This window comes from Sphingomonas sp. NPDC092440 (genome assembly GCF_044754985.1).
GTDB lineage: Bacteria > Pseudomonadota > Alphaproteobacteria > Sphingomonadales > Sphingomonadaceae > Sphingomonas.
Window position 1 is genome coordinate 335,439 of record NZ_JBIVQA010000002.1, and the last position, 172,939, is coordinate 508,377.

The window sequence follows — 172,939 nt, forward strand, 5'->3', positions numbered from 1 at the left end:
GCGGCGCTGACGATGACAAAGGGGGCGGAGGCGCGCTGGCTCCAGCCATGGAGCAGGCGGGCGGCGACTTCCTTGCCCGTGCCGGCGCTGCCGGTGATCAGCACGCGGCTGCCGGTGGAGGCGACGCGCTTCAGGGTGGCGCGCACGGTGTTGATCGCGCCGGACTGGCCGGTCAGGTCCTCCTCGCGGCCGATCGAGGCGCGCAGCGAGGCGACCTCGCGCTTGAGCCGCTCCGTCTCGGTCGCGCGCTCGACCAGGAACAGCAGGCGCTCGGCCTCGAACGGCTTCTCGATGAAGTCCGAGGCGCCGCGGCGGATCGCGGCGACTGCCGTATCGAGATTGCCATGGCCGGAAATCACCAGCACCGGGATCGAGGGATCGCGGCGCTTGATCTCATCGAGGATCTCGAGCCCGTCGAGCCGCGAGCCGTGCAGCCAGACGTCGAGCAGCACCAGGCTGGGGCGGCGCTCCGCGATCGCCTCCAGCGCCGCGTCGCTGTCCGCTGCGCCGCGCGTCGAATAGCCTTCGTCCTCCAGGACGCCGGCCACCAGTTCACGGATGTCGCGCTCATCGTCGACGACCAGGATATCGAGGCTCATGATTTGGCACTTCCACTACGCGTAAGCACGGCGGGGCGCGGCTCCTCGCCGCCCTCGCCCTCGGAACTGCTCGCCATCTCGGCGAGCTGATCGGTGTCGAAGCAGATCGTCACCAGCGTGCCCCCGCCCGGACGGTCGGAAAAGGCGATGGTGCCGAAATGCTCCTCGACGATCTTCTTCACGATCGCGAGGCCGAGGCCGGTGCCGCGGCTGCGCGTCGTCATATAGGGCTCGACGATCCGGTCGCGCTCGACCGGCAGGCCGATGCCGTTGTCGGCCAGGGTGAGCGTGATCCTGCCCTCCGCCTCCGGGCTGATCGCCATGACGATCTCGCCGCGGGGCAACGCTTCCCCCTCCCCGCGCGCCTCGATCGCCTCGACCGCGTTCTTGACGATGTTGGTGAAGGCCTGGCCGATCTGGCGGCGATCGCAGATCAGACCCGGCGCGGGATCGGGCGCATCCATCTCGAAGCGGATCGTGGGATGCGCGACTTCGTGAAGGAACATCGCCTGGCGCGCGATGTCGAGCAGCGATTCCTGACGGAACACCGGCTTGGGCATGCGCGCGAACGAGGAGAATTCGTCGACCATGCGGCGCAGGTCCCCCACCTGGCGGACGATCGTGTCGGTCAGCTGGGCGAAAGTGCCGTCCTCCGGCTCGATCTTCTTGCCGTAGCGGCGCTTCAGGCGCTCGGCGGCGAGCTGGATCGGCGTGAGCGGGTTCTTGATCTCGTGCGCGATGCGGCGGGCGACGTCGGACCAGGCGGCGCGGCGCTGGTCGTTCAATTGCTGGGTGATGTCGTCGAAGGTGAGTACCCGGCCCGCCTCGTCACTGGTGACCTTCACCGCGAGCGTGCGCGCATCGCCGCCGGTGCCGAGCTGGATCACCGCCTCGCGATCGCCGCTGTCGAGCAGGGTGTCGAGCTCGGGCGCGAGATCCCGGAGCGGATGGCCGACCAGCTCCTGCTCGCCCGGATGGAGCAGCTCGATGGCGGATTCGTTGATGAGACGCACGTTGCGCTGGGCGTCGATCGAGACGACGCCGGCCGACACGCCCGACATCACCGCCTCGATCAGCTTGCGGCGGCTCTCGAGCTGGGCATTGGCGGTCCGCAGTTCGCCGGTCTGGTGCTCCAGCCGCTCGGTCATGCCGTTGAACGCGTTGCCCAGCGTGCTGATCTCGTCGCCGGTCTGCGGAATGTCGACGCGCGCGGTAAGGTCGCCCCCGGCAACGCGCCGCGCGGCGATGACGAGCTGCTCGACCGGCTTGACCAGGCGATCGGCGACGGCGAGCGCGATCCAGGTGGCGATGCTGACGATCAGCAGCGCCACGCCGAACAGGACGGCGTTGAACTGGAGCTGGAGCGAGCGGGAGCGCGCCTGGAGCGCGTTGAACTCGGCAACGATCCGGTCGGCACCCGAATTCTGGCGGTTCATGAAGCCCACGTTCACGCTGTTGGCGACGTAGAGGAAGATGTTCCGCGACCGATCGAGCGGCGTCACCACCCATTGCTTCTCGGCGTCGAAATTCGTGTAGCTCTGCTCGTCGCGCAGCAGGTTCAGCACCTGGCCGGAAACCCGCGCGGCGAAGATCTTCGCCGGGGGCGCTTCCCAGGTGTACATCGCCTCGACCTGCTTGCCGTCGACGACGCGGAACACCACTGCTTGGTCGAAGGAGCGGTAATAGAGCTGTTCCAGCAGCTTGCGCTGGAAGGACGAGGAGTTGGCCGGAATCTTCGGGAAGAGCTCGGTCAGGTCGTCGACCATGGTCCGCGCCTCGGTCGCCCAGCGCTGGGCCACGAGGCCCCGGCCCTCCTTGGCGAGGTCGGTCGTCGCATCGAACGCGCCCCGCGCGCGCTCCGAGCCCCAGAGCTGCACGCCGGACTGGAACATCACCGAGGCCGCGATCACGGTGAGCACGATCGGGATGCTTGCCATCAGGGTGAACACCGCGACGAGCCGCACATGCAGCCGCCCGCCGCCGGCCAGCGCCGACTTGGCGGCGCGGTGGATGGCGATCCGCCGGCCGATCAGCACGATCAGCGCGACATAGGGGAGCAGGTTCGCCAGCAGCAGCGACGCCGCCACGCCGGGGTTGAACACCTGGTGCGCGAAATTGCGGACGAACAGGAAAGTGGCCACCGGCGTGGCAATGGCCAGCGCCACCACCACCATCTCCAGCAACCGGATAGGCGCCAGCCGCCGCGTCTGCGGCGTTGCCTGGATCAGGGGCTCGGCGGTGAGGGCATCCATCCCGGCCAAGCTAGAGCGAGATTGTGGCAAAAAGAACACATAATATTGCTCAGCCTGTCGCTATTCGGCACCATCCGGGCGATTGGGGCCAAGATCGATGCCCAGCGTATCAAGGCGCTTGCGCAAGGTGTTGCGATTTATCCCCAGGGCGCGGGCGGCGCGCAGCTGGTTGCCGCCATGCCGGGCCAGCATCGCCTCGATCAGCGGGCGCTCCACCTCGCCGATGATCCGGTCGTAGAGCGTGCCGTCGTCGAGCGTGCGGGGCTCCTCGATCGCGATGCGCTCCAGCCGGGCGCGAACCGCCGCCTCGATCCCTTCGTCGCGAGTCGCCTGGGCCGGCATGGCGCCCGCCTCGCCCAGCGCGCGGCGCAGCGCCTCGCCGTCGATCACTTCGTCGCGGCTGAGCGCCGCGATCCGGCGCATCAGATTCTCGAGCTGGCGGACATTGCCCGGCCAGTCATAGCCTTCGAGCACCCGCACCGCATCGGCGGCCAGGCTCTTGCGCGGCAGGCCGTCCTCGGCGGCGCGATCGAGGAAATGGCGGGCGAGCAGCGGCACGTCGTCACGGCGCTCCCGGAGCGAGGGCAGCGCGACGGGGACGACGTTGAGACGGTAGAACAGGTCTTCCCGGAACTGCCCGGCCTGGACCAGCGCGGCCAGGTCCTTGTTGGTCGCCGCGACGATGCGCACGTCCGCCTTGATCGCGCGGGCGCCGCCCACGGTGGTGAACTCGCCCTGCTGGAGCACGCGGAGCAGGCGTGTCTGCGCGTCCATCGGCATGTCGCCGATCTCGTCGAGGAACAGCGTGCCCCCCGCCGCCTGCTCGAACTTGCCGGCGACGCGGGCCTGGGCGCCGGTGAAGGCGCCGCGCTCATGGCCGAACAGCTCGGCCTCGATCAGTTCGCGCGGGATAGCGGCCATGTTGAGCGCGACGAACGGCGCGCGGCGGCGTGGGCCCATGTCGTGGATCGCCTTGGCGACGAGCTCCTTGCCGGTGCCCGATTCGCCCGAGATGAGCACGGTGAGATCGTTGGCGACGACCCGGGCGATGACCCGGTACACTTCCTGCATCGCCGGCGAACGGCCGATCAACGACGGGCCACCATCCATCTCCGCCTCGGGCAGCTCGGCGGGGGTGCGACGGCCGCGGGCGATGGCGCTGCGCACCGCCTGGCCGAGCACGTCCAGGTCGAACGGCTTGGGCAGATAGTCGAACGCGCCGACCTCGGTGGCGCGGACCGCCGTCGCCAGGGTGTTGCGGGCGGAGAAGACGATCACGGGCAGCGCGGGATGCTCGGCGGTGAGCCTCGCCACTTCGTCCAGGCCGTTGCCATCGGGCAGCACGACGTCGGTGACGAGCACGTCGGGCAAGGCGGCCGCGATCGCGCGGCGCAGCTCCGCCAGGCTCGCCGCGGTCGTGACTTCATGGCCCTCGCGGCGCAGCGCCGCGGCGACCACGGTGCGGATCGCGCTGTCGTCGTCGACGACCAGAACCGCGCCGGTCATGCCCGGGCCCTTGGCAGCAGGATGCGGAAGACAGTCATTTCGGGGGGGCGCTCCCGGGCATATTGGACGATGCCGCCCATGTCGCGGACCAGCTTCTCCACCAGCGGCAGGCCAAGCCCCTTCCCCTCCGGCTTGCCCGAGACGAAGGGCTCGAACAGATGCTCGGCAATGTCCTCCGGCGCGCCGGGGCCATTGTCCATGACGAGGATCTCGATCGGAAGCGGCAGGCGGGGGCGGCCGCTGCCGGTGCTCACCGAAACCCCGTGGCGATAGGCGGTGGCGAGGACGATCCGCGGCTGGGCGAGCCCGGCGAGCGCCTCGGCGGCGTTCTTGAGCAGGTTCATCATCACCTGCTGAAAGGCATGGGGATCGATCAGCACCGGCGGCAGCGAGGGATCGAAGCGCTCCTCGATCACCATGCCGCGCGCGAACCCGGCCAGCGCGACGCGGCGGGCATGGTCGAGCAGCGGATAGACGTTGGTCGGCTCGAGCTTGAGCGGCCGCGTGTCGGTGAAGTCCTGCATCCGGTCGATCAGCGCGGCGATGCGGTCGACCTCGGTGGTGATCAGCCCGGTGAGCTCGCGGTCCTCGCCCGAGCTGGCAAGCAGCTGGGCGGCGCCGCGAATGCCCGATAGCGGGTTCTTGATCTCGTGCGCCAGCATCGCCGCCGCTCCCACCGCAGCGCGGGCGCCGGCGGTGCGGTCCACCCCCTGGGCCACCCGGCGCGACTGGGGGGCGTGGTGGAGGGTGACGATCCGCCAGCCGGGATGGTCGGCGACATGGCTTTCGACGAAATCCACTCGGATGCGCGGTCCGCGGATCGCCTCGATCTCGGTGTCGAAGGCGGCGAAGCCATGGCCGTCGCGGCGCTCGACATAGCCGTCGGGCGGGCTCAGCACCGCGTCATAGGGCTGGCCGATCATCGTCGTCTCGGCATGGTTGAGCATCGCCTCGCAGGCCGCATTGGCATGGGCGATCCGTCCGTCGGGATCGATGACGAGGACGGCGACCGGCAGGGCGGCGAACGTCTCGGCGAAGTTCGGCCCGAGGGCCGGTGCCGGACGCCGCCTCAGGCCGCCGCGCGGGAACGCCACGGCGCGTAGAATTCGTCGAGCATCGCCAGCACCGTCCTGGCGTCGGCTATCTGGTTGACCTTGTTACGGAACTCCGCCGATCCGGCGAGGCCCTTGGTGTACCAGCCCAGATGCTTGCGCATCATGTTGACGCCGGTCATCTCACCATAATGTTCGAGGCTCTCGACATAATGCTCTATGATCACTCGATATTGTTCATCGATGCTCGGATCGGCGCGCTCGCCCTTGCCGGTCAGCGCGTCCATCACCTGCCTGAGGATCCACGGCTTGCCATAGGCGCCGCGCCCGATCATCAGCCCGTCCGCGCCCGACTGGCGCAGCGCCTCGCGCGCATCCTCGACCGAGCAGATATCGCCGTTGACGATCACCGGGATGCGCACTGCATCCTTGACGGTGCGGACGAAGCTCCAGTCGGCCGAGCCGCGGTACATCTGGTTGCGGGTACGGCCATGGACCGTGACCATCTTCACGCCCAGGTCCTCGGCGATGCGGGCCAGTTCGGGCGCGTTGAGGCTGTCATGGCACCAGCCCATCCGCATCTTGAGCGTGACCGGCACCTTCACGGCCTTGACACAGGCATCGACGATCGCGGCGGCGTGCTTCAGGTCGCGCATCAGCGCCGAGCCGGCATCGCCATTGGTGACCTTGCGGACCGGGCAGCCCATGTTGATGTCGATGATCGCGGCGCCACGATCCTCGTTGAGCTTGGCGGCCTCGGCCATTTCGGGCGGCGAGCAGCCGACGAGCTGCATCGACACCGGCTCCTCGATCGGATCCCAGGCGGCCTTCTGGATCGACTGGCGGGTATCGCGGATGGCGGCGGCGCTGGCGATCATCTCGGTGACGTTCAGCCCCGAGCCGTAGCGGCGCACCGCACGGCGGAACGGCAGGTCGGTCACGCCGGTCATCGGCGCGAGCAGCACCGGCGCTTCGACCGTTACCGGGCCGATCTGGATGGGGGCGAGTTCGCTCATGCTATTGCCTGAAAAATAGGCAGAGGCGCCTACAGGTACAAGCGGCGATTGGCAAGTCGATGCTTCCGTCGGCCGCATATGCACCGGCATATATGGGCAGGTCCCCGTCATCCTGGCGAAAGCCGGGATCTCGGGCGGCTCCTTCCCCGCGCCTTCTCCCGAGATCCCGGCCTTTGCCGGAATGACGATTTTGGGTGGGGGTGACGGCTGGAGGCGCTTGCTCTAGGCCCGCGCCATGAGGACCATCGCCATCATCGTCGCCGCCGGGCAAGGCACGCGTGCCGGCGGGACAATGCCCAAGCAGTTCGCCCCGCTCGCCGGCAAGCCGATGCTCAAACATGGTTTCGACGCCTTGACGTCACATCCGGCAATGGACGGCGTGCATGTGGTGATCGGCCAGGGCCAGGAGGACGCCCTGCGCGCGGCGCTGGGCGACGTGCCCTTCGCCATCGGCGGCGCGACGCGGCGCGAGAGCGTGGCCAATGGGCTGGCGGCGCTGGGCGACGCGGATCGCGTGCTGATCCACGACGCGGCCCGCCCCTTCCTGCCCCATGCGGTGATCGACCGGCTGCTGGCGGCGCTGGAGACGCATGACGGCGCCATACCGGGGCTGCCGGTGACGGACACGCTCGTTACCGCGTCCGGCGTGTCGGTTCCGCGCGACGGGCTGGTGCGCGTGCAGACGCCGCAGGCCTTCCGCTATGCCGCCATAGCGCAGGCCCATGCAGCCTGGCCCGCGGACGAGGAAGCGACCGACGATGCGCAGATGCTGCGCGCACTGGGAATGGACGTTGCAGTGGTGGAAGGCAGCACGATGCTCGAAAAGATCACCCACTCCGCCGATTTCGCCGCTGCCGAGGCGCGGCACGGCGCGGCGATGCGGGTACGCACCGCAACCGGCTATGACGTGCATCGCTTCGCCGAGGGCGAGGAACTCTGGCTGGGCGGGGTGCGGGTGCCGCATGCGCGCGGGCTCTCGGGACACAGCGACGCCGATGTCGCGCTGCACGCGATCACCGACGCGCTGCTCGGCACGATCGGCGCAGGCGATATCGGCATGCACTTCCCGCCCAGCGACCCGCGATGGCGCGGTGCGGCATCGGCACGGTTCCTGGAACATGCCGCCGCGCTGGTGGCGGCGGAGGGCGGCGTGGTCGACTTCATCGACCTGACCATCATCTGCGAGGCGCCCAAGATCGGGCCGCACCGGGAGGCGATCCGGGCGAGCATCGCGGGGATATTGGCGCTGCCGGTATCGGCGGTGAGCGTGAAGGCCACGACCACCGAGCGGCTGGGCTTCACCGGTCGCGGCGAAGGCATGGCCGCCCAGGCGATCGCCACGGTGCGGGTGCCGGCTGCCTGAAGCCCTCTCGCCCCCAGGGGCGGCGCAACCGCTCGTCCTGGGCATTTCTGATTTTCACGCGAAGGCGCAAAGGCGCGGAGATACTTGTTCGCGCAGAGGCGCAGAGAACGCAGAGAGGCTTTGCTCGCGGCTGGCTCCCGGCAGGGGTTTTGGAAGCGTCGCAATCGAAGGCATCGCTGGCGCGGCGCGATACACCTCTGCGCGCTCTGCGCCTCTGCGCGAACCACCTTCTTCGTGCTCCGCGTCTCCGCGTGAACCAACAATTTTCGGTGCGCCATCGCCTGGGATCCCGGCTTTCGTCGGGATGACGATCGGGTAAGGCTTGCTGCTGCACACTGCCCTTCTCCCCGGCCCTCTCCCCGAACGGGAAGAGGGAGAAGCTGTCCGGCCCCTTCCGGGAACGAACTGACTCGCGTCGGCAACAATAGGGTGGCAAAGGCCCGCGCCTATGGACACGATTCTCCCGCCGGAGCTGGTCGCCGCCGCGCGCAAGGCGCTCGATGCCAATCGCGCCGCCGGCCGCCGCGTCGCCGTTGCCGAGAGCTGCACCGGCGGCCTCGTCTCGGCCGCGCTCACCGAGATCCCCGGCTCGTCCGACGTCTTCGACGCCGGCTTCGTTACCTATTCGAACGAAGCCAAGCACGATGTGCTCAAGGTGGGCAGCGACGTGCTGGAGACGTTCGGCTCGGTATCGATCGCCGTCGCCTGGAGCATGGCGCGGGGCGCGCTGGAGCGCACCCATGCCGATGTCGCCGTGGCGATCACCGGCATCGCCGGCCCCGATGGCGGCAGCGAGAAGAAGCCGGTCGGCACCGTGGTGTTCGCCCAGGCCGTGCGCGGCGGCGATCCCGATCACATCGTGGCGGACGCCCGCCATTTCGAGAATAACGGCCGCGCCGGCGTGCGGCTTCAGGCGGCGCTGTGCGCGCTCGATCTGCTGATGCCCGGAGCCTCCGCGCCCGAGGCGGACGAAGCCGACGTCGAATCGCCGTAGAGCCGTGCGGCGCGCTCCTCGAACGCATTGATCATCTTGCGGAGCGCCCGGTCGAACATCTGGCCGGCAAGCATCTCGAACACTCGGTTCTTGAAGGCGAAATCGACCGAGAAATCGACCAGGCAGCCGCCCTGCCCGTCCGGCCGGAAACCCCAGTCGTTGTGGAGGTGCTTGAGCGGCCCATCGACATATTCGATGTGCAGCCCGGCGGGGCGCTGCTTCTCCACCTTCGAAGTGAAGGTCTCGCGCAGGCCCTTGAAACCGACGATCATGTCCGCGACCATCTGGCTATCGCTGTTCGAGCGCACCCGGATCGCACTGACCCAGGGCAGGAACTCCGGATAGCGCGCGACGTCCGCCACCAGGTCGAACATCTGCTCGGGGCTGTAGGGCAGCGGGCGGGTTTCGGAATGCTTGGGCATCGCACTCAGTTCGTCATCCCGGCTCTCGCCGGGATAACGCTCATTTTACAGCCTTCGCCAGCTTCGCCTCGCGCGCGGCCTTCATTTCGGCGAAGTCCTCGCCGGCATGATAGCTGGAGCGGGTGAGCGGCGACGAGGCGACCTGGAGGAAGCCCTTGGCCCGGCCGATCGCGCCATAGGCCTGGAAGGCCTGGGGCGTGACGAACTCCTCGACCTTGGCATGGCGCGGCGTCGGCTGGAGATACTGGCCCATGGTCAGGAAATCGATGTCGGCCGAGCGCATGTCGTCCATCACCTGATGGACTTCGAGGCGCTGCTCGCCCAGGCCGAGCATGATGCCCGACTTGGTAAAGATCGTCGGATCGAGCCGCTTCACCGTCTCCAGCAGGCGCAGCGAGGCGTAGTAGCGCGCGCCCGGGCGGATGTTCGGGTAAAGCCTCGGCACCGTCTCGAGATTATGGTTGTAGACGTCCGGCCGGGCGGCGACGATCGCCTCGACCGCAGCCTCGTGCTTGTTGCGGAAATCGGGCGTGAGGATCTCGATCGTCGTGGTCGGGTTGGTCTTGCGGATTTCCTCGATCACCTTGACGAACTGCGACGCGCCGCCGTCCGGCAGGTCGTCCCGGTCGACCGAGGTGATGACGATATGCTCCAGGCCCATCTGCGCGGCGGCCTCGGCCACATGCTGCGGCTCCAGCGGATCGACCTTGCGCGGCATGCCGGTCTTGACGTTGCAGAAGCGGCAGGCGCGGGTGCAGACATCGCCCAGGATCATCACCGTGGCATGTTTCTTGGTCCAGCACTCGCCGATGTTCGGGCAGGCCGCTTCCTCGCACACGGTGACGAGGTTCTTCGAGCGCATCAGCGCACGCGTCTTAGCGAAGCCTTCCGAGGTGGGCGCCTTGACGCGAATCCAATCGGGCTTGCGCTGGCGCTCGGGGCGCGGTGCTGCGGAAAGATCGTTCATGCTGGCCAGATAGAGCGGCCGGGCCGGCGATTCCAGCCCCGGTTGCACTTTCGTCAATCGAAGGCCCGAGCAACAGTTCGATACAAATCTTGGCAGCCGCATGCGCGGGCGTTAGGGCGTCGGCCATGACCGATTTCACCGACCTGCTCGACGGCTATCAGCGTTTCCGGACCAGCGAATATCGCCGCCATCGCGACAGATGGTCGGGCCTGAGCGAGGGGCAGAGCCCGCGGGTGATGGTGATCGCCTGTTCGGACAGCCGAGTCGATCCCGCCCAGATCTTCGATACCGTGCCAGGCGAGATCTTCGTGGTGCGCAACGTCGCCAACCTGGTGCCGCCTTTCGAGGACGATGCCAGCCGCCACGGCGTCTCCGCCGCGCTGGAGTTCGCGGTGAACCAGCTCGAAGTGCCCGAGATACTGGTGCTGGGGCATGGCGCGTGCGGCGGTGTGGCGGCGGCGCTGTCGCAGCGTTTCAAGGGCGCGCCGAACGGCCAGGGCGGCTTCATCGCCCATTGGGTCGACATGCTCGACCCGGCGCGCGAGCGGATCGTCGCGGAGCACGGCACCGGACCCGAGGCGGTGTGCGCGCTGGAGCTGGAGACGGTGCGGGTGTCGCTGGTCAACCTGCTGACCTTCCCGTTCGTCGCCGAGCGGGTGGCGGCGGGCAGGCTCAAGCTCCACGGTGCGTATTTCGCGATTGCCGATGGCGTGCTGCACGTGATGGGCGAAGACGGGGCGTTCGCGCCGGCCTGACGACCTAAGGGCCCGAGTCGGCGCGCAGCATGGCTTCAGGGTCGGCGATCGCGTCGGCGCGCTCCTTCTCGGACTTGGGTGTCGCGACCAGCGGCTTCGCCACCGCCAGCGCACGGCGATAGGCCTCGACCAGCGCGAGCTTCGGATCGGTGGCGATATCGGGCTGCACGCCCTTCCCTTCCCAACTGCCGTGAGTCGTCGGATGCTCGACGCGGCCATTGGGCACGAAGGCACTCATGCCGGAACCGAGCTCGACATTGCGATTGGCGGGATTGCCGCCGCCGCGGCTCGCCTCGCCGACCAGCACCGCCCGGTGCGCGGCCTGGAGATCATAGGCGACACCCTCGGCCGCCGAGAAAGTGCGCCTCGCCATGAGGACGAAGACGGGACGATCGGCATAGAGCGGGCCGCCCGCGGGCCTATCCGCCACCCGCTGCTCGACGTCGAAGCTGCCATCGGGCTTGCGCCAGTGAATCCTGGCCATCGGGATCCCGGTGGCCGAGAGATGGCCGAGAAGGCGCGTATCGGTCGCGCCGCCGCCGCCGGTATTCTCGCGCAGGTCGATGATCAGCGCGCCGCTGTCCTTCAGCATGTCCATTGCCTGATCGACCATGCGGGCGCCATCGGCATCGGCAGCGAAGTAGCGCAGCTTGAGATAGCCGATATTGCCCGGCAGCCGGCGAACCGCCATCAGGCCGTGCGCCAGGTGCCGTTCCAGCAGCGCCTCGTCCTCCGGGCTCTGCGCCGCCCGCCCGGGATCGATCGTATCGATGCGGATCTTCAGATGCTGGTCGTGCGAGTCGGCGAGCAACTGGTTGACTTCCTTCACCAGCGTCTCGCGATCGCGGATCGCCAGCAGGCGCTTGCGCTCCTTGCGCAGCACCGCCTGCATTCGGGCGCCGGTCTGCGGATCGATATAGCCGTTCATCGACGCAATCAGCGCATCCACGGCATGGGCGGCGGCGGACGCGGGCAAGTCGCCGGGCGCGGCCGCCGCTGGAACGGCGAGCAGCATCAGGCCCGCAATGGCGAAGATACGCATGGATGAGTCCCCCGAAAACTGCGTGAGTTATTTGCATAACACACCATCGCGGGCCTGGCCATGCGCGCGCGACGAAAAGGGACTATTCCGCAACCGGAACCGCCGTCAGAGCCCCAATGCCTTCCGCGCGACCTTCTCCACTTCGGGATCGAGCCTGGGCGGCTCCATCGGCACATGCGCTTCCAGCACGTCTGCAATGGCGGTGAGCGCGGCGATGCGGCCGGCCTTCTTGTCGTTGCCGTCGATCACGATCCAGCGCGCATGCTCGGTGTTCGTGCGCGCGAACATCTCGTGCATCGCCTCCAGATATTGGGGCCGCTTGGCGCGGTTGCGATAATCGTCGAGCCCGGTCTTCCAGCGCTTCCAGGGGTGTTCCAGCCGGTCCTTGAGGCGCTTGTCCTGCGTCTTCTGCGTCACATGGACGAAGACCTTGACCAGCGTGGTGCCCGCGGTGACCTGCTGCGCCTCGAAATCGTTGATCTCGTCATAGCCGCGCTCCCATTCGGCCCGATTGGCGAAACCCTCGACCCGCTCGACCAGGACGCGGCCATACCAGCTGCGGTCGAAGATCGCGATATTGTGCTGGGCGGGCAGCCGCCGCCAGAAGCGCCAGAGGAAGTGATGGGCCAGCTCCTCCTGGGTGGGCGCGGCGATCGGCCACACTTCGTAATAGCGCGGATCCCATTCGGCGGTAAGGCGCTGGATGATGCCGCCCTTCCCCGCCGCGTCCCAGCCCTCGAATGCGATGATCGCGCGACGCCGGTGGACGATGTGCGCATAGTGGATGTGGCTCAGCCGCTTCTGGATCTTGGCAAGCGCCTTGTCATAGTCGCCGTCGAAATCCTTGCCCGCTTCATAATCGCCCAGGTCTATCGTCATGCCGCCTCCGTGCGCGCCCAACGCACGATCCGCCTTGTCGCTCCCGCTGGCAAGCAGGAACCCGCCGCGCTACGCTGGCCGGCAAAAGGGGAGGAGCACGATGTTCAAGCCGATCACGCATAATCTTGCGCGACTGGCGCGCTTTTCGGGGCGCGACACGCGCGAGACCTTCTGGCCCTATGCCCTCACGCTGTTCGTGCTGGCGATGGCCGCCTCCGCCCTGGCCGTGATGCCGGCGATGCTCGGGGCGATGGCGAAGATGCAGCGCTTCGCGGCCGAGCATCCCGATCAGGCCACCGTCCGGCAGGGCCCCGGCTCCTATTCGATCCAGATCCAGGGCTCGCATCCCGAACTGATGCCCGACATGGGCGGCATCCTGCCGGGATTAGCGATCGTGCTGCTCGTCTTCGTTGCGCTGGTCGCTGCGGCGGTGGTGCGGCGGCTGCACGATCGCGGGAAGAGCGGCGCCTGGGCGCTGCCGCCCCTGATCTTCCTGGGGATCGGCCTGATCCTGATGCCACGGCTGTTCGGCGCCACGCAGGACGGGCCGGACCTGTCGCTCCTGCCCCTGCTGTTCGTCAACAACCTGCTCTATCTCGCCTCGCTCGGCTGGCTCGTGGCCCTGCTCGCGGGCGACGGGACCGTGGGGCCCAATCGCCATGGCGAAGATCCGACACCGCCGGAAGCGCGCCAGCGCCGGCGATTGCCGCCACGCCCGCGCGACTGAGCCGCCCTGCCCCCCGATCAGCGCGGCGCGGCGGCGGCCGCCTCCGCCTGCATCGCCTTGATCTCCTCGGGCGACATGGGCGGCGACGCGCCATAGGCATCCTCGCCGCATGTGTCGTGCAGCGCCTGGGAAGCATTGACCATGCGCTCGCTCAGGGCGATCTGGCGGTCCATCGATGCCTGCATGTCCTTGGGCATGCCGCGCATCCCGGCACCCGCCGCCCGCGACACCAGCGACCCGAGCATGCCGCCTCCCGGTATCATCGAGAGCAGGCCGGTCGCCCGCATCGCGCTCTGGCGTGCCTGCGCCTTTTTCTGCATCGCATTGGCCTGTTTCGACATCGCCACGCCCTCGCGCTGCATGTCGATCTCGATCTGGGAAACCTCGGCGCGGAGCGCGGCGCAGGCCGGATCCTTCGCCGGCCCGGCCGGCTGGGCGGCGGCAGGTGGCGGCGGTGCCGCGGGAACGTCCTGCACCGCGGCCAGGCCGGCCTGGCCCGGCAACAGCACCGCCGCGGCGGCAAGGATCGGCATGTACGGATTTCGCGCCATGATCAGTCGTCCGTGGGAGGATGGAGATCGGTGATCTTGCCCGCGGCATCGACCGCGAAGCGCCAGATCATCGCCTGGTTCTGGAAGGTGATCGCATAGCGGCGGACATGCTCGTCCTTGCCCGGCACATCTTCGATCAGGCGCACCTGCTCGATGGGCCCCAGCGCGGCGAGCAGCGCCTGGCCGAAATCCTCGAGAAAGGGCACCGGCCCCTGCATGGCACTGGCGGCATAGCGGCCGCGATCGAGCTTGCCGGCCGCCGCCTCGGCCAGCGCCGCGCGCATCAGCGCGGTGAACGCAGGCGCGCCGTCGGGCAGCGTCGCGGGCGGTGGCGGCGCGGGCAGATAGAAATCGGCGACGCGGCGCGCCAGCAGCGGATAATAGCGCTGCTGGTTGGTGAGCACGATCACCGTCAGCCCCTCGCCCTCGGCATGGAGGATGTCGGCCAGCGCCGGCCCGCCGCTATGCCCCACCACCTTGACGCCGTGCCAGGTGCCGGCTGTCCAGCCCACGCCGAAACCCGCCGGCTTGCCGGTCTTGAGCAGCGGCGGCGTCTGCAGCAGGGCCCGGCTCTCGGGCTTGAGCAGCTCGCCCCGGTCAAGCGCGGCGAACAGCGCCGCGAGATCGCGCGCCGAGCTGAACAGCCCGCCCGCCGCATAGCCGGTCTCGCCATAGAGGAAGCCGCTGATCCGCTGCTCGCCATCCTTCCAGGCATGGACGGTCGCGCGCCGCGCCAGGGGCAGCGCCGAGCGGAACGGCCCCCATTGGCGCTCGTCGTTGAAGCCGGTGTCGCTCAGGCCAAGCGGCGCGCAGATCTCGTCGCGGAAGATCGCGGCGATGCCCTTGCCCGCCGCTTTCTCCATCACCGCGCGCAGCACGACGAAATCGGTGAAGCCGTAGCGGGTCTCGGTGCCGGGCGCATAGGCGAGCGGCGCCTTCTGCGCGGCGTCGACGGTTGCCGCCACCGTGTCCGCATGCTCGCCCAGCTGGTCGGACAGGCCGGAGCTGTGGCTGGCGAGCTGGAGGATCGTGATCCCGCGCCAGGCGGCGGGCGCATCGGGGAAGAAACGGTCCAGCGTATCGTCGAGACGCAGCTTGCCGGCCTCGACCAGCCGCATCAACGCGATGCCGGTGAAGATCTTGGTTGCCGACGCGGTCTGGAAGCGCGTCTCGGGCGTGACCGGCGCCTCCCATTCGAGATTGGCGAGCCCATAGCTGCGCACCGTCTCGACCTTGCCCTTGCGCACCACCGCGACCGCGACGCCGGGAATATGCCCCACTTCCATCTGGCGACGCACATAATCGTCGATCCCGTCGGCCCGGACGGGCATCGCCGCGACCATGGCCAAGGCGGCCGCCATTCCCAACATGCGCATGAAAAAACCCTCCCGACACGAGCGGGGCGGGCCTATCCGGCGTTCCGGCACCTCGGGAACGGCGCTGCGACCAAAGCCGACATTCTCACTTCGAAGGCGCTATCCGCGCGGCATCAACCCGGTTTTCGAGCGGCCTGCCCGCCTCGGCGTCGGCGGCGCTGCGCAGCGTGGTCTCGGCGATCGCGGCCAGCGCTTCCTCCGTCAGGAAGGCCTGGTGGCCGGTGATCAGCACGTTGGGAAAGGTGAGCAGCCGCTGGAACATGTCGTCCGAGACGATCTCGTTCGACAGGTCCTCGAAGAACAGGTCGGCCTCCTGTTCATAGACGTCGAGCGCCACCGCGCCCAGCTTGCGGCGCTTCAGGCCTTCGATCAGCGCGGCCGTGTCGATCAGCGCGCCGCGGCTGGTGTTGACGATCATCAGGCCCGGCCGGGCAGCTTCGATCGCCGCCGCATCGATCAGGTGGCGGGTGTCGGGCGTGAGCGGACAATGGAGCGTGACGATCTCCGCCGCGCGCAGCAACTGGTCGCGCGGCAGGTAGCGCACGCCGATCGCCTCCAGCGCCGGATCGGGATAGAGGTCGCTCGCCAGCACCTCGCAGCCGAAGCCGGCGCGCAGGCTGCGGGCGACCAGCGCGCCGATCTTGCCGGTGCCGATCACGCCGACGGTACGGCCATGGAGGTTGCGGCCGATCAGCCCGTCCAGCGCGAAATTATTCTCGCGCACCCGGGCCCAGGCGCGGGGAATCTTGCGGTCGACCGCCAGCATCATGCCGATGGTGAACTCGGCGACCGCGTGCGGCGAGTAGGCCGGCACGCGGACCACCGCGATACCCAGCCGCGCCGCGGCGGCGAGATCGACATTGTTGAAGCCCGCGCAGCGCAGGGCGACGAGTTTCGTCCCCTGCCCCGCCAGCGTCTCCAGCACTTCGGCATCGACGGTGTCGTTGACGAAGACGCACGCCGCCTGGTGGCCGGCCGCCAGCGCGGCGGTGGCGGGCTCCAGCCGGGGCTCGAGGAAATGCAGGTCGTGCCCATAGGGAGCGTTCGCCTCGGCAAGGAAGCGGCGGTCATAGGGCTTGGTGTTGAAGACGGCGATGCGCATGGGGCACGATTCCCTGCGCGTGCGCCGGTGGCAAGGGCCTCTTCCGTCATCCCGGCGCAAGCCGGGATCTCGGGCGAGGGCACTGACGGTCTGCGGCGCGGGACGATGCTCGGCGTCGCGCGCCGGTTACGGCTCAGCAGGCCACCACGTTCACCGCGAGGCCACCCTGGGCCGTCTCCTTGTACTTGGAGCGCATGTCCTCCCCGGTCTGGCGCATGGTCTCGATCACCGCATCCAGGCTGACGACATGGCTGCCATCGCCGTGCATCGCCAGATAGGCGGCATTGATCGCCTTGATCGCGCCCATGGTGTTGCGCTCGATACAGGGGATCTGGACTAGGCCGCCGATGGGATCGCAGGTGAGGCCGAGATTATGCTCCATCCCGATCTCGGCGGCATTCTCGATCTGGGCGTTGGTGGCGCCGAGCGCGGCGGCAAGACCGGCAGCGGCCATCGAGCAGGCGACGCCGACCTCGCCCTGGCAGCCCATCTCGGCGGCCGAGATCGAGGCGCGCTTCTTGTAGAGGAAACCGATCGCCGCGGTGGTGAGCAGGAAGGTGCGCGAGCCGGCGGGGGTGGGATTGGCGCAGAAGGTCTCGTAGTAGCGGAGAACCGCGGGGATCACGCCCGCGGCGCCATTGGTGGGTGCGGTAACGACGCGGCCGCCCGCGGCATTCTCCTCGTTCACCGCAAGCGCCCAGAGGCTCACCCAGTCGAACACCAGCGAGGGATCGCTGCGCGGGCCGCGCGCGAGCAGGCGGTTGTGGAGATCGCGGGCGCGGCGCTTGACCTTGAGGCCGCCGGGCAGTTCCCCCTCCCCGCGCATGCCGCGGTCGATACAGGCCGACATGGCGCCGCGCAGGCTGTCGAGAAACGCGTCGGTCTCGGCATCGTCGCGCCAGGCCGCTTCGTTGGCGCGGACGATATCGGCGATGCTGGCACCCTGTGCCTCGGCGACCGCGAGCAGTTCGGCGCCCGACGTGAAGGCGAAGGGCAGCTTGACGTTGGTCTGGGGCGGCTCGCAGCCGCCCTCGACGATCGCGCCGCCGCCGATCGAGTAATAGAAGGTTTCCCAGGGCTCGCCCTCGGCATAATGCGCGACGAAGCGCATGCCATTGGGGTGCGAGGGCAGGAAACGGTCCTCGCGGAAGATCAGATGACGGCCCTCGACGAACGGCACCACGACATGGCCGCCCAGCGCCAGCTGCTGTTCGGCGCGGATCGTCTCGACGATGGTGTTCACCGCATCGGGATCGACGCTCTCGGGCTGATAGCCGGCGAGGCCGAGGATCGTGGCGATGTCGGTTGCGTGGCCGCGCCCGGTAAGGGCAAGCGAGCCGAACAGCTCGCAGGAGACGGAGGTCGGCGTGCCACGATCGAGTGCCGCTTCGGCAAAGGCCGCGGCGGCGCGCATCGGGCCCACGGTGTGCGAGCTCGACGGGCCGATGCCGATCGTGAACAGATCGGCCAGCCCAATGGTCGCCTCCGCCCGGGCGCGGGCCCTGGCGTTACTGTCGTCCAACATCTCCACTCCTGCCTCCGGCTCTGGCGGCCGGGTTCGCTCAACTTGATTGTAGTTTTATGTCTGTAGGTTGTATTTTTCTATCTTCAACCCATAGCGCTCGCTTCACCCGTCGTCGCGGCTTTCGCCGGGATGACGGGTCTGGGAAGAGCGATTAGGCCGGACGGCGCCAAACCGCAAAGGTGGCGTTTTCGGTGCAAGTCATGGCCTTGATCATCTCGCCATGATCGAAGGACGGTAGCGCGGAGAGATAATCCACTATTGCGCCCTCCCCTGTCGCACCCTGCGGGAAGGCGCAGGCAAGTCGATCGTCACGGCCGAACAAGAGCCACCAGACATCCGCACCCCATGGCCCGCTGTCGTTTGTCTCGATAGCGACCCCGGATAGATCTTCCTTTCGCAGAGATTTGATCTGATCAGCGCCGTCACGAACACGGATCACATCGCTTTCCACGGTTATGAGCCACTTGCGCTCCGGCTGAAGTGGCCGTGGTTTCCTCTTGAACCATCCAAACATGCCCAGTCCGCCGGTTAGAAGGGCATCTGCGCGCGGGGCGCTCGACAATTGACGCTATCGATACCGGCTCACCCCGCCGCGGGATCGACGATGCCGTCGGTGCCCTTCTTGGCGAGGTCCGCCGCGACCTGCGGGGCGAGGCGGATGTTGAGCTCCTTGAGCTGCTTCTCGCTGACGAACGAAGGCGCCTGCATCATCAGGTCCTCGGCCTTCTGGGTCATCGGGAAGACGATCACTTCGCGGATGTTCGGCTCGTCGGCGAGGAGCATCACGATGCGGTCGACGCCCGGGGCCGAGCCGCCGTGCGGCGGGGCGCCGAACTTGAAGGCGTTGATCATGCCCGCGAAGTTGGTGTCGACATCGGCCTGGGTATAGCCGGCGATCTCGAACGCCTTGTACATGATCTCCGGACGGTGGTTCCGGATCGCGCCCGACGACAGTTCGATGCCGTTGCAGACGATGTCGTACTGATAGGCGAGGATGTCGAGCGGGTCCTTGGTCTCCAGCGCTTCCAGTTCGCCCTGCGGCATCGAGAAGGGGTTGTGGCTGAAGTCGACCTTCTTGGCGTCCTCGTCATATTCGAACATCGGGAAGTCGACGATCCAGCAGAATTCGAAACGCTTCTTGTCGATCAGGTCGAGCTGCTCGGCGGCGCGGGTACGTGCCAGGCCGGCGAGCTTGGCGGCCTGGGCTTCCTTGCCCGCGGCGAAGAAGATGCCGTCGTTCGGGCCGAGTCCCATCGCGTCGGCGATCGCCTTCATGCCGTCCTGGCCGTGGTTGTTGGCGATCGGGCCGCCGAACACCCCGTCCTTCTGGGTGGCATAGCCGAGGCCCGGAAAGCCTTCGCTCTGCGCCCAGCTGTTCATGTCGTCGAAGAACTTGCGGCTCTTCTCGTGCGTGCCCGGCGCCGGCACCGCGCGGACGACATCGCCGCCCTCGACGATCGAGGCGAAGCGGCCGAAGCCCGAGCCCTTGAAGAACTCAGAGACGTCGGTGATCAGCAGCGGGTTGCGCAGGTCGGGCTTGTCATTGCCGTACTTCAGCATCGATTCGCGGTACGGGATGCGCTTGAACGGCAGAGCGGAAACGCTGCGGCCCATGCCCTCCCAGTCGGCGAATTCCTCGAACACGCCGTGCAGCACCGGCTCGATCGCGGCGAATACGTCGTCCTGCGTCACGTAGCTCATCTCGAAGTCGAGCTGGTAGAACTCGCCCGGCGAACGATCGGCGCGCGCGTCCTCGTCGCGGAAGCAGGGCGCGATCTGGAAATATTTGTCGAAGCCGGCGACCATCAGCAGCTGCTTGAACATCTGCGGCGCCTGGGGGAGCGCGTAGAACTTGCCCGGATGGACGCGCGACGGGACGAGATAGTCGCGGGCGCCCTCGGGCGAGGACGCGGTGAGGATCGGCGTCTGGAACTCGGTGAAGCCCTGGTCGATCATCCGGCGGCGCAGCGAGGCGATGACGCTCGAGCGCAGCATGATGTTCTTGTGGACCTTCTCGCGGCGCAGATCGAGGAAGCGGTTCCGCAGGCGGATCTCCTCGGGATATTCGGCATCGCCGAACACCGGCAGCGGCAGCTTCGCCGCCTGCGACTGGACGACCACCGCGGTCGGGAAGATCTCGATCTCGCCGGTGTCGAGCTTCGGATTGAGCGTCTCGGGCGAGCGGGCGGAGACTTTGCCGGTTACCGTGATCACCGACTCGGGGCCGGCATTGTCGACGATCGGGAACAGATCCGAGCCGGTCTCGATCACCACCTGGGTGATGCCATAATGATCGCGCAGGTCGACGAACAGCACGTTCGCATGCTCGCGGGTGCGGTGGATCCAGCCCGAAATGCGGACTTCCTGGCCGACATGTTCGGCACGGAGCTGGGCGCAGGTGTGCGTGCGATAGGCGTGCATTTCCGGTCTTTCCCTTGCTCGCCACCCCCGCGAAGGCGGGGGGCCAGGGTCGCGAGCGACGTCGCCTTGGGCCCTGGCTCCCCGCCTTCGCGGGGATGACGAATAAATTAGCGTGGGCGCGCATTCCTTGCAGACCCCACTTTTGTCAACCCGAAGACCGGTCTATGGGCCTTGGATGCATATCCATGGTCTGATTGAAGACAGCGCGACTCTCGCCAACCTCTGCGCCCGCCTCGCCAACAAGCCCTATATCTGCGTGGACACCGAGTTCATGCGGGAAAACAGCTATTGGCCGGAACTCTGCCTGATCCAGATCGCCGACGACGAGGAAGCCGCCGCGATCGACCCGATGGCGCCCGGGATCGACCTCACGCCCCTGCTCGACCTGATGGTCGACAATGAGGAAGTGCTGAAGGTCTTCCACGCGGGCGGGCAGGACATCGAGATCGTCTACAACCTCACCGGCAAGACTCCGCACCCGCTGTTCGACACCCAGGTGGCCGCCATGGCGCTCGGGCTGGGCGAGCAGATCGGCTATTCGAACCTGGTCGACACCTATCTCGGCTTCCAGATCGACAAGGGCGCCCGCTTCACCGACTGGAGCCGCCGCCCGCTCGACAAGCGCCAGATCGACTATGCGATCGCCGACGTCACGCACCTCTCCAAGATCTTCCCGCGCATGCTGGAGAAGCTCAAGAAGACCGGGCGCGGTGCCTGGCTCGACCAGGAGATGGAGCGGCTCGCCGATCCGGAGAACTACCATAACGATCCGGACGAGGCCTGGCAGCGCGTGCGGGTCTCCAGCCGCAAGCCCGAGGTGCTGGGCCGCCTCAAGGCGCTCGGCCGCTGGCGCGAGCTCGAGGCGCAGGGTAAGGACCTGCCGCGCGGCCGCATCGTCAAGGACGAGACGCTGGCCGACCTCGCCGGCAACCCGCCGCGCAAGCAGAGCGACCTGGGCAAGGTGCGCGGCCTGTCGGCAGCCTGGGCCGGCAACGACATCGGCGGACGGCTGATGGCGGCGCTGGACGGCGCCACGCCGATGTCCTCCGACGAGCTGCCCCCGCGCGACGACCGCAAGCCCTCGCTCGGCAAGGACGGTGCGCTGGTCGCCGACCTGCTCAAGCTGCTGCTCAAGATCCGCGCGAAGGAGATCAACGTCGCCCCGCGCCTGCTCGCCCGCTCGGACGATCTCGAATCGCTGGCGGCCGGGGTGCGCCACGGGCTCGCGATCCTCGATGGCTGGCGCTATGAGCAGTTCGGCCGCGACGCGCTGGCGCTGGTCGAGGGGCAGCTCGGGTTCACCGTCAAGAACGGCAAGCTGAAGATGACTCGAACCGAGGAACCCGGCGAATGATCCGCCTCGCTCTCCCGCTCGCCACCGCCCTGCTCGCCCTGGCCGGTTGCGCCCCGAAGGGGCCGCCCCGCGCGGTCCCCGGCGTGGAATGCAATGCCGAGCGGCTGGGCGGGCTGAACGGCAAGCCGCGCGGCCCCGAGGCAGAGGCCGAGGCGCTGCGGCTCTCGGGCGCGAAGACCATACGCTGGCTCGCGCCCGATGCCGCCGCGACGATGGATTTCCGGCCCGACCGGCTCAACCTGCACCTCGACGCCGACGGGAAGATCGCCTCCGCCCATTGCGGCTGAAACGCCTCTCCCCTTCGTTTCGCGTCCGGGATATAAGCGGCGCGGCCGGGGGGCGATCGAGGAGAGACTGGATGCGCGCTATCGGCATGATCGCGACCGCCCTGCTGGCCACAGGCTGCATGGACGGCCATCCCGGCCCGATGCCGGGACCACGCATGTGCAATGCGGGCGCGGTGCAGGGGTTCGTGGGCGCGCAGATGTCGCCACGGCTCCAGTCGCGGCTGCGCGCCCGCAGCGGTGCTTCGTCGGTCCGCGTGGTGCGCCCGGGCGAAGCGATCACGATGGACTATCGCCGCGACCGGCTGACCGTCGATCTCAACGAGCGCGGCCGGATCACCGGGATGCGCTGCGTATAGGGCCTGGCGGAGCGTCCGGAATCGCCGCCCGCCCGACGACGCGGGTGGCGAAGCCCTCCGGACGGCATGCTCACACCTCCAGCACCGGCCCCTTGCCGAACGCCGCGGCGAGCGCCTTGTGGCGTTTCTCCACCGCTTCGCCATAGAGCGCCTCGTCCTCGGGATCGAGACAGAGGGCGAGCGTCTCCTCGTCCATGTGCAGCTCCGAGCGCTTGATCGGCGCGGCGACGCCGCCTGACAGGCGCTGGCCGAGGCGGATGGCCAGGCCCCACAGCTTGGCGCGCCACAAAGTGTCGTCATCGGCGAGCTGCGGCAGCGGCGCCGGCGTGTCGAGGCCGCCGCCCAGCGCGGTATAGAGCGCCTGCCCCAGCGCCGCGCGCCCCATCGAATCGATCGCCACCCAATTGCCGTGCAGCGCCGCATCCAGGCCGCGCTCGGCGCGGAACTCCGGATTGGCGTGCCAGCCCACATCGACGAGCTGGCAGGCAGCGTGGCGCAGGCGGGCCAGTTCGTGCGGCTCGCCGGCAAAGAGCGGTGCGATCCACCGATCGAGCAGGTCGCCATGCTCCGGGAATCGGCCGAGCCGCTCGCCCTCGTCGCGCGTCGCAGCGATCAGCGGATCCTCCTGGCGCTGCTCGGGCGAGAGCCGCTGGAAGAGCAGCCCCTCGCGCAAGCCATAGGCCGAGACGATCGTGCCCTTGCTGCCGAGCTGCCGGAGCACCACGCCAAGCAGCAGCGCCGCATCCTCCAGCGAGCCGATGCGGGCGCTGGAGATGTTCGGGATCGCCTTCAGATCGGCGCGCGGCATCGCCGCGATCGAGCTGGCCAGCTCGCCGATCCGCGTGACCGCCATCGGATATTGATGCGCGATCGGCAGCGGATAATGCTTCAGGTGCATGTCAAGCCGGGCAAGGCTGCGCCACGAGCCGCCGACCAGGTAGAAGGGCAGCCCCTTCCCCCGCCCTTTCCATCCGGCATCGCCGAGCAGCCGGGCGACGCGGCGATCCAGCGCGGTCTTGCCCTCTGCCCGGATCGCCCCCAGCCGGAGCACGCCCAGCGGGAAGGACACGCGATCGGTCACCGTGCCGGCGACCACGCGCACCAGCTCCAGCGAGCCGCCGCCGAGATCGCCGACGATGCCGTCCGCCTCCGGAATGCCCGAAAGCACGCCCAGGCCCGAGGCCATCGCCTCTTCCTCGCCCGACAGCGTCTCAACCTCCAGGCCCACGCCGCGCGCCGCCTCGATCAGCTCGCGCCCGTTGGAGGCGTCGCGCACCGCCGCCGTCGCCACGGTACGCAGCTCGTCCGCCTGCATCTCGCGCGCGAGCGTGGCGAAGCGGGCGAGCGCGCCGCGTGCAGTGGCAAGGCTGGCGGCGTCGATCGCCCCGGTCTCGGCCAGGCCACGGCCCAGACCGGCCATCACCTTCTCGTTGAACAAAGTCGCCGGCAGCCGTGCCGAGCCCTGATAGACCACCAGGCGCACCGAGTTGGAGCCGATGTCGATGATCGCGGTGCGGCCCTGAACCCCTTCCGGCCTGGTGCGCGCGCTGCGGAACGGCAGCGTGTTCATACCTTGGCCTTGGCCTTTGCCGGATCGCGGCGGCGCTTGAGCTGGAGCTTGGGCACCGGCTTGCGCGATTCGAGCGCCGCGCCGCGCCCGGAGAGCGACGGGTTGGTCATGAAATAGCGGTGCAGGTTGAAGCTGCCGTCCTCGCCCGGCACGATGCGCGTATAATGCCCGTCGGGCTGGAGCACCCAGCTCTGCTCATTGTCGAGCAGGTTCGCCACCATCACCTGGTCCAGCACCTGGTCGTGCACCGTCTTGTTGAGGATCGGCAGCATGAACTCGACACGGCGATCGAAGTTGCGCTGCATCCAGTCGGCCGAGGAGATGAACAGCCGCGCGCCATCATTGGGCAGCGCCTTGCCGTTGCCGAACGCCCAGATGCGGCTGTGCTCGAGGAAGCGGCCGACGATCGACTTGACCTTGATGTTCTCGCTCATCCCCGGAACCCCGGGACGCAGGCAGCAGATGCCGCGGATGATCAGCTCGATCTCCACCCCGGCATTGCTGGCCTCGTAGAGCTTCTCGATCACCGCGGGATCGACCAGCGAGTTCATCTTGGCCCAGATCTGGCCCGATCTCCCGGCGCGGACATGGGCGATCTCGTCGTCGATCAGCTCGACCAGCCGGTTGCGCAGGTCGCGCGGGGAGATACCGAGCAACTCCAGCCCGTGCGGCTCCACATAGCCGGTGACATAGTTGAAGATCTGCGCGGCATCGCGGCCCACCCGCGGATCGGCGGTGAAGAAGCTGATATCGGTGTAGATGCGCGCGGTGATCGGATGGTAGTTGCCGGTGCCGAAGTGGCAATAGGTGCGATAGCCATTGCCTTCGCGCCGCACGACCATCGAGACCTTGGCATGCGTCTTCCAGTCGATGAAGCCATAGACGACCTGGACGCCGGCGCGCTCCAGCGCGGTCGCCCAATAGAGGTTCTGCTCCTCGTCGAACCGGGCCTTCAGCTCGACCACCGCGGTGACCGACTTGCCGGCCTCGGCCGCGGCGATCAGCGCGTTGATGACCTGGGGCTGCTTGCCGGCGCGGTACAGCGTCTGCTTGATCGCCACCACGTCCGGATCGGCGGCGGCCTGGCCGAGGAAGGAGAGCACCACGTCGAAGCTCTCATAGGGGTGGTGGACGACGATGTCCTTGGCCTTGATCGCCGCGAAGCAATCGCCGCCATATTCGCGGATGCGCTCGGGAAAGCGGGCCGAATAGGGCGTGAACTTCAGGTCGGGCCGGTCCTCGTCGACCAGCATGGCGAGGTCGCCGATGCCCAGGAAACCGCCCGTCTCGGTAAGCAGCGCCTCGCTGCCGCCCAGCTCCTCCTTGAGCACCGCCTCCAGCTCGGGCGAGATGCTCTCCTCCATCTCCAGGCGGATCACCCGGCCCCGCCGCCGGCGCTTGATCGCCGAGCGGAAGGTCATGACCAGGTCCTCGGCCTCTTCCTCGATCTCGATGTCGCTGTCGCGCAGCACGCGGAAGGCCGCCGCGCCGAGCGATGTGTAGCCGGGGAAGAGCAGGTGCGAGAAATGCTTGAGCACCGCCTCGACCGCGACATAGCGCGCGGGATTGCCGGGCAGCCGGACGAAGCGCCTGATCGCGGTGGGCAGCAGCACCAGCTCGCGCACCGGCTCGCGATCCGACTTGCGGACCAGGTCGAAGATCACGCTCGACCCCTGGTTGGGGATGAACGGGAACGGGTGCGCGGGGTCCAGCGCCTGGGGCGTGAGGATCGGGAAGATCTGCTCGCGGAAATGCCCTTCCAGCCAGGTCTCCGTCTCCCCCTCGATGGCATCGGCGTCGAGGACGTGGATGCCGGTCTCGGCCAGGTCCGTGCGGATCGCGGTCCACACCGCCTGCTGGTTGTCGGCCAGGGTCTCGGCCTCGGCGGAGATGGCCGCGAGCTGCTGGCCGGGCGTGAGGCCGTCGACCGAGCGCGCCTCGACCTTCTGGAGCTGCTGGCCCATCAGGCCCGCCACGCGGACCATGAAGAATTCGTCGAAGTTCGAGCCGGAGATCGACAGGAAGCGCAGCCGCTCGAGCAGCGGATGGGCGGGATTGGTCGCCTCTTCCATCACGCGCCGGTTGAAGGCGAGCCAGCTGAGCTCGCGGTTGAAGTAACGCGTGGAATTCTCCGGCAATTCGGTCATCTGGGTCCCTTCGACGGCCTGCCTGTTCGCTGCCTTGGCCATCGCCGTTAGTCACCGTCCGTTTCGGTTATGAGACCAGCCGCGGCCAATGTGGCGCGGACCGTCGGGATCGACAAGCGCCGCCCCGCTTCCAGCTCCAATGCATCGGCAACGCGCAGGATCGCGATATGGCTGCGCTCGATCCGCCTGGCGATCCAGGCGATGACGTCCGGCCGGGCATGGAGCAGGTGGCGTTCGAAGGCGCGCTCCAGCAGCTGGGGGATCAGCGCATCGTCGGGCGGGCCGATCTCCAGCAGGGGCGAGGCGGCGAGACGCGACTTGAGATCGGGCAGCTTCACCGCCCAGGCGGGCGGCGCGGCCTGCGCCACGATCAGCAGCGGGCGATGCTCGGCCTGGGCCTGGTTCCAGGCATGGAAGACCTCGGGCTCCTTGCCGAGATCGGCATCGTCGAAGATGCGCGCGCCGGTCTTCGACGCGAAGATGCGCGCGAGCAGGCTGCGGCCGGACTTGCGCGGGCCGACAAGCAGCGCCGACATGACGGGCCAGGTGCCCCAATGATCGAGCTGGTGGACGGCGCGGGCGTTGGAGTCGCTGACCAGGAATTCCGTCTCGCGCGCTTCGGGCAGTCCCAGCGGCAGGCGAAGCTGCGTCATCCGCCGTTCGGCGCTTCCGTCGCCTGCGGCGTGGGCGCCGGCTGGGCACCGCCGCCGCCGGCACGCCGGATGCGGAGCACGCCCGGCCCCTCCTGCACGCTCCAGCCCCGCGCCTCCAGCTGCGCGTGCAGCGAGGCGATCTGGCCGTCATAGGAAACGCGCATCACCGAGATGCCGCCCAGCGCTAGGCTCGAGGTGACGGCGGAGCGCACGCCCGGGATGCCGCGCAGCGCCGCCTCGCCAGCATTGACCGAGCCGACATTGGGCGTGTCGAACTGGACGCTGATCGCGGTGCCGGCGGCCACGCTGGGCTCGGGCGTGGGCGTCGCCGCCTCGGTCGCCTCGTCGCTGGGCTTCTCCTCGGCCTTCGCGCCCGGCGGACGGGTGGCGAGGAGCCGGTCGGTACTGAGCTGGCCGAGCGCGAGCGCCTGTTGATAGGCCTTGTCGAGCCGCTGGACGCCGGCGTCCATCAGCGTGTCGAGCGAATCGCCATTGTCCACCCGCAGCGCGAAATCGGCGATCTTCTGGCGATCGGGGCCGTGCGTGGCCGAGAAGATGCCGATGATCGGCCCGCCGGGATATTCGCGGCGCAGCTGCACCTCGGCGATCAGCACATCGGCGGCGCCATATTGATCGAGCACCGAGCGCCACCAGTTGCGGCCGCGGCGCAGCACCTGGCCCGCGTTGAGCAGCATGGAATCGGGGCCGTTGCCCTGCACGCGGACATAATCGACCGTGCTGCCGCCGCTCTTGAAGCGGTTCCAGGCGCGCGCCCAGGCGGTCTCCCGCTCGAACACCAAGCCCGCGCCGCCCGAATATTCCAGCGGCACGATCAGCATCGGCGGCGACTGGTTCACCGCCACCGAGACGCCCAGGATACCGCCCGCCTTGTTGCGATCGAACAGCACGCTGAGGCGCGCGATGTAGCGCGTCGGGCCGATCTGCTCCTTCTCGACGACGATGCCGGTGACGAGCGAATCGAGCGCCGAATCGGACATGGCCGAAACCTTGCCGGTCAGCTTGCGCGACAGCATCTCCCAGCCCTTGCGCTGGGCGAGCCGCCAGCCGCCATAGCGCGCGGCATCCGCGTCCTTGCCCTTCACATCGACATCGACGCCCGACACTTCGAAGCTGCCCGAGGCGTCGATCGGCACGGCGCTGCCGCCCCCGCTCTTCCCGTCTCCTTCGGCGAACACGGCGCCAAGGCCCGCAAGCGCGAGCGCGGAGGCGATGCCGATGGTGAGGGATTTGCGGGCAAGGGTCATGCAGCGGCCCTTTTGGCGAAGCGAGCGGGGAAATCCAAGCGTAGATGTGACAAACAATAGTCGTCACCCCGGCGAAAGCCGGGGTCTCGGGCCGCAGGCATCGAGCCGCACGAGATCCCGGCTTTCGCTGGGATGACGATTTAGGGACGAATTGGAGTTACGATTCTCGTACTACGGCGCTATGCGCGCCGCATGAGCGACCAGAAGAACTATACCTATGCCCAGGCGGGCGTCTCGATCGCGGCCGGCAACGCGCTGGTCCGCGCGATCGGCCCGCTCGCCAAGTCCACCCGGCGGCCCGGCGCCGATGCCGATCTGGGCGGGTTCGGCGGCGTGTTCGACCTGAAGGCGGCCGGCTTCACCGATCCGCTGCTGGTCGCGGCGAACGACGGCGTCGGCACCAAGCTCAAGCTGGCGATCGATCATGACGCGCATGACGGCGTTGGCGTCGACCTGGTCGCGATGTGCGCCAACGACCTGATCGTCCAGGGCGCCGAGCCGCTGTTCTTCCTCGACTATTATGCCAGCGGCAAGCTGGTGCCCGAGACCGCCGAACGCGTGATCGCTTCGATCGCCGAGGGCTGCCGCCAGGCCGGCTGCGCGCTGATCGGCGGCGAGACCGCCGAGATGCCGGGCATGTATGCCGCGGGCGATTACGACCTGGCCGGCTTCTGCGTCGGCGCAGTCGAGCGCGACCGGCTGCTCGACGGCAGCGCGATCCGCCCCGGCGACGTGCTGCTCGGCCTGGGCTCGACCGGCGTCCATTCCAACGGCTTCTCGCTGGTCCGCCGGCTCGCTGCCGACAAGGGCTGGAAGCTGGATCGCCCCGCCCTGTTCGATCCTGACGTGATCCTGCTCGACGCGCTGATGGCGCCGACCCGCATCTATGTGCAAAGCCTGCTTCCGCAACTTCGCAAGGCCACTATCCGCGGCCTTGCGCACATCACCGGCGGCGGCCTGCTCGAGAATGTCCCGCGCGTGCTCCCCCAGGGCTGCCACGCCCGGATCGACGCCGGTTCCTGGCCCCTGCCCCGGCTGATGGCCTTCCTGCAGGCACAGGGGAATGTCGAGCCCGAGGAAATGGCGCGTACCTTCAACTGCGGCATCGGCATGGTCGCGGTGGTGGCGCCCGAGCTGGCGGACGCCGTGAAGGAAGCGCTCTACGCAGCCGGTGAGGAAGTGTTCGCGATCGGCACCGTCGAAGCGGGCGAGCGGGGCTGCACCGTGTTCGGCGCCGAGGAAGTCTGGAGCGCGCGCGCGGAGTGGTCCGCCACGCACAATGCGTAGGAAGCTCGGCATCCTGATTTCCGGGCGCGGCTCCAACATGGCGGCGCTGGTCGAAGCCGCGAAGGCGCCCGACTGCCCCTATGAGGTCGCGCTCGTCGCCAGCGACAGGCCGGCGGCGGAGGGACTCGCCTGGGCCGCCGGACAGGGCATAGCCACTTTCGCGCAAAGCCCCAAGGGCATGGCCAAGGCCGAATATGAAGCGAGGATCGATGCGGCCCTGCGCGAAGCAGGCGTCGAGGCAATCGCCCTTGCCGGCTATATGCGCCTGCTCAGCGACGAATTCGTCGCGGCCTGGCGCAGCAGGATCGTCAACATCCATCCCTCGCTGCTGCCCAGGTACAAGGGGCTCGACACCCATGCCCGCGCGATCGCGGCGGGCGACAGCCATGGCGGCGCATCGGTGCACATCGTCACCGAGGAACTGGACGGCGGCGAGGTGCTCGGCCGGGCCGAAGTGCCGATCCTGCCCGGCGATACGCCGGAAAGCCTTGCGGAACGCGTGCTCAAGGAGGAACATCGGCTCTATCCACGGATAGTCGCCGAGTTCCTATGCCGCTGAGCCCCGATCCCGACTCCGCCCTTGCCCAGGTCCGCGCGATCGCGCTGGAGCTCCCCGAAGCCGAGGAGCGGCCGAGCCACGGCCAGCCGACCTTCTTCGTCGCCGGCAAGCAGTTCGCCCAGTTCCGCCACGACCATCATGGCGACGGCCGCACCATTGTCGCGGTGAAGACCGCCGACGAAGAGGAAGGTCCCAACCTGATCGGCATCGCGCCCGAGACCTATTCCAGGGTGGCCTATTTCGGCATCGGCTGGCTGGGCATTTCGCTCGCCGGGCCCGATATCGACTGGGATTTCGTCGGCGACCGGATAGCGCGCAGCTGGGAACTCGCCGCCCCGCGCCGGCTGCTGGAAGCCGGCGGCCGCTGAAATCCGGCGGCCGCTGAAATCCGGCGATCTTCCCCCGAGCCTTGGATATTTTCCCGTTCACCCGAGTTTGTCTCCAATCCCCGTCGAGCTGTGGCGGGAATGGCGAACGGAGAAAGCATGGGACAGAAGATCTCGCCCGCCGAACCCGCGGAGGATCCGGGAGTCGCAACCGCCGAACAGGGCGTGGTGCTGCTCGACGGCCCCGATGGCGTCGCCATCGCGATGACGCCCCGCGCCGCCGAGGAGACCGGCCGCCGGCTCGTCGCGGCGGCGCACGAAGCCGCCAGCCAGGGCAGCGCCGAGGCGCATCCGAGCTGAGGCCCTTGCACATGTTCCGCAAGCCCCGCGATAAGGGGCGCCGATGATCAAGGTCGCCAGCTACAATATGCGCAAGTCGATCGGCACCGACCGCCGGCGGCGGCCCGAGCGCACGCTGCAGGTGCTGTGCGAGATCGATGCCGACATCGTCGCGCTCCAGGAAGCCGATCGCCGTTTCGGCGAGCGTTCGGCGGTGCTCACCCAGCATCTCCTCGCCGAGCATAGCGACTACAAGCCCGTCCCCCTGGGCACCAAGGCGCGCTCGATGGGCTGGCACGGCAACGCCCTGCTGGTGCGCAAGGATGCGCAGATCCTCGATTGCGAGGCGATCCACCTGCCCGCGCTCGAGCCGCGCGGCGCGGTGATGGCCGATCTGCGCCTGGCCGGCGGGCCGGTGGTGCGCGTGGTCGGCATGCATCTCGATCTGTCCGGCCTGTGGCGGCGGCGCCAGGCGCATGCGATCATCACCCATCTCCAGGCGAGCACGCGCCAATATCCGACGATCCTGATGGGCGACCTGAACGAATGGAGCGCCCAGTCCGGCTGCCTGCGCGATTTTGCCGGCCATTTCGCCTTCGCCCCCACCGGCAAGACCTTCCATGCCCGGCGCCCGATGGCGCGGCTCGACCGGATCATGGCAAGCCCGGAACTGACCATCACCGATGCCGGCGTGCATGACAGCCTCCAGGCGCGTACCGCCTCCGATCACCTGCCCATCTGGGCGACACTGCAAAAGGCCTGATGACCGAAACCCGCGACAAGGAACTGCGCCTCGCGCTCGTCTGCTACGGCGGCATCAGCCTGGCCGTGTACATGCACGGCATCACCAAGGAGGTGTGGCGCCTCGCCCGCGCCAGCTGCGCCGAGCGCGACGGCGCGGACGGACGGCCCGACGTGTATCGCGAGCTGATCGAGGAGATCCGCGAGACCTCGGGCGTCAATCTGCGGGTGCTGGTCGACATCCTGGCCGGTGCCAGCGCGGGCGGCATCAACACCGTGTTCCTGGCCCAGGCCATCGCCACCGGCCAGTCGCTCGATCCGCTGACCGACCTGTGGATGGACAATGCCGATGTCGAGGCGCTGCTCGAGCCGCGCCAGCGCCCCTCGCATCGCTTCGCCAAGATCTGGGCGGTGCCGATCGCCTGGCTGGTCGCCAATCGCTCCAAGACCGTGGACGAGACGGTGGCGGTGGAGGCGCGCGACGAAGTGCGGCTGAAGCTCGAGCATTTCGTCCGCTCGCGCTGGTTCGAGCCGCCGTTCGGCGGCAAGCGGCTGGCCAACACCATCCTCGAAGCCTTCGCCGCCATGGCCCGGAGCCCCAGGGAAAAGCGCCTGCTGCCCGACGGCCAGCCGCTCGACCTGTTCGTCACCGTCACCGATTTCCGCGGCCATCCGGAGGCGCTGCGGCTCAATTCGCCCACCTCGGTGATCGAGAACGAGCACCGGCTGGTCTTCTCCTTCACCGATCACGGCCTGCCGGGCGAGCGCTTCGCCGATGCTGCCAGCCTCACTTTCGCGGCCCGGGCCACTTCCAGCTTCCCGGGCGCCTTCCCGCCGATGACGGTGGGCGAGATAGACGAGCTGCTCACCGAGCGGAACCAGGCCTGGCCGCAACGCGACGCCTTTCTGGAACGCGTCCTGCCGCGCCAATGGGCGGACAACCGCGCCGAGAAGGCGATTCTGATCGATGGATCGGTGCTGGCCAACGCGCCCTTCCGCCCGGCCATGGAAGCGCTCAAGGAGCGGCCGGCCCGGCGCCAGGTCGACCGGCGCTTCATCTTCGTCGACCCCTTTCCCAATTTCCGCTTCGACTTTTACGGCAGCGAGGCGGACAAGAAGCCCGGCTTCTTCGCGACGATCATCGGCGCCCTCTCCGAACTGCCGCGCGAGCAGCCGATCCGCGACAATCTCGACGAGATCGCCCGGCGCTCGCACCGGATCGAGCGGATGCTGGCCATCGTCGCCGAGATCCGCGCCGAAGTGGAAACCCAGGTCGAGGCGCTGTTCGGCTATACGCTGTGGCTCGACTATCCCACGCCCAAGCGGCTCGCGACATGGCGCCGCCGCGCGCAGGTCGCCGCGGCGGCCAAGGCCGGCTATGGCCACACCGCCTATGGCCTGCTGAAGGTGGAAGGCGCGATCGACCGCACCGCGCGGCTGCTCTACACGGTCGGCGAGCAGCACGGCCCCGAGCGGCTGCACGAGATCCGCGAGGCGCTGGCCGCCACGGTCCAGTCGCGCGGGGCCGACCGGTTCGGCGCGACGCTTTCCAACGGCGCCTCGCCCGAGACGCTGGAATTCCTGCGCGCCCACGACCTGGGCTTCCGCATCCGCCGCCTGCGCCTGCTAGCGCGCCGGCTCACCGAGATCGACCTGCCGACCAGCCACGGCATGCTGCGGCCGATGCGCGAGGCGATCTATGATTCGCTCGCAACCTATCTCGAGCTCAAGCGCGCCGACACCTATGCGGATCTGCGCGACGAGATCAGGATGATGACCGACGACGCCGGGCCGATGCTCGACCGGCTGGCCGAGCGGATGCAGCTGAAGAAGCTCGACGGCGAGACCGATGCGCGGCTCGCCGAAGGGCTGAGCACCCTGGCCAAGGAGCAGCGCCGCCCGCTGCTCCTTTCCCATCTGGGCTTTCCCTTCTACGACATCGCCACCCTGCCCCTGCTGCAGGGCGAGGGCGTGGACGAGTTCGATCCGATCCGGGTCGATCGCATCGCCCCCGACGACGCCACGGCGATCCGCGCGGGCGGGGCCGAGGCGACGTTGAAGGGGATCCAGTTCAACAGCTTCGGCGCGTTCTTCAGCCGCGCCTATCGCGAGAACGACTATCTCTGGGGGCGCCTGCACGGCGCGGACCGGCTGATCGACATCGTGCTCTCGACGCTCGACCCCGGGAACCGCCCGTCCGAGGAGCGCGCCGCGGCGATCAAGCGCCGGGCGTTCCACGCCATCCTCGACGAGGAGGAGACAAGGCTGACGAAGATCCCGGGCCTGTTCGCGGAGCTGCGGGCGGAGATCGGCTAGCCCGCCGGGGCGATGCTGCCGATCTCGTTGTTGTTTCGCTTGCGAGGCGCGTGCCGGCTCCTAGGGGTCCGGGAATGACGACCAGTCCCGCGAAGAAGAGATCCACAGGCCCCGTCACGATCCCGGAACCGGTGTCCGACCTGACCGACTTCATCGGCAAGGTGATGGCCTATGCAGCGGCGGAACCGCTCTTCAAATGCTATCGGGGACAACGGGATTCGTCCTGGGAGAATATTCCAGGGCTCTTCCGCCCCGATCTGAAGAAGCTCGAAGAATGCGAGAAGCGGGCGATCCGCGACCTGATCTCGGTGCATCCGCACGAGTTCGGCGGCGACCATTCGATGTTCGACCGGCTGGTGCGGATGCAGCATTTCGGCTTGCCGACACGGCTGATGGACGTTTCCCGCAACCCGCTGGTCGCGCTGTATTTCGCCACCGATCCCGGGCCGGAGGACAGGCACGCCGACGGCATGGTCACCGCCTTTGCGGTGCCGGAAGGGCGCGAGAAATATTTCGACAGCGATTCGGTCAGCTGCCTGGCCAATCTCGCCAACATGACCAAGGAAGAAAAGGCGGAGATCATCGCAATTCGCGAAGGCCGGGTGAAGGGGACCGACAAGGAAGCCGAGCGGGACCGCGTGAACGCAAAGCAGGTCTATAAGCGGCTCCACCGGTTCATTCAGGTGGAAAAGCCGCATTTCCTGCCGATCATCGACCCGATCGACCTGTTCAAGCCCTATTATGTCCATCCCAAGATGAGCAATCGCCGCATCCTGTCGCAGGCGGGCGGGTTCATCATCTATGGGCTGAAGCCGCCGAAGCAAATCAATTTCGCTCATCTGATCCAGGAAACGCGCTTCATCATTCCCGCCAGGGCCAAGCCCGGCATCCGCGCCGCGCTCGAGTTGCTGGGCATCACCGAAAGCACGCTGTTCCCGGAGATCGACAAGGCGGCCAAGCGGATCGAAGCGAGCTATACCAGGCCGTAGGGACCGGGCAGGCGACGCGATCCCGTTTCCGGCCGAGGCTGGCCAAATCGCCCTTCCCGGCATAGAACCACTCCCACCTCACGCAGGAAGGGAGAGGAATGCGGTTTCTGAAGGTGCTGTTCTGGCTGTTGCTGGGCGGCCTTGTCGCTGGCTTCGTGATCTACAATGGCGACGAGCGCGTGAACGTGCACCTGTGGAGCGGCCTGATCGCCGATTTCAGCCTGCCGCTGCTCCTGATCCTCGTGTTCCTCGCCGGGCTGCTGCCCGTATTGCTCGCCTATCACGCGCTGCGCTGGCGGATGCGCCAGCGGATCACCGGGCTCGAGCGCGCCCTGAACGACCTGCGCGCGATCAACGCGATGCCCGAGCCGGCGGCCGTGCCCATGCCCGTGCAGATCCCGCCCCAGACGGCCCTGCCGCTGGGAGACCCGCTATGAGCCCGGTCTATGTCGCGATCGACACGCCGGACCTGGAACGCGCCAGGGCCATCGCCACGCGCGTGAAGGCGCATGTCGGCGGGATCAAGCTCGGCCTCGAATTCTTCATGGCGAACGGCCGTGCCGGAGTGCACGAGATGCACGAGATCGGCCTGCCGATCTTCCTCGACCTCAAGTTCCACGACATTCCCAACACCGTCGCCAAGGCGATCCAGGCGCTGCGCCCGCTGGAGCCCGCGATCCTGACCGTGCATGCCGCAGGCGGCCGCGCCATGCTCGAGGACGCCAAGGCGGCGGCGCCGACGGGCACCAAGGTGGTGGCAGTGACGATGCTCACCAGCCTGGACGACGGCGACCTGGTCTCGGTCGGCCTCAGGCCCGATCCGCACGAACAGGTGATGCGCCTGACCGAGCTCGCCAAGTCGGCGGGCGTCGACGGCATCGTCTGTTCCGGCAACGAAGTCGCCGCCGCCAAGGCGCTGTGGCGCGACGGCTTCTTCGTCATTCCGGGCGTTCGCCCGGCCAACGGCACGGTGGGCGACCAGAAGCGGGTGGTCACGCCGCGCGCCGCGCTTGATGCCGGCGCGTCGATCCTGGTGATCGGCCGGCCCATTACCCAGGCCCAGGACCCCGACCTGGCCGCGCGCGAAATCGAGGCGACACTATAGCAGGAGGCAGGGATGATGCGGATCGCGAGTTTCGGACTCTTTGGCCTTTTCCTCGCCTTCTCCAGTCTTCACGCCGCCTCTCCGCCGCAATCGGCCAGCTTCGACTGCGCCAGGGCGAACCACCCGCTGGAGAAGACGATCTGCGCCAGCCCGAAGCTGCGCGCGCTCGATGGCGAGGTCGCGGCGCTCTACAAGGCCAGGCTCGCCATCCTGTTCGACAAGCAGGCCTTCAGGGGCCAGCAACGGGACTGGCAGCAGATCCTGCGCACCCGCTGCGCGAAGGCGTGCGATCCCGCTTCGGTGGAGCGCGACTATATCGTCCAGCGCGATTCCCTGCGCAGCTTCGACGAGGAGCTGTGGGAAGCCAGTTACAAGACCGCCGATATCGCCCAGCTGACGATCAACCATATCGACGCACGGCAGTTCGATTTCGCGCTGCGCCGAGATCTCGACGGCAAGGCGCTTTGCAAGCTGCCGGCCGGCGATGGCGAGGCCGGCGCGATCGCCACCCTCGCCTCGCCCGCCAAGGCGAACTGGGCCGCCGGCGCGTGCAGGATCGACTTCGCGCTGACGCGCGACGCCAATGGCCATGTCACGCGGATCGACACCATGGCGTCGGCGGGTTGCAAGCGCTATTGCAAGGGCAGTTACGGTCTGAGCGACGCCTTCCTGCCCGCCAACAACTGGGTCGCCAGCAATCAGTGAGTGCCGTCGTTGAGGACGGCGAACACCTTTCCATAGTCCCCCCGCGCCTCGGCGAAGCGGAGGAACTTGACGCGCTCGGTCAGGTTCTCGGCCGCGCCCGCCGCGAGCTGGGCCATGGTCTCGGCGATATAGTCGGCGAGCGGCATCGAATTGGGGTTCTCGGCATGGCCCGGCATCAGGTCGGTCGCCACCGCCGGCGGTGCGATCTCGATCACGTCGACATTGGTGCCCTGCAGCTGATGGCGCAGCGACTGGGTCCAGCTGTGGATCGCCGCCTTGGTCGCGCAATAGGTGGGCGTCGCCGTCAACGGCACGAACGCAAGGCCCGAGCTCACCGTGGCGATGGTCGCCCGGGGCCGGGCGAGCAGATGGGGCAGCAGCGCGGCGTTCAGGCGCAGCGGGCCGAGCAGATTGGTGGCGATCGTCGCCTCGCCGATGGCGAGGTCCGATCCCGGCGCGGCAAGCTGCTCGGCCTGCATGATCCCGGCATTGTGGATCACCATGTCGAGCGCCGGATGCGCCGCGACGATCGCCCGGGCGAAGCGGGCGATGTCCTCGGCGTCCGCGACGTCGAGCGTTGCGATGGCCATGCCCGGATTGGCCGCGGCAACGGCCTCCAGCGCGCCGACACGCCGGCCGGAGACGATCACCTTGTTGCCGCGCGCGTGCAGCGCCTCGGCAAGCGCACGGCCGATGCCCGAGCCGCCGCCGGTGATCAGGATGGTGTTGCCGGTCATGTCCATGTCGGGTTCCTTTCCGCGAATGTCTGGACGCTGGATATCGTGTCATGGTACCCATTGGGGAGTAGGCACCCAAAATATTCATACATACCTTCTGGAAACCATGGCCGATTACGACCCCCATCGCTATCCCGTTCTCGATCCCCGGGTGGATGCGCTCGTCACCGAGATCATCGGCCGCGTCGCCGATAAATGGACGATGATCGTGCTCGAGGCGCTCGCCGAACATGGCGAGCTGCGTTTCTCGAAGCTGCGCGCCGAGTGCAGCGGGATCAGCCAGAAGATGCTGACCCAGACGGTGCGCCAGATGGAGCGCGACGGGCTGCTGATCCGCACCGTCCATCCGGTGATCCCGCCGCATGTCGACTATCGGCTCACCGAGCTGGGCGGCAGCCTGGCCGAGGCGTTTTGCGGCGTGTGGGTCTGGGCGGCCCGCAACCTGGAACGGATCGAGGCGTCGCGCACCGCCTTCGATGCGCGTGCCGCGGAGTAGGCGCTTGCCAAAGCCGCCCCGGCATCCGACAGAACCCGCCATGTCCGACAAGCTGACGATCCGCCCCGCCACGCCCGACGACCTGCCTGCCCTCCACCAGGTGATCGAGCGCGCCTATCGCGGCGATGCGGCGCGCGGGGGCTGGACGCATGAGGCCGATCTGATCACCGAAGGCAGCCGCACCGAGCCGGCGACGCTGGCGGCGATCCTGGCCGATCCCGCCCAGCGGCTGCTGGTGGCCGTGGACGACAATGGCCCGATCGGCTGCGTCCAGGTGACGGACAGGGGCGATCGCCTCGCCTATCTCGGCCTGCTCTGCGTCGACCCGCTGCTCCAGGCCGGCGGACTCGGCAAGCGGCTGGTCGCGGCGGCGGAAGATTGCGCGCGCGATGTGTTCGGCACCGCGCGGATGGAGATGACGGTGATCGACTCCCGGATCGAGCTGATCGCCTATTATGCGCGCCGCGGCTATGCGAACTCGGGCGAGAAGCGCGATTTCGTGATCCCGCTCGATCCGCCGCTGTTCATGGACGTGCTGGTCAAGGACCTCTGAAGTCCTTCAGGAAATCGGCGATCTCGCGACGATTGCCGAGCCAGGCGAAGTCGCCGGAATAGCCCTCCAGCATCGCCTCGACGCGCGGCAGGGTCCGGAGGCGGAACAGCAGGACATAGGCGAGAAAGCCGAGGTCGAAGCGCTCGGGGCAACCCTCTGCCATGTCCGGCCGCACCTTGCCGAGATGGCCGAGGATCCTGCGAATCACGCGCCAGAAGCAGCGCAGCGGCGACAGGTCGAGCAGCACCACCTTGTCGGCGGTGGCAAGACGGACCGGAAGCGTGCCGGCATAGGTGCCGTCGATGATCCAGCCCGGACCGGCGGCGAGCGCCCGCACCTGCGCGCGCCAGGTCTTCGCGTCCGGCTCGACCCAGCCCGGCCGCCAGTAAAGCTGGTCGAGATGATGGACGGGCAGGCCGGTCCGCTCGCCGAGCTGGCGCGCCAGCGTCGACTTGCCGCTGCCCGGCGATCCGATGACGAGAATGCGTTCGGCCATGGCGTTTCCTAGCGGCCTTGGCTGGTGACGTCGCGGCCGTATCGCCCTAAGGCTGCCGCATGCCCGTTACCGCCAAGATCTGCGGCCTGTCCACGCCCGAGACGCTCGATGCCGCCATTGCCGGCGGGGCGAGCCATGTCGGCTTCGTGTTCTTCCCGCCCTCGCCGCGCAATATCGGCTTCGACCAGGCGCGGGCACTGATCCGGCGCGTGCCGGCGCATGTCGGCACAGTCGGCGTGTTCGTCGATCCCGACGAAGCGCTGCTCTCCGCGGCGCTCGCCACCGGCATCCAGGCGGTGCAGCTCCACAAGACCTCGGCCGAGCGCGCCACCGCGATCCGGCTGCGCGTGCCGGTCTGGGCCGCGGTGGCGGTGAAGACCCGCGCCGATATCGGCCAGGCGGCAGCCTATCGCGGCGCGGCCGACCGCATCCTGTATGACGCCAGGACTCCCGACGGCGCCGCGCTGCCGGGCGGCATGGGCCTGCGCTTCGACTGGAAGCTGCTCGAGAACATTCCCCAGCCGCTGCCCTGGGCGCTGTCCGGCGGGCTCGATGCCGGCAATGTCCGCGAGGCAGTGGGCATCACCGGCGCGAAGCTGGTCGACGTCTCCTCGGGCGTGGAGCGCGCGCCGGGCGTCAAGGATGTTGCCAAGATCGCCGCATTCCTCCAAGCGGTGGCGCAATGTTGAGGCCGTTCGCCCCTGTCCGCATCGGATTTCGATGGCGCTGATCGCTAGCTCCCGAGCCCGCATCCGCCATCCGAACCCATGAGAGACGCAATGACCGATACCACCACGCTGCCCAACAGCCTGCGCAATCTTCCCGACGAGCACGGGCATTTCGGCCAGTTCGGCGGTCGCTTCGTCGCCGAGACGCTGATGCCGCTGATCCTCGAGCTCGAGCGCGAATATCGCGCCGCCAAGGCCGATCCAGCCTTCCAGGCCGAGTTCGACGACCTGCTGGAGCATTATGTCGGCCGGCCGAGCCCGCTCTATTTCGCCGAACGGCTGACCGAGCATTACGGCGGTGCGAAAATCTACTTCAAGCGCGAGGAACTGAACCACACCGGCGCGCACAAGATCAACAACTGCATCGGCCAGATCCTGCTCGCCCGCCGCATGGGCAAGACGCGGATCATCGCCGAGACGGGCGCGGGCCAGCACGGCGTCGCCACCGCCACCGTCGCGGCGCGGTTCGGCCTGCCCTGCGTGATCTTCATGGGTGCCAAGGATGTCGAGCGGCAGAAGCCCAACGTCTTCCGCATGAAGCTGCTCGGCGCCGAGGTGCATCCGGTGACCAGCGGGGCCGAGACGCTCAAGGACGCGATGAACGAGGCGCTGCGGGACTGGGTCGCGAACGTTCACGACACCTTCTACATCATTGGCACGGCGGCGGGCCCGCACCCCTATCCCGAGCTGGTCCGCGACTTCCAGAGCGTGATCGGCACCGAGGCACGCGAACAGATCCAGAAGGCCGAGGGGCGCCTGCCCGACCTGCTGATCGCCGCGGTGGGCGGCGGATCGAACGCGATCGGGCTGTTCCATCCGTTCCTCGACGATGCCGATGTGGCGATGATCGGCGTCGAGGCCGCCGGGCACGGCATCGAGACCGGCCAGCATGCCGCCAGCCTGACCGGCGGCGCGCCCGGCATCCTGCACGGCAACCGCACCTATCTGCTCCAGGACGAGGACGGCCAGATCACCGAGGCGCATTCGATCTCGGCGGGGCTCGACTATCCGGGCATCGGCCCCGAGCATAGCTGGCTGCACGAGAGCGGCCGGGTCGCGTATCTGCCCGTCACGGATCAACAGGCGCTCGACGCCTTCCAGCTCTGCTGCAAGCTGGAGGGGATCATCCCCGCGCTGGAAAGCGCGCACGCGCTCGCGGCGCTGGAGACCAAGGCGCGCGAGATGGGCCCGGACCAGATCATCGTGGTCAATGTCTCAGGCCGCGGCGACAAGGACATCTTCACCGTGGCGGATGCGCTGGGGTTCGAGCTGTGAGACGGGTCGGCTTGAGCCTGATACGCGGCGGCTTGCTGGCTGGCATTGCCTTCCTGCTGTTTCTCTGGAGCCTGGGTACGCCATTCATGGCTGCCTGGAAGGATGCATGGATCGCGGCTTGTGTGACGGAGGCGGGAGGCGCGTATTATTGTTTTGATTGCGATCCCCATGGCTGCGGTTCGTGGTTCAGCACATGGTTCGGCAGCCTGCCAGTTCTCGGCATTCTGGCCCTTCTGATCGGTGGGGCATTATTGTTCAGCGTCGGCACGGCGCATGCCCGTTGGCGCATGATGGCGGAGAAGGAATCATGAGCGATCGTCTGGGCGCCGCGTTCGCCGCCGCACGCGCGCAGTATCGCGCCGCGCTGGTCACCTTCATCACCGCCGGCGACGGCGACACGGCCGCCAACCTGGACGCGCTCGTCGCGGGCGGTGCCGATGTGATCGAGCTGGGCATGCCCTTCACCGATCCGATGGCCGACGGCCCGGCGATCCAGGCGGCGAACCTGCGCGCGCTCGCCCGGGGCACGCGCACCGCCGACGTGCTGGCGATCGTCAGCGGCTTCCGCGCGCGCCATCCGGACGTGCCGCTGGTGCTGATGGGCTATGCCAACACCATGACCCGCCCCACCCCCGCGGCCTTTGCCGAGGCGGCGGCCCGGGCAGGCGCGGACGGCGTGATCATCGTCGACATCCCGCCCGAGGAAGCGGCGGAAGTCGCGCCCTTCGGCGCCAACGGCATCGATGTGATCCGCCTGGCCACGCCCACCACCGATGCCGCACGCCTGCCGGCGGTGCTCGAAGGCGCGAGCGGGTTCCTCTATTATGTCTCGGTCGCCGGGATCACCGGGTTGCAGCAGGCCGCCCAGGCTTCGATCGAGGACGCCGTCGCGCGCCTGAAGGCCGCTACCGACCTGCCCGTCGCGGTCGGCTTCGGCGTCCGCACGCCCGAACAGGCGGAGGCGATCGCCCGGGTGGCCGATGGCGTCGTCGTCGGCTCGGCGATCGTGGAGCTGGTTGGAAAACATGGAGCAGATGCGCCGGAGCAGATCCGCGCCTATATCCGCTCCCTCAAGACGGCCGTGGAAGCCGCAAGGAAAGAAGTCGCATGAGCTGGATCGATCGCGTCCGCAACGTCCTCGCCTTCACGCCCAAGAAGGAAACCCCCGACAATCTCTGGCACAAGTGCAAGGGATGCGGGCAGATGACCTTCATGAAGGAGCTGGAGGCGAACCAGCATGTCTGCCCGCATTGCGATCATCACGATCGCATCGGCCCGGCCGAGCGCTTCCAGTATCTGTTCGACGAGGGCAGCTACACCGTGCTGCCCAGCCCCAGGGTGGCGGAGGATCCGCTCAAGTTCCGCGACCAGAAGCCCTATCCGGCGCGCCTCAAGGCGGCGCGGGCCAGCACCGGCGAGCAGGACGCGTTCCTCAACGCCTCGGGCACGATCCTCGGCCGCAGGGCCGTGATCGGCGTGCAGGACTTCGCCTTCATGGGCGGCTCGATGGGCCAGGCCGTGGGCGAGGCGTTCATCCAGGGTGTCGAGGCGGCGATCGCCGCGCGGGCGCCCTATATCGCCTTCACCGCATCGGGCGGCGCGCGCATGCAGGAGGGCATCCTCTCGCTGATGCAGATGCCGCGCACCACCGTGGCGATCGAGATGCTCCATGATGCGGGCCTGCCCTATATCGTGGTGCTGACCGACCCGACCTCGGGCGGGGTGATGGCCGCCTATGCGATGCTGGGCGACGTCCAGATCGCCGAGCCGCGCGCCATGCTGGCCTTTACCGGCCGCCGCGTGATCGAGAACACGATCCGCGAGAAGCTGCCCGACGATTTCCAGACCTCGGAATATTATCGCGAGCATGGCCTGATCGATATGGTCACCCATCGCAAGGAACTGCGCGAGACGCTCGGCCAGCTGATCGGGCTGCTGTGCGAGGGGAAGAAGGCGGCGTGAGCAAACTCCCCTCCCGCTTGCGGGAGGGGCCGCGGGAGGGCCTGACCTCTTCCACTGACAGCCCCTCCCCTAACCCCTCCCGCAAGCGGAAGGGGAATTGATGGCCGACCACGCAGTCTCCTCCGACCCGCACGTCCAGCGCCAGCTCGACCGGCTCGGCGCGCTCTCGCCGGGTGCCGATATCCTCGGGCTCGAGCGCATCACTCGGCTGCTCGAGCGCGTCGGCAATCCCCAGCTGGCGCTGCCTCCGGTGCTCCATGTCGCCGGCACCAACGGCAAGGGCTCCACCTGCGCCTTTCTGCGGGCCGCGATCGAGGCCGCCGGCCTGCGCGCGCATGTCTATTCGAGCCCGCATCTCGTGCGCTTCAACGAGCGGATCCGGCTCGCCGGCACGCTCATCGAAGACGCCATGCTCGCGCCGCTGCTCGAGGAAGTGCTGGATGCCGGCGGCGATATCGGGGCGAGCTTCTTCGAAGTGACCACCGCCGCCGCCTTCCTCGCCTTTGCCCGGGTGCCGGCAGATGCGCTGATCCTCGAGGTCGGCCTGGGCGGGCGGCTGGACGCCACCAATGTCGTGGCCCGGCCAGCAGTGACCGGCATCGCCCAGCTCGGCATCGACCATCAGGCATTCCTGGGCGACACGCTGGAGAAGATCGCCGCGGAAAAAGCCGGCATCGCCAAGCCGGGCGTGCCGCTGGTGACGATGCGCTATCCCCCTCACATCGCCGAGATCGTCGCGGCCGCCGGCGCGCCGGTGTTCGCGCAGGGCACGGCGTGGGACTTCGAAGTGCGCGGCGATCGGCTCCACTATAGCGATGCCCGGGGAGCGGTGGAGACCGCCCTCCCCGCCCTGGCCGGACCGCACCAGCCCGCCAACCTCTCGCTCGCCGTCGCGATGCTGCGCCACCAACAGGCCCTGGCCGTGTCCGACGAGGCGCTTGGCGCAGCTCCCGGCAACGCCCGCTGGCCCGCGCGCATGCAGCAGCTGGGCGACGGCCCGCTCCTTCGCCGCCTGCCCATGGGCAGCGAATTGTGGCTCGATGGCGGGCACAACGAAGGCGCCGCCGCCGCGGTGAGCGCCACGCTCGCCCAGGTCGCGCAAGGGCGCCCGGTGCAGCTCGTGCTTGGCATGCTCGCCAACAAGGACGCCCAGGGCCTGCTCGCCCCCTTCGCGAAGCTGGCCACGGGGCTGCATGCGGTGCCGGTCCCGGGTCATGAGCATCACATGCCGGCACGACTTGCCGAAGTGGCACGGATGCTCGGCGTCCCGCACGCTTCCGCAGCGCCTGACGTCCCCGGCGCACTCACCGCCATCGCCCGCGAAGGCGGCGCGCCCGTGGTGCTGGTGCTGGGCTCGCTCTATCTGGCCGGCACCGTGCTCGAGGCGAATGGGGAAGTGCCCTTCTAGGGTAAGAACCCAAACAAGCCCTTGAAACTCCACCCGTCATCCCCGCGCAGGCGGAGCGACGAGAGAGAACAGGAGTTCCCAGCCAGAGCCGAGCCCTATGCGCCCTTGCGCGGCCGCGCCCCGCCCGCGGCGAACCGTCCGCCGCAAACCTCTCTATTGCGATTGACTATCAATAGCGAATGCGCAAGATTTCCGATCACAGCGATCGGAGTCCTCATGACCGTCAGTGCCACGCTCACCGCCCTGCCCGAACTCCAGCCCGAGGATCCCGGTGCGCGGCTGCTGCTGTTCGGGGTCCGCCAGATGGGTGCACACGGCATCCATGATGCCTGCACCGCGCACGCCTTCGTCACGGCGTTCGGCAAGAGCTTCCGGCGGCCGCTCGTGCTGCTGCGCGCGCTGATGCAGGAGATGTCGGCGCTATCGGCCGGGCCGATCCAGATCGCGCCCTGGTGCTGCGCGCGGATGACCGGGGCGGAGTCCGCGCTGCTCCAGATCCTCGCCCGGGTGCGCACCCAGCCCCAGGTCTCGGCGGTGCTGCTCGCCGACATGCTCGGCGTGCGCGACGCGACGGGCGTGCTGATCACCGCCCATGCCCTTGCCAACAGCTTCGCCGATATGGGGCTGGCGCTCGATCAGTGAAGCGCGTCGGGCGGCAGCCTGAGGTCGGTCAGCAGCCAGTTCGCGCCGTGCAGCCGGAACTCCAGCGCGGCCCCGTCCTTGCGGGTCAGCAGGAAGCGGCCAAAGGCGACGCGGCGATAGCGCATCTCGTTCGCCTTGAGCTTGATCGTGCCCGGGCGCGCGGTATCGGCCAGCGGCGCCGCGGCGAAGATGAAGCGCATCCCCTCGGGCGAGACCGCCGCATCGACCACGGTATCGGCGATCCCGGCACGGACCAGCGCATCCAGCATGCCGCCGCCCTCGCCGCCCGCCCGCGCCGCGAGCTGCGCCTTCACGCTCTCTCGCACCTTCGGGAAATCGATATGGCGTGCCAGCGCGTCCACGTCGCGCGCCTCGGCCGCGTGCTTCATCTGCCACAGCGTGTAATAGGGCGATCCCCAGACCCAGCCGCCCGCCGCGAACAGGATCAGGACCAGCAGCGCGATCAGCCAGCGCTTCTTCACGCCGCCGCGCCCTTCGCGCGCAGTTCCGCCAGCGCATCCATCGCCCAGCGATACATGTCCGCCTCCGCCGCGCGCTGCTGGCGATCCATGCGCTTCATCCGTTTCTCCACTTCTTCCAGCACCGTCAGCGCCTTGCGGTCCCAGCCCTGCGCCATCAGCAGCGCGGCATAGCGGCAGCGCGCCTCCTCGCCGGGCATGCGGGTGACGACATCGGCATAGAGCGCGAGCGCTGCTTCCGGGCGGCCGAGATGCTCGAGCAGCTTGGCGCGCAACAGGATCCGGCGATCGCGATCGCTCTGGCCAAGCGGCTCGGGCGCGGCGTCGAGCAGCGCCAGCGCCTCCGTGCCCTGACCGGCCTCGTAGAGCGCGTCGGCAAGCTTGCCCTGGGTCCGCATATCGGGCTCGCCCGCGGTCATGCGGATCGATTCGCGATAGAGCGGCACTGCCTCGCCGTGCCGGCCGAGCCCGGCCAGCGCATCGGCGACGCGCAGCCGGTTGGCGGCGGTGTCGGCCAGGTCCAGCGCGTCGCGCGCGGCGCGCAGCTCGCGTTCGGGGTCAAGCGCCGCCACTGCCCTGGCCCGGGCGGTACGCACATGGCGGTTCTGGCCCAGGCCGGGCAGGATCTCGACCAGGAAATAGGCGATGGCGCTGAGCACGGGCAGGAAGATCAGCGCGGTCAGCCACATCGGGTTGCCGCCGCGCCGCATCAAATGGACGATGCACGCCACCTGCAGCCCGATGATCAGCAGATAGGGCATCAGGCGCCGGCGCCTTCCGGCGTCGAGGCGATCGGCTCGCCCTTGGGCAGCGGCGCCGGGCGCCACCATTCGATCAGCACCAGCACCACCGCGATCATGCCGAGCCCGGCGGTCACGTAGAAGATGTTGGCATAGCCATGCTTCTCGATCGCCTCGCCCACCGCGGCGCGGCCGAGCGCGCCGACCAGGAAGGTCATCGAGGAGAGCAGCGCATATTGCACCGCGCTGTATTCGCGCGAAGTGATCGAGGAGATATAGGCAATGAACGCCGTGCCCGCGAGGCCGCCCGCGATGTTCTCGCCCGAGATCGCCAGCATCAGCCGGATCATGCGCGGATCGATGCCGACATGATCGAGCATGAGCAGGTGCGCGAACCCGTCGATCCCCGGCCCGCCCAGCGCCAGATCGGCATAGAGCAGGTTCGATGCGGCCGCGACGATCCCGCCCACCAGCAGGGTCGGTAACCGGCCGATCGACGCGAGCATCACGCCGCCGACCGCCACGCCGAGGATCGTCATCACCACGCCGAACACCTTGGAGGCAAAGGCGACCTCGTCGTTCGTATAGTGGAGGAAGTCGAGATAGAAGGGGAAGGCGAAGGGCGCCCAGATCGAATCGGCGATCCGGTAGAGCAGGATCAGCGCGAGGACGAGGATCGCTCCCCAGCGCAGCCGCTGGACGATCTCGGCCAGCGGCAGGATCAGCGCGCGATAGCTGTGATTGGCGGCTGCCCGCAGCGCGCTCGGCGCGGGATCCACGCCTTCGACATGCCGCGGCAGCCGGTTGGTCCAGCCCGCGACGAGTGCCGGCAGAATAACGGTCGCGACGATGATCCACGGCCCCCAGACCTGTGTGAACGCGCCCGCGGACGGCGCCGGCACGCCGGGCACCGGCGGGCGCAGCGCCGCGATCATGAAGCTGCCGAGCATGTAGATCGCCCAGGCCCAGCAGATCGCCACGATCCCCAGCGCGACAGCGCGCTGGCCGGCGGCGGGCACGGAATGGCCGGCCAGCGGCGAAGCCTCGTCGGCGGCGTTGCGCTCGGCCTCGGGCGTGAACAGCGTCATCACCAGCGCGCCGATCATCACCACGCCGAAGCCGATATAGACGGTCGGCCAGCTCACCCGCGCCGCCAGGATCAGCGCCAGGGCACCGCCGGTCAGCGCCGCCAGCCGGTTGCCGAGCTGGTAGATCGCCGAGAGCAGGTCGACGGTCGCCGATTCGTCGGCGATCTCGATCCGCCAGGCGTCGATCACGACGTCCTGGGTCGCGGAGAGGAAGGCAGCGATCACCGCCAGGCCGGCGAAGCTGCCGATCGCAGTCAGCGGATCGGTGAGCGCCAGCCCGCAGAGCAGCACCGCCAGCCCGGCCTGGCAGAGCACCAGCCAGGAGCGGCGCCGGCCCAGTTGCCCGATCAGCGGCAGCCGGGCCCGGTCGACCAGCGGCGACCACAGGAACTTGAAGGCATAGGCCAGGCCGATCCACGAGAGCACGCCGATCGTGGCCAGGCTCACCTTGAGCTCGCCCAGCCAGGCGTTGAGCGTGCCGATCAGCAGCACGAAGGGCAGGCCCGATGCGAACCCCAGCACCAGCATCGCCGTCGTCTTGCGGTTACGCATCGCCGCGCGCAGCAGCGCCCAGCCTTTCAATTTGTCGCTCACCTTGCACCCTCGCTGTGTTGGGTGGAAACTAGCCGAAAATATCGGGAAGGCCAGAGGAGAGCATGGCATGAACGCGCCGACCGAAGGACAGCTGGCACTGGCCGGGGCACTGGCCCGGGGCGGATCGCGCGGCGAGGGCGAGATCGCGCACGTCGCGGCCTCGGTCTATACCAGCGCCGAGCGTTTCGCCGCCGAGCAGGCGAGCATCTTCGCCCGTGCCCCGCTGGTGATCGCCCCCTCGGCGCTCCTCCCCGAGCCCAATATGGCAATCCCGCATGACGGCTTCGGCAAGCCGCTGCTGGTGGCGCGCGACAAGGCCGGCCAGGCGCATGTCTTCCTCAATGTCTGCCGGCATCGCGGCACGCGGCTGGTCGAGGGCTGCGATCCGGTGAAGGGCGGGCGGCTGGTCTGCCCCTATCATGCCTGGACCTATGCGCTCGACGGCCGGCTGATCGGCCTTCCCCGCCCCGACGCCTTTCCGGGCCTGGACAAGGGCGAATATGGCCTCAGGCGGCTACCCACGCACGAGGCGGGCGGGCTCATCTGGTTCTCCTTCGCGCAGGAAGCCGATTTCGCCGAGGCGGAGACGCTGGCGCGCGATTTCGAGGCGTTCGACCTGGCCGGCCAGCACCTGTTCCGCCGCCGCACCCATGCGGTGCAGGCGAACTGGAAGCTGATCATGGACGCCTTTCTCGAAGGCTATCACATCCAGCGGCTCCACGCCGACACGATCGCCCCGTTCTTCAAGGACGGCGTCTCCACCGCCGACACGATCGGCCCGCACCAGCGCTCGGCCGTGGGGCGCGAGGCCGCGCTCGCCGCGCTTTCCTCCAGCGACTGGGCGACGCTGCGCGCCGCGATCACCTATACCTATCAGATGTTCCCCGGCACGGTGCTGGTGGTGAGCCCCGACTATATCAACCTGATGGTGCTGATGCCCCAGTCCGAGGGGCGCGTGCTGGTCGAGGATTTCATGCTGATCCCGGAGCCGCCCGCCACCGAGAAGGCGCTCGCCCATTGGGAGCGCAGCTGGGAACTGCTCGACGGCGGAGTCTTCGCCTCGGAGGATTTCCGCGCCTGCGAGCTCGGCCAGCAGGGCCTCGCCTCGGGCGCGATCGAGCGCGTGACGCTGGGCACCCTCGAACTCGGCATCCGCCATTTCCACGACGCGGTGAACGCCCGGCTCCGGTAGAATCCGGAGCGGAATTCCTCAGGATTTCGCGCGCCCAGCCTCCGGCCTACCTATGAAGTAGTTCGAGAGGATCGCCCGATGTCGCTTCGATTGCCGCCCAAGGAACTGCTCGAAACCAGCGACGAACCCCGCCAGCCGCGTGGCACCGGGCTGCTGATCGCGTTCGGGATCGGCGCCTTGAGCTGGGCGATCGTCGTCGTCGCCGCGCTGATCGTGCTGCGCTATTAGGATCGCCTGGGGCCAATCGACATTCAGGCCAAGGGCGCGGACTTCGCACCTCCCTCGCCACCCTGAACTCGTTTGACGCCTATCCCGTAAAGACAAGTGCACCCCGTTCCGTCATCCCCGCGCAGGCGGGGATCCAGGGCCAGGCGCGGCACAAGCGCAAGGAATTCCTGGCACTTCCGGAGAGCGTTCGCGCGGTGGTACCGATATCCCGCAACTACCCTGGATCCCCGCCTGCGCGGGGATGACGGCTATTGGATCCTAGGCCGCGCTCAGGAACAGGCTGAAGCTGCCCGGCAGCCGCCTGGGCGCCCGGGTTCCCTCCAGCACCGCCTCGATCGCCGTGATCGCCGCCAGCAGGTCGCGCTGCGGATAGGGCTTGGCGAGGCACCCCGCCGCCAGCGCGCGCGCTTCCTCGGGAAAGCTCCCGGTCACGAACAGCACGGGCAGGCCGCGGCCCTGCGCCGCGCGCGCCACTTCCACGCCGCTGCCGTCGGCCAGGCTCACATCGGCCAGCACCAGGTCCAGCCCGGTATCGGCGGCGATCACGCGCAACGCTTCGGCCACGGTGTCCACCGTCGCCGCCACCGCGAAGCCCTCGCCCGTCAGGAAATGTTCCGTGTCGAACGCCACCAGCGGCTCGTCCTCCACCACCAGCAACCGCTCGATCCGCCGCTTCTTCCGCCCGAACATCATCTCGCCTGAAAACCCGCCAAGCCACTGAACCCGAGGCGCTAACGCGCCAATCCCTTTCGAGGGCGCAATAATTTTTGAAGCGACCGCCACAATCGCTATATCGCCCGGGTGTCATCATCCAATACCAAAGAAGCGCAGCGCATCGCCAAGCTGCTGGCCCGTGCCGGAATCGCGTCGCGTCGCGACGTGGAGCGCATGATCGCGGACGGGCGAATCGCGCTCGACGGCAAAGTGCTCGATACGCCCGCGACGCTGCTCCCCTCGCTGCGCGGCGTGACGGTCGACGGCAAGCCGGTCGCCGCGCCCGCGCCCGCGCGCCTGTTTCGCTACCACAAGCCTGCCGGCCTGCTCACCACCGAGCGCGACCCCAAGGGCCGCCCGACCATCTATGACCACATGCCCGAGGGGCTGCCGCGGGTGATGCCCGTCGGCCGGCTCGACCTCAGCACCGAGGGCCTGTTGCTGCTCACCACCGATGGCGAGCTGAAACGCGCGCTCGAACTGCCCGCCACCGGGGTGGAGCGCAGCTACCGCGCCCGCGCCTATGGCAACGTCACCCAGGCGCAGCTCGAATCGCTGATGCTCGGCGTCGAGATCGAGGGCGTGCGCTACGGCCCGATCAACGCCAATATCGAGCGGCGCACCGGCGCCAATGTGTGGATCGAGCTGACCCTGACCGAAGGCAAGAACCGCGAAGTGCGCCGCGTGCTCGAATATCTGGGGCTCGAGGTGAACCGGCTGATCCGCACCCGCTACGGCCCCTTCTGGCTGGGCGACATGCCCGCGGGCGATGTCGACGAGATCCGCCAGCACGACCTGGTTACTTTCCGCACCATCCTGGCCAGGCCGGGCGGCGGCAAGGCCGCGTCGAACCTGCAGTTCGCCGTCCGCTCCCGCGCGGTCGATCCGGCACCACGACCCAAGCCGGTGCCCGTGCCGGGCGGCCGTGAGCCCGAGGGGCGCCGCAAGCTCGCGAAGCCCGAGGCGAAGAAGCCGGTCTTCACGGCGCGGGTCACCCCCGGCGCCAGGGACGAGGCTAGAGACGGGACCAGAGACGGAGGCAGAGACCGGGCCATGGCCGACAGGCCCCGCCCGCCCGGCAAGCCCGGCCTTCGCAAGCCGCGCGAGGACGGCGTCGCCAAGCCCGCCCGCGCCGCCCGCGCCCGCGCCCATCGCGAGACGCAGGAGCCGCGTCCCGGCGATTTCGTCGATCGGCCCAAGGGTCCGCGCGGCTCCGGCAAGGGTGCGGGCCGCCCCGCCCCCGCCGGCGGTCGGGCAAGGCCCGGCGGCGGCAAGCCGGCCCGCCCGCCAAGGACGCGCAAATGAGGATCGTCGCCGGAGAATGGCGCGGCCGTCCGCTCGTCGCGCCCAAGGGGGACGCCACCCGCCCCACCGCGGATCGCACGCGCGAGGCGCTGTTCTCGATGCTCGCCAGCCGCCTCGGCAGCTTCGAGGAACTGGCGGTGGCCGATCTGTTCGCCGGCTCCGGCGCGCTGGGGCTCGAGGCGCTGTCGCGCGGCGCGGCCTCCTGCCTGTTCGTCGAGCAAGACCGCGCCGCGCTCGACGCGCTGCGCGCCAACATCGCCAAGCTGGGCGCGCGGGCGGCGGAAGTGCGCGCCGGTTCGGTGCTCTCGCTCGGCCCCGCCCGCGCGCCGCTCGACCTGATCCTGATGGATCCGCCCTATGGCACCGGCGCCGGCAGCGTCGCGCTCGACAAGCTCGGGCGGCTCGGCTGGGCGGGTCCGGGCACCTGGATCAGCATCGAGACTTCACGCGACGAAGTGCCCGATGTGGCGGGCTTCGTCGCGGACGTCAGCCGCGTGCACGGCAAGGCGCGGCTCACGCTGCTGCGGGCAGCGGCCTAGGACCACGACTCGATCAGCAAAGCCCGTCCTCCCCGCGCAGGCAGGGATCCAGGGTAGCGCAGGACAAGGATGCGGCCAGGTGAGCCCCCTTCCGGAGCGCACGAGACTCGACTGCCCGCAACCCGCCTGTGGCCCCGGATCCCCGCCTGCGCGAGGATGACGAAATAAATCAAAGCCTTGATCGGGTTTTGACCCCAGGTTGAGGACTCATATTCTTGCTTCGTCACCCCGGCCTTGCGCCGGGGTCCCGCTATCTCGACAGCGCAGGAAGCGGCGGGATCCCGGCGCAAGGCCGGGATGACGGCGGAAATCAGATACTTGTCTGGGTTCTCAACCTAGAGATAGGCAGAAAGCGTCAGCCGCACATCGCGCTTGACGCCGCCGCTCTCCACGCTGAGCGGAATTTCGCTGCCCATGGGCCGAGTGATCGCGCGCAGCAGTTCCTTGAAGCTGCCCTGGAGAAGGTCGCCGCGCTTGATGCCGGCCGCCGCCGCCGGGCTGCCGGTGCCGACATCGGCTACCGTCACCTTGCCGGCCTTGTCGTCAAGCCATAGCCCCGAACCATAATAGGCCGGTTCGGGCGATGGCTTGCCGTTCCAGGCTGCCCAAAGCTTGTGCTCGGACACCTGGGTCGTCAGATGCAGGCGGGAAAGCGCCGCCAGGCCGATCAGGCCGTCCGTGTCGATCCATGGCGCGCTCGGATCGCAAATGTCGACGAGCGGCCGCTCGAAATCGAACGCGCCGATGGCCAGGCGCTGGCCGCGCACCAGCCGGCTCGGCACCGCCTTGGTGCCGATGCCGCGCGACTGGATCGGCACATAGGGCTTGCCGGCATCCCACAGGCCGGACCGCGCGGCCATCTTTCCGCCCAGCAACAGCGTGCCGGGCGCGCCGGTGTCGACGATGAATTCGCCCGGTACGCCGTCGATGGTGGCCCGGGCCAATATCCATTGGCCGCTATCGGGCAGGTCGAAGAAGCGGGTGGGCAATTTGGTGAATCCGTCAAAGTCCGGCCGGCCGTCCCTGTAGAGGCGCCATTCACCCTTCACGAAATCGAGGTCGCTGTCATAGGTGTTGAACATGCCGACCCCAAAGGCACCCATGGCCTTTGTGCCGAAGATATGCGTGCCGACAAAGAGCATGTGCGGAAAGCTGACACCGCTCTCGAGCGTGACTGTTCCAGCATCGTACCAGGCGGACGCGCGGCTGCCGCCGACACCCCCCATCACCCGCCGATTGATCACCTTCATGCCGATCTTGTCGGCGAACTTCTCGTTGATCATGCTGAGCGCGCCGCCGGTATCGATCACGAAGAGATGCGGGCCGGTGTCGCGGATCTTCGCGGCGATCCAGACACGATCGTTTTCCAGGCGGATGCGGTTGACCACCGGCTCGCCCGCGGCCCGGGCGCGCCCGATCAGCCCCGCCATCGCCGCCAGCGTCACGCCGCCGCCGATAAGTCCGCGCCTGTCGATCATCTTTGAAATCCCCCGGTTCGGGGCGACCATTATGGATCGAAGATGACAGGGCGGTTACTTGCCCCTTACGAGTATCAGTCCCGACAGGCTCAGCAATCCCGCCCCGGCAAGATAGTAACCGACCCAGGCCAGCCCACCCTGCTTCACCAGCGCCTCGGCGATCAGCGGCGTGAGCCCGCCGCCCAGGATACCGCCCAGGTTGAAGGTGACGGAGACGCCGGTATAGCGCACCCGCGCCGGGAACAGGCTGGGCAGCCAGCCGCCGAGCGGGCCATAGACGAAGCCCATCACGAACAGCGCGAAGGCGAGCCACGCCGCCACGCTCGCCAGCGATCCGGGCACCAGCAGCCATGCCATCGCCATGCCGACGGGGATGGTGAAGACGCAGCCGAACATCAGCACGGCATTGGCGGTGCGCTTGTCCGCGCTGATGCCCGCCGTGACGATGCCCCCGGCCATGAACAGGATCGCGAGCAGCTCCACTGCCAGGAAGGTTTCGCGGTCATAGCCCAGCGTTTTGGTGCCATAGCCGATGATGAACACGGTCGAGATATAGAACAGCGCGAAGCAGGCGATCGTGCCCATGGTGCCGGCGAAGGTGGCGAGCGCACTGGTGCGGAACAGCTCGCCGATCGGCACGGCGGGGGGCGCTTCCTTCTCGGTCGCGGCGACGAACTCGGGCGTCTCGGTGATCTTCAGACGCACCCAGAGCCCCAGGAACACCAGTACCGCGCTGGCGAGGAACGGCAGGCGCCAGCCCCATTCGCGGAACTGCGCGTCGTCCATCACCGCGCCCAGGATCAGGAAGAAGCCATTGGCGAAGACGAACCCCACCGGCGCGCCCATCGGCGGGAAGCTGCCATAGCGATTGGCCCAGCCCGGCGGCGCGTTCTCCACCGCGAGCAGGCTCGCCCCGCCCCATTCGCCGCCCAGCCCCAGCCCCTGGCCGAAGCGAAGCAGGCAGAGCAGCAGCGGGGCGGCCCAGCCGAGCATCGCATAGCCGGGCAGGAAGCCGATCAGCACCGTCGAGACGCCCATCAGCATCAGCGAGGCGACCAGGGTGGACTTGCGCCCCATCCGGTCGCCGAAATGGCCGAACACCAGCCCGCCCAGCGGCCGGGCGAAAAAGGCGACGGAGAAGCTGGCATAGCTGGCGAGCTGGCGGATCCAGGGCTCGCTGGCGGGAAAGAACAGGTCGGGGAAGACGATCGCCGCCGCCGTGGCGTAGATGTAGAAATCATAGAATTCGACCGAGGTGCCGACCAGGCTGGCGAACAGGATGCGGCGGTGCGATGCGGCGGCTTTGGTCATGCCCTCTCCCCTTTTGTCCCCTCCTTGGATCGATCCGGCGCAAAGGAAAAGCCCGTTCATCCGCAGGACAGTTTCGCCAGCGTACCGGTGCGCCACCTCAGCGGCCGGACCAGGGAGACGGACGATGCGCGAATCGGCGGGAAGACGGCTGGCCTATGCCGTGCTGTTCGCGGCGATCGCGGGATTCGTCGTGGCGTTCTGGAACCCGATCGATCACCTCAAGGCCGATCTGCGCGCCGATGGCCAGGGCTTCAAGTTCAGCATCGAGCTGGCCACCCATCTGTTCGAGCTGGGCCTGAAGCGGCTTTAGGCCCAATCGGCATCCCCCCGGGGGCGAGAGAGCGGCGATGGCGCCGTCCACCCCGGCCTTGCGGGCACATATCCCACCGGAACACCCCTCCGTCATTCCCGCGCACCCCTCCGTCATTCCCGCGAGGGCGAGGATCCTTGGGGACGCCTTGTCTTGCGCAAGGGGACAAGGCCTGTCCTGGGATGGGGTCCCGCACGCCTCCCCTCCCGCGCCACCGCCCAAGATCCCCGCTTTCGTCGGCATGGTGGATGAGGCTAGGCTCCCGGAAGGAACGGGAGGACGGCATGCACGGCACCAGATTGGCGGTCCTCGCCCCACTGCTCCTGGCCGTCACCGCCGCCGCCACCACCCCCGCGCCGCGCTACGCCGTCGTCCATGGCTGGCCGATCCTTCCCCCGGGCCGCGTGCTTGGCCCCTGCTCGGGCGTGGCGGTGAACGGCAAGGGCGAAGTGTTCGTCCTTCACCGCGGCAATCGCGGCACCGATGCCAAGGGGCTAGCGACGGTGAAGGAGCCTGTGGTCGAGGTGTTCGACGCCGCCTCCGGCAAGCTGCTGCGCGAATGGGGTGCGGGGCTGTTCGTGGTTCCGCACGGCATCAGCATCGCGCCGGACGGCCATGTCTGGATCACCGATACCGGATCGAACCAGGTCTTCGAGTTCACTCCCGGCGGCAAGCTGCTCCTCGCGCTTGGCGAACATGGCGTCGCGGGCGCCGACGCCAGGCATTTCGACCGGCCCACCGATGTCGCGCCGCTCGCCGATGGCAGCTTCTACGTGGCCGATGGCTATGGCAATTCGCGGGTGATGAAGTTCGCCGCCGACGGGAAGCTGCTCTTCCAATGGGGCAGCCGCGGCACCGGCCCGGGCCAGTTCGACATCCCCCACGCGCTCGCGATCGATGCCGGGCACCGCGTCTATGTCGCCGATCGGGCGAACGACCGGGTCCAGCTGTTCGACGCGAAGGGCCGCTATCTCGCCCAGTGGAAATCGCCCGCGATCGGTCGCCCGTTCGGCCTGGCGCTGCTGCCGGGCAATCGCATCGCCATCCTCGACGGCGGCGCCAACCCGGACAAGGTGCCCGATCATGACGGCGTGACGATCGCTGGCCTCGACGGCCGCGAGATCGCGCATTTCGGCCGTATGGGCAACCAGGACGGCCAGTTCTGGATCGCCCATGACATCGCCGCCGACCGCGCCGGCAATCTCTACATCGTCGATATCGCCGGCCAGCGCGTGCAGAAGTTCGTGGCGGTCGGGCTCAGAGCCCCAGCGTCCGCACCGCGCTGAGCATCAGCCAGTAAAGCCCGCCCGAGAGCAGCATCGCCGCCGGCAGGGTGAGCAGCCAGGCCAGCGCCAGGTTGCGCACCGTGCGCGCCTGCAGGCCCGCGCCGCTCGCGACCGAGGCACCCGCCACGCCGGAGGACAGGATGTGCGTGGTCGACACCGGCAGGCCGAAGCGATCGGCCGCCAGGATGGTGCCCGCCGCCACCAGCTCGGCCGACGCGCCCATGGCATAGGTCATGTGCTGCTTGCCGATCTTCTCGCCGACGGTGACGACGATTCGCTTCCACCCGATCATGGTGCCGAGACCGAGCGCCAGCGCAACGACGATCTTCACCCAGAGCGGGATGAAGCGCGTGCCCGCCTCCAGGCTCTTCTGATAATCGGCCAGCGCCTTGAGCTCGGCGGGCTGATAGCCATCGGGCTTCTTGGTGGCGAGTTTGGTCGTGTCGAGCACCAGATACATGTCGTTGCGGACATTGCCGGTGGCTTCCGCCGGCACCTTGCTCAGCGAGCCGAAGCCCTGGACGCGGGCGGTAAGGTCCTTCGAAAGGCTCTCGAGCGCGGCGAACACCTGCGGGCTCTCCGCCTTGCGCTGCTGGAGCGCGGTGGTGAGCACGGCGCGGGCCTGGGCCGGCGCCATGTCGGGCAGCCCGCGGCTATGCGCGTCGAACGCGGCCGAAGCGGTGTTGGCGGTCTGGACGAAGGCCGGAGTCGCGCTCGTCGGCAGGGTGCGGTTGAGCGCATAGGCGGTCGGGGCGCAGCCGATCAGGATCAGCATGATCAGGCCCATGCCCTTCTGCCCGTCGTTCGAGCCATGGCTGAACGAGACCGCGGTACAGGTGAAGATCAGCGCGCTGCGGATGCCGAGCGGCGGCGCGGTGTGCGGCATCGGCGAAGTGTAGAGCTTCGGGTTGCGCAGCACCGCGCGCATCACGAACAGCAGCAGCACGGCCGCGAAGAAGCCGATCAGCGGCGCCATCCACAGGCCGGTGAGCACTTTCTGCGCCTGGCTCCAGTCGACGCCGGCGGTGCCGCCGCGCGAGCCGGCCTGGATCAGCTGGTTGGCGAGGCCCACGCCCAGCACCGAGCCGATCAGCGTGTGCGACGAGGAATTGGGCAGGCCGACATACCAGGTGCCGAGATTCCACAGCACCGCCGCGAGCAGCAGCGCGAAGATCATCGCGAAGCCCGATGCCGAGCCCACGTTGAGGATCAGGTCCACCGGCAGCAGCGTGATGATCGAATAGGCGACCGCGCCGCTCGACAGCATCACGCCCAGGAAGTTCCAGAAGCCCGACCAGATCACCGCGAAATGGGCGGGCATCGAATTGGTGTAGATCACCGTCGCCACGGCGTTGGCGGTATCGTGGAAGCCGTTCACGAACTCGAAGCCGAGCGCGATCAGCAGCGCCAGCGCGAGGAACAGGAACACGCCGGTGGCGAGCTCCTCCCCCACGCCGCGCGTGTCGGTCAGCACGCTCCAGCCGGCAAAGGCCAGCCCGCCCACCAGGATCGCCGCGAAGAGCAGCTTGGCCAGGGGATGGGTCTTATAGTCGAATCGAGGGCCCGGCTGCGGTTCGTCGACCGGCTGGGCTTGGTCCAGAGCGAGTGATGCCATGATATGCGCGCCTCTGGCCGGAGGGTGTGACAGCCATATGACAAACGCATGACATGGCGAAGGATCGAGGCATCGGCAGCATTTAAAACGCAACTAGCGGGCTTTGGCGCGTGCCTGGATTCCGCGATCGCCGCGCCCGCTCGGCCTGCTGGCGAGGCGTGGTTCCGGCGCTGCAAGCGAAGCGATGGGCGAGCCAGGCCGACACCGGCAAGTTGCACCGTTCAGGTTGCTGATCGATTTGACAAGAATCGAAGCCATGTCGAAGAAATTGATCGCCAAATGCTGACAAGGAGACAAGAATGAAGGAACTTTCATTGCTCGCCGCCTGTGCGACGCTTGCCCTCATGGGTTCGGCGATGCTTCCCTCCTCCAGTGCCATGGCGCAAACACTTCCGGAGTGCCTGCCGGAACTCAGTCCGGATGGCCCGCCGCCGACGGGTGAGCATAATTGCGACGAGGTCGGCAACCCCGAAGAGGGCGGCACGGACAATCCTCCTCCACCCCCTCCGCCTGGGCCAACCCGTTTTGCTCGGGCCGACGCGCTCCATGCCCGTGAGGTTTCCGTCTAGAACTCCATCGAGGGACGGTTGGGTGTAGTCGCGCCCACCGTCCCATCGCTTTGCTGCCTATTGTCGAACGGCGGAAAACGCCGTCAGAAATGGACCTGCATATAGGCCTTGGGCCCGGGCTTGATGCCGCGATTGCCGCCGGGCAGGCTCATGAACCCGCGCCCGCGCAGCCGCCGCAGCCAGGCGAAGCCCAGCTCGACATGGTCCGACGCCTCGAAGCTCAGCCGCGCCCCGGCATAGTGCCGCGCGTCGCGCACCACGCCGCGATCGGCATCGAAACGCGGCGCCTGGGCATAGGCGCTGAGGCCCAGCCAGGCATGCCCGACCACTTCCTTCTGGAGCGAGAAGCCGTAGGTGGAGCGCGTCTCGTCGGCCCGCCAGCTCTCGTTGCTGCCGCGCACGGTCGCCGAAGTGCGCAGCCACAGGCCCGATGCCCGTTCCTCGGTCTTCACGCGGATCTCGGGCTGCAGCACCAGATAGGCGGCCTGGGCCGCGGCGACGGTCTGCGCCCCTGCCGGCATCGCGGCAAGGAGCATCCCCACCGCCAGTCCGGCCGCGCCGGTTCGAACGATCATCCCCATGCCAAGCCCCCACGACAGGCATTGCCGTCGCCGAATCCTCCCGGCGACATGGGGATAATATTGCTGAAATATTTCCAATGCCAGCTATATTGTTTCCAGGCTCAGCCCTGCTCCTGCATCAGCTCCTCGAGCACCTGGATCGCCCCGGCGATGCGCAACTGCGTCCGCTTCAGCTCGGCGAGCTGCGAGTCGAGCGTCTTCAGCCGCTCTTCGCCCGCGACATGTTCCCGCTTGAGCAGCGCGATCCGCTCCTCGAGCAACTTCCTGTCCATCCGTCTCTCCGCTGATCGGTTCGGAGGCGACGATCACAGGATCGCGCGCCGCTGGCAATCCACCATTGCCTCGCCTGCCCGCGTTCCCTACCTGTTCGCGGATGACCCTGCCCGTCGAGACCGATGCCAATGCCCCCTATCTCCAGGGCCTGAACCCGCCCCAGCGCGAGGCGGTGCTGACGGCCGAGGGGCCGGTGCTCGTCCTGGCCGGCGCGGGCACGGGCAAGACCGCGGCGCTCACCGCCCGCCTCGCCCATCTGCTATGGACGCGCCGCGCCTATCCCAGCGAGATCCTGGCGGTGACCTTCACCAACAAGGCAGCGCGCGAGATGAAGGAGCGCGTCGGCCGCCTGGTCGGTGCCGCGGTGGAGGGCATGCCCTGGCTCGGCACCTTTCACGCGATCGGCGCCAAGATGCTGCGCCGCCATGCCGAGCTGGTGGGGCTGCAGAGCAACTTCACCATCCTCGACACCGACGACCAGCTCCGCCTGATCAAGCAGCTGATCCTCGCCGCCGATCTCGACGAGAAGCGCTGGCCCGCCCGCCAGCTCGCCGGGCTGATCGACGAATGGAAGAACAAGGGCCTGACCCCCGCCGAGATCGGCGCGGGCGAGTCCGAGCGCTATGCGAACGGCCGCGGCGCCGCGCTCTACCATCTCTACCAGGAGCGGCTGAAGGCGCTGAACGCCTGCGATTTCGGCGACCTGCTCCTCCACATGCTGGTGATCCTCAAGACGCACCGCGACGTGCTGGAGAGCTATCAGCAGCGCTTCCGCTACATCCTGGTCGACGAATATCAGGACACCAACGCCGTCCAGTATCTCTGGCTCCGCCTGCTCGCCCAGGAGCGCAAGAACATCTGCTGCGTCGGCGACGACGATCAGTCGATCTACAGCTGGCGCGGCGCGCTGGTGGAGAACATCCTCAAGTTCGAGAAGGACTTCCCCGGCGCCAAGGTGATCCGGCTCGAGCAGAATTACCGCTCGACGCCGCACATCCTCGCCGCCGCCTCGGGCGTGATCGCCAACAATAGCGGCCGCCTCGGCAAGACCTTGTGGACCGACAAGGCCGAGGGCGAGAAGGTCAAGGTGCTCGGCGTGTGGGACGGGCCCGAGGAGGCGCGCCGCGTCGGCGAGGAGATCGAGGGCGCCCAGCGCGGCGGCATGAGCCTGGACGACATGGCGATCCTCGTCCGCGCCCAGCACCAGACGCGCGAGTTCGAGGACCGGTTCATCGCGATCGGCCTGCCCTATCGCATCATCGGCGGCTTCCGCTTCTACGAGCGCCAGGAGATCCGCGACGCGCTCGCCTATCTCCGCGTCGTGGCGCAGCCGGCGGACGACCTCGCCTTCGAGCGCATCGTCAACGTCCCCAAGCGCGGCCTGGGCGACAAGGCGCTGGCGAAGGTCCACCAATATGCGCGGGCGGAGGGTATCCCGCTCACCGTGGCGGCGGCGCGTATCCTCGACACCGACGAGCTGACGCCCCAGGCCCGCCGCGCGCTCGGCAACCTGGTCGGCGACATGGCGCGCTGGCGCGGCATGGGCAACGACCTCCAGCACCCGGACCTTGCCCGCATCATCCTCGACGAGAGCGGCTATACCGCGATGTGGCAGGCCGACCGCACCGCCGAGGCCGCCGGGCGCCTGGAAAACCTCAACGAGCTCGTCCGCGCGATGGAGGAATATGAGACGCTCGGCGCGTTCCTCGAGCATGTCAGCCTCGTCATGGACAATGAGGGGCAGCGCGACGAGCCCAAGGTGACGATCATGACGATCCATGCCGCCAAGGGGCTGGAGTTCGACACCGTGTTCCTGGCGGGCTGGGAGGAAGGCATCTTCCCCTCGCAGCGGGCGCTGGACGAGGGCGGGCTGGCCTCGCTCGAGGAGGAGCGCCGCCTGGCCTATGTCGCGATCACCCGCGCCCGGCGCCGCGCGACCATCCTCCACGCCGCCAATCGCCGCATCTATGGCCAGTGGAACTCGAGCATCCCGAGCCGCTTCGTCGCCGAGCTGCCCGAGGCGCATGTCGAGAGCGAGAGCACGATGACCGGCGGGGCATCGCTATGGCAGGCGAACTGGAGCGAGCGCAGCGATCCTTTCGCCGATGTGTCGCGGGGGACCGGGCGAGGCCCGGGCTGGCAGCGTGCCGCCGGGGTTTCGGGGGGCGTGGACCTGAAGAATCCGGGCGGCGGGTTCACGGCGCGCACCTTCAGCCGCGAGCCGGCCCGCGTGGTGGAAAGCCGCGCCTCGGCGGTGAGCTTCGGCGCCAAGCCGCGCGACGACCTGTCGCCGGGGATGCGCGTGTTCCACCAGAAGTTCGGCTATGGCGTGATCGCCGAGATCGAAGGGAACAAGCTCGAGATCGACTTCGAACAGGCCGGGCGGAAGCGGGTGATGGATAGTTTTGTTACGGTGGGGTGAGAAATATCGGGGGGAGGGCGAATGGAGAATACGAATCAGCGCTGGGTCGGCTATCTCAGAGGATCTCGTACGGCCACTTTGTTTCTTAGTTCGAGCGGTGGTGATCAGGCCATTCTCGCGTTGGGATTCACAGGCGGCGGAGACTTAAGGCTGATTTTATCAAAAGAGACTGAGTCTTCTAACGTTTTACTATCCCTAGAAGATACCAAAGCTCCTTTTGGCACCGCTATCGTCGAGCAGGAAACTGAAGACCAGATCAAAGGCGTCTGGCGATTTTTGTCCGGAGCCGAAGGGATCTTCGAACTAAATCGCGAGAAAAGCGATGTTTCAAATGCTCCACCAGCAACCGCTCTGGATCGACTCCGGAACCGTGAAATACCGCTTGGAGCGATAACGCTCTACCGAGCAGATTTGGACCGGCTCATTGCCGAGCTCGAGACACTTGTTCCAGCTCCAAATATAACGACAATACGAGCCGTTGAGAACGAGCAGATTGCCATCGAGCAAGCCGCGCAATTTTTGGCACGAAGGGACTACGTAGATGTAGTTCGCTCAATGACCATATCTACCGCCGAGGTAACTTCGGCCCCACTAAAGAAAATTGCAAATGTGATACTCAATGACGACGGATCGAGTCTTATTTCGGTTAGCTCCACTGATGAGCTTTGGACCGAAGCAGCGGCTCTCAGACTTAATAAGTACGTCAATCAGTTTTCTAGCAGATTTACCGGAATTCTGAGAAAGCATGGCCTTAATGTAAATTCATTCATATTAATTGCCATAATTATATGGATGCCCGATAGACCACTTATTGAAAGAATTATCGTTTTTGCGATTGGAATGGTGATTATTTTTGGAATCGCCAAGTCACATAGCTTGCTTCCATATAATAGAGTTTATCTAGACCCTGAACGACAGAAGAAGCCATTCTCCAAGGAGATTCCTGGAGCAACCATGGCTGCATTTGCTGGCATCGTGACTGCCGGTTTGTCTGCTGCTCCGCAACTCTTTCAGGTTGCTCGGCGCGCCATAGAGAGCATTATGGCTTGGTTGGGTTCGTGATCCAACCTGCTTCCAAGCGAGCGCTACCACTGATATAGTCACCAACCTAGTCAGGAGCCCTTGCCGCCATGGAACGCATCAACCTAGCCGACGCCAAGGCGCACCTCAGCGAGATCGTGGATCGGGTCGAGGCGGGCGAGAGCATCGAGATCGTCCGGCGCGGCAAGCCTGCTGCGCGGCTTATCCCTCCCCTGCCCGAGAAGAAGCCAGTCGATGTCGCGGCGCTGCGGGTTGCTGCCAGCAAGGTCCCCTATCAGCATGAGAGTGGCGCCGAGGTGATCCGCAAGATGCGCGACAGCGGGTATTGATGTTCTACCTCGACGCTTCCGCCGCCGTCGCCGCGATAGCGCAAGAAGTGCATAGCGAGGCGATGTGGCAATGGCTCGACGAGCATGCCGTCGATCCGATCCTGTGCAGCGGCTGGACCGGTACCGAAGTCGCCAGCGCGCTTTCAATCAAGGTACGCACCGGCGCCTATTCGATGGAAGACCGGGTCGTCGCCTGGAACAACTGGCGCCGACTTCGGGATGCCAGCCTCGCCGATATCGCCGTCATTCCCGAACATTTCGAAACCGCCACGCGCTTTCTCGATCGGCCCGATCTGGGCCTGCGCGCCGGAGATGCGCTCCATATAGCCATTGCCGAAAGCGGTGGCCTGCGCCTCGTCACCTTCGACACCCAGATGGCCGACGCCGCGCTCCAGCTCGGCGTGCCGGTCGAGGCGCTCTGAGCCCCTTCCAATGTAGGATTTCACCTGATCTACCCTGGTGGATGCCCATATTCCCCATCCCCGATCCGCCCGAAGCCGAGGAGCCTGGCGCCCTGGCCTTCACGCCCGTTCCCTTCGAACGGCGCCGCGCCGATGGATGGACCGAGCGCCGCCAGCGCGATTTCGTCACTGCGCTCGCGGCGATGGGCTCCGTGCTCCACGCCGCCCAGGCCGTCGGAATGACCAAGCGCTCGGCCTATCAACTCCGCGATCGCCCCGGTGCAGAGAGCTTCGCTGCCGCCTGGGATCTCGCGCTCGCGATCGGCTATGCCGACGCCTTCGATAGAGCGCTGGAACGCGCCACTGTCGGCATCACCACGCCACGCTACTATAAGGGCAAGCAGGTCGGCACACATCATCGCCTCGATTTTCGCCTGGCCATGGCCGCGCTCAACGGCGCGCCGCCCTCCTCCGCGCCACCGCGCAAGAAAGTTGCGGATTGAAGCGCGTTTCCGGGAAAACAGGGAAAATAGCGCGGCGAAGCGCACTCCCAGACGCTCTGTGTATTACACGCACATAACACCCTTGACACCCACCACGCTACATCTGTAGCCCTTGCCGCGAAGGGATGATCACATGCAGCACTCGCACCAGCCCACCGATCTCAACCGCCGCCGGCTCCTCGCGCTGGTGCCGGCCGCCACGGGCGTGGCGCTGCTCCCCGGCATCGCCCGCGCCGCCGCGCCCGACCCGGTCCAGGCGCTGGTCGACGATTTCGTGCGGAGCGGCAAGGCGCCCGGCGTCTCGGTCGCCGTCCTGCGCGACGGCAGCACCCGCTTCTACAATGCCGGCGTGCTCTCGCGTGCCACCAACGCTCCGGTCACCGAGCATTCCGTCCATGAGATCGGCTCGATCTCCAAGACCTTCACCAGCCTGCTCCTCGCCCATGCGATCGGCGAGGGCCGCGCCCGCATCGACGACGATGTCCGCAAGCACCTGCCGCCGGGCTATGACAATCTCGTCCGCGACGGCCGCCCGATCCGCATCGCCGACCTGGTCACCACCACTTCGGCGCTGCAGGACAATCTGCCCGACTGGAGCGGCTTCTTCGGCAAGGTGCCGCCCGAGCAACTCCTCGCCGAGGTGTCAAAGCTGCTCAGGGGCTATGACCCGGCGAATTTCCTTACCGACCTCAAGACGGTGACGCTGCTCGACCTGCCCGGCCGGGTGCCGCGCCATTCGAACACCGCCTCGCAGCTCCAGGGCGTGCTGGCCGAGCGCCTCTACGGCCAACCCTATGACGCGCTGCTCGCCCGCTTCATCGAGAAACCGCTGGGCATGCGCGCCGGCGGCGGCCCCGTCCCGCCCGCCCTGCTCGCCACCGGCTACAGCAGTAAGGGTGCCGAAGCACCGTCGCTCGACATGCCGGCGATCCGCGCCGCGGGCGGCCTGCGCTATTCGGCAGTGGACATGGCGCGCTACGTCGCGGCGCAGATCGCCGCGCGCGACCCCGCCATCGCGCGCGCCCACCAGCCGCTGTTCGGCACGCCCGAGACGAGCGCGATCGGCTTCCACTGGGTGATCGCCAAGACCGCCGACAGCCAGACCTATCTGCGCCATTCGGGCGGCACCTTCGGCCAGTCGAGCTATTGCGACTTCTATCCGGCACGGCGCTACGGCGCGGTCGTCCTCGCCAACAGCGCCAGCGCGCAGAATAGCGGCCAGGCGCTCGCCGATGCGATCCACGCGGCCCTGTTCGGCCCGCCGCGCGGCCTGAAAGCGCTCGAGGCGGCGCTGGAGCAAAGCGGCTATGCCGATGTCCCCGGCACGATCGCGGCGACCAGGGCGCGCTTCGCGGACCTGCACCTGACCGAGGATCGCATGATCGCCTGGGGCTATCGCCTGCTCGCCGCGTCCCCCAAGGCCGCGCGCGGCATCTTCGCCTGGGCCGCGGCGCAATTCCCGGACAGCTGGAACGCGCATGACAGCCTGGCCGAGGCGATCGCCGCCACCGGCGACAAGCCCGGCGCCATCGCCGAATATCGGCGCTCGCTCGCGCTCAACCCGGCCAACGACAATGCGACGCGGATGATCGAGAAGCTGGAAAAGGCACCCTAGGCTGGGGACGCCTATTCTTGCTTCGTCACCCCGGCCTTGCGCCAGGGTCCCGCTGCTTCTTGCGTTGTTGAGATAGCGGGACCCCGGCGCAAGGCCGGGGTGACGGGAGAGAGTGGAGATGACGGGAGAGAGCGGGGATGACGGGAGAGAGCGGGGATGACGGGAGAGAGCGGGGATGACGGGAGAGAGCGGGGATGACGGGAGAGAGCGGCAGGCCGGCACGCCCGCCCGGCTCAGGCCACCGCCATCAGCGTCTCGCCCCGATATTTCTCCAGGCCGGGATCGAACAGCGCGCTCGGCACGAAGGTCTGCTCCAGCACCGCCAGCTCCTTCAGCCCGTCCAGCTTGAACGTGCCGATCTTCTCCTCGCGCGGCGGCAACCCTTCCTTCGAGACGACGACGGCATCGACATGGAGCGCATCGTGACGCGTGTAGAGGATGTGCGGGGCAAGGATCATCGCGGTGCGGTTATAGGTCGCGGCCAGGCATTTCTGGCGCACGATCCCCTCCAGGACCATCGGTGTGATCGGCGCGGGAGCGGCAGGCGGATCGACTTCGTGACTCAAGAACATGCGCCCTTATGGCAATTCCTGCTGCGGTGCAGCAAGACCCTGGCTTCGGATATGCCATTCGCGTTGCCAACGGATTGCCGCATCGCCCCTCTCCTCTCCTGCACGCGCGCCGCGGGACTGCGCGCGGCTTGCCAACCCTCCAGGGGGCCACAAGTTGCATCCTGCGACACGGCCCGCCAAGCGCGCGCCCGAACGATCCGCCTCGGTTCCTTGCGGTTCCGCCGCATCGGCACCGTCCGTTCAGCACGGCTTCACGCGCATGTCCGGAACGTTTCAGCGTCCCTGGTCGTATGGGCCTTCGGGAAGGAGAATACACAATGAAGCATCTGGTAACCCTCGCCGCGGTCGCTGCGGCCAGCCTGGCGGTCGCCACGCCGGCCATGGCGCAGCGCGGCCCCGTCTACGGGCAGGACGAGGAGGCCCGTTTCGACGCTGCGCAGCAGCGCTTCGATCGGGAATATGGTCAGTTCCAGCAGGCGCTCGAGCGGTATCGCGCCTACAAGTCCCGCCCGATCGCGCCGCCGCCTCCGCCGCCTCCGCCGCGCGGCGGCTATTCGGGCTATGACCCGCGCGACGAGGAATATTATGATGCTTCCCGCGACTATCGTGCGCCGCCCCCGGGCTATCAGGAGCGCGTGCTGACGCAGGACGACCGCATCTATCGCGGCCAGGACGGCAAATATTATTGCAAGCGCTCCGACGGCACGACCGGCCTGATCGTCGGCGCGGCGGCGGGCGGCCTGTTCGGCAACGTCATTGCCGGCGGGCGCTCCAAGACGGTGGGCACGCTGCTCGGCGCGATCGCCGGCGGCGCGCTCGGCAGCTCGGTGGACCGCGACCAGGTCCGCTGCCGCTGACCCGACCGGAGGGCCCCGTCGCCGCGGCGGCGGGGCCCTCCGTAGCTTCCCCGATGGGGACAGCTCCTGAGCCGCGACTTCACGCCCGCGCAGGCATAGTGCGCCAGAATGCGGAGATGAGGAGTCGCGCCATGCCCGTGGACCGCGTGCTGCGGCAGCACGGACATATTCTGGCCAATGCCGATGCGCTCGAGGCGCTCGTCTCGGGGCCGCGGCCGGCGAGCGTCGAGGGGCTGGGCTTCCGGCGCTGGCTGTTCACGCGCGACCTGCTGATGCATTTCGCCAGGATGGAGGGCCAGGTCTATGGCCCGCTGATGGACGAGCTGGGCGGCGAGGTGGCGCATGTGGCGAGCCAGGCGAGCGCCGAGACCGCGGCCCTGGTCGCCGATTTCCGCGAGCATGTCACGCGCTGGCACGGTTTTCCGAGCGAGGCGCAGTGGGACATCTATGCCCGCTCGACGCACTGGTTGACGGCGCGCATCCGCGAGCGGATCGAGAGCGAGGCGACCACCATCCTGCCGCTGCTCTCCCGGCTGCCCGTCGACGAGCAGGGCGCCTGCCCCGGCAAGCCGGACCATCGCTATGTCGCCGATGCATGGGAGATACGCGAACTGATCTTCGGCGCCGCGAAGCCGGCCGGCGCGGCGGACGCCCGATCGGGCAGCGCCGCACCGGCCCGAGTCGCCTCAGTGCCAGAAGATCAGGATGAGAAGGATGATCGGAATCGGGATGCCAAGCAGCCACAACAGGATACCCTTGCCCATCTGATCTCTCCAACTATCTGGTTTCGATTGCTAAAATAACCATCGGGGCGCGATGCGGGTTCCGCTGGAACCTGGCGGCGGGTTGAGGCACTGAGCATGCGGATGACCGACGGCCTCCCCTTGCCGCGCCGCACGCTTGCCATCGCCGCCGTCTCCTTCGGGACCGCGCTGGTGGTGATCGACGGCGCGATCGCCACGGTGGCGCTGCCCACCATCGCCCGGGACCTGCACGTCGACAACTCGGCGGCGGTTTCGGTCGTCACCGTCTACCAGCTGACGCTGGTGATGCTGCTCCTGCCCCTTGCCGGGCTGGGCGAGCGGATCGGCCTCAAGCGGATGTACCAGGCCGGGCAGCTGGTCTTCACCGTGGCGACGGTGCTGTGCTTCTTCGCCGAGAGCCTGCCTTTCCTGCTCATCGTCCGGGCGGCGCAGGCGGTGGGCGCGGCGGCGGCGCTCAGCGTCTCCTCGGCGCTGATCCGCCAGATCTATCCGGCAAAGCATCTCGGCCGCGGGCTGGGCATCAACTCGGTGGTGGTGTCGAGCTCCGCCGCGCTGGCGCCCACCCTCGGCGGTCTGGTGCTCGCGGTGGGGCCCTGGCCCTGGGTGTTCGCCTCGGCGGTGCCCTTTGCGATCGCCAGCCTGTTGTTCGGCCGCGCCCTGCCCGACACGCCCGCGCGCGACGAGCCGTTCGACGTGCTGGGGGCGCTGCTGTGCGCCGGCATGTTCGGGCTGGTGATCGGCGGGCTGGAGAGCAGCGTGCACGGCGACAGCCCCGTAGTCTCGGCGGCGGTAGTGGTCGCCGGCGCGGTGATCGGCCTGTTCTTCGTCCGCCGCGAGATGCGCGAGCCCAAGCCGATCCTGCCGATCGACCTGCTCACCCGGCCGGTGCTCGCCCTGTCGGTGATCGGCGCCTATACTGCCTTTATCGGCACGATGACGCTGCTCCTGTCGCTGCCCTTCCGGCTGCAGCACGGCTATGGCTTCGCCCCGTCCGAAGTGGGCGCGGTGATCGCGCCCTGGCCGCTCACCACGATGATTGTCGCGCCGCTCGCCGGCTCGCTGTCGGACCGTTACCCCGCCGGGGCGCTGGGCGGGATCGGCATGGTCGTCGCGGTGACCGGGCTGATCTTCCTCGCCTTCCTGCCCGCGCATCCGAGCTGGTTCGACATCGCCTGGCGCATGTCGCTCACCGGGGCCGGCTTCGGCATGTTCCTGTCGCCCAATGCCCGGCTGATCATCGGCTCGGCTCCGATCGATCGCGCGGCCGCGGCGGGCGGGCTCATCTCCACCACCCGGATGGTCGGGCAGACGACCGGCGCCACGCTGGTGGCCGCGCTGCTCGCGATCGGCATCGGCGGCGGCACGGTGCCGCCGCTGGTGGCGGCCGGCCTTGCCGCCATTGCCGGCCTGTGCAGCCTGGCGCGCCTGCGCCCCGCCATCCGCAACCCGCGCTTCGCCGAGACCGAGGACGTCCAGCCCGCCAGGCTGCGCTGACGGATATCTCTTCGCCCGGTTAGCAATCCTTCGTTGCGGTCACGTCGCGGAAGCGCCTAGAGGCCCTTGCATGGTCGCCGAAGCAAAGCATCCATTCGCCGTTCCCAATTTCCGCCTTTATTTCCTGGCCCGGCTCTCGACGACGCTCGGGCAGATGGCGATGGTGATCGTGATCGGCTGGCAGGTGTACGACATCGCCCGCCGGACGATGTCGGTGAAGGAAGCCGCCTTCCAGCTCGGGCTGATCGGCGTCGCCCAGTTCCTGCCTCTCCTGTTCCTCTCGCTCTTCGCCGGCTGGGTGGCCGACCGGCTCGACCGGCGCTGGATCGCCCGCGCCGCGGTGGCGCTCGAGGCATTCTGCGCGATCAGCCTGGGCGTGCTGACCTATGCCGGCACGATCAGCCTGCCCGCGCTGTTCGGCATCGCCGCGCTGCTCGGCGTGGCGCGCGCCTTTGCCAGCCCGGCGCTGAGCGCGCTCTCGCCCAATCTGGTGCCCAAGGCGATCCTGCCCACCGCGATCGCGCTCAGCTCGCTCTCCTGGCAGATCGGCACGGTGATCGGCCCGGCGATGGGCGGTTATCTCTACGCCGCGGCCGACTGGCTTTCCTATGCCGTGGCGGGCGGGCTGTTCCTCGTCTCCTTCGTGCTGCTCATGCTGATCGGCGACGTGCCGCGGAGCGCGCGCAAGTTCAGCGGCAGCCCCTGGGCGCAGATGATCGACGGGCTCCATTATGTCCGGCGCAACCGCCTGGTGCTGGGCGCGATCTCGCTCGACCTATTCGCCGTGCTGCTCGGCGGCGCGACCGCGATGCTGCCCGTCTATGCCCGCGACATCCTGCATGTGGGTTCGGAAGGGCTCGGCCATCTGCGCGCCGCGCCCGCGATGGGCGCCGTCGCCACGGCGGTGTTCTTCTCCTGGCGGCCGCTGAGGAGCGACGTGGGGGTGAAGATGCTCCTCGCCGTCGGCCTGTTCGGCGTGGCGACGGTGATCTTCGGCCTGTCCGCGCCGCTGCTGGTGCCGGTGCTCGGCCCGGCGGCGGTGGGGCACGACACGGCGCCGGCGGTGCTGATCGCGCTGTTCGCGCTGTTCGTGCTCGGCGCGGCGGACATGGTCTCGGTCTATGTCCGCCAGTCGCTGATCCAGCTCTACACGCCGGACGAGATGCGCGGCCGCGTGGGCGCGGTCTCCACCCTGTTCATCTCGGGCTCGAACGAGCTGGGCGAGGCCGAATCGGGCTTCCTCGCCGCGCTGATCGGTCCGGTCGCCGCAGTGGTGGGCGGCGGCATCGGCGCGATCCTTGTCACACTGGCATGGGCCAAGCTATTTCCGGAGCTCAGGCGGGCTCGCACCTTCGATCCTCCGGCCAATCTCGAGATTCCTCCCAAGGAGATGATGACATGAAGGCCAATACGATCCTCGAGACGATCGGCAACACGCCCCATATCCGCGCGGGCAAGCTGTTCCCCGACGCCGAAGTCTGGATCAAGTCCGAACGGACCAATCCCGGCGGCTCGATCAAGGACCGCATCGCGCTAGCGATGATCGAGGCGGCGGAGAAGGACGGCAGCCTGCAGCCGGGCGGCACGATCGTCGAGCCGACCAGCGGCAATACCGGCGTGGGCCTCGCGATGGTCGCCGCGGTGAAGGGCTACCGGCTCATCCTGGTCATGCCGGAGAGCATGAGCATCGAGCGTCGCCGCCTGATGCTCGCCTATGGCGCGACCTTCGACCTCACGCCGCGCGAGAAGGGGATGAAGGGCGCGATCGAGCGGGCGATGGAGATCGTCGAGACGACGCCGGGCGCCTGGATGCCGCAGCAGTTCGAGAATCCGGCGAACATCGACGTGCATGTGCGCACCACCGCGCAGGAGATCCTCAACGACTTCGCCGATTCGCCGATCGACGTGGTCATCACCGGCGTGGGCACCGGCGGCCACATCACCGGCGTCGCCGAGACGCTGAAGAAGCGCTGGCCGAACCTCAAGGTCTATGCGGTCGAGCCCGAGCTTTCGCCGGTCATTTCGGGCGGCCAGCCGGGCCCGCACCCGATCCAGGGCATCGGCGCCGGCTTCGTCCCGCGCAACCTGCATACCGACGCGATCGACGGCGTGATCAAGGTCGATGCGGGAGTCGCCAAGGACATGGCCCGCCGCGCCGCGCGCGAGGAAGGCATGCTCGTCGGCATTTCCTCGGGCGCGACTCTGGCCGCGATTCTGCAGAAACTGCCGGATCTCCCCGAGGGGGTCCGTATCCTGGGGTTCAATTATGACACAGGTGAGCGCTATCTGAGCGTCCCGGATTTTCTTCCCGAAAGCTGAGGCACTGGAATTAACGCCGGATTAACGCTAGGCTCCCCGAGTCGGGGAAAACGTCGTTTCCGGGGGGAACTTCGTGCGCAATGCAATGATCCTGGTGAGCGTCATGCTCGCCATTTATCTGGGGTGGCCGCTCGCTTTCGGGGGGAAGCAGCGCGGGCTGGAAACACCGGCCGAGGCGCGCGGTGTGGCGGCCACCCCAGTTTTCGCTTCGAAACCCGTGCGAACGGCCGCGCTGGCCGCCAAGCCGTCGGCACCCAGCCGTCCGGAGAGCTGCTACAAGCGCTATCAGCGCGAAGTGAAGCTCTGCACAGGGGCCACCACCGCCGCGGCCTGCAAGCTCGGCGCGGCCGATCATTGGGACATGTGCGAGGCGACCGGATTCTGGCCGGACTGAGCGCGCGCCGGATGCACTGATCCGAGCCCTGCGGCGTTTCGGCGTCGCAATGGTTCCAACTGCGCGTCTTCTGCGTTATGGGCGGCGACCCCATGGCGACCGTCCCTTCCCTTCCCACCGCCGGAGCATTCTCCGTCCGCGTGCCGCCCGTGCTGGTGGCATTGCTCGGCCTCGTCACGCTCGCGGCAATCGCGCTGCCCCTGTGGCTGGTGACGCACACCCCGCGCACGGTGGTGCACAAGCGCGCGCCGGTACAGGTGTCGCACCGGGTGGTACCCAAGACCGAGCTGCCGGAAGTGGAGCCGGTCGAGCTCCAGGTCGTCACCCCTGACGACGCGCGCGCCTGGAATGCGTCCATCCCCTTCTCGAACCTGCCCAATCCGGCGGCGCGGCCGTTCAGCATCTACGGCCCCGAGGACAGCCGCGCGCGCGCCGTCGATTGCCTTGCCGCCGCGGTCTATTACGAGGCGGGCGACGATGCCGTGGGCGAGCGCGCGGTCGCGCAGGTGATCATCAACCGCGCACGCCACCCCGCTTTCCCCAAGACGATCTGCGGCGTCGTGTTCCAGGGCTCGGAGCGCTCGACCGGCTGCCAGTTCACCTTCACTTGCGACGGCGCGATCCTGCGCTATTCGCCCAGCGCCGCCGCCTGGGAACGCGCGCGCTACATCGCCCGCACCGCCCTGAACGGCTCGGTCTACAAGCCGGTGGGCCATGCGACGCACTATCACACCGACTGGGTCGTGCCCTATTGGAGCGCCAGCCTCGAGAAGATCACCGAGGTGCACACGCACCTCTTCTTCCGCTGGACCGGCTGGTGGGGCACGCCGCCGGCCTTCAACCGCACCTATGCCGGGATCGAGCCCAATATCGCGCTGATGGCGCGCCTGTCGCCCGGCGCCTTCCAGAGCGATCCCACGCTCGAAGCGCTGCTGCCCGGCGCGGTGGGGACCGATGGCGCCTTTGTCGATCCCGCATCGATCCCGCAGAGCGCCGTGCCTGCGCCGATGGCGGCCGAGGGTGGCGACTCGAACAACTTCATGCTCACCTTGCCCAAGGCGATGAACCCGGACGCGTTCGCGGCGCTGGCCATCCGCACCTGTGGCGAGCGGCCCTATTGCAAGTTCATGGCCTGGGCGGACGCGAAGCAGACTCCGGCCAGGCTGCCGCTGTCCAGCGCCCAGGTCTCGACCATGTCGTTCAGCTATCTGCGCGACGAGACGCAAGGCTTTGCCAAGGCGCTGTGGAATTGCGGCCAGTTCCGCCGCCCGAGCCCGGTCCAGTGCATGCGCACGCAGGTCCCGGCCGAAGCGGCACCCGCCGCCACCGCCGTCGCCGCGCCGCTCCCCGGCGCCACGCCCCCGGTCGCGCCCGCGCCGCTCGCCGGCGTCCGCCGCAAGATCGACGCGGTGCCGCCGCCCGCCGGCGCCCCCGCCGAGGGCAAGGGCGCGGTGAGCTTCACCCTGCCCGCGCCCAAGCCTTCGCCGACGCCCCGGCCGACGCTCGAGCCGCGTTAATCGACTCGGGCGGCGAGCGCCCGGGCCAGCGCCAGGGCGGAATCGAGAGGAACATCGCTCACATCGGGGCGATGCCAGCCGCTCGCGCCGGCCGTATCCACCCGCACCGTCGCGACGCCCAGCCGGCGTTGCAGCCAGCTGCGCCGCACGGTCAGCGTCTGGATCGACTCGATGGGCACGATCCAGTCGCGCTGCGAAAGCACGCCGCGCATCACCTGCAGGCTGGTCTCGCGCAGCGCATAGCGGTGCCGGGTGCGCTGGAAGAGCGCGACGACCACCGGCGCGGGCGCGAGCAGCAGCCCCCACCAGAGCGGCGACAGGAAGAAGCCGCCAATGCCCAGGACCAGCACGATCGGCAGCCCGTCGCGGATCGCGGAGCGCAGGATATGGGCCCGCGCCACCGGCCGCAAACCCGGGCGCTGGAAGGGAGGAAGCGGCGTGGCGGCGATCACCCGCTCAGCCTCCTCGGCGGTGGCGAACGGTGCCATTTCCTCACGGCCCGACCGATCGACGCTTCCACCAAGCGTCTGCACTTCCACGATATTCCAGCCCATCCGCCCGCTGATCGCACCCCGGCGGATCAGGCCCAGCTGGATGCGGCGATCGGCGATGACGGTCTCGGAGCGGGTGAGCAGCCCCCGGACCCGGCGGAAACGGCCCGGCTCATGGGTCAGGGTGAAGCCATAGTCCTTGAGCAGCGTGCGCACCACGCCCGCGACCACGCTCAGCATCAGGGCCGCCGCCAGCACCAGCAACAGCGCAAAAATGCTGAACCGGGCGAAGGCGAAGCGCTCGGCCTCGCCGAACAGCCTTTCCCAGTCGAGCTGCAGCACCCGGTCGAGCGAATGGATCACGCCCAGGATCGCCGCGATCCAGATCATCGAGAAGCCGAACACGCCGCCCAGCAGCACCCGGCCGAGCGACATGGCGAAGACGATACGACGCTCGGGCTCGGGCTCGGGCGCCGCCGGCGCCGCGGCATCGGCGCGCGTTTCGAGGGCCGGCGGATGGCCGCGCAGCAGCGCGCGCAGACGCTCCGCCTCGGCCATGGAGACGCTGTCGAGCCTGGCTTCCTCGGCTTCCCCGCCGCCCGTCTCGAGCCTGACCACCGCCAGCCCGAAGATGCGGGCAAAGGGGCTGCGCTCGATCGACACGTCCTGGATCCGGCCGCGCGGGATCGAACGGCGCCGGCGCTGGAGAACGCCGTGCTGGATCAGCACTTCCTCCGCCCCGATCCGATAGCTGAAGCTCCACCAGCCCAGCCAGGTGTAAAGCATCACCGCCGCGGCGATCGCCGCAAAGGCGGCCAGAGCCAGCGCCGGATGGAACTCACGCCCCGCAAAGCCGAGAATCAGCGGCGGGACGATGACCGTGGAAGGCGCGCGCTTCACGAAGCGCATGATCACGGTGAGGATGTGGAGCCGGCGGGGCCCGGCGCCGGGATCAGTCATGCCGCGCGCTGCCGATGCGCTCGCGGATCGCGTCGCGGATTTCCTCGGCGGTCGCGCGGGCGATACCGGGCAGGATCACGACATTGGCATCGGTGCCCGCCGTGTGAAGGACGAGCGTTGCCACCCCGAACAGCCGCTCGAGCACGTCCTGCGCCACGTCGATATGCTGGACGCGCAGCGTCGGGACGATCGTGTGCACGCGCGTCCACAAGCCATGCGCGACATGGAGCTCGCCGCCGGTGAAGGCATAGCCCCAGCGCCGCCAGCGCCGCCCCGGCGCGAAGCCCGCGATCCACAGCGCGACCGGCAGCACGGGCGCGAGGATCGCTCCCGGCATCGGCAGCTCCGGCACGAAGAATTCGCCCGCGACCGCCGCCGCGAGCAGGAACAGCGCGGTGCGGACAGCGCGCAGGCGGATTACGTGAAGCTGCCCGCGCTCGAGCGGCAGCAGCGGAACGATGGCCAAGGTCATGGAAGGAGTATCACCGAGTGTCTTACTTCACTCAAGCACTAGCTGTGCCGAGGCGGGCAAGGTTTCCGAGATTCGCGCAAATACGCCAGGCGGCCTTTCCCGCCGACAGGTCGCTTGCCTTCCGCGGCGCGACACTGCCGCTCCGGGACCGAATTTCGAGAGCACCCATCACATAATTGGGCGCAAATGAAGTATAGACCGAAGAATGTTCACGCATATGTGCAGCAATTTGCGATACCATCCATGGTTTTACAACGGCCATCGCAGAAGAAACCGGAATAATCTCGGCCTTGCGGAAAAATCCGATACGGATGTTTTCCAGATGCATTCAATTGACTCGCCACCGCACCTCGCTTGGCTTTCGCCTTCGAAACGATTACCTTGCGGCATCGGGATGTCGAGGGGGAGAATCGCGTGTCCGAGCCGCCACCAACACGCAAGCTCACCATCATCGCCAAGGATCCCGGGCTGCGCCTGGGGCCGAAGGGGCCGATGGCGTTCGTGGAAGTCAGCGTCCCGGCGGAGATCCTCGCCAAGGGGCCGACCGGCTACCGGATCAAGGTCGTCGACTATAACGCGACCGAGCGCCGCACCTATCTGGACGAGCAGGAATATCAGACCCGCGACGGCACGCTGATCGATCCGTTCGCGCCGCTCCCCGGCGAAACGCGCGAGGATCCGGCCTATCAGCATCGCCTGCTGGCCGATCCGAATTTCCATGCGCAGAACGCCTATGCGATCGCGATGCGCACGCTGGGCGCCTTCGAGCGCGCCCTGGGACGACGGGTGAGCTGGAGCTCCGGCGGCCACCAGCTCCACATCGCGCCGCACGCCTTCGCCCAGGCCAATGCCTTCTACTCCGAGCCCGATCGCGCGCTGATGTTCGGCTATTTCTTCCGCCGCGACGGGAAACCGGTCTTCACCTGCCTGAGCCACGACATCGTTGCGCACGAGACCGCGCATGCCCTGCTCGACGGGCTGCGCTCGCGCTTCACCGAGCCTTCCGGGCCCGACCAGGCGGCCTTCCACGAGGGTTTCGCCGATATCGTCGCCCTGCTCTCGATCTTCTCGCTCAAGCCCGTCGTCGCCGCGGCGATCGGAGAGGACGGGCGCTTCGCCGACGCCGATCGCACCATCCGGCTGGTTTCGGTCAGCAAGCTGACCGCCGAGGCGATCCGCGAATCGATCCTGCTCGGCGTGGCCCGCGAAGTTGGCGAGGCGCTCGAGACCGGCCAGCGCGGCGCGCTTCGCCGCTCGGTCGGGCTCACGCCCGAGGCGGTCCATCTGCTTCAGGGCGAAGTGGAGGAGCATGCGCGCGGCGAGATCCTCGTCGCGGCGATGATGAACGCCTTTGTCGCCTTGTGGAGCGATCGGATCGCCCAGCTCGGGCGCTTCGCGGGCGACAGCTACAATCTGGATGCGGTCGTCGAGGAGGGCGCGAAGCTGGCCGGGCACCTGCTCAACATGGCGATCCGCGCCCTTGATTACTGCCCGCCGACCGATCTCGATTTCGGCCAGTATCTCAGCGCGTTGCTCACCGCCGACCGCGAGCTCGTCCCCGAGGACGAATGGGGATATCGCGCGGCGATCCGCACGATGTTCGAGCGCTACGGCATCCACGCGCAAGGCGCCGCCTGCGATGCGGAAGGGTGCTGGCAACGCTATCCCGCCGACGGCGCGCTGACCTATGCCCGTTCGAACTATCAGGCGATGACGCGAAGCCGCGACGAGCTGTTCCGCTTCCTGTGGGAGAATCGCGAGGCGCTGGACCTGAGCGCCCGCGCCTATTCCGAAGTGATCTCGATCGACCCGGCAAGCCGGATCGGCCCCGACGGTATCGCCCTGCACGAGACGGTCTGCCAATATGTGCAGCGCGCCGACCTGTTCGGCGCCGAGTTCAAGGCCGTGCTCGGCGCCGAGCGCCCGGAGGGGATGCGGAGCAGCGATCGCTACACCGCCTATGGCGGCGGCGTGCTGATCCTCGATCAATATGGCCGGGTGAAATATCACATCGCCAACCGGCTGGAGGACGCGGAGCGCCAGCTGAGCCGCGCGCAATATATGGTCGATACCGGGCAGATCGGCGCGCCGGCGGCACCCGACCGGCTCCGCTTCGCGGTCCTTCACCAACAGCGCATGGGAGCGTGAATATGTCCGCAGCTCCGGAAACCGCGACGATCTATGCCTATCAGGTCGGCTTTGGCGACTGCATCCTGGTGCGCTTCACCTATCCCGGCGGCAGCCTCCGCCACATGCTGATCGACTTCGGCACGACCGGCCTGCCCGAGCATGCCGAGAAGACGCAGATGCTCGAGATCGCCCGGGACATCGAGGGGAAGGTCCGCGAAGGCGACTCCGGCCGGCGCCTCGACGTGCTGGTCGCCACGCATCGCCATGCCGACCATATCAGCGGCTTCGCGACCAATAATGGCGCGGGATCGGGCGACGTGATCCGCGCGCTCGATCCGCGCTTCATCGTCCAGCCCTGGACCGAGGCGCCCGAAGCCCCCGTCGATTGGGAGGGTCCCGAGGCCAACGTCACCGGGCAGGCATTGCGGCAGCGCCGCGCGTCGCTCCAGGCCATGGAGGATGCAGCCGGCGCGCTGGTAGCGTTCGCCGACGCCCAGGCAGGCCAGCTTCCCAAGGCGTTGGGCGAGCAGCTCCGCTTCATCGGGCAGGACAATCTCTCGAACCGATCGGCGATCGACAATCTGCAGGCGATGCCTGGCGAGAAACGCTATGCCTATCATGGCTGCGACCTGGGGCTCGCCTCGGTGCTGCCGGGTCTGGACGTGCATGTCCTGGGCCCGCCCACGCTGCGGCAGACGGACACGATCCGGAAGCAGCGCTCGAGCGATCCCGACGAGTTCTGGCAGCTCGCGCCGAAGCGCCTGGGCGACGCGCTGGCCCTTGGCGGCGAGGACAGGCTGCTTTTTCCCAATGCCAAGCACCGGCTGCGCTCGAAGCCGCTTCTCGAGCATCGCTGGCTTCAGGAGCGGATCGATACCGCCAATACGGAGATGCTGGTCGGACTGGTGCGGGCGCTCGACGCGCAGATGAACAACACCAGCGTCATCCTGCTGCTCAAGGCAGGCTCCAAGACCTTGTTGTTCCCCGGCGATGCGCAGATCGAGAACTGGGCCTATGCGCTGCAATCGGACATGGCGTCGCTGCTCGACGACGTCGATCTGTACAAGGTCGGCCACCATGGCAGCCGCAACGCCACCCCGCGCAGCATGTGGCGCCGCTTCACCAAGAAGTCGGACAGCCGCGGCCCGGGCCGACTGACCTCGGTGCTGTCGACCAAGCACGGCAAGCATGGCAGCGAGGATCGCAAGACCGAAGTGCCGCGCCGCACGCTGGTCACCGAACTCGATGCGCAGTCGAATCTCTATTCGACCGAGGCACTCGCGCCGGAGAAGCTCTATCAGCAGGTCGTGCTGGACCTGCGCTAGGGTCACGACTCAATCAGCAAAGCCCGTCATCCCGCGCAGGCGGGGCGGCTCCTAGCGCTGATACATCAGGATCGCGATCACGATCGTTACGCCGATGATCGCCCAGAGCGCCAAAGCCTGCAGAATGCCGCGCAGGTCGATGCGCTGGGCCGACAATGCCCTGAGCGCGAGGATCAGCGCCCCGAGCAACAGCAGCAGCTGGAGGATGCGCCCATCGCTCATATCGCGATCTCCATGCCGTCGAAACCCGGCTCGACCCCGGCGGGAAGTGTCGCGACGAGCGTCGCATAGTCCATCGAATTGTCCATATGGGCGAGCAAGGTGCGCCGCGGCGCCAGCTCCTGTACCCAGCCCAGCACGGCATCGAGATGCGCATGCGTGGGATGCGGCGACCGGTGGAGGCAATCGGCCACCCAAAGGTCCAGATCCTGATACAGAAAACGCATATCCTCCGTCATCTCGTTGAAATCTATGGCATATGCCATGGATTTCCCATTACTGTCGAAGCGCAGCCCCGCGGAGCTTATCCCGCCATGCGGCTGGTCCACGACCCGGATATGGATATCGCCGATCCGGATCGCATCGGGCAGCGGCTCCATCGCCACGGTCGGCCGGTAGAGGCTGCTGCCCCGGAAGGCATAGGCGAAGCGTTTCTCGAGCTGCGCCAGCGTGAAGGGCCGGGCCAGGCCGCGCACGGGCGCCCCCTGCCGCGCGTGCATGATCTGCCGCAGGTCGTCGATGCCGTGGCAATGATCGGCATGATCGTGCGTCCAGATCACGGCGTCGAGATCGCTGAAGCCGGCCGCCAGCGCCTGCTCGCGAAAGTCCGGGCTGGTGTCGATCAATATCCGGGTCGTCTCGGTCCACACCAGCGCCGAAGCGCGGGTGCGCCGGTTCCGGGGCTCGGCCGGATCGCAGCTGCCCCAGTCGTTCCCGATCCGCGGCACGCCGGACGAAGTGCCGGAGCCGAGGATGCGCAGCTTCATGCCAGCGTCTTGGCGAACAGCTTGTGGAAATTCGCGCGGGTGGCCTCGGCCAGCGCCCCGGGATCCTCGCCGCGCAGGCCGGCGAGGAAGCGGCACGTGTCGGCGACGAAGGCCGGCTCCCCCGTCTTCCCCCGATGCGGCACCGGGGCGAGGAACGGCGCGTCGGTCTCGATCAGCAGGCGATCCAGGGGCAGCCGCGCCGCGGTCGCCTGCAGGTCATGCGCATTCTTGAAGGTCACGATGCCCGAGATCGAGATGTAGAAGCCCAGCTCGAGCGCGATGTCGGCGAACTCCCGGCTCGCGGTGAAGCAATGGATCACGCCGGGGAACGCTCCCTTCGCCATCTCGTCGCGCAGGATCTCGGCGGTATCCGCCTCGGCATCGCGGGTATGGACGATCAGCGGCAGCTGCGTCTCGCGGCAGGCGGCGATGTGCGCGCGGAAGCTCGCGCGCTGGCGATCGCGATCGCTATGGTCGTAATAATAATCGAGCCCGGTCTCGCCGATGCCGACGACGCGCGGGTGGCCCGCCTTCTCGATCAGTTTCGACGCGTCGATCTCGGGATGGGCGTCCGCCTCGTGCGGATGGATGCCGACCGATGCCCAGACGTCGCGCTCGCGTTCGGCGACGCCGATCACTTCGTCCCATTCGCGCTCGCGGGTCGAGATGTTGAGCATCGCGACCACGCCGGCCGCACGGGCGCGCGCCAGCACCTCCGGCTGCTGCTCGCCCAGGCCCTTGTAGATCAGGTGGCAATGGCTGTCGGCGAGGTTCACGCGTCTTCCTTCAGCTCCAGGCGCGGGAAGATGGGAGTCGGCGCGGCGATGCGGAAGTCCGGATCGCCCTCCGGCCCCAGTTGCGCGAGCAGCTTCTCCGCCGAACCCGGCACCACCGGCGCGATCGTGACGGCAAGACGCCGGATCGCGCGCAGCAGCGTGCCGAGCACGGCGTGCATCCGCTCGGGATCGGTCTTGCGCAGCCCCCAGGGCGCCTGCGCGTCGATATACTGGTTGCAGGCGAACACGCCGGTCATCCACAGTTCGACGCCCTGGCTGAGCGCCAGATCCTCGAAGGCGCGGGTGAAGCCGGCACAGGCGGTGTCGACCTCGGCAAGCAGCACCGCATCCGCCTCCTCGGCGCGCCCGGCCTCGACCTGCCCTTCGCAATTCTTGGCGATGAAGGCGAGCGTGCGCTGGGCGAGGTTGCCGAAGCTGTTCGACAGATCGGCATTGGCGCGGGTGACGATCGCTTCGTCGCTGAACGTGCCGTCATTGCCGAAGCTCACGTCGCGCAGCAGGAAATAGCGCAGCGCGTCGACGCCGTAATATTCGGCCAGCGCCATCGGATCGACGACATTGCCGACCGACTTGGACATCTTCTCCCCGCGATTGAGCAGGAAGCCGTGCCCGAACACCTGCTTCGGCAGCGCGATCTTCGCGGACATCAGGAAAGCCGGCCAATAGACGGTGTGGAAGCGGACGATGTCCTTGCCGATCAGGTGGATGTCCGCCGGCCAGTAGCGCGCCAGCCGCTCGCTGTTGTCGGGATAGCCCGCGCCGGTCAGGTAATTGGTCAGCGCATCGACCCAGACGTACATGACGTGCCCGGGCGAGCCCGGCACCGGCACGCCCCAGTCGAAGCTGGTGCGCGAGACCGACAGGTCCGCCAGCCCGCCCTCGACAAAGCGCAGGATCTCGTTGCGGCGCGATTCCGGGCGGATGAAGTCGGGGTTGGCGGCATAGAGGTCGAGCAGCGGCTGCTGGTATTTGGACAGGCGGAAGAACCAGGTCTCCTCCGCGGTCCACTCCACCGGCGTGCCCTGGGGCGAGAGCTTCACGCCCCCTTCCCCCGCGACCAGCTCCTTCTCCTCGTAGAACGCCTCGTCGCGCACCGAGTACCAGCCTTCATAGCGATCGAGATACAGGTCGCCGGCATCGGCCATCGCCTGCCAGATCGCCTGGCTCGCCTTGTAGTGATCGGCCTCGGAGGTGCGGATGAAGCGATCGCACGAGATATCAAGCTTCTCGGCCATTTCACTGAAATAACTGGACATCTCGTCCGCAAGCTCACGCGCGGTCATGTCGCGCTCGCGCGCCGTCTTGACCATCTTGAGGCCATGCTCGTCGGTGCCGGTCTGGAAAAAGACGTCGCGGCCCTGCTGGCGCTGGAAACGGGCGATCGCGTCGGCCGCGATCATCTCATAGGCATGCCCGATATGCGGGCGGCCATTGGGATAATGGATCGCAGTGGTGATGTAGAAGGGCTCGGCCATCCGGCGCATCTAGAGCCTGGGCGCGGCACATGCTAGTCTCGGGTTGCACCACGCGGCGGAGGAAACCCATGCGGATCGCGGCACTCGCGGCAGTCCTGATCGCCACGCCGGCCATGGCCCAGCAGGCCTCGCCGGAGATCAAGGCCCAGCTTGCAAAGGGAGAGGAAGTCGAAAGCCTCACCGAAGGCGACCTGAACGGCGACGGCCGGCCCGATGCGGTGCTGATCGGCCGCGGCGAGGAGACGCGGACGGCGAAGGCGATGCTGCGCACCGGCGGCCGCCTCGTGACAGTCGGCACGCTCAGGCTCGACACCGATCCGCTCGGCGGCGCCGAAGTGAGCATCGCCAAGGGCGTGCTCAAGATCACCGACCTGGTCGGCGGCACGACCGCGGTGAACACCGTCTATCGCTATCGGCTGGTGCCCGGCCCCAGCCCCCGCATGCGGCTGATCGGCCTGGACGCCACGCTCTACAGCCGCACCTATGCGCATGACGGCCGTGCGATCAGCTGGAACCTGCTCACCGGCGACTACCTCACCCGCGACATGAAGCTCAGCAAGAAGGGCGGCGATGCCGCCTATGACCCGATCCTCGAGAAGAAGAGCAAAAGGCCCAGCAAGCCGCTCTACATGGAGGACACGCCCGATCCCAACGAACTGCTGGGCTGGGGCGGCGGCTAGGAGACTCAGCCGAACAGCTTCTCGGTCGGCACCGGCGCATCGCCGATCGCCACGCCGGTCCGGCGTTCGTGCACCTTGCGCACCGCCGCGGCGATCTCCTTGTCGATCGCTTCCTTTTCCCTGGGCGGCAGTTTCTTGTAATCCTCTTCGGAGAGGTCATGCTGCTTGAGCACCGCGTCGCGGGCGCGCTGCTCGGGCGTTTCGCTCGCGGCCTTCTTGAAGGCCTCCAATATCGCATCGAAGCTGGTGCCGCCCGATCCGTTGGCGGCGGCCGGCTGCGCGGTCGCATTGCCGCCGATGCCCGAAATGCCCGTGATCGCGCTCATCGATATCCCCTCTCGCTCCAGGGCGGAAATAGAGCGATCTGCCTAAGACGGCGTTAAGTACGCCCCAGCCGCGCAAGAATGCCGCCCATCTCGAACACCGTGGCCGAGGCATCGAGCGACAACCCCGTCGCCGCGCCTCCCAGCTCGCGCGCCGCGGCATAGGCATCGAGCGCCGTGCGCAGCGCATCTCCGGAAAGGGCCTTTGCCCGTTCGGCGATGAAGCTCGGCGCGCGCTCGAGAAACGCCTCGTAGCGCGGTTGCGCGGCCTTTGCGCCAAGCTGCTTGGCGAGGCGCGCACGGATCAGGTTGGAAGGATCCCCGGTATCCGCCAGTGCCGCCATCTCGGTCTCGATCGATGCGATGTCGAGCCCCGCAAAGCCGAGCGCCCGGCCCGGCGAGCCTTCGCCCGCCCTGACCAGCGCGGCGATCTCGCCTGCCGTGGCGTCGGGCAGCTGCACGCGCAGGATCTCCGCCACACCCCCGTCGCCCAGCGCCTCGAAACGCAGCAGCCGGCAGCGCGAGCGGATCGTCGGCAGCAGCCGGCCGGGCGCATGGCTGACGAGCAGGAAGATCGTCCCCGCCGGCGGCTCCTCGAGATTCTTGAGCAGCGCATTGGCGCCGCCGCGCTCGAGATCGTCGATCGCGTCGATCACGATGACGCGACGGGAGGAAAAGCTCGGCTTGGTCGCGAACAGCGCCTGGAGCGAGCGAACCTGCGCGATCGTGATCGAGCGGGCCAGCGCTTCGTCGGGCTTGTCCGGGTCCTTGGGCAGGCGGACGAGCTCGCGATAGTCCGGATGCGCGCCCGCCTCGATCAGGTGGGCGGTCTGGCTCTCGACCGGCACCGCCCAGCCGGGCGCGAGCGAGTCGCGCCCCGCCGCCTCCGCGAGCATGCGCAGCGCCGCCGCCCTGGCGAACATGCCCTTCCCCACCCCCTCCGGCCCGGCGATCAGCCAGGCATGATGAAGGTTGCCGTTCCGCATCGCGGCGGCCAGCGCCTCGCGGGCGGGTTCGTTGCCGATCAGGGGCATATTGGCACCTTAGCCATAACCGTCACTCCGGCGAAAGCCGGGGTCTCGGGCAATGGCGGGAAAAGAGCCGCACGCGATCCCGGCCTTCGCCGGGATGACGGCTAGAAGCCGAACAGCGACCAGAAGCCGCGCCAGGCGCGGCCGAAGAACCCCGCCTCGCTCACATCCTTCTCCGCCACCAGCGGCACGGTCTGCGACGGCAGGCCGGGCGAATCGACCACCAGGTCGGCGATATGGTCGCCTGCCTTGAAGCCGGCCTGGACCGGGCCATTATAGACGATGCGCGCCTGCATCTCGGGCGCGGTGCCGGCGGGAACCGTGGCGGTCAGGTCGCGCGGGGCGACCACGCCGACGCTGCCCGACGTGCCGCCCTGCACCTGCACCTCGCCCACCTTGCGGCCCTTCTTGACGAGCGGGCGGGCCTGCCAGGCGCGGAAGCCCCAGTTCATGAACTTCACCGATTCATCGGCGCGGCCATTATAGGTGGTGAGCCCGGCCACCACCATCACCAGGCGGCGGCCATTCTGCTCGGCCGAACCGGTGAAGCCATAGCCGGCCTCGTCCGTATGGCCGGTCTTGAGGCCGTCGGCGCCCTGCACCCGGCCGAGCAGCGGGTCGCGGTTCGCCTGGGTGATGTCGGCGCCGGCGCCCAGCGTCTTGCCCCAGGTGAAGCTCGTGAGCGAATAGAATTGCTTGTAGAGGTCCGGATGATCCTGGATCGTCGCCTTGGCGAGATGCGCCAGGTCGCGCGCAGTGACATAGGTCACGCCATTGTCGGGCCAGCCGTTCGAAGTGCCGAAATGGCTGTTGGTGAGCCCCAGGCGCTTGCCCGCCTCGTTCATGCGCTGGACAAAGGCTTCCTCGGTACCGGAAATACCTTCCGCGAGCACGACGCAGGCATCGTTGCCCGAAAGCGTGACGATGCCCTTCAGCAGGTCGGAAACGGTCGGCTTCTGGCCGACGCTGAGGAACATGGTCGAGCCCTGGCTATGCCATTTCTTCCAGGTCTCCGGCGTCACCTCGATCTGCTTGTCGAGCTTCAACTCGCCCTTCTTGATCAGGTCGAAGGCGACATAGACCGTCATCATCTTCGCCATCGAGGCCGGCGGCATCCGCCGATCGGCATCCTTGGCGTAGAGCACCGCGCCGGAGGACATGTCCTCCATATAGGCGATCGGCGCCGGCGTATCGAACGGCGGCGGGCCTGCGGCATTCGTGGACTGGGCGGCGGCAAGCGCCAGGAACGATGCGGCAAGCAACTTCTTCATGTGATTCGTCCGGCCTTTCAGTTGGCTTGGACGCGCGCATCTCCATAGCCCGCGCCCGCGGCGCGCCGCCGTGCCGCTTCGGCCTCACTCGCCGTGGCGAAGGGACCGAGCTGGACGCGATGGAGCCCGCCACCCGGCTTTACGAAGCCTCCTAGGCTTTGGGCAAGCGCCTGTGCACGGCTGGCGTTAGAAAGTGCGGCGACCTGCACGATAAATCTGCCGCCGGCAGCCGGGCGCGCGGGCGCCGGTGCCGGGCGCACGGGCACCGGACGCGGCGCGGCGGTGGGGCGTGGCGGGCTATAGGCCGGCGCGGCGACGCTCGGTGCGCGCGGAACGGCGCCAGCATGGCCAGAGGCGCCGGGGAGCCGCTTGCGCAATGCGGTGAGCAATATCTGGGGCGCGTCGGCTCGATCGCCGGCCGGCCGGCCGGCCTGGAGCGCGGCCTTGTCCATCGCCGGCGGGTTCACCGTGCGGATCCGCACGCCGATCGAGTCGCCGCTCGCACCGAGCAGCCGCGCCGCGCCCGCCGACAGGTCGATGGGATGATCGGCGCCGGGATCGGTGCCGGTGACCAGCACCAGGATCGTCCTGCCGGTGTCGAGCGACGTAACCTCGACATAGCTATTGGCCGGCAGCGAGCGATGCACCGCCACCACCGACTGGTCCATCGCGCCGCCACCGCTCACCGGACGGACGCCGGCATAGCCGATCTCGTCATAGCGCGGCGTCTCGCCCAGCGCGGGCTGGGACGAGCCGCTGGGGCCCGCCGCGCCGGCGGCGGGATCGGTAAAGCCGTCGGGCACCACCGTCGCGACTTGCGGCGGGGGCGCCTGGCGAGGCCGGGACGGCTCCTGCCGCGGCGTGGGCGCGACCTGGATCTTGCGGGCGGGCGGGCTGCCTGGAACGGCATAGGACGCGCCGGGGGTGTCCGATTGCGGCGCGGCGGGTGCGGGATCCGCCCATTGCGGCTGCGGCTCGGGTTCGGGTTGCGCCGCTGCCGGCTCGGGGGCCGGCTGCGGTTGCGGCTGCACGCGGGCGGGCCGCGTCCGGATCGTGCCGTCGGCGGCGCGCCAGGTCTCGGCGGACTGGTCGTCCGGCTGGGACTGCGGCCCGCCATAGGCCTGCGCGCCGACAGAGCCCTGCCGCTGCAGGGGTTGGGCATGGCTCGGAGCTCCCCCGCCAAGGGCCAGGAGCGAGAGCGCGAAGATGCTAGCGTTCGACCTCATCGGCGAGCAGGCCTACCGACAAAGCGTAAAAATTCGAGCAATTATAGTCGAGGATCACGCGATAATTGCCGGTGAGCAGATAGCCGGTCTTGCCGGGCCCGTCGGGCTCGAGCAGCGTCGCCTGGATATTGTCGCCCGGCCAGGCGCGCGTCTGCGGCACCAGGCCGAGCGCCCGCCACTCCGCCATCGTCTTCCAGCGGCTGTGCCGCTCGAACACGCGCGGGCAGCGCGGGGACCTGGTCTTGTTGGCCAGCGCGGCGCGGTTCAGATTGGCCGGCACGCTCACTGCGAATCCCCAGGGCTGGCCCTTGCGCCAGCCGGCGTTGACGAAATAATTGGCGATCGAGGCGAGCGTGTCGGGCTCGCTCGCCCAGATATCGGCCATGCCGTCGCCATCGCCGTCCCGGGCGAGGCGGAGATAGACCGAAGGCAGGAACTGCGGCCCGCCGAACGCCCCGGCCCAGCTGCCGACCAGCTTCTCGCGCGGCACGCCGCGATCGATCATCTTGAGCGTGGCGATGAACTCGCCGGCGAACAACTCGCGGCGGCGCCCCTCATAGGCCAGGCTGGCGAGCGCGCGGGGCAGGTCGAAATTGCCCATCACCCGGCCGTAATTGGTCTCATGCCCCCAGATCGCGACCATGATCGATTCGGGCACGCCGGTCTCGGCCTCGATCCGGCGCAGGCGGGGGCGCTGGCGCTGATAGGCGGCGCGACCCTGGCTGATCCGCGCGGCATCGACATGCGCGCGGCGATAGGGCTCGAAATTGGAGATGGGCGCGTTGGGCGCGGTCTCCGGCTGCTGCCGGTCCAGCTGCACCACGCGCGCATTGTAGGTGAGCGTCGGGATCACCGAATCGATCGTCCGCCGGCTCACGCCCTCGGCCGCGGCCTGGCGCGAAAGCTCGCCCAGATAGGCCTGGAACCCGCTCTCATCCTGCGCGATCGCGGGTGCGCCCACCGGCGCCGCCGCGATCACGGCCACGCCAAGCGCCAACAGGCTACGCATTACGCCACTCGATCCCCGCATGCGCTTTTTGTGCCACAGGGCAGCCGGATGCAGAACCCCCCGCCATCCGCTTTCGTCAACAAATTGTAGCGGATCGTCGCGGATCGCATTAGCGCAGGCAGCGACGCGGAGAGGTGGCCGAGTGGTTTAAGGCAGCGGTCTTGAAAACCGCCGTGCGCGGAAGCGTACCGTGGGTTCGAATCCCACCCTCTCCGCCAGTCCTTGCTTCAGGGCCTCGCATCGGCTCGGACGGTCGTTCGGCCTTGCGAACCCTGACGGGTTCGAACTGTCTCCGCCACGCTCCGCCACTTGCCGCCGCCATGTGGATGGAAAGCAGGATCAGCGTCCGGTCCGCCTGAGGAACGTGTCGGGTGGAAGGCCGACGACCTGCCTGAACTGGTTCGTCATATGCGCCTGGTCGCTATAGCCGAGCTGCTGGGCGATCTCCGCCCATCGGCGTTCCTGCTGCCCCATGCGCATCGCGGACATCGCGCGGATCTGGCGCCTGATCCAGACCAGGCTGACGCCCACCGAGTCATGGAACAATGCTTCCAGGGTGCGAACCTTCAGCCCACATGCGTTGGCGATGGCGGGAATCGGGAGTTCCGGCTGCCTCCAGCACGCCTCAAGGATCCGCTCCACCAAAGCAGTTCTCGGTGCGCGATGCGTGGGCAGATTCACGATCGCTTCGAACAACGCCATTGCCGCGATGTCGAAATCGTCCCTCGACATGCAAGATCGCGCCCATGCCGGACTGAGCGACGGGTGCACGGAATCCGCCGGTATCTCCAAATTCCTTATCCTGGCGACCGGATGCAAGGAAAAGGAGTGAAATCCGCCCGGCTTGAAACGGAGCCCCGCAATGCGGCCCGAACCGGAAAGCACATGGCGTTGACGCTCCGTCTTCACGCCCGCCACGAAGGCGCTTTCGCCCATCAACACCAAGTTGACGCAAGGCATGGCGACAATGTCCAGCGGCAGCGTGGTCTCCCGCGGCACCTGCCATTCCGCGATCCAGAGATGATCCAGATAGGGCCGCAGCGACAAGGGCGGCGAATAGCGTTCCATCCGCAGAAATCGCGGTTCGGAGGCGGGCTGCAATATCCCTTCATCCGTCGGGAACAGCGGCTCTGCTCGATCTGCGGAAATCTTCAATACGCACCCCGATGTTCAGCTTAACGGCGAATGGGCAGCCAGGTCAGGAGGAGTAGCTGATGCAATCGGTTTTCGAGATTGAAACGTCGCGATCCATTCCCGTGCCGCCGGAAGCGGCCTGGCGCGCGCTCATCGACCCCGAACGGATCCGGCAATACATGTTCGGAGCGCAAGTCGAAAGCTCGGGCGTCGTCGGCGGCCCCATTTCCTATCGCTACGAATGGGAAGGCAAGGTGTTCTTCGATCGCGGAACGATCACCACCTTGGATCCTCCCCGCGTGCTCGCCATGACCGTGGCGCGGGAGAGCGACTCCGGGGAAGCCGTGCCGGGCGGCCACAACACGCTCGCATTCGAAGTTCAACCCGCGCCCGGCGGATGCCGTGTTCTCGTTCGGCAAGGCAATAATCCGAGCCAGGAACTGGCCGACAGATCGAGGCAGAACTGGGATGTCGTCCTGGCGCAGCTCGAGCGCTTCCTGACATCAACGCCCGGATAGCCGATCAAAGGGTTGTGGCGTGAATCGGCGACCTCTAACGTCGATATGGTGCCCATCATCGTCGGGCAGGACTCCGGGGGACATGGGCATGCACGGAAACCGGCTCGCAACGATCGCCGCCCTCGCGCTGCTCGTGCCGGGCACCGCCCTGGCCGGTCCGTGCGAGGACAAGGCCGCCTGGGCCGCCGCCGCCCAGCCCGAGATCGAACAGGCCTTCACGCTGATGAAGGCGCAGGACAAGCCCGGCTTCGCCGCGCTGCTCCCGGCGCTTCAGAAGCGCTACGCGTCCCTCCCCGCCGCCATGCCTGCGCCCGAGCGCTGCGGCGGCGAGGTGCGCGTCTATGACGAACATCAGTATCTCGCCTATGCCGACGCCAGCAAGGCCGGCCGCGCGATCGACGGCTTTCCGGCCGGCGCCAATTTCGTGCTGACCAACCTCCATCATGCCGAGCTCGCCTATGCCGTCGGCTGGATCCAATATGAGATGAAGGACTTTGCCGGCGCCAAGGCAAGCTACGCCAAGGGGCTGGCGATCGCGCCGAACCAGCACGACCTGGCCAAGGAATATGTCGCGACGCTGCTCAGCCTCTCCGCCTATGGCGAGATGGCGCCGTTCATCGACAAGTTCCTTGCCGGCGACCGCGACATGGACGGCCCCGGCCGCGCCAATCTGATCGCGGCGAAGGGAATCGCCTTCATCGCGCTGGGCGACCTGCCCGGCGCCGCCAATGCCGCGAGCCAGGCCAAGGCGCTCGATCCGGGCAACGAATATGCCGCCCTGGTGCTCAATCTCGTCGCGCAGAAGCAGGAGGCCAACTGAACGCCCCGCCCCGCCCCGCCCTCCTCGCCGAGGCGGCGCGCGCCGAGCCTCAGTTCCCCGGCATCACCTGCCACAACGCGGAGGCGACCCCGCCCCCGCCCACGCTGAGCGGCGCGCTTCCCTCCTCGCCGTCGATGCGCAGCACCAGCATCGTGCTCAGCGCCGAGCGGCGGAAGCGCGGCTTCCGGTGATCGGAAAGTATGTCGTACACGGCCCAGCTGCCGCCGCGCGCGCTGGTCGCGTCGGCGCCGGTATCCGGCGTGGCGAGATTCCGGAAGGGCCGGGCGCGCAGTTCGGCGATCGAGAAGGTGCTGGTGAGCCGGACCGGCTCTTGCGGCAGCATTGCCGCGGACGGGGCGCGAATCTCGCCGCGCTCCAGTCCATGATAGACGATCGGCACATAGGTGGTCGGCCGCGGCCGGGCCAGCCTGCGGCCGGGAGGCGTGCGCGCGGCACCATCGGCGGCGAGCAAGGCCCTGAGATTGGGAACGATCGGCAAGTCCCGGTCGCCCGCCATCGCCGTCAGGGGCGCGGCACATGCCGCCGCGCAAAGCAGCAGACCCTTGATCATCACCAGTTTCCCCAGCAGGTGAATTGGGGCGAGAATGTCCTATCTCGCGGGCAAGCGCAATCCGCCCGCGCCGCCTTTCGGCGCGCAACGCCATCGCTGCGTCGCGAACGCTATCGCTGCGTCGTAAGTGTCTCGAAGGCTTCGGGGGTCAGCGCGGCCTGAAATTCGAGGCCCGCCTCGAAATCGCTGGACCAGACGACGCGCGCCGCGACATGCCCGATCCCGGGCAGCGCCAGCCAGATCATCGAACCGGCCTTGATCAGCGAATAGGTCTGGATGCGGGCGCCGTGCAGCGACACGTCGACCACCTTGCACAGCGCGCGATCAAGGCCGCCCCGGCCGATCTTCGCGTCGAGCGACACCGGCGCGCGCATCGAACGCCGGCGGCCAAGCTCCTCGGCCGGTTCGAATTCCGCTGCGAATGCTCGTGCTGCGCTTGCCATGACGGGCAAGCTAGCCCCGGCTGGCTAACGGCGCGTTAACGTCGTAACGCGCCGAAAGCCGGGGAAATTACTTCTTGCCGAGGTTGAGGCCGCCGAAGCGCTTGTTGAAGCGCGCGACCTGGCCACCCTGATCGAGCAGGCGCTGCGAGCCACCGGTCCAGGCCGGGTGGGCCAGCGGATCGATGTCGAGGGTCATCGTGTCGCCTTCCTTGCCCCAAGTGGAGCGGGTCTCGTACACGGTGCCGTCGGTCATCTGCACCTTGATCATGTGATAGTCGGGGTGAGTGTCTTTCTTCACGTCGAATTCCTTGGAAAGCCGCCGGTTTCCGACCGGCAGCGGAGGCGCGCGCCTAGCAGAGACGCGAGCGCCGCGCAACCTGGGGCCGCGCGGCGCCGGCAATCGGATGCGGGGCCCGCCCCGCAGCCATGGATCACGCCGAAGGCGGATCCGCGATCATCGCGGTGAACTCGCATTCGGTGGCGACTTCGCCATCGAGCATCGCGCGGCCGGCGAACTTGCAGACGCGCGAGCGCTTCTGGACGAACTCGACCTCGAGGCGGAGCAGGCAGCCGGGTTCGACCGGCTTGCGGAACTTCACGCCGTCGATCGTCATGAAATAGACGAGCTTGCCCGAACCGGCGAGGCCGAGGCTCTCCACCGCCAGCACGCCCGCCGCCTGCGCCAGCGCCTCCACCTGGAGGACGCCGGGCATGATCGGCCTTCCCGGGAAATGCCCCTGGAAGAACTCCTCGTTCATGCTGACCGCCTTGATCGCGACGATTCGCTGGTCGAGGACCAGTTCCTCGACGCGATCGACGAGCAGCATCGGGTAGCGATGCGGCAGCGCCGCCATCACCCGCTGAATGTTCAGCGGGCCCCCGGACTTCTCCGGAGCGGCGGCGGCTGCCGAAACGTCCTCGCTCACCGCGGCTCGGCGGGCTTGTTGCCGGCCGGCTTGGCGCCCGCGGGCGCCGCCGGCGCCGGAGCGGCACCCGCCGCGCGCTGCTGCTGCGCAGCCGCCTGATAGGCGCGGATCTGCTCGATCTGGGCCAGCTGCTGCTGCATCGCCAGCGTCTCGCGCGCCGGCTGCCAATCGGCCGGCGGCTGGATGCTCACGGTCGGCACCGACTTGTCGAGCTCGGCGGTGATCGCGTCGCTGATATCGGCCGAATCGGGCGCGTACATGAAGACTTCCGGCGAAAGCACGACGCTGATCTTGCGCGCGGTGACGACGCGCAGCTGCGCCGGCTCATACTGGCGCAGGATCGATTCGATCGCGAACAGCTCTGCGCGAGCGGCCGGGTTGCTCAGCTTCTGGACGTCGGTGTTCGCCGCGTTCTGGATCGCGGCGATCTTGTCGAGCACCGGGTTCTTGGCCGCCTGGGCAGCCTTGAGCTCGGCGTCGTCGACCTTCTTGTCCTTGTTGGTGTCGAGCTGCGCGAGGAGCGGCTCGGCTTCCTTCTGCGCGGCCTGGCGGCGGGCGTTGATCTGGTCGAACGCCGCCTTGTAGGTGGTCTGGATCTGCTGCTGGGCAGCGGTGAACGCCTTGCTGGAGTCGATCACGCGGACCGGGCTGGCGGTGGCGATGCCGTTGACCTGTGCGTGCGCGGGAGCCGCGACGACAAGCGCGGCGGGCGCCGCGAGCAGCGCGGCGAGAATGCGCTTCTTGGTAATCATCAGAATTGAGTCCCTACGTTGAAGGTTACAAGCTTGGTGTCGTCGCCCTTGGCGTGGAGCAACGTCTTGGCCACATCGATACGCAGCGGGCCGAAGGGCGAATTCCAGTTTACGCCGAAGCCGATCGACAGACGCGGCGAAGCGGTGTCGCCGACATAGCGCTCGAAGAAGGGCGCGATCGGCTGATTGGCGATGGCATTGATCGAGGTACCGACGCACGGCGCGGTCGCGCTCGCCGCGTAACCGACCTTGCAGGTCGTGTAATAGCCCGAATAGGTCGGGTCGGACCCGCTCACGATGTAGAGCTGATTGCCCGCCGTATCCTTGATGAAGTTGTCCTTGGGCAGCAGCGTCGGCGAGCCGTCCTTGTTGTACAGCAGGTTGCCGTTGGTATCCTTCGCCTGAGCGAACTCGATCGTCTTGCCCGGGCGGGTGATGTTGAACAGGCTGCCCGCCATGATGAAGATCGACGGGCGCAGGCCCATCTCGGCGGCGCCGGCGCCCAGCGGAATCTCCAGCTCGGCCTTGGTAAGGTAATAGGCCTTGCCGCCGATCGCGTCGTCGACGATCTGGTCGCGATCGGTGACCAGCAGCTGCGTGCCCGTGGTCGGATCGCCCGTATAGTTGATGCGCTGGACGCGCGGGCCGACGCCGCGGATGTCGAAGCCGCGGAACTGCGGCTCGCCCAGGTAGAAGCGATCGGTGATGCGCACCGGATCGATGCCCGGGCCGCTCGCCTTCTCCAGGCTGTGGATGAGGCCGCCCTCGGCCGAAACCGATGCGATGAAGCCGCCGCCGACGTTCCAATATTTGTCGGCATTGGCGCGCGCGCGCAGATAGCGCACGTCGCCGGCCAGGCCGGCGAAGTCGCCGCTCACCGACAGGCGCTGGCCGCGGGTCGGGCGGATGCGGCTGTTCAGGCTGTCATAGGTCAGCGTCAGGCCGACCAGCGAAGTGATGCGATTGCCCACCGCCTCGCAATAATAGCGGCCGGCCTTGAGCGGATCGCAGACGCCGTTCGTGTAGAAGCTCGCCTTGTCGAGCGTCACATTGTCCTGGGCGAGATAATAGCGGCCCGACAGCGTCCAATATTCGGTCAGCGGCACGCCGGCGACGACCTGGAAGCCGGTCGAGACCTGGCTGTAGGTCGTCGAGCGGTCCGAACCGATATAGTTGAACGCGTTATAGTCGCGGCGGAAGATCGTGCCGCCCAGCGCGATGTTCTTGTCGAACAGATAGGGCTCGGTGAAGCCCAGCTCGACCGACTTGGAATAGGTCGAATAGTCGACCGAGGCGGACACGGTCTGGCCCATGCCGCGGAAGTTGCGCTGGCGGATCGAGGCCTGGAGGATGAACTGCTCGAGGCTCGAGAAGCCGGCCGACAGCGTCAGCTCGCCATTGGCGCGCTCTTCCACATTGGCCTTGAGCACGATGCGATCCGGCGCCGAACCCTCGACGCGCTCGATCTCGAACTTGTCCTGGAAATAGCCGAGCGAGTTGATGCGGTCCTGCGAACGCTTGACCAGGAAAGTGTTGAAGGCGTCGCCCTCGGCCACGCGGAACTCGCGGCGGATCACCTTGTCCTGGGTCTGGCGGTTGCCGGTGATCTCGATGCGCTCGATATAGGTACGATTGGCTTCCGCGATGTGAAAGTTCATCGCCATGGTCAGCGTGTCCTTGTCACGCTGGAACTCGGGGCGCACATCGGCAAAGGCATAGCCCGCGATGCCGGCGGTCTCGCTCAGCTGCTCGACCGTGTCTTCCACGGCCTTGGCGTTGTACCAGTCGCCTTCCTTGATGCTCAGCGCCGCGGCGAGCCGCTTGTCGTCGAAGTCGCGGATCGCGCTGTCGACGCTCACCGGGCCGAATTTGTAGCGCGGGCCTTCCTCCACCACATAGGTGATGATGAAGTCCTTCTTGTCCGGCGTCAGCTCGGCGACGGCCGAGATCACGCGGAAATCGGCATAGCCGTTGGTCAGGTAGAACTGGCGCAGCTTCTGCTGGTCATAGGCCAGGCGATCCTGGTCATAGCTCGTGTTCGAGCTCATCAGGTGCGTGAGGCTCGCCACCTTGGTAGCCATCTCGCCGCGCAGCTTGCTGTCGGAGAACACGGTGTTGCCGATGATGTTGATCTGGCGGACCTTGGACTTGGGGCCCTCATGAACCTCGAAGATCACGTCGACGCGGTTCTGGTCGAGGCTGACCATCTTCGGCTCGACCACGGCGGCGAAGCGGCCCTGGCGGCGATAGAGCTCGACGATGCGCGCCACGTCGGCGCGGACCGCAGTGCGCGTGAAGATCTGGCGCGGCGCCAGCTTCACTTCCTTCTTGATCTTGTCTTCCTTGAGCCGCTTGTTGCCCTCGTAGATCACGCGGTTGATGACCGGGTTCTCGCGGATGCGGATCACCAGGTCGCCGGTCTCGACGCCCTCGATCGTCACGTCGGCCAGCAGCTCCGAGGCGAGCAGGTCCTTGATCGCCTGGTCGATCGTCTCGTTGGTATAGGCGTCGCCCACGCGCAGGCGCGTGTAGCTCATCACCGTCTCGGGCTCGATGCGCTGCGAGCCCTGGACGCGGATCGACTTGATCGTGCGCGTCACCGGAGCGGGAACGGCTGGAGCCGGAGCGGCCTGCGCTGCCGGGGGCGTGCCGGCCGGAGCCGTCTGGGGCGCAGTCTGTGCGGCCGCCATGCCCGAGAGCATGGTGCCCGCGAGGAGGGTTGCCGTGGCGCGCGCGCCGATTTTCGTTGCCTTGATCGCAGTCACCATCCCACCCCAGTCGGAATCAAAATACCCGGCCGTCAGCCACGCGGCTTGCACCGCCCTGCACGAACCACATCAGCCGATCAACCCGGCCAGACTTCTCCACACGCCGAACGCGCCGAGATCGTTGAACGTAACGAACAGCATGAGCGCGAGAATTGCGACCAAACCGCCACGATACGCCCATTCCATCACCCGCGGCTCCACCGGGCGGCGGCGGACGGCTTCCACTGCGTAGAACAGAAGATGGCCGCCATCCAGCACCGGGACTGGCAACAGGTTGATGAATCCCAGATTAATCGAAATCAGCGCGATCAGATACACGAACTCGACCGGTCCCATCGCGAGAAACTCGCCGGAGATTTTCGCGATCTTGATGGGGCCGCCCAGCTCCGTCACCGGGATTCGTCCCAGGATGATGCGCTGCAGGCCCTCGATCATGTTCCGCATGGTTCGCACGGTCTCGGACAGGCCGACACCCGGCGCCTCCCACAGCGCCACCGGCTTCAGCACGGTATCGCTCCGCCCGATTCCCAGCACGCCGCGGTGCGTGACGTTGCCGAAACGATCCTTCAGGGTCTGCGATCCGATCGTGGCGCTGATGCGCTGGGTCTGCCCGCCGCGCTGATACTCGATGCTCACCGTCTCGCCCGCGCGGATCATGGTGAACTCGGCGATGTCGAAGAAATCGTTGATCCGCCGCCCGTCTATGGCGGTTATCCGATCCCCCACCTGGAGGCCGGCCTTCGCCGCGACGCCATTCTCCAGGACGCTGCCGATCACCGGCGGAGTCACGGGCTGGCCGTTGACATAGGCAAAGCCGCCCAGGATCGCGATCGCGATGAGGAAGTTCATGATCGGCCCCGCGGCGACGATGATCGCGCGCTGCCACAGCGGCTTGGCCTGGAAGGTCCGCGCCCGCTCCTGCGCCGGCAGCGAGAGCCATTCGGGCGAAGGCTGGCTGGCCGGGTTCATGTCGCCGGCGAAGCGGACATAGCCGCCCAGCGGCAGCCAGCCGAACTTCCAGCGCGTCCCGCGCCGGTCGGTGAAGCCCGCCACCTCGCGGCCGAAGCCGATCGAGAACTCCTCGGCCTTCACGCCGAACCAGCGGCCGGCGAGATAATGGCCCAGCTCGTGCAGGAACACGAGCGGCCCCAGCACCAGCATGAATGCGAATATGGTGACCAGGATGCCGGGATTTTGAATCAAGCGACGCCGTCCTTCACACGCTCGCCCGCGATCCGCCTAGCCTCGGCGTCGATTGCCCAAACGGCTTCGAGGCTTTCCGGAGCGACCGGGTCATAGCGGTCAAGCGTATCGGCAGAGATTGCGGCAATTTCAAGAAAGTTGAGACGGCCCGCAAGGAAGGCCGCCACCGCCACTTCATTGGCCGCGTTCAGGATCGCCGGGCGGGCTCCCCCCGCCTCCAGCGCCGCGCGCGCCAGCCGCAATGCCGGGAAGCGCACCGGATCGGGCGCCGCGAAGTCCAGCCTTGCCATTGCCACAAAGTCGAGCGGCGGCATCGGCGTTGCCATCCGGTCGGGCCAGGCGAGCGTGTGCGCGATCGGCACGCGCATGTCCGACGGGCCCATCTGGGCGAGCACCGAACCATCGACATATTCCACCATCGAGTGGATAACCGACTGGCGATGCACGAGAATCTCCAGCGCTTCGTTCGCCACCGGAAAGAGCCGCGCAGCCTCGATCAGCTCGAGCCCCTTGTTCATCATCGTCGCCGAATCGACCGAGATCTTGGCGCCCATCGACCAGTTGGGATGGGCGCAGGCCTGGGCCGGAGTGACGCCGCGCATCGCTTCCAGGTCCCAATCGCGGAACGGGCCGCCGCTTGCGGTCAGGATGATCCGCCGCACCCGCTCGGGACGGGTGAAATCGAAGCATTGGTAGATCGCATTATGCTCCGAATCGGCGGGCAGGATGGTGGCGCCGTGGCGTCGTGCCGCCGCGGTCACCAGGTCGCCGGCCGAGACCAGGGGCTCCTTGTTGGCGAGCACCACCGTGCCGCCCCCCTCGATGGCCGCCATCGCGGAGCCCAGGCCGGCGAGCCCGACGATCGCCGCCATCGTCCAGTCGGCGCCCATCCGGGCAGCCTCGCAGACCGCCTGCGCGCCTCCCGCAGCGGCGATCCCCGTCCCCGCCAGCCGCTCCCGGAGCGCCGGCAGGCAGCTTTCGTCGGCGACCACGGCGTGGCGCGCGCCGGTGCGAATCGCGGCTGCAGCCAGCTTCGCAACATCACAATTGGCGGTGAGCGCAACCACTTCGAATCGCTCGGGCGCGCGCTCGATCAGGTCGAGCGTCGAGCTGCCGACCGATCCGGTGGCGCCCAGGATCGTGACGCTGCGCTTCATCGGGCCAGCCAGAGCACCAGCAGCGCCGCCACCGGAGCCGTCGCGACCAGCCCGTCCAGCCGATCGAGCACGCCGCCATGGCCGGGCAGCAGGTTGCCCGAATCCTTCACGCCCGCCACGCGCTTCAAATGGCTCTCGAACAGGTCGCCGATCTGAGCGAGCACCGCGAGCACCGGCGTCGCCCAGGCGAGCGCGGCCGGCAGCGCGCACAGCCAGACCAGCGCGAAGGCGAACAGAGTCGCGCCCGCCATCCCACCCAGGAACCCGGCCCAGGTCTTGTTCGGGCTGATCGCCGGGGCGAGCCTGGGCCCGCCGATCGCGCGGCCGGCGAAATAGGCGGCGCTGTCGCACGCCCAGACCAGCGCCATCGCCCAGAAGGTGAACAACAGGCCATGCTCCGGCTGCTCGCGCAGCAGCACCAGCGCCAGGATCGGCAGGCCGACATAAAAGGCGCCCAGCGCCAGCTGCGCGCGCCTGGTGACCATCATGAGGAAGAAGAACGCGCCGATGATCAGGCCCAGCGCGAGGAATCCCGGGCCCGCCGCCAGGTCCGGCGCCATCGCGGCAAGCGGCACCGAGACTGCATATTGGGCGAGCCGCTTGCCCCGGAAATTCGCGCCCGCGAGCAGCGCCCACTCGCCCATCATCAGCACGCCGGCGACGCTGACGACCAGCCAGAAGCCCAGCCCCCCCGCATAGAGCGCGGCGAAGGCCAGGCCAATCAGCACGAAGGCGACCACCAACCGCTTCGGGAGGTCCGCGTTCTTGCTCACAGGCCCCCGAAGCGCCGCTGGCGCCGGCCATATTCGCCCAGCGCGTCCGCCAGCGCCTGCTCGTCGAAATCCGGCCACAGCGTGTCGACGAACAGGAACTCGGCATAGGCCGCCTGCCAGAGCAGGAAGTTCGAGAGGCGCTGCTCGCCGGAGGTGCGGATCAACAGGTCGAGCGGCGGCAGGTCGCCGGTGTCGAGCGCAGCCTCGAACGCCTTCTCGTCGATCGCCGCGGGATCGATCTCGCCCGACTTCGCCTTCTGGGCGAGCAGCCGCGCCGCCTCGGCCAGTTCGGCCTGGGCGCCATAGTTGAGCGCGATCACCAGCGTCGGCCCCGGATTGTCCGCGGTGCGGGCGATCGCCCCGTCGATCATCGCGACCAGATCGGGCGACAGCCTGCGCCACGCGCCGATGACGCGCAGCTTCACGCCCTCGGAGACCAGCTCGTCCAGCTCGCTCGCCAGGAAATGGCGGAGCAGGCCCATCAGGTCGCGAACCTCCTCCTCCGGCCGCCGCCAATTCTCCGACGAGAAGGCATAGAGCGTCAGCACCTCGATGCCGAGCTTGCGCGCCGCACGGCTGATCCGCCGCACGGCCTCGACGCCCTGCTTGTGCCCGGCGATGCGCGGCAGCAGGCGCTTCTTCGCCCAGCGCCCGTTGCCGTCCATGATGATGGCGACATGGCGCGGCGGCGCGGCGCCTTCCGACGCGGGAACAGGCTTGGCGGCCATCGTGCGAACCACCCCCGTCACCCTTGCGAAAGCGGCGACCCATCTCCTGCCGGTGCCGCGCCGCACAACCGCCGTTGTGTGACAGGCCCGCCGGAGAGATGGCGCCCCGCTTTCGCGGAGGGGACGGGAAAAGACGAGGAAAGGGCGAAAGCCAGGCTCACTTGCCGAGGATTTCCTTTTCCTTGGCGCTGGCCGCCGCGTCGATGTCGGCGATGGTGCTGTCGGTCAGCTTCTGCACCTCGGTCTCGTGGCGCTTGCGGTCGTCCTCGCCGAACAGCCCCTTCTTCTCATCGGCCTTGAGGCTGTCATTGCCGTCGCGGCGCACGTTGCGCACCGCGATACGGGCCTTTTCGGCATATTGGCTGGCGAGCTTGGCGAGCTCCTTGCGGCGCTCCTCGGTCAGGTCGGGGATCGGCAGGCGCAGCGTCTGGCCGTCGACGATCGGGTTGAGGCCGAGGCCCGCCGAGCGGATCGCCTTGTCCACCGGGCCGACATTGGTCTTGTCCCATACCTGCACCGAGAGCAGGCGCGGCTCGGGCGCCGAGACGGTCGCCACCTGGGTGATCGGCATGTGCGCGCCATATACCTCGACCGTCACCGGATCGAGCAGCGTCGCGCTCGCGCGGCCGGTGCGCAGGCCCGCCAGGTCATGCTTCAGCGACTCCACCGCGCCGTGCATGCGGCGCTCGAGGTCGGCCTTGTCGTATGCGGCCATTATCGGCTCCTTTATTATGCGTATTGGGGTTCGTTCTGAACGATGGTCGAAGTGCCTTCGCCGCGCAGCACGCGGGTGAGGTTGCCGGCATCGCGGATGTTGAACACCACGATCGGAATGTCGTTGTCACGGCACAGGGCGACCGCGGAGGCGTCCATCACCTTCAGATTGTCCGCGAGGACACGGTCGTAACTCAGCGTATCGTAACGCTTTGCGGTCTTCACCTTCTTGGGATCGGCATCATAGACGCCATCCACCGAAGTGCCCTTGAACAGCGCGTCGCACTGCATCTCGGCCGCGCGCAGCGCCGCGGTGGTGTCGGTGGTGAAGAAGGGCAGCCCGGTGCCCGCGGCGAACAGGACCACGCGCCCCTTTTCCATGTGCCGCTCGGCGCGGCGGCGGATATAGGGCTCGCAGACCGAGGCCATCGGGATCGCCGACTGGACGCGCGTGTCCACGCCGATCTTCTCGAGCGCGTTCTGCATCGCCAGCGCGTTCATCACCGTGGCGAGCATGCCCATGTAATCGGCGGAAGCGCGGTCGAAGCCCTGGGCCGCGCCGGCGAGCCCGCGAAAGATGTTGCCGCCGCCGACGACCATGCAGATCTCGAGGCCGCTCTCCTTGGCGTCCTTCACTTCGAGCGCCACGCGCTCGCAGGTGTCCGGATCGATGCCGAACTGTCCCTGCCCCATCAGGACCTCGCCCGAGAGTTTGAGGAGGATGCGTTTGAATCGGGGAGCGGTCATCGGAGCCTTTGGTTACGACGGATACTGGGAGCGGCGCGGACCCTAGAGGAGCGCCCCCTATATGCCAAGCCGGAGTTGCGTGGATTTACCGTGCAAAACCGGGCCGGGCGGCGCGCCCGGCCCGCGCCCTCCCCGGCTCGCCCTTTGCGGGAGGAGAGCGAAATGCGGCGCTCGCCCCACCGTCGATACGGCCCCGAGGCCCGCCCCCTCGCCCGCCTCCGCCGGGCCAACGGTGGCGAATGGCCGGGCTGACGGAGCTTGCGGCTCGGCTCCCGCCCCTATCTCGACGGATTCAGCGGCCCCGGCAGGCGATCATGCCGCCGCGCCCGTCCGCCACGCGCCGGATCCGGATGACCGGGGCGGATTCCATGCCGGGGACGAGCAGCGCGACCTGGCATATCCCCTCGGGCGCCAGCGCGCGCATCGCCGCCTGCATCTCGCGCTTGCCCGCCCCTTCCGGCAGGCGTGCCGTCAGGTACCGGCCGATATCGTCCGGCCCCCGGGGCCCGGCAGGCGGCGGCACCAGCCCGATGGCGGAAGCATGGGCCTTGCCGTCGACGATCCATTTGCCGGTTGCCGGATCGAACAGCGGCAGCTTCGCGAGCGCCGCGGGCCCGGGGGCAAGATCGACCGAGGCGCCGGTGATCTCGATCTCGGCATCGGGAACCGCCGCCCCGCGCGGCGCCAGGAACCACCAGCCATAGCCGAGCAGGATCAGGACGATCACCCCGATCAGCCCGATCCGCGCCTTGATCCCGAACCCCCGCATCCGCGCGAAGCTGCACCATGCGTTCCCCGAACGCAAACGGGCGCGGCACCCCGGGGATGCCGCGCCCGCGCATTCAGGTCCGGGAAGACCTTACTTGGTGAGGCCCGCCGTCGCAGCCACCTCGGCCGCGAAGTCGCTCTCTTCCTTCTCGATGCCTTCGCCGAGCTGGAAGCGGACATAGTCCTTGAGCACGATCGACGCGCCCGCGTCCTTGCCGGCCTTGGCGATGACGTCCGAGATCGGGGTCTTGCCGTCCATCACGAACAGCTGGCTGAGCAGCGCGTTCTCCTTGGCGAACTTCTTGACCGCGCCTTCGACCATCTTGTCGATGATGTCGGCCGGCTTGCCGCTCTCGGCCGCCTTCTCCTTGGCGATCGCGCGCTCGCGCTCCAGCGTTTCCTGGTCGAGGCCGGTCTCGTCGAGCGCCAGCGGGAAAGCCGCCGCGATGTGCATCGCGACCTGCTTGCCGAGCGGCTCGAGCACGTCGACGCCCGCATCGCTCTCGAGCGCGACGAGCACGCCGATCTTGCCCAGGCCCGGAGCCGCGGCATTGTGGACGTACGGGATCACCGCGCCCTGCGACACCTGCACCAGCTTGGCGCGGCGCAGGACCTGGTTCTCGCCGATCGTCGAGATGTTGTTGGTCAGCACCTCTTCGACGGTGCCGCCCGGCAGCGGCGCCGCCTTGATCACGTCGATATCGTCGCCCAGCTCGATCGCGACCGAAGTCACGTCACGGACGAAGTTCTGGAAGATCTCGTTCTTGGCGACGAAATCGGTCTGCGAATTGACTTCGACGGCCACGCCCTTGGTGCCGGCGACGGCAACGCCGACCAGGCCCTCGGCCGCGGTGCGGCTCGACTTCTTGGCGGCGGCGGCCAGGCCCTTCGAGCGCAGCCAGTCGCTGGCGGCTTCGAGGTCGCCATTGGTTTCGGTCAGCGCCTTCTTGCAGTCCATCATGCCGGCGCCGCTCTTTTCGCGGAGCTCCTTCACGGCAGCAGCGGTGATCTCGGCCATGTTTCTTTCCTCTTGGTTGCGGCGGGCGCTTGCCCCGCCGGTATGTCAAAACCCCGTTCGTCCCGGGCTTGTCGAAGGGCCGTCTCGCTTGCCGCTCCGGAAAGAAGGGCGGGGCTTCGACAACCCCGGACCGGCTCCGGAGGCGAACGGGGGATAAGGCGTCGTTCCGAACTGACCGGGCGCCTAGTGCGCGCCTATGTCAGTTCGGAGACAATCACTTGCAAGTCAGGCGTCGATCTGGCGCTCGCCTTCGACGGCCTGCTCCGAAGCCTCGGTCAGGGCCGGCTCGACCGGAGCGACTTCCTGGGCGCCCAGATCGACGCCGAAGCTCGCCTGGCGGTCCTGGTTGCCGCGGGTCGCCGCGATGGCGATCGCCTCGCAGTACAGGCGGATGGCGCGCGAGGCGTCGTCGTTCGCCGGAACCGGGAACGCGATGCCGTCGGGCGAGACGTTCGAATCGAGGACCGCCACGACCGGGATGCCGAGCGTGTTGGCTTCCTTGATCGCCAGCTCTTCCTTGTTCGCGTCGATCACGAACATCACGTCGGGCAGGCCGCCCATGTCGCGGATGCCGCCGAGCGAGAGCTCGAGCTTGTCGCGCTCGCGGGTGAGCTGCAGCACTTCCTTCTTGGTCAGGCCGTGCGTGTCGCCCGAAAGCTGCTCCTCGAGCGTCTTGAGGCGCTTGATCGACTGCGAGATGGTCTTCCAGTTGGTGAGCATGCCGCCCAGCCAGCGATGGTTGACGAAATGCTGGTTCGCGCGGCGCGCGGCCTCGGCGATGGGCTCCTGCGCCTGGCGCTTGGTGCCGACGAAGAGGACCTTGCCGCCGGCGGCGACGGTCGAGTTCACGAACTCCAGCGCGCGCGCGAAGAGCGGCACGGTCTGCGAGAGATCGATGATGTGAACGCCGTTGCGCTCGCCGAAGATGTAGGGCTTCATCTTCGGGTTCCAGCGATGGGTCTGGTGACCGAAGTGCGCGCCCGATTCGAGCAGCTGCTGCAGGGTGACGACGGGTGCCGCCATAGGGATAACTCCTTCCGGTTGAGCCTCTGGGAAGCGAGTGATCGCGAAACGCGACACCGGTTTATGATGCTTCCCATGCGGGTTGAGAGCGGCGCGCTTACTCGAAAGCGAAAGGCGGCGCAAGTATCGAGATGGACGGACAGCGTCTCGGGTTGAATTCCAAGCCGCCCACTGTCGCTTTCCGGCCTGTCTCCCGATATGCTTGGCGGAAAGCATGGAGGCGATATGCCGCTTGAGGTCACAGGGCCGTCGACCGTCACGCTAACGGGTATAAACACCCCCGCGGTTGATCGGAACGGTACCGCAGTCATCATTTCCGCGTCACAGGAAGCGATCGACGATTTTGGCTGGGGGGTCATCCTGCCCATGGCCAGCCGGAAATATGACGACGGCATGCTTGATGCAAACTCCACTCCGATGGTGCGCGTGACCGTCGCTGATTGCCAGAGATGGATGGACGATAACGCCTAGGACGGATCGACATTCAGGACCTGTATCGAGCGCACCTTGCCAGCGGAGGAGAAGCCGTTCCCCGGCGAAGGCCGGGACCCGGTTGCGACGCCGTTCGAAAGATTCTCGTGCCTGGCCAGATGCGCCGAGACTGGGCCCCGGCCTTCACCGGGGAACGGGGCGGCCCCTCCCCCCCAAATGTCGACCCGTCCTAGAGGCCCCATGGCAAGAAGCGCCCAGCCGAAGCGATCGGCTTGGCGGCACGCTTCGTGCCGCTCCGGCCAACCCGGAACATGCAAGGAACATCCGCTTGACACCGGAACGTTAGCGGAACATAAAGGGCTCACAACGCGGACAGGGAACGTCGGCGGGCGCCAAGGGGTTGGAATCGCAGGGTTCTTGCCGGGCAAGGCGCGTTTTGGGAGCCAAGTGATGACTGCACTGCTTAGCGTTCTGCTGTTCGCCGCTGCCTTCGCCGTCGCCGGCTGGACGATCTTCTCGTCGATCGCCGCCGCGCTTCCCCGCATGCGGGAACTGGCCGGCCGCACGCTCGCGGCGCCCTTGCCCGAGCCGGCACCGGCCCGTGTTACCGTTCGCTACTCGGCTCCGGCCCGGCGCTCCGCTGCGTTCCCGCTGCGCGCAGCTGCCTGATCCGGCGATAGCTGCGCATGCTGAGCGGGATCGATACGAGGTACAGGATCGCGATCACCGCCAGCGTCGGCCAGGGCGCGGCCACCAGCGCCGCGATCAGCACCACCAGCACGGCGATCGCCTCGAAGCGGATGCGCTGCTTCAGCCGGACGTGCGGCGCGAAGGTGGCGACGCTGGAGATCATCAGCACCGCGACGAACGCGCTCCACGGCGCGACGACGATCGGCGAGCGCAGGTGCGGCTCCTCGGTGAACAGCCACAGATAGAGCGGCAGCAGCGCTAGGACGGCGGCGGCAGGCGCCGGCACGCCGGTGAGGAAGCCGGCGGACTTGTGCGGCTGGTCCTCGGCGTCGATCTGGGCGTTGAACCGGGCGAGACGCAGCGCGCAGAACAAGGCATGGACCAGGGCGATCATCCAGCCGAACCGGCCCAGGGTCTGCAGCGACCACAGATAGAGGATCAGCGCGGGCGCGACGCCGAACGAGATCGCGTCCGACAGGCTGTCCAGCTCGGCGCCGAACCGGCTTTCGCCGCGCACCATCCGGGCGATCTTGCCGTCCACGCCGTCGAGCAGCCCGGCGATGAGCACCATCAGAACCGCCAATTCCCATTTCGCGTCGATCGCGAACCGTATCGCGGTCAAGCCCGAACATAATGCGAGCGCGGTGATGGCGTTGGGCGCGATGGCGCGCAGCGGTATCCCGCGCACCGGGCGCATCCGCCGCATGCGCCGCATTCGACGGGGCCGGAGCGCGCGCTCCTCGCGCCGCTCGCTCACTGCGAGATGCCGCTGACGGCGGCGGCTCCCTTCCTGGCGATGACCGTCTCGCCCGCGATCGTGCGCTGGCCGAGCGTGACCTGCGCGACATAGTCCGCGGGCAGGAACACGTCGACACGGCTGCCGAAGCGGATCAGGCCGACGCGCTGGCCGGCGACGACCATGTCGCCCGGCTTGGTGAAGCTGACGATCCGCCGCGCGACCAGGCCGGCGATCTGGGTGAAGCCGATGCGCAGCCCGTGCTTGTCCTCGACGATGAAGTGCTGGCGCTCATTCTCCTCGCTCGCCTTGTCGAGATCGGCGTTGAGGAAGCGGCCCGAGATGTAGATCACGTGCCGGATCGTGCCGGTGATCGGCGTGCGGTTCACATGGACGTCGAACACGCTCATGAAGATCGAGACGCGCACCATCGGCGCGTCGCCCAGCGCCTGGGGCCCGCGCAGTTCCGGGGGCAGCTCCACCGGCTGGATCATCGTCACCAGCCCGTCCGCCGGGGCGATCAGCATCCCTTCCCCCTGCGGCGTCACGCGGATCGGATCGCGGAAGAATGCCGCGACGCCAAAGGCGAGAAACACCAGCGGCCAGGTGATGAAGTCGAAGATGAACAGGCTCGCCAGGGCGATCGCGGCGGCGATGGCCACATATTTGCGCCCCTCGGGGTGAATGTCCGGGAAACGCCACTTCACCGTCGAGGTCCCCAGCGGGGGCTTGTCCATAGATGCCATTGGAAGCCTCTAGCCGCGTGTCGCGGTCAACACAACGCAGGTGAGGCCGCCTCTTTCCCGCAGGGCGTTCGCGGCGTAGGGAACCGGCATCGCCATCGGAGGACCGCAATGCTGACGGACGGCGCGATTCGGGCCCTTGCCGAAGCCGGAGAGGGCGGCCCGGCCTCGCTCCATCCGCCCCGGCCCGAACCCCTGGCCAGCGTGCTGCCCTGGCGGATCCTGCGCACCGCCATGCGCAATCCGATCGCGGCCTGGCCGCCTGTGCTGTTCGAGGGCACGAGCTGGCGCCCGCCCTTTCCCGGCGCGCCCGTGTTCCTCACCGATCCCGCCGCCGTCCGCGCCGCCATGGTCGAGCGGGCCGAGGATTTCCGCCACGGCGATCTGTGGCGCCGGGTGATGCACCCCGCCTGGGGTGAAGGGCTGGTCGCCGTGGAGGGCGCCGAGTGGCGCTGGCAGCGCCGCGCCGCCGCGCCGGCGTTCCGCGCCGCCCAGATGGCGGCCCTCGCCCCGCGCATGCGCACCGCCGCCGAGGCTGCGCTTCTGCGCTGGCGCCACGCCGCCCAGCCCATCGACATCGCCGCCGAAACCGGCCGAATCGCCTTCGACGTGATCCTCGACACCGTCCTGTCGGGCGGCGAGGATTTCGAACGCGCCGAGACGGAGGTGCGCGTCGGCGCCTTTCTCGGCCAGCTCGAATATCGGCGGCTCAGCTACCTCCTCCTCCCCGACCGGGCCCATCGCGGCAAGCTGAACAAGCCCGCGCCCGAAGCCGCGCGGCTCCGCGCGGATGTCGACCGGATGATCGCCCGCCGCCGCGCCGCGCCGCCACGCGGCGACCTGGTCGACCTGCTGCTCGACGCCACCGATCCGGAGACCGGCCGCCCGATGGACGACGAGTTGCTGCGCGACAATCTGCTCGGCTTCATCCTTGCCGGCCACGAGACCAGCGCCGTCGCGCTCGGCTGGGCGCTCTGGCTCGCCGCCGCGCACCCGCCCACGGCCGAGCGCCTGCGCGCCGAGGTCGAGATGGTCACCGGCGGCGCTCCCGTCGACGCCGGCCATCTCGAGCGCCTGGTCTTCACCCGCCAGGTGATCCAGGAGACGCTGCGGCTCTATCCCCCCGGCTATCAGCTCACGCGCGTCGCCACCCGCGATACCGAGATCGACGGCCGCCGGATCCGCGCCGGCACGCGCATCCTGATCGCCGTCTATGCGCTCCACCGCCATCGCCGCCACTGGCACGATCCCGACGCCTTCGACCCCGATCGCTTCGCCCCCGGCATGCCGGTGCCCGACCGGCATCTCTACATGCCCTTCGGCGCGGGCCCGCGCATATGCCTGGGCGCCGCCTTCGCGATGACCGAGCTGGTCGTCACGCTCGCCACGCTCGTCCGCGCCGCACGCTTCACGCCCCTGTCGGCGCCTTTTCCCGTCGCCAGCACGAGCATCCGGCCGGGCGGCGGGCTGCCGATGCGCGTCGCGTTTCCCTGAGCGCCGCCCGATTTGCCCACAGTTCAGCTGCCCGGATGCGGCGAAATGCAACCGTGCCGCTTGCATGTTCGTTCGAATTGCCCAAATGCCGCGACTGTCCCCAAGTTGTAATAAGGTCGCTCATGCCCGCTTCCACTGCCGCCAAGGCCCGCACGCGTCACCGCCGCCCCGCCGGCACGCCGTCGCCCTGGGGCATGTTCTTCCGCGGCTTCCTGAAGCGCCCGGTGATGGTCGGCGCCGTCGCGCCCTCGTCGCGCTTCACGATCAACAAGATGCTCGCCCCGGTGGACTGGGAGAACACGAAGCTGTTCGTCGAGTACGGGCCCGGCGTCGGTACCTTCACTCGGCCGATCCTCGAGCTGCTCGCGCCGGACGCGAAGCTGATCGTGATCGACACCAACCCCGATTTCATCCGCTATCTGAAGCAGAGCATCACCGATCCGCGCCTGATCGCGGTGCAGGGCTCGGCCGCGGACGTGAAGCAGATCATCGCCGATCACGGCTTCGCGCATGCCGACTATATCGCCTCGGGCCTGCCCTTCTCCACCCTGCCCCCGGGCGTGGGCGACGCGATCGCCAAGGCGACGCGCGAAGTGATCCGCAAGGGCGGCGCCTTCCTCGTCTACCAGTACAACCCGCGCGTGAAGAACTTCCTCACACCGCACTGGTCGCACATCGATCACGCGATGGAGTGGATCAACATCCCGCCCGCGCAGCTCTGGTGGGCCTGGAACGACTGACGGCCGGCGCGGGGTGCTTGATCCCCCCGCCCCATCCTCCTAGACGCTCGCCAAACCCCCTTAAAAGGACAAGCGAGCAATGGCGAAGATCAAGGTTGCAACGCCCGTCGTGGAGATCGACGGCGACGAAATGACGCGGATCATCTGGCAGTGGATCCGCGAGCGCCTGATCCTCCCCTATCTCGACGTCGAGCTGAAGTACTACGACCTCTCGATCGAGAACCGCGACGCGACCGACGATCAGGTCACCATCGATTCGGCCAAGGCGATCCAGCAGTACGGCGTCGGCGTGAAGTGCGCCACGATCACTCCGGACGAGGCCCGCGTCGAGGAGTTCAGCCTCAAGAAGATGTGGAAGTCGCCGAACGGCACGATCCGCAACATCCTGGGCGGCGTCGTGTTCCGCGAGCCGATCGTGATCCGGAACGTCCCCCGGCTCGTCCCGGGCTGGACCGACCCGATCGTCGTCGGCCGCCATGCCTTTGGCGACCAGTATCGCGCCACCGATTTCCGTGTGCCCGGCGCCGGCAAGCTCACGATGAAGTGGGTCGGCACCAATGGCGACGAGCTCGAATATGAAGTGTTCGACTTCCCCGCCGCCGGCGTCGCCATGGGCATGTACAATCTCGACGAGTCGATCCGCGACTTCGCCAAGGCCAGCATGAACTATGCGCTCGATCGCGGCTGGCCGCTCTACCTGTCGACCAAGAACACGATCCTCAAGGCCTATGACGGCCGCTTCAAGGACCTGTTCCAGGAGACCTTCGACGCCGAGTTCGCGCAGAAGTTCAAGGATGCCGGCATCGTCTACGAGCACCGCCTGATCGACGACATGGTCGCCTCGGCGCTGAAGTGGTCCGGCAAGTTCGTCTGGGCCTGCAAGAACTATGACGGCGACGTCCAGTCGGACACCGTGGCCCAGGGCTTCGGCTCGCTCGGCCTGATGACCTCGGTGCTGATGTCGCCGGACGGCAAGACGATCGAGGCGGAAGCGGCGCACGGCACCGTCACCCGCCACTATCGCATGCACCAGCAGGGCAAGGCGACCTCGACCAACCCGATCGCGTCGATCTTCGCCTGGACGCAGGGCCTGTCGTTCCGCGGCAAGTTCGACAACACGCCGGACGTCACCAAGTTCGCCGAGACGCTGGAGCAGGTCTGCATCGAGACCGTCGAGAGCGGCAAGATGACCAAGGACCTCGCCATCCTGATCGGCCCGGACCAGCCCTGGATGACCACCGAGCAGTTCTTCGAGGCGATCCGCGAGAATCTCGAAGCGAAGATGGCCGCCTGGGCGTAAGGCATATCCACCTCCGGCACCCCCTGGGTGCCGGAGGCCGGAAGGTTAACCTTCATCTCGGTGCAAATGAGCGATTGCCACCGCCCTTGAGATGAATTTACCATCCCTCCCGATCAAGAGGATGATCGAGGGGGGAAATCATGCTCAGTTCGTTGCGCCTGTTGGCGGCAGCGTTCACGCTGCTCGTCGCCGTGGCCCTGCCTGCCGCCGCGCAGCCCTTTCCGGGCCCATTCCAGCCAACGCCCTTTCCGCAGCCCTTCCCCGCACCGGGACCGCTGCCTGCGCCGGCGCCCTTTCCGGGTTCGGTGCCGTTTCCCGGGCCGCCCACGGCGCTGCCTCCCCTCACGCAAATCGGGATCGATCCCAATCTCGGCCCGATCTGCGCAGGCCTTCCCGGGCTCGGCGCCGCACCCTGCGAAATCGTGCAGCGCCAGATTCCGATAGAGATGCGCGCGACGCAGATCTTCCCCCAGCTCATGCGCACGGGTTTCGACCCCATCCAGGGCCAGATCTGCGCCGGTCCGCTCGGCCCGGGGCCGTGCGTCGCCGTCGCCCGCTGGATCGCGATGCAGGAACTGGCGCAACAGCAGATCCAGTTGCAGGTGATCGGCAACGTGCCGGGTGTCGGCCCGATCTGCGCGGGTCCGCTCGGTCCCGGCCCATGCGAGGCGGTCCGCCTCTATCTCATGCAGGCCACCGCATCGATGCCGATGAATCCGTTCAATCTCCGCCAGGTCCAGGCAGTGGGAGGGAGCGGGATAGCCGGGCCGAACTGCAACGGGCCGTTCGGCATGATGCCGTGCCCGATGGTCGGGCAGGTCGGCCTCGATCAACTGGGCATGACGCCGATCCCCGGCGCCGGTACGTTCGGCCTTCCCGGCGGACTGAACACGCCGCAGGCGCTGGCAGCTGCCTGCGCGCAGCGCGTCGCCCTCGACGTCGGCGCCTTTGCCGGTTGCGTGGGCCAGCAGGTCATCCTGCCGCAGAACGAGCAGGCGGTGCTGGATTGCGCGGTATCCAGCAACGATGTGACGGCTTTCGGCAAATGCGCGGCGCCGCAGCTGGGCATCCGCGTTTCCGAGGATCAGAAGATCCTCGCCGATTGCGCCTTCCGGACCAGGGGCGACGCGCAGCGGTTCGCCGCCTGCGCCGGGGGCCAGTTCGCGGCCGGGGCGCTCGGCCCGAACGAACAGGCGGTACTGGCCTGCGCAGCATCGTCGGGCGCCAACAGCGAGGCGTTCGTCGCTTGCGCGGCGCCGCGCTTCCTGTCGCGCCAGCAGCAAGCGGTGCTCGATTGCGCGGTCGACGCAAGTGACGTGACCAGCTTCGCCACCTGCGTGGCGCCGAATGCCGGCATCTCGATGTCCGAAGATCAGCGGATCGTCGCCCGCTGCGCGATGCGCAGCAATGGAGATTCGGCTGCCTTCGCGACCTGCGCGGGATCGGCATATCTGGCCAACGGACTGGGCCAGCGCGAGCGGGCCGTGCTGGGGTGCGCGGCCAGCGCCAATGGCGACAAGGGCAGGTTCGCGGGATGTGCGGCCGAGACCCTGTTCGGCAAGAATCTGAGCCGCGAGCAGCAGATCGCCCTGCGCTGCGCCGCAGAATCGGGCGGCGACGGCAGCGTGATGCTCGGTTGCGCCGCCGCGAACATGTTCAATCTCCAGCTCAATCCCGAGCAGCAGATCGCCGTGCAGTGCGTGGTTGGAACCGGCGGCCAGCCCTATGCGGCGGCCGGCTGCATCGCCTCGCGCCTCACCTTGCGCGAATTGACCAAGTGCCTGAGCGACGGAGTCGGCGGCAAGGGCTGTTTCGGCGACTCCAACGACCTTGTAGGGAAGAACGGCTGGGTGCGCCGGACCATGGGCCAGATCGCCGGCGGGCCGAACTCGCTGATCAACAACCCCGGGCAGATCTGGGGCGGCGACAACAGCTTCGTCCGCAATCCCGGGCAGATCTTCGGCGGTTCGAACTCTTTCGTGCGCAACCCAGGGCAGATCTTCGGCGGGCCCAATTCGGTGTTCAACAAGCCGGGCCAACTGCTCCGGGCACCGAAGGTCAGGATCGGCGGCAAGAAGATCTGTCTGCCCTGGTGCTGAAATGGAGGACATGATGCGCAAGTCTATCGGCCTGGTTTTCGGATTGGTGCTGGCCACGACGCCGGCCCTGGCGCGCGACAAGGACCTTCGCACCATGAGCAGTGCGAGCGGCGAGACCGAGATCGGCTTCTGCGTGCGGCCCAGCCCGGATGCCTTCGGGTTCCCGGGCCACAGCTTCGTCACTTTCTCCGCCACGCGCCCTGGCGGCGGCCGCAGCTTCCGCGCGGTCGGACACACTGTCGCCGCCGGCACGAGCCCCGCCGGCGCCGCCTTCACCTATTTCGGAGGCAGTCCGGTGGCCGGCGCGCAGATGGAGGAGCGCTACACGCATCTCAAACAGGCCTGCCTGAACCTGAAGGTGGACCGGGCAGCCTATGATCGCGCGGTCGCGGCCGCGCGTCCGACCCTGACCGCGCTCGGCGTTTCGAACGAGACGGCGGCGGCGCTCGAGCGCTATTCGCTCAATGGGAATGACTGCATCGATTTCGCCGTCCGCGTCGCCAACGCGCTCGCGCCGGCGGGGCTCCAGGTTCCGGCGCGAAGCGCAGTCGACACGCCGAGGACCTATCTGGAGAAGCTGATCGCAGCCAATCCCTGATTATGGCGAGATTCCCGCCGCTTCGAGCCTTGCAATATAGGACCCGCCATGCTGCCCTTGGCCGCATGGCCAGAATCCCCCCCAGCACGCGTATCCCTGCGAAATCGGCTCCGGTGCGAGCCGATTCCCGTTGCCGTCCAGGCGCGGGATTCGCGAAGTCCGGCGGGGCCCCCGCGCCATGCTGAACCTCGGCAATAGCGGGCTCAGCGACACGCTGGTGATCCTCGGCGCCGCCGGGCTGGTCATCCCTGCCTTCGCGCGCGTCCGGATCAGTCCGGTGATCGGATTCATCCTGGTCGGCGCGCTGGTCGGCCCGTTCGGCCTGGGCAGCCTCGTGCCCACCAATCCCTGGCTCTATCACATCACCATCTCGGACGCGCATGCGATCGAGCCGTTCGCCGAGTTCGGTATCATCCTGCTGCTGTTCTCGATCGGGCTCGAGCTGTCGTTCAAGCGATTATGGTCGATGCGCACCCTCGTCTTCGGCGTCGGCGCCACCGAGCTGCTCGGCGCCGGGCTCATCCTCGCCGCCGTCCTCTATCTCACCGGGCTCAGCACCGGCGGCGCGATCGGGCTCGGCCTGGCGCTGGCGCTGTCCTCCACCGCGATCGTGCTGCCGATCGCCGGCACCACCAGCGCGGTCGGCCGCGCCGCCTTCGCGATGCTGCTGTTCGAGGATCTCGCGCTCGTCCCGATCATCTTCCTGCTCGGCGCGCTTGCCCCGGCGGCGGGCGGCGAAGCCGGCTGGATCAAGCTCGCCGTGACGCTCGGCTTCGGCCTCGCCACGGTCGCGGTGCTGTTCGTCGGCGGACGGATGCTGCTGCCGCGCATGTTCGCCCAGGCGGCGCGCACCAAGAGCCCCGAGCTGTTCCTCGCCGCCAGCCTGCTGGTGGTGATCGTCGCCAGCCTCGCCACCAGCGCGGCCGGCCTCTCGCCGATCGTCGGCGCGCTGATTGCGGGCCTGCTGATCGCCGAGACCGAATATCATGGCGAGGTCGAAGCGATCACCGCGCCGTTCAAGGGCCTGGCGCTCGGCGTGTTCCTGATCACCGTGGGCATGCGGCTGGACCTGGACTTCATCGTCCACAACTGGGCACCGCTGCTCGGCGCCTCGCTGTTGGTGATGCTGGTCAAGGCGGCGGTGACGACCGGCCTGCTCCGCCTCTCGGGCGCGCGCGCCGGCACCGCGGCGGAAGCCGGGGTGCTGATGGCCAGCCCCTCCGAGACCACGCTGATCGTGCTCGGCGTGGCCGGGGCGGCGGGCCTGATCAGCCCGAGCACCGCGGCCTTCTGGACCACGGTCACCGCGATCGGCCTCACCGCCACGCCGCTGCTCGCCAAGGCGGGCAGCGCCGTCGCGCAGCTGATCGAGCGCTCCAAGATGGAGGAGGCGTCCGATCCCGCGCTCGAGGAAGTGCGGAACGGCACCGTCATCATCGGCTTCGGCCGGGTCGGCCGCACGGTGGCGGACATGCTGCGCCGCCACAACCTGCCCTATATCGGCGTCGACGCCGATATCGACAATGTCAACGCGGCGCGGCGCGGCGGCTATAACGTGCTGTTTGGCGACGTCACCCGCTCCGAGCTGGTCGACAAGCTCAACCTCGGCCATGCCAAGGCGCTGGTCCTTACCATGGATGATCCGGTGCTCACCGTGCGCCTTGCCAAGCGGGTGCGCGGCTGGGTGCCCAACCTGCCGATCATCGCCCGCGCCCGCGATTCCGGCCACGCCGCCGAGCTCTACCGCGCCGGTGCCAGCGAGGCGGTGCCCGAGGCGCTGGAAAGCTCGCTCCAGCTCTCCGAAGTGGTGCTGGTCGACCTCGGGCTCGCCGTAGGGCCGGTGATCGCCTCGATCCACGAGAAGCGGGACGAGATGCGCAAGAAGATCAAGGAAGTCGCCGGCATGGATCGCGAGCCGCGCTTCCGCCGGGTGCGCGTCGACAAGGGCGGCGGCGAGGAGGCGGACGCGCCGGCATGACACGGATTGCACTTGCCGCCCGCGCCGGCCGGGCGCATTTCAGGCACCTGTTCCCGTTCGGAGAGTATTGACGATGTTCCTCAGCCTGCTGCTCCTCGCGCATGCCGCCGCCGGCCAGACCGCCGATCCCGTCGCGCCCGCGCGCGCCGGCCAGTATCAATGCGTCGTGCCCAACCGGGAGAAGAAGACCTGCCTCGGCACCACCAGCTACAAGATCGCCGGCAGCAGCTATGAAGCGGTCACTCGCCTGTTCCTCGCTCCCTCGCCGCTGATCACGATGGAAGTGCGGACCCGCGGCACGGTGGCGGACGGCAAGTTCTGCGAGACGGTGAAGCTCGCCGATTTCGAGGCGGGCACGGTGATGGCGAACGGCAAGCCGGCCGATGCGGCGACCGCGACCGCAGTGAAGAGCCAGCTCACCGCGGTCGTCGCGGCGCTCGACGGCAAGACCATCTGTTCCGCGATCAAGGCCGCCGAGGACGGCCTGCTGCTCAACGAGACCACCGTCGATGGTGCCGCCCGCCCCGATCTCGGCCAGAAGTTCATCTGGGTCGGCGAGAAGGACGGCTACGGCCTGGGAATGTGACCATGATCGCGACCCTCCTCCTGCTCGCTGCCGCCGCCGCGCCGATGCCCGGCCCCGACGCTCTCGACCCGGCCCGCGCCGGAAAGATCCGCTGCATCGGCCCGGACGCGCATGCGCGCACCTGCGCCACCATGGTGCGCTACACGGTGCACGAGGACGGCCGCTTCGAAGCCGTGATCACCGGCGTCGTCTCCACCGAGCCGACGATCCTGCTCGAATATCAGGCCTCGGGCCGGATCGAGGACGGCGCCGTCTGCTCGACCGTCCGCCCGGTCGACTTTACCTCGGGCAGGCTCAGCAAGGACGGGGCACCGCTCGCCCCGGCGGTGGAAAGCTCGGTCCGCGAGCGGCTGATGCTCGCGCTCCAGCCCCTTGCCGGCAGGAAGCGCTGCTATCGCGACAAGGTCGATGGCGACGGGATCGTGTCCGACATCACGATCGACGGCCTTGTCCGCGCCGACATGAACCAGCGCGCGCTGTGGGTCTCTCCCGAGGACGGCTGGGCACCGGGCATGTGAGCGGCGCCCCGCCGCGGCTCAGGCCGCCGCGGTCGCCTCGGCCAGCGCGGCCTTGACCGCGTCCAGCGCCGCCGCGCCCTTGTCGCCGTCCGGGCCGCCGCCCTGGGCCATGTCGGGCCGGCCGCCGCCGCCCTGCCCGCCCAGCACCGCCACGGCGACCTTGACCAGGTCCACGGCATTGGCCGGTACGCCCTCCGTCACGCCGACCGCGACCGAAGCCCGTCCCTCGTTGACCGCGACCAGCGCGACCACGCCGCTGCCGACGCGCTGCTTGGCCTCGTCGACCGCGCCGCGCAGTTCCTTGGGCTCCAGCCCGTCGATCACCTGGCCGATAAAGTTGATGCCGGCCACCTGCTCCGGCCCCGCCGCCTGGCCGGACCCGCCGCCGCCCAGCGCCAGCGCCTTCTTCGCATCGGCCAGCTCGCGCTCGAGCTTGCGGCGCTCCTCGACCAGCGCGGCGACGCGCGCCGGCACTTCGTCCGGGCTGGCCTTGAGCGTCGCGGCGGCCTCGCGCAGCCGCTCGTCGCGCGCATTCAGCCACAGCCGCGCGCCTTCGCCGGTCAGCGCCTCGATGCGCCGCACGCCCGACTGGATCGCGCTCTCCGAGACGATCTTGAAGATCGCGATGTCACCCGTCGCATTGACATGGGTGCCGCCGCACAGCTCGACCGAATAGGACGCATCCTCGCCCAGCCCCATCGAGAGCACGCGCACTTCGTCGCCATATTTCTCGCCGAACAGCGCCATCGCGCCCGCGGCGATCGCGTCGTCGGGCGTCATCAGCCGCGTCTCGACCGCGCCATTGTGGCGGATCTGCGCGTTCACATCGGCCTCGATGTCCGCGATCTCCCCGGGCGTGAGCGCCGCGGGGTGGGAGAAATCGAAGCGCAGCCGATCCGGCGCCACCAGGCTGCCCTTCTGGGTGACATGCCCGCCCAGCCGCTTGCGCAGCGCCGCGTGCAGCAGGTGCGTCGCCGAATGGTTGGCCCGCACCCGGTCGCGGCGATCGGCATCGACGGTGAGGTGGACAGCATCGCCGACCGCAATCTCGCCCTTCTCGATCCTGGCATGGTGCGCATGCAGCCGGCCGAGCGGCTTGGACGTATCGGCCACCGCGGCGCTCGCCTTGTCGTTCCAGATCACCCCGGCATCGCCCATCTGGCCGCCGCTCTCGGCATAGAAAGGCGTCTGGTTGGTCAGGATCGTCACGCTGTCGCCGGCGCCGGCCCGGTCGACCTTGGCACCGTCCTTGACGATCGCGACCACCTGACCCTCGCCCTGGGTGCCGGCATAGCCGGTGAACTCGGTGCCGCCCAGCTCGTCGGCCAGATCATACCACAGCTCTTCCGAAGCCTTTTCGCCCGAGCCCTTCCAGGCGGCGCGCGCGGCTTCCTTCTGGCGCTTCATCGCTGCGTCGAAGCCCGCACGGTCCACGCCGATGGCATTGGCGCGCAGCGCGTCCTCGGTCAGGTCATAGGGGAAGCCGAACGTGTCGTAGAGCTTGAACGCAGTCTCGCCCGGCAGCGTATCGCCCTCGACCATGCCCTGCGTCGCCTCGTCGAGCAGGCGCAGGCCGTTCGCCAGCGTCTGGCGGAAGCGCGTCTCCTCCTGCAGCAAAGTCGCCTCGATCAGCGGCTGGGCGCGGACCAGCTCGGGATAGGCGGCGCCCATCTCGGCCACCAGCGCCGGCACCATGCGGTGCATCAGCGGATCCTTGGCGCCGAGCAGATGCGCGTGGCGCATGGCGCGGCGCATGATCCGGCGCAGCACATAGCCGCGCCCCTCATTGGCGGGCAGCACGCCGTCCGCCACCAGGAAGCCCGAGGAACGCAGGTGATCGGCGATCACGCGGTGGCTCGCCTGGTTCTCGCCGGTGGTCGCGGCGCCGGTCAGCGCCCCCGATTCGGCGATCAGCGCCTTGAACGTGTCGGTATCGTAATTGTCGTGCACGCCCTGGAGGACGGCGGCCACGCGCTCCAGGCCCATGCCCGTGTCGATGCTCGGGCGCGGCAAGTCGCCGATGATCTCGTCATTCTCCTGCACGAACTGCATGAAGACGAGGTTCCAGATCTCGACGAAGCGGTCGCCATCCTCTTCGGGCGATCCCGGCGGGCCACCCCAGATATGGTCGCCATGGTCGTAGAAGATCTCCGAGCACGGCCCGCACGGCCCGTCCGAGCCCATCGCCCAGAAATTGTCCTTGGTCGGGATGCGGATGATCCGCTCCTCGGGCAGGCCGGCGATCTTCTTCCACAGCTCGAAGGCCTGGTCGTCGGTATGATAGACGGTCGCGGTCAGCCTGGCGGGCGAAATGCCCCACACCTTGGTGAGCAGAGTCCAGGCATGGGTGATCGCCTGCTCCTTGAAATAGTCGCCGAAGGAGAAATTCCCCAGCATTTCGAAGAAGGTATGGTGACGCGCGGTATAGCCGACATTGTCCAGGTCATTGTGCTTGCCGCCGGCGCGGACACATTTCTGCGAGCTGGTCGCGGTGGAATAGGGGCGGCTCTCCAGCCCGGTGAACACGTTCTTGAACGGCACCATGCCGGCGTTCACGAACATCAGGGTCGGGTCGTTGTGCGGCACCAGCGGGGCACTGGGAACGCGGGCATGACCCTGGCCCTCGAAATAGTCGAGGAAGGAACGGCGGATATCGTTGGTGGACGTCATACGCGCGACTTAGTTGCGGCGCGATGTTTCCTCAAGCGAAACACTTCGATCAGCGTGATTGGCGGCACAGGTGTGGCTTGCGGGCCAACGTCTCACCGGACATCCTCGTCAGCGCAGCGTAATTCCGCCTTCATCAGGGATGATCGAAATATGGCCAAGACAGTTGGGAGATTCGATTTTCACGTCCTCGGCGGAGCTGATGGCGAAGGCCCACCAATTACGCCGATGGCTTACATCACGGTTGCTCGCCGGCCCCCTTTGAATGACGGTCAGATCTCCATCACACCTCAGATGACAGAGTCCGAAATCCACACCTGGGTCGACCTCCTGCGGGAGGACCTCGAAGCTGTGGCCAAGCGAGTGAAAGCAGCAATCCGCCGCGTAGAGACGCCCAAGTAACGCAACGCCGATCAAGCTTGCAATGTAGGATTTCGCCTGCTTGGATCATCGGCCGGGATCATGCCGGCCGCTCTTTCAACCTGCTGGAAAAATAGGAACTCATCTGCGCAACTATATTGCAGGATGCGTCGTGTTTCCGGGAAAACAGGGAAAATAAGCCCCCGCGAAATACGCGCTGTGCGCGACCTTCGGGACTTTTGCCGCATACCGGGCCCCGGCGACGTAGGAAGCCTCACCCCATCGGCGCATCGATCGACCGGGGCGGCTCGCTGAACCATTTCGGCCCGCCCTCGGTCATGTGGAAGCAATCCTCCAGCCGCACGCCGAAGCTGCCGGGAATGTAGATGCCCGGCTCGTTCGAGAAGCACATGCCCGGCGCCAGCTGCGTCCGCTCGCCCCGCACCAGGTTGACCGGCTCGTGCCCGTCGAGCCCGATGCCGTGCCCGGTGCGGTGCGACAGGCCGGGCAGCCGATAGTCCGGCCCCCAGCCCAGCGAGGCATAATAGCGGCGCACCGCATCGTCCACGCTGCCCGCGGTCGCGCCGAGCCGGGCCGCGGCAAAGGCAGTCCGCTGGCCCTGCGCCACCTGGTCCCACACCTTGCGCTGCTCCGCCGTCGCGGTGCCGTGCACCCAGGTGCGCGACACGTCGGACTGATAGCCCTGCACGGTGCAGCCGCAATCCATCAGCACGATCCGGCCCTCGGCCACCGGCGCAGGCACCTTGGTGCCGTGCGGATAGGCCGCCCCCTCGCCCACCAGCACCATGCTGAACTCCGGGCTGCCGCCCAGCTTGCGCGTCGCCGCGTCCATCAGCGCCGAGACGTCGCGCTGGCTCATCCCCTTCTCGACGCGCGGATGGACCCAGCGATAGGCCGCGATCGTCACATCGGTGGCGAGCTGCATCAGCGCGACCTCGGCCGGCGTCTTGATCATCCGGCAGCCGCGCACCACCGGATTGGCCGAAACCACCGCGAGCCCCGCCCTTTGCAGCCCGTCGACCGCAAAATAGCGCACCGTCTCCTCGATGCCGACCGGCAGGTGCGCGAGCTTGCGATCCTTGAGGAAGCCGGCGACGGTCTTCAGCGGATCCTCGTCCTCCTGCCACACGCGGATCTCGGCGGGGATCGCCAGCCCTTCGCGGGTGCGCGCCTCTTCGAAGAAAGGCGTCACGATGCAGGGTTCGCCCTCGGCCGGCAGCACCAGGGCGGTCAGCCGCTCGCTGCGCCCCCAGCGCAGGCCGGTGAAATAGAGCAGCGACGATCCGCCCTCGACCAGCACCGCGCCGATGCGGTTCGCCTGCATCAGCTTCTGCGCCCGGGCGAGCCGCGCGGCGCGCTCCGCATTGTCGATCGGCACCGCGCCCCTCGTGATGTCCTGCAGCGCCGAAAGATCAGGCTCGGCGGCGCGCAGCACGCCCGGCAGGGCGAGCAGCGGCGCGGCGGCGGCGGCACGGACGGCAGCGCTGACAAGGGCACGGCGGTGAAGGCGCATCGTCATTCTCCGGAAAGGGCGATGCATGCGATAGGGCCGCTTCACGCGCCGCTGCAATACCCGCTGTGCATAGGGCAGCGCACATCGGCTGGCCGCGCGGGGCTTGACCCGGGGCCCGCAATCCCCTTTGCCTGCGGCCAAAGGATTTTTAGGGGGGCCTGTTTTGGGCAAGCGACTTACCTGGTTCATTTTGGCGGCACTGCTGCTCGGCGGCCTGCTCGGCTATGGCCTGAACGTCTCGCTGTCGGGCACGCCCGACGGGGCGAAGGCAATCGAGAACTGGGCCTATGGCCTCGACATCCCGACCCAGATGTTCCTCCATTTGATCAAGATGATCATCGCGCCGCTGGTGGTCTCCACGCTGGTGGTGGGCATCGCCCATATGGGCGGCGGCGGCGCGATCGGACGCGTCGGCCTCAAGGCGTTCTTCTGGTTCGTCTGCGCGAGCCTGGTCTCGCTCACGCTCGGCCTCATCTTCGTCAACCTGCTCCAGCCCGGCGTCGGCCTCAACCTGACGGTCCCCGCCGCCACGGCATCGAGCGGCGTCGATCGCTCGAGCTTCGACCTCGCCAAGTTCTTCATCCACATCGTGCCGACCAGCGGCATCGATGCGATGGCGAGCAACGACATCCTCCAGCTCGTCATTTTCTCGCTCTTCTTCGGCGTCGGCCTTGCCGCCATTGGCGAGAAGGGTGCGCCGCTGGTCCGCGGGCTCGAGGCGCTGGTGCAGGTGATGCTCACCGTCACCGGCTATGTCATGCTCTTCGCGCCGGTCGCGGTGTTCTGCGCGGTGGCCAAGGCGCTGGCGACCAAGGGCATCGGCGTGGTCGGCGACCTCGCCTTCTTCATGGGCAGCTTCTATCTGGGCCTGTTCGCGCTCTGGGCCACGCTGCTCGGCGTCTGCTTCCTGATCGTCGGCCCGCGCACCCGCACGCTGCTGCGCTATCTGCGCGACCCGATCCTGCTCGGCTTCTCGACCGCCTCGTCCGAGGCCGCCTATCCGCGCACGCTCGACGCGCTCGACCGGTTCGGCGTGCCGCCGCGCATCGCCAGCTTCGTGCTGCCGCTCGGCTACTCGTTCAATCTCGACGGCTCGATGATGTACATGACGTTCGCGTCGATCTTCATCGCCCAGGCCTATGGCATCCATCTCGACTGGATGACGATGATCCAGATGCTGCTGATCCTGATGGTCACCAGCAAGGGCATTGCCGGCGTGCCGCGCGCCAGCCTGGTGGTGATCACCGGCACGCTCAGCCATTTCAACATTCCCGAGGCCGGCGTGCTGCTGATCCTCGCGGTCGATCATTTCCTCGACATGGGCCGCACCGCGACCAATGTGATCGGCAATGCCGTGGCCAGCGTGGTGGTGGCGCGCTGGGAGGGCAAGCTCGACGCGCCCCAGCCGATCGAGCCGATCGTCCCGCCCGTGCAGGGGCCGGCGACCGAGGCGGAGAGCTTCCAGGATTATGGCCGCCCCTGAGCGCGCCGGTCCGCGGCGGCGCCATCGCCGTTGGACTTTCCCGCGCGAAGATGAAAGTCTCTCCCCGGGGGGAGACTTTCATGCGCGCCTTGACGGGGTTCGGACGGGATCTGCGGCGGCTCGCCGCGCTGCTGCTGCTCGCGGTCGCGCTGGCCGGCTGCGCGCACGTCCAGCTTGCCGCGCCTTATGACGCGGCGACCGATGCCGAGCTGGGATCGGTGCTGCAGGACACGACCAGCTTCGTCGCGAAGATGGCGACCAATGCCGGCCAGCCCGCCGGCGCCTATGCCCAGAACACCGACTTCTACGACAATATGGAAGGCCGGGTGGCGCTGCTCGTCGCCCGGGCGCAGGCGAACCGGGTGCTGGACAATTGCCCGTCCACCCAGGCGATGGCCAGGGCGCTGGCGGCGGCGGACCTGCCGCCCGCGGTCGGCGGGAAGATCGGCACCCCGCCCCAGGGCGATTGCGACGTGGTGCTGATGCAATTGCTCCAGCAGCAGTTCCACGACCTGCGCGCCTTTCATCAGGCGGAAGGCACGCTCGGCATTCCCGCCGCCGCCGTCGGCCCGCTGCTCGACGGCGGGCTCGGCGCCACCCTGCGCGCGGCAATGGCCGTGCAGCGCGCCAAGCAACTGGGCCGATAGGAGAAGGCGATGCAGGTGGACGTGGACGGGCTCGTCGACCGGATGACCGCCGCGGGACGCGGGCTGGCGGGCGGCATCTGGGCAGAGATGGAAAGCTATGCGGTCCCCGAGCTCAAGAAGATCGCGATCCAGGTCGAGGCGATCGCCGAGAACCATGCGCAGTACACGCTGCGCGGCGCCGAGATCCTGTTCGACATGCAGATCCGCGCCGCCGTCTCGGTGATCGTGGCGATGACCAGCATGACGCTGGTGCTGGTGCAGAATGCGCTCAACGCGATCGTCGACGCGGTGAAGGATTTCATCAACGCCGCGACCGGCTTCGCCCTGATAGGATCGCCCTAGCCCGCGTGATGCAGGGCCGGGGGGCGTCGGGATGTTCAGGCATAGGCATAGGGGCCGCCGGCGGCCAGCGCGGCCTTGTAGGCCGGGCGGGCATGGATCTTCTCGATCCAGGCATCCATGAACGGCCGCCCCGCAATGGCATTGGCGCGGCTCACCGCGGCTTCGAGCGGGAAGCTCATCATCACGTCGGCCGCGGTGAACTCGGCACCGGCGAACCAGGGCCGTGTCATCAGCTCGCCCTCGACATAATCGAGATGGACGTCGATCATCGGCTGGAACTTCTTCTGCGCCACCTTGCCGAGCAGCGGCACGCGGCTGAGCACCAGCTTGGTGAAGAGCGGCGGCATCAGCGACCCCTCGGCATAGTGCAGGAAATGGCGATAGCGCAGCGCGTCCTCGCGATGCCCCGGCATGCCCAGGCGACCATCGGCCAGCTCGACCAGATATTCGACGATCGCCCCCGTCTCGGCGATGATGCTGCCCGCATGCTCGATCACCGGCGACTTGCCGAGCGGATGGACCTGGCGAAGCTCGGGCGGCGCGAGCATCGTCGCCTTGTCGCGCCGATAGCGGCGGACCTCATAGGGCAGCCCCAGCTCCTCGAGCAGCCAGAGCACGCGCTGCGAGCGGGAATTCTCGAGATGATGAACGATGATCGTCATGCGGCGTCTCCGGCTGGGCGGCGCGGACGTTGCCGGGCCGATATCGACTTGACGATGGTCCGCCCGCCCTCCGGAGGCAAGGGCCGCTTCGCCCGATCGAGCGCAGCCGCGATCAGAGCGACGATCGCGGGCGCATCGAGCAGCGCCGCGTCCTTGAGGCAGACATAGCGCCCCTGCCGCCCCTCGCCCCGAAGCAGCCCCTCCGGATCGGGCAGCCCGACGCCGGGGAGGAAATAGAGCAATATGTTGCGCGGATAGATAGCGAGGCTGAACGCTGCCTCCGACGTCTTCCCGCCCGGGCCATAGCCGATCGCGAGCCCGTTGTAATTGTCATAGACCAGCTCGGTCGCGCCGGGCAGCCGCTCGCGCAATACCGCGCGCGCGGCGCGGACGCGGTTGGCGATCTCGGGAGCGAAGCGAGCGATGAAACCTTCGAGCTGGGCCGCGGTCGCCGCGATGTCTTCGGGATCGGCGGGTATCGCCGTCACGATGCCGCGCCGATCGCTTCGAAGCGGACCGCGCGGTCGGCCGGGTCGGCATCGACCAGCCGGACGCGGATCGGCGTTCCCGGCGCCGCTCCCGCAGCGTCGATCCGCGTTACCACCGGCAGGTCGGCAAGCTGCATCCGTGCGCCGCGGACATCCACATCGGTGACGATCGCCGCGAACTCCTCCCCCTCGCGCCCGGCGAGCATCACCGCTTCGGCCAGGTCGACCACCGCGCGATCGATCTGGCCGCTCACTGCATCGGCACGCCCCATCACCTTGGGCAGCCGCGCAAAGGCCTGGACGACCATCTCGGGCACCGGCTGGCCCGCCATGATCGCCAGGGCCGCGCGGATGATATAGCGGTCCGCCAGCCGCCGGAGCGGCGCGGTGGCATGGACATAGGGCGCCGCGACGGCGGCGTGCCATGGCACCGTGCCCTCATGCCATGGGGCATAGCTGGCGCCCTGCCCTGCCCGGCGGATCGCGAGCATCAGTGCCGCCTGGTGCGGATCGGCCGGATCCAGGCCCGTGCGGAAAGCCACGAGCGGTTGCGCTTCGGGCCAGGCGATGCCGAGCGCGCGCGCCGTGTTCCGCAGCCGCGATATGGCCGCAGCATCGGGCTCGGCCATCACGCGGAACAGGCCGGTATGATGTGCCTGCAACAGCTCGGCGATGGCGAGGTTGGTCGCGAGCGACAGGGCCGCGTTGCGGGCCTCCGATGCGTGACGCGCGCGGAAGGCCAGCGCATAGCCGCCATCCGCGCGGCGCACGACTTCCTGTTCGGGCGGATCGACCCGGGCGGCGCCGCGACGCGCCTCGGCAAGGGCGATGCGGCGGGCCAGTTCGGCGAATTGCGGAGGCAGGTCCGCATCGTCCGCCGTCTCATAGGCGAGCTTGGCGCGGCTCCTGACCAGCGCCCGCTCCGCCGCTTCCAGCCGCGCCTCGCCATCGGGCGCCACCCGCACCGTGAAGAGCACCGCCGGGCGCGGACCATCGGGCAACAGGCTCGCCGCCCCCTCGCTCAGTATCGGCGGATAGAGCCCGGCCTTTCCGTCCGGCAGATACAGCGTCACGCCGCGCCGCCAGGCCTCGCGGTCGATCGGGTCGTCATCGTCGACGAACCAGGCGACATCGGCGATCGCATAGCGGAGCAGCAGATCGCTTCCGCTGGACTCGATCGCGAAAGCCTGGTCGAGATCGGTGGAGCTCGCCGGATCGAGCGTGACCAGGGGAAGCTCCGTCCGGTCCGCATGCTCCGTCGGCACGCGGCGCGCCGCGGCCTGGGCGGCGGCAATCACCTCCGGGGGAAAGGCTTGCGGGACGTGGAACTGGTCGCGGATGGCGGCAAGGCCGCCGGCCAGCACGCGATCGGGATCGAAAACCGCCTTCATCGCCCGCGACTATAGCGCCCGCCGCGGATCGGGAAACCGGGATCGCAGGGCGGCGCACGCTCTTTTCCCGCCCCGGACATGACAAACGTCGCGCACGCAAGGCATCGCGCGCGTACCCGGACGCGAATGCCCGGACGCGAAAGACCCGGCGCGGGGCAACGCGCCGGGTCTTCCCATGGGTCTCAGCCCGTGACCGCCGCCGCACGCATCACACGCGGGCGCGGCCTGAACATGGATCAAAGATCGTCGTCACCGCCATCGGCGTCGGGCCCGGTCATCAGGCCCTCGGCGACCTTCTCGGTGCGTGCCCGGATCGCCGCTTCGAGACGCTCGCGCAGCTCGCCATTCTCCTTGAGGAAATTCTTGGCGTTCTCGCGGCCCTGGCCGATCCGGACGCTGTCGTACGAGAACCAGGCGCCCGACTTCTCGACCAGCCCGGCCTTGACGCCGAGGTCGAGGATCTCGCCAATCTTGGAGATGCCCTCGCCATACATGATGTCGAACTCGACCTGCTTGAACGGCGGTGCCACCTTGTTCTTCACCACCTTCACGCGCGTGGTGTTGCCGATGATGTCCTCACGGTCCTTGATCTGGCCGGTGCGGCGGATGTCGAGGCGGACCGAGGCGTAGAATTTCAGCGCGTTGCCGCCAGTCGTGGTCTCCGGATTGCCATACATCACGCCGATCTTCATGCGCAGCTGGTTGATGAAGATCACCATGCAGCGCGAGCGGCTGATCGATCCGGTGAGCTTGCGCAGCGACTGCGACATCAGCCGGGCCTGGAGGCCGACATGGCTGTCGCCCATCTCACCCTCGATCTCGGCGCGCGGCACCAGCGCGGCGACCGAATCGACCACCAGCACGTCGATCGCGTTCGAGCGGACCAGCGTATCGGTGATCTCCAGCGCCTGCTCGCCGGTATCGGGCTGCGAGACGATCAGCTCGTCGATGTTGACGCCCAGCTTCTTGGCATAGACCGGATCCAGCGCATGCTCCGCATCGACGAACGCCGCGACACCGCCACTCCGCTGCGCTTCGGCGATGACGTGCAGCGCCAGCGTGGTCTTGCCCGAGCTTTCCGGCCCATAGACTTCGATCACGCGGCCACGGGGTAGCCCGCCCACGCCGAGCGCAATGTCGAGCCCGAGCGACCCGGTCGAGATCGCCTCGACCTGCATCGCCTCCTTGGAGCCGAGCTTCATCGCCGACCCCTTGCCGAATGCGCGGTCGATCTGCGCGAGGGCGGCGTCGAGCGCCTTCTGCTTGTCCGAAGAAATCGCCATGTTGCCGTCAATCACCTTGAGCGAAGCTGCCATTGGAAGTCCCCGTCGCTAGAAGGTTTGGCTCGCACCTTCAACCTGTGTTGGAAGCCGTGTATCGCGTTTGTTCTCTTGGAACAAGAGCGGAACGGAATTTTTTGTTCCATAATCGTTCTACCCCTTCAGAAGGCCGCGATTGCCCTTCCCGCTTCCCGTCGCTAGCCGGGGTGCCATGTCCCGCATCGTCGGCCATGTCCGCGCGCTCAATCGCTTTCCGGTCAAGTCGATGGCCGGGGAACGGCTCGACATGGCGGAGCTCGACTGGCAGGGAATCGAAGGCGACCGCCAATATGCGTTCGTCCGCGCGGCCAATGGCACGCGCTTTCCCTGGCTCACCGCGCGCGAGGTGCCCGCGATGGTCCTCCACCGGGCGCGCTTCGACGACCCGGCCCGCCCCAAGACGAGCGCGGTGACGGTCGAGACGCCCGAGGGCGCGACGGTCCCGCTTCGCGATCCGCTGCTCATGGCGCAGTTGGAGGCAGCCGCAGGCGAACCCGCCACGCTGATCCAGGTGGCGCGCGGCATCTATGATTCGATGCCGGTCTCGATTCAGACCAGCGCCGGCCATGCCGCGCTGGAAGCCGCGCATGGCGAACCGCTGGCGATCGATCGGTTCCGGATCAACCTGATCGTGGAGAGCGATGCGCCCGCCACCGAATGGCGGGGCCGAAGGCTGGCGTTCGGCCGCGAGGAGGACGGCGCGATGGTGCAATGCGCCGATCCGATCGCGCGCTGCGTGATCGTGACGATCGATCCGGAGACCGGAGTGAAGGAACCGCGCGTGCTGCGGACCGTCGCGCGGAATTTCGGCAATGCCTATGGCGTTTACGCAGGGCCGGCCCGGCCGGGGCTGATCCGGCTGGGCGACACGGTGCGGCTGCTGGATTAGGTCGGTTCGCGCAACGACGCGACGCCGCGACGAAGAAGACATTGCTCACGCGGAGGCGCGGAGGCGCGAAGATGTTGCGCACGCGGTTGGGGCATGCGCCGCGTCGGCGGCTGGAAAATGGGAGCTTTGTCGTGGAGGGCGCCGCTGGAGCGACGCAAGCCATCTTCGCGTCTCCGCGCCTCCGCGTGGACCCCTCTCATTCTTCTTCGTCGCGTCGTCGCGTCGTTGCGCGAAACAATTTCTGCCAGATGCGCCCGTATCGCACCCTCGCCTGAGATCCCGGCGTTCGCCGGGATGACGGCCGTGGAATGGGGAAAAGAGGAAAGCCGGCGCTCAGTCCGCCGCGACGAGGCTGTCGAGCACCTTCTCGACACTGTCCATCGTGAACGGCTTGGAGAGCACGGGGCGGTCCCGATAGGCTTCCGCGATCATGTCCCCCGCCCCACCGGTGGCGAGCACGAACGGAATGCCGCGCGCCGCCAGCGCATCGGCGATCGGCCAGCAGGTCTCGCCACCGCGCAGGTTGACGTCCATCACGGCCGCGTCGATGCCGCCCGCCTCGACCAGTTCCAGCGCCGAGGCGACACTGTCCGCCATACCGGCGACGATGCGATCGAGCGCATCGAGAAAGTCCTCGAGCATCATCGCAATGAGCGGCTCGTCTTCGACGATCAGGATCTTCTGGGGCCCCGGCATGGCCGCTCCCATCGCAGGAAAATCGCGAAACGCCAAGTATTTATTTGGGCAAAAGCACGTCGCGCGCGGCTTCCGCAAGTTGCTGCACCGAAAAGGGCTTGGGCAGGAAGGCGACTTGCTCCAGGTCAATCGACTTGCGCAGCTGTTCTTCGGCATAGCCCGACATGAACAGGATCGGCAGGTCGGGATATTTGGCCCGGATCCGGCGTGCCATCGTCGGCCCGTCCATCACCGGCATGACCACGTCGGAGATGAGCAGATCGGGCCGGTCAATCGTCTCGATCAGCTCGAGCGCGGCCTCGCCATTGTCCGCGGTGACCACGGTATAGCCCTGGCGGGCGAGCGCACGCTCGGCAATGGCACGGACCATGTCCTCGTCCTCGACCACCAGGATCGTGCCGGTGCCCCAGGTATCGGCGGGTTTCTCCTTGGGCCCGGGCAGCTTGGCGGCGACCGGCGCCTCCGTCGCGGCATGGACCGGCAGATAGATGGTGAACTCCGCCCCGCCGCCGGGCACGTTCTCGGCGAAAATGAATCCGCCGGATTGCTTGATGATGCCATAGACGGTGGAAAGGCCCAGGCCGGTACCCTTGCCCACTTCCTTGGTGGTGAAGAACGGCTCCCAGATCTTGGCGAGGATCTCGGGCGGGATGCCGGTGCCGGTATCGGCAATGCGCAGCGCGGTATAGTCGCCGACCGGCAGCACATCGTCCTCCATCCGGCGCACATCGGCGGCCGGCACCGCCATCGTCTCGATGGTGAGCGTGCCGCCGCCATTCGGATTCTGCGAAAGCATCGCGTCGCGCGCATTGACCGCGAGATTGACCACCACCTGCTCGAGCTGGCCCGGATCCGCGCGCACCGGGCCCAGGTTGCGGCCATGCTTGACCTCGAGCCGGACGGTCTCGCCGAGCAGGCGCTTCAGCAGGTTCGAGACCTCGGAGATGACGTCGGGCAGCTGGAGCAGCTGCGGGCGCAGCGTCTGCTGGCGCGAAAAGGCGAGCAGCTGGCGCGTGAGTGAGGCGGCGCGGTTCGAATTGGCGCGGATCTGCTGGATGTCGTCATAATCGCTGTCGCCGGGCGAATGGCGCATCAGCATCAGGTCGCAATGCCCGATGATCGCGGTGAGGATGTTGTTGAAGTCATGCGCGACGCCGCCCGCGAGCTGCCCGACCGCCTGCATCTTGGTCGCCTGCGCGACCTGGCGCTTGAGCTTGGACTCCTCGCCCGAATCCTTGAGGCTGATCAGGACGGCGGCCTCGCCCAGTCCACGCGCGCCGGCAATGCCGATCGAGACCGGTTCCTCGGGTGCGTCGGCCAGGCGCACGGTCATCTCGGCCGATTGCGGCGCGCCACCGGCGAAGCGGCGGATGGCGTCGGCGAGCGCTGCCTTGTCCTCGCGCACCATCAGGTCGCCCGGATAGAGCGGCGGCGCCGCGGCATTGACGCGGGTGGCGCGGACGAACGCGTCGTTCATGCTGGCGAAACGGCCGTCCCGGTCGACCAGCGCCAGCCCGAGCGGCAGCAGCGCGATCAGCGAGCGGACATGCGCACCGGCGCTCGCGCCGATCGCGGGCGTGGGCACATTGCCCTGCTCCTCGTCGAGCAGCGCCACCAGCAGCGGCGCCTCCTCGCCGTCGAGGAAGGGGATCTGCAGCACGCGGAGCGGATTGCCCTCCAGCCCCTCGCGCTCGAAACGGACCAGGCCCATGGAATCGGTGATCAGGAAACGGGCGAAGTCGCGCCCCTCGGCGGCGGCTTCGGGACTGCCCATGGCGCGCAGGCGGAACACCCGGTTGGCGCTGCGCACCCGGCCCTCGGGCGAGACCATCGCGGCCATGATGCCGGCCGAGGCCAGCCGGTCGCCGGTATGGCCGTCGATCAGCGCCTGGACCTGGCTGGCGAGATCGAGCGCCTGCACGCCGATGAAGCGCCAGACCAGCGATTCCTCGCCGACGCGCTGGACGCGGGCCGAGACGGGCGCGCCGAACACCTGGATGCCGTCCTCGCGCGCCTCGCCGTCGCGCCAGGCGGTGCGTGCCGCGGTGCCGAGCGCGGCGATGGCGGCGTCGCTGATCGGCAGGTTGGGCGGCGTCGGCCAGCCGGCGAACAGCGCCTCGAAACGGCTGTTGGCGCAGACCAGGCGCCCAGCGCGGTCGGTGACCGCGAGCGCGTCGTCACTGGCCGCGGCGAGCGCCTGGGCGACGGACCAGTCCACCGGAGCCTCACCGGCGGCCTCTGCATGGAAGAGCTTGCGCGCACCCCAGAGCCCGCCCGCCGCGAGCAGCCCGGCGGCGACGAAGCCGACCGCGACCGCGCGATCGTTCAGCGTCAACAGGATCACCGCGCCCGCGAGGAATCCGGCCAGGATCGCCGCCGCGAAGGGCAGCCAGCGACGGGACGGCGATGCGGGCGTGTGGACGGGCAACGTGGCCATGCGCCACCGATGTTCGGTAGCGGCGGCCGGGTCAAGCTATTCTCCCTCTCCCCGCCGGGGAGAGGGAGAAATCAGATTACCAGATCCGGACGCGCTTGTCGGGCGTCAGGAACAGCCTGGTCGCCGGATCGGGGTTGTACGCCCCGTACCAGGGATCGAGGTTGCGCACGACCCAGGCGCGCTGCTGCGACGGCGAGTGCGGATCGGTGAGCAGGCGCTGGCGCAGGTTCGCCTCGCGATAGTTGCGGCGCCACACCTGTGCCCAGCCCTGGTAGAAGCGCTGGTCGCCCGTGGTGCCGTCGAGCACCGGCGCAGCCTGGCCGTTCAGCGAAGCCTGGTACGCATCATAGGCGACGGTGAGGCCGGCCAGGTCGGCCACGTTCTCGCCGAGCGTCAGCGCCCCCTTCACATGCATGCCCGGCAGCGGCTCATACTGGTCGTACTGGGCAACCAGCGCGTCGGTGCGCACCTTGAACGCCTTGACGTCCGCCGGGGTCCACCAGTCGGTCAGGCGGCCTTCCTTGTCGTACTTGGCGCCCTGGTCGTCGAAATGGTGGCTCAGCTCATGGCCGATCACCGCGCCGATGCCGCCATAATTGACCGCCGGATCGGCGTTCGGATCGAAGAAGGGCGGCTGCAGGATCGCGGCCGGGAAGACGATCTCGACCATGCCGAAATTGGCATAGGCGTTGATCGTCATCGGGGTCATCCCCCATTCCCAGCGGCGGATCGGCTGGCCGAGCTTCGAGACATTGTCGTCATACTGCCAGTTGTTGGCGCGGACATTGTTGCCGAAGGCGTCGCCTGCCGTGATCGTCAGCGCCGAATAATCCTGCCAGCGCTCCGGATAGCCGATCTTCGGCTTGAAGGCGGCGAGCTTCTCATGCGCCTTCACCTTGGTCTCGGGCGCCATCCATTCCAGCTTGTCGATCCGGCGGTCCATCGCCGCGATCACATTCTTCACCAGCTGGTCGGCCGCCGCCTTGGTCTCGGGCGGGAAATATTTGGCGACATAGACCTGGCTGACATCGTCGGAGAGCGCGCCGGTGGTGAAGTCCACCGCCCGCTTCCAGCGCGCCTCCTGCTCCGGCGTGCCCGACAGGGTGGTGCCGTAGAAGGCGAACTGCTCCTTGTCGAAGGCGCTCGGCAGCACATCGGCGAAATTGTCGAGCGTGCGGACCAGCAGCTGGTCCTTCAGCACCGCCAGCGGCGCCTGCTGGATCAGCCGGGCGATGCCGGTGACCGCGCTGGGCTGGCCGACGATCACGCTTTCCACCGGCGTCTTGCCGGCGGCGAAAAAGCCCTTGAAGTCGAAGCCCGGCGCCGCCTTCTGCAGCTGGGCGACGGTCATCTTGTTATAGGTCTTAGTCGCGTCGCGGCTTTCGACGCGAGTCCACTGCACCGCGGCGATCTTGGTCTCGAAATCGACGATCGCCTGGGCCCGCGCGGCGGCATTGGCCTCGCCGGCGAGCGTCAGCACGTTGGTGAGGTGCTTGAGATAGGCCGCCTTGGTCTCGACGAACTTGGCGTCCTTCGAGAGGTAGTAATCGCGGTCCGGCATGCCCAGCCCGGCCTGGAACAGGCTGAGCGCATAGACTTCCGGCTCCTTGTCGTCCTGGCCGACATAGGTGGCGAAGGGCACGCCCACGCCGTTGCGGCGCGCGGCGGCGGCGAGCGCGGGATAGCCCGCCTTGGAGGTCAGCGCCTTGATCTGGCCGAGCCACGGCTTGGCCGGTGCCAGGCCCTTGGCGTCGATCGCGGCGGTATCGAGATAGGTGGCATAGGCGGTGCCGATCTTCGAGTTCGGATCGGCCTTCGCCGCATCGAGGATCTCGTGCGTCTGCTTCTTGGCGTTGTCGTCCAGGATGTTGAACGAGCCATAGTTCGACTTGTCGGCCGGGACCGGCGTGTTCCTCGCCCAGGCGCCATTGGCATAATTGTAGAAATCATCGCCCGGCTTGATCGCGGGGTCCATGCCGGCGGTGTCGAAGCCATAGGTGCCGTAGACCGGCTTGGGCTTTTCGGGCTGCGGCGCGGAATCGGGCTCGGTGACCGGCGCGGCCTCGACCGGGGTGGCCGGCAGCGGGGCGTTGTGCGCGCAGCCGGCGAGCAGCACGGGCGCGGCGAGGAAGGTGGTGGTGAGGAGCGACAGGCGCATGGTAATCCCCGATGGTTGATCGGGCTGTCTTAGACCGTCGATGGGCTCCGTCAATCGGGCGGGCGTAACATTATTACACCGCGATGACGACGTTTCCCGCCGCGTTCAGCCGCGCGCGGCCCGGGCGTCGGCGCGCCGCTTCCACTTGCGGGCGATCCACAACCGCCATGCCAGCGCGGTGCCGAAATAGCCGATCAGGGCGAGCGCGGCGGTGATGGTGAGCAAACCGGTGAGCGTGGCCGGGCCGGCCTGGTGCACCAGCCAGTCGCTCCAGCTCCGCTCGATCGCCTGCGCCTTCTCGACCACCGCGCCGGGGCCGATCATCCAGCTGCCCAGCCAATAGGCCGCCACCCAGAGCGGGGGCGTCGTGACGGGATTGGTGATGAAGGTGGTCGCCGCGGCCGCCGGGATGTTGGCGCGCAGGGGAAGCGCAAGTACCGCCGAAGCGGGGATCTGCCCCATCGGCACCAGCACGCCGGTCACCATGCCCAGCGCGACGCCGCGCGGCACCGAACGGCGGGTGAAGCGCCACAGCGAGCTGTGCATCACCCGGTTCGCCACCGGGCGGAGCCAGCGATTGCCCTCGACCGATTCGCGGCTGGGCATCGCCTGGTCGAGCCAGCGGCGGAAACGCGACTTGCCCGACACGGGCGCCGGATCAGCCACGGTCGCGGAGCAGGCGCCCCTGCTCCCGCTTCCAGTCCCGCTCCTTGATCGAGTCGCGCTTGTCATGCGTCTTCTTGCCCTTCGCCAGCGCCAGCTCGACCTTCGCGCGGCCTCGCCCGTTGAAATAGATGGACAGCGGCACGAGGGTCATCCCCTCGCGCGCCACCGCGCCATGGAGCTTGTTTATCTCCCGCTCATGAAGGAGCAATTTACGGGGACGCTTGGGCTCGTGGTTGAAGCGGTTGCCATGGCTGAACTCGGGGATGTTCGAATTGACCAGCCAGACGCCGCCGTCATTCACTTCCGCATAGGCCTCGGCGATCGAACCCTCGCCGAAGCGCAGCGACTTCACCTCGGTCCCGGTGAGCGCGATGCCGGCCTCATAGGTCTGCTCGATGAAATAATCGAACCGCGCGCGCCGGTTCTCGGCGACGGTCTTCACTTTCTCTTGGGCGGGACGGGGACGGGCCATAAGGCGATGCGATGTAGGCGCGGATTGCCGGAAGCGCCAGCCCGCAGGAAACGCGACGAGCCGAATGGCGGGTGCCGTATTCATTCGTGTCGATGGCGAGAAGCGTGTAGAGACAAACTATTGGCGCGCCCCAATCGAGCCTGGCGCCGACTGACAGCAATTGGAAAGCTGCCGCTTGAAGCCGGAGCTTCCCCATGACTCAACAGAATGAACGCGAGTATCTCGAACGCCGTCAGCGCCTGAGCGCCGAGAAGGCGCGTGCCGCCACCGATCCCGGCATCGCCAGGACACACAGCAACTTCGCCGCAGCCTATGCCAAGCGCCTGGAGCTGCATCAGGTCCAGGCGCTTGCCGAATAGGATCGTGGGACGCGGCGGGGGAATGGACAGCCCCCTGCCCGCTGCGCCATAGCCGCTCGCATGTCCGCCGTGCTCAACATCCAGCGCTCGATCACCGGCCAGCCCTGGCACTGGCGCGGCCTCGCCAGCGATTCGCGCGGCGGGCTGGTGCCCGACGACCTGGTGACGCAGCTGCTGATCGCCCGCGGCGTGGCGCGCGAGGAGCTCGACATGCACCGGGCGCCGAGCATCCGCGCCTTCATGCCCGACCCCTCGATCTTCCGCGACATGGACAAGGCAGCCGCGCGGCTCGCCGATGCGGTGGAGCAGTGCGAGCAGGTCGCGATCTTTGGCGATTACGACGTGGATGGAGCCACTTCCGCGGCATTGCTCATATTGCTGCTGAGGGACCTGGGGCTCGAGGCACGCCCCTATATCCCCGACCGGCTGATGGAAGGCTATGGCCCATCGGGCGAGGCGCTGGTGCGGCTCAAGCAGGAAGGCGCCGGCCTGATCGTCACCGTCGATTGCGGCGCTCAGGCCTTCGAAGCGCTGGAGATGGCGAAGACCGCCGGCGCCGAGGTGATCGTGGTCGACCACCACAAATGCACCACCGAGCTTCCACAGGCGCTCGCGCTGGTGAACCCCAACCGGCTCGACGAGACCGAAGGCGCGGCGCACGGCCATCTGGCGGCGGTCGGCGTCGCCTGGCTGCTCGGCGCGGCGCTGATCCGCACGCTGCGCGCCCGCGGCTATTTCGCGAGCCGGGCCGAACCCAAATTGCTCGACCTGCTCGACATCGTCGCGCTCGGCACCGTCGCCGACGTGGCGGCGCTCAAGGGACTCAACCGCGCCTTCGTCGCCCAGGGCCTCAAGGTGATGGCGCAGCGGCGCAACATCGGGCTGAACGCGCTGATCGAGGCCTCGCGCCTCACCCGGGCGCCCACGGCGACCGATCTGGGCTTCGCGCTCGGCCCCCGGATCAATGCCGGCGGGCGCGTCGGCCGCTCCGACCTGGGCGTGCGCCTGCTCACCACCCGCGACCCCGAGGAGGCGCGCACGATCGCCGAGGAGCTGAACCAGCTCAACGAGGAGCGCCGCGCGATCGAGGCGGGCGTGCAGGCCGAGGCGGAGGAACTCAGCCTGCATAAGGCGAACCACGCGGTCGCGGTGATTGCGAGCAAGGGCTGGCACGCCGGCGTGATCGGCATCGTCGCGGGGCGGCTGAAGGAGAAGCTCGGCCGGCCGGCGATCGTGATCGCGCTCGACGAGGACGGTGTCGGCAAGGGCTCGGGCCGCTCGATCCCGGGCGTCGATCTGGGCGCGGCAGTGCTCGCCGCCAAGGATGCCGGGCTGCTCCGGGCGGGCGGCGGCCATGCCATGGCCTGCGGCGTGACGATCGATGCCGACCGGCTCGATGCCTTTGCCGAGTTCCTCGAGGAGCGGCTTGCCGAGCGGGTCACCCAGGCGATGGGCGAGCGCGCGTTGCTGCTCGACGCGGTGGTGGCGCCGGGCGGCGTCTGCCCCGATCTCGTCAATGCGATGGAGGCCGGCGGCCCCTATGGCATGGGCTGGCCGGCGCCGCGCGTGGCGGCAGGGCCGGTTACCGTGATCAAGGCCGATGTGGTCGGCACGGGCGGGCATGTGCGGCTGATCGTGGCGGGGCCGGACGGGCGCAGCATCAAGGCAGTCGCCTTTCGCCAGGCCGATACCGAGCTGGGCCAGGCGCTGCTCTCGGCCCCGCGCCACCGCAAGCTCTGGCTCGCCGGCCGTGCCAGGATCGACGACTGGGGCTCCCGCCCCGCCGCCGAGCTGCATGTCGAGGATGCGGCCTGGGCCGACTAGCGCCTGCCGCCGCCACGGAAATCCATCGATGTCGGAGAACCACGCCGCAAGCGGCGAATGGTGACCCCTACGGGAATCGAACCCGTGTTTCAGCCGTGAAAGGGCCGCGTCCTAACCGCTAGACGAAGGGGCCATGCCGAAGCGTGGAGGCGGTCCGTTAGGGAAGGTTGCGCGGCGGGTCAAGCGCATTTGCTCAGCCCGGTCTGCAGACATCCACCCAGCGCCGCGAAACCAGCGCCGCCAGCCGTTCGGGCGCGATCTCCACCGATGCGGTGCGCGAGCCCGCCGCGGGGAACACCGTCGCGAAACCCCGGATCGAGACGTCGCAATAGACCGGCAGCGGCGTCGCCAGCCCGAAAGGACAGACCCCGCCCACCGGATGGCCGGTCAGCACCTCCGCCTCCTCGGCGCCGAGCATCGAGGCGCGGCCGGCGAACTCGGCCTTGATCTTGGGATTGTCGAGCCGCGCATCGCCGCGCGCGACGACGAGCACGACGCCCTCGCCCACGCGCAGCGCCAGCGTCTTGGCGATGCGCCCGGGTTCGACGCCGAGCGTCGCCGCCGCCTCCGCCACCGTGGCCGTGCTCGCCGCCTGCTCGATCAGGGCCAGGTCCGGGGCATGTTCGGCAAGCCAGGCGCGCACGGTCTCGACGGTCATTCCTCGATCTTCCTCCGGAACGTCTCGGGGAGCAGCAACAGGCCGATGACGAGCGTCGCGGCCGCGGCCACCACCGGATACCAGAGGCCGTAATAGATATCCCCCGTCGCCGCCACCATCGCAAAGGCAGTGGCAGGCAGGAAGCCGCCGAACCAGCCATTGCCCAGATGATAGGGCAGGCTCATCGACGTATAGCGGATGCGGCTGGGGAACAGCTCGACCAGCATGCCCGCGATCGGGCCATAGACCATGGTCACCAGCAGCACGAGCGCGAACAGGATCGCGACCACCAGCGGCTTGTTGATCCGGGCGTCCTCGGCCTTGGCGGGATAGCCCGCCTTTGCAAGCGCGGCACTCAAGCGTTTCGAATAAGTCGCGAGTTCGCCAACCTCGACGCTGCGGTCGCCGATGCTGACCTCGCCGGCGCCATGAGCCTCAGTACCATAGGGTATTCCCGCCTTCGCGAGCGTCGACTTGGCGACGTCGCACCCGGTCTTGTCGAACTTGTTCTTGCCGATCGGATCGAACTGGACCGAACAGGTCGCGGGATCGGCATGGACTTGCACCGGCGCCCGCGCCTGCGCCTCGGCCAATGCCGGATTGGCGGCCTGGGTCAGCGCATGGAACAGCGGGAAATAGCTGACCGCCGCGAGCAGGCAGCCCGCCAGGATGATCGGCTTGCGGCCGATCCGGTCGGAGAGCCAGCCGAAGAACACGAAGAACGGCGTGCCCAGCGCCAGCGCGATGGCGATCAGGACGTTCGCGGTCATCCCGTCGACCTTCAGCGTCTTCTCGAGGAAGAACAGCGCGTAGAATTGCCCCGTGTACCAGACCACCGCCTGGCCCACCACCGCGCCGAACAGCGCGATGAGGACGATGCGCAGATTGCCCCAGCGCAGAAACGCCTCGGTGAGCGGCGCCTTGGAAGTGTTGCCGCTCGCCTTCATCCGGGCATAGACCGGGCTCTCGTTGAGCTGGAGACGCACCCAGAGCGACACGCCCAGCAGCAGGATCGAGGCGAGAAACGGCACGCGCCAGCCCCAGCTGGCGAACGCCGCCTCGCCCAGCCACGAGCGCGTGCCGATCACGACGAGCAGCGAGGCGAACAGGCCCAGCGTCGCGGTCGTCTGGATCCAGCTCGTGTAGAGGCCGCGCTTGTGGTTGGGCGCATGCTCGGCGACATAAGTGGCGGCGCCGCCATATTGGCCGCCCAGCGCCAGCCCCTGAAGCACGCGGAGCGTCACCAGCAGGATCGGCGCCGCCACGCCGGCAGTGGCGAAATTGGGGAGCAGGCCCACCGCGAAGGTCGACCCGCCCATGATTCCCATCGTCACCAGGAAGGTGTTCTTGCGCCCCACCAGGTCGCCGATCCGCCCGAAGACGAGCGCGCCGAACGGCCGCACCGCGAACCCCGCCGCGAACGCCGCGAGCGCGAAGATGAAGGCGGTGGTATCGTTCACGCCGGCGAAGAACTGCGCCGAGATCGTCGTGGCGAGCAGGCCGTAGAGATAGAAATCATACCATTCGAACACGGTGCCCAGCGACGATGCCGCGATCACCATCTTCTCGTTGCGGGTGGCCGTGTGATGTTCGCCCAAGGGCGCCGACGGACTGTCGGACCGTGCATCCTCGCTCAAGCTGTCTTCCCCTTTTATTGTTAGCGCTAACCAACCACAGTCCCGCCGCAGTTGGAACCCCCGTCGCCACGCGCGCTCTCCGGCGCGCCTTGCCCGCAGGTTCGGTCATGCCCGGCCGCATTGCAAACAAAGCCACGCTTGGGAGTGCAAAAGCTGTACTTCACAGTGCGGCCCGGGGAGCGTAAACGGCCCTCATGTTCGAGCGCATCTTCCTGTCCCATCCGCGCGCCGTCGGCGAAAGCTATGGCGAGCATGCCAGCACCGCCGCGCGATTCGGCTTCACCATGATCATCGGGGGGGCGGCCTGCGTGGTCCATGCCATCGTCCCCGCCCTGTTCGTCCGCACCGCGAGCGACGCGGTGAAGCGACTCTATGGCCAGATGCTCGCGCGCCAGCCCGGCATGGCGGCACGCAAACCGGCCTATGAACAGCCCGAGTGGCAGATCGAATACGAAATCTGACGTGATCGAGCATGTCGCGATCATCGGTGCCGGCTTTTCCGGCACCCTGCAGGCGATCAACCTGCTCCGCCACGACGGCCCCCGCGCCACGCTGATCGAGCGTGCGCCGGTCGCCGGCCTCGGCCTCGCCTATGGCGCCGCGCATCCCAGCCATGTGCTCAACGTGCGCGCATCGAACATGAGCGCCTTCCCCGACGATCCGTCGCACTTCGTCCGCTGGCTCGAGGCGCGCGGCGTGGCGGATGCGCCCAGCGCGTTCATCCCGCGCGTCACCTATGGCGAGTATCTGCGCGAGCTGCTCGACGCCGCGCTGCTCGCCCATCCCGATCGCCTGCAGCTGGTGCGCGACGAGGTCGAGGACCTCGACTTCGCCGACGGCGTGACGGTGCGCCTCAAGGGCCGCACGGTGGCGGCCGACGCGGCAGTGCTCGCGGTCGGCAACCTGCCGCCGCACGATCCGCCGGGCCTCGATCCCGAAAAGCTGAGCGCCGAACGCTACAAGGGCGATCCCTGGGACGCGAGCGTTCCCGACGGGCTCGGACCGGACGACACCGTACTGGTGATCGGTACCGGACTCACCATGATCGACGTCGTGCTGCTGCTCGATGCGCGCGGCTTCAAGGGCAGGATCGTCGCGCTGTCCCGGCGCGGCCTGCTCCCGCGCCCGCATGCGCCGGGCAACGACTGGCAGAAGCTCGCCGAGCGGCCCGCCACCTCCGCCTCGAAACTGCTCCAGGCGGTCCGCGTGCGCGGCGAGGAAATCGGCTGGCGCAATGCCGTCGACGAGCTCCGGCCCTTCACCCAGGCGATGTGGGGGAATGCCAGCGAGGACGAGCGCGGCCGGTTCCTCCGCCACCTCCGCCCCTGGTGGGACGTGCACCGCCACCGCCTGGCGCCGGAGGTCCATGCCCGGCTGATGGCCGTTATCGCGCGCGGCCAGCTCGAAGTAATCGCCGGCAAGACGCTCGGCTTCGCGGAGAAGCCCGGGGGCATCGAGGTCCGGCTTCGCCGCCGCGGCGCCGACGCGGCCGAGACGATGATGGTGCAGCGCATCGTCAACTGCACCGGGCCGCTGGGCGACCTCAACCGCACCGAGGAACCCCTGCTCCAGAAGCTCGCCGCGCGCGGGATGATCCGCCCCGACGCGGCGCATCTCGGCATCGACGTCGACAACCAGGGCCAGACGATCGACGCGGCCGGCCGGCCCAACGCCAATCTCTACGCCCTGGGCCCGATGACTCGCGGCGCGTTCTGGGAGATCGTCGCGGTGCCGGATATCCGCACCCAGACCTGGAGCGTCGCCCGACGCCTCTCCAACGCGCACTGGGTGGGCGGCGAAGGGCTATGACTGCAACTAGTATCAATTGACACTAACTGCACTTCGGACTAGCCCGCGCGTTACCTTCTTGGAGCGTGCACCATGACCGATCCTGCCAATCCGCTCGGCCTCAACGGCTTCGAGTTCGTCGAATTCACCTCGCCCGATCCCGAGGCGATGGGGAAGCAGTTCGAGATGCTGGGCTTCGTGCCGACGCATCGGCACCCCAGCAAGAACGTCACCCGCTACAAGCAGGGCCGCATCAACCTGATGCTCAATCGCGACGAGGCCGGCCGCGTGGCGGCGTTCCGCGGCGAGCACGGGCCCTCGGCCAGCGCGATGGCCTTCCGCGTTGCCGATCCGGCCAAGGCGATGGCGTGGGCGCTCGCGCACGGCGCCAAGCGCACCGACGAGGACGACACCGTCATCCTCGGCATCGGCGGCTCCTATCTCTATTTCATCGAGGACGGCTACGACCTCTACCAGGATTGGGCCGAGTTCCCGGGCTGGCGGGAGGCCGAGGCGCAGAACAATGTCGGGCTCGACCTGCTCGATCACCTCACGCACAATGTGCGCCGCGGCCAGATGCGGGTGTGGAGCGAATTCTACAAGACGCTCTTCGGCTTCGAGGAGCAGAAGTATTTCGACATCAAGGGCCAGGCGACCGGCCTGTTCAGCCAGGCGATGATCGCGCCCGACAAGGCCATCCGCATCCCGCTGAACGAGAGCCAGGACGACAAGAGCCAGATCGAGGAGTTCATCCGCGAGTATAAGGGCGAGGGCATCCAGCACCTCGCGCTGACCACGCCGGACATCTACGACACGGTAGAGCGCCTGCGCGCCCGCGGCGTCAAGCTGCAGGACACGATCGAGACCTATTACGAGCTGGTCGACAAGCGCGTGCCCGGGCATGGCGAGGACCTGGAGCGCCTCAGGAAGAACCGCATCCTGATCGACGGCAATATCGGCGACGAAGGCATCCTGCTCCAGATCTTCACCGAGAACATGTTCGGCCCGATCTTCTTCGAGATCATCCAGCGCAAGGGCAATGAAGGCTTCGGCAACGGCAATTTCCAGGCGTTGTTCGAGAGCATCGAGCTGGACCAGATCCGCCGGGGTGTCATCAAGGTCGACGCATAACCTTCGGAATTCGGCTTGGAGAGGAGCCGGGGGAGCGGCGCCAGTTGCGTAGCGCGCAGCTCACCCCGGCCGAAATCCTCAGGCGAATGCCGGCTCGCCGCGCACTTCGCCCGCCCCCTCGCGGAAGCGCGCCTCGTCGAGGAGCCCTTCCCGCTTCGCCACGATCACCGGCACCAGCATCTGCCCCGCCACATTGGTCGCGGTCCGGCCCATGTCGAGGATCGGGTCGATCGCGAGCAGCAGCCCGACCCCGTCCAGCGGCAGCCCCAGCGTGGAGAGCGTGAGCGTGAGCATCACGGTCGCGCCGGTCAGGCCGGCGGTGGCGGCCGATCCCAGCACCGAGACGAAGGCGATCAGCGCATAATGCTCGATCCCCAGCGGGATGCCGTAGAACTGCGCGACGAAGATCGCCGAGATCGCCGGATAGATCGCCGCGCAGCCGTCCATCTTGGTCGTGGCACCCAGCGGCACGGCGAAGGCGGCATAGGCGCGCGGGACGCCGAGCGCGCGCTCGGTCACGTCCTCGGTCACCGGCAGCGTGCCGACCGAAGAGCGCGAGACGAAGCCGAGCTGGATCGCCGGCCAGGCCGAGGCGAAGAAGCGCAAGGGGCTGAGGCCATGCGCCGCCAGCAGCGCCGGATAGACGACGAGCAACACCAGGCCGAGCCCGAGATAGACCGCGCCGGCATAGGTGCCGAGCGCCGCCAGCGACTCCCAGCCATAGCGCACCACTGCATCACCGATCAGCGCCGCGGTGCCGATCGGGGTCAGCCGGATCACCCAGCGCAGCAGCAGCCGGAAGACGGCGAGCGCCGAGGCGTTGAAATCGAGAAAGCGGTGCCCCGCCTCCCCCGCCTTCACCGCCGCCGCGCCGATCGCGACCGCGAGCACGATGATCTGGAGCACGTTGAACGAGAGCCCGGTGGTGGCGCTGCCGTCCGCCAGCCGGGTCGACGCCGCCAGGCCCAGGAAATTCGACGGCACCAGCCCCTTCAGGAAATCGAGCCAGCTCCCGGTGCTCGAAGGCACCGCTGCCGCAGTGGCCGCCACGGCGCTGTGGTGGCCCGGCTGGAGCACAAGGCCGAGCGTGATGCCGATCGCCACCGCGATCGCCGCGGTGATCGTGAACCACAAGAGCGTCCGCACCACCAGCCGCGCGGCGTTGTTCAGGTCCCGCAGCGCCGCGATCGAGGCGACGATCGCCGTGAACACCAGCGGCGGCACCAGCACCTTGAGCAGCTGCACGAAGATCTGCCCGATCGTCTGCAATGCCTGGGCGAGGCCGTTGGCGGTCTCGCCGTCGCTGCCGATCGCCCGCGCGGTCAGCCCCAGCGCCAGCCCTGCCGCCATGCCGAGGGCGACCTGCACGCCGAAGCTCGGCAGCTGGAACCGCCGGGGTGCGGCTGCGCTGATGATGGCCATTGGTTACGACTCCGGAATTAAACCTACCAAAAAAGTAGGAATTACGCCGCCGCCGCCCAAGAAAGTTTAGGTTCGCGCCCTGATAGCCGATCCCGCAGCAGATAGTATCATTTGACACTATTCTGGGCAGCGCTACAGGGAGGCGAGCATAGAGAGGATGCGATGACCGACTATTTCCCCGGCTTCGGCAACCAGGTCTCCACCGAGGCGGTGCCCGGCGCGCTGCCGGTGGGGCGCAACAGCCCGCAACGGCCCGCCTTCGGACTTTATGCCGAGCAGCTCTCCGGCACGGCGTTCACCGCGCCCCGGCACGAGAACCGCCGCTCCTGGCTCTATCGCCTGCGCCCCACGGCCGAGCATCCGCCGTTCACGCGCTACGAAGGCGCCCGGAACTTCGCGCCCGGCACGGTCGGCGCGGCCCTGCCCCCCAATCGCCTGCGCTGGAACCCGATTCCGGCGCCGCCCCCCGGCACCGACCTGATCGACGGCATGACGACCATGCTCGCCAATCGCGATCCCGCCGACCTGGAGGGCGTGGCGGTGCATGTCTATGCCGCCAACAAGGACATGGAGACCCGCGTCTTCTTCGACGCGGACGGCGAGCTGCTCTTCATTCCCCAGGCCGGCCGGCTCACTCTGCTCACCGAGCTCGGCCGGATCGACATCGCGCCCGGCCAGGTCGCGCTCGTGCCGCGCGGCGTGCGTTTCCGCGCGCTGCTCCCGGACGGCACGGCGCATGGCTATGTCGCCGAGAATCACGGCGCGCTGTTCCGCCTGCCCGATCTTGGGCCCATCGGCGCCAACGGCCTCGCCAATGCGCGCGACTTCGAGACGCCCGCCGCCTGGTTCGAGGACCGCGACGAGGATTTCGAAGTCATCCAGAAGCATCTCGGCGCGCTCTGGACCACCACCCTTCCCCATAGCCCGCTCGATGTGGTGGCCTGGCACGGCAATCTCGCGCCCTGGCGCTACGACCTCGCCCGGTTCAACACGATGAACACGGTGAGCTTCGACCATCCCGATCCGTCGATCTTTACCGTCCTCACCTCGCCCAGCGACGTGCCGGGCCGCGCCAATGCCGATTTCGTGATCTTCCCGCCGCGCTGGATGGTCGCCGAGGACACGTTCCGCCCGCCCTGGTTCCACCGCAACGTGATGAGCGAGGCGATGGGCCTGATCACCGGCGCCTATGACGCCAAGGCAGAGGGCTTCGCCCCCGGCGGCCTGTCGCTCCACAATCTCATGGCCGGGCACGGTCCCGATGTCGCCAGCTGGCAGGGCGCAAGCAACGCCGACCTGAAGCCGCACAAGATCGACGGGACGATGGCCTTCATGGTCGAGACCTGCTGGCCCTACAGGCCCACGCAATATGCGCTCGATCGCGCCCAGCCCGATTATGACGCGGCCTGGACGGGCTTCCCAAAGGCGAAGCTGCCATGAAATTCCTCCCCGAGCTCGTCTCGGGGAGAGGGACCGTTCGCGTAGCGAATGGTGGAGGGGCCGCTGCGGAATGCGGCGGTTTCCCGCCATGCCCCTCCACCGCCTTCGGCGCCCCCCCTCCTCTAGCAAGCTGGGGGAGGAATTGAGCATGGAACGCCTCACCGAAACGCCTCCCGACGTAACGCTCGGCCCGCTCGACCTCATCCCCGACGGCAACGCGCGCAACTTCGTGCTCGAGATGCGCGCCGGCCGCTTCCACGGCTTCGTCGTGCGCCGGGGTGAGACGGTCCATGGCTATCTCGACCTGTGCGCCCATATGGCGCTGCCGCTCACCAACAGGCTGGACGATTATCTCACGCCCGATGGCGGCCATATCCAGTGCAGCTGGCACGGCGCGCTGTACCGGATCGAGGATGGAACCTGTGTCGGCGGCCCCTGTGTCGGGGCAAGGCTGCGCCGCTGGCCGGTGACGGTGCGTGACGGGATGATCGTCACCAGCTGATCGCACCAAATCCGGATCGGATCAGGTTGAATCCAATATAACCCCGAGTCCAGTTGACCGACTCACCTCGATAACGCTCAATATAATATCGACAAATACATTCGCGATATTTGTCTATTTCGAGGAGCGAGCCGTGGCCAACCTTATAAATTTCGTGAACCCTGCTCTGAATGAGGGCGAGACGTTCGACGTATATCTCAATCGCTTTCCCAAGATCGGCGCCGGCAAGGCCAATGCGCTCATGCCGCTATTCGCCAGCTTCGCCATCGATGCCTCGGTGCTCGGCCATCCGATCAAGGGTAACATCGAAATCCAGATGCCCGATCTCAGCCCCTCGGGCACTTGCCTGATCAGTTTCCTCGGGGCCCAGCACAAGGCGCCCTATACCACCGGCGGCGGCAAGCTGCAGATCCAGGCCCCCGGCCGCACCGTCACCCTATATGGTGGCGACAAGCAATGGAGCTGGATCGACGTCAGCGGCGTGCCGGGCTCGATCGGCATCTGGCCGACCAGCCATGTGCTGCAGGACGAAGACGAAGTGGATCTCGCCGGCGCGGAAGCCTGAGTTTCCCCCGATTCCCCCGGCATGGGTCGCGCCGGGGGAATTGCGCACCGCCTCTCCTCTCCCCTTGCCGCCCCGCGCGAAATCGGGGAAAAGCGCGCAGAAAAAGGTCAGCACTGCTGACGCGCATATCCCGGAGAGAAACCCATGGATCCCACGCTCGATTTCAGCCTCGGCGAAACCGCCGACATGATCCGCGAGACGACGCAGCGCTTCGCCAAGGAGCGCATCGAACCGCTCGCCGCGAAGATCGACGCGGACGACTGGTTTCCCAAGGCCGAGCTCTGGCCGGCGATGGGCGAGCTCGGCCTGCACGGCATCACCGTCGAGGAGGAATGGGGCGGCCTGGGCCTGGGCTATCTCGAGCATGTCGTCGCGCAGGAGGAAATCGCCCGCGCATCGGCCTCGATTGGCCTCAGCTACGGCGCGCACTCGAACCTGTGCGTCAACCAGATCCGCCGCTGGGCCAATCCCGAGCAGAAGGCCAAATATCTTCCCAAGCTGATCTCGGGCGAGCATGTCGGGTCGCTCGCCATGTCCGAGGCAGGCGCCGGCTCGGACGTCGTCTCGATGAAGCTGCGCGCCGAGCGGACCGACCGCGGCTATGTGCTCAACGGCACCAAGTTCTGGATCACCAACGCGGCCTATGCGGACACGCTGGTCGTCTATGCCAAGACGGGCGAAGGCTCGCGCGGCATCACCACCTTCCTGATCGAGAAGGACATGCCCGGCTTCTCGATCGGCCAGAAGATCGACAAGATGGGCATGCGCGGCTCGCCCACCGCCGAGCTGGTGTTCGACGATTGCGAGGTTCCGGAAGAGAATGTCATGGGCCCGCTCAACGGCGGTGTCGGCGTGCTGATGTCGGGCCTGGACTATGAGCGCACCGTGCTCGCCGGCATCCAGCTCGGCATCATGCAGGCCTGCCTCGACGTCGTGCTGCCCTATATCCGCGAGCGCAGGCAGTTCGGCCAGCCGATCGGCCATTTCCAGCTGATGCAGGCCAAGGTGGCGGACATGTACGTCGCGCTGAACAGCGCCCGCGCCTATGTCTATGCCGTGGCGAAGAGCTGCGACGCCGGCAAGACCACGCGCTTCGACGCGGCCGGCGCGATCCTGCTCGCCTCGGAGAACGCCGTGAAGGTATCGCTCGAGGCGATCCAGGCGCTGGGCGGCGCCGGCTATACCAAGGACTGGCCGGTAGAGCGCTTCGCCCGCGACGCCAAGCTGCTCGACATCGGCGCCGGCACCAACGAGATCCGCCGCATGCTGATCGGACGCGAGCTGATCGGGGCCTGAGGCGCCCCGATCCCTCACCTCGTCACCCCGGCCTTGTGCCGGGGGCCACGGTGCCTCAAGTCCAGCCCCGGAAGCTCCTGGCTTCCCGCTCGCCTCCCGGCGGACCCCGGCACAGGGCCGGGCTCACAGTTATGGGTGCGCGAAGTGCCTGAATGTCGATCCGTTCGGGAGCGTCACTCGAACAGCGACAGCGGAATCGCCTCCCCCATCCGGGTCTGGCCGGCGCCGTTGGGGTGGAGATTGTCCCCGCCTTGCAGGGCCGGTGCCAGCCGCTTCGGATTGGCGGGATCGACGACGGCCTTCTCCATGTCGACCACGCCGTCGAAGATGCCCGAACCGCGCATCCAATCGTTGATCGCAACGCGCAGCGCCTCGCCGTCGGGCGTGTGATAGTCGGCGCCTTCATAGGGCAGGATCGTCGCCGCGATCACCTTGATCCCATGCGCATGCGCCCGCACGACGAGCTGGCGATAGGCCGCCTTCAGGTCCTCGGGCGACAGCACCGGGTTTCGCACGCCGCCGCGGTTCTTGCCCGAATTGCCGATATCATTGACTCCCTCGAGCAGCACGACATGGGAAACGCCGGGCAAGGCGAGCACGTCGCGGTCGAAGCGAGCGAGCGCGGTCGGGCCCAGCCCGCCCTGCAGGATGCGATTGCCGCCGATCGCCTGAGTCACCACCACATGCGGCATGCCCGCCGCGGCGATGCGCCGGCCGAGCACATCGCCCCAGCGGCACGCCGGCACCGCACCGTTCGCGCAGCCGACATTGTCGGTGATCGAATCGCCATAGGCGACGATCACCGGGCGCGGCTCCGGCCCCAGCACATCGACTTGCGCGAGCAGCGGCCGCGGGTCCGACCGCCGGACCGCCTCGAACGCCTCGCCGCTATGGTCGCCCGGTGCCGAGATGTCGGTCGGCACGCCGCGCGCCATATGAACCGTCGCGATCTCGACCTTTTCCGGCAGGTAGAGCGAGACTTCGAGCTGTTCGAACGCCTGGACCGGCATCGCGATCGCGTCGCTCACCAGCGGCGCGCCGGCGGGCAGCCTGGCGTCGCCGCGCCCGCCGAACGTCACGCGCACCGGCAGGCCCCCGGCGACACGCACCGTCGCCGCACCGATCCGCATCGCCTGGCCATAGTCGTTCGCCAGCCGGATGCGGACCTTGTTCCCGCCCGCGCCGACGCGCACCTGCATGCGCAGCGTCACGTTCTCCACCGCCACGCGATCGTCAGGATCCACCGCCTGCCACATGCTGGCGGTCCAGGCGGGCGTCCAGCCGTCCGGGCCCGGCCGGGCATCGGCGGAAGCGGCGGCAAACAGCAGCGATGCGATCACCGCTCCCAAGGGCATCCAGCGCATCGCGTCTCCCATTTGGCTATTTGCCGCCAGACCGTCCGATCAGCCCCGCATCACCAGATCTTCACGCGCTTGTCGGGCGCGAGGTACAGCTTCTCGCCCGGCTGCACGTTGAATGCGGGATACCATGCATCGAGATTGCGCACGGTGAAGGCGCGCCAGCGGCCCGGCGCATGCGGATCGGTCGCCACTTCGGCGCGCAACGCCTCCTGGCGCTGCTTCTCGCGCCAGCTCTGGGCATAAGCGAGGAAGAAGCGCTGGTCGCCGGTCAGCCCGTTGATCACCGGCGCCTCCTTGCCCTTGAGCGAGGCGTGATAGGCCTCATAGGACGCGGTCAGCCCCGCCACATCGGCGATGTTCTCCGCCAGCACCTGCTTGCCGTTGAGGAACAGGCCCGGCAGCACCTCATAGGCGCTGTACTGCGCCGCCAGCGCCGCGCTGGCTTCCTGGAAGTGCTTCAGGTCCTCCGGCGTCCACCAGTTGCGCAGCTTGCCGGCGCTGTCGAAGCTCGATCCCGTATTGTCGAAGCTGTGGCTGATCTCATGGCCGATCGTCGCGCCGATCGAGCCGTAATTGGCCGCCGCGTCGGACTTGGGATCGTAGAAGGGCGCCTGCAGGATCGCCGCCGGGAAGTTGAGCGCGTTCTGCAGCGGCAGGTTCACGGCATTCACCGTCTGCGGCGTCATCCACCATTCGCCCTTGTCCACCGGCTTGCCGATCTTGGCGAGCTGGTGCCGCGTCTCGGCCTTCTCGGCGCGCTGCAGGTTGCCGACCGGGTCGTCTGCCTTCACCTCGAGCGAGGCATAGTCGCGCCAGGCTTCCGGATAGCCGACGCCGACGCGCATCGTCTCGATCTTCTTGCGCGCCTCGGTCTTGGTCGCCTCGTCCATCCAGCTGAGGCCGGCGACGCGCTTGTCGAACGCCGCCTTGATGTTCGCCACCATGTTCTGGATGTCCGCCTTGGACGAGGCCGGGAAATAGTCCTTCACATAGAGCTGGCCGACCGCGTCGCCCAGATTGTTGTTGACGCTGGCGATGGCGCGCTTCTCGCGCGGGCGCATCGCCTGCTGGCCGCGCAGCTGCTTCGAGAAGAAATCGAAGCTCGCCTGGTCGAACTTCGCCGGCAGTGCCGCGGTCACCTGGTTGATCTGATGGAAGGCCAGCCAGTCCTGCCAGGCCTCGATCGGCTCGCTCTCGACCAGCTTGGCCAGCTTCGCCGTGGTGGCCGGATGCCAGACGATGAATTCCTGCTGCCCGCCCAGCCCGGCGGCGTTCCAGAAGCCGTCCCAGTCGATCCCCGGTGCCTTGGCCGCGAAATCGGCCTTCTTCCACCAATTGTCGGCCTTCTGGACGTCCTGGCTGGCGACGATGTCGGTATGCGCCGTGGCGATCTTGGTCTCGAGATCGAAGACCCGCGCGGCGCGCGCCGCCGGATCGCGCATGCCCGCCAGCGTGAAGACCTTGAGCAGATAGGCCTTATAGCCCTCGCGCGCCTTGGCCATCGCGTCGGTCTTCGAGAGATAATAGTCGCGGTCCTCGAGCCCGAGGCCGCCCTGCAGCACATAGGGCACGGTCTGGTCGGGCTTGTCGAGCGCCTGGCTCACCCACAGGCCGAACAGGTTCTCGGTGTGGAAATTGGTCGCGTTGAGCGGATCGACATCGGCGCGGACATTGCCGCCCAGCATCGCCGAGAGCGCATGCTTGTCCTTCAGCGCGGCGATGGCGTCCAGCACCGGCTTGAGCGGCGTCAGCCCGCGCGCCTCGATCCCGGCGGTGTCGGTATAGGCCTTGTACCAGTCGGCGATCCGCCGCTGATCGGTGCCGGTGGCGGCATCGGCCTTCAACGCGGCGTCGATGATCGCCTTGTTGTTCGCCTCGGCCTTGTTGAACACGTCGAGGAACATGCCGGTGATGACGCGATCGGCCGGAATCTCCGTCTTCGCGCGCCAGCCGCCATTGGCATATTCCTCGAAATCGTCACCCGGCTTCACCTGCTTGTCGAGCCCGACCAGGTCGACGCCGACGCCGGTGCCGGCCGCGGCGGTGGTACCCGTGCCGGGGCCCGAGGGGGTGCAGGCGGTGGTCGCGAGCAGTGCCGCGACGAGGAGCGTGTAAGTCTTCAAGCCGACTCTCCCGTATTACTGTATGACAAGAGCGCTACTCCTGCGCGATGCTTTGCGCCAGCACCTTCCCATGCCCGCCCGGCCAGTGTAGGGAAGGGAAAACTAGGACAGGAAGGATGCCCTATCTATGAGCGCCCCGGTGCTCGATTCGAGGGTTGCGGCGGACAGCGCGGAGTTCCGTGCCCGTGCCGCGCACAATCGCGCTTTGGCGGAGCGGCTTCGCGCCGATGTCGCCCGGGCGGCGCTCGGCGGCAGCGAAGCCGCCCGTGAACGCCATGCCGGCCGCGGCAAGCTGCTCCCGCGCGAGCGCGTCGAGCGGCTGCTCGATCCCGGCGCCCCCTTTCTCGAGATCGGCCAGCTCGCCGCCTGCGACATGTACGGGGGCGAGGTGCCCGGTGCCGGCATGATCGCCGGCATCGGCCGGGTCTCGGGGCGCACCGTGATGATCGTCTGCAACGATGCGACGGTGAAGGGCGGCACCTATTATCCGATGACGGTGAAGAAGCATCTCCGCGCCCAGGAGATCGCCGAGCAGAACCGCCTGCCCTGCATCTACCTGGTCGATTCGGGCGGCGCCAACCTGCCCCACCAGGCCGAGGTCTTCCCCGATCGCGACCATTTCGGCCGCATCTTCTTCAACCAGGCCAACATGTCGGCCAAGGGCATCCCGCAGATCGCCTGCGTGATGGGCAGCTGCACCGCCGGCGGCGCCTATGTCCCCGCCATGTCCGACGAGACGGTGATCGTCGGTGCGCAGGGCACGATCTTCCTCGCCGGCCCGCCACTGGTGAAGGCCGCCACCGGCGAAGTCATCTCGGCGGAAGACCTGGGCGGCGGCGACCTCCATGCGCGCAAGTCGGGCGTGGTCGATCACCTCGCCGAGAATGACGAACATGCGCTGACCATCGTCCGCGACATCGTCAGCCACCTGCCCGCCGATCGCACGCCGGATATCGCGCTGCTCGATCCGCGCGCGCCGAAATATGACGCGGAAGAGCTGTACGGCGTCGTCCCCGAGGACGTCCGCGCCCCCTATGACGTGCACGAGGTCATCGCCCGCATCACCGACGGCAGCGAATTCCACGAGTTCAAGCCGCTCTACGGCACCTCGCTGGTCTGCGGCTTCGCGCATATCTGGGGCATGCCGGTGGGCATCATCGCCAATAACGGGGTGCTGTTCAGCGAGAGCGCGCAGAAAGGTGCGCACTTCATCGAGCTGGCCTGCCAGCGCCGCGTTCCGCTGCTCTTCCTCCAGAACATCTCCGGCTTCATGGTCGGCGGTAAATATGAGGCGGAAGGCATTGCGAAACATGGCGCGAAGCTGGTCACCGCCGTCGCCACCGCCACCGTGCCCAAGATCACCGTGCTGATCGGCGGCAGCTTCGGCGCCGGCAATTACGGCATGTGCGGCAGGGCCTATTCGCCGCGCTTCCTCTTCACCTGGCCCAACAGCCGCATCTCGGTGATGGGCGGCGAGCAGGCCGCATCGGTGCTCGCCACTGTCCACCGCGACGCCGAGAAATGGACGCCAGAGGAGACCGAGGCCTTCAAGGCCCCGATCCGCCAGCGCTATGAGGACGAAGGCAATCCGTGGCACGCGACGGCGCGCCTGTGGGACGACGGCATCATCGATCCGGCCCAGACGCGCGACGTGCTCGGCATCGCGCTCGCCGCGACGCTGAACGCGCCGATCCCGGAGCGCCCGGCCTTCGGCGTGTTCCGGATGTGATGCGGCCAGACACGCCTGCTTCATTCCTCCCCGAGCTCGTCTCGGGGAGGGGGACCGCCCGGCGCAGCCGGGTGGTGGAGGGGCAATCGCGAACGCGCTTCGGCAATGATCCCGCGGAGAACTGCATCGAGATCGCGAAGAATTTCGATGGCCGGAACGCGCAGAGTCTGGATGCCATTCGTGGCGAGCCAGGAATCGCGTCGAGCGTCCCGCTCCGGCCGATCGCCAAACCCATGTGCCTCCCCATCCACCTCGATGGCGAGCCGGGCATCGCTGCAATAGAAATCGAGACTGAATTCGCCGGTGGCGTGCTCATGCCGGAATTTGAGCCCCACAGGTCGCTTGCGAAGCTCTCTCCAAAGAAGTCCCTCGGGCAAGCTCATCTCGCGCCGCCGCGCCCGCGCTTGCAGTACCGCCCGTTTGCTTCCCTTCGGCGAATGATCCTTGAACATCGCGCCTGCCCCTCCACCATGCTTTGCATGGTCCCCCTCCCCGAGACTAGCTCGGGGAGGAATTGAAAGGTCCGGAATGAAGCAGCTTCTTCTCCCCTTAGCCCTCCTCGCCCCGCTGCCGGCACTGGCCCAGACCACGCCCACGCCCAGGCTGCCCCCGGCCAACCCGCTGCCCTATGAGGATGCCGAGGCCGCGGCCGTGATGACGCCGATCAACGCCATGTTCGCCGGCCTGGCCGCGCGCGACGGCGCCGCGATCCTTGCCCAGACCCGGCCCGAGGGCGGCGCCACCGTCGCGATCGAGAAGCCCGACGGCAGCCGCGCCATCCGCCATCTCAGCTGGGCCGAGTTCGCCGCGGGCATCAAGCCGGGCTCCGAGAAGCTCGAGGAGCGCATCTCGCTGCCGGCGATCGAAGTGGACGGCGACATCGCCATGGTCTGGGCGCCCTATGTCTTCCTGATCGACGGCAAGGCCCATCATTGCGGGATCAACCATTTCGACCTGGTCCGCGAGAATGCGTCGTGGAAGGTGCTCAACGTCACCTGGTCGCAGCGCACCACCGGCTGCGCGGCGCAATGAGCCGCGACACGCTCTTCCTGCTCGAGCATGCATTCGCCGATCCCGCCCTTGGCGGCGAACGGGTCTTCTATTGCCGGGACTGCATGATCATCGAAGGCCTGCTCGCCACCTTCCCGGAGCGCGCCGCCGATATCGAAGTGGTCCGCGTCGCCTGGCCGCGCCCGCGCGCCGCGGTGGTGGCGGCGATCGGCGAGGCGAACCAGAATCTTCCCGCGCTCGCCTGGACCCGGGAGGACGGGAGCGCCGGCTTCGTCAACGAGATCGAGGCGCTGCTCGCGGCCCTGGCCGAGCGGCACGGCTTTCCGGAGCGGCATCCGTGATTTCCGCTTCCCAAATAGGATTTCGCGTGTTTCCACCGGCAACGATGCAGCGCAGCCTTCGCCTCGCCATTCTCCAGCCTTCGCAGCCGGCGCCTGAGCGGGGAAATCGGGGCCCCCATAGCCTAAACTTCGTAAACTTCCGCGAGGCCGCCCGATGATCCAGTCCCTGCTCATCGCCAATCGCGGCGAGATCGCCTGCCGCATCATCCGCACCGCGCGCGCCATGGGCATCCGCACGGTCGCGGTCTATTCGGATGCCGACGCCAGGGCACTGCACGTCCGCCAGGCCGACGCGGCCGTGCATATCGGCCCCTCTCCCGCCCGGGAGAGCTATCTGGTCGGCGAGAAGATCATCGCCGCCGCGAAGCAGACCGGGGCCGAGGCGATCCATCCCGGCTATGGCTTCCTTTCGGAGAATGCCGATTTCGCCGAGGCGGTGATCGCCGCCGGCCTGGTCTGGGTCGGCCCCCGGCCGGACAGCATCCGCGCCATGGGTCTGAAGGATGCCGCCAAGGCGCGGATGATCGCCGCCGGCGTGCCCGTCACTCCCGGCTATCTCGGCGAGGACCAGTCGCCCGATCGCTTGCAGGCGGAGGCGGACGCGATCGGCTATCCCGTGCTGATCAAGGCCGTGGCCGGCGGCGGCGGCAAGGGCATGCGCCTGGTCGAGGCGCCGGAAGGCTTTCCCGACGCGCTGGCCTCGTGCCAGCGCGAGGCCGCCAGCTCGTTCGGCGATGAGCGGGTGCTGCTCGAGAAATATATCCTCTCGCCCCGCCACATCGAAGTGCAGGTGTTCGGCGACACCCACGGCAATGTCGTCCACCTGTTCGAGCGCGACTGCTCGCTCCAGCGCCGGCACCAGAAAGTGATCGAGGAAGCGCCGGCCCCGGGCATGGATGCGGATACGCGCGAGGCGATCTGCGCCGCCGCCGTCCGCGCGGCCAGGGCGGTCGACTATGTCGGCGCCGGCACGATCGAGTTCATCGCCGATGCCAGCGAAGGCCTGCGCGCCGACCGCATCTGGTTCATGGAAATGAACACCCGCCTCCAGGTCGAGCATCCGGTGACCGAGGAGATCACCGGCCAGGATCTGGTCGAGTGGCAGCTGCGCGTGGCTTCGGGCGAGGAACTGCCCAGGCGGCAGGACGAGCTGGCGATCAACGGCTGGGCCTTCGAAGCCCGGCTCTACGCCGAGGACCCCGTCACCTTCCTTCCTTCGACCGGCACGCTCGAGCAGTGCCATTTCCCGGAGGATCATGTGCGCGTCGAGACCGGGTTCGAGCAGGGCTCGGTCATCTCGCCCTTCTACGATCCGATGATCGCCAAGATCATCACCAATGGCGACACGCGCGAAGACGCACTCTCCCTGCTGGCCCAGAAGCTCGAGGGCGTCGCGGTCTGGCCGGTCAAGTCCAACGCGGCCTTCCTCCACCGCGCGGCGACGCATCCCGTCTTCCAGGACGGCGACGTGACGACGGCGTTCCTCGCCGACCATGCCGAGGATCTCATCCCGTCCGCCGAACCGAGCCGCGAGATGCTGCGCCAGGCCGCTGTCCAGCTGGTCCACCAGTTCGAAGATCGCCAGCGGGAGGGGTTGAACGGCTTCCGTCTCAACGCGGCCCCGAACATGACCGTGCGGATGACTGCCGCCGGCCAGGCCTATGCCCTGGCGGCACCGGATGATTTCGATGGCGACGTCTATACGTCCACGGCAGCCCCGGGCGTAGCGCTGGTCACCCGGAATGGACTGACCTTCGGCATCGCGCTCGCGCGCCACCGGGGCGGCACGGCGGGCATTGCCGGCGACGGCGCGATCCTTGCCCCCATGCCCGGCCGAGTCACCGCCGTGGAGGTAGCGGCGGGCGACGCGGTCACCAGGGGCCAGCGCCTCGTCACGCTAGAGGCAATGAAGATGGAACATGGCCTCACCGCGCCATTCGACGGCACGGTCGCGGAGCTCAACGCCGTCCAGGGCAACCAGGTGAGCGAAGGCACGCTGCTGGTGAAAGTGGAACGGGCCGAATAACCCCCAGCCGTCGCCCTGAACTTGTTTCAGGGTCCAACTCTCCTCGAGCGATATCGCTTGTGGCGCTTTGGATGCTGAAACAAGTTCAGCATGACCAGGAAAGAGGCGGAACGAATGGCAGGCAGATATTTCGACGCGTGGCAGGTCGGCGACATCATCGTCCACGAACTCCGCCGTACCGTGACGGAGACGGACAATCTCCTCTTCTCGACGATGACGCACAACACCCAGCCGCTCCACCTCGATGCCGAGGCGGCGCGGGCGAGCGAGTTCGGCCAGATCCTCGTCAACGGCACCTTCACCTTCAGCCTGATGGTGGGGATCACCGTGGGCGACACCACCGCGGGCACCCTGGTCGCCAATCTCGGCTATGACGCGTTGCGCATGCCCAAGCCCGTCTTCATCGGCGATACGCTGCGGGCGGAAAGCGAAGTGACCGAAGTCCGCCCCAGCAAGTCGCGCCCCGGCCAGGGCATCGTCACCTGGCAGCATCGCATGCGCAACCAGCGCGACGAGATCGTCTGCGAATGCCTGCGCTCCGCCCTGCTCAAGAGCCGGCCGGCGACATGAAGGATCATGCCGACATCGTCGTGATCGGCGGCGGTGCGGCGGGTATCGGGGCGCTGCGCACCCTCGCCGATGCCGGCAGGGACGTGCTGCTGCTCGAGGCGCAGGACCGGCTCGGCGGGCGCGCCCATACGGTGCATGTCGCAGGGCTGCCGATCGACCTGGGCGCGGGCTGGCTCCATTCGGCGCCCAAGAACCCCTGGGTGGCGATCGCGGAGGCAGGCGGCTTCGCGGTCTATCGATCTCCCCCGCTCTGGGACGAGCAGTGGCGCGAACTCGGCCTCTCGCGAACCGAACAGGCCGGATTGTGGGAAGTGTTCGACGCCTGCATGGCGGCGATGGCCACCCCTCCGCCGAGCGACCGCGCCTCGGACCTGCTGCTGCCGGCGGGCGAATGGAACGCCGCGCTCGACGCGCTCTCGGGCTTCATCAACGGCGCGCCAATGCGCGAGATGTCGGTGGCCGACTGGCACGCCTATGACGAAGCCTCGATCGACACGGATTGGCGAGTCGAGCAGGGCTATGGCGCGCTGGTCGCCTCCCATGCCGCGGGGCTGCCCGTGGCGCTGGCGACGCCGGTGAGCGCGATCGACAACACGGGCAAGCGGCTCCGCATCGCCACGCCCCGGGGCACGATCACCGCCGATGCCGCGATCGTCACCGTCTCCACCAACGTCCTGGCGCGCGGTGCCCTGCGCGTGCCGGGCCATGACGCGATCTTCCACGCCGCGTCCGAGCTGCCGCTCGGCCTTGCCGACAAGCTGTTCTTCGCGCTGGAGGGCGGCGAGGAGATCGACGACAATGCCCATCTGGTCGGCAATCCGCGCAGCGCGCGCACCGGCAGCTATACGCTCCGGCCCTTTGGCCGCCCGATCGTCGAGTGCATGTTCGGCGGCGAAGGGGCGCGGGCGATGGAGAAGGAAGGGCTGAACGGCGCCGCCGACTTCGCGATCGGCGAGCTGTGCCACCTGCTCGGCAGCGAATGGCGCGGGAAGCTGCGCTTCGTCGCCGGCTCGGCCTGGGGCCGCGAGACGCACATCCTCGGCAGCTACAGCCATGCCCTGCCCGGCCGGCGCGGTGCCCGCGCGGTGCTGCGCACGCCGCTGGACCCGCGCATCCGCTTCGCCGGCGAGGCATGTTCCGACGGCGAATTCTCGACCGTGCACGGCGCCTACAACAGCGGCGTCGCGGCGGCGAAGGCGTTGCTTCCCTAGGCGGCGGCCTTGTTCGCGGGTTCGGGACTGGAGAACTCCATCTCCTGGTCGATCCCGCCGAACTTGAGGGCCATCACGTCGCGGGCATAATTCTGGTTGAGCCGCCACGGCTTGCGCGTGCCCTGGCGAGGGAGCTTGTCCGCCGCGCGCTGGACATAGCCGGAAGTGAAGTCGAGGAACGGCGCTTCCTCGACCGGCGCGGCCATGCGGGGCGTCACTTGCCGCATGCGGCGCTTGCGCATCGCGTTGAGCAGGCGCGTGACATAGTTGGCGGTGAGGTCGCTCTTCAGCGTCCAGCTGGCGTTGGTATAGCCGAAGGAGATCGCGAAATTGGGCACGTCGGAGAACATCATGCCCTTGTAGGTCATTGCTTTGGCAGGCTCGAAGGCCTTGCCGTCCACCCGGATCGGCATGCCGCTGAACAGCTGGATCTCGAGCCCCGTCGCCGTGACGACCAGGTCCGCGTCCAGCGTCTTGCCCGAGCCGAGCGCCAGCCCGGTCTCGGTGAACCGCGCGATCGTGTCGGTCACCACTTCGGCCTTGCCCTCGCGCAGCGCGGCGAACAGGTCGGCATCGGGCACCAGGCAGACGCGCTGGTCCCAAGGATTGTAGCGGGGCGTGAAATGCGTAGCGACGTCATAGTCGGGCCCCAGCTCGTCCCGGGCCATCTGGACGATCCGCTCGCGGGTCTTTTCGGGGTTCTTGCGGGCGAGGCGGAAGAAGAATTGCTGGAGCAGCACGTTCTTCCAGCGCGTGAGGCCATAAGCGGTCATCGACGGCATCCAGCCGCGCATCCAGTTGGCAAGCTTGTCCTGGGAAGGCCGCGAGACGATGTAGGTGGGAGAGCGCTGGAGCATGGTGACGTGCGCCGCCTGCTTGGCCAGCTCCGGCACCAGCGTCACCGCCGTCGCGCCGCTGCCGATCACCACGACGCGCTTGTCCTTATAGTCGATGTCGTCGGTCCAGAATTGCGGATGGACGATCCGGCCCTTGAAGTCGGCGGTCCCGGCGAAATCGGGGGTATGGCCGCGCGCGTAGTTGTAATAGCCGGTGCACAGGAACAGGAAGGCGCAGGTGAAGGTCACTTCCTCCCCGCCCCGCTCGGCGGTGACGGTCCACAGCGCGTCTTCCGTCGACCAGCTCGCGCCGGTCACCCGAGTCGAATAGCGGATATGCTCGTCGATCCCATAGTCCCGGGCCGCTTCCTCCAGATAGTTGAGGATCGACGGGCCATCGGCGATCGCCTTGCTCGCGGTCCAGGGTCGGAAGGAGAAGCCGAGCGTGAACATGTCCGAGTCCGAACGGATGCCCGGATAGCGGAACAGGTCCCAGGTGCCGCCCAGCCGCTCGCGGCCCTCGAGCACCACATAGCTGCGGTCCGGACTGTTCGCCTGGAGATGATATGCCGCACCCACGCCGGAAATGCCGGCTCCCACGATCACCACGTCGAAATGCTCGGCCACGTGCCTCTCCCGCCGATCTGTTTACACCACTGTAAGCAGGGAAATCGACAGGCTCAATAATCCCGCGAATATTTGAGGCTGACGCTCGAGCCGCCAAAGGAGCCCGCCTGGGAGAGCAGGCTCAGGGTGCGGCTGAGCGATATCTCGATCTGGGTGGCGGTGAAGCCCCGCGCATCGGTGATGATCTCCACATAGATGTCGTTGGTCAGATATTTGCCCGCCGCCAGCGCCGTGCCGCGGCCGGTCGCGTCGTCGGCGCCCAGGATGCGCAGCCGGTCGATGCCGGTCGCCGATTTGAGCTGGCCGAGCGGATTGAGCCCGCCGCCGGTGCCGCTCAGCGACTGGAGCGCCGCAGCGAGCTGGATCGCCTCGGTGGCGGAGAGGTTGGTCACGTTGGTGCCGAAGAACAGGCGCGAGAGCACTTCCTCCTGCGGCAGCGCCGGCGTGGAGCTGAACGCGATCTGCGGCTGCTGCGCGGTGCCCGAGACGGTGAGGATCGCCGTGATGCCCTCCGCGGTGGTATTCGCCTGGATGTCCACCGATGGATTGGTGAGCGCCGAACCCTGGAAACGGATGGTACCGCGCGAGATGTCGAAGCGGCGGCTGGCGAAGCTGTAGGTGCCGCGCACGATCTCCATGGTGCCGCGAATGTCGGGCGCCAGCGTGGTGCCGCGCACCGTGATCTGGGTGCGCCATTCCGATTCCAGGCCCATGCCGGTGACGAACAGCCGGTTGTCGGCATCGATGCGCAGATTGAGGTCGAAATCGCCGAAGGCGCGGCGGATCACCGGCGCCGGCCCCTGGTCCTCCCCGGTCGCGCTCTTGCGGCGCACGCCGGTGAGCTCGGGCACTTCGGCGGCGCCCTGGCGGATGATCTGGTAATGCGCCTCGGGGATCGTCAGCCGCCCCTCGATCCGCGAGACCTCGGGATTCTTGGTGATGCTGATCTTGCCCGTCGCCGTCGCCCCCAAAGCGTCGCTGCGCGCCAGGCGGGCATTGTTGAGGTCCGCGGTGATCGCGATCGGATAGCCATTGGCCGAGGACAGGCTGACCCTGCCCTGCGCGGCCACCGTGCCGTCCCCCGCCTTGGCGGTGAGCGAATTGAGGATGAACTCGTCGTTCGAGAAGGTGCCGTCCACTTGCATCGCGGTGAGCCGGGTGCCGAAATTCTCATTCTCGTAATGGAGGTTGGTCGCCCGGACGACGCCGGTGAGCCGGGGCTCCTCGACCTTGCCCGAGAAATCCGCCGCGATGCCGATCGGCCCGTCGAGCTGCTGGCCCGAGAGCCCCGCCAGCGAGAAGGGCACCGCCGCCGGCCCATTGTAGCGGATGCCGCCCGACAGCGGGGCGGCGAGCATGCGTTCGGTCCAGGGCCCGGCCTCCGGGCCGAGCGGGCTCAGCGTCGCCACCACGCGGCCGATCGTGGCATTGCCACGCCGGATCAGCGCCCGCGCGTCGCCGCCATCGGGCAGCAGCTTGCCGACGAAGCTCACCTGCACCGGCGTCGAGAGGCTGGCCAGGCTGGCGCGAGTGAAATCGGCGATCTCGAGCCGCGCATCGGCACTGGGGAAGGCCTCGAACGAGGTCTGAGCGAAATCAAGGCTGCCCGTTGCGGTGCCGCCGATGCCGAGATCGGGGACGAAGGCGTTGACCACCGCCAGGTCCAGGCTGTCGAGCCGCGCCTGCAGCACCATGCCCTTGCCATAGCTGCCCGCCACTCGCGCGCTGCCCTTGTCGAAATCGATCTTGGTGGGAAGCAGGTGATAGACGCCCTCCCGGATCGCGACATGCGCCGGCTGGGCGGTGCGGAACTGCACGCCGCTCCCCTGCCCCTGCACCGCCACCAGCCAGGCATCGGGCGCGAGCCGCGCATTGGCGGCGATCTGGAACGGCACCCCGGTGGAGCCATTGGCGAAGACCTGGGCCGTGCCGTTACCGCCGGCATAGGCGACCTTCGCCCGGGCGGTCTTGAGCACGAAATTGCCCTGGCGCAGGTTCGCGACCTGCACGTCGCCATGGATCTCCGGCGTGTCGGCCAGCACCACGCTGCCGTCGATCAGCGCACGGCCGATGGTGAGCCCCGCGGCGCCCGGGATCTTCGCATTGGCGGCGGTCGCCTTCACATCGGCGCGCTGCAGCTTGCCTTGCGCCGAGAGCGTCGCCCGGCCCGTCACGCCCGATCCGTTGAACGCCAGTTCGCCGGCAAAGGGTCCGGCGGCAGTCTGCTCGACCTTGCCGGAGACGTCCATGCCGGCGAAGCGGCCCGAATTGACGTCGATCGCCAGCCGGTTGCCGGTGCGCACCAGGACGTCGGCCTCGAACGGCCCATAATCGGTATTGCCGTTCGCCGCGACCGCCCAGGCATCGCCGCGACCGCGGATGCGCGCCTCGAGATCCACCAGTCCGATGCCCAGCCCGGGCCGGGGCGCCTTCAGCAGGATCGCGGGCGCATTCAGCGTGCCGGTCACGCGCGCGGTGAGCGGGCCATATTGGTCCGAAACCGCATCGGCGTCGATCAGGATCGGCCCGGCGGGATCATAGCGGCCCGAGCCGCGCAGGACGCGGAACTGCGGCGCCTTCATCTTCACGTCGCTGATGCTGATCACCCCCTTGGGATCGAGCACCAGGCGCGCCGATGCGACGGCGTTCCCGCCCAGGAATTCCCGCGCGCCGTCGCTGAAGATCTTCCGGGACTGGCCGGCGATATGGCCGCGAATGCCCCAGCCACCGCCGGGCGCGGCGAACAGCTCGGCATCGGTCCTGAGGTCGACGACCCCCACCCCGTCGATCCGATAGTCGTTCACGCGCCCCTTGAGCGCGCCGGTATAGCGCCCGCGGCCGATATCGGCGGCGACGATCGCGGTCGCGTCGATCTTGTCGGAACGGATGCGGAGATTGTCGGAGAGCAGCTGCTGGCCCGAGATCGCAAGGTCGCCGCTGACGGCCAGGCTCGTGACCAGCCCGCCGGCCGCCGCGTTGAGGCCGGAGACGCGCGCCGCCCGCGCCCGGATCGGCACCAGGATGCGCTTCGCGTCCACCCGCGCCCGCCCTTCGGCATAGAGCTTCTCGGCAACCGTCTCGCCAAAGCCGAGCGCGCCGGCGGTGAGCTTGTAGTCGACCACCGGCCGATCGAACGCGCCGTCCAGCGCCAGCGAGGCATGCACCGCCCGCCCGACCAGGTTCGGCGCGATCGCCCCGGCCTTGAGCAGGATCGCATCGACCCTGAGGTCGTGGAACCGATTATGCCCGAGATCGACCTTGCCGACCGCCTCTACCGACAGCGCGGCGGAGCGCAGCTTGACCACGCCGTCGGCGGCACGATCCGCCCATTTCGCATCGAGGTCGAGATCGAGCCGCGGCGCCGCGAGCCGCTCGACCGGCCCCTTCATCCACACCCCGGGATGCAGCGGTCCGCGCAGCTGGAAGCGGCCATTGGTCGCGATCAGGTCGAGATCGGCCAGCGCCGCGCCGCCCAGCGTGCCCCGGGCCTTGCCCTGCCAGCGCGCCCAATCCCCCTTGCCCGCCACCGTGAAGCCGAGCGGTGCCTCCAGCCCGGCCAGCCCGGCGACCAGCCCCCTGGTCGGCGCGTCGAGCTTCAAGGCGATGTCCAGCCTGTTCTTCGCCGGCGTCGCGTCGAGCGTGAGCGCCAGCCTGTCGCCCCCCGGCACGCCGCGCGCGGCGACCGTGCCGCCGTCGAGCACGATCTGCGCGCGCCCGTCGGCGAGATGGGCCCTGCCGGCCAGCCGGCCGAGATAGCGCGCGCGGCCGTCCACTTCGCGTGCGATGTCGATCCGGGCGACGTCGAGCCTGCCCACATCGATGGCGAGGTCGGGCAGCAGCGGCGCGTTGGGATCGCCCGAGGGCTGGAGCGCCGGCAGCCGCAGCAGCTTCACCTCGGGGCTGGCAAGGCTGCGCACGTCCACCCGGTTGCCCAGATAGGCGAGCGGCCGCCAGTCCATCCTTATCTCGCGCGAGCTGGCGAACACGCCCTTGGTGTCGCGCACCTGCACGTTGCGCAGGATCATCGCGCCGTAGAGCGAGCCGTCGATCCGGCCGATGCGGAAATTGAGGCCCGATTCCAGCGTGATCCCGGCGATCTGGTCGGCGATGAAGCGGCGGCCCGGCTGGGTGTCGAGCCCCAGCACCAGCGCGCCGATCGCCAGCGCCAGGCCGGCCAGCACGATCCCCGCCCATTTCGCCACCCGCTGCCACAGGGGCCGGCGGACCGCCCCGGCATCGCGCGCGGGCTGCGGCGCGGACGTCTCTTCCGCCATCAGAAGGCCTGCCCGATCGAGATATAGAGCGAGATCTTGGATTCGCCCGGCTTGCGGTTGATCGGCGTCGCCACGTCGACGCGGATCGGGCCGAAATTGGTGTAGAGCCGGCCGCCGATGCCCGCCCCGAAGCGGATGTTCTTCCCCGTCGGGTAGATGCCCTCATAGACTTGGCCGGCATCGATGAAGGGCACGATGCCGTAATTGCCGAAGCGATAGCGCGCCTCGATCGCGAATTCGTTGAAGCTGCGCCCGCCCACCGGCTTGCCGTCCGGCGAGCGGGGCCCGAGTTCCTGATAGCCGAAGCCGCGCACCGATCCGCCGCCGCCCGCATAATAGCGGCGCGACGGCGGCAGGTCGTCGCGCTCGATGCCCATGATCGATCCGGCGCGCGCCCGCGCGGCGATCACGATGCTGCTGGAAACCGGCTGATAATAGGTGCCCTCGAGCATGAAGCGCGCATAGGGCCGCGCGGCGCCGCGTACCGACGTCTCCGGGCTGGCATTGGCCTTGATCCGGAAGCCGCGCGTGGGGTTCAGCAGATTGTCGGATCGGTCATAGCCCAGGAACAACGGCGCCGCCGCGATCAGCCAGGTGCCGCGATCGCGCCGGTTGCTGGCGTAGTTCCAGCGATCCTCGTTGGCGCCGACCAGCTCGGCACCGTAGAAATAGATCCAGCGCTTCTGCCAGATCGGCGTCGAATCGCGCGAGAAGCGGAACGAGAGCGTGCCGGTATAGCTCTCATAGGCGTCGTAATCCTGGTGGTTGAGCGCGGCGGCGATCTGGAAGGTCTTGTCGCGCTGGCCGGCGTTCGAGCGGCGGAAGGTGGTGCTGAGCCCCTGTTCCTGCGTGCCGAGCACGCCCGCGACGATCAGCGCCCCTTCGGGCGGGAACAGGTTGCGGTGCGTCCAGCTGCCGGCGAGCCGGATGCCCTGACCGGTGGAATAGCCCAGCTCCGCGGCCAGCGTGCGCGGACGGCCGGGATTCTGGCGGACGAGCAGGTCGACCACTTCGGTGCCGTCCGGCCCCGCCTCGCCCGTGCGCACCGGCTCGACCGAGACAGTCGAGAACAGGCTGGTCGCGATCATCGCCTCGCGCAGATCGTCGACGGCGCGGACATCGTAGAGCGCGCCCGGCTGGTAGCGGCGCAGCACCCGGATGTGATCCGCATCGAACGCCGGCTGGCGCACGCGGCGCCGGCGCTCCTGCCGCCGTTCGCTGCGGCTGGCGCGTGCGCCCTGTCGCGCACCGGTCGCGCCCGCCACCTCGGTGCGGATGTCGCCGAACACCGCGCGGGGCCCCAGCTCGATCGGCAGGCTATAGTCGCCGATATGGGTTTCCTCGTCGAGCAGGATGTCGCGCTGGCCGACCTTGACGAAGGGATAGCCCTGTTGCGGCAGCCGCAGCGCAACGTTCGCCTCCGCGCCCTGCACGCGCTCGGCCTCGATCGGATCGCCGGGATTGAGGTTGAGCTCGCGCAGCAGCAGCCCGGGCGGCACGGTGGGATCGCTCGCCACCTTCACGTCGCCCAGGCGATACAGCGGACCGGCCGTGGCGCTGATCGTCGCGCGCACCGTGCCCGGCGTCTGCGAGTTCTGGTCCACGGTCGAGACCGCGGTGGCATCGTAATAGCCACGTGACTGGAGCAGGCGGATCGCGAGGCGCTCGTCCTCCCGCGCGCGCGCCGCCACCATCGCGGTATTCGCCGCGCGCCCGCCGCCATTCTTCAGCGCCGAGAGATTCTCGAACAGGCCCGCGAGCCCGACCGCGGAGAGCCCTTCCTCATGCGTGGTATAGCGGATCGTCACCGATTTCCTGTCGGCAACCTTGTCCTCCACCGGCGGCTCGACCTTGAACTCGGCGAGGGGAGGTAGCGGCCGGGCGAATTCGGGATCCTCGGCCGGCGCCGCCGCGAAGCTCTCCTCTGCCTGTTGCCGCACCTGCTGCGCGGCCTGGCCCGGGGTGGCTGGCGTGGGTGCGGGCGTGGGTGCGGGCGCGCCGGCGGGCGGCGGCATCGCTTCCAGCGGCGCGTTGATGTCGCCCTCGATCTTCGGCATCGCCGCCTCGAACTGGGCATCGGGAACGATCGGGCTCTCGTCGACCGGCGCCACCCGCACCGTGCCGTCCTGCGCGGGCGCGGGCCCCGAAGGCGGCGCGCCCTGCCCCGGCTTGGGATCGGAAACCTGCGCATGCGCAAGGCCCGGCACGCATGCCGTGCCGGCGAGCGCCGCCAGCCAAATCCGCTTCACCCCTCTACGCAACTGGCTCCCTTTCGAGCCGCATTCCTAGACCGGCCCTCTCGCCAGCGTAACGACCCAAATGCGCTTTGGGTCCGTACTTTTGCGAATAGCCAGCGATTTCAGGGTGCTACCGCCTTCGCCTCGGCGCGAAACCTGTGGAGAAGTGGCTCGGTATAGCCATTTGGCTGGGCCAGCCCCTCGAAGATCAGCGCCCGCGCCGCCTGGAAGGCCAGGCTCGTCGCTTCGTTGCCCGCCATCGGCCGGTAGAGCGGGTCGCCGGCGTTCTGCGCATCGACCTTCGCCGCCATCCGCCGGAGCGCGGCGTCGATGGCGTCGGCGCCCGCCACGCCGTGGAGCAGCCAGTTGGCCATGTGCTGCGAGGAGATGCGCAGCGTGGCGCGATCCTCCATCAGGCCGACATCATGGATGTCCGGCACCTTGGAGCAGCCGACGCCCTGGTCGATCCAGCGGACGACATAGCCGAGGATGCCCTGGGCATTGTTGTCGAGCTCGCGCGCGATTTCCGCTTCCGACCAGTTGCGCTCCGGTGCCAGCGGCACGGCGAGCAGCGGCGCGAGGCCGGGGATCGCCTCGCCGACGATCTCGCGCTGGCGGGCGAAAACGTCGACCTGGTGATAATGGAGCGCGTGCAGCGTCGCCGCGGTCGGGCTCGGCACCCAGGCGGTATTCGCGCCGCTCATCGGATGGGCGATCTTCTGCGCGAGCATGTCGGCCATCCGGTCGGGCGCCGCCCACATGCCCTTGCCGATCTGCGCCTTGCCCGAAAGGCCGCAGGCCAGGCCGATGCGGACGTTGCGGTCCTCATAAGCCTTGATCCATTCGGCGCCCTTCATCTCGCCCTTGGGCACCATCGGCCCGGCGCGCATGCCGGTATGGATCTCGTCGCCGGTGCGATCGAGGAAGCCGGTGTTGATGAACACGATGCGGCCACGCACCGCATGGATGCAGGCGGCGAGATTGGCCGAGGTCCGGCGCTCCTCGTCCATCACGCCGACCTTGATCGTGTAGCGGGGCAGCACCAGCAGATCCTCGACCGCGTCGAACAGCCGGTCGGTGAAGCCGCATTCCTCGGGGCCGTGCATCTTGGGCTTCACGATGTAGATCGAGCCCGCCCGGCTGTTGCGATACTGGCCCAGCCCACGCAGGTCGTAGAGCGCGATCGTGCTCGTCAGGATCGCGTCGAGCACGCCCTCCGGCGCCTCGCCGCCGTCCGGCAGGCGCACCGCCGGCGTGGTCATCAGATGCCCGACATTGCGGACGAACAGCAGCGCGCGGCCGGACAGCGGGCCGCGATCCGGAGCGAGCCGCCGGGTGAGCGCCTGGCCGCCCTTGTCGAAGCGCTCCTCCAGGTCGCCGCGCATCAGCCCGAGCCAATTGGCATAGGCCGCCACCTTGTCCTCGGCATCGACCGCCGCGATCGAATCCTCCAGGTCGACGATCGTGGTCAGCGCCGCCTCGAGCAGCACGTCGGCGATCCCCGCCGGATCGTCGCGCCCGATCGGATGCGCGCGATCCACGATCACTTCGATGTGCAGCCCATGGTGGCGGAACAGCCAGGGCCCGACCTGCTGCGCCGGATCCGCCAAGGTCGGCGCCCCGGCCAGCGTGGCCCAGCTGCCATGCGCCAGCGGCACCGCCGCGTCGAGGAACGCCCTGGCACGGGCGATCACCTGTGCCCCACGCTCCGGGTCATAGCCGCCGGGCTTCGCGGCGCCGGGCAGCGCGTCGGTGCCGTACAGCGCGTCGTACAGGCTGCCCCAGCGCGCGTTGGCCGCGTTGAGCACGAAGCGGGCGTTGAGCGCGGGCACCACCAGCTGCGGCCCGGCCATATGGGCGATCTCGGCGTCGACATTGCGCGTGCCGATCTCGAACGGCGCGGGCGGATCGACCAGATAGCCGATCTCGCGCAGGAACGCCGCGTCGCCGGCGCGCCCGGGCGCGGCGTCGATCGCCGCCTGCAACGCGTCCCGCTTCGCCAGCAACGCGCGATTCTCGGGTGCGAACCGCGCGAATATCTCGGCCACGCCCGCCCACCAGCCATCCGCAGCGATGTCGAGCCCCGGCAGCACGCGCTCCTCGACGAAGCGCGCGAGCGGCTCGGCGACGGACAGGCCGGAACGAATGACGGTCATGAAGAATCCTCCTGCGGCACGGTTCTGCGTTCGCCTGGGGAGGGCATGCCCCGCTTAGGCGATAGCCGGGTCCGGGATCAAGGCCTGTCCTCGAGCGCTTCCACCGCCGCCTCGATCCGGTCCAGCATCCGCCGGAGCTGCAGCCGCTCCTCGCGCGTGAAGTCGGCGAAGACCCGGCGCTCCAGCTCGATCGCCTTGGGCGCGACTTCCTCGTACAATTCCCAGCCCGCCTTGCTGAGCGTCAGCAGGTGCGAGCGCTGGTCGCCCGGATTGCTCGCCCGGCTGATCAGCCCCCGTTCGGACAGTGCGATCGCCGCGCGGCTCACCGTTACCTTGTCCATGCGCGTCCGGCCGCACAGCGCCTGCTGGCTCATCGCCCCGCCCTCGGCGAGAATGGAGACCAGGCGCCATTCGGGAATCTTCAGCCCGAACAGCGCGCGATAGGCGCTCGCCACCGCATCCGACACCGCGTTGGAGGCGATCGACAGGCGATAGGGCAGGAAATCATCGAGCTTCAGGGCCGTCATTGCGTCACCCTGCGCAGCAATTCCGGCACGCGCAACTGACAACGTTGGACAGTTGCAATTTCTGCAATGATATCGTTATCATTTCGCACTTGCGATATTTCCCGCTGCGATGCACAAAGATCGGGCCTTTCAGGCATCCTCTCCTAAGACTTTCACGGCCGTCCTTCGGGGCGGCCTTTTTTTTGGCATCGTGCCGCCCGCCCCGCAACCACGCGCTCAGTTCGCCGGACGACTCACTGTCCAGGCCGCGGTGAAATCCGGATCGATCACTTTCTCCCCCGTCTCGCGCAGCCGGTAGATACCCGGATCCGCCGGCGCGAAGGCGTCGAGATCGGGCGGCAGCGAGAACAACTCGCCCCCGCGCGCACCTTCGAGGCGCAGCGTGATCCCGCCCGGCCCCACGTCCATCACCGTGCCGAAGACCTGCTCGCGCCGCTCTCCTTCCGCGCTGACGAAAGTGAGCCCGACCAGCACCGTCGCGCCGTCGAGCCTTGCCGCGGCAGCGTGGTCCCAGCCGGAGGGTGCCTCGCTCATGCGTGCTTCCCTCCGATGGCCGGCGTCATGCGCTCACCCCTTCATCTGCCGCCGGATCGTCGCCCGAGTCGCCTTGCCATAGGGCGGCTTCATGCCCGCCAGCCCGGCCACGTCGATCCGCGGCTGGCTGTACACCGCCTTGGCGTGGCTGAACGTCCGGAAGCCGATCTCGCCATGATAGGCGCCCATGCCCGAGGGGCCGATGCCGCCGAACGGCAGCTCCTCCTGGCTGACATGGAAGATCACGTCGTTCAGCGTCACGCCGCCGGAGATGGTCCGGTCGAGCAGCTGGCGCCGTTCGGCCCGGTCGTTTCCGAAATAATAGAGCGCGAGCGGCCGGTCGCGCCGGTTCACTTCGCCGATCGCGTCCTCGATGTGCGCATAGCCGCGCACCGGCAGCACCGGCCCGAATATCTCCTCCTGCATCACCATCATGTCATCCGTCGGGTTGCGGATGATGTGCAGCGGCAGCTTGCGGGCATTGGCGCCGGCAAGACCCTCGTTCGCCGGGTTCACCGCGATCACCTCGGCTCCCTTGGCCCGGGCATCGTCGATCCAGCCGGTGAGGCGCTCATAGTGCCGGTCGTTGATCACCGCGGTATAGTCCGGGTTCGACAACAGGGTGGGATACATGCGCGAGGCTGCGGCGACGAGGCCATCGACCACCGCGGCCTCCTGCTCCTCGGGCACCAGCATGTAATCGGGCGCGAGGCAGATCTGGCCGGCATTGAGCATCTTGCCCAGCGCCACCCGCTCGGCCGCCTGCGCGACATCCGCCGAGCGGCCCAGCACCACCGGCGACTTGCCGCCCAGCTCCAGCGTCACCGGCGTGAGATTGTCGGCGGCGGCATGCAATATGTGGCGGGCGATGCCGGTCGCGCCGGTGAACAGCAGATGGTCGAAGGGCATTTCGGAAAACGCCTTGCCCATCTCCGGCCCGCCGCCGACAAAGGCCAGCTCGGCGGGGTCGAAATAGCGCTCCGCCAGCTCCGCCATCAGCGCCGAGACCATCGGCGTATATTCGCTGGTCTTCACCATCGCCCGGTTGCCCGCCGCGAAGACGCCGGCGAGCGGGCTCATCACCAGCTGCACCGGGAAGTTCCACGGCGCGATGATCCCCACCACCCCCTTGGGCTGATACTCGATCCGCCCGCGCCCGCCGAGCAGCCCCAGCGGGAACAGCACTGGCTTGCGCGCGGGCCTCGACCAGCGCGCCACATGCTTCAGCGCATGCCGCAATGGCGCTACCGAGGCGGCGATGTCGGTGATCATCGACTGATCGCGGCTGCGATGGCCGAAATCCTCGCTCAGCGCGTCACAGAGCCTGTCGGCATTGGCGGAGATCATCGCGATCGCCCGCTTCAGCCGGTCGCGCCGCGCATCCAGCGATACCGGCAGCTCGGCCATGAAGGCGGCGCGCTGGGCCTCGAGCAGGTCGCGCATGCTCATCGTATCACCTCGAAACTCAACACCAGTCGCGCATTGGTCACCACTGCCTTGGGCGAAATCTCGATCGTCACCGGCTCCCGCAGGCGCCCGAGCCCGCCCGACATGTTCTCGAACCCGATCCCGTCCATCGACACCATCCGCGTATCGTTGTCGGAAGCACGAAGCAGGCGCCCGAGCCTGACACCGGAAGCCGCGGCAACCGCCTCGGCCGCCGCCGTGCCGTTCGCCACCGCCGCCGCCATTGCGCGCTTCTGGGCAGTGCGCGTATCCAGGATGCCGAAGCTCTCCAGCTTCACGCCACTCGCGCCTTCTCGCGCCGCCAGCCCGGTCAGCGTGCCCGCCTTGTCCGCCGGCATCGCGGTCACCGTGACTTCCATATCGGCGACATAGCCCTGGACCGCGCACGGTCCGGCAGAGAGGCGCGGCGCATCGAAGCGATCGTCGTTCCGGCACTCCTTCCCGCGCACCTCGGCGATGTCGAGGTCGCCGGTACGGATATCCAGCTTCACACCCGCGAGACCGGCCAGCGCTTTTTCGATCCCGGCCTTGCTGGCCACGAGCGCGCGGCTCGCATCGTCAGGTTTCACGCCTTCTCCGCGCACATGATAGGTGATCGTCGCGATTTCGGGCGCCGTTTCCACCGTTCCGGTCGCGATCACCTGGATCGTGTCGGGCTCGCGATCCTGTGCGGCCGCCCCCTGTCCGACCATCATGCCCAGCACCACGCCCGCACCCAGCATCAAGCTCCGCATGCCGATTCCCCTTCCGGTTCGGGAGCGAGCCTAACCCGGCATCGGCCCGATCGCCAAGCCGAGCCACACCGCGAACGCCGCCGCCGCGAGCATCACTCCGAAGGGCAGGCGGTCGGTCGCGGTCACGCGCCGCCCGCCCAGCATCAGGCCCAGCACACCCGCCAGCCCGATCAGGCAGGCGGCGAGCAGCACCAGCGGCAGCGCCTGCCAGCCGAGCCATAGCCCGATGCCGCCGAACAATTTGGGATCCCCCCCGCCCAGCCCCTGCCGCCCGCGCAGCCGCCGATAGCTCCAGGCGACCAGCCACAGCACGCCGAAGCCGGCCGCCCCGCCGATCAGCCGCGCCTCGAGCGGCAGGCCGAGGCCGGCGAGCCCCGCCGCCAGCCCGGCCGCCGCCAGCAGCCCGGTCAGCCCATTGGGCAGCCACAGCGCCGCCACGTCGAGCGCCGCCAGCGCCAGCAGCAGCCAGCCGAACACTGCGCCCGCCGCCCCGGCCGGATCGGGCGAGGCGATCGCCGCCGCCACGCCGATCGCGCCGCCCAGCAGCTCGGTCAGGACATGGCTCATCCGGATCGGCGCACCGCAGCCCCGGCAGCGGCCGCGCTGGAAGAGATAGCTCATCACCGGCACCAGCTCGCCGGCGCGCAGCCCCTTGCCGCAGCTGTCGCATTCGGATCGGCCGCGGCTCACTGCCCGCCCCTCGGGCCAGCGGATCGCCAGCGTCGCGATGAAGCTGCCGAAGACGAGCCCCAGCACGCCGAGCAGCACGCTCCAGCCCCAGACCGGATCAATCGTCATGCGTCAGCATCTGAGAATCTCGATCGGGTCCATGGTCCATCCCGTCATGCCGGGGCGCGCGGCTTTTGCAAACCGTCGCGCGCGATACTAGATGCGCCCCAACCAACGAGAGGATCCAATATGTCCGCCGACGACATCGTCATCGCCTCCTATGCCCGCACGCCGATGGGGAGCTTCCAGGGGGTGCTGGGCGAGGCAAGCGCCACCGATCTCGGCGCCGCCGCAGTGGGCGCCGCGGTGGAGCGCGCCGGCCTCAAGGGCGATGCGATCGAACGAATCTACATGGGCTGCGTGCTTCCGGCCGGCCTGGGCCAGGCGCCGGCGCGCCAGGCGGCGCTCAAGGCGGGCCTGCCCAACCATGTCGAGGCGACCACGGTGAACAAGATGTGCGGCTCGGGCATGCAGGCCGCGATCATGGCGGCCGAAGCGCTCGCCGCCGGCTCGGCCGACCTGCTGATCGCGGGCGGCATGGAGAGCATGACCAACGCGCCCTATCTCTCACTGCGCCACCGCGCGGGCGCGCGCATCGGCCATGACCGGCTGATGGACCATATGTATCTCGACGGGCTCGAGGACGCCTATGAGCCCGGCAGGCTGATGGGCAGCTTCGCCGAGGAAGTCGCGCAGGAATATCAGTTCACCCGCGCCGCGCAGGACGATTTCGCCATCGCCTCGCTCGAACGCGCCAAGGCCGCCCAGGCCAGCGGCGCCTTCGATCGCGAGATCGTGCCGGTCGAAGTGAAGACGCGCAAGGGCATCGTCTCCGTCACGCTCGACGAGCAGCCCGCCAAGGGCGATCCCGCCAAGATCCCCACGCTCAAGCCCGCCTTCGCCAAGGACGGCACGATCACCGCTGCCAACGCCTCCTCGATCTCGGACGGCGCGGCTGCGCTGGTGATGACGCGGATGAGCGTGGCGGAAAAGCTCGGCCTGACTCCGGTCGCCCGCATCGTCGCGCATGCCGCGCATGCCCATGCCCCGGCGCGCTTCACCACGGCGCCGGTCTTCGCGATGAAGAAGGCGCTCGCCAGGGCCGGCTGGGCGATCGGCGATGTCGATCTGTTCGAAGTGAACGAGGCCTTTGCCGCGGTCGCGATGATCGCGATGAAGGAGCTCGGGCTCGATCACGCCACGCTCAACGTCAATGGCGGTGCCTGCGCGCTCGGCCATCCGATCGGCGCGAGCGGCGCGCGCGTGCTCGCCACCCTGCTCTCGGCGCTCGAGGCGCGCGGCGCCCGGCGCGGCCTGGCCTCGCTGTGCATCGGCGGGGGCGAGGCGACGGCGATGGCAATCGAGCTGCTGGACTGACCGCATGGCCGCCGTCCCCTTCGCGGGGGCGGCGAAGGAAGGAAAGATGGTCTTCGACTTGCGCGGCGGGCTGCTGAAGAAGGGCGAGATCGAATCGGCGCGCCCCGACGATTTCGAGTTCCGCCTGCGAGCCCGGACGATGCGCCTGCTCGCGCCGCTGCTGGGCATTGCGCCGGGCGAGCTGGTCGACCGGGTCGCGACCGAGCCCGACGCAGCGATCCTCGCCTCGCTCCCCGACACCGCCCGCGCCTGGTTCGACCAGGCCCGCATCGAAGCGCACCGCCAGCTTGTCGAGGAGCCGGGCGACCCGACGCCTCACAGGCTGGCGTGAGGCGGAAAGGCATCCCGCTCCCCGCCCTCCCGAGAAAGCGGGAGTGAGGGTTTGTTGCCTGAACCAGCGGCCTAGGTTGAGGACTCATTTAAGCCACGCGGTGATAAGGGCTACGAGAGCGATGGCAGCGAGGTAGTTTGTGGCATGCCGGTCGTATCTGGTAGCGATGCGTCGCCAGTTCTTGAGGTGACAGAATAGGCGCTCGATGGCGTTCCTGCGGCGATAGATGCGCTTGTCGAGAGGGTAGGGTTTGCGTCGCGAGGCGGTGGAGGGGATGACGGCCTTGATGCGTCGTTGCCTGAGCCAGTTGCGCAGACTGTCGGCATCATAGGCCTTGTCGGCGAGCAGGCGCCTGGCTGGCGTTGCGCGGCTGAGCA

The 172,939-nt window shown here is 68.1% G+C and carries 171 protein-coding genes and 2 tRNA genes (1 of these 173 running past the window's edge); 84 read left to right on the plus strand and 89 right to left on the minus strand.

Annotation, left to right across the window (positions count from 1 at the left end; translation table 11 throughout):
• The 5 genes in view from ACIQCS_RS04500 to dusB are tightly spaced (at most 60 nt apart) and all read right to left on the minus strand, a layout consistent with a single transcriptional unit that may run on beyond the window.
• Window positions 1-599: the 5' end (the start) of a sigma-54 dependent transcriptional regulator gene (locus tag ACIQCS_RS04500; protein WP_294051136.1), read on the minus strand. 781 nt of this gene lie to the left of the window's left edge; 599 of the gene's 1,380 nt are visible here — the first part of the coding sequence; its start codon is at window positions 597-599; its stop codon lies off the left edge, out of view.
• A complete protein-coding gene (locus tag ACIQCS_RS04505; RefSeq protein WP_345846698.1) occupies window positions 596-2,851 on the minus strand; it encodes an ATP-binding protein in 2,256 nt (751 codons plus the stop codon). The genes ACIQCS_RS04500 and ACIQCS_RS04505 overlap by 4 nt, the downstream gene beginning before the upstream one ends.
• Before the next feature lie 60 nt (window positions 2,852-2,911).
• Window positions 2,912-4,357, minus strand: coding sequence for a nitrogen regulation protein NR(I) (ntrC, locus tag ACIQCS_RS04510; RefSeq protein WP_345846699.1), 1,446 nt, complete (start codon window positions 4,355-4,357; stop codon window positions 2,912-2,914).
• On the minus strand, window positions 4,354-5,451 hold the full coding sequence (locus ACIQCS_RS04515) for an ATP-binding protein (RefSeq protein WP_345846701.1): 1,098 nt from the start codon (window positions 5,449-5,451) through the stop codon (window positions 4,354-4,356). The genes ntrC and ACIQCS_RS04515 overlap by 4 nt, the downstream gene beginning before the upstream one ends.
• Window positions 5,427-6,425 (minus strand): tRNA dihydrouridine synthase DusB, encoded by a 999-nt coding sequence (dusB, locus tag ACIQCS_RS04520; RefSeq protein ID WP_345846702.1) that lies wholly within the window; start codon window positions 6,423-6,425, stop codon window positions 5,427-5,429. Before dusB ends, ACIQCS_RS04515 begins: the two co-directional genes overlap by 25 nt.
• A 235-nt stretch (window positions 6,426-6,660) precedes the next feature.
• Here dusB and ACIQCS_RS04525 point away from each other — a divergent pair, with 235 nt between their 5' ends.
• Window positions 6,661-7,788 (plus strand): bifunctional 2-C-methyl-D-erythritol 4-phosphate cytidylyltransferase/2-C-methyl-D-erythritol 2,4-cyclodiphosphate synthase, encoded by a 1,128-nt coding sequence (locus ACIQCS_RS04525; protein ID WP_345846704.1) that lies wholly within the window; start codon window positions 6,661-6,663, stop codon window positions 7,786-7,788.
• 448 nt (window positions 7,789-8,236) lie between these two features.
• Window positions 8,237-8,782, plus strand: a complete 546-nt coding sequence (locus ACIQCS_RS04530; RefSeq protein ID WP_345846706.1) for a CinA family protein — start codon at window positions 8,237-8,239, stop codon at window positions 8,780-8,782.
• Here the strand turns inward: ACIQCS_RS04530 and ACIQCS_RS04535 are convergent.
• Complete coding sequence (locus ACIQCS_RS04535) at window positions 8,698-9,204, minus strand: type II toxin-antitoxin system RatA family toxin (RefSeq protein WP_345846708.1); 507 nt, start codon at window positions 9,202-9,204, stop codon at window positions 8,698-8,700. The genes ACIQCS_RS04530 and ACIQCS_RS04535 overlap by 85 nt on opposite strands.
• 40 nt (window positions 9,205-9,244) lie before the next feature.
• Window positions 9,245-10,171: a lipoyl synthase gene (gene lipA / locus ACIQCS_RS04540; protein ID WP_345846711.1), complete on the minus strand. Its 927-nt coding sequence runs from the start codon at window positions 10,169-10,171 to the stop codon at window positions 9,245-9,247.
• A gap of 125 nt (window positions 10,172-10,296) precedes the next feature.
• Here lipA and ACIQCS_RS04545 point away from each other — a divergent pair, with 125 nt between their 5' ends.
• Window positions 10,297-10,926, plus strand: a complete 630-nt coding sequence (locus ACIQCS_RS04545) for a carbonic anhydrase (protein ID WP_345846714.1) — start codon at window positions 10,297-10,299, stop codon at window positions 10,924-10,926.
• 4 nt (window positions 10,927-10,930) lie between these two features.
• Here the strand turns inward: ACIQCS_RS04545 and ACIQCS_RS04550 are convergent, their stop codons facing one another.
• Both ACIQCS_RS04550 and ACIQCS_RS04555 read right to left on the minus strand, forming a co-directional pair.
• Window positions 10,931-11,968 (minus strand): S41 family peptidase, encoded by a 1,038-nt coding sequence (locus ACIQCS_RS04550; RefSeq protein WP_345846715.1) that lies wholly within the window; start codon window positions 11,966-11,968, stop codon window positions 10,931-10,933.
• Between the two features lie 105 nt (window positions 11,969-12,073).
• The gene (locus ACIQCS_RS04555) at window positions 12,074-12,847 is read right to left on the minus strand and encodes a polyphosphate kinase (protein WP_345846717.1); all 774 of its coding nucleotides are present in this window, start codon (window positions 12,845-12,847) and stop codon (window positions 12,074-12,076) included.
• A gap of 100 nt (window positions 12,848-12,947) precedes the next feature.
• Here ACIQCS_RS04555 and ACIQCS_RS04560 point away from each other — a divergent pair, with 100 nt between their 5' ends.
• The gene (locus ACIQCS_RS04560) at window positions 12,948-13,574 is read left to right on the plus strand and encodes a DUF805 domain-containing protein (protein WP_345846718.1); all 627 of its coding nucleotides are present in this window, start codon (window positions 12,948-12,950) and stop codon (window positions 13,572-13,574) included.
• Window positions 13,575-13,591: 17 nt separating this feature from the next.
• Here the strand turns inward: ACIQCS_RS04560 and ACIQCS_RS04565 are convergent, their stop codons facing one another.
• From ACIQCS_RS04565 to aspS, 6 genes are all read right to left on the minus strand, one after another.
• Entirely contained in the window at window positions 13,592-14,125 is a 534-nt protein-coding gene (locus ACIQCS_RS04565; RefSeq protein ID WP_345846720.1) for a hypothetical protein, read from the minus strand.
• Between the two features lie 2 nt (window positions 14,126-14,127).
• Window positions 14,128-15,501: a serine hydrolase domain-containing protein gene (locus tag ACIQCS_RS04570; protein ID WP_345846722.1), complete on the minus strand. Its 1,374-nt coding sequence runs from the start codon at window positions 15,499-15,501 to the stop codon at window positions 14,128-14,130.
• An 85-nt stretch (window positions 15,502-15,586) separates the two neighbouring features.
• The gene (locus ACIQCS_RS04575) at window positions 15,587-16,603 is read right to left on the minus strand and encodes a 2-hydroxyacid dehydrogenase (protein WP_345846724.1); all 1,017 of its coding nucleotides are present in this window, start codon (window positions 16,601-16,603) and stop codon (window positions 15,587-15,589) included.
• A gap of 133 nt (window positions 16,604-16,736) precedes the next feature.
• Window positions 16,737-18,128: an L-serine ammonia-lyase gene (locus ACIQCS_RS04580; RefSeq protein ID WP_345846726.1), complete on the minus strand. Its 1,392-nt coding sequence runs from the start codon at window positions 18,126-18,128 to the stop codon at window positions 16,737-16,739.
• Between the two features lie 151 nt (window positions 18,129-18,279).
• Entirely contained in the window at window positions 18,280-18,567 is a 288-nt protein-coding gene (locus ACIQCS_RS04585) for a hypothetical protein (RefSeq protein WP_401530172.1), read from the minus strand.
• Window positions 18,568-18,710: 143 nt separating this feature from the next.
• Window positions 18,711-20,549 (minus strand): aspartate--tRNA ligase, encoded by a 1,839-nt coding sequence (gene aspS, locus ACIQCS_RS04590; protein WP_345846730.1) that lies wholly within the window; start codon window positions 20,547-20,549, stop codon window positions 18,711-18,713.
• A gap of 175 nt (window positions 20,550-20,724) precedes the next feature.
• Here aspS and rnd point away from each other — a divergent pair, with 175 nt between their 5' ends.
• The 3 genes from rnd (at window position 20,725) to ACIQCS_RS04605 (ending at window position 22,546) form a co-directional block, all read left to right on the plus strand.
• Window positions 20,725-21,903 (plus strand): ribonuclease D, encoded by a 1,179-nt coding sequence (gene rnd, locus ACIQCS_RS04595; RefSeq protein WP_345846733.1) that lies wholly within the window; start codon window positions 20,725-20,727, stop codon window positions 21,901-21,903.
• The gene (locus ACIQCS_RS04600; protein WP_345846735.1) at window positions 21,900-22,190 is read left to right on the plus strand and encodes an I78 family peptidase inhibitor; all 291 of its coding nucleotides are present in this window, start codon (window positions 21,900-21,902) and stop codon (window positions 22,188-22,190) included. The genes rnd and ACIQCS_RS04600 overlap by 4 nt, the downstream gene beginning before the upstream one ends.
• A gap of 71 nt (window positions 22,191-22,261) precedes the next feature.
• Window positions 22,262-22,546 (plus strand): I78 family peptidase inhibitor, encoded by a 285-nt coding sequence (locus tag ACIQCS_RS04605; protein WP_345846736.1) that lies wholly within the window; start codon window positions 22,262-22,264, stop codon window positions 22,544-22,546.
• Window positions 22,547-22,616: 70 nt separating this feature from the next.
• On the opposite strand, the gene ACIQCS_RS04610 is transcribed toward ACIQCS_RS04605, so the two are convergent.
• The 4 genes from ACIQCS_RS04610 to ACIQCS_RS04625 are packed head-to-tail and all read right to left on the minus strand — an operon-like array spanning window position 22,617 to window position 28,181.
• A complete protein-coding gene (locus ACIQCS_RS04610) occupies window positions 22,617-24,116 on the minus strand; it encodes a Ppx/GppA family phosphatase (RefSeq protein WP_345846737.1) in 1,500 nt (499 codons plus the stop codon).
• Complete coding sequence (locus ACIQCS_RS04615; protein ID WP_401530176.1) at window positions 24,113-26,263, minus strand: RNA degradosome polyphosphate kinase; 2,151 nt, start codon at window positions 26,261-26,263, stop codon at window positions 24,113-24,115. Before ACIQCS_RS04615 ends, ACIQCS_RS04610 begins: the two co-directional genes overlap by 4 nt.
• A 47-nt stretch (window positions 26,264-26,310) precedes the next feature.
• A complete protein-coding gene (locus ACIQCS_RS04620) occupies window positions 26,311-26,916 on the minus strand; it encodes a chromosomal replication initiator DnaA (RefSeq protein ID WP_345846741.1) in 606 nt (201 codons plus the stop codon).
• Window positions 26,913-28,181, minus strand: coding sequence for a heavy-metal-associated domain-containing protein (locus ACIQCS_RS04625; RefSeq protein WP_345846743.1), 1,269 nt, complete (start codon window positions 28,179-28,181; stop codon window positions 26,913-26,915). The genes ACIQCS_RS04620 and ACIQCS_RS04625 overlap by 4 nt, the downstream gene beginning before the upstream one ends.
• A 192-nt stretch (window positions 28,182-28,373) precedes the next feature.
• On the opposite strand from ACIQCS_RS04625, the gene purM reads away from it, so the two are divergent.
• From purM to ACIQCS_RS04675, 10 genes are all read left to right on the plus strand, one after another.
• Window positions 28,374-29,468 carry a phosphoribosylformylglycinamidine cyclo-ligase gene (purM, locus tag ACIQCS_RS04630; protein ID WP_345846745.1) on the plus strand — a complete coding sequence of 365 codons (1,095 nt, stop codon included), beginning with the start codon at window positions 28,374-28,376 and terminating at the stop codon, window positions 29,466-29,468.
• Window positions 29,461-30,027, plus strand: coding sequence for a phosphoribosylglycinamide formyltransferase (purN, locus tag ACIQCS_RS04635; RefSeq protein WP_345846747.1), 567 nt, complete (start codon window positions 29,461-29,463; stop codon window positions 30,025-30,027). Before purM ends, purN begins: the two co-directional genes overlap by 8 nt.
• Entirely contained in the window at window positions 30,018-30,395 is a 378-nt protein-coding gene (locus ACIQCS_RS04640; protein WP_345846750.1) for an MmcQ/YjbR family DNA-binding protein, read from the plus strand. Before purN ends, ACIQCS_RS04640 begins: the two co-directional genes overlap by 10 nt.
• Window positions 30,396-30,512: 117 nt before the next feature.
• Entirely contained in the window at window positions 30,513-30,713 is a 201-nt protein-coding gene (locus tag ACIQCS_RS04645; protein WP_167299025.1) for a hypothetical protein, read from the plus strand.
• Between the two features lie 43 nt (window positions 30,714-30,756).
• The gene (locus ACIQCS_RS04650) at window positions 30,757-31,455 is read left to right on the plus strand and encodes an endonuclease/exonuclease/phosphatase family protein (RefSeq protein WP_345846754.1); all 699 of its coding nucleotides are present in this window, start codon (window positions 30,757-30,759) and stop codon (window positions 31,453-31,455) included.
• Window positions 31,455-33,749, plus strand: coding sequence for a patatin-like protein (locus tag ACIQCS_RS04655; RefSeq protein WP_345846756.1), 2,295 nt, complete (start codon window positions 31,455-31,457; stop codon window positions 33,747-33,749). Before ACIQCS_RS04650 ends, ACIQCS_RS04655 begins: the two co-directional genes overlap by 1 nt.
• 74 nt (window positions 33,750-33,823) lie before the next feature.
• Window positions 33,824-34,738, plus strand: a complete 915-nt coding sequence (locus tag ACIQCS_RS04660; RefSeq protein ID WP_345846757.1) for an FRG domain-containing protein — start codon at window positions 33,824-33,826, stop codon at window positions 34,736-34,738.
• A 98-nt stretch (window positions 34,739-34,836) separates the two neighbouring features.
• Window positions 34,837-35,175, plus strand: a complete 339-nt coding sequence (locus tag ACIQCS_RS04665; protein ID WP_345846759.1) for a lipopolysaccharide assembly protein LapA domain-containing protein — start codon at window positions 34,837-34,839, stop codon at window positions 35,173-35,175.
• A complete protein-coding gene (gene pyrF / locus ACIQCS_RS04670) occupies window positions 35,172-35,843 on the plus strand; it encodes an orotidine-5'-phosphate decarboxylase (RefSeq protein ID WP_345846762.1) in 672 nt (223 codons plus the stop codon). Before ACIQCS_RS04665 ends, pyrF begins: the two co-directional genes overlap by 4 nt.
• 12 nt (window positions 35,844-35,855) lie before the next feature.
• Window positions 35,856-36,548, plus strand: a complete 693-nt coding sequence (locus ACIQCS_RS04675) for a lysozyme inhibitor LprI family protein (protein ID WP_401530184.1) — start codon at window positions 35,856-35,858, stop codon at window positions 36,546-36,548.
• On the opposite strand, the gene ACIQCS_RS04680 is transcribed toward ACIQCS_RS04675, so the two are convergent.
• A complete protein-coding gene (locus ACIQCS_RS04680) occupies window positions 36,542-37,291 on the minus strand; it encodes an SDR family oxidoreductase (protein WP_345846765.1) in 750 nt (249 codons plus the stop codon). The genes ACIQCS_RS04675 and ACIQCS_RS04680 overlap by 7 nt on opposite strands.
• Before the next feature lie 100 nt (window positions 37,292-37,391).
• On the opposite strand from ACIQCS_RS04680, the gene ACIQCS_RS04685 reads away from it, so the two are divergent.
• Both ACIQCS_RS04685 and ACIQCS_RS04690 read left to right on the plus strand, forming a co-directional pair.
• A complete protein-coding gene (locus tag ACIQCS_RS04685) occupies window positions 37,392-37,781 on the plus strand; it encodes a helix-turn-helix domain-containing protein (protein WP_345846766.1) in 390 nt (129 codons plus the stop codon).
• Window positions 37,782-37,821: 40 nt separating this feature from the next.
• Window positions 37,822-38,334, plus strand: a complete 513-nt coding sequence (locus ACIQCS_RS04690) for a GNAT family N-acetyltransferase (protein WP_345846768.1) — start codon at window positions 37,822-37,824, stop codon at window positions 38,332-38,334.
• Here ACIQCS_RS04690 and ACIQCS_RS04695 read toward each other — a convergent pair.
• Window positions 38,321-38,830: a topology modulation protein gene (locus ACIQCS_RS04695; protein ID WP_345846769.1), complete on the minus strand. Its 510-nt coding sequence runs from the start codon at window positions 38,828-38,830 to the stop codon at window positions 38,321-38,323. The two genes, ACIQCS_RS04690 and ACIQCS_RS04695, sit on opposite strands and share 14 nt — an antisense overlap.
• Before the next feature lie 59 nt (window positions 38,831-38,889).
• Here ACIQCS_RS04695 and ACIQCS_RS04700 point away from each other — a divergent pair, with 59 nt between their 5' ends.
• The 7 genes from ACIQCS_RS04700 to ACIQCS_RS04730 all read left to right on the plus strand — a co-directional run bounded on the left by ACIQCS_RS04700 (window position 38,890) and on the right by ACIQCS_RS04730 (window position 44,845).
• The gene (locus ACIQCS_RS04700) at window positions 38,890-39,519 is read left to right on the plus strand and encodes a phosphoribosylanthranilate isomerase (RefSeq protein ID WP_345846771.1); all 630 of its coding nucleotides are present in this window, start codon (window positions 38,890-38,892) and stop codon (window positions 39,517-39,519) included.
• A 90-nt stretch (window positions 39,520-39,609) separates the two neighbouring features.
• Window positions 39,610-40,833 carry a tryptophan synthase subunit beta gene (gene trpB, locus ACIQCS_RS04705; protein ID WP_345846772.1) on the plus strand — a complete coding sequence of 408 codons (1,224 nt, stop codon included), beginning with the start codon at window positions 39,610-39,612 and terminating at the stop codon, window positions 40,831-40,833.
• Window positions 40,834-40,844: 11 nt separating this feature from the next.
• Window positions 40,845-41,144 (plus strand): hypothetical protein, encoded by a 300-nt coding sequence (locus ACIQCS_RS04710; protein WP_345846773.1) that lies wholly within the window; start codon window positions 40,845-40,847, stop codon window positions 41,142-41,144.
• Window positions 41,141-41,944, plus strand: a complete 804-nt coding sequence (trpA, locus tag ACIQCS_RS04715; protein ID WP_345846775.1) for a tryptophan synthase subunit alpha — start codon at window positions 41,141-41,143, stop codon at window positions 41,942-41,944. The genes ACIQCS_RS04710 and trpA overlap by 4 nt, the downstream gene beginning before the upstream one ends.
• Window positions 41,941-42,795, plus strand: coding sequence for an acetyl-CoA carboxylase, carboxyltransferase subunit beta (gene accD, locus ACIQCS_RS04720; protein ID WP_345846777.1), 855 nt, complete (start codon window positions 41,941-41,943; stop codon window positions 42,793-42,795). Before trpA ends, accD begins: the two co-directional genes overlap by 4 nt.
• Window positions 42,796-42,895: 100 nt before the next feature.
• Complete coding sequence (locus tag ACIQCS_RS04725) at window positions 42,896-44,203, plus strand: folylpolyglutamate synthase/dihydrofolate synthase family protein (protein ID WP_345846780.1); 1,308 nt, start codon at window positions 42,896-42,898, stop codon at window positions 44,201-44,203.
• Window positions 44,204-44,419: 216 nt separating this feature from the next.
• Window positions 44,420-44,845, plus strand: coding sequence for a DUF6628 family protein (locus tag ACIQCS_RS04730; protein WP_280281674.1), 426 nt, complete (start codon window positions 44,420-44,422; stop codon window positions 44,843-44,845).
• Here ACIQCS_RS04730 and ACIQCS_RS04735 read toward each other — a convergent pair.
• Genes ACIQCS_RS04735 through ACIQCS_RS04745 form a run of 3 tightly spaced genes read right to left on the minus strand, consistent with a single transcriptional unit; the run spans window position 44,839 to window position 47,746 of the window.
• Window positions 44,839-45,327, minus strand: a complete 489-nt coding sequence (locus ACIQCS_RS04735; RefSeq protein WP_280281673.1) for a DUF2939 domain-containing protein — start codon at window positions 45,325-45,327, stop codon at window positions 44,839-44,841. The two genes, ACIQCS_RS04730 and ACIQCS_RS04735, sit on opposite strands and share 7 nt — an antisense overlap.
• Window positions 45,324-46,085, minus strand: a complete 762-nt coding sequence (locus tag ACIQCS_RS04740; RefSeq protein ID WP_345846784.1) for a tetratricopeptide repeat protein — start codon at window positions 46,083-46,085, stop codon at window positions 45,324-45,326. The genes ACIQCS_RS04735 and ACIQCS_RS04740 overlap by 4 nt, the downstream gene beginning before the upstream one ends.
• Window positions 46,085-47,746 (minus strand): AmpG family muropeptide MFS transporter, encoded by a 1,662-nt coding sequence (locus ACIQCS_RS04745; RefSeq protein WP_345846786.1) that lies wholly within the window; start codon window positions 47,744-47,746, stop codon window positions 46,085-46,087. The genes ACIQCS_RS04740 and ACIQCS_RS04745 overlap by 1 nt, the downstream gene beginning before the upstream one ends.
• 67 nt (window positions 47,747-47,813) lie before the next feature.
• Between ACIQCS_RS04745 and ACIQCS_RS04750 the strand changes: the two genes are divergently transcribed.
• Both ACIQCS_RS04750 and ACIQCS_RS04755 read left to right on the plus strand, forming a co-directional pair.
• On the plus strand, window positions 47,814-48,938 hold the full coding sequence (locus ACIQCS_RS04750; RefSeq protein WP_345846787.1) for an aromatic ring-hydroxylating dioxygenase subunit alpha: 1,125 nt from the start codon (window positions 47,814-47,816) through the stop codon (window positions 48,936-48,938).
• A 78-nt stretch (window positions 48,939-49,016) separates the two neighbouring features.
• The gene (locus tag ACIQCS_RS04755) at window positions 49,017-49,166 is read left to right on the plus strand and encodes a hypothetical protein (protein WP_345846788.1); all 150 of its coding nucleotides are present in this window, start codon (window positions 49,017-49,019) and stop codon (window positions 49,164-49,166) included.
• Window positions 49,167-49,424: 258 nt separating this feature from the next.
• Here ACIQCS_RS04755 and ACIQCS_RS04760 read toward each other — a convergent pair whose 3' ends face one another.
• Complete coding sequence (locus ACIQCS_RS04760; protein ID WP_345846789.1) at window positions 49,425-49,859, minus strand: response regulator; 435 nt, start codon at window positions 49,857-49,859, stop codon at window positions 49,425-49,427.
• A 108-nt stretch (window positions 49,860-49,967) separates the two neighbouring features.
• On the opposite strand from ACIQCS_RS04760, the gene ACIQCS_RS04765 reads away from it, so the two are divergent.
• Together ACIQCS_RS04765 and rsmD are read left to right on the plus strand one after the other, a co-directional pair.
• A complete protein-coding gene (locus tag ACIQCS_RS04765) occupies window positions 49,968-51,185 on the plus strand; it encodes a pseudouridine synthase (protein WP_345846790.1) in 1,218 nt (405 codons plus the stop codon).
• Complete coding sequence (gene rsmD, locus ACIQCS_RS04770; protein ID WP_345846791.1) at window positions 51,182-51,724, plus strand: 16S rRNA (guanine(966)-N(2))-methyltransferase RsmD; 543 nt, start codon at window positions 51,182-51,184, stop codon at window positions 51,722-51,724. Before ACIQCS_RS04765 ends, rsmD begins: the two co-directional genes overlap by 4 nt.
• A 335-nt stretch (window positions 51,725-52,059) precedes the next feature.
• Here the strand turns inward: rsmD and ACIQCS_RS04775 are convergent, their stop codons facing one another.
• The gene (locus ACIQCS_RS04775) at window positions 52,060-53,202 is read right to left on the minus strand and encodes an aspartyl protease family protein (protein ID WP_345846792.1); all 1,143 of its coding nucleotides are present in this window, start codon (window positions 53,200-53,202) and stop codon (window positions 52,060-52,062) included.
• 54 nt (window positions 53,203-53,256) lie between these two features.
• Window positions 53,257-54,513, minus strand: coding sequence for an MFS transporter (locus tag ACIQCS_RS04780; RefSeq protein WP_345846793.1), 1,257 nt, complete (start codon window positions 54,511-54,513; stop codon window positions 53,257-53,259).
• Between the two features lie 124 nt (window positions 54,514-54,637).
• Here ACIQCS_RS04780 and ACIQCS_RS04785 point away from each other — a divergent pair, with 124 nt between their 5' ends.
• Both ACIQCS_RS04785 and ACIQCS_RS04790 read left to right on the plus strand, forming a co-directional pair.
• Complete coding sequence (locus ACIQCS_RS04785) at window positions 54,638-54,823, plus strand: hypothetical protein (RefSeq protein WP_280281739.1); 186 nt, start codon at window positions 54,638-54,640, stop codon at window positions 54,821-54,823.
• A 284-nt stretch (window positions 54,824-55,107) separates the two neighbouring features.
• Window positions 55,108-56,109 carry a peptidyl-alpha-hydroxyglycine alpha-amidating lyase family protein gene (locus ACIQCS_RS04790; protein WP_345846796.1) on the plus strand — a complete coding sequence of 334 codons (1,002 nt, stop codon included), beginning with the start codon at window positions 55,108-55,110 and terminating at the stop codon, window positions 56,107-56,109.
• Here the strand turns inward: ACIQCS_RS04790 and ACIQCS_RS04795 are convergent.
• Window positions 56,081-57,724 carry an inorganic phosphate transporter gene (locus ACIQCS_RS04795; protein ID WP_345846798.1) on the minus strand — a complete coding sequence of 548 codons (1,644 nt, stop codon included), beginning with the start codon at window positions 57,722-57,724 and terminating at the stop codon, window positions 56,081-56,083. The genes ACIQCS_RS04790 and ACIQCS_RS04795 overlap by 29 nt on opposite strands.
• Before the next feature lie 299 nt (window positions 57,725-58,023).
• On the opposite strand from ACIQCS_RS04795, the gene ACIQCS_RS04800 reads away from it, so the two are divergent.
• Window positions 58,024-58,293, plus strand: a complete 270-nt coding sequence (locus ACIQCS_RS04800; protein ID WP_345846799.1) for a hypothetical protein — start codon at window positions 58,024-58,026, stop codon at window positions 58,291-58,293.
• Between the two features lie 83 nt (window positions 58,294-58,376).
• Here the strand turns inward: ACIQCS_RS04800 and ACIQCS_RS04805 are convergent, their stop codons facing one another.
• Window positions 58,377-58,874, minus strand: a complete 498-nt coding sequence (locus ACIQCS_RS04805) for a hypothetical protein (protein ID WP_345846800.1) — start codon at window positions 58,872-58,874, stop codon at window positions 58,377-58,379.
• A 101-nt stretch (window positions 58,875-58,975) separates the two neighbouring features.
• Window positions 58,976-59,146, minus strand: coding sequence for a hypothetical protein (locus ACIQCS_RS04810; RefSeq protein WP_345846802.1), 171 nt, complete (start codon window positions 59,144-59,146; stop codon window positions 58,976-58,978).
• Between the two features lie 101 nt (window positions 59,147-59,247).
• On the opposite strand from ACIQCS_RS04810, the gene ACIQCS_RS04815 reads away from it, so the two are divergent.
• The 6 genes from ACIQCS_RS04815 to ACIQCS_RS04840 all read left to right on the plus strand — a co-directional run bounded on the left by ACIQCS_RS04815 (window position 59,248) and on the right by ACIQCS_RS04840 (window position 65,458).
• Window positions 59,248-61,569 (plus strand): UvrD-helicase domain-containing protein, encoded by a 2,322-nt coding sequence (locus ACIQCS_RS04815; protein ID WP_345846804.1) that lies wholly within the window; start codon window positions 59,248-59,250, stop codon window positions 61,567-61,569.
• Window positions 61,570-61,590: 21 nt separating this feature from the next.
• On the plus strand, window positions 61,591-62,631 hold the full coding sequence (locus ACIQCS_RS04820; protein WP_280281746.1) for a hypothetical protein: 1,041 nt from the start codon (window positions 61,591-61,593) through the stop codon (window positions 62,629-62,631).
• Between the two features lie 68 nt (window positions 62,632-62,699).
• On the plus strand, window positions 62,700-62,939 hold the full coding sequence (locus tag ACIQCS_RS04825) for a type II toxin-antitoxin system prevent-host-death family antitoxin (RefSeq protein ID WP_345846807.1): 240 nt from the start codon (window positions 62,700-62,702) through the stop codon (window positions 62,937-62,939).
• Window positions 62,939-63,361: a type II toxin-antitoxin system VapC family toxin gene (locus ACIQCS_RS04830; RefSeq protein ID WP_345846808.1), complete on the plus strand. Its 423-nt coding sequence runs from the start codon at window positions 62,939-62,941 to the stop codon at window positions 63,359-63,361. The genes ACIQCS_RS04825 and ACIQCS_RS04830 overlap by 1 nt, the downstream gene beginning before the upstream one ends.
• Before the next feature lie 41 nt (window positions 63,362-63,402).
• Window positions 63,403-63,843 carry a hypothetical protein gene (locus ACIQCS_RS04835; protein ID WP_345846810.1) on the plus strand — a complete coding sequence of 147 codons (441 nt, stop codon included), beginning with the start codon at window positions 63,403-63,405 and terminating at the stop codon, window positions 63,841-63,843.
• 133 nt (window positions 63,844-63,976) lie between these two features.
• Window positions 63,977-65,458: a serine hydrolase gene (locus ACIQCS_RS04840; protein ID WP_345846811.1), complete on the plus strand. Its 1,482-nt coding sequence runs from the start codon at window positions 63,977-63,979 to the stop codon at window positions 65,456-65,458.
• Between the two features lie 233 nt (window positions 65,459-65,691).
• Here the strand turns inward: ACIQCS_RS04840 and ACIQCS_RS04845 are convergent, their stop codons facing one another.
• Entirely contained in the window at window positions 65,692-66,030 is a 339-nt protein-coding gene (locus tag ACIQCS_RS04845; RefSeq protein WP_345846813.1) for a hypothetical protein, read from the minus strand.
• Between the two features lie 317 nt (window positions 66,031-66,347).
• Between ACIQCS_RS04845 and ACIQCS_RS04850 the strand changes: the two genes are divergently transcribed.
• From ACIQCS_RS04850 to ACIQCS_RS04880, 7 genes are all read left to right on the plus strand, one after another.
• Window positions 66,348-66,887, plus strand: coding sequence for a glycine zipper 2TM domain-containing protein (locus tag ACIQCS_RS04850; RefSeq protein WP_280281753.1), 540 nt, complete (start codon window positions 66,348-66,350; stop codon window positions 66,885-66,887).
• A gap of 131 nt (window positions 66,888-67,018) precedes the next feature.
• Complete coding sequence (locus ACIQCS_RS04855) at window positions 67,019-67,690, plus strand: hemerythrin domain-containing protein (protein WP_345846815.1); 672 nt, start codon at window positions 67,019-67,021, stop codon at window positions 67,688-67,690.
• Between the two features lie 63 nt (window positions 67,691-67,753).
• Window positions 67,754-69,145: an MFS transporter gene (locus ACIQCS_RS04860; protein WP_345846816.1), complete on the plus strand. Its 1,392-nt coding sequence runs from the start codon at window positions 67,754-67,756 to the stop codon at window positions 69,143-69,145.
• A gap of 70 nt (window positions 69,146-69,215) precedes the next feature.
• A complete protein-coding gene (locus ACIQCS_RS04865; RefSeq protein ID WP_345846817.1) occupies window positions 69,216-70,547 on the plus strand; it encodes an MFS transporter in 1,332 nt (443 codons plus the stop codon).
• Window positions 70,544-71,464, plus strand: coding sequence for a cysteine synthase A (cysK, locus tag ACIQCS_RS04870; protein WP_345846819.1), 921 nt, complete (start codon window positions 70,544-70,546; stop codon window positions 71,462-71,464). Before ACIQCS_RS04865 ends, cysK begins: the two co-directional genes overlap by 4 nt.
• A gap of 73 nt (window positions 71,465-71,537) precedes the next feature.
• Window positions 71,538-71,858, plus strand: coding sequence for a hypothetical protein (locus ACIQCS_RS04875; RefSeq protein WP_345846820.1), 321 nt, complete (start codon window positions 71,538-71,540; stop codon window positions 71,856-71,858).
• Between the two features lie 92 nt (window positions 71,859-71,950).
• Window positions 71,951-73,375 (plus strand): cell wall hydrolase, encoded by a 1,425-nt coding sequence (locus ACIQCS_RS04880; protein ID WP_345846822.1) that lies wholly within the window; start codon window positions 71,951-71,953, stop codon window positions 73,373-73,375.
• Here the strand turns inward: ACIQCS_RS04880 and ACIQCS_RS04885 are convergent.
• The 3 genes from ACIQCS_RS04885 to ACIQCS_RS04895 are packed head-to-tail and all read right to left on the minus strand — an operon-like array spanning window position 73,372 to window position 75,626.
• The gene (locus ACIQCS_RS04885) at window positions 73,372-74,826 is read right to left on the minus strand and encodes a PH domain-containing protein (RefSeq protein WP_345846824.1); all 1,455 of its coding nucleotides are present in this window, start codon (window positions 74,824-74,826) and stop codon (window positions 73,372-73,374) included. The genes ACIQCS_RS04880 and ACIQCS_RS04885 overlap by 4 nt on opposite strands.
• Window positions 74,819-75,298 (minus strand): PH domain-containing protein, encoded by a 480-nt coding sequence (locus ACIQCS_RS04890; RefSeq protein WP_345846826.1) that lies wholly within the window; start codon window positions 75,296-75,298, stop codon window positions 74,819-74,821. The genes ACIQCS_RS04885 and ACIQCS_RS04890 overlap by 8 nt, the downstream gene beginning before the upstream one ends.
• Before the next feature lie 31 nt (window positions 75,299-75,329).
• On the minus strand, window positions 75,330-75,626 hold the full coding sequence (locus ACIQCS_RS04895) for a hypothetical protein (protein ID WP_345846827.1): 297 nt from the start codon (window positions 75,624-75,626) through the stop codon (window positions 75,330-75,332).
• Between the two features lie 86 nt (window positions 75,627-75,712).
• Between ACIQCS_RS04895 and ACIQCS_RS04900 the strand changes: the two genes are divergently transcribed.
• The gene (locus ACIQCS_RS04900; RefSeq protein ID WP_345846828.1) at window positions 75,713-77,446 is read left to right on the plus strand and encodes a hypothetical protein; all 1,734 of its coding nucleotides are present in this window, start codon (window positions 75,713-75,715) and stop codon (window positions 77,444-77,446) included.
• A gap of 2 nt (window positions 77,447-77,448) precedes the next feature.
• Window positions 77,449-78,753: an MBL fold metallo-hydrolase gene (locus tag ACIQCS_RS04905; RefSeq protein ID WP_345846831.1), complete on the plus strand. Its 1,305-nt coding sequence runs from the start codon at window positions 77,449-77,451 to the stop codon at window positions 78,751-78,753.
• A gap of 51 nt (window positions 78,754-78,804) precedes the next feature.
• Here ACIQCS_RS04905 and ACIQCS_RS04910 read toward each other — a convergent pair whose 3' ends face one another.
• From ACIQCS_RS04910 to metG, 4 genes are read right to left on the minus strand one after another with little or no spacing between them, the layout of a single operon-like run.
• Window positions 78,805-78,975: a hypothetical protein gene (locus tag ACIQCS_RS04910; RefSeq protein WP_345846832.1), complete on the minus strand. Its 171-nt coding sequence runs from the start codon at window positions 78,973-78,975 to the stop codon at window positions 78,805-78,807.
• Window positions 78,972-79,739, minus strand: coding sequence for an MBL fold metallo-hydrolase (locus ACIQCS_RS04915; protein ID WP_345846834.1), 768 nt, complete (start codon window positions 79,737-79,739; stop codon window positions 78,972-78,974). Before ACIQCS_RS04915 ends, ACIQCS_RS04910 begins: the two co-directional genes overlap by 4 nt.
• Window positions 79,736-80,515 carry a TatD family hydrolase gene (locus ACIQCS_RS04920; protein WP_345846836.1) on the minus strand — a complete coding sequence of 260 codons (780 nt, stop codon included), beginning with the start codon at window positions 80,513-80,515 and terminating at the stop codon, window positions 79,736-79,738. The genes ACIQCS_RS04915 and ACIQCS_RS04920 overlap by 4 nt, the downstream gene beginning before the upstream one ends.
• Window positions 80,512-82,011: a methionine--tRNA ligase gene (metG, locus tag ACIQCS_RS04925; RefSeq protein ID WP_345846837.1), complete on the minus strand. Its 1,500-nt coding sequence runs from the start codon at window positions 82,009-82,011 to the stop codon at window positions 80,512-80,514. The genes ACIQCS_RS04920 and metG overlap by 4 nt, the downstream gene beginning before the upstream one ends.
• A 68-nt stretch (window positions 82,012-82,079) precedes the next feature.
• On the opposite strand from metG, the gene ACIQCS_RS04930 reads away from it, so the two are divergent.
• Window positions 82,080-82,691: a hypothetical protein gene (locus ACIQCS_RS04930; protein ID WP_345846839.1), complete on the plus strand. Its 612-nt coding sequence runs from the start codon at window positions 82,080-82,082 to the stop codon at window positions 82,689-82,691.
• Between the two features lie 5 nt (window positions 82,692-82,696).
• On the opposite strand, the gene ACIQCS_RS04935 is transcribed toward ACIQCS_RS04930, so the two are convergent.
• The 5 genes from ACIQCS_RS04935 to ACIQCS_RS04955 all read right to left on the minus strand — a co-directional run bounded on the left by ACIQCS_RS04935 (window position 82,697) and on the right by ACIQCS_RS04955 (window position 87,551).
• Window positions 82,697-83,017 carry a hypothetical protein gene (locus tag ACIQCS_RS04935; RefSeq protein ID WP_345846840.1) on the minus strand — a complete coding sequence of 107 codons (321 nt, stop codon included), beginning with the start codon at window positions 83,015-83,017 and terminating at the stop codon, window positions 82,697-82,699.
• A gap of 53 nt (window positions 83,018-83,070) precedes the next feature.
• Window positions 83,071-84,048: an AAA family ATPase gene (locus tag ACIQCS_RS04940; RefSeq protein WP_345846841.1), complete on the minus strand. Its 978-nt coding sequence runs from the start codon at window positions 84,046-84,048 to the stop codon at window positions 83,071-83,073.
• A 101-nt stretch (window positions 84,049-84,149) separates the two neighbouring features.
• Complete coding sequence (locus ACIQCS_RS04945; RefSeq protein WP_345846842.1) at window positions 84,150-85,316, minus strand: D-alanyl-D-alanine carboxypeptidase family protein; 1,167 nt, start codon at window positions 85,314-85,316, stop codon at window positions 84,150-84,152.
• Window positions 85,317-85,333: 17 nt separating this feature from the next.
• A complete protein-coding gene (locus ACIQCS_RS04950) occupies window positions 85,334-86,542 on the minus strand; it encodes an SPOR domain-containing protein (protein ID WP_345846844.1) in 1,209 nt (402 codons plus the stop codon).
• Window positions 86,526-87,551 (minus strand): lytic murein transglycosylase, encoded by a 1,026-nt coding sequence (locus ACIQCS_RS04955; protein WP_345846846.1) that lies wholly within the window; start codon window positions 87,549-87,551, stop codon window positions 86,526-86,528. The genes ACIQCS_RS04950 and ACIQCS_RS04955 overlap by 17 nt, the downstream gene beginning before the upstream one ends.
• A 128-nt stretch (window positions 87,552-87,679) precedes the next feature.
• On the opposite strand from ACIQCS_RS04955, the gene ACIQCS_RS04960 reads away from it, so the two are divergent.
• Window positions 87,680-87,769 (plus strand) — tRNA-Ser (locus ACIQCS_RS04960).
• A 121-nt stretch (window positions 87,770-87,890) separates the two neighbouring features.
• On the opposite strand, the gene ACIQCS_RS04965 is transcribed toward ACIQCS_RS04960, so the two are convergent.
• The gene (locus tag ACIQCS_RS04965; RefSeq protein WP_401530207.1) at window positions 87,891-88,706 is read right to left on the minus strand and encodes a DUF6597 domain-containing transcriptional factor; all 816 of its coding nucleotides are present in this window, start codon (window positions 88,704-88,706) and stop codon (window positions 87,891-87,893) included.
• 59 nt (window positions 88,707-88,765) lie between these two features.
• Here ACIQCS_RS04965 and ACIQCS_RS04970 point away from each other — a divergent pair, with 59 nt between their 5' ends.
• Window positions 88,766-89,203, plus strand: a complete 438-nt coding sequence (locus tag ACIQCS_RS04970) for an SRPBCC family protein (RefSeq protein WP_345846850.1) — start codon at window positions 88,766-88,768, stop codon at window positions 89,201-89,203.
• Between the two features lie 88 nt (window positions 89,204-89,291).
• On the plus strand, window positions 89,292-90,023 hold the full coding sequence (locus ACIQCS_RS04975; protein ID WP_401530208.1) for a hypothetical protein: 732 nt from the start codon (window positions 89,292-89,294) through the stop codon (window positions 90,021-90,023).
• Between the two features lie 49 nt (window positions 90,024-90,072).
• Here the strand turns inward: ACIQCS_RS04975 and ACIQCS_RS04980 are convergent, their stop codons facing one another.
• The 15 genes from ACIQCS_RS04980 to rpsB form a co-directional block, all read right to left on the minus strand.
• Entirely contained in the window at window positions 90,073-90,594 is a 522-nt protein-coding gene (locus tag ACIQCS_RS04980) for a hypothetical protein (RefSeq protein ID WP_345846854.1), read from the minus strand.
• Window positions 90,595-90,704: 110 nt separating this feature from the next.
• On the minus strand, window positions 90,705-91,037 hold the full coding sequence (locus tag ACIQCS_RS04985) for a PilZ domain-containing protein (protein ID WP_280281777.1): 333 nt from the start codon (window positions 91,035-91,037) through the stop codon (window positions 90,705-90,707).
• Between the two features lie 67 nt (window positions 91,038-91,104).
• A complete protein-coding gene (gene rpmE, locus ACIQCS_RS04990) occupies window positions 91,105-91,335 on the minus strand; it encodes a 50S ribosomal protein L31 (protein ID WP_086130097.1) in 231 nt (76 codons plus the stop codon).
• Between the two features lie 133 nt (window positions 91,336-91,468).
• A complete protein-coding gene (gene fabZ / locus ACIQCS_RS04995; RefSeq protein WP_280281778.1) occupies window positions 91,469-91,963 on the minus strand; it encodes a 3-hydroxyacyl-ACP dehydratase FabZ in 495 nt (164 codons plus the stop codon).
• On the minus strand, window positions 91,960-92,715 hold the full coding sequence (locus tag ACIQCS_RS05000) for an OmpH family outer membrane protein (RefSeq protein WP_280281779.1): 756 nt from the start codon (window positions 92,713-92,715) through the stop codon (window positions 91,960-91,962). The genes fabZ and ACIQCS_RS05000 overlap by 4 nt, the downstream gene beginning before the upstream one ends.
• Entirely contained in the window at window positions 92,715-95,483 is a 2,769-nt protein-coding gene (bamA, locus tag ACIQCS_RS05005; protein ID WP_345846857.1) for an outer membrane protein assembly factor BamA, read from the minus strand. The genes ACIQCS_RS05000 and bamA overlap by 1 nt, the downstream gene beginning before the upstream one ends.
• A 69-nt stretch (window positions 95,484-95,552) precedes the next feature.
• A complete protein-coding gene (gene rseP / locus ACIQCS_RS05010; protein WP_345846858.1) occupies window positions 95,553-96,686 on the minus strand; it encodes an RIP metalloprotease RseP in 1,134 nt (377 codons plus the stop codon).
• Window positions 96,683-97,843 carry a 1-deoxy-D-xylulose-5-phosphate reductoisomerase gene (gene dxr, locus ACIQCS_RS05015; protein ID WP_345846859.1) on the minus strand — a complete coding sequence of 387 codons (1,161 nt, stop codon included), beginning with the start codon at window positions 97,841-97,843 and terminating at the stop codon, window positions 96,683-96,685. The genes rseP and dxr overlap by 4 nt, the downstream gene beginning before the upstream one ends.
• Window positions 97,840-98,616 carry a phosphatidate cytidylyltransferase gene (locus ACIQCS_RS05020; RefSeq protein WP_345846860.1) on the minus strand — a complete coding sequence of 259 codons (777 nt, stop codon included), beginning with the start codon at window positions 98,614-98,616 and terminating at the stop codon, window positions 97,840-97,842. Before ACIQCS_RS05020 ends, dxr begins: the two co-directional genes overlap by 4 nt.
• The gene (locus tag ACIQCS_RS05025) at window positions 98,613-99,344 is read right to left on the minus strand and encodes an isoprenyl transferase (protein ID WP_345851975.1); all 732 of its coding nucleotides are present in this window, start codon (window positions 99,342-99,344) and stop codon (window positions 98,613-98,615) included. Before ACIQCS_RS05025 ends, ACIQCS_RS05020 begins: the two co-directional genes overlap by 4 nt.
• Window positions 99,345-99,501: 157 nt before the next feature.
• Window positions 99,502-100,059: a ribosome recycling factor gene (gene frr, locus ACIQCS_RS05030; RefSeq protein ID WP_280281785.1), complete on the minus strand. Its 558-nt coding sequence runs from the start codon at window positions 100,057-100,059 to the stop codon at window positions 99,502-99,504.
• A 14-nt stretch (window positions 100,060-100,073) separates the two neighbouring features.
• Window positions 100,074-100,805 (minus strand): UMP kinase, encoded by a 732-nt coding sequence (gene pyrH, locus ACIQCS_RS05035; RefSeq protein WP_280281786.1) that lies wholly within the window; start codon window positions 100,803-100,805, stop codon window positions 100,074-100,076.
• A 292-nt stretch (window positions 100,806-101,097) separates the two neighbouring features.
• Window positions 101,098-101,574: a hypothetical protein gene (locus tag ACIQCS_RS05040; RefSeq protein ID WP_345846861.1), complete on the minus strand. Its 477-nt coding sequence runs from the start codon at window positions 101,572-101,574 to the stop codon at window positions 101,098-101,100.
• 90 nt (window positions 101,575-101,664) lie between these two features.
• Window positions 101,665-102,591, minus strand: a complete 927-nt coding sequence (gene tsf, locus ACIQCS_RS05045) for a translation elongation factor Ts (protein ID WP_280281043.1) — start codon at window positions 102,589-102,591, stop codon at window positions 101,665-101,667.
• A 225-nt stretch (window positions 102,592-102,816) separates the two neighbouring features.
• The gene (gene rpsB, locus ACIQCS_RS05050; protein ID WP_345846863.1) at window positions 102,817-103,614 is read right to left on the minus strand and encodes a 30S ribosomal protein S2; all 798 of its coding nucleotides are present in this window, start codon (window positions 103,612-103,614) and stop codon (window positions 102,817-102,819) included.
• A 225-nt stretch (window positions 103,615-103,839) separates the two neighbouring features.
• Here rpsB and ACIQCS_RS05055 point away from each other — a divergent pair, with 225 nt between their 5' ends.
• Window positions 103,840-104,085 (plus strand): hypothetical protein, encoded by a 246-nt coding sequence (locus tag ACIQCS_RS05055; protein ID WP_345846864.1) that lies wholly within the window; start codon window positions 103,840-103,842, stop codon window positions 104,083-104,085.
• Window positions 104,086-104,496: 411 nt separating this feature from the next.
• Window positions 104,497-104,715, plus strand: a complete 219-nt coding sequence (locus ACIQCS_RS05060) for a hypothetical protein (protein ID WP_345846865.1) — start codon at window positions 104,497-104,499, stop codon at window positions 104,713-104,715.
• Here ACIQCS_RS05060 and ACIQCS_RS05065 read toward each other — a convergent pair.
• Together ACIQCS_RS05065 and ACIQCS_RS05070 are read right to left on the minus strand one after the other, a co-directional pair.
• On the minus strand, window positions 104,651-105,451 hold the full coding sequence (locus ACIQCS_RS05065; protein ID WP_345846867.1) for a phosphatidylcholine/phosphatidylserine synthase: 801 nt from the start codon (window positions 105,449-105,451) through the stop codon (window positions 104,651-104,653). The two genes, ACIQCS_RS05060 and ACIQCS_RS05065, sit on opposite strands and share 65 nt — an antisense overlap.
• A gap of 38 nt (window positions 105,452-105,489) precedes the next feature.
• Window positions 105,490-106,218 carry a phosphatidylserine decarboxylase gene (locus ACIQCS_RS05070; protein ID WP_345846869.1) on the minus strand — a complete coding sequence of 243 codons (729 nt, stop codon included), beginning with the start codon at window positions 106,216-106,218 and terminating at the stop codon, window positions 105,490-105,492.
• A gap of 108 nt (window positions 106,219-106,326) precedes the next feature.
• On the opposite strand from ACIQCS_RS05070, the gene ACIQCS_RS05075 reads away from it, so the two are divergent.
• The 8 genes from ACIQCS_RS05075 (at window position 106,327) to ACIQCS_RS05110 (ending at window position 115,528) form a co-directional block, all read left to right on the plus strand.
• On the plus strand, window positions 106,327-107,709 hold the full coding sequence (locus ACIQCS_RS05075; protein ID WP_345846871.1) for a cytochrome P450: 1,383 nt from the start codon (window positions 106,327-106,329) through the stop codon (window positions 107,707-107,709).
• 122 nt (window positions 107,710-107,831) lie between these two features.
• Entirely contained in the window at window positions 107,832-108,449 is a 618-nt protein-coding gene (locus ACIQCS_RS05080) for a methyltransferase (RefSeq protein WP_345846872.1), read from the plus strand.
• A 79-nt stretch (window positions 108,450-108,528) separates the two neighbouring features.
• Window positions 108,529-109,749, plus strand: coding sequence for an NADP-dependent isocitrate dehydrogenase (locus ACIQCS_RS05085; protein WP_086129896.1), 1,221 nt, complete (start codon window positions 108,529-108,531; stop codon window positions 109,747-109,749).
• Between the two features lie 140 nt (window positions 109,750-109,889).
• Complete coding sequence (locus ACIQCS_RS05090) at window positions 109,890-111,848, plus strand: hypothetical protein (RefSeq protein WP_345846873.1); 1,959 nt, start codon at window positions 109,890-109,892, stop codon at window positions 111,846-111,848.
• A gap of 13 nt (window positions 111,849-111,861) precedes the next feature.
• Window positions 111,862-112,446 carry a hypothetical protein gene (locus tag ACIQCS_RS05095; RefSeq protein WP_345846874.1) on the plus strand — a complete coding sequence of 195 codons (585 nt, stop codon included), beginning with the start codon at window positions 111,862-111,864 and terminating at the stop codon, window positions 112,444-112,446.
• A 178-nt stretch (window positions 112,447-112,624) separates the two neighbouring features.
• Window positions 112,625-114,424 carry a cation:proton antiporter gene (locus tag ACIQCS_RS05100; protein ID WP_345846875.1) on the plus strand — a complete coding sequence of 600 codons (1,800 nt, stop codon included), beginning with the start codon at window positions 112,625-112,627 and terminating at the stop codon, window positions 114,422-114,424.
• Window positions 114,425-114,497: 73 nt separating this feature from the next.
• On the plus strand, window positions 114,498-115,010 hold the full coding sequence (locus ACIQCS_RS05105; protein WP_345846876.1) for a hypothetical protein: 513 nt from the start codon (window positions 114,498-114,500) through the stop codon (window positions 115,008-115,010).
• A 2-nt stretch (window positions 115,011-115,012) separates the two neighbouring features.
• The gene (locus ACIQCS_RS05110) at window positions 115,013-115,528 is read left to right on the plus strand and encodes a hypothetical protein (protein WP_345846877.1); all 516 of its coding nucleotides are present in this window, start codon (window positions 115,013-115,015) and stop codon (window positions 115,526-115,528) included.
• An 18-nt stretch (window positions 115,529-115,546) separates the two neighbouring features.
• Here ACIQCS_RS05110 and alaS read toward each other — a convergent pair whose 3' ends face one another.
• Window positions 115,547-118,198, minus strand: a complete 2,652-nt coding sequence (gene alaS / locus ACIQCS_RS05115) for an alanine--tRNA ligase (protein ID WP_345846878.1) — start codon at window positions 118,196-118,198, stop codon at window positions 115,547-115,549.
• On the opposite strand from alaS, the gene ACIQCS_RS05120 reads away from it, so the two are divergent.
• Entirely contained in the window at window positions 118,139-118,597 is a 459-nt protein-coding gene (locus ACIQCS_RS05120) for a hypothetical protein (RefSeq protein WP_401530251.1), read from the plus strand. The two genes, alaS and ACIQCS_RS05120, sit on opposite strands and share 60 nt — an antisense overlap.
• 232 nt (window positions 118,598-118,829) lie before the next feature.
• Here ACIQCS_RS05120 and ACIQCS_RS05125 read toward each other — a convergent pair whose 3' ends face one another.
• A complete protein-coding gene (locus tag ACIQCS_RS05125) occupies window positions 118,830-120,089 on the minus strand; it encodes a Xaa-Pro peptidase family protein (RefSeq protein ID WP_345851976.1) in 1,260 nt (419 codons plus the stop codon).
• A 163-nt stretch (window positions 120,090-120,252) separates the two neighbouring features.
• Here ACIQCS_RS05125 and ACIQCS_RS05130 point away from each other — a divergent pair, with 163 nt between their 5' ends.
• The 3 genes from ACIQCS_RS05130 to ACIQCS_RS05140 all read left to right on the plus strand — a co-directional run bounded on the left by ACIQCS_RS05130 (window position 120,253) and on the right by ACIQCS_RS05140 (window position 122,561).
• Window positions 120,253-121,572, plus strand: a complete 1,320-nt coding sequence (locus tag ACIQCS_RS05130; protein WP_345846882.1) for a dicarboxylate/amino acid:cation symporter — start codon at window positions 120,253-120,255, stop codon at window positions 121,570-121,572.
• A gap of 80 nt (window positions 121,573-121,652) precedes the next feature.
• On the plus strand, window positions 121,653-122,219 hold the full coding sequence (locus ACIQCS_RS05135; RefSeq protein WP_345846884.1) for a hypothetical protein: 567 nt from the start codon (window positions 121,653-121,655) through the stop codon (window positions 122,217-122,219).
• A 9-nt stretch (window positions 122,220-122,228) separates the two neighbouring features.
• Window positions 122,229-122,561 (plus strand): hypothetical protein, encoded by a 333-nt coding sequence (locus tag ACIQCS_RS05140; RefSeq protein ID WP_345846887.1) that lies wholly within the window; start codon window positions 122,229-122,231, stop codon window positions 122,559-122,561.
• Between the two features lie 35 nt (window positions 122,562-122,596).
• On the opposite strand, the gene ACIQCS_RS05145 is transcribed toward ACIQCS_RS05140, so the two are convergent.
• The 4 genes from ACIQCS_RS05145 to recA all read right to left on the minus strand — a co-directional run bounded on the left by ACIQCS_RS05145 (window position 122,597) and on the right by recA (window position 126,418).
• Entirely contained in the window at window positions 122,597-123,223 is a 627-nt protein-coding gene (locus ACIQCS_RS05145) for a glutathione S-transferase (RefSeq protein WP_345846889.1), read from the minus strand.
• Window positions 123,220-123,711, minus strand: a complete 492-nt coding sequence (locus ACIQCS_RS05150; RefSeq protein ID WP_345846890.1) for a hypothetical protein — start codon at window positions 123,709-123,711, stop codon at window positions 123,220-123,222. Before ACIQCS_RS05150 ends, ACIQCS_RS05145 begins: the two co-directional genes overlap by 4 nt.
• On the minus strand, window positions 123,708-125,102 hold the full coding sequence (locus tag ACIQCS_RS05155) for an RNB domain-containing ribonuclease (RefSeq protein ID WP_345846892.1): 1,395 nt from the start codon (window positions 125,100-125,102) through the stop codon (window positions 123,708-123,710). The genes ACIQCS_RS05150 and ACIQCS_RS05155 overlap by 4 nt, the downstream gene beginning before the upstream one ends.
• 236 nt (window positions 125,103-125,338) lie before the next feature.
• Entirely contained in the window at window positions 125,339-126,418 is a 1,080-nt protein-coding gene (gene recA / locus ACIQCS_RS05160) for a recombinase RecA (RefSeq protein ID WP_345846894.1), read from the minus strand.
• 175 nt (window positions 126,419-126,593) lie between these two features.
• Between recA and ACIQCS_RS05165 the strand changes: the two genes are divergently transcribed.
• Window positions 126,594-127,310, plus strand: coding sequence for an MOSC N-terminal beta barrel domain-containing protein (locus ACIQCS_RS05165; RefSeq protein ID WP_345846895.1), 717 nt, complete (start codon window positions 126,594-126,596; stop codon window positions 127,308-127,310).
• Between the two features lie 333 nt (window positions 127,311-127,643).
• Here ACIQCS_RS05165 and ACIQCS_RS05170 read toward each other — a convergent pair whose 3' ends face one another.
• The 5 genes from ACIQCS_RS05170 to smpB form a co-directional block, all read right to left on the minus strand.
• Entirely contained in the window at window positions 127,644-128,006 is a 363-nt protein-coding gene (locus tag ACIQCS_RS05170; RefSeq protein WP_345846896.1) for a response regulator, read from the minus strand.
• Window positions 128,007-128,046: 40 nt separating this feature from the next.
• Window positions 128,047-130,443, minus strand: coding sequence for a response regulator (locus ACIQCS_RS05175; protein ID WP_345846898.1), 2,397 nt, complete (start codon window positions 130,441-130,443; stop codon window positions 128,047-128,049).
• A gap of 76 nt (window positions 130,444-130,519) precedes the next feature.
• Window positions 130,520-132,601, minus strand: coding sequence for a M13 family metallopeptidase (locus ACIQCS_RS05180; protein ID WP_345846899.1), 2,082 nt, complete (start codon window positions 132,599-132,601; stop codon window positions 130,520-130,522).
• 105 nt (window positions 132,602-132,706) lie between these two features.
• On the minus strand, window positions 132,707-133,267 hold the full coding sequence (locus tag ACIQCS_RS05185; RefSeq protein ID WP_345846900.1) for a DUF2062 domain-containing protein: 561 nt from the start codon (window positions 133,265-133,267) through the stop codon (window positions 132,707-132,709).
• Entirely contained in the window at window positions 133,260-133,739 is a 480-nt protein-coding gene (smpB, locus tag ACIQCS_RS05190; RefSeq protein ID WP_086129916.1) for an SsrA-binding protein SmpB, read from the minus strand. The genes ACIQCS_RS05185 and smpB overlap by 8 nt, the downstream gene beginning before the upstream one ends.
• Before the next feature lie 194 nt (window positions 133,740-133,933).
• Here smpB and ACIQCS_RS05195 point away from each other — a divergent pair, with 194 nt between their 5' ends.
• Complete coding sequence (locus ACIQCS_RS05195) at window positions 133,934-134,098, plus strand: hypothetical protein (RefSeq protein ID WP_345846901.1); 165 nt, start codon at window positions 133,934-133,936, stop codon at window positions 134,096-134,098.
• Window positions 134,099-134,158: 60 nt separating this feature from the next.
• Window positions 134,159-135,922 (plus strand): single-stranded-DNA-specific exonuclease RecJ, encoded by a 1,764-nt coding sequence (recJ, locus tag ACIQCS_RS05200; RefSeq protein WP_345846903.1) that lies wholly within the window; start codon window positions 134,159-134,161, stop codon window positions 135,920-135,922.
• 58 nt (window positions 135,923-135,980) lie between these two features.
• On the opposite strand, the gene ACIQCS_RS05205 is transcribed toward recJ, so the two are convergent.
• The 3 genes from ACIQCS_RS05205 to ACIQCS_RS05215 all read right to left on the minus strand — a co-directional run bounded on the left by ACIQCS_RS05205 (window position 135,981) and on the right by ACIQCS_RS05215 (window position 138,142).
• Window positions 135,981-136,055, minus strand: a tRNA-Glu gene (locus ACIQCS_RS05205).
• A gap of 60 nt (window positions 136,056-136,115) precedes the next feature.
• Window positions 136,116-136,580, minus strand: a complete 465-nt coding sequence (locus ACIQCS_RS05210) for a YbaK/EbsC family protein (protein WP_294050941.1) — start codon at window positions 136,578-136,580, stop codon at window positions 136,116-136,118.
• Window positions 136,577-138,142, minus strand: coding sequence for an MFS transporter (locus ACIQCS_RS05215; RefSeq protein ID WP_345851978.1), 1,566 nt, complete (start codon window positions 138,140-138,142; stop codon window positions 136,577-136,579). Before ACIQCS_RS05215 ends, ACIQCS_RS05210 begins: the two co-directional genes overlap by 4 nt.
• Before the next feature lie 269 nt (window positions 138,143-138,411).
• Here ACIQCS_RS05215 and ACIQCS_RS05220 point away from each other — a divergent pair, with 269 nt between their 5' ends.
• The 3 genes from ACIQCS_RS05220 to hppD all read left to right on the plus strand — a co-directional run bounded on the left by ACIQCS_RS05220 (window position 138,412) and on the right by hppD (window position 141,136).
• Window positions 138,412-138,678, plus strand: a complete 267-nt coding sequence (locus ACIQCS_RS05220; protein WP_280281073.1) for a DUF6356 family protein — start codon at window positions 138,412-138,414, stop codon at window positions 138,676-138,678.
• A gap of 1 nt (window position 138,679) precedes the next feature.
• On the plus strand, window positions 138,680-140,026 hold the full coding sequence (locus ACIQCS_RS05225; protein ID WP_345846905.1) for an FAD/NAD(P)-binding protein: 1,347 nt from the start codon (window positions 138,680-138,682) through the stop codon (window positions 140,024-140,026).
• Window positions 140,027-140,098: 72 nt separating this feature from the next.
• Entirely contained in the window at window positions 140,099-141,136 is a 1,038-nt protein-coding gene (gene hppD / locus ACIQCS_RS05230) for a 4-hydroxyphenylpyruvate dioxygenase (RefSeq protein WP_345846906.1), read from the plus strand.
• Between the two features lie 78 nt (window positions 141,137-141,214).
• Here the strand turns inward: hppD and ACIQCS_RS05235 are convergent, their stop codons facing one another.
• Window positions 141,215-142,558 carry a dicarboxylate/amino acid:cation symporter gene (locus ACIQCS_RS05235; protein ID WP_345846909.1) on the minus strand — a complete coding sequence of 448 codons (1,344 nt, stop codon included), beginning with the start codon at window positions 142,556-142,558 and terminating at the stop codon, window positions 141,215-141,217.
• A 162-nt stretch (window positions 142,559-142,720) separates the two neighbouring features.
• On the opposite strand from ACIQCS_RS05235, the gene hmgA reads away from it, so the two are divergent.
• The 4 genes from hmgA to ACIQCS_RS05255 all read left to right on the plus strand — a co-directional run bounded on the left by hmgA (window position 142,721) and on the right by ACIQCS_RS05255 (window position 146,361).
• Complete coding sequence (gene hmgA, locus ACIQCS_RS05240; protein ID WP_345846911.1) at window positions 142,721-143,998, plus strand: homogentisate 1,2-dioxygenase; 1,278 nt, start codon at window positions 142,721-142,723, stop codon at window positions 143,996-143,998.
• Between the two features lie 148 nt (window positions 143,999-144,146).
• Entirely contained in the window at window positions 144,147-144,500 is a 354-nt protein-coding gene (locus tag ACIQCS_RS05245; protein ID WP_345846913.1) for a Rieske (2Fe-2S) protein, read from the plus strand.
• Between the two features lie 133 nt (window positions 144,501-144,633).
• The gene (locus tag ACIQCS_RS05250) at window positions 144,634-145,065 is read left to right on the plus strand and encodes a hypothetical protein (RefSeq protein WP_345846914.1); all 432 of its coding nucleotides are present in this window, start codon (window positions 144,634-144,636) and stop codon (window positions 145,063-145,065) included.
• 144 nt (window positions 145,066-145,209) lie between these two features.
• The gene (locus ACIQCS_RS05255) at window positions 145,210-146,361 is read left to right on the plus strand and encodes an isovaleryl-CoA dehydrogenase (protein ID WP_345846916.1); all 1,152 of its coding nucleotides are present in this window, start codon (window positions 145,210-145,212) and stop codon (window positions 146,359-146,361) included.
• Between the two features lie 173 nt (window positions 146,362-146,534).
• On the opposite strand, the gene ACIQCS_RS05260 is transcribed toward ACIQCS_RS05255, so the two are convergent.
• Complete coding sequence (locus tag ACIQCS_RS05260; protein ID WP_345846917.1) at window positions 146,535-147,725, minus strand: SGNH/GDSL hydrolase family protein; 1,191 nt, start codon at window positions 147,723-147,725, stop codon at window positions 146,535-146,537.
• A gap of 50 nt (window positions 147,726-147,775) precedes the next feature.
• A complete protein-coding gene (locus ACIQCS_RS05265; protein WP_345846918.1) occupies window positions 147,776-149,845 on the minus strand; it encodes a M13 family metallopeptidase in 2,070 nt (689 codons plus the stop codon).
• A gap of 127 nt (window positions 149,846-149,972) precedes the next feature.
• Between ACIQCS_RS05265 and ACIQCS_RS05270 the strand changes: the two genes are divergently transcribed.
• Window positions 149,973-151,574 carry a carboxyl transferase domain-containing protein gene (locus ACIQCS_RS05270; RefSeq protein WP_345846921.1) on the plus strand — a complete coding sequence of 534 codons (1,602 nt, stop codon included), beginning with the start codon at window positions 149,973-149,975 and terminating at the stop codon, window positions 151,572-151,574.
• 20 nt (window positions 151,575-151,594) lie between these two features.
• Here ACIQCS_RS05270 and ACIQCS_RS05275 read toward each other — a convergent pair whose 3' ends face one another.
• A complete protein-coding gene (locus ACIQCS_RS05275) occupies window positions 151,595-152,026 on the minus strand; it encodes an endonuclease domain-containing protein (RefSeq protein ID WP_345846922.1) in 432 nt (143 codons plus the stop codon).
• Window positions 152,027-152,102: 76 nt separating this feature from the next.
• Here ACIQCS_RS05275 and ACIQCS_RS05280 point away from each other — a divergent pair, with 76 nt between their 5' ends.
• The 5 genes from ACIQCS_RS05280 to ACIQCS_RS05300 all read left to right on the plus strand — a co-directional run bounded on the left by ACIQCS_RS05280 (window position 152,103) and on the right by ACIQCS_RS05300 (window position 156,733).
• Window positions 152,103-152,606 carry a hypothetical protein gene (locus ACIQCS_RS05280; protein ID WP_345846923.1) on the plus strand — a complete coding sequence of 168 codons (504 nt, stop codon included), beginning with the start codon at window positions 152,103-152,105 and terminating at the stop codon, window positions 152,604-152,606.
• The gene (locus ACIQCS_RS05285) at window positions 152,603-152,926 is read left to right on the plus strand and encodes a DUF3088 family protein (protein ID WP_345846924.1); all 324 of its coding nucleotides are present in this window, start codon (window positions 152,603-152,605) and stop codon (window positions 152,924-152,926) included. The genes ACIQCS_RS05280 and ACIQCS_RS05285 overlap by 4 nt, the downstream gene beginning before the upstream one ends.
• A 154-nt stretch (window positions 152,927-153,080) precedes the next feature.
• Window positions 153,081-154,952, plus strand: a complete 1,872-nt coding sequence (locus ACIQCS_RS05290; RefSeq protein WP_345846926.1) for an acetyl/propionyl/methylcrotonyl-CoA carboxylase subunit alpha — start codon at window positions 153,081-153,083, stop codon at window positions 154,950-154,952.
• Between the two features lie 114 nt (window positions 154,953-155,066).
• Window positions 155,067-155,522 (plus strand): MaoC family dehydratase, encoded by a 456-nt coding sequence (locus ACIQCS_RS05295; protein ID WP_345846928.1) that lies wholly within the window; start codon window positions 155,067-155,069, stop codon window positions 155,520-155,522.
• Complete coding sequence (locus ACIQCS_RS05300) at window positions 155,519-156,733, plus strand: flavin monoamine oxidase family protein (RefSeq protein WP_401530236.1); 1,215 nt, start codon at window positions 155,519-155,521, stop codon at window positions 156,731-156,733. Before ACIQCS_RS05295 ends, ACIQCS_RS05300 begins: the two co-directional genes overlap by 4 nt.
• Here the strand turns inward: ACIQCS_RS05300 and ACIQCS_RS05305 are convergent.
• The 9 genes from ACIQCS_RS05305 to ACIQCS_RS05345 all read right to left on the minus strand — a co-directional run bounded on the left by ACIQCS_RS05305 (window position 156,730) and on the right by ACIQCS_RS05345 (window position 170,923).
• The gene (locus ACIQCS_RS05305) at window positions 156,730-158,196 is read right to left on the minus strand and encodes an NAD(P)/FAD-dependent oxidoreductase (protein ID WP_345846931.1); all 1,467 of its coding nucleotides are present in this window, start codon (window positions 158,194-158,196) and stop codon (window positions 156,730-156,732) included. The two genes, ACIQCS_RS05300 and ACIQCS_RS05305, sit on opposite strands and share 4 nt — an antisense overlap.
• 53 nt (window positions 158,197-158,249) lie before the next feature.
• Window positions 158,250-162,470, minus strand: a complete 4,221-nt coding sequence (locus tag ACIQCS_RS05310; protein ID WP_345846934.1) for a translocation/assembly module TamB domain-containing protein — start codon at window positions 162,468-162,470, stop codon at window positions 158,250-158,252.
• A complete protein-coding gene (locus tag ACIQCS_RS05315) occupies window positions 162,470-164,719 on the minus strand; it encodes a BamA/TamA family outer membrane protein (RefSeq protein WP_345846935.1) in 2,250 nt (749 codons plus the stop codon). The genes ACIQCS_RS05310 and ACIQCS_RS05315 overlap by 1 nt, the downstream gene beginning before the upstream one ends.
• A gap of 110 nt (window positions 164,720-164,829) precedes the next feature.
• Window positions 164,830-166,863, minus strand: a complete 2,034-nt coding sequence (locus ACIQCS_RS05320; protein WP_345846936.1) for a malate synthase G — start codon at window positions 166,861-166,863, stop codon at window positions 164,830-164,832.
• 77 nt (window positions 166,864-166,940) lie between these two features.
• A complete protein-coding gene (locus ACIQCS_RS05325; RefSeq protein WP_345846938.1) occupies window positions 166,941-167,390 on the minus strand; it encodes a MarR family transcriptional regulator in 450 nt (149 codons plus the stop codon).
• A gap of 216 nt (window positions 167,391-167,606) precedes the next feature.
• The gene (locus tag ACIQCS_RS05330; RefSeq protein ID WP_345846940.1) at window positions 167,607-167,924 is read right to left on the minus strand and encodes a hypothetical protein; all 318 of its coding nucleotides are present in this window, start codon (window positions 167,922-167,924) and stop codon (window positions 167,607-167,609) included.
• Window positions 167,925-167,957: 33 nt separating this feature from the next.
• Complete coding sequence (locus ACIQCS_RS05335) at window positions 167,958-169,373, minus strand: coniferyl aldehyde dehydrogenase (RefSeq protein WP_345846941.1); 1,416 nt, start codon at window positions 169,371-169,373, stop codon at window positions 167,958-167,960.
• Entirely contained in the window at window positions 169,370-170,125 is a 756-nt protein-coding gene (locus ACIQCS_RS05340; RefSeq protein WP_345846943.1) for an SIMPL domain-containing protein, read from the minus strand. Before ACIQCS_RS05340 ends, ACIQCS_RS05335 begins: the two co-directional genes overlap by 4 nt.
• A gap of 30 nt (window positions 170,126-170,155) precedes the next feature.
• Window positions 170,156-170,923, minus strand: a complete 768-nt coding sequence (locus ACIQCS_RS05345) for a prepilin peptidase (protein ID WP_345846945.1) — start codon at window positions 170,921-170,923, stop codon at window positions 170,156-170,158.
• Between the two features lie 120 nt (window positions 170,924-171,043).
• On the opposite strand from ACIQCS_RS05345, the gene ACIQCS_RS05350 reads away from it, so the two are divergent.
• Both ACIQCS_RS05350 and ACIQCS_RS05355 read left to right on the plus strand, forming a co-directional pair.
• Window positions 171,044-172,231: an acetyl-CoA C-acyltransferase gene (locus ACIQCS_RS05350; RefSeq protein WP_345846946.1), complete on the plus strand. Its 1,188-nt coding sequence runs from the start codon at window positions 171,044-171,046 to the stop codon at window positions 172,229-172,231.
• 4 nt (window positions 172,232-172,235) lie between these two features.
• Window positions 172,236-172,562, plus strand: coding sequence for a hypothetical protein (locus ACIQCS_RS05355; protein ID WP_345846948.1), 327 nt, complete (start codon window positions 172,236-172,238; stop codon window positions 172,560-172,562).
• An 84-nt stretch (window positions 172,563-172,646) separates the two neighbouring features.
• On the opposite strand, the gene ACIQCS_RS05360 is transcribed toward ACIQCS_RS05355, so the two are convergent.
• A partial coding sequence (locus ACIQCS_RS05360) for a transposase (protein WP_401530242.1) occupies window positions 172,647-172,939 on the minus strand: 293 nt, incomplete at its 5' end.

Excerpts from the sequence above, each read along its gene's own strand:
- ACIQCS_RS04505 (WP_345846698.1), bottom strand. The coding sequence starts at position 2,851 with ATGGATGCCCTCACCGCCGAGCCCCTGATCCAGGCAACGCCGCAGACG.
- ntrC (WP_345846699.1), bottom strand. The coding sequence starts at position 4,357 with ATGACCGGCGCGGTTCTGGTCGTCGACGACGACAGCGCGATCCGCACC.
- dusB (WP_345846702.1), bottom strand. The coding sequence starts at position 6,425 with ATGAGCGAACTCGCCCCCATCCAGATCGGCCCGGTAACGGTCGAAGCG.
- ACIQCS_RS04525 (WP_345846704.1), top strand. The coding sequence starts at position 6,661 with ATGAGGACCATCGCCATCATCGTCGCCGCCGGGCAAGGCACGCGTGCC.
- ACIQCS_RS04530 (WP_345846706.1), top strand. The coding sequence starts at position 8,237 with ATGGACACGATTCTCCCGCCGGAGCTGGTCGCCGCCGCGCGCAAGGCG.
- ACIQCS_RS04535 (WP_345846708.1), bottom strand. The coding sequence starts at position 9,204 with ATGCCCAAGCATTCCGAAACCCGCCCGCTGCCCTACAGCCCCGAGCAG.
- lipA (WP_345846711.1), bottom strand. The coding sequence starts at position 10,171 with ATGAACGATCTTTCCGCAGCACCGCGCCCCGAGCGCCAGCGCAAGCCC.
- ACIQCS_RS04545 (WP_345846714.1), top strand. The coding sequence starts at position 10,297 with ATGACCGATTTCACCGACCTGCTCGACGGCTATCAGCGTTTCCGGACC.
- ACIQCS_RS04550 (WP_345846715.1), bottom strand. The coding sequence starts at position 11,968 with ATGCGTATCTTCGCCATTGCGGGCCTGATGCTGCTCGCCGTTCCAGCG.
- ACIQCS_RS04555 (WP_345846717.1), bottom strand. The coding sequence starts at position 12,847 with ATGACGATAGACCTGGGCGATTATGAAGCGGGCAAGGATTTCGACGGC.
- ACIQCS_RS04560 (WP_345846718.1), top strand. The coding sequence starts at position 12,948 with ATGTTCAAGCCGATCACGCATAATCTTGCGCGACTGGCGCGCTTTTCG.
- ACIQCS_RS04565 (WP_345846720.1), bottom strand. The coding sequence starts at position 14,125 with ATGGCGCGAAATCCGTACATGCCGATCCTTGCCGCCGCGGCGGTGCTG.
- ACIQCS_RS04570 (WP_345846722.1), bottom strand. The coding sequence starts at position 15,501 with ATGCGCATGTTGGGAATGGCGGCCGCCTTGGCCATGGTCGCGGCGATG.
- ACIQCS_RS04575 (WP_345846724.1), bottom strand. The coding sequence starts at position 16,603 with ATGCGCATCGCCGTCTTCAACACCAAGCCCTATGACCGCCGCTTCCTT.
- ACIQCS_RS04580 (WP_345846726.1), bottom strand. The coding sequence starts at position 18,128 with ATGTTGGACGACAGTAACGCCAGGGCCCGCGCCCGGGCGGAGGCGACC.
- aspS (WP_345846730.1), bottom strand. The coding sequence starts at position 20,549 with ATGCACGCCTATCGCACGCACACCTGCGCCCAGCTCCGTGCCGAACAT.
- rnd (WP_345846733.1), top strand. The coding sequence starts at position 20,725 with ATGCATATCCATGGTCTGATTGAAGACAGCGCGACTCTCGCCAACCTC.
- ACIQCS_RS04600 (WP_345846735.1), top strand. The coding sequence starts at position 21,900 with ATGATCCGCCTCGCTCTCCCGCTCGCCACCGCCCTGCTCGCCCTGGCC.
- ACIQCS_RS04605 (WP_345846736.1), top strand. The coding sequence starts at position 22,262 with ATGCGCGCTATCGGCATGATCGCGACCGCCCTGCTGGCCACAGGCTGC.
- ACIQCS_RS04610 (WP_345846737.1), bottom strand. The coding sequence starts at position 24,116 with ATGAACACGCTGCCGTTCCGCAGCGCGCGCACCAGGCCGGAAGGGGTT.
- ACIQCS_RS04615 (WP_401530176.1), bottom strand. The coding sequence starts at position 26,263 with ATGACCGAATTGCCGGAGAATTCCACGCGTTACTTCAACCGCGAGCTC.
- ACIQCS_RS04620 (WP_345846741.1), bottom strand. The coding sequence starts at position 26,916 with ATGACGCAGCTTCGCCTGCCGCTGGGACTGCCCGAAGCGCGCGAGACG.
- ACIQCS_RS04625 (WP_345846743.1), bottom strand. The coding sequence starts at position 28,181 with ATGACCCTTGCCCGCAAATCCCTCACCATCGGCATCGCCTCCGCGCTC.
- purM (WP_345846745.1), top strand. The coding sequence starts at position 28,374 with ATGAGCGACCAGAAGAACTATACCTATGCCCAGGCGGGCGTCTCGATC.
- purN (WP_345846747.1), top strand. The coding sequence starts at position 29,461 with ATGCGTAGGAAGCTCGGCATCCTGATTTCCGGGCGCGGCTCCAACATG.
- ACIQCS_RS04640 (WP_345846750.1), top strand. The coding sequence starts at position 30,018 with ATGCCGCTGAGCCCCGATCCCGACTCCGCCCTTGCCCAGGTCCGCGCG.
- ACIQCS_RS04645 (WP_167299025.1), top strand. The coding sequence starts at position 30,513 with ATGGGACAGAAGATCTCGCCCGCCGAACCCGCGGAGGATCCGGGAGTC.
- ACIQCS_RS04650 (WP_345846754.1), top strand. The coding sequence starts at position 30,757 with ATGATCAAGGTCGCCAGCTACAATATGCGCAAGTCGATCGGCACCGAC.
- ACIQCS_RS04655 (WP_345846756.1), top strand. The coding sequence starts at position 31,455 with ATGACCGAAACCCGCGACAAGGAACTGCGCCTCGCGCTCGTCTGCTAC.
- ACIQCS_RS04660 (WP_345846757.1), top strand. The coding sequence starts at position 33,824 with ATGACGACCAGTCCCGCGAAGAAGAGATCCACAGGCCCCGTCACGATC.
- ACIQCS_RS04665 (WP_345846759.1), top strand. The coding sequence starts at position 34,837 with ATGCGGTTTCTGAAGGTGCTGTTCTGGCTGTTGCTGGGCGGCCTTGTC.
- pyrF (WP_345846762.1), top strand. The coding sequence starts at position 35,172 with ATGAGCCCGGTCTATGTCGCGATCGACACGCCGGACCTGGAACGCGCC.
- ACIQCS_RS04675 (WP_401530184.1), top strand. The coding sequence starts at position 35,856 with ATGATGCGGATCGCGAGTTTCGGACTCTTTGGCCTTTTCCTCGCCTTC.
- ACIQCS_RS04680 (WP_345846765.1), bottom strand. The coding sequence starts at position 37,291 with ATGGACATGACCGGCAACACCATCCTGATCACCGGCGGCGGCTCGGGC.
- ACIQCS_RS04685 (WP_345846766.1), top strand. The coding sequence starts at position 37,392 with ATGGCCGATTACGACCCCCATCGCTATCCCGTTCTCGATCCCCGGGTG.
- ACIQCS_RS04690 (WP_345846768.1), top strand. The coding sequence starts at position 37,822 with ATGTCCGACAAGCTGACGATCCGCCCCGCCACGCCCGACGACCTGCCT.
- ACIQCS_RS04695 (WP_345846769.1), bottom strand. The coding sequence starts at position 38,830 with ATGGCCGAACGCATTCTCGTCATCGGATCGCCGGGCAGCGGCAAGTCG.
- ACIQCS_RS04700 (WP_345846771.1), top strand. The coding sequence starts at position 38,890 with ATGCCCGTTACCGCCAAGATCTGCGGCCTGTCCACGCCCGAGACGCTC.
- trpB (WP_345846772.1), top strand. The coding sequence starts at position 39,610 with ATGACCGATACCACCACGCTGCCCAACAGCCTGCGCAATCTTCCCGAC.
- trpA (WP_345846775.1), top strand. The coding sequence starts at position 41,141 with ATGAGCGATCGTCTGGGCGCCGCGTTCGCCGCCGCACGCGCGCAGTAT.
- accD (WP_345846777.1), top strand. The coding sequence starts at position 41,941 with ATGAGCTGGATCGATCGCGTCCGCAACGTCCTCGCCTTCACGCCCAAG.
- ACIQCS_RS04725 (WP_345846780.1), top strand. The coding sequence starts at position 42,896 with ATGGCCGACCACGCAGTCTCCTCCGACCCGCACGTCCAGCGCCAGCTC.
- ACIQCS_RS04730 (WP_280281674.1), top strand. The coding sequence starts at position 44,420 with ATGACCGTCAGTGCCACGCTCACCGCCCTGCCCGAACTCCAGCCCGAG.
- ACIQCS_RS04740 (WP_345846784.1), bottom strand. The coding sequence starts at position 46,085 with ATGCCCTATCTGCTGATCATCGGGCTGCAGGTGGCGTGCATCGTCCAT.
- ACIQCS_RS04750 (WP_345846787.1), top strand. The coding sequence starts at position 47,814 with ATGAACGCGCCGACCGAAGGACAGCTGGCACTGGCCGGGGCACTGGCC.
- ACIQCS_RS04755 (WP_345846788.1), top strand. The coding sequence starts at position 49,017 with ATGTCGCTTCGATTGCCGCCCAAGGAACTGCTCGAAACCAGCGACGAA.
- ACIQCS_RS04760 (WP_345846789.1), bottom strand. The coding sequence starts at position 49,859 with ATGATGTTCGGGCGGAAGAAGCGGCGGATCGAGCGGTTGCTGGTGGTG.
- rsmD (WP_345846791.1), top strand. The coding sequence starts at position 51,182 with ATGAGGATCGTCGCCGGAGAATGGCGCGGCCGTCCGCTCGTCGCGCCC.
- ACIQCS_RS04775 (WP_345846792.1), bottom strand. The coding sequence starts at position 53,202 with ATGATCGACAGGCGCGGACTTATCGGCGGCGGCGTGACGCTGGCGGCG.
- ACIQCS_RS04780 (WP_345846793.1), bottom strand. The coding sequence starts at position 54,513 with ATGACCAAAGCCGCCGCATCGCACCGCCGCATCCTGTTCGCCAGCCTG.
- ACIQCS_RS04785 (WP_280281739.1), top strand. The coding sequence starts at position 54,638 with ATGCGCGAATCGGCGGGAAGACGGCTGGCCTATGCCGTGCTGTTCGCG.
- ACIQCS_RS04790 (WP_345846796.1), top strand. The coding sequence starts at position 55,108 with ATGCACGGCACCAGATTGGCGGTCCTCGCCCCACTGCTCCTGGCCGTC.
- ACIQCS_RS04795 (WP_345846798.1), bottom strand. The coding sequence starts at position 57,724 with ATGGCATCACTCGCTCTGGACCAAGCCCAGCCGGTCGACGAACCGCAG.
- ACIQCS_RS04800 (WP_345846799.1), top strand. The coding sequence starts at position 58,024 with ATGAAGGAACTTTCATTGCTCGCCGCCTGTGCGACGCTTGCCCTCATG.
- ACIQCS_RS04805 (WP_345846800.1), bottom strand. The coding sequence starts at position 58,874 with ATGGGGATGATCGTTCGAACCGGCGCGGCCGGACTGGCGGTGGGGATG.
- ACIQCS_RS04810 (WP_345846802.1), bottom strand. The coding sequence starts at position 59,146 with ATGGACAGGAAGTTGCTCGAGGAGCGGATCGCGCTGCTCAAGCGGGAA.
- ACIQCS_RS04815 (WP_345846804.1), top strand. The coding sequence starts at position 59,248 with ATGACCCTGCCCGTCGAGACCGATGCCAATGCCCCCTATCTCCAGGGC.
- ACIQCS_RS04820 (WP_280281746.1), top strand. The coding sequence starts at position 61,591 with ATGGAGAATACGAATCAGCGCTGGGTCGGCTATCTCAGAGGATCTCGT.
- ACIQCS_RS04825 (WP_345846807.1), top strand. The coding sequence starts at position 62,700 with ATGGAACGCATCAACCTAGCCGACGCCAAGGCGCACCTCAGCGAGATC.
- ACIQCS_RS04830 (WP_345846808.1), top strand. The coding sequence starts at position 62,939 with ATGTTCTACCTCGACGCTTCCGCCGCCGTCGCCGCGATAGCGCAAGAA.
- ACIQCS_RS04835 (WP_345846810.1), top strand. The coding sequence starts at position 63,403 with ATGCCCATATTCCCCATCCCCGATCCGCCCGAAGCCGAGGAGCCTGGC.
- ACIQCS_RS04840 (WP_345846811.1), top strand. The coding sequence starts at position 63,977 with ATGCAGCACTCGCACCAGCCCACCGATCTCAACCGCCGCCGGCTCCTC.
- ACIQCS_RS04845 (WP_345846813.1), bottom strand. The coding sequence starts at position 66,030 with ATGTTCTTGAGTCACGAAGTCGATCCGCCTGCCGCTCCCGCGCCGATC.
- ACIQCS_RS04850 (WP_280281753.1), top strand. The coding sequence starts at position 66,348 with ATGAAGCATCTGGTAACCCTCGCCGCGGTCGCTGCGGCCAGCCTGGCG.
- ACIQCS_RS04855 (WP_345846815.1), top strand. The coding sequence starts at position 67,019 with ATGCCCGTGGACCGCGTGCTGCGGCAGCACGGACATATTCTGGCCAAT.
- ACIQCS_RS04860 (WP_345846816.1), top strand. The coding sequence starts at position 67,754 with ATGACCGACGGCCTCCCCTTGCCGCGCCGCACGCTTGCCATCGCCGCC.
- ACIQCS_RS04865 (WP_345846817.1), top strand. The coding sequence starts at position 69,216 with ATGGTCGCCGAAGCAAAGCATCCATTCGCCGTTCCCAATTTCCGCCTT.
- cysK (WP_345846819.1), top strand. The coding sequence starts at position 70,544 with ATGAAGGCCAATACGATCCTCGAGACGATCGGCAACACGCCCCATATC.
- ACIQCS_RS04880 (WP_345846822.1), top strand. The coding sequence starts at position 71,951 with ATGGCGACCGTCCCTTCCCTTCCCACCGCCGGAGCATTCTCCGTCCGC.
- ACIQCS_RS04885 (WP_345846824.1), bottom strand. The coding sequence starts at position 74,826 with ATGACTGATCCCGGCGCCGGGCCCCGCCGGCTCCACATCCTCACCGTG.
- ACIQCS_RS04890 (WP_345846826.1), bottom strand. The coding sequence starts at position 75,298 with ATGACCTTGGCCATCGTTCCGCTGCTGCCGCTCGAGCGCGGGCAGCTT.
- ACIQCS_RS04895 (WP_345846827.1), bottom strand. The coding sequence starts at position 75,626 with ATGCATCTGGAAAACATCCGTATCGGATTTTTCCGCAAGGCCGAGATT.
- ACIQCS_RS04905 (WP_345846831.1), top strand. The coding sequence starts at position 77,449 with ATGTCCGCAGCTCCGGAAACCGCGACGATCTATGCCTATCAGGTCGGC.
- ACIQCS_RS04910 (WP_345846832.1), bottom strand. The coding sequence starts at position 78,975 with ATGAGCGATGGGCGCATCCTCCAGCTGCTGCTGTTGCTCGGGGCGCTG.
- ACIQCS_RS04915 (WP_345846834.1), bottom strand. The coding sequence starts at position 79,739 with ATGAAGCTGCGCATCCTCGGCTCCGGCACTTCGTCCGGCGTGCCGCGG.
- metG (WP_345846837.1), bottom strand. The coding sequence starts at position 82,011 with ATGGCCGAGCCCTTCTACATCACCACTGCGATCCATTATCCCAATGGC.
- ACIQCS_RS04930 (WP_345846839.1), top strand. The coding sequence starts at position 82,080 with ATGCGGATCGCGGCACTCGCGGCAGTCCTGATCGCCACGCCGGCCATG.
- ACIQCS_RS04935 (WP_345846840.1), bottom strand. The coding sequence starts at position 83,017 with ATGAGCGCGATCACGGGCATTTCGGGCATCGGCGGCAATGCGACCGCG.
- ACIQCS_RS04940 (WP_345846841.1), bottom strand. The coding sequence starts at position 84,048 with ATGCCCCTGATCGGCAACGAACCCGCCCGCGAGGCGCTGGCCGCCGCG.
- ACIQCS_RS04945 (WP_345846842.1), bottom strand. The coding sequence starts at position 85,316 with ATGAAGAAGTTGCTTGCCGCATCGTTCCTGGCGCTTGCCGCCGCCCAG.
- ACIQCS_RS04950 (WP_345846844.1), bottom strand. The coding sequence starts at position 86,542 with ATGAGGTCGAACGCTAGCATCTTCGCGCTCTCGCTCCTGGCCCTTGGC.
- ACIQCS_RS04955 (WP_345846846.1), bottom strand. The coding sequence starts at position 87,551 with ATGCGTAGCCTGTTGGCGCTTGGCGTGGCCGTGATCGCGGCGGCGCCG.
- ACIQCS_RS04970 (WP_345846850.1), top strand. The coding sequence starts at position 88,766 with ATGCAATCGGTTTTCGAGATTGAAACGTCGCGATCCATTCCCGTGCCG.
- ACIQCS_RS04975 (WP_401530208.1), top strand. The coding sequence starts at position 89,292 with ATGCACGGAAACCGGCTCGCAACGATCGCCGCCCTCGCGCTGCTCGTG.
- ACIQCS_RS04980 (WP_345846854.1), bottom strand. The coding sequence starts at position 90,594 with ATGATCAAGGGTCTGCTGCTTTGCGCGGCGGCATGTGCCGCGCCCCTG.
- ACIQCS_RS04985 (WP_280281777.1), bottom strand. The coding sequence starts at position 91,037 with ATGGCAAGCGCAGCACGAGCATTCGCAGCGGAATTCGAACCGGCCGAG.
- ACIQCS_RS05000 (WP_280281779.1), bottom strand. The coding sequence starts at position 92,715 with ATGATTACCAAGAAGCGCATTCTCGCCGCGCTGCTCGCGGCGCCCGCC.
- bamA (WP_345846857.1), bottom strand. The coding sequence starts at position 95,483 with ATGGTGACTGCGATCAAGGCAACGAAAATCGGCGCGCGCGCCACGGCA.
- dxr (WP_345846859.1), bottom strand. The coding sequence starts at position 97,843 with ATGAAGCGCAGCGTCACGATCCTGGGCGCCACCGGATCGGTCGGCAGC.
- ACIQCS_RS05025 (WP_345851975.1), bottom strand. The coding sequence starts at position 99,344 with ATGGCCGCCAAGCCTGTTCCCGCGTCGGAAGGCGCCGCGCCGCCGCGC.
- frr (WP_280281785.1), bottom strand. The coding sequence starts at position 100,059 with ATGGCCGCATACGACAAGGCCGACCTCGAGCGCCGCATGCACGGCGCG.
- pyrH (WP_280281786.1), bottom strand. The coding sequence starts at position 100,805 with ATGACCGCTCCCCGATTCAAACGCATCCTCCTCAAACTCTCGGGCGAG.
- ACIQCS_RS05040 (WP_345846861.1), bottom strand. The coding sequence starts at position 101,574 with ATGCGGGGGTTCGGGATCAAGGCGCGGATCGGGCTGATCGGGGTGATC.
- tsf (WP_280281043.1), bottom strand. The coding sequence starts at position 102,591 with ATGGCCGAGATCACCGCTGCTGCCGTGAAGGAGCTCCGCGAAAAGAGC.
- rpsB (WP_345846863.1), bottom strand. The coding sequence starts at position 103,614 with ATGGCGGCACCCGTCGTCACCCTGCAGCAGCTGCTCGAATCGGGCGCG.
- ACIQCS_RS05055 (WP_345846864.1), top strand. The coding sequence starts at position 103,840 with ATGCCGCTTGAGGTCACAGGGCCGTCGACCGTCACGCTAACGGGTATA.
- ACIQCS_RS05060 (WP_345846865.1), top strand. The coding sequence starts at position 104,497 with ATGACTGCACTGCTTAGCGTTCTGCTGTTCGCCGCTGCCTTCGCCGTC.
- ACIQCS_RS05065 (WP_345846867.1), bottom strand. The coding sequence starts at position 105,451 with ATGCGGCGCATGCGGCGGATGCGCCCGGTGCGCGGGATACCGCTGCGC.
- ACIQCS_RS05070 (WP_345846869.1), bottom strand. The coding sequence starts at position 106,218 with ATGGCATCTATGGACAAGCCCCCGCTGGGGACCTCGACGGTGAAGTGG.
- ACIQCS_RS05075 (WP_345846871.1), top strand. The coding sequence starts at position 106,327 with ATGCTGACGGACGGCGCGATTCGGGCCCTTGCCGAAGCCGGAGAGGGC.
- ACIQCS_RS05080 (WP_345846872.1), top strand. The coding sequence starts at position 107,832 with ATGCCCGCTTCCACTGCCGCCAAGGCCCGCACGCGTCACCGCCGCCCC.
- ACIQCS_RS05085 (WP_086129896.1), top strand. The coding sequence starts at position 108,529 with ATGGCGAAGATCAAGGTTGCAACGCCCGTCGTGGAGATCGACGGCGAC.
- ACIQCS_RS05090 (WP_345846873.1), top strand. The coding sequence starts at position 109,890 with ATGCTCAGTTCGTTGCGCCTGTTGGCGGCAGCGTTCACGCTGCTCGTC.
- ACIQCS_RS05095 (WP_345846874.1), top strand. The coding sequence starts at position 111,862 with ATGCGCAAGTCTATCGGCCTGGTTTTCGGATTGGTGCTGGCCACGACG.
- ACIQCS_RS05100 (WP_345846875.1), top strand. The coding sequence starts at position 112,625 with ATGCTGAACCTCGGCAATAGCGGGCTCAGCGACACGCTGGTGATCCTC.
- ACIQCS_RS05105 (WP_345846876.1), top strand. The coding sequence starts at position 114,498 with ATGTTCCTCAGCCTGCTGCTCCTCGCGCATGCCGCCGCCGGCCAGACC.
- ACIQCS_RS05110 (WP_345846877.1), top strand. The coding sequence starts at position 115,013 with ATGATCGCGACCCTCCTCCTGCTCGCTGCCGCCGCCGCGCCGATGCCC.
- ACIQCS_RS05120 (WP_401530251.1), top strand. The coding sequence starts at position 118,139 with ATGACCCTGGCCCTCGAAATAGTCGAGGAAGGAACGGCGGATATCGTT.
- alaS (WP_345846878.1), bottom strand. The coding sequence starts at position 118,198 with ATGACGTCCACCAACGATATCCGCCGTTCCTTCCTCGACTATTTCGAG.
- ACIQCS_RS05125 (WP_345851976.1), bottom strand. The coding sequence starts at position 120,089 with ATGCGCCTTCACCGCCGTGCCCTTGTCAGCGCTGCCGTCCGTGCCGCC.
- ACIQCS_RS05135 (WP_345846884.1), top strand. The coding sequence starts at position 121,653 with ATGCGCGCCTTGACGGGGTTCGGACGGGATCTGCGGCGGCTCGCCGCG.
- ACIQCS_RS05140 (WP_345846887.1), top strand. The coding sequence starts at position 122,229 with ATGCAGGTGGACGTGGACGGGCTCGTCGACCGGATGACCGCCGCGGGA.
- ACIQCS_RS05145 (WP_345846889.1), bottom strand. The coding sequence starts at position 123,223 with ATGACGATCATCGTTCATCATCTCGAGAATTCCCGCTCGCAGCGCGTG.
- ACIQCS_RS05155 (WP_345846892.1), bottom strand. The coding sequence starts at position 125,102 with ATGAAGGCGGTTTTCGATCCCGATCGCGTGCTGGCCGGCGGCCTTGCC.
- recA (WP_345846894.1), bottom strand. The coding sequence starts at position 126,418 with ATGGCAGCTTCGCTCAAGGTGATTGACGGCAACATGGCGATTTCTTCG.
- ACIQCS_RS05165 (WP_345846895.1), top strand. The coding sequence starts at position 126,594 with ATGTCCCGCATCGTCGGCCATGTCCGCGCGCTCAATCGCTTTCCGGTC.
- ACIQCS_RS05170 (WP_345846896.1), bottom strand. The coding sequence starts at position 128,006 with ATGCCGGGGCCCCAGAAGATCCTGATCGTCGAAGACGAGCCGCTCATT.
- ACIQCS_RS05175 (WP_345846898.1), bottom strand. The coding sequence starts at position 130,443 with ATGGCCACGTTGCCCGTCCACACGCCCGCATCGCCGTCCCGTCGCTGG.
- ACIQCS_RS05180 (WP_345846899.1), bottom strand. The coding sequence starts at position 132,601 with ATGCGCCTGTCGCTCCTCACCACCACCTTCCTCGCCGCGCCCGTGCTG.
- smpB (WP_086129916.1), bottom strand. The coding sequence starts at position 133,739 with ATGGCCCGTCCCCGTCCCGCCCAAGAGAAAGTGAAGACCGTCGCCGAG.
- ACIQCS_RS05195 (WP_345846901.1), top strand. The coding sequence starts at position 133,934 with ATGACTCAACAGAATGAACGCGAGTATCTCGAACGCCGTCAGCGCCTG.
- recJ (WP_345846903.1), top strand. The coding sequence starts at position 134,159 with ATGTCCGCCGTGCTCAACATCCAGCGCTCGATCACCGGCCAGCCCTGG.
- ACIQCS_RS05210 (WP_294050941.1), bottom strand. The coding sequence starts at position 136,580 with ATGACCGTCGAGACCGTGCGCGCCTGGCTTGCCGAACATGCCCCGGAC.
- ACIQCS_RS05215 (WP_345851978.1), bottom strand. The coding sequence starts at position 138,142 with ATGGTGATCGCGGCATCGTCGCTGGGCACCGTGTTCGAATGGTATGAT.
- ACIQCS_RS05220 (WP_280281073.1), top strand. The coding sequence starts at position 138,412 with ATGTTCGAGCGCATCTTCCTGTCCCATCCGCGCGCCGTCGGCGAAAGC.
- hppD (WP_345846906.1), top strand. The coding sequence starts at position 140,099 with ATGACCGATCCTGCCAATCCGCTCGGCCTCAACGGCTTCGAGTTCGTC.
- ACIQCS_RS05235 (WP_345846909.1), bottom strand. The coding sequence starts at position 142,558 with ATGGCCATCATCAGCGCAGCCGCACCCCGGCGGTTCCAGCTGCCGAGC.
- hmgA (WP_345846911.1), top strand. The coding sequence starts at position 142,721 with ATGACCGACTATTTCCCCGGCTTCGGCAACCAGGTCTCCACCGAGGCG.
- ACIQCS_RS05245 (WP_345846913.1), top strand. The coding sequence starts at position 144,147 with ATGGAACGCCTCACCGAAACGCCTCCCGACGTAACGCTCGGCCCGCTC.
- ACIQCS_RS05255 (WP_345846916.1), top strand. The coding sequence starts at position 145,210 with ATGGATCCCACGCTCGATTTCAGCCTCGGCGAAACCGCCGACATGATC.
- ACIQCS_RS05260 (WP_345846917.1), bottom strand. The coding sequence starts at position 147,725 with ATGCGCTGGATGCCCTTGGGAGCGGTGATCGCATCGCTGCTGTTTGCC.
- ACIQCS_RS05270 (WP_345846921.1), top strand. The coding sequence starts at position 149,973 with ATGAGCGCCCCGGTGCTCGATTCGAGGGTTGCGGCGGACAGCGCGGAG.
- ACIQCS_RS05275 (WP_345846922.1), bottom strand. The coding sequence starts at position 152,026 with ATGTTCAAGGATCATTCGCCGAAGGGAAGCAAACGGGCGGTACTGCAA.
- ACIQCS_RS05280 (WP_345846923.1), top strand. The coding sequence starts at position 152,103 with ATGAAGCAGCTTCTTCTCCCCTTAGCCCTCCTCGCCCCGCTGCCGGCA.
- ACIQCS_RS05285 (WP_345846924.1), top strand. The coding sequence starts at position 152,603 with ATGAGCCGCGACACGCTCTTCCTGCTCGAGCATGCATTCGCCGATCCC.
- ACIQCS_RS05290 (WP_345846926.1), top strand. The coding sequence starts at position 153,081 with ATGATCCAGTCCCTGCTCATCGCCAATCGCGGCGAGATCGCCTGCCGC.
- ACIQCS_RS05295 (WP_345846928.1), top strand. The coding sequence starts at position 155,067 with ATGGCAGGCAGATATTTCGACGCGTGGCAGGTCGGCGACATCATCGTC.
- ACIQCS_RS05300 (WP_401530236.1), top strand. The coding sequence starts at position 155,519 with ATGAAGGATCATGCCGACATCGTCGTGATCGGCGGCGGTGCGGCGGGT.
- ACIQCS_RS05310 (WP_345846934.1), bottom strand. The coding sequence starts at position 162,470 with ATGGCGGAAGAGACGTCCGCGCCGCAGCCCGCGCGCGATGCCGGGGCG.
- ACIQCS_RS05320 (WP_345846936.1), bottom strand. The coding sequence starts at position 166,863 with ATGACCGTCATTCGTTCCGGCCTGTCCGTCGCCGAGCCGCTCGCGCGC.
- ACIQCS_RS05325 (WP_345846938.1), bottom strand. The coding sequence starts at position 167,390 with ATGACGGCCCTGAAGCTCGATGATTTCCTGCCCTATCGCCTGTCGATC.
- ACIQCS_RS05330 (WP_345846940.1), bottom strand. The coding sequence starts at position 167,924 with ATGAGCGAGGCACCCTCCGGCTGGGACCACGCTGCCGCGGCAAGGCTC.
- ACIQCS_RS05335 (WP_345846941.1), bottom strand. The coding sequence starts at position 169,373 with ATGAGCATGCGCGACCTGCTCGAGGCCCAGCGCGCCGCCTTCATGGCC.
- ACIQCS_RS05340 (WP_345846943.1), bottom strand. The coding sequence starts at position 170,125 with ATGCGGAGCTTGATGCTGGGTGCGGGCGTGGTGCTGGGCATGATGGTC.
- ACIQCS_RS05345 (WP_345846945.1), bottom strand. The coding sequence starts at position 170,923 with ATGACGATTGATCCGGTCTGGGGCTGGAGCGTGCTGCTCGGCGTGCTG.
- ACIQCS_RS05350 (WP_345846946.1), top strand. The coding sequence starts at position 171,044 with ATGTCCGCCGACGACATCGTCATCGCCTCCTATGCCCGCACGCCGATG.
- ACIQCS_RS05355 (WP_345846948.1), top strand. The coding sequence starts at position 172,236 with ATGGCCGCCGTCCCCTTCGCGGGGGCGGCGAAGGAAGGAAAGATGGTC.